Raw genomic sequence first — 195,067 nt, forward strand, 5'->3', positions numbered from 1 at the left:
AAAATAACTAAAAGTTGGCATCCCCGTCGGCGATCACTCTCAATTATTTCTATTTTTCAGTGATTAAATTCACTGGAGACAGAGGAACATTGCCAGATATGATTAGCGTAATTATTACACTAACTATTTTGCTTTTTGTCCAAAGTCCAAATAATACAGGAGATTCCACTTTAGTAAAGTACACCCATCGCGGGCAAGATGCCCGCACTTGCATTCATTCAATTGTTAATCTCTGTACTTCTTATACGAGGAATTTGCTATATAATTTCTCAAAAGTCGTGCATTGAGTTTACTCCAACTTCTTCTTTAATATTAGAAATTTCTAATTCCTAATATCATGTCCGGATAAGAGCGTGATCAAAAAAACTTTCTCCTTTTCCTCCTCTTATTCTTGCTTCTTGCTTCTTTCTTCCCTCCTGACTCCTGACTCCTGACTCCTGACTCCTAATTTACTTAATACAATTCATATTTCAATAAAGTACAAGGAATTGCTCCATTATAAACAGGAATTCTCCGAGAAGTTCTTAACCCTACTTGTTTAGATAATTGTTTATTTCCTGTCAAAATAAATGCCGTCCATCCAGTAAAACGTTGTTTAAAAATATCCCCCAACATTTTATAAAGTTCACCCAACTCTTCCACTTCTCCTAAACGTTCGCCATAAGGAGGATTACAAATAATAATCCCTCGATCTGCGGGAGGTTTTAATTTAGATAAATCCGTTTTAATAAACTTAATTTTATTTGCAACTCCACATCTTTCAGCATTAGTTCGAGCTTGAAAAAGCACTTCAGGATTTCGATCACTACCGACAATTATGGATTTTAATTCAGTTAATTGACTATTTCTAGCCTCTGTTAATAAATCTTGCCAAAGAGACTTATCAAAATCACGCCAGTTCATCAAAGAAAATTTATTCCTCAAAAGTCCCGGTGCAATATTTAATGCTTTTAAACTTGCCTCCACAGGTAAAGTTCCAGAACCACATAAAGGGTCTAAAAAAGGTATATCTGGAGAATATTCTGCCATTTCTAAAATAGCTGCTGCTAAAGTTTCTTTCAGAGGAGCAAACCCCATTGCTAGACGATAGCCACGCTGATGTAAACTACTACCAGAACTATCTAAACTGAGGATACAATTATTATTTTGAATATGAGCATTAATCAATATATCAGGATTTTTAGTATCAATATTTGACCTGTAGCGAAACTTTTCTATTTGTTGTTCAGTAATTGCATCTTTAATTTGAAGAGCAGTATAATGAGTATGTTTAAGTTTTTCATTACTTCCCGTACAATTAACTGCTAATGTATTTTTAGGAGATAAATATCGCTGCCAAGGAATTTTTTTTACCTCTTTATAAAGTATTTCTCGGTTAACACATCGAACTTCCGCAATAGGAACTAAAACTCTAAAAATAGTTCTTGCCCAGAGATTAACTCGATAAAGTAAAGTCTTATCTCCTGTAAAACTTACCCCAGTAAATTCTGGACAAACGTTTTCCGCTCCTAAACTTTTTAATTCTTGGGCAGCAATAGCTTCTAACCCTTTGGCCACCTTGGCATAGTATTGATTCATTAGATTTTTGATAAAAATATAGCAATGTGCGCTAGCATATTTACAAATTACAAGAGGTGTCCAATAGCTAAAAGTCTTATTATCAGATTTTTATTCCCCCTTCCGGAGCTGTTGCCTGCGCACAGCGCTATAACTCAAAAGCGCCGAGACCCAGCACCGACGTTTTACACTTCGCAGAGTAACTAAATTTTAATGTAGTCGAAACCATTGAGATTGCTTCCTTCCACTACATTCCAGTTGCAATGACATAGTTTTCAACAATTTTTCCTTCTTCCTTCTTGAATATTTTTTATATTTACAGGACTTCCTACTGCCCATGAGGTAGATATTTAGCAGGGAAGATACCCACACCATAAGAGTTTTACTATTCACACCTTGTACATCATTTTTCCGAAATATGCTGTATATCTTTATCTCCCTTTTTCCCTTTTCCTTCCTTAACATTTTGGCGTTGGTAATTTGAGGTATGATATCATTTTCCCCCTCCGAGGGAGCTACGCTAACGGATAAGAGGGCTATAGAACTCCGTTCCCTTTACGCCACCAAAAAACTTTCTCCTTCTACTCCTTTTTCTTCTTCTCTCCTGAGTTCTGACTCCTGAGTTCTGACTCTTAAGTAATGCGCGATTAATATCATACACGCACTTTACCAACGCCACATTTTTTATATAATTAATATGTATAACATAACAAATAATATTGAATGTATAACAAATAATATTGATATCTTTTCTTACTTTTTCCTTCTTCCTTAATTAAATTAGAACATCGGAGAACAATCTGAGATATAGCTTCCACTACTATCTCTAGAAACTATATATCCTTGATATGGATTTGTAACTTCTATAAACCTTTGAGTGCCACTACCAATTTCTTCATTTCCGGTAACTTCTATTCTCTGACCATTTTCTAGCACTCCAATTCTACGACTCGCTGAATTGCGTGACTCAAAAATATATAATCCATTTGGCCTGAGAATATAACAAGTTTTTAATTTAGCCCTTGCTTTAGCCTGGTAATTAATTACACGCTCTGTGAGGCCATTCTGTGTTATAGAATCCACACGATATTGGTCTGGGCTAACAATATATTCAATTCCTCGTACCGGGTCATAAGCTTCCCAAGAACTACCTCTTTTTGTGGCATTACCAACAATCAGCCAATCTTGCTCAGTTCCATTCTTAGGTTGACTAATGAATATATATTCACCCTTTTGAGTTTCGCAAATATTAATATTAAAGTTTGCCGTTTCATAATTTGCTTTTTGAGAGCCATACCCATAACAAAGCTGCGCCTGTGCTGATCTTGGCAGAATCACACTTCCCAGCACTAAAGCAGTTGTAACAACTCCCACGGTGGCTAATCGGTGTTTCATTGTTTCTCCTTTGTGCTATTGGATAGTAGCAAAACCCTATAACCTTACCATAATTTGATAAAAATATCTCCCAAAAAAGAAAATAAGTAAAGCATTATTTGATATTCTTAACTTTCTAATAAAAATTTCTATAAAAAACTTATAGTTAAATTGTGTAAAGATATTAAAAAGTTCTCAGCTTTCAGCAATAAGCTATCAGCCTAAGTTGACTTATAGCAGAAGGCAGAAGGCAGAAGAAAAAATCTGACATTGTCTGAGTTTTCCACTTTTGATATGTCCTCTTCTTCCCTTCGACTGCGATAAATCCAAAAAAATTTAAAAGGAGATTTAAACTTCTCCTCAACGGTCAAACTTACTACTAGGGATAAAAATCCTAAAATAGCTCCGAGCTATAAAACTTTTGGATATTTTTTTGGATATTTTAAGGTATAAACCTCAAAGCTGTTGACGGAAAATTCCGTAGAAAAAGCCGAAAACTGCTAGTTGAAAGCTTGTTAAAAATAAAATCAAAAAAAATTAGAGAGAAGTCTCTTATGGTAGCAGTAACAGACCGAGTAAAAAATAGACTAACAACGGAGACAAGTAAAATTGCTCCTGATACCATGGCCATTCGCTCCCTTGATTGGGACCGCGATCGCTTTGATATAGAATTTGGTTTACAGAATGGTACCACATATAACTCCTTTATTATTCGAGGAGAAAAAAATGCTCTGGTTGATACATCCCATGCAAAATTTCGTCAGTTATATTTAGACATCCTCTGGGGTCTAATCAAACCTACAGAAATTGATTACCTAATTATCAGTCATACCGAACCAGACCATAGTGGTTTAGCCAAAGACATTATCGAACTAGCTCCCCAAGTTACAGTTGTTGGGGCAAAAGTAGCAATCCAATTTTTAGAAAATTTAGTTCACATACCATTTAACAAACAAATTGTCAAAAATGGAGACCAATTAGATTTAGGCAACGGTCACGTTTTAGAATTCGTTTCTGCTCCAAATCTCCATTGGCCAGATACTATTTTTACCTACGACAGCAAAACCCAAACTCTATTCACCTGTGATGCTTTTGGAATGCACTATTGCTCAGACAAGACTTACGATGAAAATCTGAGTGACATAGAAGCAGACTATAAATTCTATTACGAATGTCTAATGGCCCCCAATGCTCGCTCAGTATTGAGTGCCATGAAACGTATGGCCAAACTGGGAGATATCAATACCATTGCCACAGGTCATGGTCCCCTACTACGCTATAACTTAGTAGAATTAACCAACCGTTATGAGGAGTGGAGCAAAGCGCAAAGCAAAGCAGAGACAACAGTAGCAGTATTCTACACCTCTGATTATGGTTATAGCGATCGCCTCTCTCAAGCAATTGCCCACGGGATTACTAAAACAGGTGTTGCTGTAGAAATGATGGATATCAGGTCTGGCGATCCACAGGAAGTAAGGGAACTGGTAGAAATGGCAAAAGGAATTGTCATTGGAGCGCCACCAACAACAGGTTCCGTAGCTAGTAGTATGGAAATAGCCATTAGCACTATTTTGGCAGCAGTTAACAAAAAACAGGCTTTCGGTTTATTTGAATCTGGTGGTGGCGACGATCTATCTGTGTATCCCCTTGCTAACCAATTAAAAGGATTGGGTCTCAAGCAAGCATTTCCCAATATTTTGATTAAAGAAACGCCTTCAGAATTAACCTACAAATTATGTGAAGAGGCAGGCACAGATGCAGGTCAACTGTTGACCTTGAAGCAAAATATTAAGCAGATGAAATCTCTTGATAGCGATCTAGATAAAGCTTTAGGGCGTTTGAGTGGAGGTCTATATATTATCACTGCTACTAAAGGTGAGGTTAGTAGTGCCATGTTAGCTTCTTGGGTAGTGCAAGCTAGTTTCCAACCTTTAGGAGTTTCCATCGCAGTCGCAAAAGACCGGGCAATTGAGGCGCTGATGCAAGTAGGCGATCGCTTTGTTTTAAATGTATTGCGGGAAGATAACTATCAAAGTCTGATGCGACATTTTCTGAAGCGCTTCCCACCTGGTGCAGACCGTTTTGCTGGAGTGAATACTCAAACTGCTAAAAATGGTAGTCCGATTTTAGGAGATGCACTAGCTTATTTGGAGTGTGAAGTAGTAAGTCGGATGGAGGCAAGCGACCATTGGATTATTTATGCAACTATTGATAGTGGGCGAGTTAGCGATATAGATGCTTTGCCTGCAGTGCATCATAGAAAAGTGGGTAATCATTATTGACATACTCCCGACGCTCTCCTACGGGAGAGCAAGGGATTCTTCAGCCAAAGAAGCTTTGACCGCAGTTTTGACAGAGGTGATGTCCTCCCCCTGTGTTGATAATAATCCGATTTTTTGGATCAGAAGGGCTGAGTTATAATCTCTGTCTAACTCCTGTCCACACTTAGGACATGAATGCCAACGCTCAGACCAGCTTTTGGGGACTTTATTCAAACATTCCCAACAATGCTGAGATGTGCCTTTTGGGTCTACTTTGATAATTTTCTTACCTAGCTTCCAGGCAACATACTCTAAGACTTGAATAAACTGACCAAATGCTGCATCTTGCAAAGACTTATTTAATCCTGATTTAGCTGATTGACCATTAGGTAAAAACTGACCATTTTCTCCTAGTTTAGCTTGACAACGCCGGACTAAATTTGCTACCTGTAGGTCTTCCAGGAATATCACACTTACGTCTGAAAACAGATGATAAGCCAGTTTAAATTGCCAATCCAACCGCTGTCTAGCTATTAGTTGATGAAGTCTGGCTATTTTCTCCTTGAGTATTTTCCCACCCTGAGAATGCTTAGATTTTTTAGCCAGTCTCACTTGCCACTTAGATAAGCGATTTTCAGATTTCCTGAAAAACTTTGGAGTTTCTATAAACTCTCCATCGCTGGTAACAGCATAATACAGTAATCCTAAATCAATACCTTTTGAGTTCTCTAAAGTAGGTTGAATTTCTGCAACCTCTACAGGTACACTCCTATCTTCTATTGTGAAACTGATATAATATCCATCTGCTTCGCGAATTATTGTACCTGTCTTAACTTTGAAACTTTCTGGTATTGAGCGATTATATACTAAAGGGACTAAACCTATCTTGGGTAAATTAACACAGTAACGACCGTTAGCATTCTTGACGATATTGGCATTTGATAACTGAGGATAACTGAAAGAATTATAGTAATGTTTTCCCTTGAATTTAGGTCTACCACTGGTTTTACCATTCTTGTCAGGTTTTGTAAAGTTATCCATTGTTGTCTGCACACGCTGGATAATATCTTGCAATACCTGAGAGTGTATAGATTTATATTCAGGGAAGAGTTTTTTTGTTTTCCCTAGGTCTGCTAACTGTACTGTTTCCCAGACTACATAACCATTTATTATGTTGGAATGCTTATCCCCTTTCTTTGTTACCGGATTACCGTTACCATCTTTCTTTCTCCCATCTCGTGTTTGTGTTCTAAACTCAGGAATATTTTGATAAATCCGCTCTACTGGTACTACTGAAACATTAAGTGGACAAGCATTAACTGGTGTGCGCGTTGCTTCAAACCAATTCAATCTTTCAGCTAAACGGTAATTATATTGTTTTCTGGATAATTCTAACCAATTAGCAATAATCGCCGCTTGATTTTTATGAGGTTTTAGCTTGTACTTATATTTCAGTAGCATTATAGAGTCTGCCTGAATATCTGATACAGTTATAGTAATGGCTGTATATGTAGTTGTCAATAGCTAGCGTAAAATAACTACAGGAAAACCGCAAATTTTAGTGAAACCCAACATTAGCAGGCTTTTGTTGGGTTTCGTCCCTCAACCCAACCTACACTTATTGCACCATTTTAGATGTGTCAGTCCAGTAGGGATTGCATACAACATTGCTACTGATATCAAAATTCGTTTTTGACATAATCTATGACAATGAGCGATCGCTTCAGTAACAAAGATATGGGTTATACATCTACAGTAGATAACCCTTCTATGCTTATTACCATTAGACTAGAAGTCATTTTGTCTACCAATTTTTTGAATAACTACTAATAACTACAAATACTGAAGCAAAATTTTAAATAACTTAATCCCAAAAAGTCATCAGAGATCGTATGTTGTTCATAACAAGCAAATTATAGAATTGCAACACCTGTTTAATTACGGACAAAAGACCAAATATGAATTACTCCATACTTAACCAAGAAGCTGTCCAACAACTAATGACATCTTTTGGCTTTAACTCCCTAGATCAAGTAGACCAATTAGAAACAATTAGTGACTATTACAGTTATCTGGAAAAGACAGGCCAAAAAGACCTGATGAATAATGGTTCTCAGAATTTCCGTCAGGCCAAATATATTTCTGCTGTACTAAAAAATCAGGCCAGGGAAACTCTGTTTGTTAATGAACCTGTTGCTAATACTCTGCGGGATTTTCGTTTACCTTTTGATGAACGAAATAACCCTCTGGATATGTCTGTTAGTTCGCTGCAAAAACTACTGCCAGAGGAACTCCAGAATACGGCATCAGAAGCATTAAGTCAAGATGCTCCTACTCGCTACGTTAAACCTAGTTCAATTCAGTCTACTCAATCACCTGCGGCATATCTTAAGTATATTTATGATTTGGCTAAGGCGATCGAGAATGTTAATCCAGATTTTGATTTAATTGCTCGTCGTCCCGATCTACAGGATTTGGTATTAAATGAAGATAATTTACATCAGGAAGTGACGACTCTGGAATTAGCAAATGAATTGTTAATTGCTCAAAGTTTGGAGCAAATTAGAACAAGAGAGAAAAAAGTTCTTTCTTTTCAGACTCCTTGTCGAATGGAAACGTCTGTTGATATCGATTTGACTCAGACTTATACTTTTGAGTTTTGGGCAAAACTCAAAAATCCTATATTCTTCAATTATCCAGATCCAGATGACGTGATATTAGTTAGTCAACAAAAAAACGGTTCATCTATATCCTTTAAGGGTTTATCAGATGGAAAAGGAATAAATGTATTTTTTCGTTACGATACTGGAGGAAGTAGCCTTTTTAGGCCTGATTTTGATAGTAAATGGCATCATTGGGCTTTTGTAATTGATCATTACGATTCAAATAATGTAAGGGTGACTTCTTACATAGATGGAATTTTTGTCAGTTCGAGGGAAACAGCATCAACTTTGAGAGAAAAGGTAGCTCCAGTAAACATTGCTGAATCTGACAATAATGAAGAAATAGAAGTAGAAATCTGTGAAATCCGTGTTTGGAATATGCTTCGGAGTGAAGAGCAGATTCAAGAGTTTATGAATAAGGCTGTGCAACCAACAGATGATAATTATCAAAATCTGTTAGGCTATTGGCCAGGGGATTATATTGATGGAAAATTGTTGAATTTAATAGATATAGAAAATTTTGCTGAACCCAAACTAAACCCTGAAAACTATAAGCAAGCAAGAGCAACATTCCTAGTAGATATAACAGAAGCAGAATTATACGAAGAACTCAACAATACACTTCACCCCTTAGAACTACCTTTCCACAAAAATCACAGTGAGGTTCGTTATACTCTAGCAGCAATACAAGACGAGATGAGTCTTAGTCAAATAGCTCGTCGCATCAAAGAAAATGACTTTGCTTTCAAAGATACAGCTTTTACCTTAATACCTAACCTGGTAGATCGATTAAATCTCTATCAAAGTCATTTAGAGGTTTTGCAAAAAACACCAGATCAGCAAACTATGTACCGAGACTGGTATGGGGTCAAAGAAACACCTATCGAAGATATACCAATTCAACTACCAATTGAGGGTTTGCAAGTCGATCTCCCACTCAATGAAATTATTGATGGAAAAGTAATTGATCGCTCGCCAAACAATTTTGAATGTACAGTTCATGGTGATGCACAAACTGTTGATAATTCAACTTTTGGTAAATGTATTCAGTTTGATGGAGTTGATGATTATATAGAAATACCTCCAGAAGCTATTAGAGAATATAATGAAATTACAATTAGTTTTTGGGCTTATGGTGATACTAATTTGGGGAATAGCTCTATTGTGTCTGCAGTAGATGAAAATAATAAAAGAACTGTCAACATTCATTTACCTGGTGCTAGTGAGTTAATCCACTTTGATTGTGGTAATGAAGGTGGTAATTTTGACAGAATAAGTAAAGAAGATACTGATAATTACTTCAAAGATAAATGGATCTACTGGGTATTTACTAAAAATGTTGCCACTGGTAGTATGAAAATTTATGTTAATGGCAACCTTTGGTATAGTGAAGAAGACAAAACTCTACCAATCAATCTAGCAACTAAAGTAGTACTAGGAAATTTGATTTCAGAGGATGGTAGTTTAAGTGATTCATACTGGTATAAAGGTAAAATAGCTAACCTTCAGATTTACAACCGAGAATTATCGCCAATAGAAATTACTCAAGGTTTACAACTCGATCTCCGACTGACTGAAATTATTGATGGAAAAGTAATCGATCGCTCACGAAACAATTTTCAATGTACAGTTCATGGTGCAGAAATTGTTGACGATTCAAAATTTGGTAAATGTATTGAGTTTGATGGAGTTGATGATTATATAGAAATAGCTCCAGAAGCTATGCAAAGACAATATAATGAAATTACTATTAGTTTTTGGGCCTATGGTGATAGTTCTAAACAACAGACTTCTATTATATCTGCAGTAGATGAAGATTATAAAAGGGTTGTCAATATTCATTTACCGAGCGGTAAAGATTACCATTTTGATTGTGGTAATGAAGGTGGTGATTTTGACAGAATAACTAAAGAAGATACTAACGATTACTCTAAGGAGAAATGGACCTACTGGGTATTTACTAAAGACGTTGCCACTGGTAGTATGAAAATTTATGTCAATGGAACTCTTTGGTATAGTGAAGAAGAAAAAACTAAACCAATCAATCCAGCGATCAGAATAGTATTAGGAAATTTGATTTCAGAAGATGGTAGTTTAAGTAATTCATACTGGTACAAAGGTAAAGTAGCTGATCTTCAAATTTACAACCGAGAATTATCACCAATAGAAATTAGTGAAAAATATTCTACTCTGTCTCAAGTAGACAACTTCCGAGAAGCAACCAAACTCTCAATAGAAGAATTCAATCAGTTCTACCGCAACTACAGAGTCAAAGACGATGCAGATAACAGCTATCAAACAAACGAAGTCTATGCTACCTATATCAGTCACGGTCATAACTTAACTCTCAATACAGTAGATGAAAAGTTAGTGATGGGTTATGACGACGAAACATATCTAAATGAATACTTCTTCTATCGCTTCAACCGCATCATTCGTCTCCAGAAAAGGACGGATATACCATACTATCAATTAGACTGGTTGCTCAATACAATAGAAAATACAAACGAATTAATTGATAATGACAGACTAAATGTTGTTGCCCATTATCTATACTGGAACCACAAATATCAATTTAGTGTAGATGAGTTTGTCGGTATACTCACAGAAGTTAATAGTTATCGTCGCATGGGAGAACAAGAAACTTCCCTGCTGCGACAAATATTTGGGAATGCAGCACCAGCATTAGTAGAAGTTCTCAAGGATGGCAATACAAAATTTGTTGATTTAGAATCTTCCGTCAAAGAATATTTGATTATTGGTTTGCGCATTACCTTTGCAGAATACGATGCTATTGTCAAAGCAATAACCAATGATGATGAAAATGCAGTATTTGACAAAGCAGCGCTAGCACGAATGTACCGTTTAGTCAAGGTGTTTACATTATTTGAGTGGGGTATTGCTAAAGGAATTGAATTAGTAGAAAAATTAGGACTAACTGAGGTATTTGCTCATCCTGGACAAACAGTTAGTGATGTATTATCAGCATTAGACAAACTGGCGTCGTTATTTGAGTGGATGAACGCAGAAGGTAATAACCTGACAATAGATAACATTCTGACAATTTTAACTCCACCGGATGATGCCGGAAATTTGCAACCGACTATAGAAGTAGATGAATTTTTGGATTCACTCCTACAGGATATCCAAGACCAACGAGTTCTAGAATTGAGTTTCACCAATTATGAAAGTTGGGAAGTTATAGAAGGGGATGATGAGGAAACAATCCAAACCATAACTATTTCTGCTGAAGATTGGTATCAACTCTTGCAAAAGCAAGAGCAAGAGCAAGAGCAAGAGGATGAGGATGAGGACGAACCAAAAATTATAACAATTATTGATAACTATGGATTAGTTCTGAATGTTGAAATAGAAGACATTGAAGAGCGGGTAACAGAAATTATCAACGATAAAATAGCAGAAGTAGGAGGAGGGTATCAACTAACAGAAGCAGCAGAAGAGCAAAAGCAAGAACTAATTGGAGAAATTGCGAATTTCCAAAGACGACAACAAGAATCTCTTGCCAAAATTATTACTGAAAAACTCAGCGAACTGAGTCAAGAAATTATTCCTGTTATATTGCTATGGATGGGAACAGATTATTATCAAACACTCAAGCAATTATTGGGATGGCAATATCCACCAGACGCAGATGCAGACGCAGAAGAGGAAAAACTAAATCAAGACACCCTGAAATTACTGTACAACATTAATCGTCATGGAATAGTTGTATCTCAGTTGGAGTTAGACACATACACAGTATTAATTGCTGCTCAACAACCAGAATGGTTAGTAACAGACATGAGTCGTTCGCTATCTCTGGAGCAAGTATATTATCTGTATAAGTTCAAAACAATATTGAATGCTAAAGTCAATTCCAAACATTGGTTAGTGTACTTAGCAGCAGTCAATAACGATGGATTTGAGAACGTAGAAGAACAAAACAAGGTATTAGCTGCACTTTTAGATTGGTCTGTAGAAGATATTCCCAATTTAACCAAAGAAATTGCTAACGGTTGGGTGAAAACTGTACAACAAATAGAGTATCTACGTCGTCAGATAGAACTTTGTCAAGATTTGCATATTCCAGGAGAACAACTCCATCAATTAAATAGTGCAAACGGTGATGAACCTGAATGGGAGGAAGCAGTTGCAGCAGTCAAGTTAGGATTAAATCGTCAAAATGAGGAAGTACGGAAAAAAATAGCAACAGATGCCATCAATTTAGAACTCAGGGATGCTTTAGTCGCCAACTTTATGAATGAAGTAGTTGCTGACAGCAAACTGCTCAAAGAGAAAATCAAGAGTTGGGAAGATATTTATCAATATTTGCTCCTAGATGTCAATGTTTCCTCTCAAGTACCCACAACTCGCTTATTAGAATGTACTGGTGCAGTGCAGTTGTATATTAACCGGATGATTCAACGAGTCGAGGATGCAAATTGGGAAGATGGTCAGTTAGAGAATCTCAAAAAAGATTGGGATATATCACAACAGTATCGGTTATGGGAAGCAAACGAGAAATTAGGATTATATCCTTCTAGTTACATAGAACCTACATTACGTTTGCATAAAACAGAGATTTTTGAAACCTTTGAACAGAGTTTAGGTCAAGGTTCTCTGAATGAAGAGATGGTGCAGCAAGCAGTGCTTCAATATCTAGAGCAACTACAGCAGTTATCAGAGTTGCGGGTAGAAGGTTTTACTTCTCACAATGTAAGGGACTCTATTGAATTTTGTTTTACAGCGAAAGCAACTTGGGAAGCAAATAGTTATTATTATCGTTTGCTGAGAATTGACAAAACAAAGTTGGAAGCAGGAAGTAAGTATGCTTTTGAATGGGGTGGTTGGATTAAAGCGGGGCTAGTATTTACTCAGCAACATATTTATGGTGTAGCTCCTTGTTATGGTTGGAGTCGATTGTATATGTATTGGTTTGAGTTGTTTGAAACTCGTTCTGAAGATGGTAAAACAATATATTATTTGCAACCCAAATATTGTCGTCAAAATACTGATGGCAGTTTTGGGCAACCAAGGGATAGTGTGGTAGAAACACCAGACGGATATCAGGGGATTAAGATTACATATGAGGGAGAAAAAAATATTGTAGAAGAGCTACAGGTTAAAATTTATCAACCTTATTTTGACCAAAAAAAACAACAGATATTAATGTATTTCTATGCTGGTGTTAGTGAATCTCTTGACTTCTTTTTGTCTACTACATCAAAAGAAGAAACAGTTGTGACAAGTTCTGAAGACTCATCAGAAGAATATCAAATCCCAGATGGTTATTTTGCAATTGATAAGTTCCACCCCCAACTAGTGAATATACACCCAAAAAGGGCTACAGATTCTATACAAATTTTATCCTGTATACTAGATGATTGGAATGGATGGTCTAGTCTGTACATAACTGGAATTGAGGTCAAATGGAAAGGTTCATTTTCGTCTGAGGCTCAAATCCAGTTAGAATGGGAATTTGATTGCCGAGAATCTAGTTACAATCTGATAAAAGATTTCTATGAAGAGAAAAATCCTTTTGTTGGCACTGTTTCTTATAAAAATATCTCCCACGAAAGGACCTGGATAGAGTTGACTGCCAGTGGCGACGAGTTTGATAAAATAGAGGTTGAACTAGCTGGAGAAAAGACCTTAGAAGGACATCATCCTCTGGGGATCAACAAGGCAAGTGAAACTATTTCGTTGGACGCAAATGAAGGTCAAACAGAATTCGATATCACGTTTAAAATTTACACTAAGTGGAAGAATCACCACTTATCTGTTTTCGAGGACCGTTATGATTTTAGTACAACAGAAGCACTTAGATTTACTTTTAACGTCATCTATAACAAAGATACAAGTCAACAATCAGTCTTCGTCAGAGAATCAGAAGAAGATCCTAGTTTAGCTGACCAACGTTTTTTACTATTTCCTTACGAAAACTCTTTCTATACAACAAATCTCTACTCTACAGCTATTCAAGAAATAGTTAAGCTAGTTAACCCATATTACGATATTCATCAACTCTTTGATTTAGGTCATCAACACTACAAAGAAGAGGGGATTCAACATTACTTAGATGCATTAGAAGAAACCGAGACTTATAAGAATATCTCCAACCCTAAACCTGATGAATATATGGATTTCTGGGGTTCTTATGGTATGTATGCTTGGGAAATATTCCATTACATTCCTTTAATGGTAGCTTACAAATACACTCAATCCCAGAATTTTGATTTAGCCAAGAAATGGTTAAAGCACGTTTACGACCCCACCCTCAAAGATCATCCTTGGAGAAATTATCCTTTAGGAGAGCGACCAAATGGAATAAGTAGTACTGCTTTAGGTATCAATGATCCAGACGCGAGGTCTCGTGAAAAACCCTATTATTATCGTGTGTCTACCATTCGTCAATACATACAAAACTTGATCGAACAGGGAGATTACTATTATCGTCAGATTACGACAGAAACCCTGCGTCAAGCAAAAATGTATTATGTGGAGGCGAAAAATTTATTCATAGAAAGCGCAAAGTCTTTAGAAAACATTCAAGTAGGAGAAGACTGGAGCGATCCGACTTTAGGAGAAGTAACAGACAAAGATTTTATAGATCCTTACGACGAAGAAATAATCAAACTCTATTACACAATAGAGGAACGATTATATAATCTACGTCATTGGTTGGCGATAGATGGAACGCCCTTGAATATACCTCTAATTGCTCCTCCCATTGACCCCAGGGTATTGCAACAAGCAGCTCTTGCTGGAGTTTCACTTACAGAACCTGGGCAACTAACAGTAAGAACTCTGAATTATGATTTTAATGACATACTTAGTAGTGCTCGCGGTTATGTGCAAGACTTAATTAGTTGGTCAACTAATTTACTGCAGTATTGGGAGAATTATGAAAACATCCAGTATCAAAATCTGGCAGACAGCTTAGGTTCATTTGATTCGGCAATATTGATGCAAGAAAAAACAATTGCAGCTCTGGAAAAAAATATTGAGATTCAAGAAACCACGAAAAAACAAACTCAAGATGAACACGATCTTTATGAATATGAGAAGACATTGGTAGATATCATTGATGCTACAATTGCAAAATATTATGCAGTAGTGCAGAGGATAAAGTTAGTATCATTGTCAATGAAAGCAGTTGTAGGAGGTTTAAAAGCCATACCTAATATATTTGGGCTTGCAGGGGGTGGTTTTAGACCTGAAGGAGCAGCAGAGGGTGTAGATAATACACAGGAAACTTCAAGTGAGCTTAAAGAGATACTAATTGAATGGTATAAAACAGCATCGGGACTGCAAACAGATAAGAGAGAAACTTCATTGAAAGAGCGTCAAGCGGAGAATGCAATAGAGATAATTGACAAAGAAATTGAGGTATCAAACATACAATTAGAGATAGAAAAACAGGTTCTTGAAGATATTAAAGGAGACAAAAAAAATAGTGAGATATTAGCAGCATTTAATCAAAAACGTTTCACTAACGAAATGTTTTTCAAGTGGTACGTTGACAACTTGAAGCAACTTTATCGCACTCTGTTTGACCAGACAGTTAGTTTCTGTTTATTAGCAGAAAGAGTTTATCAAGACACAACAGGAGAAAAAACTACATTTATTCGACCTCAATGGGATGATGTTTATCATGGTTTATTATCAGGTCAGAAGTTATTGCTGAATCTCCAACAAATGGAGTACAGTTATGTGCAAAAGACTTTCTATGGCGAGGCTCAACCTGCAACACAGACTTTCTCGCTAGAGGAAAAAGATGACAATATACTGGCAAGTCTCAAGAATCATGGAAAAGCTGTAATTCATATTCAGGAGTCTTGGTTTGAGGAAGATTTTCCAGAGGAGTTCGGACGACGTATTCAGAGTGTTAAGGTGAAATTCTTGGGATTAGGAGATGGCGATCCTATAGCAGCAGAATTAACTCAAATTTCTAACCGATATTCTGCTAAAGAACGAACTTTGCAAAGGGTTTGTGCTTATGGGAAAATTAAGCTATTAGGTGTGGAGACAGATACAGCGACAATGACACCAAAGCAAAAAGGACGATTATTACCATTTGAAGGTTCTGGTGTAGAATCTACTTGGTTGTTATCTGTTCCCGCAGCGGTGAAAGCTATCCAGAAGAAGAAAGTTAAGTTTAAGCATAAGTCTACCCTGGAGAAACTTGAAGATATTGAGATGACTATTCGTTATACCGCGAAATCTTAATTTTGATTGTCTAACTTTTGGTAGCTAAAATGGTGCGTTACGACGGATTGTTAAATGTCTTTCACAGTATAGATTTTAGCCGTCTAACGCACCCTACAAATTTTGCTGCTGGTAGAAGTAATATCAAATCTGTTGACTTCGGAGTAATATAATTCCGTCGATCGTCATACAATGCGTAAGGGCGAATGGCCATTCGCCCCTACTAGGTATAGTGGTTGTGCGTAAGTCCTGAATTCGATATCAGATATTACTTTTGACTTTTGACTTGAAGAAGACTTTTGACTTGAATCAAGCGATCGCCCGAATATGATGCGATTTAATATTTAACCAGATTTGAGATCGGAAATTACTTTTGACTTTTGACTTTTGACTTTTGACTTGAAGAAGACTTTTGACTTGAATCAAGCGATCGCCCGAATATGATAAAATTTAGTATTTAAGCAAATTATATCAAATCCGTTTAATTCGGTATAAAAAAATGTTCCATTTTCAACCATTACCAAATATTTCCCCATTTCCCCATCTCCCCATCTAATTACACCGATGCTACCGGGTTTGATATTATATGTGCAATTAACCAGATTTGAAATCGGAAATTACTTTTGACTTTTGACTTTTGACTTTTGACTTGAAGAAGACTTTTGACTTAAAAAAAGCGATCGCCCGAACATGATAAAATGTAGCATTATACATTATTTTGGTATAGACAATATAACTAAACCATGCTACAAACCACCAAAAAAAAAGACGTTCAAGTTGTCATAATTGCTGAAGAAACAAAAGTTCTCCGGTCTCGCACTTGGGATAGACTAAAATTTGAAGTCGAATATTCTCTACAAAAAGGCACTACTGCTAACTCCTATCTCATCCAAGCTGAAAAAACTGCTGTCATCGATCCTCCCGGCGAATCATTTACTAAAAACTACTTAGACTCATTGCAACTACGCTTAAATTGGCATCGCCTTGACTATATAATTCTAGGACACTTTAATGCTAATCGTGCTGCTACCCTCAAAGCTTTATTATCCCTCGCACCTCAAATAACTTTTGTCTGCTCAAACCCCGCAGCTATAACTCTCAAAGACTATTTTCAAGAACAAGAATTGAAAATTCAGATAGTTAAAGGCGAAGATACTCTAGACTTGGGCAACGGTCATCAATTACAATTTATTACCACTCCTACCCCTAAATGGCCCGATGGTTTGATGACTTACGACCCAAAAACTCAAATTTTGTTTACTGATAAATTTTTCGGCGCTCATGTTTGCGGAGACCAAGTTGCTGATGAAGGATGGACTATCTACAGCGAAGACCGACGTTTTTATTACGACTGTCTCCACGCCGCTCAGGCAAAACAAGTGCTTTCTACCCTAGATAAAATTTCTGAGTTGAATGTAAAATTCTATGCTTCCGGTCATGGACCGATAGTACGCTACGGAATGACTGAATTAACCAGTTTGTATCGGAAGTGGAGTCAGGAACAAAATTCACGAGATTTGAATGTTGCCTTGCTTTATGCTTCAGCTTATGGTAATACTGCTACTATTGCTCAAGCGATCGCTAAGGGTTTAACTAAAACAGGGGTAGCTGTAGAATCAATTAACTGTGAAGCTGCCACGTCTGATGAAATCAAGGAAGCAATTGAAAAATGTGATGGATTTATTATTGGTTCTCCCACACTTGGCGGTCACGCACCAACTCAAATTCAAACAGCTTTGGGTATTGTACTGAATACAGCTTCTAAGAGTAAACTAACTGGGGTATTTGGTTCCTTTGGTTGGAGTGGTGAGGCCATTGATATTTTGGAAAGTAAGTTAAAGGATGCGGGTTATAAGTTTGGTTTTGAAACTATTCGGGTGAAGTTTAAGCCAGACGATCAAACGCTTCAAACTTGTAAAGAAGCAGCTATTGATTTTGCTCAGACTTTGATTAAGTCTCGGAAACTTCGCGCTCCTAAACCTTCGGCAAGTGCTTCGGGAAGCGATCGCACAGCTCAAGCAGTGGGACGTGTTGTGGGGTCTTTGTGTGTGATGTCTGCCAGACGTGGAGATGTCACCAGTGCGATGTTAGCTTCTTGGGTTTCTCAGGCGACTTTTAATCCTCCTGGGGTGACTATTGCTGTGGCGAAAGACCGAGCGCTGGAATCTTTGACTCATACAGGCGATCGCTTTGTGTTGAATATATTGGCAGAGGGTAAACAATTGAGGAAGCATTTTCAGAAGTCTTTTGCACCGGGAGAAGATCGTTTTGTGGGAGTGGAAACCAAGGAAGCTGAGAATGGTTGTCCGGTTTTGACAGGTGCTTTAGCTTATTTGGAATGTAAGGTGGCAAACCGGATGGAATGTGGCGACCATTGGTTGGTTTATGCAGTAGTGGAGAATGGTCAGGTACTGAATGAGGGAGTAACAGCAGTTCATTTCCGCAAATCAGGTAGTCATTATTAAAACAGTTGTTGGGAAATAAGAATTGAAAAGGCTCAAAAGCTTACTTTATATGGCTTTCATGGTTTTAGGGATGAAAAAAACACGATAAACTTTTACTAATAAGGGTTTTAGCAATTTTTTTAGCTTATATCATGTCCGGATAATTAGACATCTCTGAAAAAGATATAGACTTTTTGCACATAGCAGGCAACAGGCAACAGGCAACAGGCAACAGGCAACAGGCAACAGGCAACAGGCAACAGGCAACAGGGAATAGATTTTCAGGAAAAATGTACCAAAAATGATTTAGGGAACTGACTTTTACAACTCTAGCTTTTGTTAAATAAAGGGTAAGTTTATTTTCACCAGATGTCTATTAGTTATAAAAAAACTTTCTCCTCTTCTTTCTTGTTTCCTGTTTCTTTCCTCGTGAATCCTGACTCCTGAGTCCTCAGTCGTTTATTTATAACTGTTCAACCGGACATGATATTACAGCGCTTTTCAAATTGATGAACCATATCTTCACAAGCAAAACCTTTTAGGGAAGTTCCATGGAACGTCCCTACTGCCTACAGCAAAGCTGCGTACTCCCTATGGGTGGAGGAGATGTCTATTGGACAGTTCCTGTAATTTGTAAATATGCCAGCGCACATTGCTATATCATGTCCGGATAATTAGTAGAGTTGTCGCTAAATAGATAGAAAAAATCGCTCAAATTAAGACACAGTAGTAATTCCATACGTTTTGCACTGGAAATTGCTAAAATCCTTACATGATAAGGGTTTAGCAGTTTTTTATAGTTATAAAGCGACAAGTCTAGTGATCAAAAAACTTTCTCTTTGCTCTTCTCCTTTCTTCCCTCCTGACTCCTGAGGACTGTACGTCGCCAATCCGACTCCCCTACCTGACTCCTCCGTCGTTTATTTATAACTGTTCAACCGGACATGATATAACTATAACTCAACAAGATATGATAATAAAAACTAAACAGTTGTTCAGGAGAATATAGTTTATGACATTGCTATTAGCTGGAGACATTGGCGGTACTAAAACAATACTACAACTGGTGGAAGCTAAACGAGAAGAATCCAAGGGGACTGTGGAATTTAAGAGCCTTTATGAGAATCGTTACTCTAGTCACGATTTTCCAGATTTAGTACCTATAGTACAAAAATTTTTGGCAGAAGCAAATGAGAAATTGGGACAGCAATTCCAACCAGAAAAAGCTTGTTTTGCGATCGCTGGTCCGGTCATCAATAATACTGTTAAATTAACTAACCTACCTTGGATGCTGAATGCTAAATTGTTAGAAAATGAGTTAGGGGTATCCCAAGTTAGCCTGATCAACGATTTTGAAGCAGTAGGTTATGGAATTTTGGGTTTAACTGACAATGATTTGGAGACTTTACAAGTTGGCGAACCTCAAGGTGATACTCCAATAGCTGTAATTGGTGCAGGTACGGGATTAGGAGAATGTTTTTTAATTCGAGGAGGAGGAGCAGTCAGGGTTTACGCCACAGAGGGGGGTCATACAGATTTTGCACCACGCTCTGAGTTAGAATTTGATCTATTAAAATATTTGTTAGCAAAGCATAATATAGACCGAGTGTCCGTAGAAAGGGTGGTTTCAGGCATGGGGATTGTGGCAATTTATCAATTTTTACGCGATCGCAAATCTGCTGCTGAATCTCCTGAAATAGCGGAAGTACTAAGAAAGTGGGAAACAGAAATTGGCTCAAGTGAAATTACAGTAGATCCTGGTGCAGTTATTGGGAAAGCTGCATTGGAAAAGAGCGATCGCTTGTGCGAGAAAACTTTAGAGCTTTTTGTGGAAGCTTATGGAGCGGAAGCAGGTAATTTAGCATTGAAACTTTTACCTTATAGTGGTCTATATATAGCAGGAGGTATCGCTGCTAAAATTCTGCCACTGATGAAGTCAGGTACTTTTATGGAAGCTTTTAACCATAAGGGGCGAATGAGAGTATTGTTAGAAAAAGTACCCGTTCATATTGTGTTAAACCCTAAAGTGGGATTAATTGGTGCGGCGATTCGTGCTTCTAATTTATAGGCAATGATACTAAGTAGGGGAGTGGGGGAGTGGGGGAGTAGGGGAGATTAAATATTGAAGTAATTGGGAGTTCGGTAGTTTTGGTACAAAAAATTACGATTAGACCATTTGAGGTGCTGTGAGAATTATTAAAACCCTGATTAATATTATGTCCGGATAATTAGTGATGCAAAAACTTTTTCTCGTAAGCGCCTTTTCTTCCCTCCTGTCTCCTGCCTTTCTTTCCGTACCGTTACTACCGATCACCTTAGCGAAACTGATGCAACTGTTGACTTTTGACTTAAAATACTACTGAATCTCCTAAATTCTAACTTTTAATTTAAAATTTCTCACTTTTAACTTTTGACTTATGATTAATTGGAGACCCTATCTAGAATCAATTTGTCGGGAATATGCCAAATGGTGGGAAGTTTATACTCTGACGGATGTGAGAGGAAAAAAGTCTCTTCAGCAACCTCAAAATATTTCCCCACTGTTGGATTTAGGTTTGATGGTACAAACTGTTGCGGAAGAAAAACAGAGGGAACGTCCAAAAGAGAAAATTGAACGGTTGACGGTTTTGGACGGTTTGCGCAAATATGCTCCAAATCATGTTTTGTTGGTGGGGCGGCCGGGGTCGGGAAAATCAACTGCTTTGGCCAGATTATTGTTGGAGGAGGCAACAAAGTTGATATCCCCCCTTAGTCCCCCCTTTCCAAGAGGGGAAATAAGAGAAGGAGAAATAAGAAGAGATACTCCCCCCTTACAAAGGGGGGTTGGGGGGGATAAAACTTTTCCAAGGGGAGCAGAGGGGGATAAAACCTTTCCAAGGGGAGCAGGGGGGGATAAACCCAAAATTCCCATCCTCATCGAACTCCGCTACAGTCAATCTTCCATACTTGAAAGAATCCAAAAATTTATCCACAAACACCACCCCACCATAAATATAGATACAGCAACTCTAGAAACTTTGCTCCGTCAAGGTGAGTTTTTGCTCCTATTCGATGGTTTTAACGAGATGGCATCGGAAGCGACACGACAAGAGGTGAGAATATTTCGGCAAGACTATCCCCAAACTGCCATGGTGTTTACGACGCGAGATTTGAGTCTGGGCGGAAATTTGCGGATTGAGAAAAAGTTGGAAATGCTGCCTCTGACGGAATCTCAAATGCGGAAGTTTGTCAGTGCTTATTTGCCTTTTGATGGTGAAAAATTATGGCAGCAGTTGCAGGGGAGGTTGCGGGAGTTGGGGGAAACTCCCATGTTTTTGTGGATGTTATGTGATGAGTTTCTCAAGGACAATAATCAAGTTTCTTCTAACATAGGATTACTGTTTCGTAGTTTTACTAAAGACTATAGGGATGATATTAAACAAGATGCACTGACTTATAAAGATTCCCGAATTTGGTGGGATAGGTTATTGCAGGAGTTGGCGTGGGTGATGACCAATGGGGTGTCGAAAACTGAGATTATGGTTGCTATTTCTCGGCAAAAAGCTGAGGAGGTGTTGACGGAGTTTTTGCGAGGGGAGGTGGTAGCTCCGACTGACTGTGCGATGCGTTGGTTGGAGGATTTATTGGAGCATCATTTGATTCAGGTGGGAGATGATGGTCAGATTTCGTTTCGCCATCAATTGTTGCAGGAGTATTATGCGGCGGAAAGATTGTTGTCGCTGTTGTCTGGTTTGAGTGACTATGAGTTGCAGTGGGATTATTTGAATTATTTGAAGTGGACGGAAGTAGTGGGGTTGATGTTGGGGTTGATGGAGGATGAGGTGTTAGCGGTGCGGGTGGTAAGGTTGGCGTTGGAGGTAGATTGGTTTTTGGGTGCGAGGTTGGTGGGAGGGGTGCAAGAGAAGTTTCAGGAGCGGGTGTTTGGGGAGGTTGAGCGGTTGGAGTTGCCTGTGTTGGTGAAGGTTAAGTTGGCAGGGTTAACAAAGTCTGATGCTGCTGTTCCGGGGTTGGTTAAATTATTGGAAGACTCAGACAAATATGTGCGTCGAGGTGCAGAAAAAGCTCTGGGTGAAATCCGCTCGAAAACTGCTGTTCCGGGATTAATTAAACTACTAGAAGACTCAGACTATCTTGTGCGTTATAGTGCAGAAAAAGCTCTGGGTGAAATTGGTTCCGAAACAGCAATTCCAGAGCTAATTAAACTCTTAGAAAACTCAGATTCTGGTGTGCATAGTGCAGCAGAAGCTCTGGGTGAAATTGGTTCCGAAACAGCAATTCCAGAGCTAATTAAACTCTTAGAAAACTCAGATTCTGGTGTGCGTCATAGTGCAGCAGAAGCTCTGGGTAAAATTGGCTCGGAAACAGCAATTCCGGAGCTAATTAAACTATTAGAAAACTCAGACTCTGGTGTGCGTGAAACTGTAGCAAATACTCTGGGTAAAATTGGCTCGGAAATTGTGATTTTTGAGTTGACTAAACTCTTAGAACATTCAAATACAGACTTGCGTAAAACTGCAGCATATCTTATAGAAAAAATTGGCTTTAAAAGTGTGAATTATAAGTCAATTAAACATTCAGAATACATAGAATACGACTATGATTATAAGATGAGTTGCATATCTTCTCAAGATGAAATTGATCCTCAAAGTGCTATTCGTGGCTTAATTATATTCTTAAAATACGAATACGAATACTCCAGTTCAATTTTCCCTTCTAGCATAGCAGATGCTTTAACTGAAATTATTGAATCAGAAATTGCAATTCATGGGTCAATTAAACCTCTAGAAGATATGGAATATCCAGAAGACATAGAATACATAGATATAATATGGGGTGTCATAAATAATTTGAGTAAAATTGGCTCAGAATTGGCAATTGAAGTTTTAATTAAAATCTTAATCTTAAACAAATATGATACAGATTTATTGTTTACAGTAGCGGATGCTTCAAAGAAAATAGTTTCAGAAGCAGCTATTACAAGTTTAAATAAAGTAATGATTCCTATGTTCATTGAACTTTTAGAAGATGAAGATACCGATCCAGATATTTACTATAGGGCAGTGGATATTCTTTTGGACATCGACTCACCTTCTGTAATTCCTGGGTTGATTCAACTCCTAAAAAGCTCAGATAATCATGTGCGTTGGGATGCAGCATATGCTCTAGATTGTCTCGGAACTGAAAATACAATTATTGAGTTGAATAAAAAACTACAGAGTGATAGCTTTTATAAAGCAAGTCTAGATAAAATTATTGAAATTATTCAAACCATCCAACAACGCCTTCAATACTACACAAAAATACCCATGTTTAATCCACTTTCTCACTACGCCCTACTAATAGGAGTCGGCAAATGCAAATACTCCAACTGGTCACTTCCTGTCACGGTTAAAGACGTTCAAGCCATCAAATCATTCCTCACAAAACTAGACTTATGTGGTTACATTGACAATGAAAATTATCTCCGGGTACTCTGCAATGAACAAGCAACAAAACAAAACATTTTAGAGAATTTAAAATGGCTCCAACAACAAGCAAAAAACGACCCATATGCCACAATATTAGTCTATTATTCGGGTCATGGTTGGCTAGATAAATCAACTCAAAACTATTATTTAATCCCCCACGACACCAGTCCTGTAAAACGACAAAAAACAGCATTGCCAGCAACATAATTTAATAACGCCATCCAGCAAATATCCGCCAAAAAACTATTAGTAATTATAGATAGTTGTCACGCCCAAGGAATGGCAACTGCCAAAGAAACAGAGGAACTAGAATTACCGGAAAACTTCAGTCAAACCGCCCTCCCAGAAAACTTAATAGATGAATTAAAAACAGGAACAGGGCGAGCAGTTTTTACCTCATCCACAGGAGAAGAAAAATCTTATTATCAAGAAGAAATGAGCATCTACACACAACATTTTTTGGAAGCATTAAATGGTGCAAACAATAAACCAGGAGATAAATTTGTCACGGTTTCTAATTTAATGAATTATGTGGGAAAAACTGTTCCTGAAAGTGCTCGACAATTAGGTAAAAAGTAAACCCCTATTTTTGACTTCTCCCAAATAGATGATTTTCCGGTAGCGTTATTGTGTGGGGGTAAAGGTTTACCGGATGGTGGGTGGGAAGAGATTCAGTCAGAAGTTCAGGAGAATATTCGAGCGGGGCGAGATATTAATACTGCTGGACGCGATATTAATATGGGCGATAAAATTGACTTTTCTGGCACTATTGGAGAGATAAATATTGGTGATATTGGCTCAAAACGAAGCTAGTAAAATCATGTCCGGATAAAATGAGTTTATTAATATCAGATCAAATTGTACAAGCAAGTGGCTTGTCAGAAGATGAAGTATTAGTAGAAATTGTGATTATGCTTTTTCAACAAGAAAAAATCAGCTTAGGTAAAACCAGTGAATTATTGGGAATACACCGAATGCAATTTCAGAAATTAATTAGCGATCGTGGAATTTGTGTCCATTACGACGTAGCCGAATTTCAGGAAGACCTCAAAACCTTACAAACAGAAGGCTGGTGATGAATTTTGCCCCCCTAACCCCCCAATTCTGGGGGGAATAAAAATTCATTAGCTGGTCAAAGTCCCCCAATGCGAGGGGGATTTAGGGGGCGTAGACCAGAACCAAATTTTGCCCCCCTAACCCCCCAATTCTGGGGGGAACAAGAATTCATTAGCTGGTCAAAGTCCCCCAATGCGAGGGGGATTTAGGGGGCGTGGACCAGAACCAAATTTTGCCCCCCTAGCCCCCCAATTCTGGGGGGAACAAGAGTCAATGTGCTTCTAAAAGTCCCCCTCGCATTGGGGGATTTAGGGGGCTTTGATGTAGCAAATAAAACTTCTCAGACAACCTCTAAGCGAAGCGCAAAACCCAACCCAGGTCTACTTTACTTTTGACTTAAACCATACTTATCTTTCAAAGCATCTCTTGCTTGCTCCCGGTCATCAAAATCGATTTTCTCTGTTCCCAAAATTTGATAATCTTCGTGACCTTTTCCTGCTATTAATACCCCATCTCCAGGTTTTGCTTCCATAATGGCAGTACGAATAGCTTGGGAGCGATCGCCTATTACTAAAGGCTTAATTTCTGGAGATATTCCCTCTAAAATATCCTGTAATATTTTTTCTGGGTCTTCAGTGCGGGGGTTGTCAGATGTCACTACAGCTAAATCTGATAATTCGGCAGCTATTTTACCCATTTTTGGCCTCTTAGTACGGTCGCGATCGCCTCCACAACCAAATACACAAATCATTCGACCGGGAATAAAAGGTCGTGCTGCCTTTAATAAATTCTCTAAACTATCGGGAGTATGAGCATAGTCAACTATGACGCTGACATCTTGCTTATTACTAACCTGCACCTTTTCCATCCGACCAGGAACGCCAGAAAATTCTGATAACTGAGCAACGACCATCGCCAAATCTAAACCCAAATGTAAAGCTGCTCCCACTGCTGCCAACATATTAGATAAATTATATTGCCCTACCAACGGCAAACTAAAAGGAATTTCACCTTGGGGAGTATGCAGAATTCCTTTAACTCCAGTGGGTTGATATTCCAAATCTGAAGCCCAAAAATCGGCGGAAGTGTTGCTCGTGCTATAGCTCCAAACTTGTTCCGGTTTCATTCTAGCGATTAACTTTTTACCGTAGGGGTCGTCAGCGTTAACTATAGCGCGACCCTTGAGATAGTCTGAGCTAAACAGCAGCGCTTTTGCCTCAAAGTAATCATCCATATCTTTGTGATAGTCAAGATGGTCTTGAGTCAAATTGGTAAATACTGCCACCTCAAAACTACAACCCCAAACACGTTTTTGATGTAGAGAGTGGGAACTAACTTCCATAACTCCATATTTGCTACCTGCTGCTACTGCTTGCGCCAGTTGTTTTTGCAATTCCACTGGAAAAGGTGTGGTGTAAGCTGCTGTTTCCTCAAAACCAGGCCAACGAGAGTAGAGGGTGCCGAATAAAGCAGTTGGTAATTGAGCGTTATTGAGGAGAAATTCTACTAAGTGGGTGGTGGTTGTTTTACCGTTGGTGCCAGTAATACCTACCATATTCATTTTTTGCCCTGGATAGTCATAGAATGCTGTAGCAACTTCCGGACAAGTTTGAGTCATGTCGGCAACTGGGATTACACATTCATTTTTGGGTTGGTGTTTTTGAGCTGTTTGTTGAGATACTAGAGCTGCCACTGCACCATTTGCGATCGCGCTTTCCCAAAATTCTCCTCCATCGACGCGGGTACCTGGCATTCCTAAGAATAAATCCCCTATCTGGCAAGCATGGGAATTTGTGGCTAAACCTTTGATTTCTGTCTCTAATGCAGGATGATTATTGGCAAGGGAAATACTGGGAACTTTTGCTAATAATTCTCTCAATTTCATGTTAGGAACTCCTATCGTTTTTTGCTAAAATTTAGGACTTTTTATCAACAGGATTTTTTGGTTATCAATACCACAAGTTTACCGAATAATTAATAATTAATAATTAAATAATTCTGGTTTAAAGCCTCCCCTTTTAAGGGGAAAAAAGCGGTCGATCCAATCGACCATTTGTAGACGCGGAGCTGCTTGTCTTGAGTATCCCCGATCATACGCCTTGAGAGCTGACCGCTGACTGCTGACTGCCGACTGCTATTTTCAACCAGAGGTAATTATCAATTATCCATTATCAATTAATTAAAAATATTTTTGTAACATTTGCTGCAATTTTCTCACTGACATTCTGGGAGAGGGACGTGGTATGAATTGTTCAGTTGTGGTATCCGCTTCACAGACAGAAAGTACGGGCACTTCATATTGATATGCTTGAAACCAATCATTACGGGTGGTAATGTCTCTAATCTCTAAGTCGAATTTAAAGGGGTTTTCAGAGTCTTTCAGTATTTCTTCGAGTTTTTCTTGGAGTCCTTCGCAAAGATGGCAACCTGGTTTACTGTATAAAATTAGGTTCATGGTTTAGATTAAATTTTTTAGTTTACTCATTTTAGAGTGCTTGGAGTTCAAAAGTATATATCGTAGGGAGTAAGGAGTAGTTCCAGACAGAAAGATATATTAATTTCTGCTTTGTTTGCTATAAATTTAGACAATTTACCTTTTCCCTTATGGGTTTAATATCCCACCTTACAGAGAATGCCAATGGGTTTGGTAGTATGAGAGTCCCTATCCACAGAATTCTCAATCACTCATTGACAGCTGGCTACTAGCTACTCACTATTGACTATAGCAGTCGCCATTACTGTATTCGATATATCAAAAGCTTAAAACTCAGATAACACAAGATTTTTCCTTCTTTCCTAGATAACTAAAGCCTTCTATTTTCTTCAATGGATTTAAATTTGATCCCCTTGACATAAACGCTGCAAAATTTTGCTACGAAAAGCTTGTAATTCTATAGAAGGTTTCTTAACTTTAAATACTTCTGATAAAGCGTCAGACCATAAATTACGTTCAGCAAAAAATTGAAATCTAGCAAAAGCGATCGCTTCTTTTGTCGCTCCTTGTTTGTTTAAATCTTGATCGAGTTTGGCTAAACCTTGAGTAATAGTTTCATGTTCTTCCACATCCATAATGCTAAAAGTTCTTTGTTGCATACCACCAATAGAATCTTTATCTTTACTCTCAAATGTTCTCCAACGATAAGTATTACCAGGTTCTAATTCTTCCCCAGTATAATCAACTATTTCTTCATTTTCTTGAATGTCAAAAGTCCACAAAACCTGATAGCTATTAGAGGGACGAATCTCAATTGTGTTTAATTGTCCTTGCCAAATAAATATAGGACGAGTATTCCAAATTTTTCCTTCGACCTCTATTAGACCAGGAGAAACTAAACATAACTTGCCTCTGGTACCACCATCTTTTAAGTCCACTGGTGGGTCTTCATCGGATTGATTAAATACATCTTCAAAAGCTTTTTCCCAATTCTCATTAGAATTATTTTGTACTTGAGTAGTTTCTGATATTACTCTTGGTAAATGTAAAGGCGTTGTTATTGTTAATGCTAAGAAAAATAACACCAGGTTTAATTTTTGATTGATCATAATTCTCGTTAATATAATTTAATTACAATTTTTATGAGTATTTATTCTTAGTTGAACAGAAATTATATCAAACATAGTTATAGCAATCCTAAATAGGTCGTGACAAATAAAAAAGTAAATAAAAAAGATGAAACTCTTGCCAGTTAAGTGTTCCCAGTTAAGTGTTCCCTAAAAAGCAGTAAGATTTTTGACACGAATAAAATAGGGTTGCTATAGTTAACTATACTATTTCCCTTTTCTCAATACAGATGATTTTCATAAATTCATATTATTTCAATAGTTAAAAAATGTTAAGACTATCATTACATTCTACCAATTAATGGATTTAAATAAATTTGATGATTTTCAATACATGAATTACCATCTATTAAAAGGTATCTTAAGCTTTACTACAATATTATAGGCTAACTTTCCTGTAACTTTCCCGTCTTGCATAAGCTATTCTTACCCATAAATAGAGTCTTATATATACATCACTTTAATCAGGAACTTATCTACTTGTTGGAGATCAAGATATTGTTGGTGGCGATCGCTCCTCAAAACAACTCAAAAAGCCATCGCATCTCATCATATTTTTGTAAGCATTCAGCAGTCAGCTATCAGCTTTATTATCTTTAAAGGAGAAAAAAGCAATTTTATCAAAGCTTTAGAGTACGAATCTTTGTTTGAGAATGTAGTAGAAATTAAACGAATGCTTGCTTCATTCATTAAAAAGCTTATAGCTGAGAGTTATATCATGTCCGGATAATTAGTTATAAAAAAACTTTCTCCTTCTTCTCCTGTTGTTCTTCTTTATTACCTCTTTCCTCCTGACTTCCCCTCCTGGGAGGGGTTAGGGGTGGGTTGACTCCTGACTCCTCCGTAGTTATTTATTTATCACTGTTTAACCAGACATGATATTAATAGCTGAATGCTTACATATTTTTTCAGCAATAGACATCTCCAAAAATCAAAAAAAAAATCAATTATCGTACATAAATTATCAGTTATTTCCCCCTCCATACCTATTCCCTATTCCCTATTCCCTCTTTTCTGGAGATGTCTAATAATATTACAGGACTTACGCACGGACACTAAATCCAGTGAGGGTGCCATTCAGAGCTTTGTGGAGCGCAAATGCCATTTGCTTCGCATAACTATCGTTAACGCCCCTACAGATGGTGCTTTAAAAGTCAATTTGCGTAAGTCCTGATTAATTATCAGGTAGTGTACTCAGCGTTAATTTTCACATAATCATAACTCAGGTCACATCCCCAAGCTTTCCCACTACCACCACCATCGCCAACTTTGACAGAAATTAACACAGTATCATCCTTCAAATATTCTCCTGCTGCTCTCTGTTTCAAATACTCGCTAGCAGCAGCTCGGTCAAAATCTAAAGGTTGACCATTTTCCATCATCAAAAAGTCTCCCAACTTTATCTGTAACTGCTCCTGCTCAAACTTCACTCCAGCGCGACCAGCAGCTCCGGCAATTCTTCCCCAGTTGGGGTCGCGACCAAAAATAGCTGATTTTACCAGAGAAGATCCGGCAATAGTCTTAGCAATTTTATTCGCAGATGCTTCATCAGATGTTCCTGTAACCTGAACTTCCATCAGACAAGTTGCCCCTTCTCCATCACGAGCGATCGCTTTTGCAAAATATACACAAACTTCTGTCAACATCGCCTCCAACTTTTCCGCCTCCACCCCCGCATTAGTAATAGCAGAGGTGCGAGATTGACCATTTGCCAAAGCAATTACTGTATCATTGGTACTCGTATCCCCATCAACAGTAATTTGATTAAAACTACGATTAACTGCTCTAGTTAACATCTCTTGCCATAATGGAGGAGAAACTGCTGCATCACAAGTTACAAATGACAGCATTGTTGCCATATTCGGATGGATCATGCCAGAACCTTTGGCAATGCCACCAATACGCACCGGGCGATCGCCCATTTGAGTTTCCAGAGCAATTGACTTTGTGACTAAGTCTGTAGTAACAATAGCTTTTGCTGCTGCTTCTCCCCCTTCGGTGGAAACTGTAGAGACTAACTGGGGAATTGCTGCTTTGAGAGCATCCATTTTAATTCGTTTGCCAATAACTCCAGTAGAAGCTAGTAATATTGACTCTGGAGAAATATTGAGTGCTTTCCCCAATGCTTCCGCGCTTTCCACAGCATCCTGCCAACCTAAACTTCCAGTCACAGCATTTGCTTGCCCAGCATTACACAAAATTGCTCTAGCACTTGGTTTAGCTTCCAGCTGTTGCCGACAGTAGTCCACACAAGCAGCTCGTACTTGACTTGTCGTGAAGACTCCAGCTGCGATCGCATCTACATCTGATAAAATCAAGGCCAAGTCTTGTGCTCCAGAGGGTTTTAACCCCGCAGTAACTCCTGTTGCCCGATATCCTTTGGGAGCTGTTACTCCGCCAGTTATTACTTGCCAGTCTGACATTTTTCTTTCCTTGATTTGATAATTGTGCTGACTGGTAATTATAAATTATTTGGGGGGTATTACAGACTAAACTTCATCATAAACCTAGATTTTCATTTGAAGATAAAAAAATCAGTCGCAACTTCCTTTGATGGATATCTCAAATTATTATTGATATTTCCTTGTCTGAGATATTCCATCAATCCTAATCTTTGTGGCTACTCCCACAAAACCTTGCTATCATAAACTAAAGCGTTCCGTTTATCCTTCAGTTTCTGTTCTTCAATAATTACTGCCTCCATTTCCTCTACAACCTGCTCGGAAACTCCCATTAAACCTGCCATTTTCCGAATTGCTGCTTTTTCTAGATCGTTATATTCTGCATCTGCAGAACATGCTTTTATTGCCCAATAGACCACACCTTTTTTCCCTTTCTGCACTATTGGACTACGGGACAGAATATCTGCAATATCTTCATTAGCATCGTATGCTCTCCCTGCCTCAATTATAGACATAGGCATTTCCCGACAAGCTGCAAAACCAAGTGCCCACTCGCGCTCTGCTTCGCTAATGACAGCATCACCTTTAGTACAGACCAACAGCGCCTTTAACAAATCCAATCCTTCTTCATCACTGAGATATGTATCAGAAGACCATCCCCATTGTTCTTTGATCGCCCAACGGGAAGCCATTTTTAGTAAAGTATCTTCGTTACTCAACTTCTTAAATCCTTGAAAAACAACAAACGCCGCTATTATAGCAGCTATTAAGACATTTGTCAAGGTTTGAGAATTGTAACTTAAAAGCTACTGGGAAAAGGATTTCAGGCAAAATAATCTCCTTACTTATCTTCACTTAACACGGCAACCAGACTGCCATGTAAATGTGCAACATGGAGGACGCGATCGCCTGCGGATTTTGTTATATCAATTCTTAAAAGTAATGCGATACTTAGGCAACACTTCAGTTATGAAGTTATTAACACTAACTTTATCATTTTTTGCTAATTACCAGCCCAGTTAATGTTAATTATTCTTGTGCTTACTTCTCCCTGTACGGACGCCGTTATGCAACGTCCCTACCTACTTCCCTACTCCCCTACTCAAGAAAATGTAGAAAAGTTTTTGAGAAATGGTATTATATCATGTCCGGATAATAGCGCGGTCGAAAAACCTTTTCCCTTCTAACCTTTTCTTTCCTTCTGCCTCCTGCCTCCTGCCTTCTGCCTTACCTTCTCCAAAGTGTAACTATTCAACCGGAGATGATATTACACCACTTTTGTTTTCAAAAGTTTTTACTGAGTTAATTTAACCATCCCAATTTTCTTGCCCAATTTCCAGCAGAATATATAGGCTTCATAAAACTCTCAACTACAACCTTAAACCCATAGACCGCACGACCCCTTAGACCAGCTTTAACAACGATGACACCATTGAAAGGACTCACTGGTAACTTTGCGATTAGTTTTTTAGCTAAGGCTTCCTTCTGACCTGGTCCTCGCAAACGAAACTGAGTAGCCTGGGTAGGACCATATACCATACGCAGCCATAGATTAGGATGTAAGAAGAAGTATTTCCACAACGGGGGTTTGCATCCAATTAGACCTGCTAGTTCGTCGATGTAAATATGATAATCAACCAAGCTTCGTATGCGAGCAGCATTATGTTCAAACTGTTTTAAATATTTCTCTCGATCTATAGATGCTACCTTTTCCATTTCTTTAGAACTTGGAAGTTCCCTTTCCCCAGTGCAGATCGAGGCGAAAAATCGGGCTTGCATTTCCGAAAGAGGAAACTGACTTCCCAGAGCAGGACGCGCCCATCCTATCCAAGCGATTTTGTCTCGATACCGGGGATGAAATATATGTTTGTAGAGAGTCCGAGGGTCAGTTTCTTTCAGTTCGTCGGGAAGGAAAGACACATAATTTTTGTAACCAGTACAAAAAACTACTGCATCCACATTTTCCAGAATTTCCCCATTGGCAGCTACTAGGACTCTGCCTCCATCTTCTACTTTCAATATTTCGCCGACGACTTTACACCCATGCTCTACAATTGCCTTGGGTAAAGAGAAATTTTTAGTTCCATAGACCCCCCAAATTCCGTTTTTGCACTTAACCTTTTGATTGAGCTTAACTGCAGCTTTGTACATTGGATCGTTGAAACTAAACCATTTTTGCGAGAGGAGTTTGCTCAAGGTACGCCCGTATTCCCTGGGTAGTCCGTACACGCCCCTATGACTAGCATTGTCGAGAGCAAAACCACCTCTTTTCCTGGGTATTATCCACCCTGCTGAATTGCGAATGCTGACCCAACAGTTATTAGCAACACGGGATATTTCTAAGGTTATGTCTGAAGCTGACTCTCCGCCACCAACTACTAATACGTTTTTGCCGACAAAGCGATCGCCGTTGCAATATTCCTGGGAATGGGAAAACTCGACATTAGTTAATAAGTCTTTCCACTTTGGATAATGAGGGATGCTGTTGTTACCTATGGCTAATGCTACTCGTTTTGACAGCAGAGTTTCTCCAGATTCTAGTCTAACTTGCCATACTCCCTCATCTTGGGGAGTGACTGCCATGACTTTGGAGTTGAAACGGATTTTCTCAAAAACGCCAAAATGTTTGGCATACCTTGTCCAATAGTCAATTGCTTCATCCTTTGTCCAGAATTTGTGCTGATTGCCATCACCTATCCAGAAATCAGAAAACATACTAAACGAGCAAGAGGTAGTCAGAACTAAACTATCGTAAGCTTTAGAATAAACGCCTCCTATCTTTTCAGTTTGCTCCAAACATACTACTTGCTGCAATCCTCTTTCAAGTAATTCTTTGGTAGTAACTATACCTGCTACACCTACTCCAATAACAATGCAATCTAACACCAGATTTAACCTCCTATTATAATTAAAATCCATCAGTTATTTTAGTTAATCTATTAGGACTGACGGATAACCACCAATTATGGTAGAGGTGAATCGCCGTTCACCTCTAAAAATAGTGTATAATTTAATCTTTGCCGTAAGTCCTGTCTATATTTCTCGATCTTTCACTGCTTCAATGATACTAAGCTCTGATTCTATTGGAACTATTTTAGTAAGTTTGAATCCCGTCGTTTTTAATAATTTTCTATATTCAGTCTCACTTCGCACCCTTCCACCGGGAGTCATTATTAACATATTCATATCTATAAATTTACCCATAAAAGGGTCGTTTCCTGGAGGAATGACTATCTCGACTATTAATAGAATTGCTTGTTCTCCCATTGTTTGATAACAGTTCTTGAGAATAGCGATCGCCTCTTCATCACCCCAGTTATGAATAATATGTTTCATCATATAAGCATCCCCTCCAGTTGGAATAGCTTTAAAAAAATCCCCTTTTGCTAGTTGCAGGCGATTTTTAACTCCCATACTTACTAGGAAATCAGATGCTCTATCAATCACATTAGGTCGATCGAACAACACTCCAGTCATATTCGGATAAGCTTGCAAAATAGAAGATAGCAATCTACCATTACCACCACCCACATCAACCAATTTACGAATAGATGAAAAATTGTAACTACATAAGATAGTAGGATTTACAATTCCTGAAAATTCTGTCATAGCTTGGTCAAAAGTTTTTGCTGGTACAGGGTTTTGCTGCAAAAATTCGTAAATATTCATACCATACAAGTTCTCAAAAGCATTCTCACCTGTTTGTATACTAAACATCAAATTTCCCCAGGTTTGATAATGCTCTTCTCCAGACATAATTGCATAAGCATTTAAAGAATTAGGAACATTGCTTTGCAAATATGTTGCTAGTGGAGTCAGACAAAAATAGTGCGGTTTAGTTTCAGCAAAAATTCCAAAACTTGCTAGAGTACGTAACAATCGATAAATAGCATCTTTGTTAGTATTCGTTGCAATTGCCAAAGTATCACTATGTTGTTCTCCATCTTTAAGCAGATCGGCAATTTTAAGTTTAGCTACTATATAAATACATTGTGAAATTTGGTAGCTTCTAATCATACCTAGTAGAGTTGTTGGAGATGGAACTTGGTTCAAGTTGGTTGGATAATTTGATGGAGTCATTTCAGTTATCAGTTATCAGTTATCAGTTATCAGTTATCAGTACCGACTGCTGTTTGCGCAGCATGACCTAGGAAAGCATGAGGCATCGAAATACTGAAGTTTAGTTTCTCTTGATCTATTGGATATGGCAAAGTTTCTTCGCCATCCCACTCTACGGGAAGCTCCGAAGATCGACCGCTTTTCATCCCCTTGTAGAGCGACACTCGCGACGCATTCAAGGGGAGACTATTGACCCTATTTTTTTGTCATCAGTATATAACAAAAGATATGAGTTAAATTGTAGCTAAATATAACCTTAAAAAAAATTAGTCGCAACATTTTACAGGAGGTAAAAAGTCGCGACTCTTGAGTCAAAAACATTATTCAATTATTAGGAAAATATTTTTAACTCATAGAAGCATGACTACGGTCATAAGTAGTGACAAAACTAGGATGAGGTTTTCCTTGAATATTTCCCCAGTAATTATCTGCTTCCACGCCCACTTCTGTAGCGGTGCGGTTCAGCATAGACTGTTGACGATTTTTCACTAGGTTGTGATGACGGATCATTAAAGAACGAGCTTGATTTTCTACATACATATTTTTCATTCTCCTGTTGCTGACTTTTAATTTTCACTCTAGCTCATAGAAGCATGACTACGGTCATAAGTAGTGACAAAACTAGGATGAGGTTTTCCTTGAATATTTCCCCAGTAATTATCTGCTTCCACGCCCACTTCTGTGGCGGTGCGGTTCAGCATTGACTGTTGACGATTTTTCACTAGGTTGTGATGACGGATCATTAAAGAGCGTGCTTGATTTTCTACCGACATATTTTTAATTCTCCTGTTTGATTAACTGTTGTTTGTTAAAGATTAATGATGATGGCAAGAAAGAAAATAAATTAGCTCATTGAAGCATGACCACGCTCATAATTTTTCCTAAAGCTAGGCTGTACTTTTCCTTGAATGTGGCCCCAATAGTTACTATTTTCTAAGCCCACTTCTACAGCTACTCTGTTTAGCATTGACTGTTGACGATTTTTTACTAAGTGGTGGTGACGTACCATTAAAGAGCGTGTTTGAGTTTCAGTAAACATATTTGATTTTCTCCCCTAATTATTGAACTTATGTTTGGGAAGCTTTTTTCCCTTACATTTTTATATTAACTAAAAATTCTGTAACTTTTGCTACAAAATGCTAATTATTTACAAATCTTTATTTTTATTAGTTATAAACGCTATATGTAGAGTTGCACTATATTAAATTTATATATGTAGTGTTTTTGTGCAATTTAGAGCGTGTCTGGTTGAAAAACCATAGTGCCGCTACGCGGAAGTTAAAAGTCAAAAGTCAAAAGTATTGCTTAGTAAGGCTTTTAGGATTTTGTAACTGGTCAGTTATTTCCGCCATCCTGCAATAGTAATATCATCAGGACTTACGCACTGACAATAGATGTAGGGTTGGTGCGTTACGCTACCGCTAACACACCCTACTGGCGCGTCAAGCTTGAAATAGTGTTTTAGGAAAATTCTCCAAACCTTAATCATAGCAAGAATTATACTAAAAAATTTAATACATCATTTTTAGCTTGACGCGCCACTACTGGACTATATTAAATTAATAAATATTTTTGGCGCTAATGTAAAAGGCAGAAAGCAAAAGGCAGCTATGCCGAAGGAAAGGTGAGAAGGGAGAAAGTTTTTTTTGTTACTAGACATCTCCAATACAGCGCTTTTGCTAATTTATGAACCACATCTTCACAAACAAAACCTTGTAGGGACTAACCATAGGAAGGTCCCTACTGTGGTCTACCCAAATGAAAACCGCTGTAATAAAAAAGAAAGTTGATTATCCCACATAAATCATCAATTATTTCCCCCTACTCCCTACTCCCTACTGCCTACTTCCTACTCCCTCTTTTGACTACTGAAAAAGTGGTTTGTACACTCGATAGTTGATTTGAGGAAAAATATTGTCGATCACCTCCAGCTTTTCCAACCAACCTGAATCAATCTTTCCCTGTAGAATCTCTTCATACAGCTTATTAAAACGCATCAAATGGGACCTTGTTCTCCGCACAGCATAAGAAACCATAGTACCCGTACTCATAATAAAAGCCCAATCAGAAGATTGAGCCAGCAAAAGTTCTCTGGCAGCTTGATTTAATGCCCGCAACTCCAACTCATCTGCTGGTGTTCGTCCCGCCAACTCAATCATTCGCTCTGCAGTAGTATGTAGATGAGGATAAATCCAAGAGTTAGTATTATTGAGCCAATATTCATGGAAACCCTTATATCCCCAACTAGACTGTGCTGGAAGACAAACTTGATGTTCTGGGTGTTTCTGCAAATAATCCGCTAAATGAGTCATCCGATAAGTACTTTGGTCATACCAAGTTTTACGGAAGAGGAAATCCAAAAACCAAGGTCCTTCATACCACCAGTGACCAAACAACTCAGCATCGTAGGGAGAAACAATAATCGGGAGTTGCTCCATAATATGGTACAAATGCTCAACCTGGCGTTCCCGATTAAACATAAAATTGCCAGCGTGTTCCGCAGCTTTTTCCCTGGCCCAGTACGGGTCGTAAAGTTGTTTATCTCCTAATCCCAAGCCACGACCTGTAATCTTGTGATATTTAATACCAGTATTCTTCCTCTGGCCATTAGGCATAATATAAGGTTTAATATATTCATATTCTGCTTCCCAACCTAAATCTTTATAAAACTCTCGATATTCTGCGTCTCCTGGATATCCTACTTGGGAAGACCAAACCTGTTGAGAAGATTCATGGTCTCTGGAAAAAACAGCTACTCCTGTTTCTGTAAATATAGGAGCATAACTACCAAATCTAGGCCGTGGTCGAGCATAGAGTACGCCGTGGCTATCTGTTAAAAAGTAACGTATCCCAGCATCTGCCAACATTCGCTCCAGACCTTCATAATAGGCACATTCTGGCACCCAAATTCCTCTGGGACGACGGCCAAAATTTGCCTCATAATCTTGACAAGCAACTTCTATTTGTGCCCAGACTGCCTCCGGATACATTTTCATTAGTGGAAAGTAACCATGAGTGGCCCCACAGGTCATAATTTCTAGGTTATTGCTGTCTTGAAACTGTTTAAATGCAGAAATTAAGTCGCAGTCGTAACGTTCCCAGAGTTCTCGAACATTATTGAAGTGGGTGGCGTAATGTTCTGCAAGGTAGCGGATATGACCGTTATGGAGATTGTGGTCATATTCTTTTTCTGCTAATTCTTCAAGTAAGCTTAAATGTTGTTCATAGCGTTCTTGTAATAGTGGGTCTCGTAGCATAGACACCAATGGTGGTGTGAGACTCATTGTAATTTTAAAGTCCACACCATCTCGTTTTAATCCCTCAAACATTTGTATTAGAGGGACATAAGTTTCGGTTATTGCTTCAAAGAGCCACTCTTCTTCCAGGACATAATCACTTTCTGGATGTCTGACAAAAGGTAGATGGGCATGAAGAACAAAGGCGAGGTAGCCAATAGCCATAGTTTTTAAGGGTAATTAATAAAAGGGCGAGTTAAAATTGAAAATATTTACAATGTTTTAAGATTGTAAGGGTAAAGGGCACAAAAGTTAACTAGCTATGAGCTATGAGCTATGAGCTATCAGCTTTTATCAAAATAATTGGGTCGTGCCACCCCGCCTTGATTGGCGAAATATTTTTGGAACCTTCCTCAAGTCCCCGTTACAAAAATAACTTCTGACTTCGTTAAATGTCGGATGGCCTTCGGAGGAGTTGAAATCTCCTTTCCGTTCTGGAATGCTCCTTCAACAATTAATAATTAGGGCTTGCTGATTAAATCTAAAAGCATTGACATATAAAGACTTTAGCCTTTTTGGAGCCTTTAAAAAGTGCGCCTGTTTCAGTCTAAAACGCTCAAAAAGTTAATATTTTAGGCGCATAGTTGGACAGAAAAATCAAGGGACAATTCTTACTTCTACCTCCTCGTTCATTCCCATTTCTCCTGTCTCCTGTCTCCTGTCTCCTGTCTCCTACCCCTACTAAAAACCTATCTATATTGATATACGGTGCCATCAGGTAAGATTGCACCGTTGAGCTGGGCATCGATGAAGCTAGCATTACTAATATCAGTGTCCCGCAAATCTGCTCCTCTTAAATCGGCATTCCAAAAAATGGCTTCTGTGAGGTCTGCTCCGCGTAAATTGGCCTCTTGAAGATTTGCCCCCCAAAAGTTAGTAGATTTAAGGATAGACTTTTGTAAGTTAGCTTCTTGTAAGTTGGCGCTCTCGAATTTTGCCCCTGTTAAATCTGTGTTGGTAAAGTTGGCTTTTTCAAGGTTTGTACCAGAGAAGTTAGCATTTTTTAATACAGAACCAGTCACGTTCATTTTCTTATAATTAGAATCACTGAGATTTATATCGGAAAGGTTGCAGAAAAAACATTCTTTTGAACGTTTTAAAATTCGTACTTGCCACTTTGTATATGCAACTACAGGTGTAGCAAAAGCTATGGAAAATAATAGGGTTGTTATTAATATTTTAAATTTCATTTTAGCCATTAATATTTGAAGACAAAATAAGCTTTAGATAGCTAAGTTTATTATAGCAACCGCTCTGACTAGCAGAAGGAAAAAGGAAGAGGGAGGAAGGAATAATAAGGAAAGATATTGCTTTGTCTGAGTTTTCAGCTTTCGATCTATCCGCACACTTTCCTTTGACTGCTATATCAGTATTATTTATACCAAATTCACGCAAAGGTAGTTACATTTTAGTTTGTGATTTATTCCGACAATCAAAAAATATAAATCCCATAAATTCTAACAATTTAACCTTTTTTCCTCTTTTTTATGATGTTTTTCTTTCCCTATTCCCTATTCCCTGTTCCCTGTTCCGTCTGCCGTGACTGTAGCAATATTTTATGAAATTGGTATAGTATTTAGAAATAAGCCTGTATCAAGAGCGGTCGCTATCTGAACCGGAGCTACATTTATAATTACAGGAATTACGCCAAGGAAAAATTATACACCATTTGTAAGGGTTAACGGTCGTTAACCCCTACTCCATATTTGTACTCTGAAGCTTTGATAAAATTGCTTTTTTCTCCTTTATAAGGTAATAAAGCTGAATGCTGAATGCTTACTTAATAAGAGCTTTCATAAAAAGCTAAAACTAACCAATATCATATAAAAACCAAGCCAAACTACCTGAAATTAACATTAGTCCAAATACATATATATAAATAGTTGTTCTTTGAGCCATCGCCCATATTTCACCATAACTAAGTTGGTGGTTTTGAATCATCATAAAAGCAGGAGGACTAAAAATAAAAGGCAATATCCGACTCAACAATAACCGGATAAAAAAGTTGATACTCCACAGTCTTTTTCGAGGAATATTTTGATTATATTGCCAAGGAAAAGCAGTTTGAGCTAGACGAATTAAAGGTTTTATATCTGGAGAACGCAAAGACTCAAATAATGGCAAAGCATCAGAGATAATATCATTAGTTTGAGAAAGTGCTTGATTAAGAATACACACATCTTCCAAAGCAGAGTTAACACCTTGTCCAATATCTGGTGGAAAACAATGGACGGCATCTCCCAATAATACTACTCCACCATTCTCGCTCGTTGGTAACAACCAATGTAGCCCAGAACAATATTGAGGTTGAGGAAAATATCCACCCTCACTTTTAGCAAAGCGATCGCTTTCTTCTGGCAAGATTATTTGATTTATTGGCAACTGTGGAAAAGCTTTCTCTAGAAATGTGTACAATTTTTCACCATCTGGAATTTGCCAGATTTCATGGTTTGGTGGCCTAATAATATTTGCTGTTCTCGGTTCATTGGGTTGAGCAAAAGGTAAAATTCCAAGGGAGAGAGAATGCTGAGAATCTGAAAATGCTCCACGAATAGCATAAGCCATTGTGGAGACTGCACGTTCCGAACTATTATGTTCTATGGGAAAATTTGGTTGGATAGTTAAAACTTTGTATTTCAAACCAGAACTGGCAGAAGGAAAAAACTGCATTTTAAATTTATCTGTACCAGAATTATCCCAGTTATCTAAAGTTTGCCTAACTAAGGAATTAATACCGTCACAACCTACCAAAAGATGAGGTTCAAATTGATATGTTTGTTGATTATTAATTTCTTGAACAATGATTTGTAGTTTGGAGTTTTCTTGCCCAATTCTTAAACATTTTGTATTGAACAAAACGGTAATACAATGCTGCCAATTTTCCTCAATTTCTTGAAATAGTAACTGCAAAAAAATTCGGCGCTGTAACCAGTAAGCAGTTTTTCTGTTGGGGTCTACTATGGGCAATTTTGATGTTTTGCGATTACCATCAGCCTTAATTTCTGTGAGGTAAAAGTCTGTATTAGGAACACTAATTTTGGCTAAATTTTCAGTAAAACCCAATAAATCAGTAAATTTTTGACCGCGCCCATCTATTAAATAATGGAATGATTTATCAGGTTCATAAAAATCCGCAGCAGGTCGTTTTTCTAATACTGTAATTTGATGCCAACCACGTTTAGCTAACATTAATGCAGTGGCAAAACCAGCAGGACCTCCACCGATAATTACTGCATTTTGGTTCGAGTTTTTTATTTCTGTAGACATAGTATAAAATACTAAAATTTTTGCTACAAATACGCGCAGGTGTTTTAAGGAGTCAGGAGTCAGAATGAATGGCTTCAATGCCAGTTTTTAGATCGGAAACTCTCTTTTTTGTCAAAGGGACATTTTCTGTAAAGTAGGGGCGTTAGCGGAGCTTTGCGTTAGCAAATGGCCATTCGCCCCTACTGCTTTTATTATTCGTAAAATTCTTTTTTCATGCATGGTACAATAACGCGATAAAACTCTGTTTTGTGGAGATGAACAACAAACTTTCTTCTCCTTTTCCCTCCTGACTCCTCTTTCTGCAAATACTCTGATAAAATAACATTGAAACTTGAGAATAAGCGATCGACAAGCTTGAATGTCAATTTAAGCGTTGTATCGCCATTATGTCCATGTAATAATATTATGTCAGGATAATTAGTGATATAGTCCTACGCATTAAGGTTAGGACATTTCTAAACCCTGAACCCTTTAACAGTTTACTATTCCCTATTCCCTATTCCCTGGCGCGTAGCGCTATAAAAAAACTTTCTATTTTTCTTGCTTCTTCCTTCTTTATCAAAATAATATGGGTCGCACAACCCCACCTTTTAAGGCGAAATATTTTTGCTTAAATCCCCGTTACAAAAATAACTTCTGACTTCTGACTTCTTTATTCCCTCCTGACTCGGTCCTCCTGACTCCTGACTCCTCTGATAACTCAATCCTCAAATGTATTGTATATTTCGGAGTCATTTTGGATTTGAGTTTTGTATTTTCTTAAGCCGTCTAACCTGCTAGAAAAACACTGCAAAATAGCTAAAATATCTTCTACAATTTCGGCTTCAGGAGACAAATCTTTGCTGTTTAAAACTACTAACTCACAATGGTTTTGTTCGCACATCCAGTTAAATAAATCAAACCCAAAACGAGCTATCCTATCTTGATGAGAAACTACTACCTTTTCAATTTCACCTGCAAAAATTTGTGAGAGTAACTTCAGTAATTTTTTACGTTGAAAATTCAACCCACTACCTACTTCTTTAATAATTTCGGCATCAGGATAAAGGTTTTGTAGTTCAACTACTTGACGGTTTAAATATGGCTTTTGAGCATTGCTTGACACTCGACAATATAAAACTGTTTTTCTATTAGAAACAGACACATTTTGAATATAGGAGTCAATATCATAACGCCTTTGACCCGCTGGGGTTTTTATGGCATTTATTTGACCAGCTTTTTCCCATCTCACCAAAGTACGAACATCAACTCCTAATACTTCAGCAGCTTCTTTAGGTTTGACAAATTTTACCACATAATTACCAGTAACAACTGGCGTATAATAACGCTTTATAACGCAATTTGTCAACTCTAGCGCTGCCCGCAGCGCTATAATTATCCGGACATGATATAAATAGGAATTACGCATATACGCTATATTATATATAGATCTAAAAACTATTGTTTAATAGCATTTGACTCTATAAATAGTGCCTTCGCGTAAGTCCTGATAAATTGCCGTTTGCGGAGTATCTCCGAAGGAGAGGTAATTGTTAATTATTAGACATCTCCAATAATAAAAAATCAAATCAATTATCGTAGATAAATCATCAATTATTTCCCTCTACCCCCTACTCCCTACTACCTCTTTTCCGGAGAAGTCTATTAATTATTAATGGTTTTGTTGCATGAAAGTATATATAGCAATCCTATTTTATTTGTGTATAAAAACCTTACTGCTTTTTGGGAATAGGCAATGGGCAATAGGCAATGGGTAAGAGTTTCGGAATTTATTTCTACTTTTTGATTTGTCGTAACCTATTTAGGATTGCTATAGCTGCCGCACAAGCAAGTGCATATATACTTCATAATGCGCAGAACTGCTGTAACTATTGGACAATAGATACATAGAACATTAATGTTTGACAGAAAAATGCTGAAACTTTTACCTGTCAAGACTTTGAGATTTGATAAGTAGAGCAACAACTATTGGACAATAGATCAATAGAACATCAATAATCGCCAAACAGAGCGATCGCTTTCTCACCAGAGCAATAACTATTGGACAATAGATCAATAGAACATCAATAATCGCCAAACAGAGCGATCGCTTTCTCACCAGAGCAATAACTATTGGACAATAGATCAATAAAACATCAATCTATAGAGCGATCGCTTTCTCACCAGAGCAATAACTATTGGACAATAGATCAATAGAACATTAATAATCGCAAAACAGATATAAATAAAATTTAAGGACTGACAATACCGACAGTACCAAAGAAATGTTGAAATTATCAAAATTACCTCTCCAATGTTTCCTCTTTTTCTGCTTTCTTCCCTCCTGAGGACTGAGGACTGAGGACTGAGGACTCACAACAGTTATTTATAAGTAGGGTTTGCGCTCATAAATCTAAAAATATTGATATATCAAGGTTTTAGCCTTTTTAAGTCTGGAAAAAGTACCTGGTTTTTAGCTCTTGATGGTCATGCATGGAGCGCATTTTGGAGAAGAGTTGGGCAGAACAATCTTGGGACGATTATTCTGACTACTTCCTCTATAATTCCCATTCCTTCACCGATTCACCGATTCACCGATTCTGACTCCTATCCTTACCACTCATACTTTTGAGCGCAAACCCTAAGTATTCAACCGAACATGATATAAGTCCTGAGAACATCAATCTACAGAAAGAGAGCGATATAGCTACGGAATGGATTTTCTATCCCTACTTTCATGCAACAAAGCCATTATTAATTATTAATTATAGGACTTACGCAGATACGCTATATATAGTGCTCATAACTATTAGACAATAGTTATGAGCACTATATACACAGTGTCTTTGCGTAAGTCCTGAATTATTAATTGTTGAAACCTACCACCTAAAACCTATATTGCTTACAGCGCTTTTCACTCTTGATGAACCACATCTTAACAAGCAAAACTTTGTAGGGACGTTCCATGGAACGTCCCTACAGTGGTCTACCGTGTAGGAAAACCGCTGTAAAACCCCAAACTTTCCAACATTTTCCAATGCTGAGAAACAGGTGCAAGAGTATTTGCTGCTATCATCCCACTAACTGCTACTGCAGGCAAACCTATACCAGGAAAAGTAGAATCACCACAACATAATAATCCTGGTAAAGGTGTATTGGGTCCAGGAAACAAACTCTCCCCGGAACGAATTGCAGGTCCGTAAGTTCCTCGGTGACGGCGGAGAAAACGTTCGTGAGTTAGTGGAGTACCAACCAATGTCACTTCACAACGAGAACGCACATCAGGTATGACCCGCTCCAATGCTTGCCACATTACCTCAGCTCGTTGTTGCTTTTGTTGTGCATATTCTTGACTCTTTCTATCCATACCATGCCAAAATTTATAAGGTTCATTTCCTGGAGTATACACATGAATAACGTGCTTACCAGGTGGTGCAACAGTCGCATCTATCAAAGATGGAATGGATACCAACACAACATTTTGAGGTGCATCTATCTCATCCCAATGATTGACAATAATATGGTGACACGCTAAGTCTGGTTTGATGTCTGTAGCATCAATACCTAAATGTAAGTGCATGAAACTATTACATTCCGGTGTCTCTTGTCGTTGTTCTCGAAAATATTTTGGCACTGCACCTTCTGGCAATAATTTTAAAGTATCCCAAATAGAAGCATTGGATATTACTGCTTCCTTTGCTCTAATTTCTGTTCCATTTCGTAAACCCACGCCAACAGCACGACCATTTTTAACTAATACCTCTTCCACATGAGCATTCAACATCAACTGACCACCGTGACGTTGTAACCCACGCACCAAGGCGTCAACTATTGCTCCACTGCCACCAATAGGATAATCAAGTACAACTCCTGGTCGATACCATTCGGCAAACATAAATGCAACTTCGGCAGCACTTGTACCATTTGCAGGTAAACCTGAAAGTAGGAAACAGAGTAAGTTAAGCCAGTTATCAATAAAAGGGTCTGTGACAACATTTTCCATAATTTGGGAAAACGATCCTGTTAACTTACCAACATTGAAAATGTGTTTTGCCATAGCAGGTAGAAACTGCCCCATGGTCATTATCGCTCCTAAGTCAAAACGGAGAGAAGCTGGTGGAATAGCGATCGCTGCTTCTGCAAATGGAGCCATAACTTTTTGGAGTTGACGCCATTCTGCTACAGCACTTTCTCCTCTCAATTTTTGGAGAACATCACAAAATTGGTCTGCACCTACGGAGGTATTAAAGTCACCTTCTGGCAAACAACAACCCCAAGTGTCGTAGGTTACACAGGGAACTTTTTCGCCGATCGCATCCAAAACTTGTGCTAGTGGGTTGGTAGAGGGACGATAGGATAAACCAGAATGTAAAGATGGTCCGGAATCAAATTTAAAGCCTTGATATTCAAAACTATGAGCAGTACCTCCTGCAATAGAGTGACTTTCGCAAACTATGACATTAAAACCATAGCGCGCTAGTAAAGCGGCACAACTTAGACCACCAATTCCACTACCGATTAAAATTACATCAGTCTGAGACATTTTTTAAAGAAAAGATAATTATTAATTATTAATTGTTGAACAACAACTCTACCTGTACGGTCAGTTGCAACGCACTTTACGCCTGAAATAACCAGGACTTACGCAAGTGCGCTATATATAGTGCCTAAGCACTATGTTATGTCTGTATTTAGTTAGTCAATTTGAGCAGTGCCCAAAAACTATGTTATACTGTCGCCAGAGTTGGTTGCATAAAGTAGCGATCGCATCATCAACTTTCACATTGAAATTACTGAAAAAGTCGAGTCAAGTTGATCTATACTATTAACCATTATAGTATATAATCAAAAAGCTTTATATTTATATCAGGATTTTGGCATGGAATTTGATTACATACAATATTGTCAGTATTTAATAAGTAGTCAGAAAAATTATACTATTACAAATTTGGCGAATCATCTTCAAAAAATCAGTGATGATCGGATTAATCGTGATTGAAAAAATCTTGAATTAGGGACTGAAGTTTTATGGAAAAATGTCAAAGAAGAAATTGAAACTACTAGAGATGGATATTTAATTTTTGATCATACAGTGATCAATCAGAAATATTCCCGAAAAATTGAACTTGTCCTACGTCAGTATATAGCAATTCTCTACAGATGATGTAGAATTTGAGTGACAAACTAGATGGAAAATAGAAGAGTTTCACAGGGAAATAAAGCAATTAATAGGACTTGAGGAGTGCCAATGTCCTAGAGCCAGAATTCAAAAAAACCATATTGCTTGTGCCATGCTAGTTTGGAATTATTTAAAAATTCAAGGCAGGAAAATAGGGAAAACAATTGATAAAATCCCAAATGAATTATGATCAAATGATTTAATAAATGGAATTAAGTATCCAGCAATAAAATTCAAAATACTTTGAATTATAGAGTGGAGAAATGAAGTATAAAATCAACGGTTTTTAGGAAGATTTGATCGCTCGAAAAACAGGAAGCGAACGCTACAATATTTAGTTTGATCGCATAGATTAGTATAGGCTATATATAGTGTCTTTGCGTAAGTCCTGACAACCTTAATCTAATAGTAAAGATAGAGGGCTGAAACTTTATCTTGATAATAGTTTCAGCCATTATACTAGACCGGGCAAATTGATGGAGCTTCAAATTGATCGCTGAGACCAGGAACCAAATCGAAATAGTTTTGTCCCAGGGCGATACTGCGGAATGCGTCGTCGTTGAGATCGGCTAAAATGCTTCCTGTGACCTCTGCTTCCTTTTTGTAGATTTCCATATTCTTGTTAGCAGACGCAACAAAATCTGTTCCGGAAAGCATGTGTTGCGGGTAACCGTTGAAAAAATCGACGTAAAGAGCGCGTTTTTCGGGAGTATCGAAGTATGCTTCGGCAATTACAGTCCAGGAAATGTCAAGAAATAGATTTGGGTGCTTGTCGAGGAATTCGGACATAAGTTTGATATGCTCTGCTGCGTCCATCTTGACCAATTCACGGGACAGCCCCATGTGCATCCACACATCTTGTTGTCCGGTTACAGGCGGAGGACTTCCTGCATCAGAGCAAGATTCTTGGTGGGGTTATCATCGTCGCCAAGATCTGAGTGGAGTGCAATGGGAATGCCGCGCTCTTTGAGAATGACCATAAAGTCTTTCCACTGAGCAATATCCTCGATACTTGCTGGTTCGTGACCGTTGCCACGCAGGGCCTCTTTGTACAGGTTAACTTCCCCCATCCACTTAAATAAACTGGGGTATTCGACATCTAAGAGTTTAATTCCAGCAACGATATCTTCAGGATTCGCCAAATCTGGAAAGGTCATCGATCAAGCCACATGAATATTGTCTTGGGGAAACTCAAAGTAGTTTGCAGCGTTTTCAAAGTCATTTTTCATACCGGGCAACGCATCTATCCCAACACAATCAAGGTAATAAGTGCATATGCTGTTGTAAGGTAGCGTCTGACCAATTCCGTATAACAAGACAAAGCGGACCTCAGTTTCGTCGAGGTAGTTCATCAGTTCTTCATAGGGAATGCTTGAACCGCCGAAGGGTTCGGGGTGCAGGTGAAGGTCTGTGACTGCTTTTGATGGCTGAGTGCTGCGGTTGTAGCATGGTTTTTCTCCATCGCCCTTAGCAAACAATGATAAAGGACGGGTCTGTTCTCTGTTTTCGGTACTGTTTTCGGGACTGGGTGCAGCACTGGGTGTGGTACTAGCTGAGTCTGTTGATGGGGGTGACTGGCAAGCCGAGACTCCAATCATCAAGGTCAATACTGATAGTAGCGGGACTTTAGTGAAAAAACAGTAAAAAAAAGGGTATAATGTATACCTGATATGTATTTTACGTTAATTACTGGCCGTGGGTAAGTTTGATGAAAGAAACAACTTCAGTGGCCATGCCCTCTTGTTTCCATCGATGGTGCGTTCGCGGTAGCGTTGCGTAAGCAAATCGCTTTAACGATGTATTAAAGACAAAAGCTCAAAAAACTGGGTTTAGAGACTATATAGAACCCCTAACCGTATCTTTTATTGAAATACAAAAGCTTCAGGAAAACCGTTTTAAGGAGCCTAACAACTATAAGGGTTCAGGAGACCGAAAAATTATGAAAAATGACTGCCAGAATCATAAAACCCAGATGAGTATTGAACTTGTAACTTCTTAAATAGATACGGTTAGGGGTTCTATAAGAAGGCGTTGGGCTAACAAACCGTTAAAGACTTTTACTGATACTTTAGAAGCCCGATCATACAGCGATATCTTACCGTTTGATCAAGTGGTTAGATGAAAACATCGACGTATTTACCGCTCATCAAGAGAGTTTGGGGTTTGTTTGGGTTTGAAATTTGCTAAAGTCCCGATAACATCGTTGGTACTGACCACAGCACTAACAATCTCTCCAGTGGCCTCATTGACATCCAGATGTAACTTACGCCGTTAGCTCGTGCGATGCTGTTAATCCGTTGTTACCCATTAAGTCGGTTTGAAAGTGAGAGTGCGTGTTGAGGTTTTGGCAGTGAGGAAAGGTCATCAGCAGACAAGGTCATCAAGGGACATAGAACGCTTTAGCGCTGCTGGATCATCATTAGGCACGAAGGAACTACATCTATGGTGTCTGACCGTGGTCGATGGAAAAATACTAACGTCTAGAGTAGGCTTGGAGATCGTGGCCAAGTTTGAGCATTACAAACAGTAACTTCAAAAAGACTCGACCAAGGGTAAAAAGTTTATTAACCTAGTCAGGCCTCGAACTGTGGCCTTTATGCTCCGGCGACTATTTCAGGACTTGAAGAAAAACTGTATAGATTGAACTAAATTAGCTTTTGACTTTGTAGAGTAAAAAAATATCATGTCTGGTATTACCTAGTCATACTCCTGGAACAATAGGCAGAAAAATAAAATAAATCAAATATTACATTCAAGATAGTTGCACTATTGCGTAAGAGGTGCTAACCTTCTTGGTAAAAAAAGGTAACTATGTCTACTGTATCTAATTATTCAGAAATACTTTGAGTCTACTGATAGTTCTAGTGAAGTTTAGACATGTTTATCTAATATCTAAATTGTTGTTACACTCAAGGGTGATACTTAACTTGTCTTTTTTCAGGATAAGTTTTGTGTAAAAACTACTAGGAATAATTTTATGGAGAAAAATATTCTATTTGTTTATGCCATATCTTAGAGCATTGAAGCCCTTAATTCTCTAATGCTAAATATCTAATGCTAAATAATTGTAGATATCTATCTCCAGATTAAACCAGATTAAACTTAGCTAACACTAAGACTTCTGTTAAGAAAATAAATTGGAACAATCAATAGTAAAATCTACTCTAAACAGTAGGGTTGTTCATTGGTTATAAAAAGGTGTGAGGAGAGCAAAATGACAAAAATTATCCTGAATGTTCTAAAACAGACTTCTGGTGTATTCAGTATCGCCACTTTACTAATAGCTAATTCTGCTTTAGCAAATCAGGTTTCTGTAGAACAACTGGCTAATGCTCAAGATGTTAATACAAATACAACTAACTATTCAACTACTTCATCTGAACTGCCCACAGAATCACAAGGTGATACCTCCTCAGAAGAAGTAGAAATACCAGGAGATACTAGATTACAAAATCTGAAAGATCCTTCTCTCAAGATTCCTGGAGCAGATTTAGAACAAGTAGATCCCATGGGACAAGTAACATCTGTGACTCAATTATCAGATGTCCAGCCCACTGATTGGGCTTTCCAAGCTTTGCAATCTCTAGTAGAACGTTATGGTTGTATTGCTGGTTATCCAGATGGTACTTATAAAGGTAATCGGGCGATGACCCGTTATGAGTTTGCTGCAGGTCTCAATGCTTGTTTGGACCGAATTACAGAATTAGTCGCAGCAGCAACAGCAGATTTAGTGACTCGTGATGATTTGGCAGTATTACAGAGACTGCAAGAAGAGTTTGCTACAGAATTAGCTGAGTTGCGTGGCCGTGTTGATGCTCTGGAAGCTAGAACCGAGGAGCTGGAAGCCAATCAATTCTCAACAACTACCAAACTGGGTGGTGAAATTTTATTTTGGTTGAGTGATACCTTTGGAGAAAAAGCTGGGGGACGTGGACTACCACGGAGTGACGAGGATCGAACAGAGGCGACTCTTTCTTATCGGGTTCGTTTAATTTTTGATACCAGTTTTACAGGTAAAGATCGCTTGAGAACTCGTTTACAAGCTCGTAACGTTCCTAACTATAGCGCTCGAGATTTGACAAATAGTTTGATGACTCGTCTATCTACAGATGACGACCTAGATGATGATGTGACTCTCAATAAACTGGCCTATCGTTTTCCTTTACTCAACAATAAAGCACAAATAGAAATAGCTGCTAATGGCTATGGTATTGATGACTTTGTGGCACCTATTAATCCTTTTCAAAGTAGTGGTGCTGGTTCTTTTTCTAGGTTTGGACGATTCACCCCTACTTACTATCGTGCTCCTTCTGATGCGGGTATCAAATTTGCCTATGCTTTCAGTGATGCGATTGAGATGACTATAGGTTATGCTGTACCAGATTCGGAAGACCCTCGAGAAGGTAGAGGTATTTTTAATGGTGGGTTTAGTGGATTTGGCCAGTTTACAATTGAGCCAAACGATAAAATAGCTTTTCAACTAGGTTATTTGCGTGCGTATCATCCGAAAGGAGATTTGAACTTAACTGGAAGTACTGGTAGTTTTCTGGCCAGAGATCCTTTTGATGACAGAAGAAGTACAGCAGACAACCTCAACTTTGAAGCTCAGTGGAAAGTTAATGATTGGTTTCAAATAGGTGGTTGGGCTGGTGCCTCATTTGCTCGTCCTGAAGATGATAGTGATGATGATGATATCACTATCATCACTGGCGCTTTGACCTTAGCTTTTCCAGATCTATTCAGGGACGGTAGTTTAGGAGGTATCATTGTTGGTGTACCACCAATTATTACTGATGGTGGTGATGATGATGATTTAAAAGACCCAGATACATCTATACACATTGAAGTATTCTATCGCTTCCAAATGAACGACAATATTGCGATTACTCCTGGTTTGTTTGTGATTACTAATCCTAATCACATTGAGGATAATGAAACTCTTTGGGTAGGAACTATCAGGACTCAATTTAGGTTTTAGAATATTACTAAAACCTGAATTGACTAAGCAAAACAAAGAAAGTAGGGTAAATAAGAAATCATCTTTTTTTCCTACTTTTGCTTTTTGTGTTAGTTCAGTCTGTAGAGTAAAATTTTTCTAGTTATAGCAGTCGAAGCAAAGGGCGCGGACATATCAAAAGCTTAAAACTCAGACAACGCAAGGTTTTTCCTTCTTCCTTCTTCCTTCTTCCTTCTTTCTCCTGCTATAATATTATTTCTGGTTGAACACTTACTAAATAAACGGAAACAGGAAACAGGGAAGATAAATAAAGCAAAGAAGAAAAGAGAAAGTTTTTATCTATTTTAACAGGTTCGTTTAAGACTCCCAATCTTAGAGCGAAAAAGCGTGTTGTTAATGTTGATAGCAGGTCTCGCGATGGAGCAACTTCCCTTAATTATCCTCCACCATACACATGAATTCCGCAGTTCCGACCCAGGAAGTTAAGTGATTAAATCAGCGGACAGAATATTATGGTATTCGCCAGACCTTAATAGTTTGATCTGCACTTCCACTAACTAAGGTTTTACCATCAGGAGTAATAGCAAGAGAACTTATTGATTCAGAATGACCAATCAATGTTTGTAATTTCTCCTCTGTAATTAGATCCCAAATAGTAATATTTTCACCGGCAGCTACTATTTTTTGCTGATCAGGAGTGAAAACAATAGATTTGACTGCAGCTATATTTGGTTTAATTACACTTTCTTTTTCCCCTGTGTTTAAATTCCATAGTATAATAGTTCCATCTTCACTTCCACTAGCTAAAGTTTGATTATCTGGACTGATAACGACCGTACTAACTGCCTTGGTATGTCCCTCTAGAGTTTGTCTACGAATACCCGTACTAACGTTCCACAGTCTAATGGTTCCGTCATTACTACCACTAACTAAAATAGTCCCATCTCGGCTAAAAGCTAAAGTATTTACTTCATGTTCTTGATCTGGTATCCAGGTAAGCATTCGACTACTTGTTTGGATATTCCACAATTTCATTAATCGATCACTACCAACACTTGCTAATGTCTGTCCATCAGGGCTAATGGCCACTCCCTTTACTGGGCCTTGATGAGCCATAATTGTATCTATTAATTTACCTACTCCTAGATCCCAAAATTTGATAGTTTGATCGGCACTACCACTTACTAATATTTGACCACTAGGACTAATTGCCAGAGTAGTTACTTGAGCTGTATGAGCATCTGCAATGTTATTTTTTAATTCCCCAGTCTTGAGGTTCCAAATTTTAATTGTATTAGAGCTACTTGTAGCAAGAATTTGACCATCTGGTGTCAGAGCGATCGCATTTACTGGTCCTAAATAACCATTTAAGGTATTCTGCAAAAATCGACTACTATTCAACCCTCGTAACAATAGGATTGGATCTGCAGGAAACATTCCATAGCGCCAAAAGCCATAAAATTGAGAGGTTGCTACTGCTAATAGCAACATTGTTGATATAGTTATTAGATTATTTCTGAGCTTAATTTTTGAATTCTTACGGGATATTTTTGTTATTTTCGTCCTAACTTGATGTTTAGTGTAAGTTTTTCCTGTTGTTATTTTAGTATTTTCTCTGCCTAGTTGAGTTTGGTTAGAAGGGGGAGAAATTCGAGAATTTTCTTTACCAGAACTATCTTCTGCATCAATTTCTGCTAGACACTGCAAAATCATGGCTGGAGTTTGAGGCCTATTTCCTGGGAAAGGAGCCATCAAATAATCAACTATATCTGCCAACCTCTTTGATATGTGAGGAGCATATTTTCGCCATTGCAATTTTCCCGAACGAGGATTTTCTGGAAAGGCCGTGGGGGGTTTACCTGTTAATAAATAGACAAAAGTCCGCCCTAGAGCAAAAAAATCTGATTGAGGAACAGCTTTGCCATTTGTTTGCTCTGGGGCAGTATATCCTGGTGAGACAATACCTGTAACATTTTCCCCCTGACCTACTTTGACTAAGTAAGTTTCAGATACCTCTCTGACAGTACCAAAATCTATCAACACCAATTGGCCATTTAGTCTACGCATGATGTTGTGGGGCTTAATATCTCTATGGAAATAATTTTGCTGATGAACTTTTTCCAATATTTCCGATAATTGTGTCAGCCAATCTACTGCTTGAGCTTGATTTATTGGTCTATGGCGACGACTTTTCATCCAATCCTGTAAATTTGCACCACCAATAAATTCCATTACGAGGCAGTGTATAGATTCATCACTATTTTCTGGGAAAAATGTAAAATAACCATCTTTTTCTATCTTCGGAATCCCAGGGTTTCGTAAACTGATTAGTACTTGTGCTTCCTGTTGAAACAGAGATACAGCTTTTGGATGACTTTTCAGTAATACTTTTAGAACTTTTTGTACACCTTGATCATCTACTAAATAAGTTTTACCAAAACCTCCCCCCCCAAGGGGCTTAATCACGCGATACCGATTTTGCAGCAACAATTGTGAACCACATTGACAACAAGTGCGTTTACCAGCATTTAATGGGTCAGACGGATTGGGGCAGTTGGGATTAAGGCAGTAACTCACAGAAGCCAGATACCCAGATTTGTATAGCTTTGGTTTACTACACTATAGCTCGAAGTTGTCTTCTTTAAAACTTTTGGCAAAATATTGTTCATTATTTGCTGATTTTTTGACTTGAATATCTTTAAATATTTCTATAAATAATCAAAATCATCAATTTTTATAGTTTTAAGTTCCAACCAGCGACTGCCATACACCCCCATCCAATAATCAAGGCAATTCCACCTATGGGCGTAATAGCTCCTAACCATTTAATTCCTGTCAGACTTAAAGCATATAAGCTCCCAGAAAAAATTGCTATGCCAATAATAAAAGCATAGCCAGCCGCCACCATTAATCTTTGAGGTAACTCTTCAATAGTTAATAAAAAAGCCACCATTAACAAAGCTAAGGAATGGTACATTTGTAAACGAGCACCTGTCTGAAAAATGTCTAGAAAGTATTGACTCAACTTTTCTTTCAAAGCATGAGAAGCAAAAGAACCAGGGACTACAGACAAATCTCCTAGAATAGATGCTATTACTAAAAAAATTCTAGTCATTAATTTTTTACTCCTGTGTCATTTTAACGAAATCATCAGTCAGAAGTTGTTTTTGTCAAGGGGATTTGAGCAAGCCTCTAAAAACATTTCGCCTTAAAAGGCGGGGTGGCGCGACCCAATTATCTTGATCAAATTAACCCTAATTTTTATCTATTTTTATCTTGACTACTTTTCTCAAAATATTGATAATATTCCTAATATAGTTGTTATTTAATATTAAGCAGTTGAGCATTTAAGCTATATAACTTATTTATCACAGTCAATGGAGAATATAAAATCTAAATAAGTCTTAAGATTAATTCAAATTTTAGTTACAAATGTAGTTATATTATATTTATTTTTAGTATATTGAGTACCAATTTCAATATTCTTTAACAATTATTGAACTTACTAACGAGTAGCTTCTAGTAAACGAGAGTAGTAGAAGCTAGTGCTGTTCATTGCTTGTCTTTGGATAGAAAAACCATTACTTTCTATAATTTTGATAATATCAGCTTCACGATGCTGATAAGCGCGAGTAGTTTTACTTGGCCCAGGAAATAACTCACCTACTTTTTTCAATAAACTTAAAGCTAAAGTTTTTGGTGCAAAGCTAATAATAAGTCTAGATTCTGCTAAAGAAATCAAATGATTAATCATATCTGCAACTTTTTCTTGAGGATAATGTATCAGCACATCCAAACAAATAACTGTATGATATTTACCACTTAAAGTTTCTAAATCTTGAGCAACAAAATTAACGTTACCCATACTAATTAAACTAGACTTAGCACGTTGATATGCTTCGGCGATCATCTTTTCTGATATGTCACTACCATAGATAACTGCTCCAGCTTTTGCCAAGGGAATACTCAAACTACCAACTCCACAACCTGCATCGCAAATTGATAAACCGGATAAATTCCCATCTTCTTGTAGCCAACTGAGAACATTATCAACGGTTTGTTGATGTCCTTTTCTAATATCTAATTGGACTTTATTTACTTGGCCTTCTCCATAAATTCTTTGCCACCGCTCAAAACCAGTGGAATTGAAATATTCCCGAACAATTATTTTGTCGTCTGTCCTACTTTTCATGTCCACCTAATGCTAAAATACTTCTCAACTAAATTTACAAAAGTTTGTAAACTATCCTAGTCCAAACAAAATAGTCAAGCCAATTTTTAGTTTCTCAAACGTACTTTTCCAGAATCATGGGGGTAATAATTGACAAAAGTCAGAAAAAACTAGACATGACGAATGGAAAGGATAGTTTAAACTCAACTCGATTATTATGACCTATCTTAAGGGCAAAAAATTGTCACCATGATCAACTCTCAAAAATTTTGCTTGATCGGCTCCTCAATTTTAACATATCTGTCATTTTTATCTTGACATAGTCGAACCTATACCAGTAATAAGATTTTTGCTAAAAACCATAAATATTTTGAGAGTTAAAAATGAAAAATTAAGTTTTTCAAACACATTTTACTTTAACAAATAAGTCTGTTAAAAATAGTGGGAGAGGTTTCACTAATAACATTAATTCATAGGAGTTTATCTTGGGAATAAATTGAAAAAAAATCAAGTATTCAAGTTACTATATCAGATGAACAATAGCATAACTAAATTTTTGAATTTAGGACTGCTCCCTATAATTAATTGACTTGATTTTGCCAAATATACCACCTTTGATTTAATCTAAATATATTGGAATTGTCGGACGTTCTCCCAAGCTCCATGGAAAATAAACTTGATGAAAACCAAAAAATAAAAGGAAGAAACCTATTAATTATCCAGTGATAAAAAAAGCTAAAAAATGTGAACAAATAAAGATAAAAATATTCTGATTTAGACCTTTTTTTGAGTCAATTTACTAACTTTTCATATCATGTTCGTTGTTATCATTTGTGTAAACCCAAGCTTGAATGTCTACAGGAAATTTAAGTAAAATTTTTCAAGCTTTTAAGCCTTCTTCCCTATCTCCTAGTTGCGTGGCAAGATGCCCCGCCTCAGCTTTCTTCCTTACCGAAAAGTTGTGGGTATGCGCCTCCCTTTTTAAAGGGATAAAAAGCGGTCGATCTTCGGAGCTTCCCTTAGGGTGGGATGGCGTACTTCGAAACGGGTCTGCAAGAACGGGTCTCCTCGCTGGCCGACCATCGACCAAGAAAAAAGAGACTATTCCTTATTTCAAGCCTCCTTATTGCAGAGGTACTGATAAATAGATAACTGATAACTAAAATGACCGTTACCTTACAATACTGATGCTACCAGACTGAGATAAATTAGGTATGACTAAAAATGACGTAGCATGGGAAAAGTTATTTGAAAAATATCAAATCTTAGAAGAGGTAAATAAAAACGGCTTATTCAAAATAGAAGCATCTCAAATTAATCAGGAACGAGAAAGCAGACTCATGGCAAAATTTGACCATGTTGTTAACTTACCAGAAATATTTAAAGAGAATTGTCTATCTATTTTACCAATTTCTCGTTCTCAATATATTATATCATGTTCGGACGGGTCAGTTATAATAAAATTTAAGGACTCCGGGTATCGACAGTACCAAACAAATACTTAAATTATCAATACCCCCAATACGAATATTTGTTCTTTTTCTCCAATATTTCCTCCTGACTCGGTCCTTCCCCTCCTGGGAGGGGGAGGGGCGAGGGGTGGGTTGACTCCTGAGGACTCACAACAGTCATTTATAAGTATTCAACCGAACATGATATTATTGGTCACTTTAATATACACTTACCAGTCAAATATCACTCCAAATTTGAAAGTATTCCTTGGCAGTTTCCCAGAGAAATAGAAACAATAGATTACACTAATTTATATTCTGAAAGTTCGGCATTACTTTGTGCATTTAACATAGGTATAATTGATAATTTAGTTGGCTCAAAAACTAAATTCACCGTTTCTGGCAGAATGTCTACTGGAAATTTTGATTTTTACATTAAAAATTCTATTAATAATCAGTCATACTCAATTAATGTTACTAACTCTCAGTGTGAAATAGATGCAGGTTTTGAAACTGACGATCGTTTGATTTTAATCGAAGCTAAAAACTATAAGGTTGAGGATTTTTTAATTAGACAACTCTATTATCCATATAGATTGTGGTCAAAAAAAATCAGTAAGAGAGTTGTACCAGTATTAATGACTTACTCTAACGACATTTTCAGTTTTTTTATTTATGAATTTGTAGATATATCAGACTATAACTTTATCACCTTGGTAGAAAATAAAAATTATGCAATTGCTTCCGATAAAATACAAAGAAGCGATATAGACTTGCTACTAGCTCAGATAAAAATAATTCCTGAATCGCCAAAAATTCCATTGCCACAAGCAAATAAATTTGAAAGATTAATAGACTTAATTTCACTACTATTAGAAAATGATTTAACTTCAGATGAGATTACAGAAAACTATCAATTTGATGAGAGACAAACTTATTACTATACAAGTGCAGGAAAATATTTAGAGCTAATAACAAAACAGGGAAAAACTTTTACACTAACAAACCAAGCCAAAGATATTTTTTGTCAAAGATATAAACTTAAATATTTAAAGCTCATCGAAAAAATATTGGAACACGAAGTATTTAATCAAGCTTTTAAACTATCCTTAGAAATTGCCCATATTCCCTCAAAAAAACAAATTATCCAACTTTTGTCTGAAAGTAATCTAAAAATAGGAGATACAACTAGAGAAAGACGAGCTTCTACTGTAAAAAGCTGGATAGATTGGATATGGTCACAAATTGACTAACCAGATATTAAACTAATATTGTATAGAGTTAAAATTTTATCAAACAAAACAATGCAAGATTTCTTCAACAATGTCTCTCGCTACCCACGATACTTTATTACCATTACCCTCGGAATATTCTTTTTTCTATTCGATCAACTTAAGCCACTATTAAATAAACCTGTTACGGCCATCGCTCTGATCGGTCTAATCATCGGGACATTTGTTTTTCTAGTCTTAACTCTACAAGCTATGTTAGGTATTAATCCAACTTAAGAAATAGTAAAATTTAGGCTTTTATTCAACTTCTACGCTACTAATCTGCTAAAATTGCTGTATTTTTTACAGCATTTACTAAGGGAAATAAATAGACCCCCTGCAAAATTGACAGTCAAATAAATTCCTATCCACAAATCCTCAATTTATTTGGCTTTTGACTTTTAACTTTTGACTTACTTAATAGAAGAAGTCTAATGAGTGGTCAGCCTAATGGTTTGCACGATAGATTAGAAGATAGAGTGAGTGGGTAAATTCAGATGACTTCTTTTGAGGACATTTATCAATTTTTTCAAAGTCCCCCTCCGGTCTATCTAAACAAAGAATTAGCAGTGTGCTATATCCTATCTGTGTTGTTACAAAGAGACTCTTACGGAACTGAGCTTATTGGCCAATTAGAAAGGGACTACCTTATTTATCGACTTTCTGACACAGTGTTATACGGCGCTCTGAAATTTCTTGAGGATCAAGGCACAATTATTGGCTATTGGAAAAAAGTAGAAGGAAGAGGACGTCCACGGAGAATGTATCAACTTATCCCTCAATGGCGTTCTCAAGCTACAGATTTAGCGCGACTATGGTACGAATATACTAATAATGGTCATGTTCGGCCTCAAATTCAACCATCAACCCTGTAAATAGACTAGGCAGGTGAGGACAATTTTGATCCTGATTTTGGCCAATACTCCCATTGAGAATATTTTTGTGCCAATTTTTCAGCTATAAAATCTAAATAGAAGTATAAACCCTAGCTGATATTTGTCACAAAGCAGCTAGTCTTTTTTTTTGTTGTAAACTTATGTAAAAGAGAACACATAAAAAAACCATTCAAATTTAAAATTGTATGAATAATACAGCTTTAGTATCGTCATTTGTACTGACGCTTCTATCTAGCATTGGTCTAGTTTTTTTTATCAAAGCATCAGTAAAAAATAGGACTAAGAACCTTAAACTGATAGCCGATCGGGAAGCTGATTCACTTTTACAGCAGCTAAAAGAATATTTTAGCTATCGGGCCTACCGAATTGTTAGTGCTAATGCAGCTGAGAATCAACTAATATTTGAAGGAGTAGTTCGACCGAGTTTGTTTTTGGCATTTTTCTTGACCCTATTAGCTGCAATAGGTTGTTTATGTTTTGGTTTGGCTTTATCAATGTTAGTTCCTGAATATGGCCAATACTATCTATGGCTAGTGCTAGCATCTCCTTTAGCAGGTATTTTTTATTGGCAAAAGTCTAAACGACCAGAACAAGTATCTCTAAAGTTAGAAGGAATATTGACTGAGGATTCTGGGGTCAAAAGTTTAATTTCTGTCACAGCTCATAGAGACGAATTAACAGCTTTACAAACAGCTATAAACTTGAAACCATACCAATAATCAAGGTATAAGTATCAACAGTTATTAAGATAAATTATTTTGATCAGCTACCAATAGTATTGCTATAGGATTTCGGTCATTGTCAAGGTTGTCGCAATTCATTTGGTCAACTGATCGAGTGATTAACTAAGATGATTAGTAGCTGTAGTGTATACCAGATCGTCAAAAAGAAAGCAAGTATATTGTGGGGATGATTTGAACAAAGGTCAATCAAATATGTTGGTTTAACCTAGTTAAAAATCAGTCAAACAATAATTTCCCGCTCAAACCAAAAGTTATAAAGGGAGATATTGAAAAAAAAACTTAGGATTTAAGTCCATTGGCAGATGGAAGCTTTAAATCCTAGTTAATTGAGCACATAAGGCTATAAAATCTGTGACCAAATACTACTAAATTAAATGAGCTGGGAGTACGAGTTCAGTATTACCCACTCACCTACTAAATATTTCAGTAGAAGTTAATATTTGTTGGTGGTCATCAAAAATCAAGGACATTCTTAATTTGCCCGTAAAAAACATTAAATTAATGATGTCCTTACACTTTAATTATATTTGGAGTAGAACTAAATATTTGCTTTTTGTCAGGTGTCTTAGCTTCAGTCAAAACCTTTAAACTAGGAAACAAGAAGTGATTTTCTTCAACGTACTGAGCTCCAAATAAACCTTTTTCAGCCCAAAAGTATCGATCCGTAGTATGCTCATTCCTTCTAACTAAAAGTACAGCAGGGGGAACAATACCTTGGGCATGAATAAATTTACGGGCTGCAGTGACTGGTTTATCTTCACCACTTTCAATACTATACTGAGCCACTTGCTCAAGAATCCTGCGTCCTTCTTGTCTACGACGACTTTTGCGCTTACGTCTTCTAGCCAATTTCCTTACCTCCTGTGTTAGCCGATGGGTGTAGTTATGGCTACCAAATTTGATAAGATTATATAAATTTTAGTTGAAAAACTCAAGTGTTTTTAATATTTTGATACAAAATATACACTTTGATGAAGATAGCTTATAAAATTCTGAGATCTTTAGAGTCCCAAAAAAGTCCATATCTAGTGGAAAGTCCCACAAATAGCTCCAATGCTAATGCCAACCAGTACAGAATTTATTAGACTTTGCAGATCACAAATAGCCCTTGTATCTAGTTGGGGTGCATGTTTAAGTATAGTTTACTTGACAGAAAAATTAGTAGAAGGAGATGAAGCTAAACTAATTCCCATTATTGCATACCCAGAAAAGTTTGAGAATGGGGAAGCTACTTCAGTTTTCAAAACAACCTCAGAAATACAAATATTAGGCGATCTTCCGAAACTATCAGCAACAACCTTAACTACAGGGACAAATACTTGGCTCTTAGAAGCAAGCACTGGCACAACAGAGTCAGATCCTAAATGGCCAGAAAGTCATCCTTGGCAACAACGTCAAATTGTTTTACCTTTAATTCATGATGGAGTAGTAATAGGATTACTGGTAACAGTAAGAGAAGGTAGGCCATGGAATCAAGGTGAAAAAAATCAAATTCAACAAGTAGCCCATACTATTGCCATAGCTTGTATATTAGATCAACGTTCTCAATGGTTAAAGGAACAATTTCAGCAACAGCAAAAGCTACAAGCCCAGCAGTATGATATAATACACGACATATTGCATCAGTTGAAAAGTCCATTAACTGCACTACGAACTTTTGGTAAGTTATTGCTGAAAAGATTGTTGCCAGAAGATAAAAGCTGGAATATTGCTAATAGTATTTTACGGGAAGGCGATCGCCTCAGAGAGTTGATAGAACAAATTGATGACACTGTCGAGGTTGGGGAAGAAATTTTGAGTATTTCTGGGCAAAGCGAGTATCCTGAAACTACAACTAAAAATGACAATGTAATAGATTATTATACAGAAGCTAATAAAGAATTCAAATCATTACCACTTTTGCCAGAGTCTAATTTCTTAGAGTCAGTTTCAGTACAAGATATTTTGGAACCTTTATTAGTTTCTGCAAAAGCAATTGCCGATGAACGTCATATAGATTTAGAAGTTGATTTTCCTGAGAATTTACCTATAGTCCAAGCTAATAATAAAGCTTTGCGAGAAGTTTTAAGTAATATTATTGATAATGCTTTGAAGTATACTCCTGCAGGGGGAAATATTTATATTAAGTTGACAACTTCAGCTCCACAAACAGATGATTATCAATCGGTCAAAAATGAAATAGAAGGAATGCTAGCAATAGCTATTAGCGATACAGGTTATGGTATTCCAGCACAAGATTTAGAACATTTATTTGAACGAAACTATCGGGGTGAAAAAGCTAAAACTGACATTCCAGGCACAGGATTAGGATTAGCGATCGCTCTTGATTTAATACATATAATGAAAGGCAAAATTCAAGTATATTCTCCTGTAGTTCCTCAGTGGTTGTCCCATGATTTACAACAGCAAAATGCCATAATTAATAGTGGCACTACAGTGGTTTTATGGTTACAAGTACTAAATTAAGAGTAGTCTTTTCAGCTATAGCTATATATAGTAATTTTACTGTTGGTTTAACTTGAATATTAAACATTACCTATTTATTGCTCTCTTCACAATGAATAAAATAGGGCTATTGTAATAACCCAGTTGCATTTGAGGAAAAAAGTTTTATCATACAATAGTACAAACACACTCTGAACTTTTACAAAGAGAATTAAAAACCTTTGTAAGTGAGTTTAGCTTTCCTACAATCCACTCCTTAGTCGGAGCGTAGGAAATATCTAGGGAGTTAGTACATCAGGAGCATCTAAAAGTTTAACCTCTTGCTTGATTCTTCAGCCAAAATTTTACCTTGATTAGGTGGGGAAGGAAAATTTATGCTGTTGAAATATACAGGGATATAATTATCCCAAAAACTGGCAAGAGGTTTTTTTAATTTTTCTGTTTTGTATGAAATATATTTCATACTTACTAATTTCATAGATTTTTATAAAAATGAATAATTTGCAAGAAGTATATCCGGAAGCTGTAATTTGTATCGTAGATAATAATGATAGTAACCTCAAGTTATTATCTAGGTTATTGAAAGACAATAACTATGATTTTATAGTAGCTAATAGTAGAGAAAAATTTTTAAATACATTACAAAATATATCAGTAGATCTAATATTAATAAATTGATCATTGGAAAAAGAGCAATGGCAGATTTGCCAATCTTTGCAAAGCTCAAAATTAACAAAAAATATTCCGATAATTTTTATGGGAAACACACAAAATGAAATCAATCAAATTAAGAGATTAAATATTGAGAACTTCGATAATATTAATATGCCCATACAAGTAGATGAATTTTTAACAGAAATAAAGTTGCATTTGCAAATATTTTCATTAAAAAAACAACTGCAATCTCAAAATCAAATCTTACAAGAAGAAATACTCTTAAGAGAAAATGTAGAAAATGAAGTTAAAAAGCATAAATCCACCTTAGAAAATCTCATAGAAAACTTGCCAGGAATGGTTTACCAAAGTAATCATGACTGTCATTTAGTGATGAATTTGGTTAGCGATAGTTGTTATAGTTTGACTGGCTATCAATCTCAAGATTTTATTCAAAATCAAATTTCCTATAACCAATTAATTCATCTTGAAGATAGAAAATTAATTTGTAGACAAAGACAAAAAGCTCTAGTCAAACATCAACCATTTCAGTTAGTTTATCGGATAATTACAGCAAATCAAGAACTAAAGTGGGTTTGGGAACAAGGCAAAGGAATTTATTGTTGTGATGGCAAAATTTTAGCAATTAAAGGTTTAATCAAGGTTTAATCATAGATATTACAGCTCAAAAACAAGTAGAAGCAGAACTAACTAAGCAAAATTTAGCTTTACAAAAAACTGAAACAGCTTTAATTATTGTTAATCATAAACTCCAAAAACTTGCCAAATTAGATGGTTTAACTGGTATTGCAAATCGTCGTGATTTTGATGAATCTTGAGAAAAAGAATGCTTTAGACTTAACACAACAAAATCACCTTTATCTTTGATTTTATGTGATGTAGGTTATTTTAAAAATTACAATGATTATTATGGTCATTTAGCAGGAGATGATTGTTTAAGAAAAATTGCTCAAACTATTAGTAAAAATATTAAAGGTTCAGCAGATTTGGTAGCTCGTTATGGAGGAGAGGAATTTGGGATAATTTTACCGGATACATCTGCTAAAAAGGCAAAAAAAGTAGCAGAGTTAATTCTTGCAGCTATTCATCAACTACACATCGATCATTGTGCTTTTGAAATCAGGAAATACATTACAGTAAGTATAGGAATAGCAAGTATTATTCCCACTCAACTAGATTCTTCAGAATCTTTAATAGCTAAAGCGGATCAAGCACTTTATCAAGCTAAAGAACAAGATCGCGATCGCATAGTTTTTTTTGATAACAATGATTATAAACATACTCAAACTTATCTGAAAAATAATAATTTGGTAGTCCTACATAGTAATGTTAAGTGGAGACAAACAACACTTAGAAAGAGAGTAAGATACTCCCCATGACTATACTGTGACAAAAATAATTAAAAAGGGAGCAAGATGCTCCCACTGGTTATATCATGTCCGGTTGAATACTTATAAATAAATGACGGAGGAGTCAGGAGTCAGGAGGGAAGAAAGAATAAAGAGGAGAAAAAGGAGAAAGTTTTTTTATCACTAATTATCCGGACATGATATTATACCATTACAATACACCACTACCTCCTCATCAATGTTAACTAGCTATCAGCTTTTCCGTTCCGGAATGCTCCGCAAACAGCATTTAGCTGTCAGCTGAAAGTTCAAGGGTTTAAGTCCCCCACTATATTTGAAAAAGCGCGTGGTGCGCCTTTTATGGGGGTTTGAATTCCCCATTATACACCTTGAGAAGCTGATTGCTGATTGCTGATTGCTGAGTGCTACTTCAATGTTGAGATGGTAATTAAAATAGCATTATATTCAGAAATGGTATTATATACTCCTATTCAGGAGATATGATATTATTGGTGCGATCGATATCATTTTCTCAATTATCTTCTGTTCTGACAACGCCAGATTTTTCTTTCTTCTTTCTGCTATAAGTTTTAGACCAGCAAGTTGACGAAGTTCTTCTCATATTATGCCAGTTTAATAGTAGACATTTCCTCTTTTTCCCTACTACCTGCTCCCTACTGCCTACTCCCTCTTTTCTGGAGATGTCTAGTGTTTAAGAATAGGAAAAACTTTCTTCTTCTTCACTCCTGACTCCTGACTCCTGACTCCTCTTCGGACATGATATTGCTACAACTTCCAAATTAAAATCCGACCTCCTTCACCACCACTAACTAGAGTTTTACCATCTGGAGTAAATTGCACTGGATGATAACCACAAAGACTATCTAATAATTTTCCTGTCTGCAAATTCCACAATTTAACCGTACCATCTAGACTTCCACTAGCAAGAATTTGACTATCGGGACTAATAGCAACAGATAAAACTGCACGAGAATGACCTTTGAATATATTCAGTAACTCACCTGTGCGAACATTCCAGAGTTTTATAGTTCGATCTGCACCACCACTTGCGATCGCTTGAGTATCTGAAGTAAAAGCAACTGAATATACTCCTCCAGAATGTCCCCTCAAAGTTTTCAGACTGACACAGGTTCCTGCTTGCCAAATTTTGATGGAACTGTCAGCACTACTGCTAGCAAAAATGTGATTTTGAGGATGATTTTTTGCTGTACCACTATTATTAACTTTGGCATAAGTGACACAGAAAACTTTATCTAAATGTTCATGTAATTTGCAAAGTAATTCTCCATTACGTTGATTCCAAAGTTTAATTGTATGGTCAGCACTGCCACTTATTACAGTTTCATTATCTGGACTAATAGCTACTGACAAAATAGCACCACCCCCATGACTATAAGGAGAACCTAAATGGCTATAAAATCTGTCTGCAATTGTTTTTTTCTGTAAGTTCCAAGCTAATATTGTTCTATCATCTCCACCACTGAATATTCTTCTACCATCAGCAGTAATAGCTATTGCATATACTTCGGCAGTGTGACCTAAAAATTTATGCAAAAGTTGTCCTGTTTTGAGATTCCATAGTCTAATTATTTTGTCATCGCTGCCTGTTACTAAAGTAAAACCATGGGGACTGATAGCTAAGGTGTTTATAGTAACGTTATGCTCTTGGATAATTTGTACACTTTTCCATAACTGAGAGAGTTTTAAATAGTTTCTAATTTTGGTTTTTGTTGAAGATGAATTTGCTTTTTTCTTTTCAAATTCTATGACATTATTCAGTGGTTTTGATTGATAGTTAAGATGTGGTTCTTCTGATAATTTTTGAGTGCTTTGATAGTGGCTATTGATGTTGTTATGAAATATTTTTCCTAGCTTATATTCATTTGATTCTGCTAGATTTTGTCTATTTTTCCATGCTTCTACTTCTGCTTGTACAATGATACTGATATGAGGTACTTTCTCCGGCTCTTTTTGAGTAGTTTGTATTTCTTCTAAAGATTTCTTTTCTGCTCGATCAATCTGAGTTTTTTGGTTAATATTCGGAGTTGATATATGGGAAATTTCTGTTAGTAATTCTGTAGCTGATTGATATCTTTCTTTTACTAGGTCTTTGACTAATTTATCTAAGACTTTTTCTAGGCGATCGCTAATTTCTCTTCCTTGTTGAACTAGATGCGATCGCCAGATTAATTCTCCACTAAATGGCTCAAATAGTTGGTTAGGTGCTACTTTAGTTAGCAAGTGAATACAGGTCATACCTAAACTGTAGAGGTCACTAGCTGGATATGCTTTACCTCCGCGTATTTGTTCTATTGGAGCATATCCTAATGTACCAGTTATAGTACCAATTTCACTCGCAAAATCCTGACTATTTAGTTTGGCAACTCCAAAATCTATTAAGACTAATTGATGTTTTCCTTTTTCTGGTGATTTTGAAGTATTAAATCGTAATATGTTTTCTGGTTTTATATCTCTATGAATTACTTTTTCTTCGTGAATAAATTTTAATAATGGCAATAGTTCTAATAATATTTCCCAGATTTTATTCTCGCTAAATACACCTTGTTCTTCTAATTCTTGGATAAGAGTTTTTCCGGCGATAAATTGTTCTACCAAATAAAGATTTTCTTGCTCTTCAAAGTAAGCATATAAAGTGGGGATTTGAGGATTATCTCCCAATTTTAATAGTTGCTCTGCTTCTCTTTTAAATAATTCTGATGCTTTTTCAGTAGAGATTAAGTTGTGATTTTGTGGAAAAAATTGTTTGACTACGCAGGATGTATTAAATCTATCTAAATCCACTGCTAAAAAAGTTCTGCCAAAGCTGCCGTTGCCAATAGGTTTAATTACTTGATAATGTCCTCGCAGTAACAATTTTGAACCGCAAGCTTGGCAAAATTCTACATCGTTGGGATTTTGAGGTTGTTGGCAATGTAAGTTGAGGCAATAACTCATAGAAAAAAATTAGTAAATTTAATACTTAATAGAAATTTGTACTGCTTCTTCCTCAGATTTGTTATATATTTTGTAAGCATTTAGCAGTCAGGATTCAGCTATCAGCTATTAATTCATTACCTTTATAGCAGGAATTAGTATTGAGAGATTTAAGGATAATTCAAAGTATTGGAAAAAAAACTAACCTTGACCTTAGCAGTGTATATTCATTATTTGTGAAACAGCTAAAAGCTGACTGCGAGCTAGCTGAATGCTTACTATATTTTTTTATTTTATAAAAATCTCATAGATACTATAGTATCCATAATTTACTCAAATTCTCATAAAAATCAGTAAATTAAATAAAATTTTAATGATTATTAGTCAATTCAGTATTGACTATAACAAAATAGGTATGATATAAGATTTATTAAGAGTTAAACTGAGTTTGATTATGGAAAATAGTGGTTGGCTTGATTTACTGAGTGGTGGTTTAGCAGTAGCAATTTTAATTGGGGGATTAATATTATTATTTAAAGGTATTTCTTCAATGCCAAAATAAAAACTTTAGACGGAGGAGTCAGTCCTCAGTCCTCAGGAGAGAAGAAAGAAGAAGAAACAGCAGGAGAAGGAGAAAGTGGCGTTGGTGATGCGTGGTTATGATTGTGCTTTAATGGCAATTGTCTAACTATTAACTGAAAAGCATTTTATATTTCGCTAAATTTAGGTTTCATAGCTTGATTCACCAACGCCGAGAAAGTTTTTTTATGACTAATTATCCGAACATGATATAAAACCTTAGACGGAGGAGTCAGGAGGACTGAGTCAGGAGTCAGGAGGGAAGAAAGAAGAACAGAAGGAGAAAGTTTTTTTATGACTAATTATCCGAACATGATATAAAACCTTGGAAAGCTTTTCTGAACTTTTCACCTGGTTGTTATAGTAGGTTAGAACTTATGCTGATGATGAACCGAATAAGAAGAAATGTTTTTCCCGCTGTTCTCTGTTCCCTGCTATAAAATAGAAAAAACTGAACCAAATCCAAAAACAATGAGTGGGCAAACTCCCGACGGATTTTATGAATTAACTTCTGAGTCTGACAACTTTCAGCTAACTCCAGGATTACTTGTCAATTTGCCTGGTGGTCTACTTGGTTTATAGCGGTTTTCATTAATATAGAATACAACTATTTATGCAACTTATTAAACTTTAGGTATATCTATGAATTTTTACTGTAGTCTACCTTTGTGAAAACCGCTATAAGTGGCAATGACTCAATTATTGGAGCTATAGATGCATAAGTTATTAACGGCAATCAAGATAATCATACAATCAATGGAAATCAAGGAAACGATACGATACTTGGTGGCAAAAATTTAGACTTAATTTTCGGTGGTGATAATGATGATTTCTTGAGTGGAAATTTAGGAAATGATGAGATTCATGGCGATGTGGGAAACGATGTATTAAGAGGAGGAAAAGAAAGTGATTTTCTGATTGGTGGTACGGGAAATGATAGTTTGTATGGGGATTTAGGAATAGATGCTTTGTTCTGTTTCGAGTTTAATTACATCTAATTGTAATGGAAATTTTCTGGTCATTTTCTGTGTTTAATTATTATCAAAAGTTACCGTAGGTTGGGTTAAGCGAAAGCGCAACCCAACAGATGTAACGAAGTCAGAAGTCAAAACTCAGAAGTCAGAAGTTGTTTTTGTAAGGGAAATTTGAGCAAGTCTCCAAAAACATTTCGCCTTCAAAGGTGGGGTTGCGCGACCCAATTATTTTGATAAGTTTGTTGTTAGGTTTGCTTAACTTCTTTCTTCTCAAAGCAGATACAAATTTGTTGTTGGGTTTCCTTTGCTCCGCAACGCTTACGCGAACGTCAACCCAACCTACAAAATGCTTAATTATTAACTATTTGGTAATTCTTTTGTGCGGATACAAATTTATTGTTGGGTTTCCTTTTCTCCGCAACGCTTACGCGAACGTCAACCCAACCTACAAAATGCCTAATTATTAACTATTTGGCAACTCTAAAGTTAAAACAGAACCAACAGTCACCGTATGAGTATGAGTAGAAACCACAACAGCACCAAGTCGAGTATCATAGCAACCTACCCAAGCAGCAGAATGACTTTATGTATTAGATAAACGTATAACCATATTAGTGCCCTACGTTCAATTACAACACCCTGTTGCCACTGAATATTAGAGGGTATTTTCAAACCTTTCAAGTCAGCAGGTTCAATAATACCATCAGCATTAGTTATTTCAATATGAATATGTTGATATGGCATTCCATCAGTAGTTTGATGGGAAATTAAATTAAGTTGTATAGCGGTTATTTCAGTTATCAGTTATCAGTTAAAAGGTGAGACTTGAAACCAAAATTTTTCGGTCATATACACAAGTTTATTTTTGACTATTGATAGTCTAACATGGCCTATAATAGGGGTTTTCTGCTAGGTATTAATATCATTCTGTAGGTTGGGTTGACAAAGGAAACTCAACATTATAATTATATGAAATACAAAAAATTGTGCAAATACACGAATCTCCCCATCACTCTATCTCTCCATCTCCCCATCTCCCTAAATTATTTTTGGGTGGCGCTGTCACTTCACCCAACCTACGGTCTTTGTATTTATCCCGTAATGTGGAAATAGTCTTTTCAAGAATCCTGTATATTTAATATTAGGAGGAAAAAATATAACAACTGACAACTGATAACTGATAACTGAAATGACCGCAACAAGACTAACAGAAAAATTTGAACGAGCATTAGTATATGCTTACCAATTACATTCTCAACAACTACGCAAGGACGGACGTACACCTTATATTGCTCATTTGTTGAGTGTGACAGCTTTAGTATTGGAAAATGGAGGGAACGAGGATGAGGCGATCGCTGCTTTATTACATGATGCGGTGGAAGATAGGGGAGGTATGGCAACTCGTCAACATATCCTGGAATTATTTGGTGAAACAGTAGTTAATATTATTGATGGTTGTACAGAGTCGGAGACTATTCCTAAACCACCTTGGGAGGAGCGAAAATTACGTTATATTGAGCAAATTCGTCATGGTTCTAAATCTGTAAAGCGTATTTCTCTTGCTGATAAACTACATAATGGGAGAGACTTATTAGCTGCGTTACGTCAGGAGGGGGAAATAGTTTGGCAGCGCTTTCGTGGGGGTAAAGAAAAAACTCTTTGGTTTTATCATTCTTTGCTTTCTTGTTATGAAGATGATAATTATCTCAAGCAAGAATTTATGAGAGTTATTGCTGAATTAGAAAAGTTTTGAATTGAAGAAGGAAGAAGGAAGAGGGAAGAAGGAAGAAGGAAGAAGGAGGAAGTAAGAAGTAAGAAGTAAGAAGGAAGAAGTAAGAAGGAAGAAAGAAAAATCTTATTTTGTCTTAATTTTAAGCTTTTGATTTGTCCTAACCTTTCTTTCGACTGCTATAGTTCTACTTTTCCGGAATTTTTAGGTGCATTGCAATGCACCCGACAAAACAAAGCTACCGATGATAATTAGCTAACTCTTGTTCTGCTTCTAAAATCAACTTTTCTCGAATTGAAATAGGAGCAATAACTTCCCCACCCATTTTATCTGTAATTTTCTGCTCCCATTCTTTAATTGATAGGGGAAAAATTGCAGTTTGAACTAACTCTTCTACTTACTTTTTACAAATACAATTTTTGTCTCGACATTCTGTTTTTATTTGTTCTGTAGTTAAGCGATCGCTCAATTGATGTTCTGGCGAAAAAAATATTTGCGGAAATCTATATAAGTAAAATATTTTGGTAATTCCGCTGGTAAATTATTTGGTTTTCCATAAAAATATTTTAATAAAACCCACAATCTAATAGAGCGATTTAATCTATCTCCTAATCGCCCTAATGCTAACCAATCTAATATTTCTGGAGTTGGAGAGTAACTAAATTCAGAGAGCATGATCGGAAGGAAGAAGGAAGAAGGAAGAAGGAAGAAGGAAAAAATTTCCGTTGTCTGAGTTTTACAGGACTAAAGAAGAAGGAAGAAGGAAGGAAGAAAAAAGAGGGAAAAATATTCCGTTGTCTGAGTTTTACAAGACTAAAGAAGAAGGGAAAAGGAAGAAATTTCCGTTGTCTGAGTTTTAACTTTTGACTTTTGACTTTTGAATTTCATAAATTACTGTAGCATCAAAGTTTTGAACTGATAACTAACTTTTAAGTTTTAACTTTTGACTTTTGACTTTTGACTTCCATATTCTCCTGTTGCTTCTTTCCTGCTGACTCCTGACTCCTCTACTTAACAGACAAAAAAGGAAGAAGGAAGAAGGAAGAAGGAAGAAATTTGCGTTGTCTGAGTTTTATAGGACTAAAGAAGAAGAAGGAAGAAGGAAGGAAGAAAAAAGAGGGAAAAATATTCCGTTGTCTGAGTTTTAATCTTTCAATATTTCCTAACAGTAATTGCAACTACTATAACGAAAATGTTCTTTTCTTGTTGCTTCTTTACTGCTGACTCCTGACTCCTTTACTTAACAGACAAAAAAGGAAGAAGGAAGAAGGAAGAAATTTGCGTTGTCTGAGTTTTATAGTACTAAAGAAGAAGAAGGAAGAAGGAAGAAGGAAGGAAGAAAAAAGAGGGAAAAATATTCCGTTGTCTGAGTTTTAATCTTTCAATATTTCCTAACAGTAATTGCGACTACTATAACGAAAAATTTCTTTTCCTGTCGCTTCTTCCCTCCTGACTCCTAACTCCTCTACTTAACAAACAACATCTGATACCAATTCACTTTAAAGATGTCACAAATTTTAGCTGATAAAATCTTACTTTTGCCTTTTGCCTTTTGCCTTTTGCCTTTTAACTTTTGACTTTTGACTTTTAACTTTTGACTTCCATTTCTGGATGACGACCAAATAAACCAGTCATCACTCGCAAAGACAAAGACTTAAAAATCGGAACTATTCCCATACCCCACAAACCTAAACGACGAACCGCTACTATAGGCAACACACTAGCAGAAAACATTCTATCCAGAAAATCAGTAACCCCTAAAATTACGAAATTCTCCTTTCTGCGCCAACTTTCATAACGCTTCAATACCCCAATATCTCCAATATCCTCACCTTGCTGATGAGCAAACTTAATCACCTCAGCGATCGCCCCTACATCCCGAATACCCATATTCAAACCTTGACCACCCACAGGATGACAACAATGAGCAGCATCCCCAATTAAAGCTAAACGGTGTTCAACATAGCGATCGCTCTGCATCAACTGAACCGGAAAAACATAGCGATCGCTCAACAACTCCAACTTACCCAACTTTCCAGCAGTGCGATACTCCAACTTAGCCAAAAATTCCTGTTTATCCAACTCTTGCAACGCCTTCGCCTCAGCATGAGGAGCAGTCCAAACCACCTGACAGCGATTTCCCGGCAAGGGCAAAACCCCCATCGGGCCACTGGGCCAAAATCTCTCAAAAGCAATATTATTGTGAGACCTTTCAGTTTTAATCGTCATTGCCACACAAGACTGCCAATACTTCCAACCATGAGTACCAATATTAGCAGCTTCACGAATCGGAGACCTCGCCCCATCTGCTCCTACCACCAACCGAGAGCGGACAGTCAAACTTTCATTTTCACCAGACAAACTGTCTGTATCCTTCTGCTTTAGCTCAACTTCCACAAAATCCGATTTATAATCTACCCGCAAAACCTCCGCTGGACATAACCAAGTAAGTTGTTCGCAGTCTGCCAAAAATTCCTGCATCGCCGTCAGCATTACCTGATGTTCTCCCACATAACCCAATCCCTCCTTTGAACTTGGCCTTTTACCAGTAATAGCCAAATCATCAGGATAAAATTGGACAGTACGGGGATAATTACCATCAGAAAGACTAATTTGCCGATATGTAGTAATTTTAGGCAAAATTTGTTGCCAAACTCCGATGCCATCTAATATTCTGCCAGATGTTAAAGAAAGATTATAAGCAAGTTTTCTAGCTGCAACTACAGATTTAGGTTGACTTTCAATTAATGCCACTTTTAAGGCAGAATTTTTCAAAGCACAAGCAAGAGCAGTGCCAGCGATACCCCCACCGACAATAACTAAATCGTAATCTAATTTTGGTTTGACAGTTGTTTCAGATAGAGAATTTTGGGAAAGTTGCTCCATTACCATATTTATCAAAAATAATCAAGTGCCTAGTAATTTATACTCTCCCTATATTGTGGCGCAACTTTTCGGAAAAATCTGAGTGATTTGTGACTGAAGAAGGAGTCAGGAGACAGGAGTCAGGAGACAGGAGACAAAAGTAGTAGGGTGTGTGAGTGGAACGAAGTGGAGTATCACGCACCATTTTTCTGAAGAAGGAGACAGGAGTCAGGAGACAGGAGACAAAAGTAGTAGGGTGTGTGAGCGGAACGAAGTGGAGTATCACGCACCATTTTTCCCCATTGGGGTTGGTGTGCGTTACGCTGTCGCTAACGGCACCCTACTTACTGAAGAAGCAGTCAGGAGACAGGAGACAGGAGTCAGTAGGTAGAAAAGAGTTTTTCAGTAACTTGAGAGTAGTAGGGTGTGTGAGCGGAATGAAGTGGAGTATCACGCACCGTTGAGTTTTGCTCAGTTACACTATCGCTAACAGCACCCTACTAAATTAAGCAGCCAAAAGAGATTTTTGTTCTGCCAAAAACATATTTTGAGATTGATTTCCTTGGCCATAAACATAAGCAGTTTTAGTCATGGGGTGAAAATTTATCCATTCCCATTGTTGTTGCAAAGCTTTAAACAAATAATTTGTTCCTTGAATCATTGGCATAGGAAATTGTTCTAATTTTTTTGGAGATTCTAACAATTTTTTAGGTAGACGATATTTAAGTAAAAATTATGCAATTAACGGTAAATTATCTGTTGTATTTAAATACCAGAAACTTAGATCGGTTTTCACAATATGTTTGTCTCCAAATTGTAAATTTGCTAGTTTCTTTACCACTTCAAAAGCCCGAAAATTATTGACTAACTCAATTGAAGTTTGTTCGGGAATATCAAGAGCTTTTAAACCAGGAAATAATTTCGCAACCTGTTTAATATTTTCAAAGTTAGGCTGCCGATCTTTAGTTACAGATATTGACTGAGAAAATTTGCTTTGAAATGGCGGAATTATATCTTCTTCAAACTTAGTCTTACCTGGTTTTGTTGCCGACAAATCCTGTGAAGCTGACAAATAGCGGTCTGACTCACGATGTTTGAGAGTTATCTGATATTTCGGTTGATGATATTTTTTTTCTCGCCTAATTCTCAGGATAAAACCATGATGACGTAAATCAAAATTTGGTGTATCTAAGTAATAAATTTGTCTATATTTTTCTTCAGTTTGTTGGCTAATAACTTTTCCTTTAAACTGTTGTGTCAATGACTTAACTAAATTGCCAAATCTTTCTACAGTATGAGTACGGTCATAAAATTGATTAATGTTGAGAATTAATTTGTATTCTCTGGAATTAATTGCTTGGTTGCAGTTCTTCATCACTAATTTTTTATTGCATCTGTGTACGAGTTATAATTACCTCAAACTTATTTATTCAAATTTTAAGTTTGAGGATATTTTTTACCAGATGCGACCCTGAGATAACTGATAGTTAATTTGTGAAATATATGGATTAATATAATAACTATTCACATTATGTATTAGGCAATAAATTTTACCTAATATATCCTGGCTATGCTACTATTGTTAAGTTACAATCAAATATTGATAAATTCCGGAATAATCTTATACCAATTTGATAAATGTTTGCTACAAATGACTAGCCTCTTTATTCGGTAGGGGAGCCGCCGGATTGGCAACGTACAGGACCCAGAATTAATGGCTTCAATACCAGGTTTTAGGTCATAAATTCTCTTTTTCTCTTGGTGCGCGTTCCCTTGCGCCTTGAGGCGACGCGGGGTCGCACCGCTTTGTCAAAAGAACATCTCCTATAAAATATTTTAATCGCACTTATTATCCGTAACATTTTTTTTGAGAAATGGTATTACATCATGTCTGGATAATTAGTGATCAAAAAACTTTCTCTTTTTCCTACTCTTCTTTCTTCCCTCCTGACTCCTGACTCCTCCATCGTTTATTTATAAGTATTCAACCGGACATGATATTACTGCAAATTCATCAATCTTCCAGGAAATCAGTAATATATCAAAAATCAAAAATAAATATTCCCCACCCTTACAGAAATTAAGAATGGAGAATATTACAGTTTAACAAACAGTACACTAATTGGTAGTCCTGCAGGCGTAATGCTAAATGGAGACAAGCAATACTCACAACCGGAGCAAGATACTCCCACTTGCTATACCCTGACCAAAAAATCACAACTTCGGTTCTTCCTTCTTCCTCCTTCCTTCTTCCTTCTTTTGATTAAACCAATTTAAGATTTGGATACTCAGCAACCATATCCTCAGAGGTCAAAGTATCGCTACTCGCTTGAGGTGTCCATAAAACTTCAACAGCTAATAACTGATCGCTAGAAATAGCACCCATTTGACTTAAAGCACGTCTGACATCTTCTGTACTATTAATAACTGGTAACTGTAATTTACCTTGAGTACCAACAACAACAGTAACCACAATATATTCCCCTGGTGCTTCAGTTCCCTGAGTCAGCAATTCACCATCAGTTTCGCTAACAGGTAGAGAAGTTTGAAGGTTTTTATCAATTAATTGATTATTGTAATTAGAAAGAGTCTCCTCAGAAAACTTACTGCGTTCAGTCAGAGCATACTGATTAAACTTTGCTTCTGCCGAGTCTAGCTTTGCTTGTTCACTTTGGGCAGATCCATAAGCCCAATATTCAGGGTGACGCAACAAAGATAATGTAGCTTCTTGGAGCACTTGCGTTCTACCCGCAGCAGAACCAGTATCAGCATTTTCCGCTATTCTATCAAGGTCTATTTGTAAACTGCGACCTTCTGCCAATAAACCAACTTGTACGCTAGCAACAGAAACTGTAGGATTATTACTATAGCTGTCAAACTCATCTCCCTGAGTTGCTCTTCGGAAACTACTAACTAAGAAATTAGCGATCGCAATAAAAATCAAAATTGTAAACAGACTGCCAAATCCACCGAAACCAAAGAAAGGTAATAAAAATGGGAAACCAATACCTCCTCTAGGATAGTAACCACCTCCAGGACTACGAGTAGGTGATGTATAGGTACGACTGGGCATTCTAAATGACCCACCGCCAATGCGACCTCCACTCCGAGCGGCTAAAGCTGCATCAGCTTGACTGAAGACTAAAGTAAACACTAGTCCGATGACAAAGACAGATTTTACGATCTGTGAAAGCAATTTTTTATTCATAAATAATTGTTATTATTTCTATACTTCTTTCTTTAATGTATAGCTTTCTTTCTAGACTTTGCAATCAAAGCTTGGTGTTTAATTATTGGGATATCCGTACTTGAATCACAAAATATCAAAAATCAAAAATTATGTAGTCGAGGTTACAGTCTAGTGCTGCTACGCGGAAGTCATGCATTTAAAAGCGAGTGCGTAATTGCGTAATTCTGAGGAGACCTCAGAATGTAAGACGCACATCTGACAGTCAATCATTTTTGATTTGTAATTGTTTTAGGACTTTGTAACTGGTCAGTTATTTCCGCCATCCTGCACTAGGTTATTTCAGTTATCAGTTAACAGTACCTCCTACTAAAGTAGGTAGGAGGCTTGAAATACTGAATTTTCTTTATTTTTTAGTCAAGTATATTTGCCTAAGTCTTAAAATATATAGCACTATAGTTTTTAGTTACTATAACCAGGTAGTCCTGTAGATGTAGTGATATTTATAATTAAATCCCTTTCACTGCCAGAAACAAAACTACAAAAATCACTACTTGTACACCACTACCTATAACCATATATAAATATAAATCCCCGTTTTTAGCCTATCAAATCTCACTTCTAACTTCTAACTTCTGACTTCAATCAACACCACCCCCCACAATAGTAACTATTTCCAACTTGTCCCCTGCTTGTATTTCAGTTTTGTCCCAAAATTGTCTATGTAAAATTTCACCATTATATTCCACAGCTACTAACCGAGGGTTTAACCCCAACTGTTCCAGAAAATCAGGTAAAAGTATATGAGGTAAACAAGTATGGGTTTCTCCGTTAACCTTGAGCGTAATTTGACTTGACATTAGTAATATTTAGATTTTTTCTGGTAATATATTATGAGAGCGTAGGGCTTGATAACGATTTAGTTGAGAAAGAAAATATTGAGTTACTAAAGTTGGTTGCTCTGCCTGCATAATTGCCCTAACTACAGATACACGCTCCGCACCAGAAGATAGAACTTCATCACAATTTTGCATATCAATTCCACCAATGGCAAACCAAGGAATAGTACAATTATTCACAGCATAACTAATGTATTCTAAACCTGCTGCTGGTTTATCTAACTTAGTAGGAGTTTCATATATTGGCCCTACTCCGATATAGTCCGCTTCTTCTCCAATTGCTCGCTTCATTTCTTCTGGGTTTGTAGTGGAACGACCTACAAGTTTCTGAGGGCCAAGCAGTTGTCTAGCAAGTTTAACTGGTATATCATGTTGTCCTAGATGAACTCCATCTGCATCCACAGCGATCGCCATGTCTACTCGGTCATTAACAATAAATAGAGCGCCGTAGCGATGACAGAGTTGACAGAGTTTTTGAGCTTCTGTCAATCTTGTTATATCGTCTGCTGTTTTATTGCGGTATTGGACAAGAGTTAACCCTCCCTGAAGAGCTGCTTCTACTATATTGATTAATTTATCGTTGGGTGAGGTAATTAGATAAAGGTAGGAGTTTTGTAATTGCTGATATCTTCTATAGGCGAGAAGTCCACTTTCTATAGTATAAACTCGGTAACGCATTTGTTTACAAGCGGAACCCATTTGAGAATTATAAATTTTTCCGTATTCTTCTAAAACTCGTAGTGCTTCTTCTAAGCGACAGAAGTTAACTTGTAGCAGTTGTTGAACATCTGAGCGTTCCTCTTCCTGTGGATGAGTCAATTCTGTACCTGGATCGCCAGGGGTATTTCGGGACATTCTTAATTCTGTACTATGCCAACTCCCAATCTCTTGACGTAGTTGTTTACATTCATTTGCCCAATGTATACTATTGAGGCCAAACCTGCACCATTCTTCTATAATTCTTAGACCTTCTCTCGCCCTATCTAGGTTGGCATCCAAAATTCGGCGAACCCCAGGCTGTACATTTTGACCCCAATTATACTTATCGTTCATAATAATTACCCTATAAATTTTAATCCTTATTGTCAACATGACTATAATCTTGCTCTCTCAAATACAGAGGGGCAGACTATGATAAATTTTGCTATTAATATAGACCGTTTTATAGTATAATATTGCCTGCAATACAGAATTTAATTATTGTTCAAATAATTTCTGAAATAGTTTAGCTATCAGGATTACGACTGTAGGACCAAGGTCAAAATAGTTAGGCCATATTTAGATAAATTCTGACTTTAGGGCTGCAAATTTTTGTTAGGTTAACTAGATATTTCTATAGCGATCGCTAAAAAAAATAGAAATATAAAAAAGGGAAGGAAAAAGGAAAGTAAAAAGATTTAATTTTGCCAACTACTAGGGATGTATAAAGTAAATTTCATGGGAGGTATAAGCCATTTAGATAAGAAATAATTTGCTTAATTTATCAATCAAAGCTACTCCAATAATTTCTAATTTCTATGAAATATTAACTTTTTTTGCTCGATAGCTAATGAATGGATAGAAGCTGGAAATAATCAAGAATGACTGGCAAAAAAAGGAACACAAATAGTGATGATATGATTGGATAATACTAGCTTTCACCATCAACAAGAGCATATAGCAATTCCCAAAAAGCATGAGGTAAACGCATTGGTTTGTGTTAAGGAACAGGGAACACCGCATCTGGGATCTGGGAATAGGCAATAGAATAGAAACAAAGATAAAAGATAGGTGTGTCTCACGCTCTTTGAGAAATGCTATATCCATAAACGAAGGATAATTACAGTATTTTGAGAATAGTGAGGTACAGTTTAATACTAATCTCTATTCCCTAAGAGCGTAAAAATTTGTACTTCATTAACTCTAAAACTGACGAATTTAAATAGAGGTAATGTAAGCATTTCCTACGGAATGCTGCGCAAACAGCTATTAGCTGTCAGCTCTCATCAAAAGAAGGGGATTTTAATGAATATAGACTGTTTCAGCCAGCTTTTATAGTAAGTATAAATTTTAACTCAATTAGTAAAGTTTTTATCTAAAATTAAAAGCAATAGCTGATGGCTGAATGTTTACGAGGTAATGGTTTTATCGAAGTTGAAATGTACAACAACCTTAACTAAATGCTTAATCCTAAATAGTATCGAACGCCAGGGAAAAATAGACTTTTTAAATAACAAAATTCTTGGCAACAGCAAATATTTTTGGGTAATTGCAAAGTTCCATTCATCACTATCAAAATGAGCTTTGCTAATTCTAGTCAGACTTATCCATTATCCTTAACAATCAACCTCTCTTTACAAAAATTAAAATATTTCTTCAAAACTCCTATAATAAGAGGTACTTGACAAAATATAATAACTAAATTGTCTGTCACAGTTTCCTAGGAAGAAAGCCGTGAAACAAATATTTATCCTTTTTTCGCAGGAAAATAATCAAACAAATTTACTGCGTAAAATCAACTTTTTATCACCTATTTTAGCCACTGCGCTACTAGGGGTATTTACTTCTGCAAGTTTGGCAGTACCATTTGCACAACAAGTAGTCCAATCCCCAGAAACTCAAGCTAATTCTCAAATAAATGTACTTTATGTTAGTTCATCTGTTGGTAGTGACTCTGGAGATGGTACTAAAACCGCTCCTTTGAAAACTATTACTTATGCTTTGAAAATTGCTCAACCTCACACAACAATTTTACTTGCTCCCGGAACTTACAATAGACGAACAGGTGAAAAATTCCCTTTAATTTTGCAGCCAAAAATTACCATCAAAGGTAACTATTTTAACCGTGGAAAAAATGTTTTGATTCAAGGTGGAGGTAATTTTAATAGTCCGACTTTAAATCGGAAAAATATTACAATAGTAGCTGCTAATGAATCTAATTTAAGTGGCGTAACAGTCATAAATCCTAATCTTCAAGGTTATGGTTTATGGATAGAATCTAGTGGTTGTGTTATTAGTAAAAATACTTTGAGTGGTAATACTGTAAATGGCATTTCTATAGCGGGTAGTAATACAGCAATTATTCAGGAAAATAATTTCTATGAAAATGGTGTAAGTGGCATCACAATTTATCATAATTCTCAGCCAGAAATTAGAGATAATTTGTTTCAAAATACTGGTATTGGAATGAAAATATCTGATGATGCTGCTCCAAAAGTAGTGGGAAACCGTCTGATTGAAAATCAAAGTGGGATTATTATTCAAGGAAATGCACGCCCAATTTTGCGGGGTAATTATATTGAGGGTAATAGACAGGATGGAGTAGCAGTGATCGCTCAATCATTACCGGATCTAGGTAATTCTCAAGAACCTGGTCGTAATACTATTCGTAATAACATTCGGTATAATATTTATCATGCAGTAAAAGGTCAAACTCTTCCTGCTTATGGAAATTCTTTAGGAGGCGGTCGTAATTATGGTAGTATTGACATTGCTGGGAAAATTGCTCCACCCCCACGAGTTGCTCCTTTGCCGAATATTGTAACTATCCCTACAGTAAATCCAGAAACAGAGTCTTCCCAGGAAAAGCTTGTTATGAAAACTGTATCTACTGAGGCAGAAATTCAGACAACGCCAAAGAAATCAAATATTTCAGCTTCAGCAGAAAAATTACAGGAGCAGAACAGTTCTGATAGTATTATTTCACGACAAAGACCGGGAAATTCTACGACAATTCTTATCCCTGTCCCAGCTCCAGAAACTACAAGGTCTAGGGGAAATTCCTACCAGACAACAACTCATCAAGGCAACTTACAAAGACTACTACAAACTAATCCTAATTATCAGAATACACGAGCAATTGAAATACCAGTATCGCCACCAGAGTCAGGGAGCAGAACTTTAGAAAGATGGCGAAATTTACCTCCAAGCAGCACTAACCCAAGTTTTGAACCCACTACCCCAGTTGCATCTCCTGGTTTACTATCTGTACCAAGCAAAAATATTCCCCTTGGTCGTGGCGGTTATGTGCCTCCCGGTATTGGCAGAAATCAAAATCCTCATCCTAACCCTTTGCCTAGACTATCCTTACGTCGTGATTCTCAAAGTCGTGCTGCTGCCTTGGGTCTACGTTATCGAGTAGTTGTTAATGTCAATAATGCTGCTCAGACCTATAAGTTGCGATCGCTTGTACCAGATGCTTTTTCCACGAATATTAATGGTAATTCAGTAATGCAGGCAGGAGCTTTTCGTAGTCGTCTTGAGGCCGATCAACTATTAAAAGTTTTACGGAATAATGGTCTGAATGCCAAAATTATACTTATTAACTGATTCAGAAATCAAACAATTATTTTTCAAAAAAAATATTGGTAAATAGACATAGGCGTGAAAATCAAAAATCAAATCAATTCTTATCCATAAATTATCAATTATTTTTCCCTGTTGCCTGTTGCCTCTTTTGTGGAGATGTCTAATAAATATTTTGTAAATATTTTGTCAAATAAAGTTTTCCGAATAGTAGACACAATTTGGCAAAGTACGACTACAATAGACGTGCTTGTAATAAATTTTTAAGAGGTCTATAATATGGTAACATCTGCTGCTCCCGGCAATACCTCAGTTTTTATACTGCCTTCGAGACAAGATTATACCCAGCCTACTGTGGCCAAAAAAGTTCGATCAAACCAGATTAGAACAAAATTGGACATGGAATTATTAGCCTTAAATGTTTTAACAGGAATTAATTCAGACAGCATATTGCGAGTAGCCAGTAAATTGAATATATCTCCCAAGTTAGCTGATGAACTGACTTTAGTGGTAGGTGAAAAACGGGGAATGTCAGTAAACCAACCTCTGAAAACAGAGGAAGCGAAATCTTTCATCTTAGTTATATGTCACTTGGCAAAACAAAACCAAGCATTAATTCGTCGTGCAGTAGCATTAATGGAACAAGTGGCTGCTCAAAATACTAAACCTCAATCAGTTACTTTATTAAGAGAATATCTTGAGAAATTTGAAAAAGCATATAAACAATATCACATATACTCTGAAAATACTTCCCAGGATAACCCAGAAAAATTAGCTCTAAAATTATTAGTGAATTTGTTATTTTATAGTTCTCCTCAAGGGTGTAGTCATCTTTGGTCAAGTCTGAAATTTTAGATCCTGAAATCATACTAAATTTTTAGTATGAAGCAAAACGCTTAAGCAGAATTCAAAATACTGATTTCACAAAAAATTAAAAAATCAATTGATTGATTAAAAAAGTTTTAAGCATGGTAGAGAATTAAGAATGATTGAGTAAACGGTAAATTTCAGATAATTTAAACTGTTTCATACCTTAATTCTCTTTTGATTTTTTGAGATAAAATTTATCCCTGTATACTAAATTAAAAAAATTATATATTATATGATGATATCTTAAACTCTTGGCTACTTATCTATATAACTCAACTATAATTAAATTGATATGAGGAAATTATTGTTAAAGCTGTAGATTAAGATAATTTTATCTTTTCTCTGGCGGGTTTAATACACCACCTTACAGGTGGTGCTTAAAATTATTTAGGGCGATCGGACATGCACGCGGTCGGTGGTTTACTATCCATAAGCAATTTTACCCTCTGCCTTCTGCCTTCTGCCTTCTTCCTTCTTCCTTCTGCCTTCTGCCTTCTGCCTTCTGCCTTCTGCCTTCTGCCTTCTGCCTTCTGCCTTCTTCAATCAAATGTTTTCAAATGCCTTCACGAAGTTATACTCCCCCAACTTGTACGCTAAAATTTACAGCTAGAGGTTTAGCGGTCTTAAAATGGATCGGTATTTCCAGAAAACAACGCTTTAGCCTTAGTTTTGATGATCCCAGGGTATCAGAAACAGAACATATTACACTGAGGGGTGGCCGCAGTGAATTAGACGCTCTCCACAAAGTTGTTACCACTTATGTACAAGAATTTCTTAGTAAATCTCCTGAACTACCTCTAGACAATGAAAATAATAAAGGAGAAGAAAACAATAGCACTGCAACAGAGTCAAACTCACAAACAAAAATTCAGGAAGAGACCACCGAAGTTGCTGATGCCAAACTTTCGATACCTAATTCCCCACCTCCAATAAACGGTCAAACTATTTATCTACAACCACGAGACTTATTAAACCACGATCTATTTTTGGGGTCTCTAGCGACTAAAGAGTCAGGAAGTTTTATTACCATGAGTATGTTGCAACTATTTGACCTGGCGATCGCTCTAGATGAATGTGAAGCAGATATACAGACATTACCTCAGTTTAAGTCTGACGGTGAAGTTAAACCTCTTCCTGAATGGTTGCAGACTTTGATACTAATTATCATCAGTGCTGGTCTAACAGTTAGCGCCATTAAATTATATGACCGCTACGCAATTAGTCGCAAACCACAAAATGAGCCTAATATTATTGCTTCTCCACCAAGCAATAGTTCGCCCCTTCCAGCACCAACAAATTTACCAACACCAACACCAACAGTAACTCTATCACCATTACCAACACCACCAACAAATCTACCAACACCAACAATTACTAGACCATCTCCAATTCCTACACCATCTCCTCTATTTCCTAGACAAAACCCCGCGTCACCCGCTCCGAATAACTTGCCACCACCTCTGAATGATTTTTCTCGTCCTCCTCAAAATCAGGGAAATGCTACAACAGTAGTTATTCCCGCACCACCAACAATACTGCCACCAGTTCCTTTAGCACCACCAACGACACCGCCTCCAATTCCTCCACCTGCAATACCTAACTATGGCGTGTCAGTACAACCGAGACCTCCCGTGCAACCACCCCCAAATTTGCAAATGCCACCCGCACCAAACCGACCTTTGCCACCAACACTTAATAGAGGAGGTGGGGTAAGACCTTATTTAGATGTGAGTCGTATTCCAGTTAATGTTCCTAGGGCAATTGATTTACCGACCTTGGAAGATGTAGAACCAGTTGCTTTACGCGATCGCGAATCTGTGGTTGAACCTAGTGAAAATACTGGCAGGAAACCGAAATATACATTATTCGATCGAATTCCCCAAGTTGCAGAGGTAAGAGAATATTTTGAAAAAAGTTGGGAACCGCCATCAGATTTAGATAAGAATTTGCAATATAGTTTGTTATTAAATGGTGATGGTTCAGTGAAAAAGGTAACTCCAATTGGTCTAGCATCAGTTGAGTTTTATGGTAATACAGAGATGCCTTTGGAAGATGAAGTTTTTGTCTCTAATATTGAGGGTGGTAAGACTGCTAAAATTCGATTGGTTTTGAGACCAGATGGTCAAGTGCAGACTTTTTTAGAGTCTTTGAATTGAGGAGTCAGGAGTCAGGAGTCAGGAGTCAGGAGGGAAGAGAATTTAGAAAGATTTGTGCTCTGGTTGAAGATGAAACATTGTTTTATATCCAATTCAGTGGATTTGATATTAGACATCTCCAATAATCCAAAATACAGTCAATCATAGTACATAAATTATCAATTATTTCCCCCCTACTCCCTACTCCCTCTTTTCTTAAATAGGGTTTGCTGAATAAAATTGTAATTAATACCTGTAAAGGCTTCCAGGGTTAAATATTTATGAAAAAGTGCAAGGTTTTTGGCTGTTGTAGTCTCAAAATGCTAATACTTTTCCGCTGAAATGCCGAAAATTTGGCCGTAGCAGATAGTCTAAACTGTTGCCTGTTGCCAGATGAGCTGTTGCCTATCATCACCATAAGACTTTTTCAGCAAACCCTAAATAAAACAAATAAAAAAATAGCCTTGGAAATATCACAAGGCTATCAAGCGAGGTTAATTATTAAAAACTTCTTTAGCGAACAGAACTTTGCATAGTAGCAGTTTCAATTGGCTTCATAAAATATAGTTTTAGGAATTGCCAACCATTAGACAGATAAAGAGGTAACTTCTGGAAAAGCTTCACAACACCTAACTTATTAGAATTAGCGATCGCTGTTAACTTTTCATTATTCTTAACACAAACTTCTAGTCTTTCATAAAACTGAGGATCTTCTACATCCAAAATTATTGGAAAAACACGTCCTGAAGTTTCATTAGTCTTCTCAATTACATACTTATCATAATCACGAGCATTCAAACCAATAGCAGCATAAAAATCAGCTCTTTGAATGTCATTCAAGTACATAGTAGCGAACACAGAAAGTAAGAAAAATCTACACCACAATTTTGCTTGCCAGTCATTTAAAATTTGTGGTTGTGCCCTCATAATAGCATCAAAGAAATCTCCATGACGATTTTCATCCTGACACCAATTTTCAAAGAAACGGAAAATAGGATAAATTCTATCTTCTGGATGAGCTTCTAAATGACGATAGATAGTAATGTAGCGCCAATAACCAATTTTTTCCGATAGATAAGTAGCGTAGAAAATAAACTTTGGTTCAAAGAAAGTATACTTACGACTTTTAGTCAGAAATCCTAAATCTAATGATAGATTAAAATCTGACATTGCCTTATTTAAAAAACCTGCATGACGAGCTTCATCTCTGGACATTAAATTGAAACACTCAGCCAAAATAGGGCTTTTATTTTTGAGGCGACGACCCAATTCTTTGTACAGTAAAAAACCAGAAAATTCCGCCGTACAAGAACGTTCTAGAAACTCAACAAATAACCTACGAGTATCCCCATCAATATGATCCCATGATTGGGCAAATTCTTCATCCCGAACAAAATGATGGCGGTTATAATCAGTACGAAATTCTTCTAGAATAGCTATCAATTCATCTTCATTTACTGAGATGTCCATTTTAGCCATCTCATCAAAATCTGTTGTGTAGAATCTAGGAGTTAGAATAGTTTCTTTAGAGGGAACTTTAACCCCTGGTCGCATTTCTTGAAAATCTGGTTTTTTTAGAGAATCTACCATAAGTTTTGTTGTTTTCTTAATTTATGAATCTATGGCTGGTAGTGTGGGGTATTTTTAGATATCTTTAACTTCCTCCCCTGTTTTCATCTGCCCCATTTATGTTAGGTACAGTTTGGAGGATGAGCAAAAAAGTACTATATTTTCCACGCTATATGATACTGGATTGATTCGCTACCGCTCAATTAATTGGCTAGTTGAAATTCGCGTTGGGGCTGTCTGCGTGAGTTTCCCTTGCAGTTTATATGCCCCGTCTCACCGCTAAATTAAAATTTATAGCAGGAGTCCTCTTTCAACATTATCTGATAGTTTACCAAGGTCTAGGGGACTGAAGTGCAAAGTTTTAGTTAAGAATTGCAAAGTATGTATACCTATAAGAAATAGCCCATTATTATCCTACTTCAAATAATATATTTAGAGTTATTAATGTTTTCCACATTATATTCTTGGACTAAGATGGTAATAATACTAAGTGCCCATAACGAAAATTAAGTAACTAGGCAAAACAGTATATTAATTTCAGAAAAATAATTTTTGGGACTAAATGAATAGTATAAGATACAGTTACCTATTTTGGGGAGCTTGCATTCTAGGCATTAATGGATGTCATCGTTTATACAATGGCAAAATTTTGACGGGTCTACTTTGGCTCTTTACTGGGGGTTTATTTGGAATAGGCCAATTTATTGATTTGTTGTTAATTCCCAATATGGTAGAAGAACACAATACTAAAGTCAAAGCAAAGTTAGGTACTTCATCCCAAGGAGTGCCACTATATCAATCGAATGGGGCGCTCTCTATGAAAGCTTCTCCTCCACAAACCCGTCAACAGTTAATGGTAGCTTTACTCAGGTCAGCTTCTACAAAAGGAGGAAAGTTATCTGTTAGTCAGGGGGTAATGGCAACAGGAGCTAGCTTTCTAGAAGTAGAAGAAGCTCTCAAGGAAATGCTTAAAACTGGTTATGTTAGTGTGGATAACCATCCGGAGACAGGAATTGTAATTTACGATTTCCATGAGTTGTAATTTTGCTAACCAATAATCTTTATATTGATTTTCTTTCTTTTCTACAACATTCCTGATATGGCTGCTTAGGCTCCGCCTTTTCCTGTGGAACGCAAAACGCGTTTCATGTCGCAGAGTGAAAGCGGGACGGAGTTCTATCTCCCTAGAAGACTATACGATATTTTTTAGTTGAATAAAAAGTCATGCGCATAGGCGAGTGACTCCTAATAAATCATATCATATCACAATTTTGGTGAGGATGCAACGGAAAATCTTTTGGCGCGCGCCAGGAGCTTCATAGAATGAAATGTTGGGAATTTTCGACTAAGGAGCGATGGATGGAAAGGTTTGATGGGAAAAACAAGCATTTATAGCAATGTGCGCTGGCATATTTACACATTATTTTTTGTACACCTTTTCTAGAGTGCACTTTGAGCTGGACATTGTAAATACCTGAGCGCTCATTGCTATATCATTTCCCTTATGGGTTTAATACCCCACACCTCACCCGCGGTGTTCAAAATTGTTTGGGGGAGCATAGACGCGGAGCTGCTTGTCGTTGACTATGCCCATGCAATTTTCCCTCCTGACTCCTGAGGACTGACTCTTTCTTCAAGAGAAGCTTCATAAGATGAATAGATTTGCTGGTATTGCTCCTGGGGAAAATTCCTGAATACCCATGATGGGAGCTTCACCATGAACTTGGTTGAATAAAAAGTCATATATAGGGGCGAGTAATACCCAATAAATTACACGATATCACAATTTTGGTGAGGATGCAACGGAAAAATCTTTGGCACGTAGCAGGAGCTTCATAGAATGAGGCTTTGGGATTTTCGACTAAGGAGGCTTTAGAACTGAATTTTTCCCTAACTCAAAAACTTAATCGCGGGCAAAGATACCAAATGACTTCTATAAATAGATAGGTATCAAATGGGTTTTATGAGGTCTTCCATAGTTAATAAAATTAAGGTACTATAGTAATCTGTCTATAATTATCTATACAATAACTTTCATGGCTGTACCAAAGAAGAGAACTTCCAAGTCTAAGACAAATATGCGAAAAGCTCAGTGGAAGCGTAAAGCAAGACTGGAGGCACAGAAGGCCCTATCCTTAGGGAAATCAGTTCTCACTCAACGTTCCCACAGTTTTGTATATCCAAGTGCTGAGGAAGAAGAGGAAGAAGATTAATCAATGGGAGAATTGGGGAAAATAATGTCCAATTCTCCAAATATTTAAACCATTAGACTAATTTATCCTAGCAACTGGCAAAATGAACATCGCATCACCAAAAGAATAAAAACGATATTGTTGGGCGATCGCCTCCTGATATAAGCTAAAAAGGCGTGTTCTACCAATCATTGCGCTCACAAGCATCAGCAAACTAGAGCGTGGTAGATGAAAATTAGTAATTAGACCTTCTACTACTTGCCACTTGTAGCCAGGATAAATAAATATATTGGTATAACCAGAAAATGGTGAGAGAGAAAGTTCCTGACTATTATTATTCTGATTAGCCAGTGCTGCTCCCTCAAGAGCTCTAACTACTGTCGTTCCAACGGCTATGATACGTCCACCTTGAGATTTTGTTTGATTAATTTTGTCTACAACTAATGACGAAACTTCAAACCATTCCTCGTGCATATCATGGTTAGTAATGTCTTTAGTCTCAACTGGCCGAAATGTACCAAGACCAACGTGTAGTGTAATGAAAGCTAGTCTAATATTTTTTTGTTCTAGTTTCTCTAGTAATTCATCAGTAAAATGTAAACCAGCAGTAGGGGCAGCGACCGCTCCTGAAACTTTACTATATACAGTTTGATATTGTTCTGTGAAAGCCTGTGAATCTGTAACATAAGGTGGAAATGGTACATGACCAAATTGGTCTAGCAACTCCATTAAAGAAATTCCCTGAGGTAAGTTAAATTGTAAAAAGCGCCCACCAGTTTCTCTATCTGTTGACAATACTGTTGCCTGCAACTTATAATCACGCCCTAAAGATGAATTAGGTTCAAATTCAATTGTTGTACCATTGCTAAAACGTTTACCAGGCTTGACTAAAGCCAGCCAACAATCATTGTCCACTGGTTTGAGCAACAATATTTCTACCCGAGCACCAGTAGTTTTGTGGCCATAAAGCCTCCCAGGAATAACGCGAGTATTATTTAAAACTAGTAAGTCTCCTGATTCGAGTAAATCTGGTAAATCTCTAAAAATACAATTATGATGTGTAAGTGAATCTACAACCATTAAATGAGAACTATCCCTGGGGACAACGGGGTTTTGAGCAATTAGCTCTTGGGGCAGTTCATAGTCATAAGCATCAATAGACCAATCTACCTCAGTCATATTAGTGATATATAACTCGTAATTGGGTAAAATCCCCCAGATAAATTAGGGTAGTTTTCCCCTAGTGATATGCTACACATTAAGAGAAAATATAGAGTATATAAGTACAGAATTAATTTTCAGAGTGTAGAGCAGATGTATCTGTAGTGAAACATAACAGATTGATCGTCTAGTTCAAAACTCTAGACATTCTAGAACATAAACCTAAATTATTAACTAGGAAGCGGCAACATCCGCCCCGCTCCCTACAACCGTTTTTCATTGCCTTTAATTTTTCCTCTGTAGTAGCAAAAGATTTAGAGGTTAAACCGAGGGAAAAGCAGTAGTTTTCAGCGGTAATAGTTAGATTGATATGGAATACCTTTACTTTATAGCAAATACTAGCCTCTGCCTGAGAGTAGTTGAATACCTATGCATTAATCATCAACTACCGCTTCAATTTATGACTGTGATTCATCAAATTGATGGTTGGGTAGTAAAAATCAAAATGAGTCACTACTTAACTCCTCAACAACATGGGGATTTTAGGGCTTTTATGAATGAATTAGGAATACCTTATCAGCCTGATATCCGTATCAGAATGGCATTGTGGAGTCTAGAAACTGGACAATCACCTTTAAGTGTGATGAGACGCTATCAGGTAGCAATAGTATCTCATGGCCAGCCTAATCAGGAGGAAATAGAATCATTCCGTACCCAATTTGTCAAGGGTTTAGGGTATTGTCCCGAAACTTTAGGTTGAGCTATAGTTTTACTCTTACTTTAATTTGTACCTGTACTTGTACTTGTACATTAATCATATTAGTACCGGTACAACAAGAGTAAGACACACTTAATTTATTCTTTATAATTTAACTTACTTTTCTAATTTGCACAGCATTCTACAGTTGAGAGCCTTTTGGTCATAAGGAATAGAAGTAATTTGCATTAAAATTGGTTTCTCATTCCAGCCTACAAAAATATCAAATATCAAAGGAAGAAGAGAGCTAGGCGGTTTTAACCCTTGGATGAAAAATGAGTCACGGAATTGATTCTGTAGTCTGATAGTCCTATAATGAAATTAAAGGTTAGCCTATGGATGTTCCAGACTTTTGCTTAGTGCTTCTGGTGGCATAGGCAAATTATTGAATACCTCGCATTGCTGAAAAGAGGGATGAATTTTGGAAGTAGGGAAAATCTATAATGATTGTATGATCTATGTTCTATCTGGATATGAAGCAAACAGAGATTTAGTACCTATAACCCTACTGACTACTAAAAATCATACTGTTATTCAACAACGCCTAATACCTGATTAACTCTAAACGAGTTTAATCCAGGTCAGAGGCAGATATAAAGGCAGAAGGGATATAATTTTGTAAGACAAGTTGATAACCTGCTAATTCTAAAGAATGTCCCACCTTAATAGTTAACTTAGATAGTTGCTCCTGTAATGATAGAAATTTCGATTGAGGATAATCTTTTTGAGTATAATTACACTTGACTAAAGCTACATCGAATCTACAAGAACAATCTGCTAATTCTGGGCGATCGCTTAAAAATATTTCTGCGGTTTGCCATAATTTGGCTTGTTTTGCTTCTGTAACTGCCAGTAAACCATTTTTATCCCAGTTACCCCGACTACGAGTTTTGACCTCCACAAATATCAGAATTGGAAATTTTTGAGCTTGGTTATCTTCCAAAGGAGAAGTTTTTAGGGCAATAATATCTAACTCTCCCCAGCGACATTGCCACCGTCGATGGAGTATTTGCCAACCTTCTTGAGTTAACCATTTTGCCACTAAATCTTCTCCCAACAGACCTCTGTCAATTTTTGAGGAAGAAGCAGATTGCTTAGTTGACATCTTCATATTACCCTTTGCCTTCGGGAAAAGTTTCCCTACTTTAGCCCTGTTCCATATACCTCACCATGACCAAGCATTCACCTGAAAATGATATTACTCTCCTCTGTCTCAATACTCCTCAGTTAAGAAAAGTTATCGGTTTAGACAAGTAGGGTGGATAGCCATTTGAAAGTTCAGGCTAAAATCTCGACACCAGAATCTGTGGCCCAATTAGCAAAATTACCAATTGACTCATTGGTAACTGTAAAGCTGCCATCACTATCTGAAAAAGCTACAGGCATTGTACCCCAACCCGCATCTTGTCGTAGAAGAGCAACATCAGTTCGATTATCACCATTGAAGTCACCCGTTAGAACTTCTACACCAGAATCTGTGGCCCAATTAGCAAAATTACCAATTGGCTCATTGGTAACTGTAAAGCTGCCATCAGTATCTGAAAAAGCTACAGGCATTGTACCCCAACCCGCATCTTGTCGTAGAAGAGCAACATCAGTTCGATTATCACCATTGAAGTCACCCGTTAGAACTTCTACACCAGAAGCTGTGGCCCAACTAGCAAAATCACCAATTGGCTCATTGGTAACTGTAAAGCTGCCATCAGTCTCTGAAAAAGCTACAGGCATTGTAACCCAACCCGCATCTTGTCGTAGAAGAGCAACATCAGTTCGATTATCACCATTGAAGTCACCCGTTAGAACTTCTACACCAGAAGCTGTGGCCCAATTAGTAGCAAAATTACCAATTGGCTCATTGGTAACTGTAAAGCTGCCATCAGTATCTGAAAAAGCTACAGGCATTGTACCCCAACCCGCATCTTGTCGTAGAAGAGCAACATCAGTTCGATTATCACCATTGAAGTCAACTATATTCTCATACATTTGATCACCTCATAATTATTCATTGACATCTTAAAATTTTGAGAACAGTCTAATACCATTTCTCTGTAACAATGCGCTTAATAATTGTTGTTCAGACCTGATACACTGACTATTCTCATCTTTAATATTAGAGTTGTTGGGAAATAAAAATTTAAAATGCTCAAAAGCTTACTGTATAAGGCTTTCAGAATTTTACACTTGAAAATAGCTATAAACTTTGACTGATAAGGGTTTTAGCCATTTTTTGTGCTTAATTCCCAACAACTCTATTAAGTACCACTTCATAGAGAAGGAGGAAGTATAACATATAGCAACATGATTTGAGTTGTGAGATATTGGAAACTTTTAGGGAACAGGGAATAGGAAATAGGAAATAGGGAATAGGGAATAGGGAATAGGGAATAGGGAATAGGGAATAGGGAATAGGGAAGAAGAGAAAAACGTATTATATGAATATAATAATTGCCATATTCTATACTTTTAAGGAACACCTCAATTCTCACAACTGATTCCTGATTGCTATAATTGTGTGTGAGGTATCAATATTGATTGGTTTTCGCGAAGGAAGCTCCCACAGGCCGGAGAGCGTGGCTCTCCAACCAACGTTGTGATCAAGAAAAGCTCATTTTGGTTTATTCTTCTTATTATGGTTATGGACTGCCTGGAGTAAATTAGACAGAAGTAGCATGAATTTTAGACAACAAAAAACTTCCCAAATTTTAGTCAGCTTCGTCTTTTCACTAATAGTATATCTCATTACTATTGGGGCAATAACTGCCTTAATATTTACTAACCCGACACTCACTCTAGCTGATGAGTATAACAAGCAAATATTAGTGGGTGTAGATTTTTCTGGTCGAGACTTAACTGATGATTCATTTACTAAATCTATTCTGCGTAAAAGTGACTTCAGTAATTCAAATTTAAGTGGTGTTAGTTTGTTTGGCGCTCATTTAGAAGGAGCTAATTTAGAAGGAGCTAATTTAAGCTATTCTACTTTGGATAATGCAATTTTTAACAAAGCAAATTTGACTAATGCTATTTTAGAGGGTGCTTTTGCTTTTCATACTCAATTCCGTGGTGCAATTATTGATGGAGCAGATTTTACAGATGCTTTTTTACGAGCAGATACTCAAAAGGAGCTATGTAAAATAGCTCAAGGTACGAATCCTATTACAGGTAATAACACAAGAGATACGCTCTTTTGTGATTAATTTTATTGGCTTGATTTGAAGTAATCAGGCAGAGGGAATGAGCAGAAGTAAAAGTTAAGTACATTTATTTCGATCTTCCCTTTTTTATTTTCAATATATGGGAGTAAATCCTATTTTTGATTGGTATTTTATTAGATAGATAACCACACAATAATTCAATAGTTGTAGTAAAAAAGATTAGATAGGGTGTGTGACAGTATGCTTACCATTTCTGGAATTACGGTCGGTTTTACACTTGACCATGTGCTGGAGGATAGTGCGTTATTTCACACGCTTCGTACCCTATGTTTTTGATATTTATCTGACAAACACTGTATAAGTTACGCCGTTAATCTCATCAATTAATACTTTAGTATAGCCCTAGGAATATGAGAAAATTTATTGATTTTTAGACCTATTATTCCTTGTTATTTCTTGTATCTTGTATAGCAGAAGTAAGAAGGAATAATTTTGTGTTATCTGAGTTTTATAGCCATCGAAGCCAAGATTAGGACATTTCTAAATGATCTAACTCAATTATAGATTATTTTTGACTTTTGTCTTGCCCATAGCGCTATAAGACTATCAAATAATTTAATATTAATTAAACTTATACTTAATTAATTAACATATTTATAATTTAAACTAATTTTGACAAAAAAAGTTGAAATGAGCTATCGAAAGCCAAATTTTAGCGAAAAATCGCAATTTTGTGCCTGTATGAGCAACCTTTTCATAAACGCTACAAGTCTTGATATGCAATAAATACAGAGTTTTTGCTTCTCAGCCAATTTTGATGTATATTGATAACAAATGATTCGCTCTGCGTAGGTGCTTATTAAAATGAATCATGTTTTTATTAATTAGGGTTTGCTGAAAAAGTCTTATGGGTGAGGGTAGGAGACAGGAGACAGGAGACAGGAGACAGGATAAATGGGTACTTAGAGGAGGTAGGAGCGGGCGTTTTGTCCCAAGATTGTTCTGCTCAACTCTTGACCAAAATCCTGAATTTTTGAACCATTACCACCTAAAACCTCGCACCCCCTCCAGACCTAAAATTGCTCAAACTAATACCAGTCAATACGCGCGATATTTAATCAGCAAACCCTAATTATTCATAGTATAGCAGTCGAAGCAAAGGGCACGGACGTTAAGCTAAGCGAACAGCATCATCAACTCTCCATAGGAAAATCTTCTATTGTTGCTTCTGACTTTCTGACTGAGTTTTTAATGGGAAACCATTGACATCCTCCCGAAATTGCGCTTACGCTACAACGTGGGATTTCTTAACATCAATAACTTTTTGTCTTAAGTCGTAGCTATAAGGAGCAGGCATAATCTTTCCTAGATAATTTTTCTCTATTAGACATCTCCAGAAAAGAGGCAATAAGGAATAGGGAGAAGTAATTGATAACTTACGGATAAGAATTGATTTTATTTTTTTTTGGAGAGGTCTATTATGTCCGCGCTCTTTGCTTTGACTCCTATCAGCTTTTAATATGTCCGTACATTTCCTTCAATTGCTATAAAATCAAAACATTATTTTGTACAGCTTCACATCAAATTGGTATCAGGAATTTTGGCGTTGGTGAATCAAGCGATGAAACCTAAATTTAGCGAAATATAAAATGCTTTTCAGTTAATAGTTAGACAATTGCCATTAAAGCACAATCATACCCACGCATTACCAACGCTTGATTTTTTTAGTTAGCTAATTCGCCTAAAGGTACTTGTATTAAATCATAGATAGTGGTGCTTCTTAATCTCTCCAGTTCCTGAATCCACTCTGATTCTGAATAGAATTTTTCTTGATACTTTTTAGCCAATTCAAAGTCTGTCGATAAATCAGTATTTTGCCACATACTTAAAACAGTGCTACGACGTTTTCTACACATAATTAATTCGATAGTTGCTATGGCAGAACGAATTTCTAAAGGCGCTCTAAGAATATTTCTATTTGGCTTTTCATCTAAATAAAAAAGATGCTCTACTTCCGATAGTTTATCTGGAGCGTCTAAACAACTATCTTGTAATTTTGAAATTAAATCATCTGAGTCAGTAATTTGATATTCAGACATATTTTCTACATCAATAATTTGTTTCCACAAAAATCGATTGTGAGACAAACTAAACTGTAAATCTCTAGCCTCCATTGCATCTTTCACATCTTGGCGATATTTCGGGCAATGTAAATAAATACGCAGTAATAAATATTCTGCTTCTTCTAATAAATTAGGTTCTGTAGGTGGAGATAAAACTTTCTGTAAATTATTATTTTTTCCCTGAGTGAAATTTATACTATTGTGTCGATAATATTTTAACTGTTTTGCTACTAGCAATGGTGCTGATAAAAACTTGTTCTCTGCTAAAAGCTTTTTCCAATGAGTAACAACTTGGTTCAACAAATTTTCAGTAAGTAATGAAACCCTCCGAGAATCTCCTTGACTCAAAATATCTGCACAATATTGAAGATAATAAGTAAGCTGATTATCGTTAGTTATTTTCGTTAAAATTTTAATCATTTGTTGAGTTACTTGACCATACTCATCAGCTAAAATAAAATTTTTATTTGCTGCAATATTTTGAATTTGCCAGTCAATCCATAGAGCAGAATTTTCTAATAATTCCTGATACTTTTCAGCAGAATAATTTTGCAAATATTCATCAGCATCTTTCCCATCAGGAATATTCAATATTCGCAGTTGAACTTCCCCACTATAAGCAAGATTTTCTATTTCTCCAATTGCCCGGTCAGTAGCTTGAATACCCGCTCGGTCGGCATCAAAATTTAAGATAATTTGTTTAGACTCTGTATAACGTAAAAGTTGTTTAATTTGAATAGAACTTAATGCCGTACCTAGAGAAGCAACAACATTATTAATTCCCACAGCATGGAGAGCAATTGCATCAAAATATCCTTCCACAACCACAGCTTTATCCTGTTTTGAAATAGCAGTTTTTGCCTTATCCAAACAAAATAAAATTTTACCCTTATCAAATAATTCAGTTTCAGGAGAATTCAAATATTTAGGTTGTTCATCACTCAAAGTTCTCCCACCAAAACCAATAACTCTACCTTGCGCATCATTAATAGGAATCATCAAGCGATCGCGAAATCTATCGTAATAACTATTACCTGATTTTCTAGGTAAAATTAATCCTGCTTTCTCCACTAATTCTGCAGGAAAACCTTTTTGTTCCACCAAATAACCATAAATAGTTTCCCAACCATTAGGAGCGTAACCCAGTTGAAATTTTTGAATAGTTTCTTCTGTAATTTGACGTGAAAATTTTAAATACTCTAAAGCAATTTTTCCCTGGGACTGTCTCAAAGCGTGTTGATAAAAACTATTAGCCATTGCCAAAATTTCATAAAGTTGTTCCCGCAGAGAAATTTGACGTTGAAACTCTTGTCTATTTTCTGGTGATTCCGTTTTAATTTGTATTTGATAACGTCTGGCTAAATCTAACACTACATCACTAAAAGAAGACTTACCAACTTCCATCATAAATTTCAAAGCATTACCACCTGCACCACAGCCAAAACAGTAGTACATTTGTTTGCTGGTACTAACAGTAAAGCTAGGAGTTTTTTCTTCATGAAAAGGGCATAATCCTACATAATCTTTACCTCGCTTTTTTAAGACAATATGCTCTGATATAACATCATAAATGTCAGCTCTTTCCTTCACTTCTGTAATAGTATCTTGATGAAAACGAAAATTATTCATAGAATTTATTAAATAATTGATTGTCAATGATTTTGAGGATTTGTGATCTGTAATCTGTTTGGCATTTAAACTGTGATAATGGCATTGCCTTTATTTTATTGATTTGCTATTCATTAAACATTTTTCAGACTTCATAAAAACTTTGGCTATTGCTTATTTTGAGAAAATCCACGAATCTTTTTTTATCTGAATACCCCAAGGCTCCCATCACATTTATTCTCTCTTTTCTTCGGTCTCCTCTAACTTTTTTTATTCGCCCTTTTTTACACCAATTTTTTCTAATGATTACTCTCAAACTAAATCCACTTTTGTCCTAAAACCATACCTGAATACCCTTAGGCTTTTCCTTTTCTATTCTTAAAATACTCTTCTATTTTTTTTGAATGCTTTTCTATTGTGAGGATTTTGTTGGAATTTTCAGCTACATTTTGCCCAAAGGTAAACGTACTTTTTTATTTCTAATATTCTCCTCACTTGCGAACTACTTAAGTTAATTCCTGTTGTATCCTCTAAGTATTTTGGTAATCTTTTGGTTGTCCATAGCCTTAATTCATCATCCTAGTTCTTGAGGTTCTTTTTCGACTATATTTAATGATGTTTCTATATATTTCTCTGTAGCTTTTTGATGATTACCTTTCATTCTTTCATCTTTGAGACTCTCTAGGTTATCTGGATCTCCATGGACGCACCAGTAACATACTTTCTTCTTTGAGCAACCGATAAATTCAACAATCTCTTGTTGTGTTTTTCCATCATTTAGTAATCATCAGAATTCTTTCTCTAATATCTCCATTTTCTTCTCTTTTTAGAGATTTTTGCAGTTTTTATTTCTGAGCTGATGTGAGATTATTTTTGCCTGGCATATTTCTTCTTGTTTTTTCCGTTTCTAGTTTTTAATTATACCAATTTAAGCTTATAGCATTTCCTATCAGAAGTGAGGGGACAAAATTCATTTGTTTTATGGAGTAGGGAGTAGCTCACAAGGGTAAGTTTTTGACTTTCTGGTTGCGACTAGACTTGGAAGAAAAAAGCGTAGATATAGCAATGTGCGCTGGCATATTTACAAATTGTAGGAATTGTCCAATAGCTAAAAGTCTTATATTATTCCTTCGGAATGCTGCGCAAACAGATTTTTATTCCCCCTATTGCCTGTTGCTTTCCGGAGCTGTTGCCTGTTGCCTGCGCCCAGGGCTATATTATGAGTTTGAATGTATTTATGCTTAACTTGTCCACTTTACCCTTTTGTCTAATTTGCCTGACCCGCGTTATCCCTTAATTGTCAAAAATATACCCTTGCAAGGTAGGGAGCAGGGAGTAGTAATTCGGGAAACAGGAAATAGAAAATAAGAAAAACAACTGTACCTCAGTAAATTGAGAAATGCTATAGCAATTTTCTTTGAATTGTGAAATATTTTAGACTTTTAAGGAATAGGGAATAGGGAACCTTGAAGTCATAAAATTCTCATCCATAATTCTGAATTTCTCTAGTTGAAAGATATATAGCTATCCTAGATAGAAGATAAATATTAGCTACAGAGCAAGATAAGTAACTCTCTGTATTTAGATAACTAAAATTTGTTCAAAACCTATTATATGACAACTTATGACAACTATAGTATTTCCATTTTAGGCGTAAACATAGATGATGATTTTTGACTACAAAAAAATTTATCTATCAATCATCTTCCCCTATTCTTTGTTCTCTCTTAAATGTAAATTCTATATATCTTTCATATATATCTCAGTTCTATTCTGCCTAGCAAAAATTTACAACTTAAATAGAACTACTGGAAAGAAGAGCTTTTGCAAAAGTCAATATTAAATCTTTTTTCCTTTCGTCCTTTTATCTTCTATTGCTCCTGATCCCTGTCACTTATGTGGCGAAGTCTACAGTTGAGAAAAAGAGACAAATTGTTTTACCATATAAATTTATCCAATATCATCTGGAAATCAGCCACGGCTCTCAGTCCGATTATTCTTGTGGACAAGTGGTAGAAAATATATCTAAATATTTTGGATGATTAAAATCAGTTCAATTTTGATTTTAATTTACATTTGCAACAATTCTTGACAGTTGTTAATAATTGTAAGTATTCAGAATAAAAACTATAAATATTAAATTAAAAAAAATTGGTTTCAAGCTAGATCAAAAAATATCTAGCAATTTACGAGGAAATGGGTAAACAGTGTTCCAACGCATAAGGCAGGATTTAAAAAACGACCTAATTGCAGGCTTACTGGTAGTCATACCATTAGCTACAACAATTTGGTTGACCATAACTATTGCTCGGTGGGTAATAGATTTTTTGACAAAGATCCCCAAGCAAATCAACCCCTTCGATGGTTTACACCCAGCTTTAGTGGGCCTACTAAATTTCTTAGTAGGACTAGCAGTACCATTGCTAAGTATTCTAGTGATTGGGTTAATGGCTAGAAATATTGCTGGAAGATGGTTATTAGATGTAGGCGAGCGAATACTACAAGCTATTCCATTTGCAGGGTCAGTTTACGGCACTCTCAAACAAATCTTAGAAACTCTACTCAAGGATTCTAACGAAAAATTTCGCCGTGTGGTACTTGTAGAATATCCACGTCAGGGAGTTTGGACTATAGCTTTTGTCACTGGTACGATTAGTAGTCAAATTAAATCTCATCTAGGAGACTCAATGCTAAGTCTTTTTATTCCAACTACTCCTAACCCTACATCTGGTTGGTATGCTATAGTGCCAGAAAAAGATGTGCTTAACATTTCAATGTCAGTGGAAGATGCGTTTAAAGTTCTCATATCAGGTGGAATAGTAACTCCAAATCAATCAGTACGTCCAGAAAAAAATTCAAATGATCGACTCAAACCTCTACTTTTAGATAGGGAAGACTATCAAAAATTTTCCACTGAAGAGGATTGAACGACTGATAATGAAAGGCTATCAAAAACTGTCAACGACCCAACAGTAATTCTGAGAATATTTAGAATATAATTTTGCCTTGGTAAAGCCAGTCTTTATTAAGTCTTAGTTGACCCGCCTAAGTATTAATTTACTACGTTATTTAAGCGAGGGCGACCTTCAGATGTTTCAACAGTCTGTAGCTCTATCACTAACTATTAAATATTCTATTTGGGTATTGAAAGTGTAGTTAGTCTTAAAAGCTTAAATAACATTTGGTAGTTGGATATTACCCTAGTAATAGGAGATTTTTAAATGTTAAATATAAATTCAGTTGCAGCTTGTGTTGGTACTTCTACTCCAGATACTTTGAATATTTGTAATTATCAACCATTAATAATTAAAGCAATGGCGTAGAGGTAGTAGACAAATGGTTAAGCCACATAAATATGTTTTTCCTAGAACTAAAGCCAAACTTAGAAAGAAATCATTCTATAGCTTCCAAACCGGAGATACTGTTAAAGCTATAGTAACCAAAGTTCAACAATTAATAATTAATAATTAATAATTAATAATTACCTCTCCTTGAAAATAAGAGGATTGACTAATCATGAAAATTTTTTCTTTTCTTGGTCGATGGTCGGCCAGCGAGGAGAGCCGTTCTTGCAGACCCGCTCCGCTAAAGCCATCCCACCCTTCGGGAAGCTGCGCTAACGACCGCTTTTTTCTCCTTTAAAGGAGAGGCTTTAAACCTTAATTATTCGGTAAAAAATTGGTACTTATGTTAGTCGAGTTGCTGTTATAAAAACTGGAAAATTCAATATTAAAACTTAAACTGAAACAGTCCAAGGAATTAATTATAAGTATTTTCAACAATTAATAATTAATTCTTAATTATTAACAATTACCTCTCCTTGAAAAGAAGAGGATTGACTAATCATGAAAAAATTTTTTTCTCTTGGTCGATGGTCGGACAGCACAGGTTTCGGAGCCATCCCTCCACCGCTAAAGGAGAGGCTTTAAACTTTAATTATTCGGTAAACACTTGCATGAAATAGATGGTTATACTTATAATTTCAGTGAATTGGTCAAACAGAAAACTACTGATTTTCTCAAGAAAGTAGTTGAGGTTTTAACTTTACCAGTTCAACTTAGTATATTTGATACTTCTGAGCTAACTACTGTTGGCGTTAGTATTACAAAGCAAAGTACAACCAAAAGTTAGAAGGAAAAAGAAAAAGTTTAATGGCACTGAAGGAGAATAATTAAGTTTGTTTTAAGTTAATAGAGGAAAGTAATTTATTTGCTGGTTGCTTTCCTCGTGGCACTAAATTAAAAATTATAGTGTAGGTCTTCAGCAACTATTTAAGATGAACAAAGCTCCTCGCTCCACAGCTCGCGAACTAGCTCTGCTTGGTCTCAGTCAATTACCAACAAATTCAGGCAGTCTAGAAAAAAAGCAACTTCAAGAAGTCATACTAGCAGCAGTTAGGACTCTCAGAGCTGAAGTCCAAGATATTTTAGAAACTGCTGCAGCAGAATTACAGAGAGGGAGCGATCGCCTTCTCAATAGTCAAATTAGTGCTAGTGATGTTCAAAGTGCAAGTTCGATGGTCCACGAAGCAGTGGAGTTAGGCCAAACGGCAATTAATCGTATTGGCACTGCTGTCGAATTACCAGAACTAATTCAACTAACTAATCAATTAGAAGTTCGCAAGTATGCTTTAGAAATTTTGACAAAAGTGAATGATAATAAAGAGGAAATTGATAATTTATTGAGAGAATCAATAGTAGATTGGCAAATAGAACGTTTGCCTAGAATAGATATAGATATTCTCAGAATTGCAGTGGTAGAAATGATGTTTATTGGCATTCAAGAACAAGTTGCAATTAATGAAGCTGTAAAATTAGCCAAGCGTTACAGTAGTGAAGATGGATATAGATTTATTAATGGGGTATTGCGAAGAGTGCTAAATAAAATTAGTTTAGCTTGAAGAGTTATAGCAGAAGGAAGAAGGAAGAAGGAAGAAGGAAGAAGGAAGAAGAAAAAGTATTATGTTGTCTGAGTCTTAAGCTTTTGATCTGTTCTAACCTTTGCTTCGATTGCTATATTATAGATATAGTTGTCAAAAGTTAAAATTAAGGTCTTTGCTTTGACAGTAATTATGTAAAAAAACTATAGTGCTACACTCAAATTAATACCAAATTGATAAATGTTGGCTACAAATAGTTAGGGTATTTCTTGGAATTCACGACTTAGGAAGACCGAGTTAGAATGAATAGCTTCAATACCAGTTTTTAGGTCATAAATTCTCTTTACATAACTGCTAAAAAATTCTTACAGCACTTTTGAGGAAGCGAGAAGTACGGCTTAATATTAATCTCTATTCCCTATTTCCTAAAAGTGAGGTGCAGTTTAATACTAATCTCTATTTGCTATTTCCTATTCGCTAAACTCATAAAACTTTGTACCTCATCAACTCCAAAACTGCTGTAACTGAACTGTATTTACCTAAGTCCTATCTGACAAAAAAATTAACTGGATCGAGAGTCAAGGAATTTATTCCTAAATGTTTTAGGTATTATAGCAATTTAAAATAAATAGGGTTTGCTGAAAAAGTCTTATGGGTGAGGGTAGGAGACAGGAGACAGGAGGAATGGATCGGGAGCGAGGAGGTAGGAGTAAGAATTTTCCCTTGATTTTTCTGCCATAATCATCCCAAAATACTAGCTTTATGCAGCTCTTTCCACTGAAAAGCTGGTACTTTTTTAGACCAAAAAATGCTAAAACCAATATCAGTCAATGCTTTTATCTTTAATCAGCAAGCCCTCAATAATGTTACGAATAATAAGTGCGAGAAAATGACTTTCTAGGATATATCCCTTTGACCAACAAAATAATTTATGAACTAAGAAAAGGCATAGAAACTATTCATTCTGTACGTTTCCCTACCAACTGCTTCCCTACCTGAGGACTAAGAAATACCCTAGCTTTTTGTAGCAAATACTTATCAATTTGATATCACAGAAAATGTAGTCGGAACAATTTTTCCTACATTTTTCTGCTGTTATCTACTCAAAATGCTCGCATTTCCAGCTTAAGGGAAAAACCTTGCACATCTATATATCAGTACTTTTAGATTTAATCAGCAAGCTTTAATTATCTAGTTTTACAAAGTATTTATGCTTAAGTTATTCAATTTTTATTGGCTTTTGTCTAAGTTAAATTATGATGAATTATAGACTATAAGTACTTAGTTAGAGTCTGATTAATTAGTCATAGTAAAAATGTTTTCTCTGATAAATTTATCCCTATTCCCAGAACCGGTGTTTCCTATTCTCTAAAATTTTTATTGTGGGTATTTAAAGATCAATGATATTAGCAACCAACTGATGTTTGTGGTACTTTTTATTTATGTGAGAAATTGACGTGCATAATTTGAGTTACAAGTAGTTGACAGGGTATTTCATATTAGTAAGGTACACCAGTCGCGGGCAAGATGCCTACACTGGAAAAACTTTATCATTCTTATGTGTACCTCATTTACCTGAAATCTGCTGTAATTAATCAATAAGGAAATAATTTATGGTTTCCACAAAGCAGGTTATTGAGTTTGGATATTCACAAATATCTGACAGCAATTTTCCAATGGATAAACTATAAGTCTGGAAAATAACCCCAAAATATTTTGTGGTTTACTCAAACAAAAAGTTCTGTAATTATGCGATGGTTGAACCCAACTCAGTATAAAATAGACTATTTAAAATAGTAATATCTAAAATAAATATGGTTTTTAATTGGTTCCGTCGTCAATATAATGACAGCTCAGACAAAACTTCAAAAGACACATCTAAACCTGAAGTTGAAAAAGAACAGAAAGAACAGGTAGAAGATAAAGTTGAATCACAAGCAAAATCAACAGAAGAGTCAGGACAGACAACAGAAGATTATTTGAGTTGGGCTAAAGCAGCTTACAAAAATCTTCAAGAAAAGAAAAAAAATGATTCACAAGAATCTCAAATCGCTACAGACACTTCTGATGTAGAGGAAAAGCCAGAAAGTGAAACACCCTCAACAGAGACAAAAAACGAGCCAATCATATCAAATCCTCTTCCAATAATAGAGCATATTGCAGCAGAAAAAACAGAATCCACAGAAACAGATACCCTGGTTAAACCAGTTCCAATAGTAGAGGAAACCCCCTCTAGCCAAACAAAACCAACCGAAGCAGAAACTCAAGTCAAGCCAGATTCAATTGTTGAAGAAACTCAAACATCAGAACAACTACCTTTCTGGGCTAAGGCTCAAGCAGAAAGACAAGCAAGGGTAGAACGTCTCAAAGAAACTGCCATAGAAGAACCAGAACCAGAAACTCTTCAGAAAACAACTGTAGAAACTGAACTAGAAGAAATAGACCCCCTAATACTTGATGAAGCATTTCTCTGGTCAGCAGAAATTTTAGCTGCTCAAGGACGTCGCCCAGATCAAGTTTCTGTGGAAGAAATTTCTTGGCTCACGAAATTACGAAAAGGTTTAGACAGAACCCGACGCAACTTACTCAATCAATTACGGGCAATTGTTGGCCAAGGACCGCTAAATCAAGATGCGGTGATGGAAATAGAGTCAATGTTACTGCAAGCTGATGTAGGAGTAGAAGCAACAGACTTAGTTATAGAAACCCTACAAAATAAATTGCGTGAAGAAGTTTTACCCCCAGAAGAAGCGATCGCCTATCTGAAAAGCATTTTAAGAGATATCCTAGATCAGCCATTCAAAGATGCTGAAACAATTAGTCCTGCCTACAACTTAACTTTTGTCCCAGAAAAGGATACCTTGAATATTTGGCTGGTTAATGGTGTAAATGGGGCAGGTAAAACCACAACTATCGGTAAAATTGCTCATTTAGCTACTAAGTCAAACTACAGATGTTTAATTGCAGCAGCAGATACATTTCGAGCAGCAGCAGTAGAACAGTTAAAAATTTGGGGACAACGGAGTGAAGTAGAAGTAATTGCTAATCCTGGTAAGAATACTGACCCAGCAGCGGTAGTGTTTGATGCTATAGTAGCAGCTCAAGTCAGAAATACAGAATTATTACTGGTGGACACTGCTGGAAGACTACAAAACAAGAAAAATTTGATGGACGAACTTAGTAAAATCCACCGCATAGTGCAGAAAAAAGCACCAGATGCAGTGGTGGAATCTCTACTGGTTTTAGATGCTACACTTGGTCAAAATGGTTTACGGCAAGCAGAAGTATTTGCAAAAGCTGCTAAACTTAGCGGAGTAGTCTTGACAAAACTTGATGGAACTGCTAAGGGTGGTGTTGCACTAGCTGTTGTCAAGCAACTAGGTCTACCGATTCGTTTTATTGGTGTGGGAGAAAGTCTAGAAGACCTCCGTCCATTTTCTAGTTATGAGTTTGTTGAAGCTCTTCTAAGTGGTTAGAGATTTATCACTCTTAACTGTTGAATATTGGTAAGGATATAGCAGTAGTAGTAGTGAAAAAACGGATGTATTTTTCGGTAGAAGTGTAAAAGTAATTAAGGCGGGAGTATCAAACTATATAATTTTGATTTTCCTATATTAGGTTAGTGTGTTGAGGATATTTTTTGAATTAAGAATCATCCTTGAAATTTACTTGAAACTACAAGAAATAAAAATAATCAAGCTAAATGTTGATATTTTTTTCAGTATCTAGTAATAATTAGTATGAAAAATAACTTAAAATCTAGCTGTGGGAAAAAATCAATATAGCAGCAATATTATTCATACTTTGACGCTGAAAAAAACTGAGATAGACAAAATTATTGTTTGGTAACTGAACCTTAATTATTGTTTGCTCTTCATCTAAAAAATAATATTTATAGCAGAAGGAAGAAGGAAAAATCTTATGTTGTCTGAGTTTTAAACTTTTGAACTGTCCTAACCTTTGCTTCAACTTCTATGTATATATATACGAATGCTTCAACTTCTATGTATATATATACGAAGCCTAGAAAAAATCAAATATTGAATATTAATTAAAATTATAGTAGTGATGCTTAATATCATTTTATATTGGTCAAAAAAATATACTTATTTTGTAATATTATTGGCTCAAATTGGAACTAAAAATTTCCCAATAGCAAGAAAAATTCAGCATAAAATTTACAAAAATAGTAATTCAAGCAAAAATCAATAATTTCAAATATCATCTATGAAAAAGATACACATTAGATAAAAAAAACATAAATTCAGCATTTATTTTGAGCTGATAATTTTATAATTATGGTTGAAAAATCGTAAGCATTTAGCCGTCAGCCATCAACTATCAGCTATCAGCTATTGCTTTTAGTTTACAATCAAAGCAATATTTAATTGTCTTACTACAAAAGTTGGTTCCCTTGCCCTTAAAGTCTATATTAATTTAAACACTGTTCTTAAGGAGAGAGTCTTGTTGCGGTCGAGGTGACAGCTAATAGCTGTTTGCGCAGCATTCCGCAGGAAATGCTTACAAAAAATCAAATATTGAAACTATAAAATTTAGTTTACTTAGGAATTTATCCTGAAGATATTGTGGATAAATTAATAGACTAAATATCCTAAATTGAGGGAATAAAATTTTATCTAAAAAAAATCAAACTCAAGAAAGTCATAGCACCAAAGCAAATAGCTCAAATCAAAACTCTTAGCAAAACAAGACACAGACAAGATAACACCAACTAGAGAAACCAAAATTTGTCAAAACTTGAGTTAAAAATGTATAACTAACCATCAAACATCAACAAACTTTAAGTAAATCAAATCTATATATCAAACAAATGACTATAGTGCCAGTACATCGAAACTACCCTGAACCAACAAACCAAACTACCAGTGAGACATCTTCACCAATAACATCAGTATATGCTCTCAAACAAATGGTGGCCCGTTTACACAAAGAACAACAAAATGTTAATGATTTATTAAGTTCGCTTGGCTTTGCCTTGCGTAGCTTCAATAATCTAAATCAGTTTCTAGAATTGATTCCTCTAATTGGTTGTCGAGTAACCGATGCTGATGGAGGAGCACTGGTATTATTTAAACCCAATGGTCAAGTGAGGTTCCAACAACTACACTGCCAAGAAGGTCGCCAATGTCAAGATATTCGCCAGGCATTAGAAGTAGCAACTCGTCAATTTATTACAGAAACAACCTTACCCGCAGAACTACAAGAAATCTCAATTCAAACCGCTAGTTTGGACTATCAAGTTAGTAACTACCTAGGCAATGATGTTCAATTATTTGGGGCATCAATTCTAGTAAATAACTCAGAACGAGGTCGTCTATATGTATTTAGTCACGACCCAGAATATATCTGGACACCAGCTAGACAAAAATTAATTCGTCTAGTAACAGACCAGACCGCAGTAGCTATTGCTAATGATGAACTAGCTACATCCTTACGAGAAAAGGAACGTTTGGACAGAGAGCTAGAAATAGGAGCAGAAATTCAACTGCAACTATTGCCTCCAGAATGTCCAGAAATTCCTGGTATTACCCTTGCTGCTCGTTGTCAAACAGCAAACCGAGTCGGAGGAGACTATTATGATTTTATCCCCTCCAACTACGACCAGTTGAATTCCAAAAACAAAACACAGCAACCCTGTCGCTGGAGTATTGTGATTGGAGATGTCATGGGCAAAGGTGTACCTGCTGGTTTAATTATGACTATGACTAGAGGAATGTTGAGAGCTGAGGTATTAAACCGCCACTCACCAGCACGAGTACTACAGCATTTGAACCAAGTAATGTATGCTGACCTGGACAGTTCTCATAGGTTTGTGACTTTGTTTTATTCAGAGTACGATCCAGAAACCCGCATTTTGTCCTATAGCAATGCGGCCCATCATCCTCCAATGTTGTGGCAAGCTGCTAGTAAGTCTATTGTACAGTTAGATACTTTGGGAATGTTAGTTGGTTTAGAAGTAGACCCTGAATACCATGAAGCACAAGTTAAACTCAATCCAGGAGATACTATTATTTATTATACAGATGGGTTTACAGATGCAGCTAATCAAAATGGTGATCGTTATGATGATATTAAATTGAGTGAAGCTTTCAAGTTTGCGTGTCAAAATTACCGAGAACCACAAGAAATATTAGACTACCTATTTGCTCAAGTAAAACAATTTGTTGGTGAAGGAAACCATAATCCAGATGATATGACTCTAGTGGTGATGAGAGTAAAATATTCTACAGAAGAATAAATATATGATTATTAATATAATTGTAAGCATTCAGCCGTCAGCTATCAGCCATCAGCTATTGCTTTTAGTTTTATATAAAAGCTTTACTAATTGAGTCGGAATTTATACTTAACTATAAAAGCTGGCTAAAACAGTCTATATTCATTAAAACCCTCTGCTTTTGCTGATATCTGACAACTAATAGCTGTTTGCGCAGCATTCCGCAGGAAATACTTATATGTAATTTCCACAAGTACACCAGGTTTTACCCCGATGATTTATAACGCTAATATTCTAGATTTGTTGGAAATAAAAATATTGTCTAGTTGCCAACTTTTGGCTCAACAAGTTGATGTAAACTTATGGTCTGATGTGCAAAAAGCTTGGAGCAACTTTATAGAATGTGGTCAATTATGGGCACTATTAGTTGGTCTAGTTATTGGTTGGATGGTTAAGAGTATTTTGCCTTAATTGCTAACTATTATAGCAGAAGGAAGAAGAAAGAAAGAAGAAAGAAGAAAGAAAAAGCTTGCGATGTTTGAGTTTTGAGCTTTTGATATGTCCTAACCTTTCCTTCGACTGCTATAAAACCTAACATCTGAATAGAGTTAAATAGAAAAAAAATCTGCAAAATGACGCAAGATAAACAAACTTGGAGCAAAAGATTTGAAAAGGCATTGCATCCTACTATAGCTAAATTTAATGCCAGTATTAGTTTTGATATTGAATTGATTGAGTACGATATTACTGGTTCGGTAGCTCATACAAAAATGTTGGCTAAAACAGGTATTATTTCCGCAGAAGAAGGTGAAAAGTTAGTTAAGGGTTTAGAACAAATTCGTCAAGAGTATCGAGAAGGAAAATTTCACCCGGATGTAGATGCGGAAGATGTTCACTTTGCTGTGGAAAAAAGGCTTACAGAAATTACTGGGGATATAGGTAAAAAATTACATACAGCTAGGTCGAGAAATGACCAAGTAGGAACTGATACGAGACTTTATTTACGATCAGAAATTCAGCAAATTAGGGCTTTATTAAGAAATTTTCAATCATCTTTATTGGGGTTAGCTGAGTCTAATATAGAAACTTTAATTCCTGGTTATACTCATCTACAAAGGGCACAACCTTTGAGTTTAGCTCATCATCTTTTGGCTTATTTTCACAAAGCTGAAAGAGACTGGGAACGACTAGGAGATGTTTATCGCCGAGTGAATGTTTCTCCTCTTGGTTGTGGTGCTTTAGCAGGTACAACTTTTCCTATAGATAGACACTATACTGCTGAATTATTAAAGTTTGAAAAGCCTTATGCTAATAGTTTGGATGGGGTAAGTGACCGAGATTTTGCTATTGAATTTCTCTGTGCAGCTAGTATAATTATGGTGCATTTAAGTCGTTTGGCAGAGGAAATAATTTTATGGTCATCTGAAGAGTTTAGGTTTGTTACTTTAACTGATAGTTGTGCGACTGGTTCTAGTATTATGCCTCAAAAGAAAAATCCTGATGTGCCAGAGTTAGTTAGGGGAAAAACAGGCAGAGTTTTTGGTCATTTACAAGGTATGTTAGTCATAATGAAGGGACTGCCACTAACATATAATAAGGATTTACAAGAAGATAAAGAAGGTTTATTTGATACGATAAAAACAGTTAAAAGTTGTCTAGAAGCAATGACAATTTTACTCAATGAAGGTTTAGAGTTTAATAGCGATCGCTTAACAGAAGCAGTTTCAGAAGATTTTTCTAATGCCACAGATGTGGCCGATTATTTGGCAGCTCGTGGCGTACCATTTCGAGAAGCTTATAATTTAGTAGGTAAAGTTGTGAAAACTTGTATTTCTACTGATAAATTATTGAAAGATTTAACCCTAGAAGAATGGCAAAAATTACATCCAAAATTTGCAGCAGATATTTATGAGGCGATCGCTCCCGAAAAAGTAGTATCTGCACGCAATAGTTATGGCGGTACAGGTTTTGAACAAGTAAAAAAAGAAATTGCTACAGCCAAACATAAATTTGTAATTTAATTTTATTTAATTGTCAGACTCTAGATTTGAGACTTGGCAACTCAAATCTAGAGTCTGACATTTTACATATCAAAATTCATCTCAAAATTCATCAAAATAATTGGGTCGCGTCACCCCACCTTTTAAGGCGAAATATTTTTGGAGGGTTGCTCAAAATTCCCGTTACAAAAATAACTTCTGACTTCTTACTTTTGACTTTTGACTTAGTTAACGCTTGGAACCTTAAACAGTCAAATGTACTATTGATCTACAGCAGCAGTTTCTTCTGAATTTTGCTCGTTACTACCATTTTCATTATTGTTAGATGAAAACTTAGACGAATATCGCTTAGAAAAAAAACCTGTACCTTTTTTCTTACGAAACTTACGTGCGTAAGCCAGATTACGTTGTGCTTTCTCTTTTTTTGGATTACGGCGTTTAGCCATTATTACCTCACTAATTGACATACTCCCTGCTTTGTCCTTGAACAACAAAGCGGGATTCCTAAACCTCGCAATTTAGGTTTCTGCTTCTATGCACCTGCCTCCAAGGCTAAACCTTTTTTTGGTCTTACAGTCGCTCCACAGACTGAAACTGCTAGCCCAGCAGCCTCACTAATTATAACACACCGTTGGGAAAACCAATTAATCTTAAGGTTTTCCCGTGCCTCCTTTTATTTTCCCTTTTCAAATAGGGGCTATAGGGGATGAAGGGGGCGGGTCTTCAACCAACATTGAGATCAAGAACAAAGGTGCTTATTTTTAGACAGTTTTTTTATTATAGCAAAGACTTGAATATTTGCCTACTAAAAATAAATCTAAAAAGTCAGCAATAAATATTTTATCTGGAATTACTAATATATCAAAGTATATAGGAATTTTATCTGAATTATGAGATATTGGCAATACAGAAGAAAGAAAAAACTGTATCTATATGAATATGAGAACCACTATCTTCTAGACTTTTAGGGAATAGTAAAATTCTCACATCTGATTCGAGATCGCTACATAATCAAAATCATCAAAGTTCACGATAAATATTGAAGCTATCCCACTATTTTTAACAAGTTGATTTGTTTAAGTAAAATGTGTTTGAAAAGCTTGATTTTTCGTTTTTAACTATCAACATATTTAGAGTTTTTAGCAAAAGTATTATTAGTGGGATAGGTTCTTATATAAAACTTCAATTAGATGGTAATGGGAATTATTGAACATCTCCTATAGAAAAAGATGTAAGAGTTTAATATTTTTTGCCCTTTTTCCCGATGTTTATTACTTCTGACTTATGACTTCTTCCTTGCTGATACTATTTGTAACAAAAACTTATCAAGTTGGTATTACACATTATTGAAAATTGCTATAGCGTTTCTCAAGTTACTGAGGTACAGTTGTTTTTCTACTCCCTACTTCCTACTCCCTAAAAAAAAGGAATTTTGTACTTCACGCTTCTTGGGAACTACTATAGTAAAGACAAATCAAATAAATCAGAAAAAAAAATGCCAAATAATCCCTATGATTGGATAGATAAATCCCTATCAATAATACATAAAGCTAACTGGTATCGTTCAGTCAAAACCATCGACAGTCTTCCCGGTGCAATCATAAAATTAGAAGGAAAAAAACTCATCAATTTTGCCAGTAATGATTATTTAGGATTAGCAGGAGATCGACGTTTAATTGAGACAGCTATTCAAGCAACAAAAGAATTTGGTACGGGTAGTACTGGTTCTCGTTTATTAACAGGTCATCGAAAAATACATCAGGAATTAGAACTTGAAATAGCAAAATTAAAACAAACAGAAACAGCCTTAGTTTTTAGTTCAGGATATTTAGCAAATATAGGCGTAATCTCTTCAGTAGTAAGTCAGCGTGACCTGATTTTATCAGATAAATATAATCATTCTAGTCTAAAAAATGGAGCTATCCTTAGTGGGGCAGAAATTCTTGAATATAGCCACAATAATATTGAAGAATTAACAAATAAACTAGAACAATATCGAGAAAAATATCGTCGCAGTTTAATAATTACAGATAGTGTTTTTAGTATGGATGGCGATTTATGTAAACTACCATTATTATTAGATTTAGCAGAAAAATATAACAGTATGTTATTAGTAGATGAAGCTCATGCTACAGGAGTATTTGGAATGAATGGAGGAGGTTGTGTCGAATATTTTAACTGTACAGGAAAAGAATTAATTCAAATTGGTACTCTCAGCAAAGCATTAGGAAGTTTAGGAGGCTATGTTGCTGGGTCAAAAAAATTAATTGAATTTCTCAGAAATAGAGTACCAAGTTGGATATATACCACAGGTTTAACTCCTGCAGATACTGCTGCTGCTTTAACAGCTATAAAAATTATCAAAAAAGAACCAGAACGTCGTCTCAAATTATGGCAAAATCTAGATGATTTAATGAATTTATTACAAACAGAAAATCAACAGTTAGGTGCAGAGAAAAAAAACTTGAATTATCAATCGCCAATTATCTGCATTCCTCTCAAAAATGCAGCTGAAGCATTAAAAATAGGAGAAAAATTAAAACAAGCAGGAATATTTGCTCCGGCCATTCGCCCCCCTACTGTTAATACCAGCCGGATTCGCATTTCATTAATGGCCACCCATGAAACAAATCATATTCAGCAATTAGTAGCAGCATTATTGAATTTAACAAATGGAAAAACTGCTAAGAATCTTTCTTTCTAAGCTCAAAAGAGAACTTGAAGTAGAGATTTTTCTTTCCAGCAGTTATAAATTATTAATCTAATACCGATGAATATTTGCTAAATATTTGAGAGTAAAGAAAGCCGTAGGTTTAGAGAGGTATTAGGAAGCGATAAAAATCTTGTAGTGTCGTGTCAAGCTGAAAATGGTGTATTAAATTTTTGAGTATAATTCTTGCTCTGACTAAGGTTTGGAGAATTTTCCTAAAACACTATTTCAAGCTTGACGCGCTAGTAGTCACATCTAAACTATCCTGTAATTTACGCATTTTTGAATTATTACTACATAAATGTAGTGTAGCACTATAGTTTTAACTACACTAATGTCGCACTTTGACCTAAGTTCTATAGAACCCATTTGGTATCTTTGTCAGCGACCTGCGTTTTTTTACGAGGAGTCAGGAGGACTGAGTCAGGAGATGGAGGGAAGGAATATAGGAAAAAGCTTGAAAAATACTCCCCATCTCCCTATTTTTCTACCTCCCCATCTCTTTTTAAATAGACCTCAAATTGGTTCTATACAATAATAAAATTATTCGACTGAAATGGTATAATAACTAACCCTAAATTTTATGAAATTAGTCCAAGGTCAGAAAGCGCCATTGCCTCTACAGCTCATCCAATGCTTCAACAACCCCCTAAAATATCTCAATCAAAACCAGAGAAAGTATGGTAGTATATGCATCTTACTATTTTCTGTAGAATTAAGCTCTACAGTTTTCATTGGTGAACCGAAAATTATTTAATTTCTCTTCTCTAACTTTGCTTCTTTCAACCTGTGATGAAACTAGGGTAGATAGACAGATGATGAAACGAATAAGGGAAAATGTATTTCCCGCTGTCCCCTGCAATATTAATTATTAATAGTTGAACTCTCCTAAAATCTATATATTCGCTACTCCTAACTCCTACTCAAAAAACTTAATATTGAAAAACATACCAAATTAATTCTAATAGAATCAGAAATTCAGATAATCTCTCTGTGTAATCTACTAGACTGACACACCTAACATATTACTTTATAAAAATCAATCCTCAAATCAAATCTTAATCTAACAAGAATTAAATTGAAAAAGCTAATGTGCTATTGCTGCATCAATCTACTACCTACTCTACACTAAAAATTATCTCCATCACTCAGAAAATCCGTAATTTTTTCTACTACAATATCTGGCATTTGTTCGGGTAAATTATCACCGCCAGAATTAATTAAATGAAGTTTCGCCATCGGCAATAAATCCGCATAAAATTTACTCATAGATAAAGCAATATTCGTATCTTTATAACCTTGTAAAATCAACGTTTTTACTTTCAAAAAAGCCAATTCTTCTGTCAATAACTCAGCTTGAATTTCTGTCCACCTACGTCGAAATAAAATTTTAGTTCCGGTTGAAGAAAGTAATAATTTTTGTCGAAATTGTAGAATATTCTTAATTTTTGTGTGAGCGCCTAATAACCTAACAAAAGGATATATTAATTGTAAAACCCAACACAAAAAAGAAGGTTTTTGAATTAAGCATCTAAATAACCGCCAACGTGCTTTAACAGCAGCAAGGTTAATTCCTTCAGGAGATATTAATATCACGCCCAATAATTGTTCAGAATATTTGAGAGCATAACTAGCAGCTATCCAACCTCCTAAAGAGTGGGCAACTAAATATACTTTCTCCAATTTCAAAGTAGCTATATATTCAGCCAAAGATTCTACTATTTGACTGATAGAGTAATGAGTAAAAGAAAATTCTGACTCACCAAACCCTGGTAAATCTGGTGCAAAACAATGGTAATGTAGACTCAACCGCTCCATCACTGGTAACCACTGACTACTGTTATACCAAGACCCATGTAGAAAAACTACATTATTTGAATTACCACCAATTTCACGCCAAAACAATAGTCCACCAGACAACTTGATACGAGAATTACGCCATAAAAAGTGCATAACTATGGAATTATAAAATTTAACAGATATCTCGCCCAAATTTATATATTCAAGTGAAAATACCTTCAAATAATCCTTTTTTAATGTGAGATTATAGAATCACGAAATTAAGCTAAAATTGTCAAACCAGTAAAATAATCCTTTAATTGTAGGTCGTAGTCGTAGCTAAGATTATCCGGCAAAGATGTAACTTCAAAAGCTTGAACATTACTAATTTCCAAAGTATCTTGAACATTCATATTTCCCCGAACATCAGCCTCAACCAAAATATTAATAGAATGTACTCTAGGGTCTCGATCTGGTGCAGAATATACTCCCACTAATCTACGAATTTTAACTAACTCTAATCCTGTTTCTTCAAATAATTCCCTTTTCACAGTAGTTGTAACATCTTCACCCCATTCCACCATACCTCCTGGTAGAGCATATTTATTATTGTCACGGCGACGAACTAAAACTATCCGGCCATCAGGCAAAATGGGGACTACACTAACACCTGTCAGAGGATGGCGGAAAATTAAGCCAAGTACAGTTTGTCCAACTTGCCATAATTGACGTATGGACTGAGGAATCAAAACTAAAATAGAAAGCACTTTCAATAATTATTTTTGTAGTTTTTTTTGATTTAGGAGCAAATAAAAAGTTAATTTACAAGCTGATATTGCAGATTTTTTTACCTAATAAAGTAAAATTTTTTGCAATTTTTACTAAACACCTTAACTAGCTATCAGCATTTTCCGTACCGAAACGCTTTTTAACTAGGAATGCAGGATCAAGTATTAAGAATAAAAAAATTATTATTACAATTCCTAATTAATATTTCTTGAAAACTATTCTCTCGCTTCCTAACTAAAAGCTTAGTAAAATATAGGACATATTGTAATATCCTATTAAGTAATTTGCACTTAAATCAATTTCTCAGAGACTGTTTGTCAACAAAAGATTAAGTAGGGTGTGTGACGGCACGCTTACCATTTCTGGAATAATGGTCGGTTTTACACTTCACGCACCGCGTGCTGTGGGATGGTACATTATGTGACACTAACGCACCCTACATGATTTAATATTCATTTTACAAACACTCTCTCAATTCCCATCAAAGGAAAATATTAATAAATGCTTAACGGTCTGCTCTTAGTGCCATTAATAGGTGCCGCTATCATTGGTTTTTGGCCAAGCACTTTCTCGCCAAAATTAGCCAGGCAAATCGCTCTAGTTGTGGCCATAATTAGTTTCGTATGGTCTTTAGTACTACTGACTGAATTTAACCCACAAGATCCAAATCTACAATTTGTAGTTTTAGTGCCCTGGATAGACTCCCTGGGATTAAATTACTCCCTTGGCATAGATGGTTTATCTATGCCATTAGTAGTATTAAATGGCCTGTTAACTGCTATTGCTATTTACGCCACAGACAAGTCAATCAAAAGACCCCGTTTTTATTACTCCCTAATATTGTTGCTAGCAGTCAGCGTATTTGGAGCTTTTCTTGCTCAAGACCTACTACTATTTTTTATCTTCTATGAACTAGAGCTAATTCCTCTATACCTATTAATAGCAATTTGGGGAGGACCAAAACGGGGTTACGCATCCACAAAATTTCTGATTTACACAGCAATTTCAGGAATTTTAGTCCTAGCTGGGTTCCTAGGAGTAGCGTGGTTAAGTGGCTCATCTAATTTCGCTTACGACCAAGTAGTTGCCCATACCCTACCTTTAGGAACTCAACTATTATTATTAGGAGCAATAGTCATCGGGTTTGGCATTAAAATTCCTCTAGTTCCCTTCCATACATGGCTACCCGATGCTCACGTTGAAGCTTCCACACCTATCTCCGTACTTTTAGCAGGAGTGCTGTTGAAACTAGGGACTTACGGTTTACTGAGATTTGGATTAAATATGTTCTCAGAAGCTTGGGTATATATTTCTCCATGGTTAGCAATATGGGCAGTAGTCAGCGTACTTTATGGTTCATTTAATGCGATTGTCCAAAAAGACATGAAAAAAATGGTAGCCTATAGTTCCGTTGGTCACATGGGTTATATTCTATTAGCAAGTGCCGCAGCAACTCCCCTCAGTATTTTGGGAACAGTATTTCAAATGATTAGCCATGGTCTAATTTCAGCCCTACTATTTTTATTAGTGGGAGTAGTTTACAAAAAAGCTGGCACTCGCGATATAGATATATTGCGTGGTTTGTTAAACCCAGAACAAGGTTTACCATTGATTGGTAGTTTGATGATTTTAGGAGTAATGGCAAGTGCTGGTATTCCAGGAATGGTTGGATTTATTTCCGAATTTTTAGTGTTTAGAGGCAGTTTCAGCGTGTTTACAGTTCCCACTCTTCTTTGTATGATCGGAACAGGGTTAACATCAGCCTATTTTTTGCTGTTAGCGAACCGAGTATTTTTTGGTAGGTTATCTGAAACAGTTGTGAATTTGTCTCCTGTAGAATGGTCAGATAGAATACCAGCCATTATCTTGATAATTTTGATAGTTATTCTGGGAATACAACCAAATTGGATGTTGCGTTGGACTGAAACTGAAGCAAATACAATGAGCGCAGGTCAACCTATGTTGTCACAGGTAGTTAAAAAGTCAGCGATCAATCCCTTGCCTCTACTCGTTAACTATTCTGGATAAGAAGAATTTGGAGAAGAATTCAGAATAGAGAATTATTTGTCTTTTTCAGTTATATCATGTCCGGATAATAGCACGATAAAAAAAAATTTCTTTCTTATTCCCTACTGACTATTCTCTCATTTTTTATAACTATTCAACCGGACATAATATTATTAGGTTGTTCATAATTCAAACTAGATAATTCAATTTTTGTAAAATGGAATGGGGATATAAATAACATGAAATATCAATATCTCTTCAGACCAATCCTTAAAAATAATACTATATTTATAAAACACTTCAGTTATTAAGTAATAAGCAAGGTTAAGCAATATTTTTAGCAATTGTAAGTATGAAGTAAAGAACTATTATTTCTTATATCCCTGCTCTTAATAAAATGTAGCAAAAACGCGAGATATTTAGTATTAGCAACTCTAGCAAATCAAAAAAATTAAACTTAGGAAAAACAATTATGACAAACACCATTTTAAAATGTAAGAATCATCCACTTTCAGTCTATATTAATCGTTTAAAATCTGGTCAAGCTCTACTAAAAGATACACCAGAAAACGTCTTAGAAGTTGTCGGAATTTTGAAAAGTTATGGGATTGTATTAGATGCCTATTCCAAGAATCTAATTTATATTGCCGAACATCAATTTTTAGAATTATTTCCCTTTTTTAAATACTTCAACGGCAAAATTTCATTAGGTAAATTACTTAAGTTTTGGTGGCACGACCGGATTAATTATGAATATGCAGAATATTGTATGAGAGGAATGTTATGGCATGGAGGTGGAGGTCTCGATAAATATTTAGATTCACCAGAATTTCAACAACTAGCAAAAGCAGTAATAGATGCCAAAATCACAGGAAACTTGATGTTAATGCCACTCAATCAATTATTTCCAGAATTTTTACCAGACATGGTACGTCAACAAGCTTATTACAGTGCTTTAGGTCAATTTTGGCGGGTAATGAGCGACATATTTATGACCTTATCTGATAAGTATGACCAGGGGAAAATAACATCTATTCCTCAAGTAGTAGATCATATTTTATCAGGATTAGTCGCAGCAGCAAATTTACCAATTACCTATGCTGTAAATGTAAAAAGTAAACATTATGAAATAATTCCTGAATCAGTAGGTTTAACATTTTTAACCGATACAGCAGTTCCCTATGTAGAAGCAATTTTCTTCCGAGGCACGCCATTTTTAGGAACAGTTTCATACAATGCTCAAGCTCAACAAATAGACCACGAACAAAGTCGATTTACTTATGGTGCTTTATATGCAGATCCATTACCTATTGGAGGAGCAGGAATTCCACCCACATTACTAATGCAAGATATGCGACATTTTTTACCAGATTATCTTCTAGAAGTTTATCAAAAAACTAACCGAGGTACAGATAATTTACGAGTCAAAATTTGTCAGACTTTTCAAAAGTCAATGTTTTGTGTCACAACAGCAGCACTTTTAGGATTAGCACCTCATCCTTTAGATACAGAAAATCCAGAAGAACAAGCAGCAAATCAAGCCTATTTAGAAGCGTGGATGGATCGATTTTTAACATCACAAATACAAGAAGTTAATAGTTAGCTATCGCCTATACTTTTACTCTGATTTTTATGATTAATTGTTCATTGTTTGAGATGGAAAAACAATGAACAAACTTTACTTTATGGCTTTAGTAATTAATATCAATATTAAATACTAAAATGCTGGCTATATCTCCCCTCTTGTGAAGTGGGTTCATCAGATTGTGTGGATATTATATTAGGAGTCACCATTAGACATCTCCGATAATTCAACTGAAACCCCTGTAAAAAGGTCGTTAAATCTTAATTTCCGCAGAGGTCTATTACTGTTAGGATATATCAAAAGCTTAAAACTCAGACAACGCAATATTTTTCCTTTTTCCTTCTTCCTTCTGCTACATTATACCAAGTAAAATTGAATAATATTAACAATAAACTGGAGTGATTTTTAGATTGGATTTACCTCTATCTTTGATATCTAGATTAAGTATCATTTTTTTTCATATTTAAATGCTCAACTACTCCGCTTTTCAATACAAAAAAATATAAATAGGGCTTGCTGATTAAATATAAAAGCATTGACATATAAAGACAAGTGCCTTTTTGGGAACGAAAAAAGTGCGCCTGTTTCAGTCTAAAACGCTCAAAAAGTTAGTATTTTAGGCGCATAGTTGGGCAGAAAAATCATTCTTACAATTCTTACTCCTACTTCCTCGCTCATTCCCATTTATCCTGTCTCCTACTCCTACTAAAATACTTTTTCAGCAAACCCTAAATAATATCAATAGCAAAGAAAATACGGTTAAACAGATTTTTTTTTTAAAGTGCTATATTTTGCTTATAAATTTTTATAAAAAATCCTGATGAATAAAAAAAGACCTCAATCTATATTATCTACGATTCGCCGTAAAATTGTTAATCAAATATCTAGGTTATTGAGATTACCTACCATTGATAATTTAGAGGATCAACTGCATGATAAAACTGAACAACTAGAGCAAATATATGCACAACGAAAGACAATATACCGAGTTATCAGCAAGATAAGAGCATCCCTCGACCTAGAAACAATCTTTCGGACAACCACAAAAGAAACTTGTAGACTTTTAAGTGTCGAACGGGTCTCAGTATATCGTTTTAATGAAGACTGGGGGGGTGAATTTGTTGGTGACTTTGAATTTGCTGAAGTTGGTTGGGATGAACTTGAGTTTACATACAAAAACACTGTCTGGAATGATTGTTATCTTCAAGAGTATCAAGGTGGTCGGTATCGCAATAACGAAACACTCGTAGTAAAAGATATTTATCAAGCAGGATTGTCGCAATGTCATATTGAAATATTAGAACAATTTCACATCCGCTCCTATGCAACTGCTCCCATTTTTATTAAACAAAAACTATGGGGTATTCTAGCTGCCTATCAGCATTCCAGACCCCGTGAGTGGGAAACTACAGCAGTAAATTTTTTGGCTCAAATTGCTGTTCAACTAGGCTTTGCAGTGCAGCAAGCAGAACAACTAGCTGAAGTCGAACAAAAAGCCAAAGATTTACAAGCAGCTAGCCAACAACAAATGATTTTATTCAACTTAATTTCAGAAATTCGTGAATCTCTCGACCTCCATACCTTATTTAAAACTACTGCCAAAGAAGTCAGAAAAGCTCTAGAGAGCGATCGCGTAGGCATATTCCGCTTCTACCCAGAAAGTAACTACTGCTATGGAGAATTTGTTTCTGAAAGCGTTTTACCCATTTATGATTCGGCCCTTTCGATTAAAGTGAATGATGATTGTTTTGGCGAACAGTATGCCATCCATTATCAACAGGGGCGTATGCAAGTGCTGACAGATATTTACAATGCTGGTTTAAAAGACTGTCATATTGAAATCTTAGAGCAATTTCAGATTAAAGCACAAATTATTATGCCTTTAATCATGGGTTCAAAACTTTGGGGACTGCTTTGTATTCATCAATGTGAAAAAAGCCGTGAATGGACTTCCACTGAAATTAGATTCGTCAAACAATTAGCAACTCAGTTTAGCGTCGCTTTAGAACATTCCCATCTACTTGCTCAAACTCGCTCACAAGCAGATGAGTTAGGTAAAACCCTAGATGCACTTCAAGAAGCAAATCTCAAGTTAGAACGTCTGGCTCGACTGGATGGTTTAACTAAAATTTCTAACCGTCGTTACTTCGATGAATTTTTAGACCAAGAATGGCGACGAATGGCAAGAGAAAAGCAATTTTTATCTCTAATTATGTTTGATGTGGATTATTTCAAACTATACAATGATGTTTACGGTCATCAACAAGGAGACAAATGCTTGATTAAAATAGCTCATGCAGTTCAAGGGGTTTTGAAACGTCCGGCAGACTTGTTCGCTCGTTATGGGGGGGAAGAGTTTGCTGTGATTTTGTCAAATACTGACCAAAGTGGGGCTTGTGAAGTAGCAGCACAGATTCAATCAGCGATTAAGGCTTTAGGTATTCCTCATCCTAGTGGGAAAGAACAAATAGTTACTATCAGTCTTGGTGTTACGACTCAGATCCCTTCATTGGCTCAAACACTCCATACATTTATAGGCCAAGCTGATCAAGCTTTATATGAAGCTAAACAACAGGGACGAGATTGCTGGATACATTTTAGTATGATTTCTGCTTCTCGAGATACAAAGGACTTTTAAGATGACTGCAAATTTTCAAACTATGATGCGATCGCACAAATATATCTCAATAATTTACTCCAGAGGCGTTGGTGGATTATTGTATGATATTAACCTTAATTACTTAGGAGTCAGGAGGACCGAGTCAGGATTCAGGAGAAAGAAATGTACTTTTCGGTCAATTAAGTAAAGACAATATCTAATCTTGCCATTCAAAGAATTACTCTTATATTTACCTAAATTACTGATTTCATACCTCCAATCACCAACGTCACTCTAGAAAATTGCTCTTCAGATTGAATACATCATTTAAGGAACTATATCTATAATTTTAGACAGAATTAACCTGACCTTAAGATTAATAGGTCTACTTAATTTACCGTTCTTAGAAACCTACAACTATCTGTAAAAATCTATAATTTTCCCAATAGCAGTCGTCATTACTGTATTGTACTTATGAAATAGCTCAAACAAGGAAATATCAATCATTAAACCTCTTGCTTCTGCTATATGAAAGAAAATCGCTATAATACCCGCAACTATCGACAAGGAATAAAAAATATTGTCCAAATTAATAAATTTATTTGGAATAACTGACAACTATGTAGTATGTAGGAAGTTGTATGATACTATGTTCCTCTAGTTATGCTGAGAGTAGTTATTGAAGTGTGAACTCGGTGTATGAGTAAATTTTACAGCTTAATAATTATTCTATTCACCAAAAATTATCAGGGGTATATCAATACATCATCTATATTTAGAGGGGTTCATAAAGTATTAAACTTGATATGAAAAATATATATCCAGGAAATCGTGTGATATTTCTCAAAAGTACCCAGATGGGAAAAAATCTAATGGTACGCTATCTACTTCCAAGTATACTCAGTGTTTTTGTACTTGGAAGTCCTACTGAAGCTGCTACCCTAGAATCTTGGCAGTTTCAAGCAAATCAGAATCGACTATCTTTTACTACTGAAGGAGGTGTTCAGCCAAAAGCACAATTAATAACTAACCCAACTCGCTTAGTTATAGATTTGCCTGGCACAACTTTAGGTGGTATAAGAACTTCTCAAGTTGTCGGTGGGGCAATAAAAGCAGTTAGAGTAGGACAATTTAATTCTCAAACAGCTAGGATTGTAGTAGAATTAAATAATGGGTATACTCTTGACCCAAAACAGGTGCAATTTAGGGGCATATCTCCTAGCGAATGGACTGTGCAAATACCCACACCTCAAAAGATTGCCTCTACTTCAGATATTAACCTTAAACCCCAGTCTCCATCCCCACCACCTCAAAGTTCTCAGTCTCCATCCCCACCACCTCAAAGTTCCCAGTCTCCATCCCCACCACCTCAAAGTCCTCAGTCTCCACCCCCACTATCTCAAAATTCGCCTTTAGCTCCTCGCAGAATAGAGAGACCGAGTAATCAAAATATACTAAGACCAAGAAACCCTGCTCCTGTTAATCAAGTTGCTACCACTGGTACGCCAACTCTTGTAGAAGATGTCCAAGTAAAGCAAGATGGAGTAGTTCTAAAAACGAGCGGTAAACTACCAGAAATTGAACTCAAGCAGAGTGTTGACCGTACCTGGATGACCATTGATATTCTGAATGCTACTCTCACAGCAAAAGATGTCAAGTCAAATCAAAGATTTAACGAATCTGGATTAACAATTACTCAACTTACTCAGCTTTCAATAACACCTGCAGTAGTTCGTTTGACAGTGAGTCTTCCAGATACCAAAACTCAATGGCAAGCTCGTGCTTATGCAGGTGGAGTAGCAATATGGCCTCAAGGAGAAACACCACCAACAATTAATCAAGGTACTGGTTTTGCAGTTGTTAAGTCAGTAGAATTGAAAAATGGTACTGACTTAGTAATTACAGGGGATCGACCTCTGAACTATACCAGTGGTTGGGATTCTGAAGAGGATGCTTATGGAATTACTATATATGGTGCTCAGGTTGATGACCGATTAAAGTTACCTGGCCGAAGGGTGGGCAGTCCTTTAATTTGGGCAAAGATACGTCAAGAAGATCCAGAAACAGTAACAATTCTGGTTAAGCCTGCTACTAATGTTAAAATTGCCGAGGTAACTCAGCTTACTCCACAAAAGTTATCTTTACCCATGGGTTGGGGTAATATTGGCACTACTCCTCCTGGTTGGCGACCCGATCCTAGACAACAATCTTCTAATTCCAGGCCTTCAATCTTATCACGGGGAAACAGTTCATTACCACCAAATTCACCTCCTCAGAATAGATTACCTCAGAATTCTCAAGGAAATTTACGTCCGAGACGCTGGCCTTTCCCCTGGCCTCGTCGCAACGACCGCCGTTCTAATACTACTAATAATGGTAATCGTCGTTTTCCTTTGCCGAATCGATTACCCCAGCGTGATGGACGGTTAATGATAGTTATAGATCCTGGGCACGGAGGACCTACAGATTTAGGTGGAGTGGGTTTTGGTCTGCGAGAGAAGGATATTGTCTTGCCCATGTCATTGGAGGTAGCTCAAATCCTGGAGCAGAATAATATACAAGTAGTGATGACTCGTAAGACAGACCGGGATTTAGATTTACCACCACGGGCAGAATTGGCCAATAGGGTCGGTGCGGATCTGTTTGTGAGTATTCATGCTAATGCTATTAGTATGAGGCGTCCTGATGTTAATGGTTTAGAGACTTTTTATTATCAAAGTGGCCAGGCTTTAGCACAGTATATTCAGAATAGTATGTTGGAAAGTTTCCCCACAATGAATAATCGTGGTGTGAAGCGGGCTCGTTTTTATGTGCTAAGAAAGACTAAGATGCCTGCTGTATTGGTAGAGGTGGGTTTTGTCACTGGTAATTATGATTCTAGGATTCTTGCGGACCCTGTTCAACGTAGTCGTATGGCACAGGCGATCGCTCGTGGGATACTTAGATATGTTCAAGCTTATTCTCGTTAAGAGTAATGAGGTGTTAGGTGTTAGGTTTTAGCTGGTAGGTGTTGGGAAAAATACTAAGGTAAGGTATAGCAGTACGCGCTGGTATATTGATAAATTGCAGAAATAGCTAATTGCCAAAAGCTTTATCTCGTAAGCTTTTTCCATCTCTACTTCCTACTTCCTACTCCCTACTCCTAATAATGTAGCGCTATAGTTGTCAAATCAAGCATTAACGCAGGAGCTATGGTATTACTGATTCTCCAGTTATACAGAATTCAATTTTGACTTGTGAATATCACGTCCGTTTAATTAGGACTTGCTGATTAAATATAAAACCATTGACATATAAAGGTTTTAGCTTTTTTAGGTCAAAAAAAGTGCCTGGTTTTCAGTTGAGTTCGCTCAAAAAGTTAGCTTGAAGAAGGAGACAGGAGACAGGAGACAGGAGACAGGAGGAAAATTATATGGGGATTCTCACCCCAAGTAATTTTGAACACCGTGTAGACGGTGGGGTATTAAACCCACAAAGAAAATGATAAAAGGCAGGGGGGATAGCAGAAGAATCACTCTGATAATTGTTCCGACTATCTTTTCTATAATTCCTCGTTTCTCCTAACTACTCTCTACTCCCCTACTCCCCCGCTCCCCTACTCCTTAAAAAGACTTTTTGAGCAAACCCTAATTAGCGATAGAACTCTGTTCCGCGCTCCGCGTTAACTAACCTGCTTTGTGCGCCAGCAAACAAAAACTTTCTTCTTCTTTTCTTTCTTCTTTCCTCCTAACTCCTGACTCCTTTCTTAACTATTAGCTATGACCCAAGTTTGTAAAATATTTTCAACCTCTGGGGATACAGCAGTAAAATGTATATAAAATCCACTTTTATCTTCTTTTCCACCTGTTACCTTGGCATAAATATAATCCATTTTTTCTTTTTGAAGATTTCCAGTTAATAAATGAATCTCTAGGTTACTCATTGAATCTACCAAATAATCAGATTTTACTTCAGCACAATTAGCAGATACTTTGACAAAACTGCCGGAGATTAATTTTTCGCTAACTTCCTTTCCATCAACAACTGCAAACTGAATAGGAACTGCTTCTGATCAAGCCACACATTTTTCTGATGTTAGGGGTAAAAATAAATTATATTTTCCGGCGATACCTCCTACTTGATAAATAGTTATAGCTTCAGCAAAGCCTTTGATTTTTACTGATTTTTGCTCAACTATTTTAACAATAGAACTCACTGCTTCGAGAGTATTTTCCGAAATTAGAATTTGACCTCCTAATGTATAAGATTCAATCCGAGAAGCTAAATTAATATTACTACCAACAACTCCATATTTAGACCTCTTATTACCACCAATATTACCAACTACTACTTCTCCAGTATTAATCCCAATTCCCATCTGAATTTCTGGTAAATTTAATTCTTTTAATTTAGCATTCACATCATATATTTCCATCTGCATTGCCACTGCACAAGCAACAGCTCTTTCTGCATCATCTTCTTTCTGAGTAGGAGCACCAAAAATAACTAAAATAGCATCACCAATAAACTCATCAATAGTACCACCATATTCATTAATTATTTCCGTCATTCTTGCTAGATAAATATTCAACATAGCAAAAATCATTTCTGGTTCTGACCTTTCAGATATAGCCGAAAATCCTCTAATATCAGATATCAAAATCGTCACTTTTCGTCGTTGACAATCTAAATTTAATCCATCAGGATTTTCTAATAAGTTGGCTACTATTTCATCAGTCAAATAACGACTAAACACCTCACGAATATATCCAGCAGTTTTAGCAACAAAAGCTGTAATGGCGATCGCCGATAACCAAATAGCTAATAATGGTGGTATTATGGGAATCCATAAACCCCATAAAAACCCATAATAACTAATACAAATTAATCCAGCATTAGCAGCAAATAAAGCAATAATAGATTCACCAGAAAATCGAGAAAAACCTCCAGAATATCGCCATTTCCAACTAACACTTGTCCCTAATGCTGACCAGGAAAAAATCCATAGCCATTCTAAATATTCCGGCCATATTTTAATAAGATTAATTTCACCAAGAGCAGAACTAATAATCATACTAGTAATATTGGCATGAATTTCTACCCCGGACATTTTTTCAGGAATTCCAATAATTTTGCTACTGTAAGGTGTGAGAAATAAATCATTTTTACTCTCTGCTACTGAGCCAATTAAAATAATCCGGTCGCGTACTAATTCAGGAGAAATTTGATTATTTAAAACATCACTTACTGAAAGCTGTTGAAATGTATTTTCTGGGTTGCGATAATTAAGAATAGCTTGATACCCTTCAGCATTAGTTTTTATATAAGCACCATGATTTTTTTCAAAAGGAATAAATATAGCTTCTCCCAACTGTAAATATTCAGAATTAACTACCGCAGGTTTAGGCAAAATATTGATTTTTTTAAGATAAATTTTTGCTAGTTTTAATCCTAAACTTGGTACTATTTTACCTTCTTTATCTGTCAAATATAAAAAGAATCTTCTAATCTTACTATCCGCATCCATAGGCACATCATTGGCTGCAACTTGATTCAATTTATCTAAAATTGGTGAGGGGTTAATGGGAGAATCATTTTGATTACCAACTACCTTTTTAATACCAATTAAATTTGGTGTAGATTCAAATACTTTTACTAATTTTTCATATCCTGGTTCTTCTGGTAAATCTCGATATATATCTAAACCAATTGCTGCTGGCTGATATTTTTTCAAGTTTTCTATTAATTTAGCAAGTAGTTCATCTGATAAAATTGTCATCCCCAACGTTTGTATATCTGACTCAGTCAATCCCACAATCAAAAATCTTTGATCGGCAGGTTTTTGGGGACGTAATCTAATTAATTGATCGAATGCTGCTAACTCAAATATTTGCAAACTACCTGTGCAATTTATCCCGATTAATAAGACAGTAATACTAGGGACTGTAAAGAATACAGCGCGCCATTTCCAAGCAAGATTTTTAATTATTTTTTTCCACATAAAAAATCTTTTTTTTTGATTACTTTATTATGGGCTTTGAAAGCTTTTTTTTGAAGCTATATAATATATAGCAATCCTATTTCTATTATTAAGTAATTAGGGCTTGCTGATTAATTCTAAAAGTATTTACAGATAAAGGTTTTAGCGTTTTAGCGTTGAAAAAAGTACCAACTTTTTGGTGGAAAAAGCTCATGCATGCTGGTATTTTAGGATGATTATGGCAGAAAAATTGAGAGACAATTCTTGCTCCTACCTCCTGGCTCATTCCCATTTCTCCTGTCTCCTGTCTCCTGTCTCCTGTCTCCTACAAAGAGCAAAAAGACTTTATTCAGCAGACCCTAATTAGTACTTATCTATCAGTCATCAGTTTTTTTGTATTTACCGAATAATATGATGTCCGTTGGTATAGTTTGTGTAAAAGTTAGTGTAAATATCTACAGGAAATTTAAGTTTTTTTCTTGCTCTGAAGTCTTCTTCCCTCTTCCTTCTCTCCTAGATAACTAAAGCCTTCTTCCTGATCCTTACCTGAGAATAGTGATGCTACCGGAATTGATATAATTAAGGTTTAAATCCTCTTTTTTACAGAAGAAATAAGTAAAAAAAATCCTTTTCCTAAATCCTATCTGTTTTAAGGAGAAGTAATTAATAATTAATTTTTTCTCTTGAGTTTGATACCCCACCGTCAACGGGGGTGTTTACAAGCTTGTTGGGGTTTGAGTCCCCATCCACTTTTTCCTTCTTCCTTCTTCCTTCTTCCTTCTCCCTTACCCTTATTTTTTCAGCCACCAATAGTTGGATTTATTTATATTTTTAACATTGGATTTAAGAACCTCACACTTATTTGAAAAATTAGTAGTTGGTGTGAATTGCAAGTCTTAACCCTCCATTGTACACATGAATTCAGCAGTTACTACCCAGTAAGATAAATGATAACTAATTTAATCTTCTCTTTGACAACAATCTAATACAGGTGCTTGAATAAATTCTTCCTTCCCCTGAGAATTAGCTGATTCAAATAATTTTTTCCAGTCATCTATTAACTGAGGATTCTCTATATTTAGGCTACGAAGTTCTACTATACTTTCTAAAGCATCATACCAAATTCCTTGGGAAGCATAAACAGTTGACAGAGTTAGAGGTCTTGCTGTTTTTAACTTTTCAAGCAAATATCTATCAGCTTGGATACGCTCTATAAAACCTTGACTAAAATAATCTGCACTTTCTCCTAGAGGGTCATATTCACACCATATTTGTACTCCCCAAATGTAGGTTTTTCCAATTTCCAAAGGAGCTGATTTTTCAGCAGGAATCTTAATTTTAATAATTCCTGATTTTTTAGGCAGCTGAAAATCTTCTTCGTATATTTCTTCCTGTGAAATCCATTCTGTCAGAAAAAACCTTGCTTTTTGAGCTTTTTGATAGGGAGGAATATAGATAAAAAATGTCGGATGTTTAGATAATGTTACTCCAATATTATTTCCCGGTATTAGAAGAGGAACAATTTTTTTTTCAGACAAAAGGCATTGCTCACCTCCACGGGTTCCTGAAGATGTTGTAGTTGGAGGTGCGCCTCGATCTGGAGGTATATATGTTTGAGAAATTCTCCAGTCATTGCTAATATTTCCGAAGCTAGGTATTGCGAAAGCTGGTCTTTGCACAACTCCAGCAATATTCAATAACTTCATCATTAAAACAACTGATAAAGTAGTTATTAATAATAGATATCTCATATAGCATCTGGATAATTAGTTATCGTATAATTATTCAGTAGTCGGGAGAGAGGAGAAAGGAAAGGTGAGAGTAGGAAAAATCTTGAGATATTCCGGCTATTTTATGTCTGCATTGAATGGAAGTATAGACTGTGACAACTGTATAACTGGATTTCATATTATATAAATTATGGGCGTTCCTGAATAAATGTATGACATTTTAGGAGTCAGGATTCACGAGGTATAAAAACTCCCTTCTAATCCCTTAGTTAGGAAAAATAGCTATGATTTGCACTCTTATTTTTGGATCAAAATTTACATTTTAGAAGTTTCATACTTAAAATCACCAAAGCCAATTCTGTAGTTATTTATCCAGATATTCAGTATATTCAGTTCTTATAAACTTCTAGTTATCGGAGTTTATACATGATTTATTACACTAAATTATATTCTTTTATTTTTCAGGATAAAAAAATAGCAAAACCTCCCACTATTCTGTAAAGTATTTATTTTTTGTTCATATAGCAATCCTAAATCATTCGTGAAATTTTATCTTTATCCCTGATGAGTTTAATACCTACCACACCTTACAGCTATCCATTACCCACATCTTTCTTAATATAAAACTTTACAAAATAGACAACTTATGTATAAGTCTTTGAGAGGCTTTTTCCAGAGAAAAGTGCATTGAAAAATACATTTTTTTGAGAACTGTAGACAAGATTCTTACTTCCCACCCTCCCCACAAAGTTTTCAGGAGTTCCGTATAAGGGATAGACCTTATAGACAGACAAATGGGTTTGGTAGGGTGAAAATTCCTATCCACCCTATTCTCAGTTCTAGCTAACTGCTGACTCCTGACTGCTTTACACCGCCAATCCGACTACTCCCCTACCTAACTCCTAATTCCTGACTACTTCTTAAATTCTAATCCTCAATTTTTCCTACTTTTTGCAATGCTGCTCTGAGATTACCTTGGTATTCAGATAAAATCCTGTCGCCTTCTTCTTTTTCTAAACCACTCCAATGCATAAAAAGTGCCAACTTAACTGAATCGTTACTTTTATTTAATAAATTTGTGGCCTCATCCCTACTCAACTCAGTTAAATCCTCAATAATGCGTAGAGCGCGATCGCGTAACTTAGTATTTTTCACTGCTACGTCAACCATACGATTACCATAAACCTTTCCCAGTCCTACCATTACTCCCGTTGATAAAATATTCAAAGCCATTTTGGTAACAGTTCCCGCCTTTAAGCGTGTAGAACCTGCCAATAACTCTGGGCCAACTACCAACCGAATATCCACATCTACTTCCACACTAAACTGCTCCACAGGCACACAAGTAATAAAAATTGTTTTTGCCCCCCTTTGTTTTGCTGCTTCCAAAGCACCATGGACATAAGGAGTCGTACCACCAGCAGTAATACCAGCTACCACATCCAAATTCGTAATATGGCGCGAAGCGATCGCCTGACTACCATCCTCAAACCGGTCCTCCAAATCTTCCGAACTACGGACTAAAGCACCCGCACCACCAGCGATAATCCCTTGTACCAAATCCGAAGGCGTACAAAATGTTGGAGGACATTCAGCCGCATCCAATACCCCCAAACGACCACTTGTACCAGCACCCACATAAAAAAGTTTGCCACCTTGGCGTAGAGCTTCAGTCGTGATGTCCACTGCCTGAGCTAATTGTAAACGGGATGCAGCGATCGCCTCTAAAGTTCGCCGATCCTCTTGATTAAATAAGTCCACCAATTCTAAAGAGCTTAACCTATCTAAATTCTGACTATTAGGGTTAACCTGTTCCGTCAATAAATGACCTCGTGCCTGTAAATTATCCATCTTTAGCCCATTACTGATTAAAAAATTATAGATTGTGCTCAAACCATAAACGAAGGCGTTTAGTTATCTAGGATAGAAGGTTGATTATTGATATTCCGTTGTTTTAGATATTCTATAAGTCAAGAGAGTAATGGCAGTTGCTATATTTATCCATAGTGCCTTCAGCGTTGTAAGCTCCTTGATTCATCAAGGGGCTTATGCTTTTGATTTTTGATTTTTAACTTAATTTTGTGCCCAATAACTATAAAAGATTTTCGAGTTGACGCCTAATTCTATCTAAGTCAGACTCTGAATTTTCAGCCTTTTCAGAAATTTGGTCTGCATCTATTTGCCAATCAGTATTTTCTACATTATTCTCTGGGGGCATCTCCAAAGCACCTGCTGGTATAACTTTCCACTCATAATTTACACCCCTACAGAATTCGATAATTTCTTCTTGGTCAAATTCTTCTACTGCCGGAGAAGGAAAATCTTGAGCTTCTAGCAACACACCAAAGCGAGTGGCATCATCCTCTGATTCAAACATCAAGACCTGATTACGATCGCCACTTTGAATAGTATGAATTCCTTCATTTTCAGTTCTAGCATTAAACAGTAAAACAAATACTCGCATAATTTTTCCTCATGTGAATAGACAATTGTTTTGTCTATGTTAGTAGAGACAAAGAAATAATGTGTTTAAATTATCATCAAGGGAGAAAGATTTAATTTTTACTTTTGTAAGAGGTATAGTCTGTATTCATAACAAATTATGGAAAGTTATTTGACCAGATCTCCAAAAAAAAGGAATGGTATTATTAGAATTCTATACCAAACTCAGTCTAAGTCCAGAAATATTCTAGTCAAATACTATCTTAAATACAGCACTCTTCAGAAATTATTGAAACTCCTGTTTGATCATAAAGTTTAAAATTCTGAGATCTGTTCCCTGTTTATAGGATATTTTTTATACAACTTTAATCGGGCTTATATATATAGTTGAAACACTGAAATAATAATGCTTTTGATTTAATAATTGGAGAAGCGTAAGTAACTTAAATTTACCTAAAATCTTGATACACAGAATACACAGAGAAAAAAATATAGCATCCATAGCAAGGAACGGGTTGGTGTTTGACATAGACTGATGATGAACCTTAGACAGGGAAATGCTTTTCCCGCTTTGCCTCTCTTGGTGCCCGTTTTCCTATCTTGGTCGATTGGATATGGCGTTTGCTAGGGCACAACTACGTTAACAGGTAGCGTCTTGGAGGGACAGGAGACCTCGCCATTCCACCCTACGGGAACAGGGTCAATTTATTGCCACTAGTTGATAAATATTTGCTACAAATAGCTAGGGTATTTTTTAGGAGTCAGGAGGACTGAGTCAGGAGTCAAAATGAATGGCTTCGATATTATTTCTTAGGTCTAAACTTATATTTTTAGTCAAAAAGACATCTCCAAAAAAGTCTTTTAATTACTCAAACTATTCGTAACATTCTTTTTTGAAAATGGTATTATATTTGCTTAAAATATAAAACTTTTAAAATTTAACTTTTGACTTACTTATGACCAACACTCCAGAAAATTCTCATAATCAAACTGATACCTCCAAGTCCAGAAACTGGCACAGAATAGTAATTATTAGTGGTCTCGGTTTAGGGACAGTCTCTGTAGCAGGGGGGGCAGTAGGAACTTGGTGGTTTCAAGAAAAATTAGCCCCAATGGTGAGTGAGAATCTAACCAAACTTACCCAAAGACCAGTAAAAGTGGGCGAACTGAAAAAATTTAGAATTGGTTATCTAGAATTTGGTCCTTCCTCTGTACCTCCAACCTCAACAGACTCGATCGCTGCTTCTACGGAGATAGTTAAGGTTAGGTATGCTCTTGGACCTCTGTTATTCAAGACTCTGAAACTTGATATTACATTTGGAAAATCTGAAGCTAATATACAACAAGAAGCTGATGGTTTGTTTAAAATTCCAGAGTTGGCAGATCTACCACCTCCACCTTTTAATGTTGATATTACAGCTCTACGTTTCCCGGAACTGGATGTTAGTATTTTGCCTACTCAAACAGGAAAGTCTTCTGGACCGATATTGTTAGATTTAAGTAATAGTGAAGTTTTTTCTAAGGACAAACTGCAACGTTGGTTGGTAGACCTCAATGGCAAAGTTATTGATGGTGGGGGTAATTTTCAGGTTGATGCTGATGCTAATCTCAAAAACTCCGAAATTAAAGCTGATGTCGTAGCGCAAAAACTGCAACTACCAATATTTGCTCCTTTAGCATTAGCGTTTGAAAATATTCCTGATGTAAGTCTGCAAAGTGGGGAATTAAATGCAGACCTCCGGACTCAGATTAAATTAACTGATAAAGTTGCTGACTTTGTACAAAATATCCAGGGAAAAGTTAGTTTACAGGAGTTGAAAGCTAACAGCAGTCTTCTGAGCGACACTGTTAACCTGAATACGGTTGCTAATGTTGCTTGGCCAAAAGTTATGGTGGAAAATTTAAACGCCAACTATGGGAATATTGGATTAAAACTCCAGGGTACGGCGCAAACAACGGCGGACTTAGATCCTCAAAATCTTAATCTGAATTTGAATGCGGAGGTTTTGCCTGTTAGTTTTGACACTTTGTTTAATACTGCTACTACAGAAATTGATTTACTTTCGCAGCGTATTGAAACAGCAGAAACCAAACAGCAACTTCAGCAAATTCGTAGTCAAATTCAGGATATTAGACCTTTATTAGATGGGGGTGTCAAAACTAATTTCAATATTGTTGGTAATTTGCTGCAACCAGTGGTATCAGGAAAGGTTCAAACGACTGAAGTTACTAGGGTTGATAGATTAAGATTTCAGGATATCGCGACAAATTTTACTATTAGTCCGCAGTTAAACCAAGAATTTCAACCAGTCAATTTAACTGCTGGTTTTTCTGACTTACAAATTACTCCTGTAGTGGGAGGGAAAATTACGGGTAAGGGTGCTGTTCAACAAGGAGTCAGGAGTCAGGAGTCAGGAGTCAGGAGTCGGTTGGGAGTCGGTCGGGAGTCACTTCCACAAACTCAAAATTTCCTAGGGAATGCTTCCCTGGGGGATGCTACGCAAACGCAAACAAAAGTCAACACTCAAAAGTTAGGAGTGGGGAGTTGGGAGTCACTTCCACAAACTCAAAATTTCCTACGGAATGCTTTGCAAACAAAAGTTAAAACTCAAAAGTTAGAAGTCGGTCGGGAGTCACTTCCACAAACTCAAAATTTCCTACGGAATGCTTCCCTACGGGATGCTACGCAAACGCAAACAAAAGTCAAAATTCAAAACTTAGAAGTCGGGAGTCGGGAGTTAGTTCCACAAACTCAAAATTTCCTACGGAATGCTTCCCTGGGGGATGCTACGCAAACGCAAACAAAATTCAAAACTCAAAAGTTAGAAGTCGGTCGGGAGTCACTTCCACAAACTCAAAATTTCCTAGGGAATGCTTCCCTGGGGGATGCTACGCAAACGCAAACAAAAGTCAAAATTCAAAACTTAGAAGTTAGAAATCAAAAGTTAGAAGTTAAAAGTCAGGAGTCGGGAGTTAAGCAGAAGCAGGAAATGAATTTTAATCCTGTAGTTGACTTAAACCTGAAGGTGGAAAATTTACCACTAGAACCGATCGCTCAACAATATGGCATTACTTCACCTCTTCCCCTTGGTAACTTTTCTACTGAAGTGGCGATCGCTGGAGCTTTGGAAAGTCTGAAGGGGCAAGTTCTATGGCAGTTACCAAAAGCTGTTTATCCGGTGAGTGGTACTGTTGATATTGTTAATAGTCAGGCAAATATTAAAAATACTGTTGTTGAAGTTGGTGGGGGAAAGGTTAATATTGATGGTAATGCTAATCTGGAAAACTGGCAGCTCAACGTTACTGTCAATCAAATTTCTTTAGATAATTTAGAACCTTTAAAACCATTGGGTTTACCATCTGGGTTGGAAGGTGTTGTTAATGCTCAAGCTAATTTTTCTGGTCTGACAAGTAATTTTTCAATTAATACTATTGATGGGGATGGGAGTGGAACGTTAAATATTGCTGACGGTCAAGTTAATTTTAATGCTCGGGCAAATAATGGTAATTTGCAAGGTAAGGGAAATGCTGTTAAATTGAGTTTGAGTGCTTTGGAAAGAATCGGGAGAAATGCAAGTTTTCTGACGACTCCTAATCCGATTTTATCTAGTCAAACTGATGGAAAAGTTAATGGTGAAGCTACTTTTTTAGCTAATCTAAATGATTTGAGTTTGGCTGGCATAACCAGTGATTTTCAAGGGAATGTTAATCTTGCTAATGGTACGGTTAATGCTAATGGGAAAGTTAATAATGGTAATTTTCAAGCATTAGTTGATACTGAAGAATTACCTCTGAATCCTTTGTTAGATTTGGGGTTATCTGCTGTAAATTCTGGAGTTATTACTGACCAGGAACAGTTAAATAATATTAGAGCTAATATTCCCAGGTTAAAAAGTCTGAATGGTAGGCTAAATGGTCAGGTTAATTTATCAGGAAATCTGGCAAATCCTTCCCCGGAAAATATAGCAGGAGATTTAGTTGGAAATCTCAAAATTGATGAAGGTACAATTAATGCTACAGGTAGTTTAAATTCGGGTAATTTTCAAACGACTGTTAAAACTAATCAAATATCTCTTACTGCTGTCGAAAAGTTATTAAAAGAAGCACAAATTGTTTCTCTGAAAAATAATGTTTTACCAACAGATACTAAGGGAGAAGTTCAAGGGGAAGCGACTGTATCTGGAAATATTAATAATTTAACTCCCGCAGGAATTGCTATTGATGGGGATGGGAAGGTAATTATTGCTGGAGGAACTGTTAACGCTACGGGTAAATTAAATAATGGCAATTTTCAAGCTTCAGTTAATAGCAGTAAATTAGCAGTAAATCCTCTTTTAGATTTGGGAGAAGCAGTTTTAACATCGGGATTAATACCAGTAGAACCTAATCAAATTCAAACTTTGCAAGCTCAAATTCCTGCTATTCAAAGTTTTAATAGTCAAGTTAATGTTAATGCTAATTTATCTGGAAATTTAAACAATTTATCTCCAGAAGCAATTACCGTAAATACTAATAGCAAATTATTTATTGATGGCAATGCAGTTAATATTGATGGTAAACTCGAACGAGGAAACTTTTTTGCAAATATAGAAACAGAAAATATTGCTTTACGCCCTTTGGAAGAAACAGTCAGAAAAACTGGTTTAATTGCCATACCAGCTAGCGCAACTTTACCGCCAGGAATTGAAGGAGAAATATTTGGTAATCTCAGCATATTTGGTAACTTAAATAATCTGAATCCTCAAGCAATAGCCGCCGATGGATCCGGAAAATTAATTATTGGAAATAATACAATTAATGCCACAGGAAAATTAGACAATGGTAATTTTACAGCCTCAGCGATCGCCGAACCTATTCCATTGAGTTTTGTCAAAAAAATAGCTAAAGAGCTAGACACGAATTTGGGCACGGATAACACGAATAAGGAAATTATAGAATTAGTTTTGCCTTATTTAGAAACAATAAATGGCAATATTCTCGGTAGTGCTAAAGTCGCCGGAAATTTAGAAAATTTAAACCCAGAAGCTATAGCTGCTGAAGCTGAAGGAAAAGTACTTTTAGCGGATGGTGGAGCAGTTAATATTACAGGGGAATTAGTAGGTCAAAAATGGCAAACTGCTGTAGTAGGAGACCAAATTCCTTTAGAGCAATTTTCGGCAGCATTGGAAAAACAAGAACAGACAAAAACAACCGTTGCAGCTATTAGACGAGTACAAAAATTATTAGGAAAAGCTGAAAATTTACCAGTAATTGGTGGCTTTTTAAATACAAATATAGACCTATCTGGAACCCTAGCAAATTTATCTCCAGAAGCTATAGCAGCTCAAGCAAAATTAACACTTTCAGAATTACCAGTTATTCAACAACCTCTTAATTCTCTGTTTGACTGGAAAGGTAAACAAGTAGAAATAGAAAAAGTTTCTATCCCGCCAAACGTTAATGCTAATGGAGTAGTAGGTGTAGATTTTTCACAGCAAAAACCACCGACAATTTCTGGAATTAATATTAATGTCAACTTATCATATTTTGATTTAGAATCTCTGCCTATAGAAAAATTAGCACAAGATTTACCCATAGAAAAAAAAGGAGAGTTATTAACAGGTAGAGTCAACTTTGATGGTAAAGTCATCGGTAAATCTATCAAAGACTTGAGTTTAGTTGGTGATGTTGTCTTGCGAAACTTAGCCGTAAATTCAGTAGATTTTGATTCCGTTTTATCTGGAAAATTAAATGCAGGAATAGCTGACGGATTAACTTTTAAAATTGCTGGCGAACAAGACCGTCTAGAATTAGTATTAGACCGATTTGAGCAAACCTATTTTCCCACTGCTTTCTTAATTCAACGCGACCAAGCAAAACTCGCAGGAGTAACCGAGGGAGAAAACCTCCTAGTAACATTAGAGCAATTTCCTGTAGAATTATTAGATATAGCACCAGCAGCACAACTTGATATCGGTCCAGTTTCCGGGGAAGCATCCGCCAAAATAGCAATATCTGGTCTGAGAACATTCGACCTGAACTCCATCGCAGCAAACGGAAATCTTGCAGTTGCCAAACCTAGTATTGGTTATATAGATGCAGAGAGTTTCACCGCAGATATAAATTTTGCCGAAGGTATAGGAACTCTCAATGACGGTACATTATTATTAGGTGACAGTCGATATATCTTACAAGCAATGGTCGATATTAATTCTCCCGATGCCAATTTCGACCCCAAATTTGCTGGCAACCTAAAAATTGAAAAAGGTGAAGCTCAAGATATTTTGACCGCCCTCCAATGGTTTAACTTAGAAGACATTACGCGAGGTATAGCAACTCCAAATTATGCCAACGCTGAAGATGTGCAACCAGTTGCAGTAGGTTTTCCAGAAAATACACCAGTAATTTCCCAACTGCGTCGGTTTGCCGAAATTAAAGCTTTGCTAAAACAACAACAAGAAAGTCAACAATTAAATGGTCCCATACCAATACCACCCCTTGCAGACCTAGATATAACCTTTTCCGGAGAAGTAACAGCAGAAGGATCTTTGCAGTCTGGTGTTGACGGCAAATTTGACATCAATGGTAGCGACTGGAATTGGGGACCTTACAAAATCGATAAATTTCTCGTACAGGGTCAGTATGAAAACGAAGTGCTGACAGTCAAACCACTAGAAGTGCAAGCAGGAGAAACATTATTAGCATTTAATGGAGATTTGAGTCCAGAAAATCAGACTGGGAAATTACGATTAGAAAATATAGATTTAGGAGAAATACAGAAATTTGCCCAAAATTATATACCACCAAACATCAATATTAATATTACAGGAATTTTGAATGCCGAAACAGAAATAGGAGGAAATTTTGAAGACCCCAGAGCTATAGGCAAAATCAATATAGTAGACGGCACCTTAAACGAAACACCCATTGAAAAAGCACAAACAGAATTTAGTTATAACACTGGGCGCCTGCGTTTTGGTGGAGGTATTTCTATAATTGGAGACCCCATTTTGTATAGAGGGGATGTACCCATTGACCTGCCCTTTGCTCAAGTTTCCGCAGGTAGCGATTTAGTTAATGTCAGCGTCAATATTAAAAATGATGCGTTACAGATAGTTAATATCTTGAACGACCAGGTGACATTAAACTCTGGTCAAGGAGATATATTATTGCAGGTCAAAGGAACATTACAACAACCAGAACCAGAAGGATATGCTAAATTTGCAAATATAAGTATCACAGCAGCAGCATTTCCCCAACCTCTAACAGACCTAGAAGGAACAGTTTTATTTCAGGGCGATCGTATAGAGGTAAAAGAACTCCAAGGAATTATTAGTGATGGTAAAGTTGAGGTCATTGGTGTTTTACCAATTTTTCAACCCTTTGGCAGTCAAGAACCAGATATAAATAACCCCCTGACAATTACATTAGACCAACTCAATATAGACTTTCAACGAGTTTTTCAAGGTGGTATTGATGGAAAAGTCCTGATTACAGGTACAGCTTTGCAACCAGAAGTAGGCGGTAACGTTGAAGTCTCCCAAGGTAAAATATTTTTAAATCAGGCAGCAGGTTTAGCAGCAGCAGCAGGTAGTCAAGAAAATCCACCTAGTTTTGGCATGGGAGAATTTGAGATTGGTCTAAATAATTTTCAAGTGACTCTAAGCGATCGCCTACAGATGATTAGTCCAGGACTAGCTAACTTTGAAGTTGCAGGTGGTTTACTGATTAACGGAACCCTCAGCGATATTCGTCCAAGCGGCACGATCGACCTGGCAGCAGGGTCGATTAATCTATTTACTACAGAATTGCGTTTAGACCCCAACTATAACAACATAGCTACCTTTACCCCAATTAATGGACTTGACCCCATTGTAGATGTACAGCTATTAGCATCAGCTTTTGAAAGCAACCGTTCATCATCCCCATCATCACCATTATCACCTGAGACCATAGACGCTCCATCACCAGGCACCTTGAATAGTAGTCAGAGAGTTAGAATTATGGCAACAGCAAAAGGACCTCTATCAGAATTAGAAAATAACCTAGAGTTGACCAGTTCTCCAAAGCGATCGGAAGTACAAATAGTCAGTTTGTTGGGTGGTAATATCATTGATACCCTTAGTGAAGATCGGAATTTAGCATTAGCTAATGTAGCAAGTACCACCATACTTGCTAACTTACAACAGGATATTATTGCAGCAACTGGGTTAAGTGAATTTCGGATATTTCCTGCAAGTATTCCTAAACGTGGAGCGCGACGTGCTTCCTCTTTGGGTTGGGGTTTGGAGGTAGGTGTTGACGTGACGAATAAATTAGGAGTATCCATGACTAGACTTTTTGGTGCCAATGAACCAACGGAATTTTCTCTGCTTTATGAACTTAATGATGAAGTACGCGTTCGAGGCGGCAGTAACTTTAATGATAATGCAGTATTATCAGTTGAATATGAAGTACAGTTTTGATTTTGCTAGGAGTCATTTCAGTTATCAGTTATCAGTTATCAGTTATCAGCTATTGGTAGGGTGTGTTAGCGATAGCGTAACTGAGCGAAACCCCTCTGGATTCTGCCTTCTGGCTAAGTGTAATATCAAGGCAACAGGTTCGCCATGTCATCTGCCAAGAAATAAATTTCTTGGCTCAAAGCAGAAGTCATCTTTAGATGACTAATTTATTATGACTAACTAATTAATGAGACTTGATATAAGTATTGAACCAGAAATAATTAGGGTTTGCTGATTAAATATCAAATAATTACCAGATAAAGGTTTTAGCCTTTTTAGGTATTGAAAAAGTACATGGTTTTCAGCTCTTCATGGTCAAAAAGTTAGCACTTTTAGCGCATAGTTGGGCAAAAAAATTCTCCCCTACTCCCCTACTCCCCTACTCCCCTACTCCCCTACTCCCCTACCCCTACTAAAAGACTTTTTCAGCAAACCCTATTTAAGATCGTTCCTGCAACCAACTCAACAAATCTTCCAAATTATTAAAGTCTAAAAAATCTTCTCCTAAATTCTCCAAATCTGCAACAGATAAATCTTCAACTTGACTAATTATTGCCTCCGGAATTTCTCCAAAACGCTTTTTAAGTTGACGCATTATTAACCGCAATTCGCCTTGTTGTTCCGCATAAGTTATTCGTCCTCTCTCATCTTGCATTGCTATTCCTCGACGCTCAACTATGTCTAACTCTTCCGCTGTCATGTTAATTTTATTAGCAATATAAAATTTGTTTAAGAAATCATTCTGCTGTTTTACCATCCGCTTAACAGCTTTATCGAGTCTACTTTTACCTTCTATTGTTGGTTGTAAAATATTGTCTAGGTAATCTTCTAAATAGCTGATTAAATCTTCTCTTGCTAAATTAGTATTACACTGAAGGTTAATTACTGTTAACAAGGAACTACAAGCTATAGCAATTAAGCTAGTAATAAAAGCAATTCCCATACCTTGGATTGGGTCTTGTAATTGCTCGACTAAGTTATTTATATCAGTTGCTTTAACTTGATTAATTGTTTGAATTAAGGTTGATAAGTTGAGCGTTATTCCAAGAAAAGTCCCTAATAATCCAAAGGATATTAATAGGTTAGGTAATGCTTGAGAAAAATAATGCCATTGGTGGCATCGTAATTTAAATCGTAAAAAATCAAATTTTTCTTGGCTATAAACTCCATCTACTAATGCTGCTGTATTGACTTCTTCTAAATTTTCACTTGCTGTCTGAAATCTTGCTTCTAAATGTTCAATTATTCCTGGTTTTTCACTTGGACTTACCCCGTGAATTAGTCTTCTAACTCTACTTTTTAAAAATATTAAATAATTGTAGAGTCGGATACGCACTATGGCAGTAAATATAGTAGGAAGTATTACCAATACTATACTCAAAAGAAGCAATGGGAATGGAATTAGCTGTAATAATTCAACCATACTTAAAACTCTTCTATACTTAAATTCCTAAGTATAAGGTGATTAATGCTAGAATAAATTAAATTATAGCCTATCATAACAAATCCGCTTCAGGGTCAGTTCATCTAATTCTAATTTGGTATAATATGTACTTGATAAAAAGAAGAGCATATAGAGGTAACTGTTTCGATATGAATAATAAATTTTTGCTCGCTATTATCCCCTTATATTTTGGCTTTGCTTGTACCTATCCAGCAATGGCTTTCAATAATGTTACTAACATCAAAACTGAACAAAAAAGCTTAGACGAAAATCAAATTATATTAGCCGATCGCAAAGATAAATATCGCATTCGAGCGCGTCAAAAGGAAGATGAGTACCAACAAAGAAAAAGGCATGAACTCCATGAAAGAATTGATCGGAGGATTAAACATGAGATGGATAAACCTCATAACCGAAGTCTTCCCAAAGCAGAAAAAGAAAGAATTATTCAAGAAGCTCACGACGATCTAGACCGCAGACTTGACCGCAAATGGAATACTTTAGAAAATTATCGAGAACGAAAAAGACGCGACAGATACGACCGAGATTATGATTATCGGCGAAGACGCGACAGGTACGACCGAGATTATGATTATCGGCGAAGACGTGACAGGTATGACCGGGATTATGATTATCGGCGAAGACGCGACAGGTATGACCGAGACTATGATTCTTATAACAGAAATTGTGACTATTATGGCAATTGTCACTACTTTGAAAATAGACCTAGAAACATTAGAAGAAACATTAGAATAAAATACTATCCTAACCGTAATTAAGGGAATAAGGAATAGGGAGTAGGAAAAAATATAGTTTTTCCAATCCTGAATCTTTGTGACTTTCTCTCATCCTAACTCCTGACTTTTAACTTTTAACTTGATACTAATATCTCTCTTCTTCCCTCCCTACTCCTGACTCCTGACTCCTGACTCCTCCCTATACTAATTTCCAGCTCGCCCTTCAGCTTCACCAAACAATATAAAATGTTCAAACCCAGTATTAAAAACACCATTTTCTACTGCTAAAGCTACACCAGGATTAGAAGCTAGATAAAATCGTTCATCAAATTCAGTAGTTCTTTCATCGCGTCCTTCAAAAAAACCAACATTAATAAAATGATCGAACCCACTATTAAACACATTATTATCTACTGCTTCTGCCACTCCTGGATTTTCAATTAAATAAGTGGTTTCATCAAATAAAAGACTGGGGTTACGTCCTTGAAATTGACCTTGATTAATAAAGTGGTCTAAACCATTTGTAAATAAACCATTTTGCACAAATCTGGCTACATCAATGTTATTTTCTAAATAAAATTCTTCATCAAAATATATCTCTATTGGATTAATTTGTTGTTCTGTCAAATACTGAATAAAATTCTGGAAAATTTCAGGTGGCGTAACATCTGAAATAATCTTAGTCACAAAAGCATTAGATGCTAAACCAAAATTATTCAAAGCATCAATAACTGGAAAATCTATAGAATCAGAAAAACCAACTACATAAGTATTCTGAGCAGGGTCTATAACAATACCATTTCCAGATTCATTTCCCACACCACCAATAGTTGCAGAAAAGTCTAAAAACAATCCACTACTAGAAACTTTACTCACAAAAATATCATCCGGTAATCCTAAACCAACCCCTTCTTGAAACTGATTAATAATCGGAAAATTCACAGAAGCAGTACTACCAGTCACATAAGCATTACCCAAATTATCTACAGCAATATCATTAGCAAATTCACTATTATTTCCACCTAAAAAACTCGCATATCCTAAACTACCATTACGATTAATTTTCATCACAATAGCATCACTACTACCACCTCCAAAGAAATTTTGAAATCCACTCAAAGCAGGAAAATCTCCCACAGGAGAAATAGCAATATCTCCCTCAAAAATACGAGTTCCTGTTGTACCAGAAATATAAATATTTTCAGCTAAATCTATGGCAATACCACTACCTGAATCACTATCACCCCGACCATAAAAAGTTGAGAAAAGTAGGTCGCTACCTTCTGGATTTAATTTAGTAATAAAAATATCGCTATCTCCCCCATAAAAATTTTGCAGTGGATTCTCAAGCGGGAAGTCAAAAGACCTAGTTGAACCTGTTATATAAGCATTACTATTATTATCAACTTCAATATCAATTGCTGAATCAAAATCTATCCCACCTAATAAAGTTGAATATTCTAATGTTTTGCCATTTATGGATAATTTAGTGACAAAAGCATCACGATTCAAATTATTGGTAGTTTCGGTTTGAAAAGCATCTTCTGTAGTAGGAAAGTCGGCAAAACCAGGAATTGGAACTGCGGGAAATGGGGAAAAACCACCAGTACTTCCTGTTACAAAAGCATTCCCATTATTATCCACAGCAATACCTCTACTAATATCTTCGTCTCGACCGCCAAGGTAAGTAGAATATTGTACGCTATTACCTAAACTAGAAAGTTTTGTCACAAAAGCATCGCCGTTAAAACTACCTCCACCATAAGCAGTTTGGAAGGCATTAACTGTTAGGAAATCTAGGGAGTTAGTATTACCTGTAACGTAAACTCCCCCTGCTATATCTACAGCAATATCTGTGCCAAATTCATCATTACTTCCTCCAAAATAAGTAGACCAAAGAACAGTTCCATTTTGGTCGAGTTTAGTGACAAAAGCATCGTTATTAAATACTACTCCTCCACCATTAAAGTCTGATTGAATTGCATTTATTGTGGGAAAATCAACGGAGGTAGTATCTCCTGTTATATAAACATTTCCGGCAACATCTACAGCAATACCATTGCCACGGTCAAAACCATTTCCTCCAATTAATGTGGAATATTCTACGGTGGGGTCGATAACTAATTCATAGTTTGGATTATATTCTCCAATGTCGAATCCTACTTGATTATTTTCGAGGAGTTTATATGCGACTTCGACTTCAATTTGCTGACCATTTATTTCTTGATAAGCAATTGGGGGTGCTTCAGTTAATTCTCCTAATTTAGTATCTATAGATAATGTACCGTCAGCAAGAATATTAATTTCTTCTATTCCACTGTAGTTAAGAATAATTTGAGCAGGATTGATGTTTGGAGAAACAATAAAATCACTTTTTAGATTGCCGTCGATACTACTATATATTAGGTCAATACCAGGATATAAATTTTCATATTCAATAGCGGCATAAGTTGGAATATTTGTATATGAATCATAAGAATTATCAGAGTTATTACCTTGGAAAAAATTGGCAACTCCCGGCAGTTGATTTAGGGGGTTTATATTGGGGTTAGGATTAGCATTTTGGAAATTTAACTTCACTACATCTGAGGTGCTTTGACCTTCTATATCTTGAGCGGCAGCAAAAATAATTTCATCTTGGGCAAATAATAAATCATAGTTATTTGCTTTTGCTAAATACTCAATTTCAGTATTGTTAATTTGTCCGGCATTTTCGATAAAACTAATGTCTGTTAGGGGGTCATTATTTATGGATAAATCAGTGGGCGGTGTTTCAAGTTCTTGTACTTCTAATTCTGGAGGTAAAATTTCTGAACTAGAGACAATATTTTGATGACTAATTTGATTATCTTCCGGAAGATTAGTTAAAGGTAATCCGAATAATGAAGTGTCTGAATAATTGAAATAATCTATCATTATATTTCGAGCAGAAAAGAATACTAATTAAGAATTAAAGTTGTTTTGTGGAATGGGTTTTGTGGAATGGGTTTTGTGGAATGGGTTTTGTGGAATGGGTTTTGTGGAATGGGTTTTGTGGAATGGGTTTTGTGGAATGGGTTTTGTGGAATGGGCCTCTGGCCCGTTCGTTCCCGTTCCTGATATTTTCACCGCAGGCAGGATACCCACGCCACTTATAGCAGATTGCACTTTGGTGAGGTATACCCATCGCGGGCAAGATACCCGCACTTGCATTCATTTAATTGTTAATATCTGTACTTCGTGTACTTGGAATCTGCTGTATATTCATCCCACCCCTCAGCAATACCAGAATTAAAGTTAATTTACTAGAATGATACCTAAGTATAATTGTCCCAAAACAAATTATACTTTAAGCGACAAAAGTATAATTGGCCTATTATCCACTGATGATTTTTAGAATCTCTAGTGTCAAAAACACTTTGCCGTTATGAAGTGTCACTTGCCTGTACTAAAATTCCTGCTGTGACAAGTTTTTCAACATTTTGCTGTGCAGATTTATAGGTGATAGACAAAATCTCTTGAGCTTGAGGAATACTAAGTATTGGCAATAATATTAATAGTGCTAAATAACTGTAACTTCATATTATAAAAAAATGAAAATTGCTACTAAACTCACTCAAGAAAAGGCGCAAAAAATTGCCTTTATCCAGGAAAAAACTAAACAAAGCACAGATGAAATTTTACTATCTGCTCTAGAGTATTACTATCAACAACTTTTGAATACTTCTGAAAACCATCTGGAAAAATTTATTAAACTTGACTTTATTGGTTGTATTGAAGCTGAACCAAATCTTGCTGAAAACTGTGAGTCAATTTTGATGTAAGAAATAGGAGAAGATGAATAATGATTATTGTGAATACAGGTTTTTGGGTGGCTTTGGCAAACAAAAATGATAATTACCATGAAGCGACAAAAAAAAGTTTCAGTCAATATAATGAAGCTCTGATTACAACCTGGTGTATTGTTACTGAAACCTGTTATTTTTTACAATCTCGTCGTGGAGTTCAAGCATCACTTACTTTTATCAATGCTATTTCTGAGGGTTTATTTCAAATTTTTGAAATCAAGTCTGACCATATACCAAGAATAAAAGAGTTGATGAATAAATATCAAGATGTACCTATGGATTTAGCTGACGCATCTCTAGTTCTTTTAGCAGAAGAATACCAAACTGGACGAATTTTGTCATTAGATATTAAAGATTTTAGTATTTATAAATGGCATAACAATAATTATTTTCAGAATCTGTTTAGTCCTTGGAATAAGACTATATTTACCGAAATATTGTGGTTTAAAGCCTCCCATTTTAAGGGGATAATAAATCAAAATTTTCCTTTTAGTCAATCCTCTTCTTTTCAAGGAGAGGTAATTCTAAATTCTAAATTCTAAATTCTAAATTCTTGAACACCAATCTCTACCTTAAACTATGCCACATACCTACAGTCTCATCTGACCATCGAAACTGAAAGTATACCTAACAATTTATATTATAAAAAATTTAAAATCCATCATTAATTTTCTCTAATAAAATCAAGCATAAGATTCGCAGTAATTTGTAATGTCTCCAAGTTCTGAAAAAGTAGATGTTAGTTCAAACTTAAAATCATGCCATTTTTGGTTAAAATACTTGTTATTGAAATGGATAAATCAAAGGTTGATTTGGCATATATGCTTAGTTTTGTAGAAATATCAATTTATTTCTAGTGGTAAATATAAGTCATCACCAGGTAGTCGTCTATCCTCAATCTCTTCTCTATTTTCTGCTAAAATTTCTTCATAGTTTTCACTGAAAATCTGATTGTATTCAGATTCTGTTCGTTGAACTTTAAATGCTGAATCTGCACGACGTTCAATAGATTCAATCATGCACGCTTGAACAATTGCGTCAGCTTTCTTATTTCTATTTTTACTTCGATAGTGCCAGTATGAAATGGCAAGAGGAACTGGAATCGATCTAATTATTACTTCGTCACTTTGAACCCAAAACATTGGGAAACGGTTTAAATTATATCCCTTAAAACGTGAGGCAAGTTTTGATTTTCCTTTAATAAAACGTTCTATATCTGTATTTTCTTCACCTATAGCACCTGTGACTGATTTTATATCTAAATGGTAATTTTCATCATCAGTTTGATAAACATTTAGAGGTATTTCCCCTAAATAAATAGTTGCCTTAACAGCTTTAGTGAAATTAGATTTATTTTCCATATATCCTTTATCAATTAATTACAATTATCCTGGTATATCAAGCTGATAATTATATTATCATCATAATTTGCCTTTGTAAAACAAACAATCCTATTATCATCTATTTTTTAATCATTTTTAGTCTTTCTGACTTTATTGGTTGTATTGAAAGACCTAATGTTCATCAAAAATATTAATTAGTTTTGATAATACAGCGGTTTTCATTTGGATAAACCACAATAGAGACCTTCCGTGGAACGTCTCTACAAGATTTTGCTTGTGAAGATGTGGTTCATCAAGAGCGAACAGCGCTTTCAGCAATTAACAATTAATAATTAACAATTAATAATTACCTCTTCTTAAAAGAAGAGGATTGACTAAAAGGATTTTTTTTGATTCTCTTGGTCGATTGGATATGGCGAGGTTTCCTCCCCATCCCTCGACCGCTTTATCCCCTTCAAAGGGGAGGCTTCAAGGCGTGAATTGTTGAATGAATAATTATTAACTATCAACTCTTAATTATTAATTATTCATTATTAATTATTAATTATTCGGTAAGTAGTAGCTAATCAAGAAAAATGATTTAATAAATATATCATTAATTTTCTCTAATAAAATCCAGAATATAATTAGCAGTAACTTGTGACTTTTCCAGGTGAGGAACATGACCGCAATTAGGAATCCAAATCAGTTGAGAATTAGCGATCGCTCCCTCTAATTTACCAGCATCACCAGTACCTAAAATCCGGTCATTTTCTCCCCACAAAATCAATGTTTGTTGTTGCATAGCAGGCAATTTTTGTTTGAAATTACCATACCCACCACTCTTAGTAAAAGAGATTAAAGCTTGATTCCAACCAGGCATTTCTAGATGCAATCTGGCACAAATATTAGCATCTAAAGTTGCAAAACTTTTATCAAAATAAGCACTACGACTAATACTTGCTCGCACCTGGGGGCGACGCAAAAATTCTGTGGCGAAATAGTCAAGTGGAGGAAAAATAAACTTACTAATAATTGGATTATTTTGCATTCCAGCACTATCAATTAATACCAATTTTTTCACAACTTCTGGATAAGTAAGAGTAAAATCAATAGCAGCAGCACCACCCATAGAAGCACCAACTAAAATAACAGGTTGGTTAATCAAACTTTTCCAAAAATAATAAAGATGAGTAGCGATCGCCTGTGGATTAATTTTTAAATTGGCTAATCTATCTGTAAATCCAAACCCTAATAAATCAACAGCAAAAGTTTGATTTTGAGCAGCAAGTAATGGCAAAAGGCGACGATATTCAAAAATAGAACTATCAAAACCATGCAGTAATAAAATCGGGGTATTATCTTCACCTTGAGAGACAAAACTTGTATTAATTGTTTGAGAAGTCAGAGGAGTAGAAATTGATTGATACTGAATATTTTGAGGAAAAGAAATAGATGTAGATTCAGTTAGACTTTCAGTTAATTTTGGTAAAAAATTAGGATACATTGGCATTAAACAATTAATAATTAATAATTAATAATTAATAATTAACAATTACCTTTCCTTTAAAAGAAGAGGATTAATTCAAAGGATATAGTGTAGTAGTGCGGGCAAGATTGCCCGCGATGGGTGTACTTCACCGAAGTGGAATCTGCTGTATCAGGAATTATGCATGAAGTACGAAAGACTAGGAGCTGAGATTGCTTCCCTATCGGTCGCAATGACAAAAATATGTTAAAGGCAATGAATTAATAGCTGATAGCTGACCGCTGACCGCTGAATGCTTACCTAAGACTAGGGTCTGAGATTGCTTCCCTATCGATCGCAATGACGAAAATACATTAAAGGCAATGAATTAATAGCTGATAGCTGATAGCTGATAGCTAATTATACTAATTACTCAATTCAACATTTATCTCATTAACAATTCTACGTTTAAGTTCAACAGACTCAGAGCGAGGTAATAAATCAAAAACTTCTCGAAAAGCATCATCTACTTTTTCAAACGCAACTTGACCTTTAGCATTTAAAACAACTTTTCCTTCTTGGTCAATTAAAACAGTTTGAGGTACAAATCCTTCATAATAATAAGCTGATTGTGTAGAATCATCAGTAACAGGACTAATAATAGCATCCACATTAACAGGAATAAAACTTGCTGCGCGACCATAGAATGCTTGCAGTTGAGAAACTACAGTCGAAAATTGTTTGCAATCCTTACTATCATCTAGAAAAAAGACTAATAGAGCAGGTTTAGAACCGTTGAGAGATTCTTTTAATGTTACTCTAGCAGGAACAAGAGAACCATTACCCGCATAAAGGGCAAAAATATTACCATCAAATCTATCATCATTTAGACTTGCTAAAGCAGTGGGTGTAGCTATTAGAAGTAATAAGAATATCGCTAATAAAAAACTCAATAAAGTAGAGAGAACTTTTTGCCATGAAAATTGTTGTATTGAATTTAGCATAATGTAAGAAAGTTGTAGATTTTAAGTTTAATTAATTGGGAGTTACGCACTGACAATATACAGCAGATTTCTGGCAAATGATGTACAAGATGAATGGTGAAAATATTGCAGTGCGGGCATCTTGCCCGCTTCGGAGTGTACCTCATAACAACGGAAAGTGCTGTATATAGGGTTTCGCTCAGTTACGCTAACATTAACACACCCTACTGGCGCGTCAAGCTTAAAATAGGGTAATAGGAAAATGGCAAAATTTATATATATTGTTTTTGTCCAAAATTCTAATACAACATTTAAGGCTTGACACGACACTACTAGCGCGTCAAGCTTGAAATAGTGTTTTAGGAAAATTCTCCAAACCTTAGTCATAGCAATAATTATACTCAAAAATTTAATACACCATTTTCAGCTTGACACGCCACTACTGGACTAACACACCTAAAGATGTAGGTTGGGTTGTAGCTTGCACACCAAGTAGCGGTAAAGCAGTGTTAGCGGAGCTTATCCGTAGGATAAACCCAACAAAACCTTACTGTTGGGTTTCGGTTCCTCAACCCAACCTACGCCTACCATCTGTAGGGGCGAATGGTATTCGCCCTCCCCAATAAGTAGAGTCTGTGCGTAAGTTCTGTTTAATTAATTAATAATGTGGTGAGTAATAGGTCATATTGTATAGCAGTCGAAGGAAAGGTTAGGATAGATTAAAAGCTTAAAATTCAGACAACACAATATTTTTCTTCTTCCTTGTTCCTTCTTCCTTCTTCCCTCCTAACTACATATCGCAAATTTCTAAATCTTCCTTCACCTTGGGATGAGTAATAAAATAATCTTGAAGCCAATCACAAGAACCTTTCAACAAATCATTTAATCCTTTCACGCGCCACAACTGTAAATTATTATCCACCAAAGTTGCCACATATTTACCATCCACACTTAAAGCCTTAGCATTCTCAAATTGAGCTAATTGACGTCCAGTAATATCCCAAATTCTTACCATTCCATCTTTGCCCATACTAGCAACCTGCTCCCCATCAGCACTAAAAGTCAAATTATTCACACTACCTATGTTGCCCTTCAGATCTGCAATTTGATTGCCCGAAAAATCCCAAATTTTGACTACCCCATTGCTATCTCCCGTCACTATATACTTTCCAGATGGACTAAAAGCCATACTCTCGATCCAACTGGAAAGAATTTTCAATTCTGACACAAGCTGAAAAGAACTATCCCAGATTTTAGCAATACCATCCTCTCCAGCAGTACCAATATATTGCCCATCTGGACTAAACACCACATCCAACACGCGACCATTATGTCCTTTTAACTCAGCCAACTGCTGACCAGAATTATTCCAGATGCGGGCAACACCATCTTCCCCCACCGTTGCTAAACGTTGCCCATCAGGACTAAAACCAATTTGCTTTGCTCTCCCCTTTTTACCTTTTAGCTCTATCAACTCTTCTCCTGAAATCTTCCAAATTCTCCCCTGACCACTATCTCCCGCAGTAGCTAGGCGTTGACCATCAGGACTAAAACTCATATCCCCAAACATTCCCAGATATCCATTGAATTGAGCTAAAGGTTTTCCCGAAATATCCCAGATGCGGGCAGTACCATCAACTGCTGCTGTTGCTAATTTCTGACTATTAGAACTAAAACTTACTGACCCAAAAATATCGGAGTTTCCCCTGAGTGTTGCATCGTGATTATCTTCTAGTTCCCAAGTTCTACCCGTGCCATCTTCTCCTAAAGTTAATAGTACTTGTCCATCAGCACTAAAGTTAACTTCCCAAACCCTGCCTTGATGTCCTCTAAGATTGGTTAACAAATTACCATTATTGTTCCAAATTTTCACACTACCGTCACTACCTGCTGTAGCTAAACGTTCACCATCCGGACTAAAACTTACACTGGTGACAATTCCTTGATGTCCGGGAAGTTTTGATAATACTTGGCCTGAAGTATCCCATATCAAGGCTGTTCCATCTTCTCCTGCTGTAGCCAAACTTTTGCCATCCGGACTAAAGCTAACATTCCAGACCCCGCCTTCACCTCCCTTAAGTTTAGTTAGTAGCTTACCAGAACTACGTCGCCAAATCCTAATTGTGCCATCCCATCCAGCAGTGGCTAAACGTTGACCATCTGGACTAAATATTACTTTTTCAACACTACCTTGATGTCCCCTGAGTCTAGCCAACTGTCTCCCAGATCGATTCCAAATTCTCGCAGTCCCATCCCATCCAGCAGTAGCTATATATCTACCATCAGGGCTAAATGTGACATCTAAAATTCGACCTCGATGTTTTTTGAGAGTCGCTATTTTCTTGCCTGATATATCCCAAATTCTTGCAGTGCCATCTTCTCCAGCAGTAACTATATATTTACCATCAGGACTGAAAGTAATTTGCCAAATTTGACCTTCATGGCCTGTTAGTTCTACTTGCTGCTTACCCAGAAAATCCCAGATTCTAGCTGTACCATCATCTCCTGCTGTGGCTAAAATATTTCCTTTTGGTGAAAATTTAACGTGAGAAACTTTGCCTTGATGTCCTCTTAATTGGGCTACAGACTGACCTGAGTATTTGAGGATTTTGGCTGTACCATCATTGTTAACTGTGGCGAGTAGTTGGCCATCAGGACTCATGGTAATTTTTTTGATGTTGGGAATTTGATTTTTCTCATGAATATTGTTGAGTATTTGTTGTAAGGCAAATATGGGACTTGTAGCTGGATAATATTGAAGTGGGCGATCGCCTCCAACTAATTCTTTTAGTTCTTTTCCAGCTTGCATTGCTGATAGTAATGCTTCTATTTCTGCAATTTCAAATTTTCTTAAAGCACTAATTCCTTTGTGTTCTAGTTTTGTACCTTCTTGTGCTTCTTGAAGTTCATACTGTGCTTTTTCTAGTTGATATTCTGCTCTTTGAAGTTGATTTTGTGTATCTTTAAAAAGTTTACTTGCCCAAACAACTACTGTCATTGCTGTTATTGATACTATAACTAAACCCGCCAATCCTAATTTCAGTTTATTCTGCTGATTTGAAGATGTTTTTATTTTTTTCCGAACTACCTGTTTTTTTTGAACTTTATTCTGATTTTTTTGTACTGGTATCTCCTGTTGTTTCTGTTGTAATTGAACCTGAATTTCATTTGGATTATTTTGATTTTTTTGTACTCTTATTTCCCCTAAATCCAGTTGTGGCTGAACCTGAATTTCATTTGGATTATTATTTTTATTATCTTTTTCTTTTGGGTTTAATACCTCGTCGTCTACAGGGTGTTTAAAATTGGATAGGGACTCAAACCCCAACAACTTTTTCTTCCTTCCTTCTTCCTTCTTCCTTCTTCCTTCTTCAATTTGATTCTGATTTTTTTGTTCTGTTATTTCCCCTAATTCATGTTGTTGCTGAACCTGAATTTCATTGGAATTATTATTTTTATTATCTTTTTCTTTTGGGTTTAATACCCCGCCGTCTATAGGGTGTTGATAATTATTTAGGGTTTGAGTGCCTATCCACTTTTTCTTCCTTCCTTCTTCCTTCTTCCTTCTTCCTTCTTCATTAGAAAAATCAGATGCCATTAGAGATATTTTTTCCCGGTCATTTAATTCTAATATTTGAGGATTAGTTTGAGGAGCTGTAGTTACTGTTGGTAAATATTGTTGTACCCATTCTTGATTAAAAATTTCTGCATATATCGGACTGTATACTTCTAAAAAACCACGATTTATTTTCGCTACACCAGACCTCAATAACTCTTTAATTTCCCATTTATTATTAGCGATCGCATCATTTTTAAATTTTTGATTATCTTGACCAGACGATTTTAATCTACGATGTTTTAAAATTTGTTGATATATTTCTAAATGACTTGTAGATTTCTCTATATTCTTCAGTAAAAGATTTTGTATTTTCTTGAAATGAATCGGATAGTCTTGTGAATCCCAGTTTTCTATAACACAAATTTTCACTAAATCTTCTACTAAATCTATATCGTTATAATTTTCTTCTTCTTTTCTTTCTCCCAGATAGTCCATCGTTATTTGACACAATTTTTGCATCAAAAATGGTTGTCCGCCTGACCAATATAATATTTTTTCTATAACTTGTAGTGGCTGTTTAACTATGCCTTTAAATGGCTGCGCTAAATGAGCTACTTCTTCTTTTTTGAAACTCTTAAGTTCAATAAATCTATATCTATCTACTAAATTATCGGGTATAGTTGTCCCCAGCAAAGCAAATGTTAAGCGTTGAAATTTTGGATTATTTGTTCTTTCCTCAAGACAATAATCAATTAATACCCCTAAACTACTAAAGCCTGAATTAACAACACTCTCATCATTAACCTCATCTATAAAAATTACTATTTTCTCATTTTGAGTATTAACTAACAATACCTCTTCAATAAAAATAAATAATCTTTCATCCGCAGGTAAATCTGCCATTTCTTCCCACCATAATTCCGGGAAATGCCGAGGAAATAAAAAAGTATTCTCTAAAGTCAAAATTATTTGCTCATACCATTCTTCTAGAGTCAAAAGTTTATTATTAACTCTAGTCATATCTAAAGCAATACAGATAATATTTTCTGCTTGCAACAGTTGTATTGTTCTAATTTTTAAACTTGATTTTCCCGTTTGTTGAGAACTTAATACATAACAATATTCACCTTTCTTCAAAGCATTAAATAACTCTTTATCTGCCGAGCGTCTAACATAAGTGGGATGTTCTAATGCTAAATAATTACCTACTTGATAGCTATATTCTTGATTCTTCTGTATTTTCATATTTATCAAAATAATATCGGTCTAAAACCCCGCCTTAATTGGCGAAATATTTTTGGAGCGAAGCTCAAATCCCTGTTAAAAAAGTAACTTCTGACTTCTAACTTCTGACTTCGTTAACTTGACTATTCTCACTAGCAACTGTATCAGATATAAAGCTTTCAATTCAAATTAACTCAAAATTACATTTTTATTATTTTATTCAGTTTTGAAAAATGAATGCTTATAGAAATCAACATTTGGAGAACAAATTTTTCCCTAGTTTATCCTTAATTAATTATACTTATGATATATTTTGAAGGAATATTTATATTTTCTTTGCTTTTACCCTGTAGCTCGATCCAAAAATTCCAGCAATAGTAAAAGGTCATTTCACTAAGAAGGAAGAAGGAAAAAGTGGATGGAGACTCAAACCCCAAGCAATTATAAACACCGCTCATGAGGTGCGGGATATTAAACCCAAAGGAAAAAGATAAAAAAATTTAATTTTTCACAGAATCAAAAAAACGAGATAATAAATAATTAGTATTACAATTTTATTTTAATTAGCTATAGGTTTAGGAACAATTTGGATAGCCATCAAAAATGTGGAATAATTTCATAAACTAGCTCATAAACTAGCTATAAGTACAACAGGTTTTATCTCTCTAATTTAGATATTTATCCTAACTCCAGACTGCCTACAAATATGGTTAGGAATTTTCCGACTAGCCATCTATATATAGGTGATTGAATGTATAGCAATAGCCAGAGCAGTTAGGACTTGCTAATTATGAATCTTAGACTAGCCAATGTTTTTTCCACTGTTCCCTGTTCCCTGTTCCCTATTCCCTGAGATAAACTAAAAAGCTAATAATTTTCAAAATATTCTCAGGATAGAAAAACCAAAAGATGAAAGTATTAATTGTGTATTGGCATCCTGAACCCCAGAGTTTTAACGGTGCAATGTTTCGTCAAGTTTGTGAAGTTTTAGTAGATGCAGGGAATGAGGTAAAAACTTCAGATTTACATGAAATGAATTTTAATCCTGTTTCCAGCAGACAAAATTTTAAAACTGTCAAAGATCCAAATTATCTCAAACTACAACTTGAAGAAAAATATGCCACTGAAATGAATAGTTTTGCCGAAGATATAGACTCAGAAATAGAGAAAATTGAGTGGTGTTACCTAATGATTTGGCAATTTCCGTTGTAGTGGTTTGGTTTACCCGCAGTTTTCAAAGGGTGGGTTGACCGTGTTTTTGCTATGGGGCGCGTTTATGGCGGCGGTCGAATATATGAAACAGGAGTTTTTTAGGGAAAACGGGCGTTATTGTCGTTGACCACAGGTGGTATGGAAGATATCTATATTAAGGGAGGTTTCAACGGCGATATTAATGGAATTCTACGACCTATTCATAGAGGAATGTTTCAGTTTGTTGATTTTGATGTATTGGCACCATAAATTGTATATGCACCTGTTCGGATTACCGATGAGCAGAGAGTGAAAATATTGGAAAATTATGCTGCTCCTCTGAAGGAAATAAGTAAAGAATCTGGCATTGATGTTGGTATTTATTAATATACCGTAGGTTGGATAAAACGGCAGTAACACTCAACAAAAAAAACCACATTTGTTTCAGCTACTTTCCCTCAATTCAACCTACAGCTATAACTACAATAAATGTTTTTAGAAGGTCTAACAAAAGCTAGACGTTAAATGTTAGGTTTTGAGGTATAAAAAAGTTTTGACACTTCAATTATTAGACCTCTTAAGCAAATTTAAAATCAAATAAATGACAAGACAAAAATCATAAATTTTTCTTTGCCAGAAGTCTCAAAGTAACTTCTAACTACCTATCACCTAACACGAAAAAACCTCTCTCTAAAACTAGATTGCTTCTATATTACTTTCCCCAGTCCTAATTCTCACAATTCTATCTACTGGAGCAATGAAAATCTTACCGTCACCGATCTCACCAGTACGGGAGGCAGCAATAATTTTGTCAACAACCATATCCACCTGGTCTTCTTCAACTACAATTTCAACCTTGAGTTTCTGCAAAAACTCAACCGTATACTCAGAACCACGATACCTTTCAGTTTGACCCTTCTGACGCCCAAAACCTCTGACTTCAGAAACAGTCATACCCACGATACCAGCATTAACGAGAGCAATTTTAACCTCGTCCAGCTTAAAAGGCCGAATAATAGCTTCTACTTTTTTCAAGTTATTCACTCCTTACACTTAATTTTTAAGTTTACTCGTTTATCAGGATGACATCTTTTGAGAACGCAGCCAAGTGGGCCTTATTTGTTAAGAAAAATACATTTACTCAGCAGTTTTTTGAGTAGGCTTCTAAAATCTTAAAAATACCGAAAAAATTACTCTTGTTAGAAAATCTTAAAGTTTTTTATAAATTATGTAAAAAAAGACTTTTTATTACATCTCATTTTTGATTAAAATTATACTTTTAACTATACATAATAGTATCTAGAGAGGAATTACCTGTGCAATTACAAACTAAAGTTACCCTAAAACGAGCAACGGGTGCTTTTGCACTAATGGATAGTCTCAAGCGTCATGGAGTCAAACACATATTTGGCTATCCAGGGGGTGCAATATTACCAATTTACGACGAACTCTACCGTTCAGAAGCAGCAGGAGACCTAGAGCATATTCTAGTCAGACACGAACAAGGAGCTGCTCATGCCGCCGATGGATATGCTCGTGCCACTGGTAAAGTAGGTGTATGCTTTGCTACATCTGGTCCGGGAGCTACAAATTTAGTAACAGGCATAGCTACTGCCCACATGGACTCAATTCCTATGGTAGTAGTTACAGGCCAAGTCGGCCGAAAAATGATTGGTACTGATGCCTTTCAAGAAACAGACATTTATGGCATTACTCTACCAATTGTTAAACATTCTTATGTTGTCCGAGACCCAAGGGATATGGCCGGAATTATTGCTGAGGCATTCCATATTGCTAGTACAGGTCGTCCCGGCCCAGTCTTGATTGACATTCCCAAAGATGTAGGTTTGGAAGAATTTGACTATGAACCCGTGGAACCTGGTTCCATCAAACTACCTGGATACCGTCCGACTGTCAAAGGCAACCCCCGGCAAATTAACCAAGCTGTAAATTTGATGCTAGAGGCACGGCGTCCTCTACTATATATAGGTGGTGGTGCCATATCCGCAGATGCTCATGCAGAAATTCAAGAATTAGCAGAACATTTTAATATTCCTGCAACTACTACTTTGATGGGTAAAGGTGCTTTTAACGAACACCATCCCCTATCAGTAGGAATGTTAGGAATGCATGGGACTGCCTATGCTAATTTTGCTGTGAGTGAGTGTGACTTATTAATTGCTGTTGGTTCCCGTTTTGATGACCGGGTAACTGGAAAGTTAGACGAATTTGCTTGTCATGCGAAAGTAATTCATATTGATATTGACCCCGCAGAAGTAGGTAAAAACAGAATTCCTGAAGTTCCAATTGTGGGAGATGTACGCCAAGTTTTGATTGACTTGCTGCGTCATTGCCGAGAGATAGGAGATTTAGTTAATCCTCATCAAACTCAACCTTGGTTAGAAAAGATTAATCGCTGGAAACAAGATTATCCTTTGGTTGCCCCTCAACATTCAGATAGTATTTCACCCCAAGAGGTAATTAATGAAATTGGCAAAATGGCTCCAGATGCTTACTATACAACTGATGTTGGTCAGCATCAAATGTGGGCAGCTCAATTTCTGAAAAATGGACCTCGGCAATGGCTCTCTAGTGCAGGTTTGGGGACTATGGGTTATGGGATGCCTGCTGCGATGGGGGCGAAAGTGGCACTGCCAAACCGGGAGGTGATTTGTATTGCTGGTGATGCGAGTATTCAAATGAATATTCAGGAGTTGGGGACTCTGGCACAGTATGGCATTAATGTTAAAACTGTGATTATTAATAATGGCTGGCAGGGTATGGTGCGTCAATGGCAAGAGGCATTTTTTGGCGAGCGTTATTCTTCTTCTAATATGGAGATGGGAATGCCTGATTTTGCGATGTTGGCTCAGGCTTATGGAGTTAAAGGTATGATGATTTCTAGTCGGGAGGAGCTTAAAGAGGCGATCGCTCAAATGTTGGCTCACGATGGACCTGTGTTGATGGATGTTCGTGTGACTAAGGATGAGAATTGTTATCCTATGGTAGCGCCTGGTAAGAGTAATGCTCAAATGGTTGGTTTACCTATTCGTAAGCAACTTGAACAAGCTGTGGAGTTTATTACTTGTAGTAATTGTGGGGCGCAAAATAGTGTTGCTCATAATTTCTGTCCTGAATGTGGTGTTAAGTTGTAATAGATAAGGAAGAGGGAAGAGGGAAGAGGGAAGAGGGAAGAGGGAAGAGGGAAAAATATTGCTTTGTCTGAGTTTTAAAGAAGCACTCAGTTTTCAGCAGATTTTTTTGAGAGGCTCTGGTTTACCTTTGGGTAGCATCTCCTTCCGAAAGTATTCCGGAACAGAAAAATTTCCCGAACAATTCTTTCTCCTAATTTCCCTGTCTTCTCGCCCTTCCGACCCTTCCGCTCCTTCCCACACTTCAGATTTTTTTTGAGATGCTCTGGTTTACCTTTGGGTAGTGTCTCGTTGCAAAAGTATTCCGGAACAGAAAAATTTCCCGAACAATTATTCCTACTTTCTCTGTCTTGCCACATTTTTGAGCAGATTTTTGTTTGAGATGCTCTGGTTTACCTTTGGGTAGTGTCTCGTTGCAAAAGTATTCCGGAACAGAAAAATTTCCCGAACAATTCTTACTACTTTCTCTGTCTTGCCACATTTTTGAGCAGATTTTTTTTGAGAGGCTCTGGTTTGCCTTTGGGTAGTGTCTCGTTGCAAAAGTATTCCGGAACAGAAAAATTTCCCGAACAATTATTCCTACTTTCTCTGTCTTCCCACCCTCTCCACACTCCCCACATTTTGCTTTTTTTAGCAAACTCTAAATATTCTCTGCCAACTCAAATCCTCATTACAAAAATGACTTCTGACTTCTGACTTCTGACTTCATTCTCTGTCTTGCCACATTTTTGAGCAGATTTTTGTTTGAGATGCTCTGGTTTACCTTTGGGTAGTGTCTCGTTGCAAAAGTATTCCGGAACAGAAAAATTTCCCGAACAATTCTTACTACTTTCTCTGTCTTGCCACATTTTTGAGCAGATTTTTTTTGAGATGCTCTGGTTTGCCTTTGGGTAGTATCTCGTTGCAAAAGTATTCCGGAACAGAAAAATCTCCCGAACAATTATTCCTACTTTCTCTGTCTTCCCCATTTTTGAGCAGATTTTTTTTGAGATGCTCTGGTTTGCCTTTGGGTAGTATCTCGTTGCAAAAGTATTCCGGAACAGAAAAATCTCCCGAACAATTATTCCTACTTTCTCTGTCTTCCCCATTTTTGAGCAGATTTTTTTTTGAGGCGCTCTGGTTTGCCTTTGGGTAGTATAGCAACGTGCGCTGGTATGTTTACATATTACAAAGAAAGAAATATTTATGTAACATAAGCTCTCATGTATTGGTAATAGTAGTAGAGCTGTATATTACATTTACCTTCAAACGTAGTATGTAAATATGTGAGCGCTCATTGCTATATCTCGTTGCAAAAGTATTCCGGAACAGAAAAATCTCCCGAACAATTATTCCTACTTTCTCTGTCTTCCCCATTTTTGAGCAGATTTTGTTTTGAGGCGCTCTGGTTTGCCTTTGGATAGTATCTCGTTGCAAAAGTATTCCGGAACAGAAAAATCTCTCGAACAATTATTCCGACTACTTCAGGAAGAAGGAAGAGGGAAAAGGGAAGAGGGAAAAATATTGCTTTGTCTGAGTTTTAAAGAAGCACTCAGGGGTAAGCTTTTCCTGGGGACTGCGGAGCTAACAGCTTTGAGCAGATTTTTTTTGAGATGCTCTGGTTTACCTTTGGATAGTATCCCGTTTCAAAAGTATTCCGGAACAGAAAAATCTCCCGAACAATTATTCCTACTTTCTCTGTCTTTCCACCCTCCCCACACTTCCAACATTTTGCTTTTTCAGCAAACTCTAAATATTCTCTGCCAACTCAAATCCTTGTTACAAAAATAACTTCTGACTTCTGACTTCTGACTTCTGACTTCATTACCCTCCATCTCAATAAATTTTTCCCAGACTTACCAATAATTTCACTATCTATTCCTAACGCCTTCCGGGGTGCAATAGTCGCCAAATAAATTCCCGTCTCAATATCACAAATTCCCCACTTAACCAAATTATTAACCCCAACTAATAAAGGTAAAGTTGTTCCCGATAAAGTTCCATCTTTTAATCTTGCCGTACCATTTTTAACATCTATTTCTCTAGTATCCCAAGGATAAATTCCATCACGTAATCCCAAAGGTGCTAAAGCATCACTAACCAAAAATATTCCCTGTTGATATTGACTCGCTTTCAACAAAATTTCTATCATTGTTGAACAGACGTGCTCACCATCAGCAATTAAACCACACATAACATCCGAATTTGTAATTGCTGCACCTAATAAACCAGGTTTTCGATGATGTAAACTCGGCATCGCATTAAAAGCATGAGTCACCATTGAAGCTCCCAATTTAAAAGCTTTTTCTGCTTGATTTGCTGTGGCTTGAGAATGCCCTAAACTAACAGTAATTCCTAGATTTTTTAAATAGGGAATAACTGTTTCTGTAGAGTCTAATTCTGGAGCTAAAGTAATGATTTTAACTATCTCAGCATACTCTCCCAAAACTTCTTTGACATTTTGGAGCGTTAATGGTAATAAATATTCAAATGGATGAGCGCCTCGCTTTTCTGGATTGAGAAAAGGACCTTCTAAATGAACACCCCAGATTTTTGCCATTTCTGGGTCTTGAGGTTGTGAGGCCAAATGGTGGAAAACTTGGAGCGATCGCTGAATATTATCTATAGAAGTTGTCACAATAGTAGGTAAAAAAGCATCTATTCCTTGTTGCCATAAATAGTGACAAATTTCCTGTATTTTAGTAGTAGAATTTGCATCTACTTCGGGAAAAGCCAAACCCAAAGCACCATTAATTTGTAAATCAAATCCACCGAGAGAAACCCAGTCTTCTTGAACATCAATAGTGGCAGATACGGTAGGCAAAAGTTCCTCTGTTTGAGAGATAATTTGTTTAATATTGCCAGTAGAATCAATCAAAATCTGTTGTAGGTCTTGATAACCAGGGATTTTAGCATTAATAATTTTAGTAGTTAAATTCACGAGCTTTAAGTAGGTAAATTTCAATAATTAATAATTAATAATTAATTAGGGCTTGCTGATTAAATATAAAAGTCTTGAGATATAAAGGTTTTGGCCTGTTGAGGTAGTGAAAAAGTAGCAGGTATTTGCCTAACAAAGCTCAAAAAGTGAGTATTGGGGTAAGTATAGATACAGAAAAATCTTGGGATAATTTTTCGGAGTACGTCCTCTACAACTCTTGATTTCTCCTAACTCTTCACTACTCCCTACTCCCTGCCTTAGCAAAAAGACTTTTTCAGCAAACCCTAATTATTAACAATTACCTCTCCTTTAAAAAGTAGAGGATTGACTCAAAGGAAAATTTTTCTTTATTATCCCCTTAAAAGGGGAGGCTTGAAACCACAATTTTTCGGTAATTAAACGTTAAAAAATTGTAGGGGCGGTTTTAAACGAAAGCTTTGACTTCAGCACAATCGAGTTCTAAAAACCCGCCCTTTAATATTACGTTTATTTATGCTCACCTACTTAAATTCAAATTTCAAGAAAAATTAGAGTTAGAAAAATATTAGAATCGGTGTTAAACTAGGTGGCAATTTAAGAAGATATTTTTGATTAAAATTAAGTGTAGAAAAATGCAGATAAATCAACTTAAATTTTGTACTTTAAGCGCTCTACTTTTAAGTTTTACATTTGCTCAAAAAAGTCATGCTGCAACTTTATTTCAAGTGGAACAGGTATCACAGTGGTTCACTGGCTTATTTGATAATACTAAACAGGTTGCTGATCATCCTATGATTCCTCCGATTACAATGTCAAATTGTCCGGTTAAACTTATTGGCAGTGACCTGATGGAAAATACAGAAACTGTTTATTTAGAACAAACAACAGGAGGATTTCCTTTTCGGGTGCGCTTGTATTCTTTTTTTAGTAATAATGACTCTCAAATTACTATTAGTATTAGTCGTTTCCTCAACGAAACTTCTTTATTTGGTTTATGTGATCGCCCTCGTTCTGAACAAGTTATTAATGCGATTAATTTAGATAATTTTAACTGTGAAGTAAACCTTTCTTTTATTTCTAATACTTATGTAGGGACTAACGAACCAGAAGGTTGTTCGACCACTTTTCCTGGGGGTAAAGTTATTTCAGATATTGTTATTAAGCCTAATAGTATTGACTCTTTAGATCGTATTTTTGATGGTAATGGTAATCTGTTATTTGCCACTCCTATAACCTTTAATCGTATTGAAGCAGTTCCTGAACCGTCGATATTATTCGGATTATTTATATTAAGTGGTTTAGGGTTAGGAAAAGCCTCTAAACATGATTAAAAAAATCTGGTTTCTGGGAATAACGATGAAAGAGTCAGGAGTCAGGAGTCAGGAGTCAGGAGTTAGGAGTCAGGAGTCAGGAGGAAAGAAAGAAGAGGAGGAAAAGGAGAAAGTTTTTTGATCGCTAATTATCCGGACATGATTAGGACTTACGCAGATATGCTATATATAGCGCTCACAACTATTGGACAATAGTTATCATACTCTATACATAGTGCCTTTGCGTAAGTCCTGATGATATTATAAAAATTTTCTTTTCACAAAGGTAGACTACAAAACTTTTGCCCTCTGCCCTCTGCCTTCTGCCTTTAAGCTAAAATCTCTGTATTTTTAATGAAAACTCCTATAAATATGAACCCAATCATCGGAATTATTATGGGCAGTGACTCAGACTTGCCCACAATGAAAGAAGCGATCGCTATCTGTGAAGAATTTGAAGTCCCCTCAGAAGTCGCCATTGTCTCTGCCCACCGCACGCCCCAGAGAATGTTTGAATATGCCCAAACTGCCCATCAAAGAGGATTAAAAGTCATAATTGCCGGAGCGGGTGGTGCAGCACATTTACCAGGGATGGTCGCATCTTTAACGCCACTACCGGTAATTGGTGTCCCTGTACAAACCAGAACATTACAAGGTATAGACTCCCTATACTCTATAGTACAAATGCCAAGAGGAATACCAGTAGCCACAGTAGCGATCGGCAATGCTAAAAATGCTGGTTTATTAGCAATTCAAATATTAGCATCCCACCAACCAGAATTATTAGAACGAGTCCAAAAATATCGTCAGACCCTAGCTGAATCAGTAATGGACAAACAAACTAAATTAGAGGAAATGGGGTACCAGGAATATTTAACACAAATTTAATTAAATTGCAAACATTTTAGAACAAAAATCTGACAAATAATTGGTATTGTTACAGGCAGAGACTTTTGTGAAAAGACTCAAACAACTATTGCTACTAAATCAAATAAAAGTAGCAAGAGATACAGAAAATCTATACAAGAATTGGTGCGCTATTTTCAATTGTAAACTACTAATTAGTTCAGACAATGAGATCTAAAGTAAAGTTCAGGAACAATAGAACAAAAAAGAGACAGTTATTATCAGCAAAATATAGCATTTTCTTAGAACCGACAGCACTCATAAACAGGTTACGTCGGACAAGATGGTTTTCCCCTGCGACATTAGCCTGCATACCCCTAGTATTCATAATTATTGCGTTATGGGCAGGAGCTGCCACAGCTCAAGACCAAGAATTAACCCCAGAGTATGTCAAAGGAGTATTAGACTCAATATGGATTTTGGTAGCTTCAATATTTGTGATTTTTATGAATGCTGGTTTCGGAATGTTAGAAACAGGTTTTTGTCGTCATAAAAATGCAGTTAATATTTTAGCAAAAAACCTAATTGTATTTGCCTTAGCTACATTAGTTTATTGGTCTATAGGATTTTCCATAATGTTTGCTGGGGACCATCCCTTCATTGGTGGGGGTGGTTTTTTCCTAACTGGGGAAGCTACTAGCTACGGACTAGACCCATTTCCTTCTGGTTTACCATTGCCTGTATTTTTTCTATTCCAAGCAGCTTTTGCCGCTACGGCAGCCACCATTGTTTCTGGCGCTGTAGCTGAAAGGATTGAATTTAGTGCCTTTTTATTCTTTAGCTTGTTAATCACAGGTATTTCATACCCTATTACCGGACATTGGATCTGGGGTGGTGGTTGGCTAGCTGAAATGGGCTTCGGTGATTTTGCCGGTTCAACAGCAGTCCACTCAGTGGGTGGTTGGGCAGCACTGGTCGGAGCATATATTTTAGGGCCAAGAATGGGCAAATATGATGAGGATGACCAACCGAGAGCTATTCCTGGTCATAATATGGGTTTTGCTACCTTGGGCTGTTTAATTCTGTGGATCGGCTGGTTTGGCTTTAACCCTGGTTCAGAACTAGCAGCAAACGAAAATGTGGCTTATATCGCCGTAACCACAAATTTAGCAGCAGCAGCAGGGGGAGCTACCGCAACTATTACATCTTGGTTGAAAGATGGTAAGCCAGACCTTTCAATGATTATTAACGGTGTTTTAGCTGGACTGGTAGGTATTACAGCAGGTTGTAATGGCGTATCTTATTTAGAGGCAGTAATTATCGGTGCTGTTGCTGGCATCATTGTAGTGTTTTCTGTACCTTTGTTTGACCAGTTGAAAGTTGATGACCCAGTAGGTGCCACATCAGTTCACTTAGTCTGTGGAATCTGGGGTACTTTAGCTGTTGGTATTTTTGTTGAAGATGCTAATATTTTGACTCAGGCCATAGGTATTATCTCTGTAGGATTGTTTACAGTGATTATGAGTACTATCTTCTGGCTGGCTTTGAAAGCTACTACAGGTATTCGTGTCCATGGAGAACAAGAATTTGAAGGCTTGGATATTGCTGAACATGGTATGGAAGCTTATACAGGGTTTATGAAGGAACCTGATGCCCTTGGTACTGGCATAGTGCAAAAACACTAATGGGAAAATTCTAGGTAAAATAGCCATAGCCATAAATCAGTTACTTCAGTATCGGAGACTAATTTAATTCAGCTACGGTGTTTACTTTATCTAAAAATGTTCCAACTTGGGCTTGGTGTTCTTTAGCTGCTAACGGGCTACTGTTATTAACAGTGGCCACTTTAGTTATGAATGACTACAAATTGTCAGAAGAGCCTCAAGCAAATGCTACAATCAACTATGCTACTGATAGGATTAGAACTAATAGACCAAGTCCACTATTTGGGGAAGCGAGGAAAGAGCTTCTGGCTATTGGCAGAAACCATAAATGGACTTATGCACAATGGGTAGAACAGTTACAGCGAGAGGCGATCGCTGCAGCTAAAAATCGTCCTGATCGTCTAACTGTTATGGTGGGAGATTCTTTGAGTCTTTGGTTTCCATCGCAACTTCTCCCTAGAGATAGAACCTGGTTAAATCAAGGAATTTCTGGAGAAACTTCGTCTGGCCTATTGAAGCGACTTTATTTATTGGATAGTACGAGGCCAGAAACAATTTTTGTGATGATTGGTATTAATGATTTAATTCATGGAGAAAGCGATTGGGCGATTTTAGCAAATCAAAGAAGAATTATTAACGAATTACGATACATTCATCCTGGGAGTCAAATAGTTATCCAATCTATTTTACCCCATAGTGGAGAGGCGGCTATCTGGGAAGGTCGCGATTATCTTTTACAACTACCTAATAGTCGCATCAGAAGAATAAATCGTAGCCTAAAAGCGTTAGCTGATGATGAAGGAGCATTTTTTTTAAATCTTCACCCACTATTTACAGACTCTCAAGGTTTTCTCCGAGGGGATCTTAGTACCGATGGTCTGCATCTAAATGATAATGGTTATCAAATTTGGAGTACGGCGATCCAAATGTATAGCAAAATGAGATTAGAAGAACCCCAGTAATATCAAATCCGGTTGAATACTTATCATATATTTGGGGGTGGGGATATGGGGACCAACCCCTAATATCATGTTCGGTTGAATACTTATAAATGACTGTTGTGAGGAGTCAGGAGTCTGGAGGACCGAGTCAGGAGAAAATATTGGAGAAAAAGAACAAATATTCGAGAATAGTATTGATAATTTAAGTATTTGTTTGGTACTGTCGATACCCGGAGTCCTTCAATTTTATCATTTTCTTTGTGGGTTTAATACCCCACCGTCTACAAGGTGTTCAAAATTACTTGGGGTTAGAATCCCCATGTAATTTTCCTCCTGTCTCCTGTCTCCTGTCTCCTGTCTCCTTCTTCAATATAACTGACCCGTCCGAACATGATATAACCCCTCCCAGGATGGGAATATGGGGTTAGGGGGAGATTTAATATTGAAGTGTGGATAGAATTATAAACATATACTGTATAACCGGATTCTATGTAATACCATTTCTCAAAAACTTTTCTACATTTTATTGAGTGGGGGAGTAGGGACGTTGCATGTAACCTCCCTACAGAGTAAACATAAAAATAATTAATATTAACTGAGCTGCTAATTAGCAAAAATGGATTTTGTCTGTATTAATTATTTAATAACTGAAGTTTTACTTAAGTAAAGCATTACTTTTGAGAGTTGGTATAAGTAATTTCAGTTATCAGTTATCAGTTATCAGTACATCTAGCTGAAACAAGAGGCTTGAAATCTGAAATATTCTTTCTCTTGGTCGATTGGATATGGCGTTAGCGGAGTGGCTCTGCAAGAGCAGGTTTCCTAGCCATCCCACCCTACAGGAAGCTCCGAAGATCGACCGCTTTTTATACCCTTAAAATCTGGGATTTTAGGCCATAATTTTTAGGTAAATAGTTTTTCTATAACATAAGCCTTTTTATGCAAAACTCCATAATTTTAGTTCTCAAAGTGCTTGAATAACTTTCCACTTTTTATATCAAAATACAAATTACTCCCTAAAATGGGGAAGCTTGAAATTTAATTTTTCGGTAACTATTTTTTTTGAATTTGATAGAAATAATTAGCGGTTCACCAGTTTTTGTAATACTTGATTATACTCATATGTGGAATGTGGAATATTCAGAAAATCATACCAATTTTATTTCAGGTATTAGGTAGTTGTAAAATCTCCTAAACTAGGAACATATTATATTTATTTCTGCCCATCGACTTACCAGTTTATGTGTAATTTATACCATGTCTGCTTAATTAGAGATCAAAACATTTTTTTCTCTATCATTCCTGCTTCCTCTTTCCTAGTTCTTGCTCCCTACCCGTAACGCTATAAGTACTAATTGCTATAAGATAAAAGAGATTTATCAAGGGTTGAAAATAATCATGGATACAAAAGCTTTTACCAGAGCACTAAAAAAATCTGAGAATTATAACCGCAAAGGGTTTGGTCATGGGGAAGAAGTTGCCACAGTTATGCAGTCTGTTTATCAAAGTAACTTAATTCAACAAATTAGAGATAATGATTATACCCTGCAAAAAGGGGATGTTACTATCAAACTCGCAAAAGCTTTTGGTTTTTGTTGGGGTGTTGAAAGGTCAGTAGCAATAGCTTATGAAACTCGTCAACATTTTCCTAACCAACAAATTTGGATTACTTATGAACTAATTCATAATCCTTCTGTTAATCAAGATATGAGGGATATGAAAGTTAAATTTATCCCTGTAATTGATGGTAAAAAAGATTTTTCTGTAGTTGGAGATAATGATGTTGTAATATTACCTGCTTTTGGTGCAAGTATTCAGGAAATGCAAATATTAAAGGAGAAAAATTGTCAAATTGTTGATACTACTTGCCCTTGGGTTTCTAAAGTTTGGAACAGTGTTGAAAAACACAAAAAGAAAAAATTTACTTCTATTATTCACGGTAAATATAGTCATGCAGAAACTATAGCTACTAGCTCTTTTGCTGATAAATATTTGATAGTTCTGAATAGATCGCAGGCAGAATATATCTGTAATTATATTCTCAATGGTGGCAACCGTGATGAGTTTATGGATAAGTTTAAATTTGCTTATTCTGAAGGTTTCGATCCGGATTTAGATTTAGAACAAATTGGTATTGCTAATCAGACTACTATGCTGAAAAGTGAAACTGAGCAAATAGGAAAGTTGCTAGAACGAACAATGATGAAAAAGTACGGACCAGATAAATTAAATGAGCATTATCAAAATTTTAATACTATCTGCGACGCGACTCAAGAACGGCAAGATGCAATGGCGGGTTTATTCGATGAAAAGTTAGATTTAATGGTAGTAATAGGAGGTTTTAATTCTTCTAATACTACTCATTTACAGGAAATGGCAATAGAAAATGGCATTCCTTCCTATCATATTGATGGTGCTAACAGGATTTTATCTGGGAATAGAATTGAACATAAACCTTTAGGAAATGAGGTGAAAATATCCGCAGGTTGGCTGCCTGAAGGTGAGGTAGTTGTGGGTGTGACTTCTGGTGCTTCAACCCCAGATAAAGCTGTTGAAGATACTATTAATAAAATTTTGGCAATGAAGTTGGTTGCTGTGAATTGAATATTGGTTTGTTTTGATTGATAAAATTGAGGGGTAAACTTAATATCACAGTTTCACCCCTACTAGAAAACAATACTGTAGTTTTAATTGATTCTTTGGAGAGTTTTGTCGCTCTCTTACCGAAAAATTGTGGGTATGCGCCTCCCCTTTTAAGGGGATAATAAAGAAAAATTTTCATTATTAGTCAATCCTCTCCTTGAAAAGAAGAGGTAATTATTAATTATTAATTATTAATTATTAATTATTAATTGTTGAACTCAGAAATAGCGATCGCCTGTCCGTCTACTGGACTGAATTGTTAGAAAAAAAGAGAAGGTAGCTGCTATAAGTATACCTAATATTAAATCCGGTTAAACAGCCATAGAATGGTTAAGTTAGGAGTCCTCAGGAGACAACCCACCCCTCGCCCCTCCCCCTCCCAGGAGGGGAAAACAGGAGACAGAATTTTAGAAGAAAATTATAGCTGCCGTGATTGAGTCATCATCAGAGCAAGTATTTATGCGTAAATTTTTTACTCGGAAGATCGATGAACGAAAAAAGTATTGAGATGATTTGCATAGTATAAATACCTACCAAGCTACAGATTCATATACTACTTTTAATGATACGCTCTTGAAGTTCCGAATGTGGGTATAGACTACAGTGGCTAAATTATTCTCCTACTTCTGACTCCCTAAACCAAAATAAATAAGAACTTTAGTTCATCAAGTTGGAAACTGATGTATGTCTAATCTCGTCAAACTCTTAAATTTTACAGCTCACCCACAGTTAGAAAAGTCATTAGGATATAAATCTAACCATCCCTGGGTAGCTTTTCACTGGGAACCAGAAATTGACCAAGTTATGTACAATGACGGTAAAAATATCGGTACTGGTATTAGTGTTGCTTGGCAGATTTTTATTCAGCATCCTCTGGTAAATTCTGAAGTAAAAGATTATCAGTTAAATGAAACTGATAAATATTGGTTAATTTTAGATCGAAAAAATAGAAATCTATATGTAGGAACAGCAAAAATTGTTTCTACTATGTTAGAACAACCAGAAAGTTTAAATTTATTAGCTTGTCTGGATGAAAAAGTCGATCTAGCGTCTGGTAGTAGTCAAAATTTTAATTATTCTCAAAATAAGCGGCTGAGAATAAACTTATTTGACCAAAATATTAAATATTTAATTGTTATAACTGCCAGTGTTTTAATAGCTAGTATTACTTTTGGTAGCTGGTTATTAATTAGGTCAAAATTTCAACAGCAAGCTAATCAAAATGAATTGCCTACAGCAGTAGTTGATGGTTTTACCTGTGGTGTTGGAGGTAGTAATAATTTTTCATCTTTTTTTAATACCTCTAATGGAGAGAAGGAGTTACACTTGGTAGGTGTTTATGAGGCACGCTCAGATCATCATGGTGGCTATCATCCCACAGGCACTATTAATGTCAAAATAGAAAGAAAAAATCAGCCTGTCATTTTAGCTCTCTCTTCTTATGAACCTGTACATTGGAATGTTAGTTTGGGTAAAGAAGTTAAATTAGAGAAAGTAATTATTAATGGGTACCATGACCAAGAAATTTCCGGTATTTCTGGGATACCCATAGAAGAGTTTAGTTATCAAGGAACAGGTAGCTATATTGGTGAATTTGCCTATCAGTGGGATAAATTTCACCACCATCCTAGTACTGCCTCATTAGTAACTAAGCTTGAGCAATTTACTAATACTAATTTAACTTCTTTTCAAGGTTGTTATCGAGGAACAAATTTTACAATTAAATAAAACAATACAGAAGTAGCCAACAAAAACAAAGAAAAAGAAAAGTAAACAAAAAAAATGAGTTCCCAGGGTTAGATTAATATCTGGAAAGTTACAGTAATTCTAGTGCAGGATGGCAGAAATAACTGACCAGTTACAAAATCCTAGAACCCTTACCAATCAATATTTTTGATTTTTGATTTTTGATTTTTGATTTTTGATTTTTGACTTCCGCGTAGCGACACTAGATGTGAATATATTACTAAAATTACAGAATATGATCGGATAGTTGTTTATTTTCCTGCACAACCCCATCTTCAAGATAAACTACTCTATCAGCAGAACTTACTATTCTAGGATCGTGAGTGACCATTAATACTGTACAACCACCTTCTTTAGCAAGACGACGCAGTAACTCAATAACTGTATGACCACTGTGAGAATCTAATGCTGCTGTGGGTTCATCAGCCATGATTACCCTAGGACTTCCACATAGTGCGCGGGCAATAGCTACTCTTTGTTTTTGGCCACCAGATAAATCTCTTGGATGTAGCTTGGCCTGAGGTGCTAGTCCTACTTGCTCTAAAAGTATTTGAGCTTCATGTTTTGCTGCCTTACCTTTAATACCCTTCATATTCAGAGCCACTTCTATATTTTCTGTTGCCGTCAATGCAGGGAACAAATTAAATCCCTGAAAGATAAAGCCAATATTCTTAAGTCTAAACTTGGCTAGTTGGCTTCTGGACATTTTAGTGATTTCTTGTCCCAGGAGACAGACTCTACCAGATGTGGGTGTTAATAATCCTGCTAAGATTGACAGCAAAGTAGTTTTACCAGAACCAGATGGTCCCATCAATAACTGGACATCACCTTTGTTTACTGTCAAGTCAATATTCTTCAGTACCTGGTATGACTGTTTTCCAGATTGGTAGGTCATTGTCAACCCACAAGCCATAATTGCTGATGTGTTCAATTTAGCAATCTCTCTATAAGTGCAGACATCAGTGCTTTTAGTTTTGGTTGCGGCAGCCATGTACATATTGAAAGTGGTCATAGTGTGACTTTATAGTAAGCTAGAGTGTTTCTGGGGTAGAGGAATATACCTCATGGTAATGTTTGCTTATGCAAGCATTATTATACGAATGTCTTTGGTTACCCAATTTTTGGCTTTGGACATAATCATAATTGAATCTCTTTGACACTCTCACAGTTAAATCTCGCGATTATAACGGGAGTTCTCTTTCTAACATTTATGATAGGAAAATTTAAGTTACAAGTCTGTGAGTTATTCAAATATCATGGCCTCTCACCTGAAGAACAACTTTATATATTTTCATCAAATTCTATTTTAGCCTAATCAGCCCTAAAGTAAGAGATAAAATTGAATAGGTAGATACTATTTGCTGAGAATTGAATGAGAATAAATACTTTAAATAGTAAATAGGTAGAGGTAGAAGTTATATATTTTAGTGCTTGAGTATTTTCTTCATTTTTGCCTGACTCAATTTCGGATTGTTCAGTGTTTGGCTTCAAACATCAGAGTTATGAATATTGATGGCTCAAGTGCAAGTTATTGGCATAATTTTAGTCTACATCTTTAACCATAATTATAACCCTGATCTTATGTTTATGGTTCACAAATTTTTTTTGTCTCCAGGATGTAATTATTAGTACCCAAGTACGATTATGATTTTGTATTGAAACTATTAACTAAGTAAAAATGAAGTGATTCGTATCTATATACATATATACATAATAGGGAATAAAAGCGATCGCTAAATAAATTGTCTTGCTTAAGAAGTCTGTCTCTTCAGACACAAAATAGTTAAACTTGTTGCCAGAGTTGCTGAATAGGTGATGGAAGACGGGAAAGATAAATATTTAGAAAGAAAAAAGGATTTAATTTTTATTTTTGCCAGAGGTATGTGCTGGATTAAGAATTTACTTATTATTGGCTTAACTAACTTCAATGTCATATATTTACGAGCTTATAGCAGAAGATTAATTATGGTATAAAACATAGCAGATGTTAATTAAAAATTATGCTTTTTTATAAAGATGAAAAATATTTATTCCAGATAGTTATAGAATATTTAAAAATACAAATAATAGTCATAGAATAGTTAATTGAAAACTTATAACTTATACCAATTTTATTTAAGACTGCACAGAATTAGGTGTTAGGTGGTAGGTCTTAGGTCTTAATACCAATTCACTTAAAAAATGTCACAAATAGTTGGTAACTGATGAAGTCAAATAATAAGCTAAAATTACTGTAGAGTATAGCTTTGGGCGTTGCAGAAATGCGGGATGATTTTAATAGTTTTGCGCAATGGACATCTTGCCCGTTCCCCGTTCCTTATATTTTCACCGCAGGCAGGATACCCACCCCACTGATATTCATCCCGCTCCTCAGCAATGCCTAGCTTTGAAGTACCTAAAGTATCACTTCTGAGTTCTGACTTTTGACTTCTGACTTTAGTGAAACGGTTTTAGGTCTGATAGTCCTTAGAAGCATAATGGTATACAGCAAAAAGGAATACCAGGCACGGGAGTAAGATGCTCCCACTGCCGTACCTCCTAACAAACGTTGCGGGACAATACACCACCACTTATGCAACGTCCCTACTATTGCCTGCTTTCAAGAAGACGCAGCAAAAATGTGTGATATTTGGTTTTATACCAAGCATGAAAAAAGAATACTTAACTTAAATGACACTTAAATTATTAAGTAATTAATACAGATTGAATAACTTTTTTGATAATTAGCACTCCAGTTATTGTTAATTATTCTTATGTTTACTTCTCCCTGTAGGGACGTTGCATGCAACGTCCCTACCCACTCCCCTACTCCCCCGCTGAAGAAGATGTAGCAAAAATGCGTGAGATTTGATATTAGAAGGGGAAAGCTTTAAACTCAATTTTTCGGTAAACTGTTGTAATTAGGGTTTGCTGAAAAAGTCTTATGGGTGAGGGTAGGAGACAGGAGACAGGAGACAGGAGACAGGAGAAAAGGGAATAAACGAGGAGGTAGCAGTAAGAATTGTCCTTTGATTTTTCTGCCTAACTATGCGCCTAAAATACGCTCCTTTTTGAGCATGAAGAGCTGAAAACCAGGCACTGCAATTCGACCCCAAAAAGGCGAAAACCTTTATCTGTAAATACTTTTAGATTTAATCAGCAAGCCCTAATTAACTAATACCATTTCACTTAAAAAATGTCACAAATAGTTGGTAAATGATGAAGTCAAATAATAAACTGAAATTACTGTATAGTAGAAGTTTTAAGTACTTAAAATATCACTTTTAAATTTTGACTTTTGACTTTTGACTTTTGACTTTAGTGAAACGGTATAATATTATCCAAATCTGTCAATATTTTGCTATGCCGACATTTTTATTAGAAATTGGTACAGAAGAATTACCCGCAACTTTTGTCTCTGAAGCTATATCACAGTGGGAAAAACTTATCCCTACTGCCTTGAGTGAGGCATTCTTAACAAATGATGGGATTAAAATATATGCCACACCCAGACGTTTAGCTGTCGTCATCAACAATTTACCTACTCAACAACCAGACCGAGAAGAAGAAATTAAAGGTCCTCCGGCAAAAGCAGCTTTTAAAGATGGTAAAGCGACAAAAGCAGCAGAAGGCTTTGCTAAAAAACAAGAAATAGAATTAAAAGACCTAGAAATACGCCCGACAGAAAAAGGTGATTTTGTCTTCGTCAATAAAAAAATTCAGGGTAAACAAACAGCAGAAATTCTCATCAAATTAGTACCTGAATGGATTAATAAACTTGAAGGTAAAAGATTTATGCGTTGGGCAGATGGAGATATCAAATTTCCTCGTCCTATTCGGTGGTTAGTAGCATTATTAGATGAGGAAATATTGCCAATAAATTTAGAAAATGGCTCTGAGATAATTACTTCTGGTCGTGTCTCCTACGGACATCGAGTTTTACATCCTGAATCTATTGAAATTCAGCAGGCAAAAGATTATGTAGAAGTTTTGAAAAAAGCTTATATAGAAGTAGATTTTCAACAAAGAAAGAGTCAAGTTGAACAACAAATACAAACTGTAGCTAAAAAAGTTCAAGGAACAGCAGAAGTTCCGACAGAATTATTAGCAGAAGTTACAAATTTAGTCGAATGGCCGACAGCAGTAGTTGGTAAAATTGATGAAGAATTTTTGATTTTGCCTTCGGAAGTAACAACAACTGTTATGGTGACACATCAACGTTACTTTCCTGTTTTGAAATCCACAAAAACTGCTAAAGCTAAAGTTGAATTACTGCCATATTTTATTACTATCTCTAATGGCGATCCGGAAAAGTCAGAGATTATTGCTAAAGGAAATGAACGAGTAATTAGAGCTAGATTAGCTGACGGGCAATTTTTTTATAAGGCAGATTTAGCTAAACCATTAGAAAGCTATTTACCTGAATTGGAAGCTGTAACTTTCCAAGCTAAACTAGGTTCGGTGCGGAAAAAAGTAGAACGTATTATTAATATAGCTAAGTTAATAGCTGAACAGTTAAAAGTCAGTCAAGAAGAAAGCAAAAATATAGAAAGAGCAGCTCTACTTTGCAAAGCTGACTTAGTAACTCAAATGGTTTATGAATTTCCCGAACTTCAGGGAATAATGGGAGAAAAATATGCTCGTGCTTGTGGGGAAAATGAAGCTGTAGCAACTGCAATTTTTGAACATTATTTGCCTAGGGGTGCTGGAGATATTTTACCGGAAAGTATTAGCGGTCAAGTTGTGAGTTTGGCAGATAAACTTGATACTTTGGTAAGTATTTTTGGATTGGGAATGTTACCCACAGGTTCCTCGGACCCTTTCGCTTTACGTCGGGCAGCAAATGCTGTGGTTAATATTACTTGGTCAGCCGAGTTATCGATAAATTTACATCAGTTATTAGCACAAATTGCTGTAGATTTTACGAAATTTTATCCCGAAGCAGAATCAGAATTATTGCCACAATTATATGACTTCTTTTTGCAGCGGATTAAAACGATTTTACAAGAGGAAAAAAATATTGATTACGATCTGGTAAATGCGGTGTTAGGCAATAATGATTCTGAATATACCGAACGAGCATTAAAAGATTTATTAGATGTACGAAATCGGGCAGTTTTCTTACAAAGTATTCGGCAAAATAGTCTGCTTGACCAAATCTATGAAACTGTTAACCGTTCAACTCGTTTGGCGACTCAAGGTGAGTTAGATAAAATACAACTTGCACCTGAAAAAAATGTAGATTTAAACTTGTTTAAAAGTGAATCAGAATTAGCATTTTATAATGCTTTAGTTGACTTAGTTCCCCAAACAAAAATATCTCAAAAAACCAGAAATTATCAACAATTAGTAGATGGTTTGGCAAAAATTGCCCCAACTGTAAGTAATTTCTTTGATGGGCCGGAAAGTGTTTTAGTAATGGACCCAGACCCGAAAATTAAACAGAATCGATTAAATTTATTAGGGTTACTCCGCAATAATGCACGAGTATTGGCAGACTTTGGAGAAATAGTTAAAAGTTAGGAAAATACGGATAGAATTTTTTGTGACGTAGGTGAATTATTCCTAGGTTTATCTTTATCCCTTATAAGTTTTATACCCCACCGTCACCCGCGGTGCAAATGCGGTTGGTGGAGTGAGAATTCCCATCGACCCCATTCTCCTGACTCTTTCTTCAAAGTTCATAATTTTAGGGTGCGCTATTATGGCTAAAATATATGCTATCAAAGGTATTTAATAATGCGTCGCATGGCACCATGTTAGATGCGTAGGTTTAGTACTATTAGTTAAGAAAATACTAAATTTAGTTAAGGAAATACGGCGTTGCTGATTTGAGGTATGATATCTTGTCCGGATAAGAGGGCGAGCAAAAAACTTTCTCCTTTTACTCGGGGTTTCTTATTCTTTCTTCCTTCCTGACTCCTGAGGACTGACTCCTGACTCCTAAAGAATTAAAATTAATACCATACACGTGCTTCAGCAACGCCGGAAATACTAATTAGGTGCGTTACATTTCATTAATGCACTCTACTGGACCGACATAGCTAGTGTCTAATTGCAAAAATTAGTAATATTAACTAATTAGTTGCGTTACATTTCATTAACGTACCCTACTGCTATAGGCTAATTAAGCAATAATTTGGGACAATTATTTTGATTTTTTTTGCCAGGAAATGCCTCTATAGTTGCCCCTATAAATAGTGCTTTTGTTGAAATTCTGAAAGTTAAAATTGTCAGTTTTTAATAAACATCTCTAATCATAAAAAATAAAATAAATTATCACATAGAAATTATCAATTATTTCCCCCTACTCCCTACCCCCTACTCCCTCTTTTCTGGAGATATCTAACGATGAGAAAAGTCATTCAAACAAAAGCTTTTTAGCCCACTCTGCTGTAAAATCAAAATAACTATCATTTGGTAATTTGTAAATTTACCAAAATATCTACCAAAAAATATTTATTATGCCAAAAACTCATATTATTGGTCTAGGAAAATCAGGTGTTGCTGCTGCGCGACTGCTCAAGAAAAATGGTTGGGAAGTGGAACTGAGCGATCGCAACACATCCGACTCTCTTGAACAACAGCAAAAACAATTAATTCATGAAGGTATTACTGTTAAGTTAGGTTATTCGTTTGAACCGGAAACATCTTTAGATTTAGTCGTTGTTAGTCCCGGTGTACCTTGGGATATACCCCCACTCCAACGTGCCAGAGAAAGTGGAATTGAAACTATTGGAGAAATGGAACTAGCATGGCGATATCTCAAATCTTCCCCTTGGGTAGGGATAACTGGTACTAATGGCAAAACTACTACTACTTCTTTAGTTGCTGCAATTTTTAAGACCGCAGGATTGAATGCTCCTGCCTGTGGTAACATTGGCTATGCTGCCTGTGAATTAGCTTTATTAGAAACTCCACCAGATTGGGTAATTGCAGAAATTAGCAGCTATCAAATAGAATCATCTAGTACCCTTACACCTCAAATTGGTGTTTGGACTACTTTAACCCCCGATCATCTGAGTCGCCACTATACAATAGAAAATTATTTTAATATCAAAGCAGCTTTATTAAATCGCTCTAAAACACAAGTTTTAAATAGTGACGACTCGTATATACGTCAAAATGCAACTAATCTTGGAGATAATGCCCACTGGACAAGTATCAAAGGTAAAGCTAACTTAATGGGAGATACTGCCAAAGGAATTTACATTGAGGATGGATGGGTAGTAGCGTTAGGGGAAAAAATAGTTTCTGTGGAGTCCCTACGAATGTTGGGAAATCATAATCAGCAGAATTTATTGATGGCAGTGGCAGTAGCGAAATTAGCAGGAATAGAAAAAGAGGCGATCGCTGAAGCAGTGAAAACATTTCCAGGTGTACCTCATCGCTTAGAATATATTTGCACTTGGAATGGAGTAGATTTTCTCAATGATAGTAAAGCGACAAATTATGATGCAGCAGCAGTTGGTTTAAGTGCTGTACCTGAACCTGTGTTATTAATTGCTGGTGGGGAAGCTAAAGAAGGTAATGATAATGATTGGTTGCGACGAATTAAGGAAAAAGTTGCTGCTGTTTTATTAATAGGTGATGCCGCTGAAACTTTTGCCAAGAGACTACAAAAAATTAACTTTCATAATTATGAAATAGTAGGAGAAATGGAGCGAGCAGTAATTAGAGGTGCAGCATTGGCAAAAAAATATGATGCAAAAGTTGTATTATTGTCTCCTGCTTGTGCAAGTTTCGACCAATATCAAAATTTTGAACAACGAGGCGATCATTTTCGGGAGTTGTGTTTAAAACTTATTAGTGAAGGAAGAAGAAAGAGATAAGAAAAATAAAAATTGTGGGTCTTAGGTTTAGGGTTGAAAAAATTAATAATTACCTATTCTTAAAAGAAAAGGATTGACTAAAAGAATTTGTTAGATTTATTTTTTCTTTAACTCAGAGACTTCCACTTTAATTATTCGGTGAGTGAGGGATATTTTAACATTTAATTAAGCACAAAAAAAGGAGAGATAACTATGTCAGGTTTAACAGTTAAAGATTTAAAAAAGTTACAAGTAGACTATCCAGATTATCGGATGGAATTAGTAAGTGGAGAAATTATTGTTATGAGTCCTTCTAGTTTAGAATCAGATGAAGTAGCAGCAGAAATAGTTGCTCAGTTACGAAACTGGGTAAGACCTCGAAAGTTAGGTAGAGTTATTGCTTCTAGTGGAGGTTTTCGCTTACCAAATGCAGATGGAGATATCCGGGCACCAGATGCTTCTTTTATTAGTGCAGAAAAATTACCTCGCCCTACAGAAGATTATGCAGAATTAGTTCCCGACCTAATTTTTGAAGTTAAATCTAAAAGCGATAAATTACCAAAATTGCGCCAAAAAATACAAGATTTTCTAGAGTTGGGAACTATTGTCGGTGTATTAGTAAATCCCCGCAATCGGACAATGGAAGTTTATCGGTTTATGAGAGAAAAAATTGTCCTCAGAGATGGAGATGTTTTAGAAGTAGCAGAAATATTACCTGGATGGAAATTACCTGTAGCTGAAGTGTGGGCACCAGAGTTTGAATAGAAATTTAACTAGGAGGGAAAAATTCTATCATATAGACATCTCCTCCACCCATAGGGAGTAGGGAATAGGGAGCAGGGAGCAGTGATAAATAATTGATGAATAAGAGTGGGATAATTGATTTTATTTTTGATTATTAGAGATGTCTAATAATAGAAATTAATTGCGGTATAATTGAGAAAGACTGAAAAAATTAGCTTCAGCACAACAGCAAAAAGTTTTAGATTTTCTGATTCTTTACTATACTAAAAAACATACAGATACAGGGAAAATTTCATGGAAGGAAAACAACTATCTTTATTTCCTAATTTAGAGAATCAAAACGATAAAATTTATCATAAAAAAGCAAAGACAGGACGTTATGAAAAAAATCAATATGAATTAAACAATAATGATGGCGACCCATATAAAAATTTCACTAAAATTGAAGATAAACCCATATTGAAATCTGATTATAAATTTATCGATTTGTTCTGCGGTGCTGGAGGAATTACACAAGGTTTAGTTCAAGCAGGATTTCAACCAATAGCAAGTGTTGAAGAAAATTCAATAGCATCAGCAACCCATAGGAAAAACTTTCCTACATCTCATCATTTTTGTGGGGATATCAAAGAATTTAATTCTACAGAATGGCTCAATCAAATTGGTTCACCAGAAATACATTTAGTAGTAGGAGGTCCTCCATGTCAGGGTTTTTCAGTTGCCGGAAAACGTAATCCTGATGACCCAAGAAATAATTTATTTCGAGAATTTGTGAGAGTAGTTAATGAAATTCGTCCTTGGTATATTGTTATGGAAAATGTGCCTGGAATTATTACCATGAAAAAAGGTGCTGTTAAAAAAGAAATTTGTCAAGCATTTATCGATATTGGTTATTCTAATGTATCTGTAGCAATTCTAGAATCTGCTGCTTATGGAATTCCACAAATTCGCCCTAGAACTATTTTTATTGCCAATAAATTTGCCATGATAAATCCTTATCCAAAACCTCAACTATTACCCCATCAATATAAACCAATTGAATCAGCAATTTCTGACCTTCCAGAATTAACTCCGATTCCAGAAATTAATCATCAATGGACTCGACATTCACAAGAATACATGAAAAGACTTGCTAAAGTGCCTCCTGGTTGTTCTTTATATAAAACTTATGCTGATGCTTTTAAGCGACAATATCTGGGTAAACCTAGTATGACTATTAAAGAAAATCATGGTGGTACTCATATTCATCCTTACCTTAATCGGGTAATTTCAGCAAGAGAAATGGCAAGATTACAGAGTTTTCCCGACTTATTTATTTTTGAGGGTTCTATGAAAAAAGCGATGTGGCAAATTGGTAATGCTGTACCTCCTCGTTTAGCAGAATGTATAGGTTATGCGTTGATTCCTTTTTTAAATAAAATTGCCGATGATAAGGGAGTAGGGAGTAGGGAGTAGGGAGTAGGGAGTAGTAATTGATAATTTATGGATGATAATTGATTTTATTTTTGATTTTTGGAGAAGTTTAATAGTTAATTATCCTGTTTAAACTCAGTTAGCTTTTGATTAAGAGTATTTCGCCAAATCTCAAAATTATACCAACCACATCCCACACATCCAGTCTCAGCATCTTTTCCAACTTGAGGTATATTACGAGGCCAATTTTCATTGCCTTGATACCAGAATTTAATGCCTAATGGTGTACCCCTTTTACCAGTTTTAATACAAAATTCACAGCTTCTTGATTTTAAAAGATTATGATTACCTCCACTATCTTTTTTAAGCAATTGAAATTTTTGTTTAATCTCAGTTTCACTCATATTTAAGTTGTGAGTTTCTTCAACATTTCCCCATCTTTCCATTGGAAAGCGATGGTCAATAATAATTTCATGTCGCGGTCGTTGTCTTTGTTCAATCACATCTGACTTCTGACTTCTGACTTCTGACTTCATTTATTTAGGTACTATCCCTGAAAAAAACGTGCTATTAGACCTATTATTATTAACAACTTTAGGATTTCTTGGCAGTTTCGGTCACTGCGTCGGAATGTGCGGACCCTTGACTGCAACTTTCTCTCTTTCTGCGCGGTCGCGGAGTGGAACAGATGTTCGATCGCCAACTCCTCCTAACAAATGGCATCAATTTCAATTTCATACCCTGCTTAACCTCGGTCGTCTCTGTAGCTACACCTTAACTGGTGCTGGTATTGGTGCATTGGGTTCCGTATTAGTAGCAAGCGGTCATTTAGCTGGCATCGACAGTGACTTGCGACGGTGGTTAGCAATACTCACAGGTTTAATGCTAATTTGGTTTGGTCTGGCAAAAGTGCAACCACAACTATTACCCAAACTACCAATATTCCATCCCTTGAAAGAAAACAACCTACATAACCGCCTCAGTACAGTCATGGTTAACCTCTCCATGGAAAACAAATGGTGGACTCCCGCTTTTCTCGGTTTAGTCTGGGGTTTGATGCCATGCGGTTTTCTCTATGCTGCTCAAATTAAAGCGGCAGAAACTAGCAATATCTGGTTAGGTGGAGCGACTATGTTGGCGTTTGGGTTGGGAACATTACCCTCAATGTTAGGGGTAGGAATGTTGACATCTTTTTTGAGTGCAGACAAACGTAGTCAACTATTTCAAATGGCAGGATGGGTGAGTATTTTTACTGGCATCATGGTAGTCATGCGAAATGGTGAGATGGTTGACTACAGTGGTTATGCTGCAATATTATGTTTAATGTTAGCCTTGGTAGCGCGACCCCTAAGTCGGTTTTGGAGTCAAGCTCTACGTTATCGACGAGCAATAGGAATGGGAGCATTTGTTTTATCAGTGGCGCATACAGGAAAAATGTTAGACCACAGTTTAAATTGGAATATGCAGGCAGTATCGTTTATGTTGCCTCTGCATCAGGTAGGAATATGGGCAGGTATTTTTGGTTTGGGGTTAATGTTACCGTTAGCGCTGACGAGTTTTGATGGGGCGGTGAAATATTTGGGTAAGTGGTGGCGAAGGTTGCATTTGTTGAGTGTTCCGGCATTTTTGTTATGTGGAGTTCATGTGGTGGCGGTGGGTTCCCATTATTTGGGTGCGTTGGAATGGAGTTTCGGAAATCAGTTGCGTGCTGTTTTTTTGGGTGTGACAATATTAGTTGTTTTGATTATACGTTCACATCAGTTTTGGTCTTTATTTTCTATAGGCAAATATTATGTACCACCACTGGAACAAGTTAAAATTCAAAAGCAAGTGCTTGAAGAAGGCAGAAGGCAGAAGGCAGAAGGCAGAAGGCAGAAGGTCTAATTGCTTATGGATAGTTTTCGACGCGCCACTCCGTGTCTACAAACCCCAAACAATTTTAAGTACCCTCATTGACGGTGAGGTATTACAGCATATTTCGGGTAAATGATTCACATGGTAAATGCTGAAAACATTGTAGTGCGGGCATCTTGCCCGCGATGAGTGTACCTGATAGAGTCGAAAGTGCTGTAAACCCACCACTGATATCAAATTCGGTTGAATACTTATTATATATTTGGGGGAGTAGGGGAGTAGGGGAGATTGAAGTGTGGATAGAATTATAAACATATACTGTATAACCGGATTCTATATGAAAAGATAATTCTGAGGTAATCTGAGAACTTCAAACAAGCTAAATATAGCCAAAAATACTATTTGATAATAAATTTCGGAGAAGGTAAAAAAATGTTTTTTTTGTTAAAAATTAGTCTGAATGTTTCTTTACTAATTTTGATTTCTTCTTTTGGTAGAGAAACTACAATATTTAGCGACTATCTTTCGCCAAAATTAATTTTTAGTAATCAAAAAAAATATGATTTAGAGCATATATATTTATCTAAATACAGTCAAAAAATAAATGACTTCCAGTTTGCTTCAGCAAAAAATAAAGATTCTATTTTAGAGTCTCAAAAACTGACAAAATCAGTTAATTTATTTTTCAATTTTCAAGCTCATAATGTCGAAGTTTCTGAAGATGTGGCTTGTACTTTTCACATTACTCCCAATCATAATCCAAAGGTAGGAAAATCTTCTTTAGCCTGGTTTGCTCTTACTCGTAAGGGCGGAAAAAGTCTTCCTTTTAGTGAATGTGATTGTCAGTTAAATGTTTATTCTCAACCTCGTAATGCTGAAAGTAAACCGATAATGAATCCAGAATTAAAAGGTATTGATACTGAGCAATATCAAGAGATACCAGGAGCAGAAATTACTTTTCCCAAAGCTGGTGTTTATGATTTAGAAATTATTGGGAGTGCCAAAGATGGAAAAAGTTTTAAGCCTTTTAAATTTAATTATTCAGTGACTGTTACTGGTGGATAATATAGCGCTACGCGCAACTCAGAACTCAGAAGTCAGAAGTTAGAAGGCACGAAGTAATCCCTGACGCTCGTTTGAGGATTTATCAATGTTCTAACATATTTAGGACTTATATCAAATCCGTTTAATTGGACATAAAAAAAATCTTCAATCGCCATAACTAGGTTTATCTTTGTAATTCTTTCTCCTCCTGACTCCTGATATCAAATCCGGTTAAATACCCTCACAATCAATAGCTTAAAACCCTGATTATTATGTTATTGGATCTATGTGCAACTAGGCGGATTTGATATGACTCCTGACTCCTGACTCCTCCTAACTTAACCATTCTATGGCTGTTTAACCGGATTTGATATTACGCATTACAACGTATTTTCGTCATTGCGACCGACAGGGTTTGCGGAGCAGTCCGGAACGGAAAGCAATCTCAAACCCTAGTTTTTCGTACCTCATGCGTAAGTCCTGATATTTATGTAGTGCTATATCAAATCTGCTAGCATCGGTGTAATTAGATAAAGAGTGTGGGAAGTGTCGAAAGGATAGAGACCCACCCCTAATATAGAATCTGGTTGAATAGTTATTGTATAGTTGGGAGTAGGGGAGTGGGGGAGTGGGGGAGATTAAATATTCAAGTAATTATAGAATTATCAACAATAGAATTATCAACATATACTATATAACCGGATTCTATATAACCCCTCCCAGGAGGGGAATGTGGGGAGATCAGGAGATAAAGAAAAGAGTCGCGGATCATCTTAATACCGTGTCCGGATGATTAAGTATCATAAAAATGTTCTGCTCTCAATGTTGAAGAAATATCCCAAAATTCTGCCAACTCCAATGTTCCCTCTTGAATTTACACCTACTACCTAACACCTAATAACTAGGATATTAGTAACGAGAATAAGAACGTTCAAACCTAATTTTTATCTTCTCAGCGACAACCGCGAAACCCACGCTTGATAGAGAAACAGCAACCATCAATAATTTAATGGCAAAATCTTCTGTCATTATTGCTAAAGCTGCCAGAGCGATCGCGACTCCGATAAATATTTGTTTTCCCCGAATAGCTGTTTTATGGGCACGACTACAGGAACTACAGAATTGAGTATGATGATAATATCGAGCCATTGATACATCTTCCTTCTCAATCTTACCGCACTTTTCCCCAGTCTTAAAAGTAGCATAACCTTGATAATAAGGTAGAGAGGAACCGAAGCGATCGAGCCATTTTCGATATTCCAACAAAATAGTATCGGAAGTCTTCAGAGGCAAATATAATTCCTTCAAGCTTTTTTGCGTCCTTTCAATATATTCTTGCTGTCCTAAAACCTGTGGTAAATCTTCCTCTAAAATTTTACTTTGACCTAAATGTATCATCCACCGGGGAGTTATTTTCAGTTTCCACACAAAAAAGTTGCGATAACTACGCGTCAAAACTCGACATCGGTTTTTACCTACTGGCATCGAATACAACGCCAACCCAAACTCCCAACCCTTTTCTCCAATGGAAAAATTCAATAGTACTAAGTTAGGAGCAAAAAATGTGAGATATCTCCAAAAGTCATTAGGGTTACGAGTGCCTCGAAATCTAGATTTTATTCCCGCGATCGAACTTTCCAGAATTTCCATTTCTAGGGGTTGAGCATTTTTACGATTTCCCTGACTACCATGATGACTGATATGAATATGAGCTGGGTCTAACACTTGCTCGATAAAAAAACCTTGGTCAAAAGGTAATTCTGAGACTTTCTCTGAACCAACAAATCCTGGTTTTTCTAAATCTGGTAAAGTGGGAATACTATTTTCATCTGCTATGTTTGTTTCTCCTGCCCACATCCAAACCATACCTTGTTTTTCTGTCACAAGAAATGATTTTACACAAGCTTTTGCCGGAATTTTAGCATCTGCTGGTAACTGCGGAATATGTAAACATTCTCCTCCATTGCCAAACTGCCAACCGTGGTACAAACATTCGATTTTACCGTCAATTATTTGTCCGTCTGAGAGTTTAGCTGCACGGTGAGGACAAAGGTCTGTCAGACAAATTAATTGACCATCATTATTTCTAAATAAAACCAGAGGTTCATCATACAAAGAAAAACTATAAGGGCGGTTTTTGGGTAAGTCTTGAATGAATGTGACTGGATACCAACAGTTTCTCCAATTAAATTCTTGGTCTATTTCTGAAGTTGCTGAGGTATCCGTGGATGGTAAAATTTCTGAGATATTGGGTGCTATTGTCATTTCAGTTATCAGTTATCAGTTATTAGTATCTCTTGCAATAAGGAGGTTTGACATAAGGAATATTCTCTTTTCTCTTGGTCGATTGGATATGGTGAGGTTTCCTCGCCATCCCACCCTACGGGAAGCTCCGCTAACCACCGCTTTTTATCCCCTTTTAAGGGGAAACTTGAGACAAAATTTTTTCGGTCATAATGAAAATTTTTCTGTTCATCAATTACTTTATTAGTTTATCATTCAGCACGCGGTGCATGACAGTCAAACAGACCATTATTCGATAAATGGTAAGCTTACTGTCACACACCCTACTCGATCTTTTGTTGACAAATAATTTCGGCGTTGCTGATTCTAGGTATGATTTGATAATTTGGGATTGTTTGAACTACTTGTTAATATTAACTGTTCCCTGTTCCCTATTCCCTATTCCCTATTCCCTTGGGATTGTTTGAACTACTTGTTAATATTAACTGTTCCCTGTTCCCTATTCCCTATTCCCTATTCCCTTGGGATTGTTTGAACTACTTGTTAATATTAACTGTTCCCTGTTCCCTATTCCCTATTCCCTATTCCCTTGGGATTGTTTGAACTACTTGTTAATATTAACTGTTCCCTGTTCCCTGTTCCCTATTCCCTATTCCCTATTCCCTATTACCGATCAACTTACTTTCATACCTTAATTCAGCAATGCCAATACAATTAATTATTAACTAAAATACAGCCTTTTCTAGGAAGTAAATTCAATTTTAATTGAGTAGATTCTTCTTGCCAGGAAATTTCACAACTACCATAAACAATTTTACTAGGTCGAGAATTAAACTGAGTAACAGAAACATTTACATTTGCTGCTTCCGTACCACTATTAATAGTCACAATAATTTCCTCATCTCCTAAAATACGAGCAAATACATACACATTTCCCTCGGCAAATAAAACCTCATAACTACCAGTACGCAAAGCAGAATATTGATTTCTAATAGCAATTAACTTTTTATGATATTCCAAAACTTGATTATCCCATTCTTCAGTAGCAGGAAAACCACGACGAGAGTCAGGGTCTAACTTCCCTGGTAAACCTACTTCATCACCATAATAAATACTAGGTGCGCCAGGAAAAGTCATTAACAACAGAGTAGCTAACTCAACACTTGCTTTATCCCCTTGAGCAATACTCAAAACTCTAGCTGTATCGTGACTATCTAATAAATTGAGTTGAGTTAATTGAATTTCCCACGGATACAGTTGCAGCAACTCCTGCATTTTTTGACCGTATTCAACAGCAGATATAGCTGGATAAGCTGAATAGTCACAACCTTTAACTTGGTCAATATCTACGCGATCGCCCGCTGTAAAAGCAATAGTTGGACCAGTAAACAAATAATTCATCACCCCATCAAACTGAGTACCATCTAACCATTGCACGCAGTCACTCCAGACTTCACCCACAATATACGCTTCTGGGTTAATAGCTTTGACGCGATCGCGAAATTCTTGCCAAAACCCAGGAGTTTTAACTTCAAACGGTACATCCAATCGCCAACCATCAATGCCAAACTCTAACCAATATTCCCCAATTTCCATAATGTATTCTTTCACTTCGGGGTTATCGTGATTGAATACAGGTAAAGCACGGTTGCCTATCCATCCGACATAATTAGCAGGTAAACTACCATCGTAAGCAGAAAGAGGCCAGTCTTCTATTTTGAACCAATGTAACCAGGGAGAATGAGGACCGTTTTCCAAGATATCGTTGAAGAAATAGAAACCCCGACTAGCATGGTTGAAAACTCCATCTAGAACAATTTTAAGGTTGCGATCGTGAGCAGCATCTATTAATACCCTTAAAGCTTCATTACCTCCTAAAATTGGATCGACTCGGTAATAGTCATGGGTATGATAGCGATGGTTACAAGCTGATTGAAAAATAGGAGTGAAATAAATAGCAGTGACACCCAGGTCTTGAATATAGTCAAGTTGTTCGATGACACCCCAGAGGTTGCCGCCTTTGTAACCTTGGGGAGTAGGAGGTTCATCCCAAGGTTCTGGGGTAGAAGGATAATAACCTTTGTCTATTCCTTTTCTGGTCTGGGTAGGTGCTTGACCTTTAGCAAAACGGTCTGGGAATATTTGGTAAAATACGGCGTGTTTTACCCATTCTGGTGTTTGAATTTGCATAGATAATTATCTCTTTAATTAGGAAACCACTACTATTTTGACAGGAAATTGGTCTCAAAGTATCACAAATTAAAGTAATATTAAAATTTGTTACAATGACTAGGCAATTTGATGTAGAGAAAGGGTAGATTTGTAAAGGAGACATAATATTCTAGAATTTGCTAAAGCCACTGAAAAAAAATTAGTGAGTATTATGGCCTATTAGCAAAGAATTATTTAAGGAAAAATCAAAATTACATTGTGATGGTGATGGCAGCAATAGCTCACGTCAATACTTGTTTAAGCAAGACTTGCAAGCTCTAATTAATGAATTAGGGATAAAAATTCCCATTCCAAAAATCTAATTACCAATCCATAAAATCATGTTAGAATATTACAATGCCTTCATCTCTTACGGACGTGCTGACAGTAAATCTTTTGCTACAAAACTCTATGAAAAACTCACAGAAAATGGTCTAAAAATCTGGTTTGACCAAAATGATATTCCTCTGGGAGTAGACTTTCAAAATCAAATAGATGATGGCATCATAAAAGCTGATAATTTTCTGTTTATTATTGCGCCTCATTCTGTTAATTCTTCCTACTGTCTCAAAGAAATAGAATTAGCTATTAAATACAATAAACGAATTATTCCTCTGCTTCACGTCGAACAAATTACTTATGAAATTTGGCAACAACGAAACCCAAAAAAAACTTTAGAAGAATGGAAAATTTATCAAGAAAAAGGTAAGCATTCAAGTTTTCCTAATATGCACCCTGAAATAGGCAGAATTAATTGGGTTTATTTTCGGGAAAATCTTGATAATTTTGACAAAAGTTTGACTGACTTAATCGAATTATTTAATCGTCACCAAGATTATGTAAAACAACATACTAAGATTTTAGTTGAAGGTTTAGACTGGGAAAATAATCAAAAACAAACTCGTTATTTATTAATTGGAAAAGAACGTCTACAAGCAGAACAATGGTTAAAGATTAAATTTACAGAAGAACAACCCCCTTGTATTCCTACAGATTTACATTGTGAATTTATCTGTGAAAGTGATAAAAATGCTAATAATTTAATGACTCAAGTTTTCCTGGCTTTTGCTGAAGCAAATAAAAGTATCATGGAGCAAATCAGGAAAAGTTTAATTAGAGAAGGAATTACTGTCTGGAGTTCTCATGCCGATCTTAAAACTGGAAAAGATTTTCAAATAGAAATTAATCAAGGAATTGCCGGAGCGGATAATCTAATTTATTTATTGTCTCCTTCAGCCATAAAATCTGAATATTGCCAACAGGAATTAACTTATGCTTTGAGTCTGAATAAACGAATTATTCCTATATTAATTTCTCCTGCAGATTTAACAGAAATCCCTCCAGAAATCAATAATTTACAATTTATTGATTTGAACACTGAATCCTATCAGGAAGCTGTAGATAAAATTATCAAAGAAATACAAATAGAAGCTATTTATTATCAACGACATAAATTTTTATTAGTCAAAGCTTTGAAATGGCTAGAACAAAATCGTAACCATAGTATTTTATTGCGGGGTTATAATCTCGAACAATATCAAAGTTGGCTGGAATTAGCTGGGAATAGAACGGCTAATTTACCCACAGATTTACAAACAGAATTTATTACAGAAAGTGCTAAACAACCACCTAATTTGGTGTTGGATGTTTTTGTTTCTTATTCCAGAGCAGATTCAGATTTTGCTAGAGGGTTAAATGATGCTTTACAAACTCAGGGAAAAACTACTTGGTTTGACCAGGAAAGTATTGCTACGGGAACAGATTTTCAACAGGAAATTTATCGGGGTATTGAACAGTCGGATAACTTCTTATTTATTATTTCTCCAGAGTCGGTAAATTCTCCTTATTGTGGAAATGAAGTCGAATATGCCAAAAGTTTAAATAAACGGTTTGTGACGGTATTGCATCGAAAAGTTGATACTGCAAAATTACATCCAGAATTGGCCAAAGTGCAATGGTTAGATTTTCATCGGTATGGGGGAGACTTTTATGCTAACTTTAGCGAGTTAGTACGTTTTTTGGATACTGATAGAGATTATGTCAGAAACCATACAAAATTGTCACAACAAGCATTGGACTGGGAGGAAAAAGCTAGTGAAGATTTATTGCTACGAGGAAGTGAACTGGCGATCGCTAAAAAGTGGTTACAGGAAGCTCTTAACAGTAACAAACAACCCCCACTCACCAAGTTGCAAAAGAAATTTATTGGAGCTAGTGACGAGCTACATACTAGCATCCAACTAGCAACAGCAAAACGCCGAAAACTTGATATTACAACTGCTTGGGGAATTACAGTGGGTTCGCTATTGGCAGTTATAATTAGCACTGGATTATGGCATAATTCTAGATATGAGCATAAAAAAGCGCAACTTAATTTAGCAGAGTCTCTTGCTCGTTCTTCCTTGTCTCTATTTGTTGGTAACAAAGAATTGGAGGCTTTTATCGAAGTGATTAAAGCGGGAAAAAATTTGCAAATATACAAGGTGAAAGATCCAGAAGTTATCGACGCATTGCAGCAGTCTGTTTATGGTGGGAGTGAAAGCAACAGATTACAAGGACACAAAAATTCCATTAGGTCTCTGAGTTTTAGTCCAGATGGCAAAATATTGGCATCAGGCAGCGATGATAAACAGATTAAGCTTTGGAATATGGAAACGGGAGAGGAAATACGAACTTTGTCTGGACACGATCGCTCTGTTATTAGTGTCTGTTTTAGTGCGGATGGAAAAATTTTAGCATCAGCAGGAAAAGACAAGAAGATAAAACTTTGGGATGTAGAAACAGGCAAGGAAATTGACACCTTTACCGGACATACTGACTGGATAAATAGCATGAGTTTCAGTCAGGATGGTAAGATTTTAGTATCAGGGAGTAAGGATAATACGATTAAACTCTGGAATGTAGAGACAGGCAAAGAAATTGACACCCTTTTCGGGCATCAGGGTAGTGTAATTAGTATCAGTTTTAGTCCTGACGGTAAAACTTTAGCATCGGGAAGTAAAGACAAAACCATTAAGTTTTGGGATGTAGAGACAGGTAGAGAAATTTACACCCTCTTCGGACATAATGGTTTGGTAAGTAGCGTCCGTTTTAGTCCCGATGGCAAGATATTGGCAAGTGGTAGTTATGATCAGACTGTTAAACTTTGGGATTTAGAAACAGGTGAGGAAATTCGGACTTTGACAGGACATTTTAGTTCAATTATGAGTGTGAGTTTTAGTCCGAATGGTAAACATTTAGCGACTGGTAGCAAAGACCGAATAGTTAAACTATGGGATATAGCAACAGGAAACGAGATTCGCTCTTTTCATGGTCACGATGCTTGGACGTTTCGGGTAAGTTTTAGTCCGGATGGGAAGATATTAGCATCGGGTAGTGGTGACAAAACCATCAGACTCTGGAATTTAGAAACGAGAAGGGAACTTGGTACACTTAAAGGACATGATGATTCGATTCAACATTTAAGTTTTCCTCTAGCTTCATCTCCTCAGATATATAATTCTGGGAAAAGAACGATATTTGTTTCTGGTGGCGCTGATAAATCAGATAAAGAGATGATATTTGTTTCTGGTGGCGCTGATAAAACTGTCAAGATATGGGATTTGAAGACTACAACTCAACATACTTTGAAGGGACATGATGACTCGGTAATGAAAATTAGTGTGAGTCCGGATGGCAAGACTATTGCTTCTGCTGGTGAAGATAGCACTATTATTTTATGGGATGTAGAAACAAAACAAGAGATTCATCGACTCAAAGGTCATACCGATGCAGTCAAGGCGATTAGTTTTAGTTCTGATGGCAACATCTTAGCTTCTGGCAGTAAAGATACTACCATTAAACTTTGGAATTGGAGAACAAAAGAAGAAATAGGTAATATGAAAGGTCACGAAAGCACGGTAATGACAATGAGTTTTAGTCCGGATGGCAAGACCTTAGCTTCTGGTAGTAAGGATAATATAATTAACCTCTGGAATATCGAAACAATGGAGAAAATGGAACCTCTCACCAACGATAATCAGAGTTCTAATTTTAGTGTCAGTTTCAGTCCTGATGGTAAGACCTTAGCTGCTGGAGGCGATCGTAATCTTGTTACTTTATGGGATGTGGAAAAAAGAGAAAAAGTTTTCACTTTTAAGGGTCATAGTAGTTCTATCAACAGCGTTAGTTTTAGTCCGGATGGCAAGATTTTAGCTTCTGGAAGTTCTGACAAAACCATTAAACTGTGGAACCCGAAACAAGGAAATTCTATTTTAACATTTCACGGACATGAAGACTCAGTTAATAGTGTTAGTTTTAGTCCGGATGGTAAAGTCTTAATATCTGGTAGTGATGATCAAACAATTAGACTTTGGGATGTAGAAAAACTAGATTTAGAGGTAGATTTAAACGACCTAATGCTCCGTAGTTGTAATTGGGTGCGTGGTTATTTACAGCATAATCCTTATGTGGAAGAGGAGAATAGAAACTTGTGCGATAATATTGGTTAAATCAAAGTGGGTATTCAATAATTAACAATTAATAATTAATAATTAATAATGGCTTTCTTGCATGAATGTTGCGATCGCAGATGACTACCTTTAACTAAGTTTTCTTATCAATTAGGGCAAATGTGGCTGCATCCAATTATAGATTTTTCTATTCCTCCAGAAACAGTTTTTCTTCGTTTACCAGCTTGGCAACTTTTGGAAAGTAGTAAAGACCAATTATTAGCCACAACTAAACTAGAAAAACTTTCATCAATAGTGATTATTGCTGCTGCATATAGAGATGCACAATTAACTGTTGATAAACAAAATTTTCCTTTACCTGCTGCTGTTAGTTACTGGCGTTCTCAAAAACTGCGTAATGTATTTATAGGAGGAGAAATTCATGCTTATATGGTTCATCATTTCCTGAGCCAAAGATTAGTTATACCTATTCCTGATTTATGGCTAATTGGGGTAGCTATTGTGTTAGGTAAAGGAATAGTATTAATCTTAGAAAAAAAATCTCCATTACGCCAACAAAAAGGGATTTTTTTATTCCTATTTTTACTAAATATAATTTATGGTTTAGCTAGTCTACAAATTTATATTACTGCTGCAATTTTATTGCCTTTGTTCTTGCCTAGTTTAACATTTTGGGTTTGTATATTTTTCTATTTAATAAAACCAAAATCGACAATTAAATTAGTTTGACAATTTAAATGGAAGAGGAGTGTTTTCTATCAACCCCCATCCCCTCACCCCAAGAAGGTCGCACATGATAAGTAGGAAATGTACCATAACCCTTAGCTAAAGGAGTTTTTCCCACATAATCGCAAGTAAATTCCTTTACCCCTTCTGAAGCTACCATTGCAGCAAACTCCTGACTCGAATAAACTTTCCCTGGTGGAGTAATAGGTTCAATTCTGGCAGCATAATTTACATGAGTACCACTGTAGGTTGTATCCCCAGTGATGGGATTAGTATATTTATAAACCACCCCTGTATGTAACGCTACCCGTAAATTCAAACTTGCGGGCAACCCTACTTTTTCCCAATCTGTACTCTGAACAAGATCACATACTTCCAAGGCAAATAAACCTGCATCCCTTACATTAGAGAAGACATAATATAAAGCATCTCCCCAAGTATTTTTCATCACTGGTTTATAAGAAGATTGAACCTCTGCCTCTAAGTTTTCACCTAAAATCAAAGCTACTTCTCCCAAAGTTGCCAGCAACCAGTAGTTATTCTCACTCCTTTGAGAAAGTGGTGGGAGTTCAGCCAAACATTTTTCCCGTACTTCAGTAG

136 protein-coding genes and 4 pseudogenes are annotated in these 195,067 nt (G+C 36.3%); 67 read left to right on the top strand and 73 right to left on the bottom strand.

What is annotated here, in order from left to right:
* Window positions 1–453: 453 nt before the first annotated feature.
* Together F6K18_RS14775 and F6K18_RS14780 are read right to left on the bottom strand one after the other, a co-directional pair.
* Window positions 454–1,578 (bottom strand): class I SAM-dependent RNA methyltransferase, encoded by a 1,125-nt coding sequence (locus tag F6K18_RS14775; protein WP_287521859.1) that lies wholly within the window; start codon window positions 1,576–1,578, stop codon window positions 454–456.
* 759 nt (window positions 1,579–2,337) lie between these two features.
* A complete protein-coding gene (locus F6K18_RS14780; RefSeq protein ID WP_287521860.1) occupies window positions 2,338–2,952 on the bottom strand; it encodes a hypothetical protein in 615 nt (204 codons plus the stop codon).
* 533 nt (window positions 2,953–3,485) lie between these two features.
* On the opposite strand from F6K18_RS14780, the gene F6K18_RS14785 reads away from it, so the two are divergent.
* On the top strand, window positions 3,486–5,213 hold the full coding sequence (locus F6K18_RS14785; protein WP_287521861.1) for a diflavin flavoprotein: 1,728 nt from the start codon (window positions 3,486–3,488) through the stop codon (window positions 5,211–5,213).
* Window positions 5,214–5,231: 18 nt separating this feature from the next.
* Here F6K18_RS14785 and F6K18_RS14790 read toward each other — a convergent pair whose 3' ends face one another.
* The gene (locus tag F6K18_RS14790) at window positions 5,232–6,713 is read right to left on the bottom strand and encodes a transposase (RefSeq protein ID WP_287521862.1); all 1,482 of its coding nucleotides are present in this window, start codon (window positions 6,711–6,713) and stop codon (window positions 5,232–5,234) included.
* Between the two features lie 437 nt (window positions 6,714–7,150).
* On the opposite strand from F6K18_RS14790, the gene F6K18_RS14795 reads away from it, so the two are divergent.
* From F6K18_RS14795 to F6K18_RS14820, 6 genes and pseudogenes are all read left to right on the top strand, one after another.
* Window positions 7,151–16,084: a LamG-like jellyroll fold domain-containing protein gene (locus F6K18_RS14795; protein ID WP_287521863.1), complete on the top strand. Its 8,934-nt coding sequence runs from the start codon at window positions 7,151–7,153 to the stop codon at window positions 16,082–16,084.
* 722 nt (window positions 16,085–16,806) lie between these two features.
* Entirely contained in the window at window positions 16,807–18,528 is a 1,722-nt protein-coding gene (locus F6K18_RS14800; RefSeq protein ID WP_287521864.1) for a diflavin flavoprotein, read from the top strand.
* A 991-nt stretch (window positions 18,529–19,519) separates the two neighbouring features.
* A complete protein-coding gene (locus tag F6K18_RS14805) occupies window positions 19,520–20,575 on the top strand; it encodes a glucokinase (protein WP_287521865.1) in 1,056 nt (351 codons plus the stop codon).
* Between the two features lie 1,534 nt (window positions 20,576–22,109).
* A pseudogene (locus F6K18_RS14810) lies at window positions 22,110–24,554 on the top strand (HEAT repeat domain-containing protein).
* Window positions 24,555–24,602: 48 nt separating this feature from the next.
* Complete coding sequence (locus F6K18_RS14815) at window positions 24,603–24,788, top strand: hypothetical protein (protein WP_205127307.1); 186 nt, start codon at window positions 24,603–24,605, stop codon at window positions 24,786–24,788.
* Between the two features lie 20 nt (window positions 24,789–24,808).
* On the top strand, window positions 24,809–25,051 hold the full coding sequence (locus F6K18_RS14820) for a UPF0175 family protein (RefSeq protein ID WP_124144151.1): 243 nt from the start codon (window positions 24,809–24,811) through the stop codon (window positions 25,049–25,051).
* Between the two features lie 365 nt (window positions 25,052–25,416).
* Here F6K18_RS14820 and F6K18_RS14825 read toward each other — a convergent pair whose 3' ends face one another.
* From F6K18_RS14825 to F6K18_RS14925, 21 genes are all read right to left on the bottom strand, one after another.
* Window positions 25,417–26,916 (bottom strand): UDP-N-acetylmuramoyl-L-alanyl-D-glutamate--2,6-diaminopimelate ligase, encoded by a 1,500-nt coding sequence (locus F6K18_RS14825; RefSeq protein ID WP_287521867.1) that lies wholly within the window; start codon window positions 26,914–26,916, stop codon window positions 25,417–25,419.
* 294 nt (window positions 26,917–27,210) lie between these two features.
* Window positions 27,211–27,486: a glutaredoxin family protein gene (locus F6K18_RS14830; RefSeq protein ID WP_287521868.1), complete on the bottom strand. Its 276-nt coding sequence runs from the start codon at window positions 27,484–27,486 to the stop codon at window positions 27,211–27,213.
* A 377-nt stretch (window positions 27,487–27,863) separates the two neighbouring features.
* A complete protein-coding gene (locus tag F6K18_RS14835; protein ID WP_287521870.1) occupies window positions 27,864–28,574 on the bottom strand; it encodes a hypothetical protein in 711 nt (236 codons plus the stop codon).
* 1,199 nt (window positions 28,575–29,773) lie between these two features.
* Window positions 29,774–31,015 carry a bifunctional ornithine acetyltransferase/N-acetylglutamate synthase gene (gene argJ, locus F6K18_RS14840; protein ID WP_287521872.1) on the bottom strand — a complete coding sequence of 414 codons (1,242 nt, stop codon included), beginning with the start codon at window positions 31,013–31,015 and terminating at the stop codon, window positions 29,774–29,776.
* A gap of 197 nt (window positions 31,016–31,212) precedes the next feature.
* The gene (locus F6K18_RS14845; RefSeq protein WP_287521874.1) at window positions 31,213–31,776 is read right to left on the bottom strand and encodes a hypothetical protein; all 564 of its coding nucleotides are present in this window, start codon (window positions 31,774–31,776) and stop codon (window positions 31,213–31,215) included.
* A gap of 520 nt (window positions 31,777–32,296) precedes the next feature.
* Window positions 32,297–33,880, bottom strand: a complete 1,584-nt coding sequence (locus F6K18_RS14850) for an NAD(P)-binding domain-containing protein (RefSeq protein WP_287521876.1) — start codon at window positions 33,878–33,880, stop codon at window positions 32,297–32,299.
* Between the two features lie 147 nt (window positions 33,881–34,027).
* Complete coding sequence (locus tag F6K18_RS14855; RefSeq protein ID WP_287521877.1) at window positions 34,028–35,074, bottom strand: methyltransferase; 1,047 nt, start codon at window positions 35,072–35,074, stop codon at window positions 34,028–34,030.
* A gap of 29 nt (window positions 35,075–35,103) precedes the next feature.
* Window positions 35,104–35,259, bottom strand: coding sequence for a hypothetical protein (locus tag F6K18_RS14860; RefSeq protein WP_287521878.1), 156 nt, complete (start codon window positions 35,257–35,259; stop codon window positions 35,104–35,106).
* Window positions 35,260–35,458: 199 nt separating this feature from the next.
* A complete protein-coding gene (locus tag F6K18_RS14865) occupies window positions 35,459–35,653 on the bottom strand; it encodes a hypothetical protein (RefSeq protein WP_287241103.1) in 195 nt (64 codons plus the stop codon).
* 38 nt (window positions 35,654–35,691) lie between these two features.
* Window positions 35,692–35,886, bottom strand: a complete 195-nt coding sequence (locus F6K18_RS14870) for a hypothetical protein (RefSeq protein WP_124144159.1) — start codon at window positions 35,884–35,886, stop codon at window positions 35,692–35,694.
* Between the two features lie 71 nt (window positions 35,887–35,957).
* Window positions 35,958–36,152: a hypothetical protein gene (locus F6K18_RS14875; protein WP_124144160.1), complete on the bottom strand. Its 195-nt coding sequence runs from the start codon at window positions 36,150–36,152 to the stop codon at window positions 35,958–35,960.
* Window positions 36,153–36,978: 826 nt separating this feature from the next.
* Window positions 36,979–38,574, bottom strand: a complete 1,596-nt coding sequence (locus tag F6K18_RS14880; RefSeq protein WP_287521879.1) for a glycoside hydrolase family 57 protein — start codon at window positions 38,572–38,574, stop codon at window positions 36,979–36,981.
* A gap of 391 nt (window positions 38,575–38,965) precedes the next feature.
* The gene (locus F6K18_RS14885; RefSeq protein WP_287521880.1) at window positions 38,966–39,124 is read right to left on the bottom strand and encodes a hypothetical protein; all 159 of its coding nucleotides are present in this window, start codon (window positions 39,122–39,124) and stop codon (window positions 38,966–38,968) included.
* Window positions 39,099–39,608, bottom strand: coding sequence for a pentapeptide repeat-containing protein (locus tag F6K18_RS14890; RefSeq protein WP_287521881.1), 510 nt, complete (start codon window positions 39,606–39,608; stop codon window positions 39,099–39,101). Before F6K18_RS14890 ends, F6K18_RS14885 begins: the two co-directional genes overlap by 26 nt.
* A gap of 610 nt (window positions 39,609–40,218) precedes the next feature.
* Complete coding sequence (locus F6K18_RS14895) at window positions 40,219–41,676, bottom strand: NAD(P)/FAD-dependent oxidoreductase (RefSeq protein ID WP_287521883.1); 1,458 nt, start codon at window positions 41,674–41,676, stop codon at window positions 40,219–40,221.
* Window positions 41,677–42,376: 700 nt separating this feature from the next.
* Window positions 42,377–42,970 (bottom strand): IS607 family transposase, encoded by a 594-nt coding sequence (locus tag F6K18_RS14900; RefSeq protein ID WP_287522010.1) that lies wholly within the window; start codon window positions 42,968–42,970, stop codon window positions 42,377–42,379.
* Window positions 42,971–43,600: 630 nt separating this feature from the next.
* Window positions 43,601–43,804, bottom strand: a complete 204-nt coding sequence (locus F6K18_RS14905; RefSeq protein WP_287521884.1) for a hypothetical protein — start codon at window positions 43,802–43,804, stop codon at window positions 43,601–43,603.
* An 837-nt stretch (window positions 43,805–44,641) separates the two neighbouring features.
* A complete protein-coding gene (locus F6K18_RS14910; RefSeq protein ID WP_287521886.1) occupies window positions 44,642–46,198 on the bottom strand; it encodes an NAD(P)/FAD-dependent oxidoreductase in 1,557 nt (518 codons plus the stop codon).
* A gap of 1,095 nt (window positions 46,199–47,293) precedes the next feature.
* Complete coding sequence (locus F6K18_RS14915) at window positions 47,294–47,683, bottom strand: hypothetical protein (protein ID WP_287521888.1); 390 nt, start codon at window positions 47,681–47,683, stop codon at window positions 47,294–47,296.
* 20 nt (window positions 47,684–47,703) lie between these two features.
* The gene (locus F6K18_RS14920; RefSeq protein WP_287521890.1) at window positions 47,704–47,991 is read right to left on the bottom strand and encodes a hypothetical protein; all 288 of its coding nucleotides are present in this window, start codon (window positions 47,989–47,991) and stop codon (window positions 47,704–47,706) included.
* A 3-nt stretch (window positions 47,992–47,994) separates the two neighbouring features.
* A complete protein-coding gene (locus tag F6K18_RS14925) occupies window positions 47,995–48,435 on the bottom strand; it encodes a hypothetical protein (RefSeq protein ID WP_287521891.1) in 441 nt (146 codons plus the stop codon).
* 1,613 nt (window positions 48,436–50,048) lie between these two features.
* Between F6K18_RS14925 and F6K18_RS14930 the strand changes: the two genes are divergently transcribed.
* A complete protein-coding gene (locus tag F6K18_RS14930; RefSeq protein WP_287521893.1) occupies window positions 50,049–51,812 on the top strand; it encodes an iron uptake porin in 1,764 nt (587 codons plus the stop codon).
* Between the two features lie 489 nt (window positions 51,813–52,301).
* Here F6K18_RS14930 and F6K18_RS14935 read toward each other — a convergent pair whose 3' ends face one another.
* The 3 genes from F6K18_RS14935 to bchM form a co-directional block, all read right to left on the bottom strand.
* A complete protein-coding gene (locus F6K18_RS14935) occupies window positions 52,302–54,368 on the bottom strand; it encodes a serine/threonine-protein kinase (protein WP_287521894.1) in 2,067 nt (688 codons plus the stop codon).
* A 157-nt stretch (window positions 54,369–54,525) separates the two neighbouring features.
* Window positions 54,526–54,906, bottom strand: a complete 381-nt coding sequence (locus tag F6K18_RS14940) for a DUF423 domain-containing protein (protein ID WP_287521895.1) — start codon at window positions 54,904–54,906, stop codon at window positions 54,526–54,528.
* 390 nt (window positions 54,907–55,296) lie between these two features.
* Entirely contained in the window at window positions 55,297–55,983 is a 687-nt protein-coding gene (gene bchM, locus F6K18_RS14945) for a magnesium protoporphyrin IX methyltransferase (protein WP_124146711.1), read from the bottom strand.
* A gap of 1,193 nt (window positions 55,984–57,176) precedes the next feature.
* Between bchM and F6K18_RS14950 the strand changes: the two genes are divergently transcribed.
* The 5 genes from F6K18_RS14950 to F6K18_RS14970 all read left to right on the top strand — a co-directional run bounded on the left by F6K18_RS14950 (window position 57,177) and on the right by F6K18_RS14970 (window position 60,299).
* The gene (locus F6K18_RS14950; RefSeq protein WP_287521897.1) at window positions 57,177–57,467 is read left to right on the top strand and encodes a type II restriction enzyme; all 291 of its coding nucleotides are present in this window, start codon (window positions 57,177–57,179) and stop codon (window positions 57,465–57,467) included.
* A 170-nt stretch (window positions 57,468–57,637) separates the two neighbouring features.
* Complete coding sequence (locus F6K18_RS14955; RefSeq protein WP_375341324.1) at window positions 57,638–58,666, top strand: translation elongation factor; 1,029 nt, start codon at window positions 57,638–57,640, stop codon at window positions 58,664–58,666.
* 51 nt (window positions 58,667–58,717) lie between these two features.
* The gene (locus F6K18_RS14960; protein ID WP_124146713.1) at window positions 58,718–58,921 is read left to right on the top strand and encodes a DUF751 family protein; all 204 of its coding nucleotides are present in this window, start codon (window positions 58,718–58,720) and stop codon (window positions 58,919–58,921) included.
* Between the two features lie 260 nt (window positions 58,922–59,181).
* Window positions 59,182–59,559, top strand: coding sequence for a PadR family transcriptional regulator (locus F6K18_RS14965; protein ID WP_287521900.1), 378 nt, complete (start codon window positions 59,182–59,184; stop codon window positions 59,557–59,559).
* A gap of 206 nt (window positions 59,560–59,765) precedes the next feature.
* Window positions 59,766–60,299 (top strand): cofactor assembly of complex C subunit B, encoded by a 534-nt coding sequence (locus F6K18_RS14970; protein WP_124146715.1) that lies wholly within the window; start codon window positions 59,766–59,768, stop codon window positions 60,297–60,299.
* Between the two features lie 534 nt (window positions 60,300–60,833).
* Here the strand turns inward: F6K18_RS14970 and F6K18_RS14975 are convergent.
* Window positions 60,834–61,172, bottom strand: coding sequence for a DUF3155 domain-containing protein (locus F6K18_RS14975; RefSeq protein WP_124146716.1), 339 nt, complete (start codon window positions 61,170–61,172; stop codon window positions 60,834–60,836).
* Window positions 61,173–61,382: 210 nt separating this feature from the next.
* Here F6K18_RS14975 and F6K18_RS14980 point away from each other — a divergent pair, with 210 nt between their 5' ends.
* On the top strand, window positions 61,383–62,789 hold the full coding sequence (locus F6K18_RS14980; protein WP_287521901.1) for a GAF domain-containing sensor histidine kinase: 1,407 nt from the start codon (window positions 61,383–61,385) through the stop codon (window positions 62,787–62,789).
* A 283-nt stretch (window positions 62,790–63,072) separates the two neighbouring features.
* Here the strand turns inward: F6K18_RS14980 and F6K18_RS14985 are convergent, their stop codons facing one another.
* Window positions 63,073–63,246, bottom strand: coding sequence for a hypothetical protein (locus F6K18_RS14985; RefSeq protein WP_287521902.1), 174 nt, complete (start codon window positions 63,244–63,246; stop codon window positions 63,073–63,075).
* A gap of 278 nt (window positions 63,247–63,524) precedes the next feature.
* Here F6K18_RS14985 and F6K18_RS14990 point away from each other — a divergent pair, with 278 nt between their 5' ends.
* Together F6K18_RS14990 and F6K18_RS14995 are read left to right on the top strand one after the other, a co-directional pair.
* Window positions 63,525–64,091, top strand: coding sequence for a PAS domain-containing protein (locus tag F6K18_RS14990; protein WP_287521903.1), 567 nt, complete (start codon window positions 63,525–63,527; stop codon window positions 64,089–64,091).
* Window positions 64,092–64,279: 188 nt separating this feature from the next.
* Window positions 64,280–64,822 (top strand): annotated as a pseudogene (locus F6K18_RS14995) (diguanylate cyclase); the annotation flags it as partial.
* A gap of 756 nt (window positions 64,823–65,578) precedes the next feature.
* Here the strand turns inward: F6K18_RS14995 and F6K18_RS15000 are convergent.
* Window positions 65,579–67,768 carry a serine/threonine-protein kinase gene (locus tag F6K18_RS15000; protein WP_287521905.1) on the bottom strand — a complete coding sequence of 730 codons (2,190 nt, stop codon included), beginning with the start codon at window positions 67,766–67,768 and terminating at the stop codon, window positions 65,579–65,581.
* Between the two features lie 1,283 nt (window positions 67,769–69,051).
* On the opposite strand from F6K18_RS15000, the gene F6K18_RS15005 reads away from it, so the two are divergent.
* Window positions 69,052–69,324, top strand: a complete 273-nt coding sequence (locus F6K18_RS15005; RefSeq protein WP_287522011.1) for a hypothetical protein — start codon at window positions 69,052–69,054, stop codon at window positions 69,322–69,324.
* Between the two features lie 439 nt (window positions 69,325–69,763).
* On the opposite strand, the pseudogene crn3 reads toward F6K18_RS15005, so the two are convergent.
* Window positions 69,764–70,044 (bottom strand): annotated as a pseudogene (gene crn3, locus F6K18_RS15010) (CRISPR-associated ring nuclease Crn3/Csx3).
* Between the two features lie 445 nt (window positions 70,045–70,489).
* Between crn3 and F6K18_RS15015 the strand changes: the two are divergent.
* Window positions 70,490–71,053, top strand: coding sequence for an HD domain-containing protein (locus tag F6K18_RS15015; protein WP_287521907.1), 564 nt, complete (start codon window positions 70,490–70,492; stop codon window positions 71,051–71,053).
* 441 nt (window positions 71,054–71,494) lie between these two features.
* Here F6K18_RS15015 and F6K18_RS15020 read toward each other — a convergent pair whose 3' ends face one another.
* Entirely contained in the window at window positions 71,495–71,704 is a 210-nt protein-coding gene (locus tag F6K18_RS15020; protein WP_287521908.1) for a hypothetical protein, read from the bottom strand.
* A 912-nt stretch (window positions 71,705–72,616) separates the two neighbouring features.
* The gene (locus F6K18_RS15025; protein ID WP_287521910.1) at window positions 72,617–73,921 is read right to left on the bottom strand and encodes an FAD-dependent hydroxylase; all 1,305 of its coding nucleotides are present in this window, start codon (window positions 73,919–73,921) and stop codon (window positions 72,617–72,619) included.
* A gap of 145 nt (window positions 73,922–74,066) precedes the next feature.
* Here F6K18_RS15025 and F6K18_RS15030 point away from each other — a divergent pair, with 145 nt between their 5' ends.
* Window positions 74,067–74,285: a hypothetical protein gene (locus F6K18_RS15030; protein ID WP_287521911.1), complete on the top strand. Its 219-nt coding sequence runs from the start codon at window positions 74,067–74,069 to the stop codon at window positions 74,283–74,285.
* A 114-nt stretch (window positions 74,286–74,399) separates the two neighbouring features.
* Here F6K18_RS15030 and F6K18_RS15035 read toward each other — a convergent pair whose 3' ends face one another.
* From F6K18_RS15035 to F6K18_RS15055, 5 genes are all read right to left on the bottom strand, one after another.
* Window positions 74,400–74,597 (bottom strand): hypothetical protein, encoded by a 198-nt coding sequence (locus F6K18_RS15035; RefSeq protein ID WP_287277941.1) that lies wholly within the window; start codon window positions 74,595–74,597, stop codon window positions 74,400–74,402.
* 30 nt (window positions 74,598–74,627) lie between these two features.
* Window positions 74,628–75,269 carry a CYTH domain-containing protein gene (locus F6K18_RS15040; RefSeq protein WP_287521912.1) on the bottom strand — a complete coding sequence of 214 codons (642 nt, stop codon included), beginning with the start codon at window positions 75,267–75,269 and terminating at the stop codon, window positions 74,628–74,630.
* 888 nt (window positions 75,270–76,157) lie between these two features.
* Window positions 76,158–77,102 carry a DUF1517 domain-containing protein gene (locus F6K18_RS15045; protein WP_287521914.1) on the bottom strand — a complete coding sequence of 315 codons (945 nt, stop codon included), beginning with the start codon at window positions 77,100–77,102 and terminating at the stop codon, window positions 76,158–76,160.
* Between the two features lie 620 nt (window positions 77,103–77,722).
* Window positions 77,723–77,941: a sulfur carrier protein ThiS gene (thiS, locus tag F6K18_RS15050; protein ID WP_287521915.1), complete on the bottom strand. Its 219-nt coding sequence runs from the start codon at window positions 77,939–77,941 to the stop codon at window positions 77,723–77,725.
* A 9-nt stretch (window positions 77,942–77,950) separates the two neighbouring features.
* Entirely contained in the window at window positions 77,951–79,033 is a 1,083-nt protein-coding gene (locus F6K18_RS15055; RefSeq protein WP_287521916.1) for a thiamine phosphate synthase, read from the bottom strand.
* Window positions 79,034–80,413: 1,380 nt separating this feature from the next.
* On the opposite strand from F6K18_RS15055, the gene F6K18_RS15060 reads away from it, so the two are divergent.
* From F6K18_RS15060 to F6K18_RS15070, 3 genes are all read left to right on the top strand, one after another.
* A complete protein-coding gene (locus tag F6K18_RS15060) occupies window positions 80,414–82,288 on the top strand; it encodes a DUF1565 domain-containing protein (protein WP_287521917.1) in 1,875 nt (624 codons plus the stop codon).
* Between the two features lie 255 nt (window positions 82,289–82,543).
* Window positions 82,544–83,119 (top strand): DUF3038 domain-containing protein, encoded by a 576-nt coding sequence (locus F6K18_RS15065; RefSeq protein WP_287521918.1) that lies wholly within the window; start codon window positions 82,544–82,546, stop codon window positions 83,117–83,119.
* Between the two features lie 572 nt (window positions 83,120–83,691).
* Window positions 83,692–85,290, top strand: coding sequence for a DUF4335 domain-containing protein (locus F6K18_RS15070; protein WP_287521919.1), 1,599 nt, complete (start codon window positions 83,692–83,694; stop codon window positions 85,288–85,290).
* A gap of 492 nt (window positions 85,291–85,782) precedes the next feature.
* Here the strand turns inward: F6K18_RS15070 and acsF are convergent, their stop codons facing one another.
* A complete protein-coding gene (gene acsF, locus F6K18_RS15075) occupies window positions 85,783–86,859 on the bottom strand; it encodes a magnesium-protoporphyrin IX monomethyl ester (oxidative) cyclase (RefSeq protein WP_287521921.1) in 1,077 nt (358 codons plus the stop codon).
* Between the two features lie 541 nt (window positions 86,860–87,400).
* Here acsF and F6K18_RS15080 point away from each other — a divergent pair.
* Together F6K18_RS15080 and rpmF are read left to right on the top strand one after the other, a co-directional pair.
* Window positions 87,401–87,880 (top strand): NINE protein, encoded by a 480-nt coding sequence (locus F6K18_RS15080; RefSeq protein WP_287521923.1) that lies wholly within the window; start codon window positions 87,401–87,403, stop codon window positions 87,878–87,880.
* Window positions 87,881–88,874: 994 nt separating this feature from the next.
* Window positions 88,875–89,051, top strand: a complete 177-nt coding sequence (rpmF, locus tag F6K18_RS15085; RefSeq protein WP_287521924.1) for a 50S ribosomal protein L32 — start codon at window positions 88,875–88,877, stop codon at window positions 89,049–89,051.
* A 57-nt stretch (window positions 89,052–89,108) separates the two neighbouring features.
* Here rpmF and queA read toward each other — a convergent pair whose 3' ends face one another.
* Window positions 89,109–90,209 (bottom strand): tRNA preQ1(34) S-adenosylmethionine ribosyltransferase-isomerase QueA, encoded by a 1,101-nt coding sequence (queA, locus tag F6K18_RS15090; RefSeq protein ID WP_287521926.1) that lies wholly within the window; start codon window positions 90,207–90,209, stop codon window positions 89,109–89,111.
* 352 nt (window positions 90,210–90,561) lie between these two features.
* On the opposite strand from queA, the gene F6K18_RS15095 reads away from it, so the two are divergent.
* A complete protein-coding gene (locus F6K18_RS15095; protein ID WP_287521927.1) occupies window positions 90,562–90,951 on the top strand; it encodes a hypothetical protein in 390 nt (129 codons plus the stop codon).
* A gap of 568 nt (window positions 90,952–91,519) precedes the next feature.
* On the opposite strand, the gene F6K18_RS15100 is transcribed toward F6K18_RS15095, so the two are convergent.
* On the bottom strand, window positions 91,520–92,053 hold the full coding sequence (locus F6K18_RS15100; protein ID WP_287521928.1) for a YraN family protein: 534 nt from the start codon (window positions 92,051–92,053) through the stop codon (window positions 91,520–91,522).
* Window positions 92,054–92,226: 173 nt separating this feature from the next.
* A complete protein-coding gene (locus tag F6K18_RS15105; protein ID WP_287521929.1) occupies window positions 92,227–92,931 on the bottom strand; it encodes a VCBS repeat-containing protein in 705 nt (234 codons plus the stop codon).
* Window positions 92,932–93,617: 686 nt separating this feature from the next.
* Here F6K18_RS15105 and F6K18_RS15110 point away from each other — a divergent pair.
* Entirely contained in the window at window positions 93,618–94,145 is a 528-nt protein-coding gene (locus F6K18_RS15110; protein ID WP_287521930.1) for a pentapeptide repeat-containing protein, read from the top strand.
* An 865-nt stretch (window positions 94,146–95,010) separates the two neighbouring features.
* Window positions 95,011–95,235 (top strand): hypothetical protein, encoded by a 225-nt coding sequence (locus tag F6K18_RS15115; protein ID WP_287521931.1) that lies wholly within the window; start codon window positions 95,011–95,013, stop codon window positions 95,233–95,235.
* A gap of 592 nt (window positions 95,236–95,827) precedes the next feature.
* Here the strand turns inward: F6K18_RS15115 and dnaG are convergent.
* The 3 genes from dnaG to F6K18_RS36635 form a co-directional block, all read right to left on the bottom strand.
* Window positions 95,828–97,855, bottom strand: coding sequence for a DNA primase (gene dnaG / locus F6K18_RS15120; protein ID WP_287521932.1), 2,028 nt, complete (start codon window positions 97,853–97,855; stop codon window positions 95,828–95,830).
* A gap of 124 nt (window positions 97,856–97,979) precedes the next feature.
* Window positions 97,980–98,150, bottom strand: a complete 171-nt coding sequence (locus F6K18_RS15125; protein WP_287244685.1) for a hypothetical protein — start codon at window positions 98,148–98,150, stop codon at window positions 97,980–97,982.
* Window positions 98,151–98,272: 122 nt separating this feature from the next.
* A complete protein-coding gene (locus F6K18_RS36635; protein ID WP_287244703.1) occupies window positions 98,273–98,350 on the bottom strand; it encodes a hypothetical protein in 78 nt (25 codons plus the stop codon).
* A gap of 1,691 nt (window positions 98,351–100,041) precedes the next feature.
* Here F6K18_RS36635 and F6K18_RS15130 point away from each other — a divergent pair.
* The 7 genes from F6K18_RS15130 (at window position 100,042) to argH (ending at window position 110,972) form a co-directional block, all read left to right on the top strand.
* The gene (locus F6K18_RS15130; RefSeq protein ID WP_287521934.1) at window positions 100,042–100,761 is read left to right on the top strand and encodes a DUF502 domain-containing protein; all 720 of its coding nucleotides are present in this window, start codon (window positions 100,042–100,044) and stop codon (window positions 100,759–100,761) included.
* A 1,024-nt stretch (window positions 100,762–101,785) separates the two neighbouring features.
* A complete protein-coding gene (locus F6K18_RS15135; protein WP_287244680.1) occupies window positions 101,786–101,965 on the top strand; it encodes a hypothetical protein in 180 nt (59 codons plus the stop codon).
* 145 nt (window positions 101,966–102,110) lie between these two features.
* A complete protein-coding gene (nusB, locus tag F6K18_RS15140) occupies window positions 102,111–102,734 on the top strand; it encodes a transcription antitermination factor NusB (RefSeq protein ID WP_287521936.1) in 624 nt (207 codons plus the stop codon).
* A gap of 1,793 nt (window positions 102,735–104,527) precedes the next feature.
* Complete coding sequence (ftsY, locus tag F6K18_RS15145) at window positions 104,528–106,189, top strand: signal recognition particle-docking protein FtsY (protein ID WP_287521938.1); 1,662 nt, start codon at window positions 104,528–104,530, stop codon at window positions 106,187–106,189.
* 1,355 nt (window positions 106,190–107,544) lie between these two features.
* Window positions 107,545–108,972, top strand: coding sequence for a PP2C family protein-serine/threonine phosphatase (locus tag F6K18_RS15150; protein ID WP_287521939.1), 1,428 nt, complete (start codon window positions 107,545–107,547; stop codon window positions 108,970–108,972).
* 252 nt (window positions 108,973–109,224) lie between these two features.
* Window positions 109,225–109,422 (top strand): hypothetical protein, encoded by a 198-nt coding sequence (locus tag F6K18_RS15155; RefSeq protein ID WP_287521940.1) that lies wholly within the window; start codon window positions 109,225–109,227, stop codon window positions 109,420–109,422.
* A gap of 161 nt (window positions 109,423–109,583) precedes the next feature.
* Complete coding sequence (gene argH / locus F6K18_RS15160) at window positions 109,584–110,972, top strand: argininosuccinate lyase (RefSeq protein WP_287521941.1); 1,389 nt, start codon at window positions 109,584–109,586, stop codon at window positions 110,970–110,972.
* A 239-nt stretch (window positions 110,973–111,211) separates the two neighbouring features.
* Here the strand turns inward: argH and F6K18_RS15165 are convergent, their stop codons facing one another.
* Window positions 111,212–111,397, bottom strand: coding sequence for a hypothetical protein (locus F6K18_RS15165; protein WP_124146119.1), 186 nt, complete (start codon window positions 111,395–111,397; stop codon window positions 111,212–111,214).
* Between the two features lie 1,049 nt (window positions 111,398–112,446).
* Here F6K18_RS15165 and bioF point away from each other — a divergent pair.
* Window positions 112,447–113,655 (top strand): 8-amino-7-oxononanoate synthase, encoded by a 1,209-nt coding sequence (bioF, locus tag F6K18_RS15170; RefSeq protein WP_287521942.1) that lies wholly within the window; start codon window positions 112,447–112,449, stop codon window positions 113,653–113,655.
* 589 nt (window positions 113,656–114,244) lie between these two features.
* Entirely contained in the window at window positions 114,245–114,418 is a 174-nt protein-coding gene (locus F6K18_RS15175) for a hypothetical protein (protein WP_287521943.1), read from the top strand.
* Window positions 114,419–114,789: 371 nt separating this feature from the next.
* On the opposite strand, the gene F6K18_RS15180 is transcribed toward F6K18_RS15175, so the two are convergent.
* The gene (locus F6K18_RS15180) at window positions 114,790–115,653 is read right to left on the bottom strand and encodes an alpha/beta hydrolase (protein WP_287521944.1); all 864 of its coding nucleotides are present in this window, start codon (window positions 115,651–115,653) and stop codon (window positions 114,790–114,792) included.
* Between the two features lie 68 nt (window positions 115,654–115,721).
* The gene (locus F6K18_RS15185) at window positions 115,722–116,174 is read right to left on the bottom strand and encodes an NUDIX hydrolase (protein ID WP_287522012.1); all 453 of its coding nucleotides are present in this window, start codon (window positions 116,172–116,174) and stop codon (window positions 115,722–115,724) included.
* Window positions 116,175–116,730: 556 nt separating this feature from the next.
* On the opposite strand from F6K18_RS15185, the gene F6K18_RS15190 reads away from it, so the two are divergent.
* The 5 genes from F6K18_RS15190 (at window position 116,731) to F6K18_RS15210 (ending at window position 125,389) form a co-directional block, all read left to right on the top strand.
* Window positions 116,731–118,257 carry an NADH-quinone oxidoreductase subunit M gene (locus F6K18_RS15190; protein ID WP_287521945.1) on the top strand — a complete coding sequence of 509 codons (1,527 nt, stop codon included), beginning with the start codon at window positions 116,731–116,733 and terminating at the stop codon, window positions 118,255–118,257.
* Between the two features lie 451 nt (window positions 118,258–118,708).
* A complete protein-coding gene (locus F6K18_RS15195; protein WP_287521946.1) occupies window positions 118,709–119,839 on the top strand; it encodes a CO2 hydration protein in 1,131 nt (376 codons plus the stop codon).
* Between the two features lie 802 nt (window positions 119,840–120,641).
* Entirely contained in the window at window positions 120,642–122,459 is a 1,818-nt protein-coding gene (locus F6K18_RS15200) for a diguanylate cyclase domain-containing protein (protein ID WP_287521947.1), read from the top strand.
* Window position 122,460: 1 nt separating this feature from the next.
* Window positions 122,461–122,628 (top strand): hypothetical protein, encoded by a 168-nt coding sequence (locus tag F6K18_RS15205; RefSeq protein WP_205127666.1) that lies wholly within the window; start codon window positions 122,461–122,463, stop codon window positions 122,626–122,628.
* 598 nt (window positions 122,629–123,226) lie between these two features.
* Complete coding sequence (locus F6K18_RS15210; protein ID WP_287521948.1) at window positions 123,227–125,389, top strand: N-acetylmuramoyl-L-alanine amidase; 2,163 nt, start codon at window positions 123,227–123,229, stop codon at window positions 125,387–125,389.
* A gap of 776 nt (window positions 125,390–126,165) precedes the next feature.
* Here the strand turns inward: F6K18_RS15210 and F6K18_RS15215 are convergent.
* The 6 genes from F6K18_RS15215 to F6K18_RS15240 form a co-directional block, all read right to left on the bottom strand.
* Window positions 126,166–126,342 carry a hypothetical protein gene (locus F6K18_RS15215; protein WP_287521949.1) on the bottom strand — a complete coding sequence of 59 codons (177 nt, stop codon included), beginning with the start codon at window positions 126,340–126,342 and terminating at the stop codon, window positions 126,166–126,168.
* 129 nt (window positions 126,343–126,471) lie between these two features.
* A complete protein-coding gene (locus F6K18_RS15220; protein WP_287521950.1) occupies window positions 126,472–128,400 on the bottom strand; it encodes an adenylate/guanylate cyclase domain-containing protein in 1,929 nt (642 codons plus the stop codon).
* 642 nt (window positions 128,401–129,042) lie between these two features.
* Window positions 129,043–129,186, bottom strand: coding sequence for a hypothetical protein (locus F6K18_RS15225; protein ID WP_287521951.1), 144 nt, complete (start codon window positions 129,184–129,186; stop codon window positions 129,043–129,045).
* Between the two features lie 152 nt (window positions 129,187–129,338).
* Entirely contained in the window at window positions 129,339–130,130 is a 792-nt protein-coding gene (locus tag F6K18_RS15230) for a DUF928 domain-containing protein (RefSeq protein ID WP_287521952.1), read from the bottom strand.
* 906 nt (window positions 130,131–131,036) lie between these two features.
* Complete coding sequence (murQ, locus tag F6K18_RS15235; RefSeq protein WP_287521953.1) at window positions 131,037–131,960, bottom strand: N-acetylmuramic acid 6-phosphate etherase; 924 nt, start codon at window positions 131,958–131,960, stop codon at window positions 131,037–131,039.
* 241 nt (window positions 131,961–132,201) lie between these two features.
* Window positions 132,202–132,573, bottom strand: a complete 372-nt coding sequence (locus tag F6K18_RS15240) for a DUF3110 domain-containing protein (protein WP_287521954.1) — start codon at window positions 132,571–132,573, stop codon at window positions 132,202–132,204.
* Between the two features lie 934 nt (window positions 132,574–133,507).
* Here F6K18_RS15240 and F6K18_RS15245 point away from each other — a divergent pair.
* Entirely contained in the window at window positions 133,508–140,995 is a 7,488-nt protein-coding gene (locus F6K18_RS15245) for a translocation/assembly module TamB domain-containing protein (RefSeq protein WP_287521956.1), read from the top strand.
* Window positions 140,996–141,473: 478 nt separating this feature from the next.
* Here the strand turns inward: F6K18_RS15245 and F6K18_RS15250 are convergent, their stop codons facing one another.
* Entirely contained in the window at window positions 141,474–142,457 is a 984-nt protein-coding gene (locus tag F6K18_RS15250; protein ID WP_287521958.1) for a DUF4351 domain-containing protein, read from the bottom strand.
* Between the two features lie 170 nt (window positions 142,458–142,627).
* Here F6K18_RS15250 and F6K18_RS15255 point away from each other — a divergent pair, with 170 nt between their 5' ends.
* A complete protein-coding gene (locus F6K18_RS15255; protein WP_287521959.1) occupies window positions 142,628–143,257 on the top strand; it encodes a hypothetical protein in 630 nt (209 codons plus the stop codon).
* 162 nt (window positions 143,258–143,419) lie between these two features.
* Here F6K18_RS15255 and F6K18_RS15260 read toward each other — a convergent pair whose 3' ends face one another.
* On the bottom strand, window positions 143,420–146,131 hold the full coding sequence (locus F6K18_RS15260; protein WP_287521960.1) for an SBBP repeat-containing protein: 2,712 nt from the start codon (window positions 146,129–146,131) through the stop codon (window positions 143,420–143,422).
* Between the two features lie 40 nt (window positions 146,132–146,171).
* On the opposite strand from F6K18_RS15260, the gene F6K18_RS15265 reads away from it, so the two are divergent.
* Entirely contained in the window at window positions 146,172–146,489 is a 318-nt protein-coding gene (locus tag F6K18_RS15265; protein ID WP_287521961.1) for a hypothetical protein, read from the top strand.
* Window positions 146,490–146,619: 130 nt separating this feature from the next.
* On the opposite strand, the gene F6K18_RS15270 is transcribed toward F6K18_RS15265, so the two are convergent.
* Window positions 146,620–146,742: a hypothetical protein gene (locus tag F6K18_RS15270; RefSeq protein WP_287521963.1), complete on the bottom strand. Its 123-nt coding sequence runs from the start codon at window positions 146,740–146,742 to the stop codon at window positions 146,620–146,622.
* A gap of 45 nt (window positions 146,743–146,787) precedes the next feature.
* Here F6K18_RS15270 and F6K18_RS15275 point away from each other — a divergent pair, with 45 nt between their 5' ends.
* On the top strand, window positions 146,788–147,018 hold the full coding sequence (locus F6K18_RS15275) for a hypothetical protein (RefSeq protein WP_287521965.1): 231 nt from the start codon (window positions 146,788–146,790) through the stop codon (window positions 147,016–147,018).
* Between the two features lie 20 nt (window positions 147,019–147,038).
* Entirely contained in the window at window positions 147,039–147,584 is a 546-nt protein-coding gene (locus tag F6K18_RS15280) for a type II toxin-antitoxin system VapC family toxin (protein WP_287521967.1), read from the top strand.
* A 300-nt stretch (window positions 147,585–147,884) separates the two neighbouring features.
* Here F6K18_RS15280 and F6K18_RS15285 read toward each other — a convergent pair whose 3' ends face one another.
* The 3 genes from F6K18_RS15285 to F6K18_RS15295 all read right to left on the bottom strand — a co-directional run bounded on the left by F6K18_RS15285 (window position 147,885) and on the right by F6K18_RS15295 (window position 150,836).
* Window positions 147,885–148,403: a hypothetical protein gene (locus tag F6K18_RS15285; protein ID WP_287521968.1), complete on the bottom strand. Its 519-nt coding sequence runs from the start codon at window positions 148,401–148,403 to the stop codon at window positions 147,885–147,887.
* Between the two features lie 577 nt (window positions 148,404–148,980).
* Window positions 148,981–149,871 (bottom strand): alpha/beta hydrolase, encoded by an 891-nt coding sequence (locus F6K18_RS15290; protein ID WP_287522014.1) that lies wholly within the window; start codon window positions 149,869–149,871, stop codon window positions 148,981–148,983.
* A gap of 386 nt (window positions 149,872–150,257) precedes the next feature.
* The gene (locus F6K18_RS15295) at window positions 150,258–150,836 is read right to left on the bottom strand and encodes a thylakoid membrane photosystem I accumulation factor (protein ID WP_287521969.1); all 579 of its coding nucleotides are present in this window, start codon (window positions 150,834–150,836) and stop codon (window positions 150,258–150,260) included.
* A 407-nt stretch (window positions 150,837–151,243) separates the two neighbouring features.
* On the opposite strand from F6K18_RS15295, the gene F6K18_RS15300 reads away from it, so the two are divergent.
* Window positions 151,244–151,441, top strand: a complete 198-nt coding sequence (locus F6K18_RS15300) for a hypothetical protein (RefSeq protein WP_287521971.1) — start codon at window positions 151,244–151,246, stop codon at window positions 151,439–151,441.
* Window positions 151,442–151,605: 164 nt separating this feature from the next.
* On the opposite strand, the gene F6K18_RS15305 is transcribed toward F6K18_RS15300, so the two are convergent.
* On the bottom strand, window positions 151,606–155,619 hold the full coding sequence (locus F6K18_RS15305; RefSeq protein WP_287521973.1) for an AAA-like domain-containing protein: 4,014 nt from the start codon (window positions 155,617–155,619) through the stop codon (window positions 151,606–151,608).
* 888 nt (window positions 155,620–156,507) lie between these two features.
* On the opposite strand from F6K18_RS15305, the pseudogene F6K18_RS15310 reads away from it, so the two are divergent.
* Both F6K18_RS15310 and F6K18_RS36640 read left to right on the top strand, forming a co-directional pair.
* Window positions 156,508–156,912, top strand: a pseudogene (locus F6K18_RS15310) (NAD(P)H-dependent oxidoreductase).
* Window positions 156,913–156,927: 15 nt separating this feature from the next.
* Window positions 156,928–157,059 (top strand): hypothetical protein, encoded by a 132-nt coding sequence (locus F6K18_RS36640; RefSeq protein WP_353735085.1) that lies wholly within the window; start codon window positions 156,928–156,930, stop codon window positions 157,057–157,059.
* A gap of 426 nt (window positions 157,060–157,485) precedes the next feature.
* Here F6K18_RS36640 and F6K18_RS15315 read toward each other — a convergent pair whose 3' ends face one another.
* On the bottom strand, window positions 157,486–157,824 hold the full coding sequence (locus tag F6K18_RS15315; protein WP_287238918.1) for a P-II family nitrogen regulator: 339 nt from the start codon (window positions 157,822–157,824) through the stop codon (window positions 157,486–157,488).
* 281 nt (window positions 157,825–158,105) lie between these two features.
* Between F6K18_RS15315 and ilvB the strand changes: the two genes are divergently transcribed.
* The gene (gene ilvB, locus F6K18_RS15320) at window positions 158,106–159,944 is read left to right on the top strand and encodes a biosynthetic-type acetolactate synthase large subunit (protein ID WP_287521975.1); all 1,839 of its coding nucleotides are present in this window, start codon (window positions 158,106–158,108) and stop codon (window positions 159,942–159,944) included.
* Between the two features lie 93 nt (window positions 159,945–160,037).
* On the opposite strand, the gene F6K18_RS15325 is transcribed toward ilvB, so the two are convergent.
* From F6K18_RS15325 to F6K18_RS15340, 4 genes are all read right to left on the bottom strand, one after another.
* A complete protein-coding gene (locus F6K18_RS15325) occupies window positions 160,038–160,184 on the bottom strand; it encodes a hypothetical protein (protein WP_287521976.1) in 147 nt (48 codons plus the stop codon).
* A gap of 1 nt (window position 160,185) precedes the next feature.
* Window positions 160,186–160,422 (bottom strand): hypothetical protein, encoded by a 237-nt coding sequence (locus F6K18_RS15330; protein ID WP_287521977.1) that lies wholly within the window; start codon window positions 160,420–160,422, stop codon window positions 160,186–160,188.
* A gap of 178 nt (window positions 160,423–160,600) precedes the next feature.
* On the bottom strand, window positions 160,601–160,789 hold the full coding sequence (locus F6K18_RS15335; protein ID WP_287521978.1) for a hypothetical protein: 189 nt from the start codon (window positions 160,787–160,789) through the stop codon (window positions 160,601–160,603).
* Complete coding sequence (locus F6K18_RS15340; RefSeq protein ID WP_287521979.1) at window positions 160,767–161,084, bottom strand: hypothetical protein; 318 nt, start codon at window positions 161,082–161,084, stop codon at window positions 160,767–160,769. Before F6K18_RS15340 ends, F6K18_RS15335 begins: the two co-directional genes overlap by 23 nt.
* Before the next feature lie 231 nt (window positions 161,085–161,315).
* On the opposite strand from F6K18_RS15340, the gene F6K18_RS15345 reads away from it, so the two are divergent.
* The gene (locus F6K18_RS15345; RefSeq protein WP_287521980.1) at window positions 161,316–161,711 is read left to right on the top strand and encodes a hypothetical protein; all 396 of its coding nucleotides are present in this window, start codon (window positions 161,316–161,318) and stop codon (window positions 161,709–161,711) included.
* On the opposite strand, the gene nagA is transcribed toward F6K18_RS15345, so the two are convergent.
* The gene (nagA, locus tag F6K18_RS15350) at window positions 161,689–162,885 is read right to left on the bottom strand and encodes an N-acetylglucosamine-6-phosphate deacetylase (protein WP_287521982.1); all 1,197 of its coding nucleotides are present in this window, start codon (window positions 162,883–162,885) and stop codon (window positions 161,689–161,691) included. The genes F6K18_RS15345 and nagA overlap by 23 nt on opposite strands.
* 587 nt (window positions 162,886–163,472) lie before the next feature.
* Here nagA and F6K18_RS15355 point away from each other — a divergent pair.
* The 5 genes from F6K18_RS15355 to F6K18_RS15375 all read left to right on the top strand — a co-directional run bounded on the left by F6K18_RS15355 (window position 163,473) and on the right by F6K18_RS15375 (window position 167,622).
* Window positions 163,473–164,171 (top strand): chromophore lyase CpcT/CpeT, encoded by a 699-nt coding sequence (locus F6K18_RS15355; RefSeq protein ID WP_287521984.1) that lies wholly within the window; start codon window positions 163,473–163,475, stop codon window positions 164,169–164,171.
* Window positions 164,164–164,292, top strand: coding sequence for a hypothetical protein (locus F6K18_RS15360; RefSeq protein ID WP_287521985.1), 129 nt, complete (start codon window positions 164,164–164,166; stop codon window positions 164,290–164,292). The genes F6K18_RS15355 and F6K18_RS15360 overlap by 8 nt, the downstream gene beginning before the upstream one ends.
* A 230-nt stretch (window positions 164,293–164,522) precedes the next feature.
* Complete coding sequence (gene purE / locus F6K18_RS15365; protein WP_124145914.1) at window positions 164,523–165,038, top strand: 5-(carboxyamino)imidazole ribonucleotide mutase; 516 nt, start codon at window positions 164,523–164,525, stop codon at window positions 165,036–165,038.
* A gap of 185 nt (window positions 165,039–165,223) precedes the next feature.
* Window positions 165,224–166,681: an ammonium transporter gene (locus tag F6K18_RS15370; protein ID WP_287521987.1), complete on the top strand. Its 1,458-nt coding sequence runs from the start codon at window positions 165,224–165,226 to the stop codon at window positions 166,679–166,681.
* A gap of 77 nt (window positions 166,682–166,758) precedes the next feature.
* Window positions 166,759–167,622: an SGNH/GDSL hydrolase family protein gene (locus F6K18_RS15375; RefSeq protein ID WP_287521988.1), complete on the top strand. Its 864-nt coding sequence runs from the start codon at window positions 166,759–166,761 to the stop codon at window positions 167,620–167,622.
* Between the two features lie 287 nt (window positions 167,623–167,909).
* Here the strand turns inward: F6K18_RS15375 and F6K18_RS15380 are convergent, their stop codons facing one another.
* The gene (locus F6K18_RS15380) at window positions 167,910–168,215 is read right to left on the bottom strand and encodes a hypothetical protein (RefSeq protein WP_287521989.1); all 306 of its coding nucleotides are present in this window, start codon (window positions 168,213–168,215) and stop codon (window positions 167,910–167,912) included.
* A 784-nt stretch (window positions 168,216–168,999) separates the two neighbouring features.
* On the opposite strand from F6K18_RS15380, the gene F6K18_RS15385 reads away from it, so the two are divergent.
* Window positions 169,000–170,205 (top strand): 4-hydroxy-3-methylbut-2-enyl diphosphate reductase, encoded by a 1,206-nt coding sequence (locus F6K18_RS15385; protein ID WP_287521990.1) that lies wholly within the window; start codon window positions 169,000–169,002, stop codon window positions 170,203–170,205.
* 723 nt (window positions 170,206–170,928) lie between these two features.
* Window positions 170,929–171,972, top strand: a complete 1,044-nt coding sequence (locus tag F6K18_RS15390; protein WP_287521991.1) for a hypothetical protein — start codon at window positions 170,929–170,931, stop codon at window positions 171,970–171,972.
* Between the two features lie 244 nt (window positions 171,973–172,216).
* Here the strand turns inward: F6K18_RS15390 and F6K18_RS15395 are convergent, their stop codons facing one another.
* Window positions 172,217–172,903, bottom strand: coding sequence for an ABC transporter ATP-binding protein (locus F6K18_RS15395; protein ID WP_240039063.1), 687 nt, complete (start codon window positions 172,901–172,903; stop codon window positions 172,217–172,219).
* 2,014 nt (window positions 172,904–174,917) lie between these two features.
* On the opposite strand from F6K18_RS15395, the gene F6K18_RS15400 reads away from it, so the two are divergent.
* The 5 genes from F6K18_RS15400 (at window position 174,918) to F6K18_RS15420 (ending at window position 181,979) form a co-directional block, all read left to right on the top strand.
* The gene (locus F6K18_RS15400; protein WP_287521992.1) at window positions 174,918–175,058 is read left to right on the top strand and encodes a hypothetical protein; all 141 of its coding nucleotides are present in this window, start codon (window positions 174,918–174,920) and stop codon (window positions 175,056–175,058) included.
* Window positions 175,059–175,332: 274 nt separating this feature from the next.
* Window positions 175,333–177,492 (top strand): glycine--tRNA ligase subunit beta, encoded by a 2,160-nt coding sequence (gene glyS / locus F6K18_RS15405; RefSeq protein WP_287521993.1) that lies wholly within the window; start codon window positions 175,333–175,335, stop codon window positions 177,490–177,492.
* A 941-nt stretch (window positions 177,493–178,433) separates the two neighbouring features.
* Window positions 178,434–179,801, top strand: a complete 1,368-nt coding sequence (gene murD / locus F6K18_RS15410) for a UDP-N-acetylmuramoyl-L-alanine--D-glutamate ligase (protein ID WP_287521994.1) — start codon at window positions 178,434–178,436, stop codon at window positions 179,799–179,801.
* A gap of 192 nt (window positions 179,802–179,993) precedes the next feature.
* Window positions 179,994–180,545, top strand: a complete 552-nt coding sequence (locus F6K18_RS15415; RefSeq protein ID WP_287521995.1) for a Uma2 family endonuclease — start codon at window positions 179,994–179,996, stop codon at window positions 180,543–180,545.
* 273 nt (window positions 180,546–180,818) lie between these two features.
* Window positions 180,819–181,979 carry a DNA cytosine methyltransferase gene (locus F6K18_RS15420; RefSeq protein WP_287521997.1) on the top strand — a complete coding sequence of 387 codons (1,161 nt, stop codon included), beginning with the start codon at window positions 180,819–180,821 and terminating at the stop codon, window positions 181,977–181,979.
* Window positions 181,980–182,053: 74 nt separating this feature from the next.
* Here the strand turns inward: F6K18_RS15420 and F6K18_RS15425 are convergent, their stop codons facing one another.
* Window positions 182,054–182,473, bottom strand: coding sequence for a hypothetical protein (locus tag F6K18_RS15425; protein ID WP_287521998.1), 420 nt, complete (start codon window positions 182,471–182,473; stop codon window positions 182,054–182,056).
* A gap of 28 nt (window positions 182,474–182,501) precedes the next feature.
* On the opposite strand from F6K18_RS15425, the gene F6K18_RS15430 reads away from it, so the two are divergent.
* Window positions 182,502–183,821: a sulfite exporter TauE/SafE family protein gene (locus F6K18_RS15430; protein WP_287522000.1), complete on the top strand. Its 1,320-nt coding sequence runs from the start codon at window positions 182,502–182,504 to the stop codon at window positions 183,819–183,821.
* 402 nt (window positions 183,822–184,223) lie between these two features.
* A complete protein-coding gene (locus tag F6K18_RS15435; RefSeq protein WP_287522001.1) occupies window positions 184,224–184,856 on the top strand; it encodes a hypothetical protein in 633 nt (210 codons plus the stop codon).
* 888 nt (window positions 184,857–185,744) lie between these two features.
* Here F6K18_RS15435 and F6K18_RS15440 read toward each other — a convergent pair.
* Both F6K18_RS15440 and F6K18_RS15445 read right to left on the bottom strand, forming a co-directional pair.
* A complete protein-coding gene (locus tag F6K18_RS15440; RefSeq protein WP_287522002.1) occupies window positions 185,745–187,100 on the bottom strand; it encodes a Rieske 2Fe-2S domain-containing protein in 1,356 nt (451 codons plus the stop codon).
* A 693-nt stretch (window positions 187,101–187,793) separates the two neighbouring features.
* Complete coding sequence (locus F6K18_RS15445) at window positions 187,794–189,269, bottom strand: glycoside hydrolase family 13 protein (RefSeq protein ID WP_287522003.1); 1,476 nt, start codon at window positions 189,267–189,269, stop codon at window positions 187,794–187,796.
* Window positions 189,270–189,631: 362 nt separating this feature from the next.
* Here F6K18_RS15445 and F6K18_RS15450 point away from each other — a divergent pair, with 362 nt between their 5' ends.
* Both F6K18_RS15450 and F6K18_RS15455 read left to right on the top strand, forming a co-directional pair.
* Window positions 189,632–193,780 (top strand): TIR domain-containing protein, encoded by a 4,149-nt coding sequence (locus F6K18_RS15450; protein ID WP_287522005.1) that lies wholly within the window; start codon window positions 189,632–189,634, stop codon window positions 193,778–193,780.
* 120 nt (window positions 193,781–193,900) lie between these two features.
* Window positions 193,901–194,470 (top strand): hypothetical protein, encoded by a 570-nt coding sequence (locus F6K18_RS15455; RefSeq protein WP_287522007.1) that lies wholly within the window; start codon window positions 193,901–193,903, stop codon window positions 194,468–194,470.
* 4 nt (window positions 194,471–194,474) lie between these two features.
* On the opposite strand, the gene F6K18_RS15460 is transcribed toward F6K18_RS15455, so the two are convergent.
* A partial coding sequence (locus tag F6K18_RS15460; RefSeq protein ID WP_287522008.1) for an adenylate/guanylate cyclase domain-containing protein occupies window positions 194,475–195,067 on the bottom strand: 593 nt, incomplete at its 5' end.

Source organism: Okeania sp. SIO2C2 (assembly GCF_010692625.1).
Lineage (GTDB): Bacteria > Cyanobacteriota > Cyanobacteriia > Cyanobacteriales > Microcoleaceae > Okeania > Okeania hirsuta.

Bases quoted from the DNA above. Each gene is read 5' to 3' on its own strand.
- F6K18_RS14870 (WP_124144159.1), bottom strand. From the start codon at position 35,886: ATGTCGGTAGAAAATCAAGCACGCTCTTTAATGATCCGTCATCACAAC.
- F6K18_RS15415 (WP_287521995.1), top strand. From the start codon at position 179,994: ATGTCAGGTTTAACAGTTAAAGATTTAAAAAAGTTACAAGTAGACTAT.
- F6K18_RS15370 (WP_287521987.1), top strand. From the start codon at position 165,224: ATGAGATCTAAAGTAAAGTTCAGGAACAATAGAACAAAAAAGAGACAG.
- F6K18_RS15240 (WP_287521954.1), bottom strand. From the start codon at position 132,573: ATGCGAGTATTTGTTTTACTGTTTAATGCTAGAACTGAAAATGAAGGA.
- F6K18_RS15305 (WP_287521973.1), bottom strand. From the start codon at position 155,619: ATGAAAATACAGAAGAATCAAGAATATAGCTATCAAGTAGGTAATTAT.
- F6K18_RS14915 (WP_287521888.1), bottom strand. From the start codon at position 47,683: ATGCACATGGGGCTGTCCCGTGAATTGGTCAAGATGGACGCAGCAGAG.
- F6K18_RS15455 (WP_287522007.1), top strand. From the start codon at position 193,901: ATGTGGCTGCATCCAATTATAGATTTTTCTATTCCTCCAGAAACAGTT.
- F6K18_RS14960 (WP_124146713.1), top strand. From the start codon at position 58,718: ATGCAAGATTTCTTCAACAATGTCTCTCGCTACCCACGATACTTTATT.
- bioF (WP_287521942.1), top strand. From the start codon at position 112,447: ATGCCAAATAATCCCTATGATTGGATAGATAAATCCCTATCAATAATA.
- F6K18_RS15360 (WP_287521985.1), top strand. From the start codon at position 164,164: ATGATTAAAAAAATCTGGTTTCTGGGAATAACGATGAAAGAGTCAGGA.
- nusB (WP_287521936.1), top strand. From the start codon at position 102,111: ATGAACAAAGCTCCTCGCTCCACAGCTCGCGAACTAGCTCTGCTTGGT.
- dnaG (WP_287521932.1), bottom strand. From the start codon at position 97,855: ATGAATAATTTTCGTTTTCATCAAGATACTATTACAGAAGTGAAGGAA.
- F6K18_RS15395 (WP_240039063.1), bottom strand. From the start codon at position 172,903: ATGGCTTGTGGGTTGACAATGACCTACCAATCTGGAAAACAGTCATAC.
- F6K18_RS15155 (WP_287521940.1), top strand. From the start codon at position 109,225: ATGATTTATAACGCTAATATTCTAGATTTGTTGGAAATAAAAATATTG.
- glyS (WP_287521993.1), top strand. From the start codon at position 175,333: ATGCCGACATTTTTATTAGAAATTGGTACAGAAGAATTACCCGCAACT.
- acsF (WP_287521921.1), bottom strand. From the start codon at position 86,859: ATGGTAGATTCTCTAAAAAAACCAGATTTTCAAGAAATGCGACCAGGG.
- F6K18_RS15445 (WP_287522003.1), bottom strand. From the start codon at position 189,269: ATGCAAATTCAAACACCAGAATGGGTAAAACACGCCGTATTTTACCAA.
- F6K18_RS15255 (WP_287521959.1), top strand. From the start codon at position 142,628: ATGAATAATAAATTTTTGCTCGCTATTATCCCCTTATATTTTGGCTTT.
- F6K18_RS15290 (WP_287522014.1), bottom strand. From the start codon at position 149,871: ATGTATCCTAATTTTTTACCAAAATTAACTGAAAGTCTAACTGAATCT.
- F6K18_RS14930 (WP_287521893.1), top strand. From the start codon at position 50,049: ATGACAAAAATTATCCTGAATGTTCTAAAACAGACTTCTGGTGTATTC.
- F6K18_RS14950 (WP_287521897.1), top strand. From the start codon at position 57,177: ATGACTAAAAATGACGTAGCATGGGAAAAGTTATTTGAAAAATATCAA.
- F6K18_RS14940 (WP_287521895.1), bottom strand. From the start codon at position 54,906: ATGACTAGAATTTTTTTAGTAATAGCATCTATTCTAGGAGATTTGTCT.
- F6K18_RS15195 (WP_287521946.1), top strand. From the start codon at position 118,709: ATGACAAACACCATTTTAAAATGTAAGAATCATCCACTTTCAGTCTAT.
- F6K18_RS15095 (WP_287521927.1), top strand. From the start codon at position 90,562: ATGGAATACCTTTACTTTATAGCAAATACTAGCCTCTGCCTGAGAGTA.
- F6K18_RS15200 (WP_287521947.1), top strand. From the start codon at position 120,642: ATGAATAAAAAAAGACCTCAATCTATATTATCTACGATTCGCCGTAAA.
- F6K18_RS15040 (WP_287521912.1), bottom strand. From the start codon at position 75,269: ATGAAGAACTGCAACCAAGCAATTAATTCCAGAGAATACAAATTAATT.
- F6K18_RS15440 (WP_287522002.1), bottom strand. From the start codon at position 187,100: ATGACAATAGCACCCAATATCTCAGAAATTTTACCATCCACGGATACC.
- F6K18_RS15045 (WP_287521914.1), bottom strand. From the start codon at position 77,102: ATGAATAAAAAATTGCTTTCACAGATCGTAAAATCTGTCTTTGTCATC.
- F6K18_RS14985 (WP_287521902.1), bottom strand. From the start codon at position 63,246: ATGAAATTAGTAAGTATGAAATATATTTCATACAAAACAGAAAAATTA.
- F6K18_RS15295 (WP_287521969.1), bottom strand. From the start codon at position 150,836: ATGCTAAATTCAATACAACAATTTTCATGGCAAAAAGTTCTCTCTACT.
- F6K18_RS15175 (WP_287521943.1), top strand. From the start codon at position 114,245: ATGAAATTAGTCCAAGGTCAGAAAGCGCCATTGCCTCTACAGCTCATC.
- F6K18_RS14890 (WP_287521881.1), bottom strand. From the start codon at position 39,608: ATGGCTAAAATGAAATTTAAAATATTAATAACAACCCTATTATTTTCC.
- F6K18_RS14865 (WP_287241103.1), bottom strand. From the start codon at position 35,653: ATGTATGTAGAAAATCAAGCTCGTTCTTTAATGATCCGTCATCACAAC.
- argJ (WP_287521872.1), bottom strand. From the start codon at position 31,015: ATGTCAGACTGGCAAGTAATAACTGGCGGAGTAACAGCTCCCAAAGGA.
- F6K18_RS15105 (WP_287521929.1), bottom strand. From the start codon at position 92,931: ATGTATGAGAATATAGTTGACTTCAATGGTGATAATCGAACTGATGTT.
- bchM (WP_124146711.1), bottom strand. From the start codon at position 55,983: ATGAAAAGTAGGACAGACGACAAAATAATTGTTCGGGAATATTTCAAT.
- F6K18_RS14990 (WP_287521903.1), top strand. From the start codon at position 63,525: ATGGGAAACACACAAAATGAAATCAATCAAATTAAGAGATTAAATATT.
- F6K18_RS15110 (WP_287521930.1), top strand. From the start codon at position 93,618: ATGAATTTTAGACAACAAAAAACTTCCCAAATTTTAGTCAGCTTCGTC.
- F6K18_RS15450 (WP_287522005.1), top strand. From the start codon at position 189,632: ATGTTAGAATATTACAATGCCTTCATCTCTTACGGACGTGCTGACAGT.
- F6K18_RS15260 (WP_287521960.1), bottom strand. From the start codon at position 146,131: ATGATAGATTATTTCAATTATTCAGACACTTCATTATTCGGATTACCT.
- F6K18_RS14895 (WP_287521883.1), bottom strand. From the start codon at position 41,676: ATGTCTACAGAAATAAAAAACTCGAACCAAAATGCAGTAATTATCGGT.
- F6K18_RS15245 (WP_287521956.1), top strand. From the start codon at position 133,508: ATGACCAACACTCCAGAAAATTCTCATAATCAAACTGATACCTCCAAG.
- F6K18_RS15215 (WP_287521949.1), bottom strand. From the start codon at position 126,342: ATGAGTAACCTAGAGATTCATTTATTAACTGGAAATCTTCAAAAAGAA.
- F6K18_RS14825 (WP_287521867.1), bottom strand. From the start codon at position 26,916: ATGAAATTGAGAGAATTATTAGCAAAAGTTCCCAGTATTTCCCTTGCC.
- F6K18_RS14880 (WP_287521879.1), bottom strand. From the start codon at position 38,574: ATGGCTATTGGCTACCTCGCCTTTGTTCTTCATGCCCATCTACCTTTT.
- F6K18_RS14785 (WP_287521861.1), top strand. From the start codon at position 3,486: ATGGTAGCAGTAACAGACCGAGTAAAAAATAGACTAACAACGGAGACA.
- F6K18_RS14910 (WP_287521886.1), bottom strand. From the start codon at position 46,198: ATGTCTCAGACTGATGTAATTTTAATCGGTAGTGGAATTGGTGGTCTA.
- F6K18_RS15115 (WP_287521931.1), top strand. From the start codon at position 95,011: ATGGGTGAGGGTAGGAGACAGGAGACAGGAGACAGGAGACAGGATAAA.
- F6K18_RS15070 (WP_287521919.1), top strand. From the start codon at position 83,692: ATGCCTTCACGAAGTTATACTCCCCCAACTTGTACGCTAAAATTTACA.
- F6K18_RS15100 (WP_287521928.1), bottom strand. From the start codon at position 92,053: ATGTCAACTAAGCAATCTGCTTCTTCCTCAAAAATTGACAGAGGTCTG.
- F6K18_RS15210 (WP_287521948.1), top strand. From the start codon at position 123,227: ATGAAAAATATATATCCAGGAAATCGTGTGATATTTCTCAAAAGTACC.
- F6K18_RS15150 (WP_287521939.1), top strand. From the start codon at position 107,545: ATGACTATAGTGCCAGTACATCGAAACTACCCTGAACCAACAAACCAA.
- F6K18_RS15205 (WP_205127666.1), top strand. From the start codon at position 122,461: ATGACTGCAAATTTTCAAACTATGATGCGATCGCACAAATATATCTCA.
- F6K18_RS14795 (WP_287521863.1), top strand. From the start codon at position 7,151: ATGAATTACTCCATACTTAACCAAGAAGCTGTCCAACAACTAATGACA.
- purE (WP_124145914.1), top strand. From the start codon at position 164,523: ATGAACCCAATCATCGGAATTATTATGGGCAGTGACTCAGACTTGCCC.
- rpmF (WP_287521924.1), top strand. From the start codon at position 88,875: ATGGCTGTACCAAAGAAGAGAACTTCCAAGTCTAAGACAAATATGCGA.
- F6K18_RS15000 (WP_287521905.1), bottom strand. From the start codon at position 67,768: ATGAGTTATTGCCTCAACTTACATTGCCAACAACCTCAAAATCCCAAC.
- queA (WP_287521926.1), bottom strand. From the start codon at position 90,209: ATGACTGAGGTAGATTGGTCTATTGATGCTTATGACTATGAACTGCCC.
- F6K18_RS15420 (WP_287521997.1), top strand. From the start codon at position 180,819: ATGGAAGGAAAACAACTATCTTTATTTCCTAATTTAGAGAATCAAAAC.
- F6K18_RS14885 (WP_287521880.1), bottom strand. From the start codon at position 39,124: ATGGCACCGTATATCAATATAGATAGGTTTTTAGTAGGGGTAGGAGAC.
- F6K18_RS14780 (WP_287521860.1), bottom strand. From the start codon at position 2,952: ATGAAACACCGATTAGCCACCGTGGGAGTTGTTACAACTGCTTTAGTG.
- F6K18_RS15285 (WP_287521968.1), bottom strand. From the start codon at position 148,403: ATGGAAAATAAATCTAATTTCACTAAAGCTGTTAAGGCAACTATTTAT.
- F6K18_RS14775 (WP_287521859.1), bottom strand. From the start codon at position 1,578: ATGAATCAATACTATGCCAAGGTGGCCAAAGGGTTAGAAGCTATTGCT.
- F6K18_RS15390 (WP_287521991.1), top strand. From the start codon at position 170,929: ATGTCTAATCTCGTCAAACTCTTAAATTTTACAGCTCACCCACAGTTA.
- F6K18_RS14830 (WP_287521868.1), bottom strand. From the start codon at position 27,486: ATGAACCTAATTTTATACAGTAAACCAGGTTGCCATCTTTGCGAAGGA.
- F6K18_RS14965 (WP_287521900.1), top strand. From the start codon at position 59,182: ATGACTTCTTTTGAGGACATTTATCAATTTTTTCAAAGTCCCCCTCCG.
- F6K18_RS15165 (WP_124146119.1), bottom strand. From the start codon at position 111,397: ATGGCTAAACGCCGTAATCCAAAAAAAGAGAAAGCACAACGTAATCTG.
- F6K18_RS14980 (WP_287521901.1), top strand. From the start codon at position 61,383: ATGCCAACCAGTACAGAATTTATTAGACTTTGCAGATCACAAATAGCC.
- F6K18_RS14920 (WP_287521890.1), bottom strand. From the start codon at position 47,991: ATGACCTTTCCAGATTTGGCGAATCCTGAAGATATCGTTGCTGGAATT.
- F6K18_RS15065 (WP_287521918.1), top strand. From the start codon at position 82,544: ATGGTAACATCTGCTGCTCCCGGCAATACCTCAGTTTTTATACTGCCT.
- F6K18_RS14970 (WP_124146715.1), top strand. From the start codon at position 59,766: ATGAATAATACAGCTTTAGTATCGTCATTTGTACTGACGCTTCTATCT.
- F6K18_RS15330 (WP_287521977.1), bottom strand. From the start codon at position 160,422: ATGTGGCAAGACAGAGAAAGTAGTAAGAATTGTTCGGGAAATTTTTCT.
- F6K18_RS14835 (WP_287521870.1), bottom strand. From the start codon at position 28,574: ATGATCAATCAAAAATTAAACCTGGTGTTATTTTTCTTAGCATTAACA.
- F6K18_RS15015 (WP_287521907.1), top strand. From the start codon at position 70,490: ATGACCGCAACAAGACTAACAGAAAAATTTGAACGAGCATTAGTATAT.
- F6K18_RS15275 (WP_287521965.1), top strand. From the start codon at position 146,788: ATGAAAATTGCTACTAAACTCACTCAAGAAAAGGCGCAAAAAATTGCC.
- murD (WP_287521994.1), top strand. From the start codon at position 178,434: ATGCCAAAAACTCATATTATTGGTCTAGGAAAATCAGGTGTTGCTGCT.
- ftsY (WP_287521938.1), top strand. From the start codon at position 104,528: ATGGTTTTTAATTGGTTCCGTCGTCAATATAATGACAGCTCAGACAAA.
- argH (WP_287521941.1), top strand. From the start codon at position 109,584: ATGACGCAAGATAAACAAACTTGGAGCAAAAGATTTGAAAAGGCATTG.
- F6K18_RS15425 (WP_287521998.1), bottom strand. From the start codon at position 182,473: ATGAAGTCAGAAGTCAGAAGTCAGAAGTCAGATGTGATTGAACAAAGA.
- F6K18_RS14875 (WP_124144160.1), bottom strand. From the start codon at position 36,152: ATGTTTACTGAAACTCAAACACGCTCTTTAATGGTACGTCACCACCAC.
- F6K18_RS15020 (WP_287521908.1), bottom strand. From the start codon at position 71,704: ATGCTCTCTGAATTTAGTTACTCTCCAACTCCAGAAATATTAGATTGG.
- F6K18_RS15385 (WP_287521990.1), top strand. From the start codon at position 169,000: ATGGATACAAAAGCTTTTACCAGAGCACTAAAAAAATCTGAGAATTAT.
- F6K18_RS15025 (WP_287521910.1), bottom strand. From the start codon at position 73,921: ATGGTAATGGAGCAACTTTCCCAAAATTCTCTATCTGAAACAACTGTC.
- F6K18_RS14820 (WP_124144151.1), top strand. From the start codon at position 24,809: ATGAGTTTATTAATATCAGATCAAATTGTACAAGCAAGTGGCTTGTCA.
- F6K18_RS15250 (WP_287521958.1), bottom strand. From the start codon at position 142,457: ATGGTTGAATTATTACAGCTAATTCCATTCCCATTGCTTCTTTTGAGT.
- F6K18_RS15335 (WP_287521978.1), bottom strand. From the start codon at position 160,789: ATGTGGCAAGACAGAGAAAGTAGTAAGAATTGTTCGGGAAATTTTTCT.
- murQ (WP_287521953.1), bottom strand. From the start codon at position 131,960: ATGGATAATTTACAGGCACGAGGTCATTTATTGACGGAACAGGTTAAC.
- F6K18_RS14855 (WP_287521877.1), bottom strand. From the start codon at position 35,074: ATGACTCCATCAAATTATCCAACCAACTTGAACCAAGTTCCATCTCCA.
- F6K18_RS14800 (WP_287521864.1), top strand. From the start codon at position 16,807: ATGCTACAAACCACCAAAAAAAAAGACGTTCAAGTTGTCATAATTGCT.
- F6K18_RS15190 (WP_287521945.1), top strand. From the start codon at position 116,731: ATGCTTAACGGTCTGCTCTTAGTGCCATTAATAGGTGCCGCTATCATT.
- F6K18_RS15355 (WP_287521984.1), top strand. From the start codon at position 163,473: ATGCAGATAAATCAACTTAAATTTTGTACTTTAAGCGCTCTACTTTTA.
- thiS (WP_287521915.1), bottom strand. From the start codon at position 77,941: ATGTCAAGTCAAATTACGCTCAAGGTTAACGGAGAAACCCATACTTGT.
- F6K18_RS15435 (WP_287522001.1), top strand. From the start codon at position 184,224: ATGTTTTTTTTGTTAAAAATTAGTCTGAATGTTTCTTTACTAATTTTG.
- F6K18_RS15280 (WP_287521967.1), top strand. From the start codon at position 147,039: ATGATTATTGTGAATACAGGTTTTTGGGTGGCTTTGGCAAACAAAAAT.
- F6K18_RS15080 (WP_287521923.1), top strand. From the start codon at position 87,401: ATGAATAGTATAAGATACAGTTACCTATTTTGGGGAGCTTGCATTCTA.
- F6K18_RS15230 (WP_287521952.1), bottom strand. From the start codon at position 130,130: ATGAGATATCTATTATTAATAACTACTTTATCAGTTGTTTTAATGATG.
- F6K18_RS15055 (WP_287521916.1), bottom strand. From the start codon at position 79,033: ATGAACGATAAGTATAATTGGGGTCAAAATGTACAGCCTGGGGTTCGC.
- F6K18_RS15220 (WP_287521950.1), bottom strand. From the start codon at position 128,400: ATGTGGAAAAAAATAATTAAAAATCTTGCTTGGAAATGGCGCGCTGTA.
- F6K18_RS14860 (WP_287521878.1), bottom strand. From the start codon at position 35,259: ATGAAAAGCGGTCGATCTTCGGAGCTTCCCGTAGAGTGGGATGGCGAA.
- F6K18_RS14805 (WP_287521865.1), top strand. From the start codon at position 19,520: ATGACATTGCTATTAGCTGGAGACATTGGCGGTACTAAAACAATACTA.